Raw genomic sequence first — 230686 nt, forward strand, 5'->3', positions numbered from 1 at the left:
TTATCGTACTCGCCTAAATCGCCGTTGGCGTATTGCACTTCGATCGATTCGTCGGCTCCTTCGATCGCCACTACCTTGAAAGTAAGATTGCTTTCCAAATCTTTATACCAACGGCCGATGACCGGATCTGCAATGGTTGTCATGGTTGCATCCTCGCTGTGTTGATGTGGTGGGCAATGATAGCGAGTTTGGCGGGGCGGTGCGAGTGCGCAGGCGTAAAACCGCGATCAAATTCGATTAGAATGTGCCATTACTTGCAGCTTTAGGCCGTTATGAACGAAGAACGCATTATCGAATTGGAGATTAAGCAAGCGTATCAGGAAGACCTGATTCAGGCTTTGAACCAAGTGGTGGCCGACCAGCAAAAACAGATCGGCAAATTGGAGGAGACCTGCAAGTTGCTGCACGACAAGATCAAGAGTTTGGCGCTGAGCATGGCCGAGCGGCCGTTGCTGCCGCTCGACGAAAAGCCGCCGCATTACTGAGCGGCGGCCGGTTAAGACTTGGAGCGGTTGCGGTGACCGATTTTGCCGTGGTTGCCGGTCGCAGCCACGGTTTGTTTCGGTTGCGGAAAGGAGCTGCAATCCAGATTTTTGCCGTGCAGGCGGCGGCAGAAATCGCGGCTGTCGTCCTGTTGCAGGCCGGTCCATTGGCTGAGCCAGACGGTGCCTCTTTTGTTTTTGCTCTTGACGATACGCGGTTGACCGCTTTTTGCCAACGGGCCTAATGCGTTGCGGACCCGTTGCAGGTTGACGTCGGCATCGATTTTGCGCGGAAAGCTGCCCAGGCTGACGTTCCACGATGCGGCGCTATAGCGGGGCTGCGGCTTGTTTGCCGCCAGCAGCCTGTGCTCGCGGCTTTCCGGCGTTTCGTTGATCCTAATCGGTTCGTAACGGCTGATGGCACCGGAGTCTGCGCCCATTTGCGCGGCACTGCCGGCGCAACGGTTAGATGCCAATTGAAACGGTGGCGGCAATTGCGCGGTATCGTGCAATTGCGAAATGTGTTCGCCCAACTGGCTGTTGCCGCTCTTGGCAAAGCCCATATCCAACAGGTTGCCCATTTGCTCGAAACGTTCGCCGCTGCTGTGGGCGCCGAGCAGTACGCCGATGATCCGGTGGCCGTTGCGTTTGGCCGAAGCGATCAGGTTATAGCCGGAGCCGCAGGTAAAACCGGTTTTGAAGCCGTCGGCGTCGGGGTAGGTTTTCAGGATTTTGTTGGTATTCGGCATTACCCGGCCCTTGTAACGGAATTCGGTGGCCGAAAAGTAATGGTAATACTGCGGAAAATCGCGCAGTACCGCCGCCGATAACAATGCCAGGTCGCGGGCGCTGCTGATTTGGCCGTCGTCCGGCAGGCCGCTGGCATTTTCGAACGAACTGCTGCTCATGCCCAGGCGGTGCGCGGTTTGCGTCATCATCGCCGCGAAATTGGATTCGGTTCCGCCCAGCCTTTCCGCCAACACCACTGCCGCATCGTTGGCCGAGCGGGTGGTGACGGCCATGATGGCTTGTTCGACGGTCAGGCTTTGCCCGGCGCGCAAGCCCAGCTTGGAACTGGGCATAGATGCGGCGTGCTTCGACGCGTAAACGGTATCGGTAAGCTTCAGGTTGCCGGATTCCAGCGCGGCAAACGTCATGTACATGGTCATGACTTTGGTCAGCGAGGCCGGATACCAGCGCTGGGTGGATTCATTCTCGTGTATCACCCGGCCGCTGTCGGCGTCGATGACAATGGCCGCATAGCGGGCGGCCGCAAACGGGCTCTGCAGCATCAGGCAAGCCAGGGATATCAGGGCGAAACGGGGCTTAGGCAGGCGGCTCAAGTTATTACTTTGCTCCAGGAAGGTTGTGTAAGCGTTTGACGATATTATTTAATCAGAAATTTCAATTTCGACAAAGGCGGATTTCGTGGCGGGTTGGATGGATTCGACTGGCCGAGTGGTGGATTTTTACCGGGATCGGCCCGGAAAACCACGCTCTACCGTATCGTAGTGCCAATCTTGGCGCCGAAATCGCTCTCCGCCGGCACCGATCGGTAAAATAGCAAAAACCGGCGGCGTTCGGGTCAGACGCTGCTGCGCAGTTTGAATTTGTGACGGGCTTGGCGTTTTTGCAGCCAGCGAATCACGCCGGTGACGAACAGCAGCGGGCAGGCCAATCCCGAAATCAACACCAGCAATTGCCCGGTCAAGCCGAAGGCTTCGCCGGTATGCAAGGGATGCAGCCAGTTGATCAGCGTGTCGGAACCGCCCAGCTCGGCGGGATTGCTGACCGCCAATACTCGGCCGCTGTATTGATCCACCCAGACATTGGTTTTCGGGAAGCGTTGGCTGGGCTCGCCGTCTTGGCGCAGATTGATGCGGAAACTGCCGCCAGCGTCGTGCGGGGTTTCGATCCAGCACAAGCGGGCGTCGGGAAAAACCGACTGGCCGGCGGCGACGGCTTGATCGAGGCTTATCCGCTGCTGTCCGGCGCGGGCCGGGAAAGATTGCGGTTTGGGCGTGGGCTGCAGCGGCGAAAAATAGCCGAACAGCGGATTGACGTATTGCGGGATTTCCAGGGCAACGCCGCTCAGCGCCAAAACCAGCATCACGGTGAAAGTGTAAAAACCCGCCAATTTATGCAGATCGTAATTCAGCCTTTCCTTGCTGGCCTTGGCCTTAACTGTCAGCGCGGTTTTTAGTTTGCTTAACGGCGGCCACCACAGGTAGATGCCTGAGATCAGCGAAATCAAAAAAAAGCCGCCGACAATCGCCATCAAAATTTTACCAGGCTCGTCCAGTAACAGTTTGTAATGCAGGTCGTACAGCCAGGTCATCGCAAACTCGCCCCAAAAGCGGCTCGCCAGCACTTTGCCAGTGTATGGGTCCAGCGAAACCATCAGCGGCGCAAAGCCGTGGTGGGCGGTTTCTTCCGGTTTGTAATAGCGGGCGGTGACGGCGCGGTGCGGGTCTGCAGGAATTTCCAGTCGCCAGCCGCGTTGCCGGCCAGGTTCCGCCTGGCGTAAAGCCTGGTACAGGGCTTCGTAGCTTTGCCGCTGTGCGCCTGGCTGGGCGATTACCAATTGCGGATTCAGCCATTCGTCGAGATCGAGATAGAACACCAACAGGCTGCCGGTCAGACCGGCCAACGCTACGATCAGGCCTAACCACAAACCCAGATACAGGTGCAGCGCCAGCCAGAGCCGGCGGGCTCCGGCCTTTTTTCTGGCTTTGTCGGGTGTTGCGCCCATTTTAGTAGTCGAATTTCACGCTGACCGCACCGTAGAAAGCGCGACCTTCCGCTGGGGAATAAAATGGATAACGATTGGCAGGGTTTGGATCACCGTAGCTCTCGTCATACCACAAATATTCGCGTTGGCTATCGGTTAGGTTTTTGGCCTGAAATTGCAATTCGACTTCTTTGGTCACTTGATAGCCCAAGTCCAGATTCAATAGGGCGTATTCTCCATGTTTACCGGCGTCGTTGGCTTGATCGACGAAGTAGTTACCTTGGCCGCTGGTCCATAGCGATGAACGCAGTTGTTCGGTGACTTGATAATCGATACCGGCTGAAAACAGATAATTCGGCGTATTCACGACCTGGTTGCCGACCGTGTATTCCATGGTATTGGTGACAACCGCCGGTGGGTTGGTTATCTTGGCTTCCTGCAAGGAATAGGCCGCCCAGATGCCAAAGCGATCGGTCGGATAGACCTTGATTTCGATGTCGACGCCCTGGCGTTTGGTGGGACCAATCAAGGTCGAATCAGCACTGGCCAGATTACGGCTGATCTCGTTGCTGGCATCTTGCATCCAGTAGGCTACCCGGCCTTCCGCCCAGTCGACCGGTTGCAGTTTAAAGCCGACTTCCCAGCCGTCGTTCAGAGAAGGACCGGTATTTGATTGGTTGCGCCCGATAAAGGTGGCTTGCCCAAGTCCGACTTGGAAGGTTCGGCCCCAGTTGCCATACAGACTGTAACCCTCGATTGGCGTGATTACCGCGCCTATTTTGGGTTGTGAGATGGTGCCATAATCGTTGATCGGATAGGCGCCAAAGGTAGCGCCGGGACGGTAGCTGAAAAAGTTGCCGTCAATGACGTCGGCGCGATAGCCGGGCGTCAGTTTCAGCCATCGGGTGGGCTTGATTACCGCCTGAATGTAACCACCGTAATTCAGAAACGTCCAATGCTCGTCGTTGCGGATGTTGGTCGCACTGCTCGGGTTGGGTATGCCGTTGGTGGTTCGGTACTGTTTGTAGCGGTTTTCCTGTTGTTGGAAATCAAAGCCGGTTTCAATCGAGAAATCGTCCAGCCAACTGATTTGTGGGTGATAGGTCAACGACGTGATTGCACCGTACTGCACCTCGTCACGGTCGCGTTTGACTTGGGAGAACACCGGGTGAAATCGCACCAGGCGCTGGTCATCGAAAATATTGCCGTACGCCTTGTTCGACCAGAACAAAGTTTCGCTTAAGTTGACGTCGAGATGGGCGCTAACCTGGCCTATCGTGCGCTTGCTGTAATCCAGCGGGTTGTGCGGTGTGGACTGAGTGGTACTGGCTAATTGCTGTTGATAAGTCAGATAGCCCGGCTCTTGCGCGCCGGCCTCGCTCCAACGGGCGATTAAACCGGCTTTATATTTATCGGTTGGTGCGTAAAACCACTTGCCGGAAAAGCTGTTCTTGTCCGAATCGCTACGATCGCGATAGCTGTCGCTGGCGCGATACGAAATCTGGTAGTTCTGAGAAAAGCCGTCCTTTTCGTAACCTAAACCGGATTGGATTTCGTGGGTGTCGAAACTGCCGTAACTCATCCGGCCTTTGACATAATTGCCGCCGGTGGTGGTGGTCATGTTGACGTTACCGGCAACGTTATGCAGGCCGTAACGCGGATCGTTGGTGCCCCGCACCACTTCAATCGATTCGATATCCAGCGGAAACAAGGCATCCAAATAAGGCATGTTGCCGTCGTTCGAGTTGCTGGGAATGCCGTCGATCAGCAATTTCACCGCGTTGATCCTGCCTTCGCCGTTGAAGCCGCGGAACGAAAATTTGCCGGTGGTGGTGCCTTGGCCGAATTGGGTGATTTGGATGCCCGGCATCCGATGCATTAAGTCGAATGCGGTCAATACGTTCTGGTCGGCGATCTTGTCGGCATAGAGGATGTCGACTGATGTCGCGATGTCCTTGCTAGTCAATTTGCCGTTGTCCGGCTGTTCGTTGACCGTAACTTCGCCGAGCGAGATGATCGAATCGTCGCGGATGGCTTGCGGTTTCGGCGCCGGTGGGGCCTTCTTGATGGTAATCACGCCGCCGACAATCTCCGACTGCAGCCCGTGTTTATGTAGCAACCGGTCCAGCGCTTGCTGTACGGTGAATTCACCGCGCAGCGCATCGGCTTGAATGCCGTTGACGATCGAGTCGGCGTAGATCAATTTGGCGCCGCTGGTCTTTGCCAAACTGTCCAGGCTGGCGGCGAGGCTTTGGGCCGGCAGATCGAGTTTGCTCGATACGGCTGCGCCGGCCCAGGTATTGCTGGCGATTGCCAGAGACAGGGCTAGCATCGGCAAAACGATGCGGCGTCCGCTGCGCTGCCGGTCAGTTGGACTGCTTGATAGAGTCATTTTCATCTCCTGATTTATGAAGGTTGGCCAGACCTGTGCCTGGGCATACCGTTCATAACGAAGCAGAACAAGGAAACTGGACAGTTTTGCCGAAAAAAATTGGTTCGGGGGAATTCGGCGTAGCGGCTGCGCTTAGCGTTTGTGCAGTACGATAGTGTCTTTACTGCGTTGTACCCGTAGCGGCAATATGCTTTGCACGGCCTGTAGAAACGGCTGGAGATCGGTGGCGTCGAAACGTCCGCTTAGGGTTTGGCGGCCGAGCGACGCGTCGGCGAGCACGAAGTGAAGGCTATGGTAGCGCTCAAGTTCTTTGATCACGTCGGCTAGCGGCGTGTGGTCGAATAATAACTGGCCGCGGGTCCAGGCCAAAACCGGTTCGGCGTCGACTTTTTCCTGGCTCTGCCAGCGCCCGTCCGCATCCAGGCGGCGGCTGAATCCGGCGTGCAATGGTTCTCCCAGCCAACGGCTGCCGACCCGCATTTCCACTTCCCCTTCCAACACCGCAACGGAGGTGCCGTCGGCATCCTGATGGCGGACATTGAACAGTGTGCCGATATCGCTAATGTGCAGTTTGCCGGCATGGACCCGAAACGGACGCCAGCGCTCGTGGGCGACCTCGAATACCGCTTCGCCTTGCTCCAGTTCGATATCTCGACGTAACCAGGATATGCGGGTTCGCAGGCGAGTAGCGGTGTTCATTTCCAAGCGCGAGCCGTCCGCCAGCGCCAATGTGCGGCGTTCGCCGATTCCGGTTTGGTAAGTAGTGGTTGGTGTGGAGAATTCCTGCCATGCTCCGCCGAGTACCGTCGCCAGTAATATCCCGGACAACAGTTGCCGGCCATGGCGCCATCGTTGCGGGCGAACCGATCTGGCCTGGTTCAATTCCGCCAAGTCTTGCGACTTCAGCGTGTCCAGATTGCCCCAAACTTGTTCGACTTCGCAAAAGGCGCGGCGATGCTCTGCACTTGCCGCCAGCCATTGCTCGAATTGCTGGCGTTCTGCGGCGGCGACATGCTCTGATTGCAGCGCTACGAACCAAGTCGTGGCCTGCCTCAGAGTGCGTTGCGAAGGCGAGGTTGATGACATCGGGCGGTACCAGGTTAGTCAACGGAGTTAACTCTTAGTCAGTTTAGCCGGTTTTGCTAAACAAGAGTTGAGACGTATCGGTCGTGGGATGCTAAGGCAACATGTCCAGGCAATATTGGTGGCAATGCAGCATTGCTTTGACCAACTGGCGCTGTACGGTTTTTTCGGATACGCCCAGCCGATCGGCAATTTCGCGGTAACAGAGTTCGTCGACTTTGCGCAGCAACAATATGTGGCGGCATTGCGCCGGCAAAGCGGCGATCGCTTCCAGTACCCGGCGGTAACGCTGAGTGACGATTGCGGCGTCCTCCGGTTGCGGCAGCGGGCAAAGGGCGTCTTCCGCTAACGGCTCTTGGCGGGCGCTGTGGCGCTGGTTGTGGCGGACGAAATCGATTGCCAGCCGCTCGGCGGTGCGGAACAGGTAACCGCTCAGGTTGTCGGTATGGACCAGCCCGTCTTTCCGCAACAGGCGTAAATAGGTTTCCTGGCTCAAGTCCTGTGCCGTGTCGGGGCATTTGACGCGCTGTAACAGAAAATGCACGATCGCTTCCTTATGGTCGCGGAATAGTGCGGCAACCTGATCGGCGGGAATGGCGGCAGCGGGCAAGACGGGCTCCGGTGAGAACAGATGGAGTTAGATTGAAGCAATAAATTTGCCAGTCGAGCGATGCGGATATAAGTACCGGATTTCAAGGCCGCGGGCGGATCAGTCGGCAGAAGAGCGTGGGCGGAATAATTAATCTAAGTTAAATAGCTCAATCGTGTCGGCATATCACGCAGTTTTATGCGCGTCAAAATATTCGACTGCGAACCAAATCGGCCAAGGTTAGGCCGCCGATACGGAATTTTGCCGGGAGATGTATGACGGCCGCCGATAGCTTGCTGACCTCGGCTTGGGGTTTGCTATATCATGCCGCTACCATCAATCAAAAAATTCCAAGGGGGAGGCTATGGATAAACTCAGAGCGCTGGGTCTGGGACCCGCCGGTCAAGACGAGCAGGCGGTCAAACGCCAATTGCATCTGTACATCAATTTAAAACTGGCGTCCTGCGGCCAGCCGATATGTATTGATCACGCGTCGGCCCAATTCATGGATACCGCTCAGGATTTATTGAACAGCTACCTGGAAAAAAGCCGGCAATTGGCCAGTTCTTCGTTGTACCCGGCCGACCGTCGGATTCAGGATTTTCTCGAGCGTTATTTAGGCGATGTGGGTCTGGACAAGATATCTTCGTTGCCGACCATGACCTTCGAGCTGGACCGCCACGGCGTAGCGCGCGAATTGTCGCTGCCGATGGGCGAAGATGAATTTCGTTCCGAAATCGTGTCCAGTTTCCGCGTCAAACAGGGGGTGTTGCATAATCCGGCCAGCGACCGCCGTACCACCCAAGGCTCGTTTCATATCGCCGAAGGCGGTTTGCCGGTGCCCGGCGACAAAAAGCAGGTACCGAAGCTGACCTTCGCCTTGATGCTGGCCGAAGCTCTGAATCCGCCGCCAGACTTGTTGACCCTGCCGTTTACCGCCAATCAACCCCAGCCGGCGCGCATGTTCGCCTCCTTGCTGCTGCGGCCGGTGGTTTGCCCGGAAATCCCTGGCGTTGCAGCCGAAAAATCGATGGAAATCCGTTTTTTCGCTCCTGGAAATCTGGTAAGCAACCTCGATTTCGTCGAGAGTATTTTTGGCAACGGCGGCAATCCGGCCTTGCCGGAATGCGACGCGGCGCTGGACGTCGAGCATTGGTCCGGCCACAGCGGCTGCGTGATTCTGGCGCCGCATCTGGTCAAGCTCACCAAAAAACAGTTGGGCTTGCCGCACTGGGACGATGCCAGCGAACGCCAACGCGCCGAAGGCATGTGCTGGCAGGACCCGGCCGAGCTCTATAACGACGGCCAAGCCTTTAAATTGACCGCCCGCGACCGCACCGGCGTCATCGTCACGTTAGTCGCCGACAATTACTACGGCTACTGCAAAAAAGAAGTGAAAACCCAGATCAGCTATGCCGCCAATTTGTTCGGCCTGGCCGAGGAGGAGCATGCCGGCGGCGCGCTGGCCTTCCGCCGCTTCAACCACGGCGACGAATTCGGCATCGGTAGCCTGACTCGCGAGCCGGGCTATGATTTCGACGACATGGTTTATCGTTACGGCGCGATCATGGACATGCAGCCGGAAGGCTACGCCATCGACAAGCAATATCCGGACATCATTTACGTGCCGCAAGACCTGCGGATGAGCCTGAACAACCAGAAAATCGCCTGGATCAGAAACGGCCAGAGCCATAGCATCCGGCTGCAACCGGGCAAGATTTACGTCCAGCCCAACGGCTACAAGATCGAGATGTGCAAGCACCCCGGCGCGCCGTCCTGGCGTTTGATCGGTACCGTCGCCGAAGGTACCTTCTGCCACAAGCCGTGTACCGTGTCCGGCGGCGGCAAGTCGGAAATTTCCAAATCCATCGAGGATGCGGTGATTTACGGGCCGCTGTTCGTCGACGACTTGCAGCACGATCTGGACCGGGTGCAGGCGATTTTCGACAAGGATTACACCGGCCGCTTCTTGTCCGGCTACGAGCACGAAGATCGCGATCCGGCCCGCAAGATTCTGAGTCCGGAACGCAGCCTGGGCTCGGTGATCAAGTTATTGACGCCGTCCAGCTACCACACCCCCGAATTCAATAACTGGTTGAAGTCGATTCCGCCCAGCATTCTGGCGTTGGTGTTCCTGATCAAACGTTTTTACCGCGAGGAGTGGGGCGAACACTGGCGCGACCATTTGTCGGTGGATGTCATCGACGGCGCGCCGGGCCACGAGCTGAAACTGAACCAACGCAAGATCGTCGCCACCTATTTGCGGGTCGGTTTCGACGCCGAAGGCGGTTGGCGTACGTTTAAAGTGCGTCAGGATTACATCGCCTGCGAGAAAGTGCAGATGGAAGACGACATCAGCGCCTCGGTGGTGGTGCCGACCGCGTCAGTGCAGCCGTGGTTACCGGATACCGGTTACCAGATGAGCTTGAAACTGGTCACCAACTGCGAATACCGGCTGTTTCAGCGGCCGGACGATGCGATCATCCCCGGCTACGACAAGCAGACCGAAGCCAACATGTCCGGCCCCGGCAATTTCATGGCTAATTTCGAGCCGTTGGATCCGGCAAAATTGGCCGCGGTGGTCGAAGACGTGATGACTTTCTCCAAATTTACCCCGCCGATGCAAAACCTGTTGAGCGATGCCTATCAGGACGGCAAGGGCTTCGTGGTGTCTTCCGCGCATCCGCGTTTGGTGGATGGCAAACCCTCGAAAAATCCGCGCTACCTGGAAACCCGGGTCGATGTGGTCAAGCCGCTGCGTAAATATGTCGCCGAAGTCGGTGCCCGCCTGCACCGAAAGATTCCGCTGAACCAGCCCTTGTGCCATCCGGTCGATGCGGTGCTGACCGGCCGGCGCAACAATCCGCCCGAGCCCGGAATCCGGCCGCTGGCGGTGTACAACCCTATTCATTACCAGGAGTTGCCGGAGCTGTTCATGGACTTCATCAGCTCGCTGACCGGCAAGTCGCCGTCGACCACCGGCGCCGGCAGCGAGGGCGCGCTGACCAAAGGCCCGTTCAACGCCTTGCGCGGCATCACCGACCTGAACAACACCTTGGTGTCTTATATCCTGACCGGCTATCCGGGGTTTTCCAGCTCGGCCGGTCATATCGGGCCCGACACCCGGGTCGACCACGACATCAGCTTGTTAATTCCGGAAATCTGGGCCCGCTTGTCGCGGCAGGAACGCGAAGCCGATTACCTGTTGCAACACGGTTACCTGGAGCCGTTGACCGATTTTGAGTACAAAGGTCAACTGGTCATGGCTAGCCGGCTCGGCTACCGCATCACCAGCCATTTCGTGCATAGCCTGATGGGCAAGATCTTCGACAATCCTTACGCGGTGTTCACCGACGAGATCCTGCAACCGGAGCGGCAAGACCTGGAGGTGTTCGTCGATGGCGTCAACAACATCGTCGAGACCCAGCAGCGCGTGGCCCAGCAATATCTGGACGACGGCAGCATCGAAGACGCCTGCCCGCCGTTGTATGCGCTGCTGCACATCATGGCGCTCGGCCATTACGAAGGTAAGGACGCTCACCATCCGGAGATCAGAGCCATGTTTAGCCGCGAGTATCTGCTGGCGGCGGATTGGTACCATGAGCGGCTGGAACTCAAACAGCAGCGGGAAATGGCTTTGTGGCGGCGCCACGTCGGCTATCTGGAGGGATTTTTACGCGACAACAGTCATCAGGCCGTGGTCGGCGAATTGAAGCTGGCGGAACGGTTGCAGCAAGCGCAACGCAAACTGCAGCAAGTGTCGGGTCCGGAGTATTTGAAATCGCTGGTCGGTACTTTGGGTGCCGATCCGCTGGGGCCTTACCGCTGCCTTAACGCATAAAGCCCGATAGCCGTCTGGCCGTCCGGATCCTTAAAACCGGGCGAACAGCCGGCGAAATTCGTCTATCGGCAGCGGCTTGTGGAAGAAATAGCCCTGGCCGCGGTCGCAGTTGTTCTGCTTCAATAAGGTCAATTGTTGCTCGGTTTCGACGCCTTCGGCTTGGACTTTCAGGTTCAAGCCGTGCCCCAAGCCGATGATCGAGCGCACGATGCAGGCGTCGTTCTGGTTGTCGTAAATGTCGGCGACGAAGGATTTGTCGATTTTCAGCGTGTCCACCGGAAACCGTTTCAAATAACTCAGTGACGAAAAGCCCGTGCCGAAATCGTCGATCGCCAGCCGAATACCGAGGTTTTTCAAGTCTTGCATGTGCTTGATAGCGGTCTCGATGTCGTCCACCAGCATGCTCTCGGTAATTTCCAGTTCCAGGCGTTCGGCCGGAAAACCCGTTTCGCGCAGAATGTCGCCCACACTGTCTACCAGTGTGGTTTTCTTGAACTGCCGCACCGACAGGTTGATAGCCAATAGCAGGTTGCGCTCCCGCAACGGTGAACACATATAGTCGCGGCAGGCCGTGCGCATGACCCATTCGCCGATTTCGACGATTAAGCCGCTGTTCTCGGCGATCGGGATGAATTCGTCCGGACCGACGGCGCCGAGCTCCGGCGTCCAGCGCAGCAATACCTCCGAGCCGATGATGCTGCCGCTGGCCAGATCGACTTGAGGTTGGTAGACCAGCGAGAATTCGTTGCGGGCCAGGCCGTGGCGTAAATGGTTTTCCAGGTTCAGTCGGCGCAGGGATAAGGCGTTGGACGCGGCGTTGTAGAATTCGAAAGTGTTACGGCCGTGCTGTTTTGCCAGATACAGGGCGTCGTCGGCGTGTTTCAGCAATTGTTCGCTGCTGGTGGCGTCCTGCGGATACACGCTGATACCGAGGCTGGTGCCGACGAACAATTGATGGTCGTCGATGAAATACGGCTCGTTGATGGTGTTGATCACGCGTTGAGCGATATCGCCGGCGTCGGCGGGACTGGTGAGATTCAAACTGATCAGCGCGAATTCGTCGCCGCCGAGGCGGGCGACGGTTTCTTGCTGGCGCAAGCAGGCCGCAATTCGTTTCCCGACTTCGATCAGCAATTTGTCGCCGACCAAATGCCCCAGGGTATCGTTAATGTTTTTGAAACGGTCCAGGTCCAGATAGAACAGCGCAAAGATCTGCGGATTGCGCTTGGCCAGGTGGATGGCTTGTTCGAGCCGTTCGTTGAACAGCGAGCGGTTGGCCAGATCGGTCAACGGGTCGTAGTACGCCATATGGCGAATGATTTCCTCGGTATCCTTGCGGTCGCTGATGTCGTGAATGATGGAAACGAAATGGCTGATCGAGTTGTCGTCGGCCAGGATCGGGGCGATCGATTCCAGGCACCAAAACAGTTCGCCGTTTTTCTTACGGTTCAAAAATTCGCCGTGCCAGGCGGTGCCGCTCAACAGGGTGGTCCAAAGATTCTTGTAGGTGTCTTCGGCGGTCAGGTCTGACTTCAGCAGATTGGCTCGGCGCCCGATCACTTCGTCCGCCGTGTAGCCGGTAATCTGGTAGAAGGCGGGATTGCAATATTCGATTTGGGTTTGCGCATCGGTGACCATCACCATGCTGGAGCTGTATTGCATCGCCAGGGTGAGTTTGCGCAGCTCGCGTTCGGTGTTTTTGTGATTCTCGATCTCCCTGGCCAGTGCCGAATTTGCCGCGACCAATTGCGCTTGGCTGGGGATAGCCAGGATTTTCGGAACCAACGGCCAAACTAACGCGGCTGTGCTGATCGAAACCATTGCCGTTGCCAGTTTGACGAAACCGGACAGCCAATAGTCCGGTATCCAGACATTCCAGATGCTGAGCAAGTGGGTCGTGCCGCATAGAAAGATGAACAGGCCGAACAGCCAGTAAATCCAGCTGAACGGAATGTCCAGGCGCTTTTTCAGGATGTAGAGCAGTGCGAACGGGATCGAGTAATAAGACAAAACGATTAGCGCGTCGGACACCACGTGCAGCATCAGCAGATCGCTTTGCCACATATAACATTGGCCGTGCGGCATGTACGGGTGAATGTCGAACAGGTGATCTGGCATGTTTCGCTCGCTTTGGAGTTTCTCGAGCGCCGGAAAGCTGTCGGGCGAGGCACCGACGATCCGGCCCTGCGGGTTGGGATACTCGCGTTCCGTGCGGCTGGCTGGCAAGCTTAACGTAAATTTTCGCTAAAACAAACAAGTTAAGCGGCGGAGGCTATCGGCACCGGAAACGCTGTCCAAGTGCCCTAGATCGGGATGCACCGGCCGCCGCAGCCTAGCCGGAAGCGTGCGGGCTTTAATCCCGTGGAGATAGATATGTCGGCGCGACCCGGCAGACTAAAGCGTTATTCAGGGCTGCAGGCTGGGTTTGACGAGCGTCAAGGAGGCGACACCCGCCGGATCAGCCTTTGCGCTTGCCTTTCTTGCCCTTGTTTTTAACCGATTCCTGAGCGATCAAAGAGCGGGCCAGTTTGCGCAAACCGTTGGAAGAGACTTCCAGGCCCAACGGTGAGCCGATCGATTCCAATTCGTACATCAAGTCGGTCGCGGCAATCAGCGTGACGTAACGCAATTTTTCGCCGCCCGGCAATTGGCTGGAGGCGTCGCGCAACAACGGGGCGAAGGTATCCCACGAGCTGTTGAAAAACTTGCGCACCGGGTCGTTCTCGGCGACCGATTCGCTGCTCAGGCCTTGCTCGAAGGCCGTGCCGGCTTTTTGCAACACTTCGTGCAGTTTGGCCCGGGTGTCCTCGGCATTGCCGCCCAACTGGGCAGTGGCGATCGATTTGTCCAGGGAAGCCTGCCAGTTCTGCCAAAGCGCGCGCCATTGTTTCAACTCGGTTTCGGTTAGAACTGCGGCCGGTTTGACGTTGTTCGGGTTCGGGTTGTCGGCCGTGTAGCCCAAATTGATTTGTAAGCCGTTGGCGTCGGCCTTGGCTTGGTTGAAGCGCAAGCTATTGATCGTATCGTGCAAGTCTTCGCTGTGATCGGCGGCGATGTAAGGCACCAGAGCTTTAGCGATGTCCGGCCGGACCTGGTTCAAGTCGATTTTCAAACCGGACAGTTTGGGTTCGGCGGCTTTCTTGATCAAGGATTGCAACTGGCTGATATTCAGCGGCTGGCCGTTGCGGTCGAACGCGTTGAGCTGGGTGACCGGAAAGCTCAGCACATTTCCCGAAGCGTCTACGGTGGGCTGCTGAAAGGTCTGCAGGATACCGGACCATTCCACCAGCGCCATGCATTTGCCGCCCAAAGCGGTGCCGATCCGGGCCTGGACGTTGTTCTGGATTTTGACTTGGCCGTTTTCGCCGCTGATTTGCGGATGGTCCAGGTCGAGATAGCTGCATTGTTTGCCGTCTTTCCAGGCCCGCACCGATTCGTCCGGGCCGGTGTAGAGTTGGTTAACCAAAACGCTCTTGATAAAGCGGTATTCCATCGGCACTGGAATATTAATTTCGCGGGCTAGACCGTTCTCAGCCGTCAGCAGCAGTGCGGTAGAGATTAAAACGGTACGCAATATTGACATGAATTTACTCCTTAACGTTGTCGGGCGCTGTTGGATTAAGCGCGGCGGTGCCGCGGTAAGCCGATGAAATGGGGTAACGCCGGTCGCGGCCGAAGGCCCTGGGCGTAATGCGAATGCCCGGCGGCGATTGCCGGCGTTTGTACTCGTTGCGGTCGACCAGCGAGATGGCGCGTTCGACCGCGTCGCGCGGATACCCCAGGGCGACGATGTCTGCGGCTGATTGGTCCTGCTCGATGTACAGGGCCAGAATCGGATCCAGGATCGAGTAGGGCGGCAGCGAGTCTTCGTCTTTTTGGTCCGGCGCCAGTTCGGCCGACGGCGGCCGGGTGATGACCCGCTCCGGAATCACCGGCGACAGGCTGTTGCGGTATTCGGCCAGTTTATAAACCATCAATTTGGACACATCCTTCAACGGCGCAAAACCGCCGGCCATGTCGCCGTAAAGCGTGGCGTAGCCAACGCTCATTTCGCTCTTGTTGCCGGTGGTGAGCAGCAGTTTACCCTGCTTGTTGGATAAGGCCATCAGCAATACGCCGCGGCAGCGGGCCTGGATATTTTCCTCGGTGGTGTCTTTCCGGCTGCCGGCGAACAGGGGCGCCAGCATCTGGTTGAAGGCGTTGACTGCCGGTTCGATCGGTAGGGTATGGAATTTCACGCCGAGGGCTTCGGCTTCCAGTCTGGCGTCTTCGTTGCTGATGTCGGCGGTATAGCGCGACGGCATTGCCAACGCCTCCACCCGGTCGGCGCCGAGCGCATCGGCGGCCAGTGCCAGTACCAGCGCCGAATCGATGCCGCCGGACAGGCCCAGAATCGCGCCGTGAAAGCCGTTCTTGCGCACGTAGTCGCGAATCCCGAGCAACAAGGCCTTGTATTCGCTGACAATGGGCTGGTACAGCGCAACGATGCCGGTTCGGGCCGGCAAAGTGCCGTCGAATTCGACTACATCGAGTTGCTCTTCGAATTCCGCCGCGCGATAAACCACTTCGCCGCTTTTATCGGCGACGAACGAGGCGCCGTCGAATATCAGTTCGTCCTGGCCGCCGATCTGGTTGACGTACACCAGCGGGATGCCGGCGGTGCGGACATGATTGCAGATGATGTCCTCGCGCTGCTGCATCTTGCCGGCGTGGAACGGCGACGCATTCAAGGCCAGCACGATGTCGGCGCCGGCATCGCGGTTAGCGGCCATGGTGGCGGGCAGCCAGACGTCCTCGCAGATCGCCAGGGCCAACTTGCGGCCATTGGCTTCGAATATGCAACAGCCGGTTCCGGGCTCGAAATAGCGTTGCTCGTCGAACACGCCGTAGTTGGGCAGCGCGGTTTTATGGTATTCGGCGACGATGGCGCCGTCGCGGATGGCAGCCGCGGCGTTGTACAACTTGCCATCCTGGTGGCGCGGGAAGCCGATCACGGCGACGATGCCTTGAATTTGCGCGACCAGTTGCCGAACGGCCTGTTCCGATTGAGCCAAGAAATCGGCTCGCAGTAACAGGTCTTCCGGCGGATAGCCGGTCACGCACAATTCGGGGAACACGACGATGTCGGCTCGCCGCTCGCGGGCTTGTTCGGCTGCGGCCAGGATTTTGCCCACGTTGCCGGCAATGTCGGCGACGGTGAAATTGAGTTGGGCTAACGCGATTTTCAACGGCATTGGCTACTTCGAAAAACAATCCCGCATGGCCGCACCGATATCCGACGGCGAACTGACCATGCTGACGCCGGCCGCTTTCATCGCTGCGACCTTGCCTTCTGCCGTGCCGCTGCCGCCGGTGACGATGGCACCGGCGTGGCCCATGCGTTTACCGGGCGGTGCAGTCTGGCCGGCGATGTAACCGACCACCGGTTTCGTGACCTGGGCTTTGATGAATTCCGCGGCCTGTTCTTCGTCGCTACCGCCGATTTCGCCGACCATGACGATGCCCTCGGTTTGCGGATCGTCCTGGAACCGACGCAACACGTCGATGAAGTTCATGCCGTGGATCGGGTCGCCGCCGATGCCGACGCAGGTGCTCTGGCCCAGGCCTTCGCGGGTGGTTTGGTGTACCGCTTCGTAGGTCAGGGTGCCGGAGCGGGAGACGATGCCGATTTTGCCGGGCTGGTGAATATGGCCGGGCATGATGCCGATCTTGCATTGGCCGGGCGTGATCACGCCGGGGCAGTTGGGGCCGACCAGCAAGGATTGGGTGCCTTGCATCGCGGCTTTGACTTTCAGCATCTGCAGTACCGGAATACCCTCGGTGATGCAGACGATCAATTCGATGCCGGCCGCGACCGCTTCCAAAATCGCATCGGCGGCGAAAAACGGCGGCACGTAAATCATCGTCGCATTGGCGCCGGTGGCTTTGACCGCTTGCTCCACCGTATCGAACACCGGTAGCTCCAGGTGAGTTGAACCGCCGCGGCCCGGCGTGACGCCGCCGACCAGTTGGGTGCCGTAGGCCAGGGCCTGTTCGGAGTGGAAGGTGCCTTGTTTGCCGGTAAAACCCTGGCAAATGACTTTAGTGTTTTTGTCGATCAAAATGCTCATCAGGCCACCTCCTGCGCCAGTTTCACCGCCAATTCGGCGGCTTGGTTCAAATTGTCCGCCGGCACCAGCCCGAGCCCGGACTGGCTTAACATGGTTTTGCCCTGCTCTACGTTGGTGCCTTCTAAGCGCACCACGACCGGAATGGTCAAATGCATCTCCTCGACCGCAGCCAGAATGCCGGCGGCGATCACATCGCATTTGACGATGCCGCCGAAAATATTGACCAGCACGGCCTTGACGGTGCCGTCCGACAAAATCAGTTTGAAGGCCTCTTTGACCTTGTCTTTGTTGGTGCCGCCGCCGACGTCCAGGAAATTGGCCGGCGCGCCGCCTTTCAATTTGACCATGTCCATCGTCGCCATCGCCAGACCGGCGCCGTTGACCATGCAGCCGATGTTGCCGCCCAGCGTGACGTAGTTCAGATCGAATTGCTTGGCCTCGGCTTCCTTGGCGTCTTCCTGCGATGCGTCGCGCAGCGCGGCGATGTCGGGATGCAAAGCGATTGCGTTATCGTCGAAATTGATTTTGGCGTCCAAGGCGACCAGTCTGCCGTCTGCGGTTTCGATCAGCGGATTGATCTCGATCTGGCTGCAATCCTTGGCCAGAAACAACTGGTACATGCCGTTCAAGATGGTTTGCAGTTGGCCCTGTTGTTCCTTGCCCAAACCGAGTGCGGCGCCGATTTGCCGGCCTTGGTAAGCTTGCAGTCCGGCCGCCGGATGCACCGGCACTTTGACGATTTTTTCCGGGGTTTGGGCGGCGACTGCTTCGATATCCATGCCGCCGGCCGCCGAGGCGATGAAAATCAGGCGTTCGCTTTCCCTATCCAGCAGCAGGCTCAAATAAAACTCAGATTTGATCGCAGACGCCTCTTCGATCCAGACGCTGTTCACCGGCAAGCCGGCGGCATCGGTCTGGTGGGTAACCAAACGCTTGCCCAGCATCTCTGTGCTGAATTGGCCGGCTTCTGCTGGGCTGTCGGCCAGTTTTACGCCGCCGGCTTTGCCGCGGGCGCCGGCGTGGACTTGGGCTTTGACCACGCACTTTACCCCACCCAATTGCCGAGCCGCTTCCTCAGCTTCCGCGGCACTGGCTGCAACCAATCCGCGCGGAACCGGGATGGCAAAGTCGTTAAATAGTTGTTTCGCCTGGTATTCGTGAATATTCATCTAGGTGCTCCATATTGAGGCGGGCATCGCGGCGTTTCGAGTTGGTGCTATGATTGCCGGACGCTAATTTTAACCAACTCCTGAAAAAACGACGGGCAATGCGAATGCCAGCGGCCGATACTTTATATCCCTGTCCCTTTTCCAAAGGTTACGGTATTCCCAGTCGGCAGGCCTGGTTGATGCTGAAAATCTTTGCCTTGTACCGTTTCGTAACCGCCAGCCTATTCGCAATGCTGTTTTATTTGCGTTTCGGTCCGTCCCTACTCGGCTCTTACGACACCGCATTGTACCAGTTCGCCAGTTTGGCTTATTTGGCGATTTCGCTGATTGCCGCGCCAATCGCATTTAGGCAGCGGCTGGGTTACGCCCGATTGGCTCAGATTTTTATCTTTACCGATATCATCTTGATTACGCTGATGATGCATGCCAGCGGCGGGGTCGGCAGCGGCATTGGCATCTTGCTGGCGATTTCGATTGCGGCCGGCGGGCTGTTGGTTGGCGGGCGGTGTGCGATCTTGTTTGCCGCGTTGGCGAGTGTGGCGATTCTGACCGAAGAGGTTTACGCGATCCAGACCCGGGCGTTTGAAACTACCACACTGACCTACGCCGGCATGCTTGGCGTCGCATTCTTTTCGATCGCCTATCTGTCGGTGATACTGGCGCAGCGGGCCGAGCAGGCCGTGATTCTGGCGCAACGTCACGCGCAGACCATTGCCCGGCTGGAAAGCTTGAACCGCTACATCATTCAGCATTTACAATCTGGCATCATGATTGTCGACGACGGCGAGGCGACCCAGCTATCCAACCACTCGGCATTGCGTTTATTGGGGCTGGAACTGCAGCCAGCCACCCTAGCCGACATTTCGCCGCAACTGCAACAGGCTTTCGAATTGTGGCGCGAACACCGGGAGCAGGATTTCGCCATCGTGTCTTTGCCCGATCGAAGTGAAATTCAAGTCCGGTTCTCGGCACTGATGATGGACGGCGAAAACTTGAATATGTTGATTTTCGAAGACATCGCCCTCTACAACCAGCGTCTGCAACAAAGCAAACTGGCTTCTTTGGGCCGATTGACGGCGAGTATTGCCCACGAAATTCGCAACCCGCTATCGGCGATCAGTCATGCCGGCCAATTGCTGGCCGAGTCCCGCGCCTTGGGCGCCCAGGATTTACGCTTAACCGAGATCGTCCGGGTTCATTGCCAGCGGGTGAATGGTATTATCGAGGACATTCTCAAGCTGTCGCGGCGCACGCCGTCGCATAAGCAGACAATCGCGCTGGACCAGTGGCTACCCGCCTACCTGAGCGAGCAACGGCTGAATCTGGGTCTGAAAAAAGACACGTTTAACTTGTCGTTTAAGGCCCAAGGCCTGGATGCTTACATCGACGGCGGCCATTTGAAACAGATTCTGGATAATTTGTGCGCCAACGCGCTGAAGTATGGTCGCCCGGAAGCTGGACCGCTGATGATCGAAGCGGGCCTGGCTCAAGGCTCGCCTTACATCAGCGTGATAGACAACGGCCCGGGCATCGGCGCCGACAATCTGCAGCATCTGTTCGAACCGTTTTTCACCACGTCTCACCAGGGTACCGGGCTGGGGCTTTATATCTCCAGGGAATTGGCCGAATTGAATCGGGCGGAGTTGTATTACGCGCCCGGCGAAAAATCCTGTTTTACCTTGTTATTGGCGAACGCCGATCGTGCGGCGATTGAAATATGAATATGCCTGTTACTTTGTTGGTTGACGACGAACCCGATATTCGGGAGTTATTGGAGATCACGCTAAACCGGATGCAAATCCAAACCTGCTGCGCGGCGACGCTAGCCGAAGCCAAGCATTGGTTAGCCAGCCGATCTTTCGATTTATGTCTGACCGACATGCGCTTGCCGGATGGCGACGGCCTGGAACTGGTCGATTACATTCAGAGCCAAGGCTTGCAATTGCCGGTGGCGGTGATTACGGCCCACGGCAGCATGGATGTTGCGATCAAAGCCATGAAAAAAGGCGCTTTCGATTTTCTGTCCAAACCGGTCGATCTGGCGGTATTGCGGCAGTTGGTCAGTCATGCCTTGCAAATCTCGCTGAACCGGGTGGCGGAAAAAGAACGCCGCACCCGCGATTTGTTGCTGGGCGAGTCGATGCCAATGCGCAATATCCGCTCGAAGATCGATAAGGTCGCGCGCAATCAGGCGCCGGTATATATCAGCGGCGAATCCGGCTCCGGCAAGGAGTTGGTGGCACGGTTGATCCATCAACAAAGCCCCCGTAGCGATAAGGCATTTGTCGCCATCAACTGCGGAGCGATCCCGCATGAATTGATGGAAAGCGAGTTCTTCGGCCATAAAAAAGGCAGTTTCACCGGGGCGGTCAGCGACAAGCAAGGCTTGTTCCAAGCTGCGGACGGCGGCACCCTGTTTCTGGACGAAGTGGCCGACTTGCCGTTGGCATTGCAAGTCAAATTACTGAGAGCGATACAAGAAAAGAAAATCCGGCCGATTGGCGAACAACACGAGATTCCGGTGGATGTGCGTCTGTTGAGTGCCACCCACCGGGATTTAGCCAAAATGGTTCAGGAAGGCAGTTTTCGGCAGGACTTGTATTACCGGATCAATGTCATCGAACTGAATTTGCCGCCGTTACGGGCACGGGCGGCCGATATTCCGCAATTGACCGCACATTTGTTGCAAGGGTTGGCCCGTAACAACGGCATTGCCAAGCCGGAATTATCCGATGCGGCGCTCAGCGCGTTGAAGCAATATTATTTTCCCGGCAACGTTCGCGAATTGGAAAATATTCTGGAGCGAGCTTTGGCGTTACATGAGGGCGGCGTGATTCAGGTTGACGATCTGAATTTGCCGATGGGCTTGGATTTGGCTGTGGCCGAAGATTTTAATGCCGAAAAAATGTCGCTGGAAAGCTATTTGGAAGATATCGAGAAAAAGGCATTGAGCTCGGCCCTGGAAGAAAACCGCTGGAACAAAACGGCGACAGCCAAATATCTGGGGATGAGTTTCCGCTCATTGCGTTACCGCTTGAAGAAACTCGGCCTGGAATAAGCGGCCGGCAGCCTGTCGCCCGCAAGGCTGCCGCAGGCGCTGCGTGGTTACTGGTATTTGTCCAATGTTCTCAACTGTTGCAGCGCGGCCTGAATTTTGGCATTGACGGCCTCGTCCAGCTCATTGTTCTTGTAAACCTTGTCCAGCAGGCCTTCTTCTACCAGTGCATCTTTAATCCAGCGTTTGGCAAAGGCGTAGCTGGCCGGAAACTTGGCGACTTCGCCGGTTTTCGGATTTTTCAGGCTGTCGGCGTTAGCGGCCGGTTTGGTTGTGGCCGGTTTGGCCGGAGCGGCCTTGGTTGCGGTTTTTGCGGAAGGTTTGGCGGGGGCTGGTTTTGCGGGTTTTTCTGCGGTTTTGACGGCGGCGGGCGGGGCGGCTGGTTCCGGCTGCGGCGCCGGTTTGACGGCTTCAGGTTTTGCTGCCTCGGCTTGCGGGCTTTCCGACGTGTCTTTCTTCCCCCCCAGCACTACAAATATCACATAAGCCACAAAAATAGTGGTCGCTATGAAAAGCAATTCAGCCATAGTCCTTCCCCCTTGTTTTAATTTTATTTATTAAAGTTTAAGCACGATGTAAAGGCAAATATTGTTGCCGAATCCGAATATACCAGAGCAAAGCATGCCGGTAAACTAATTGGCCGGCCGATATCAACGGGAATTTTCCCCGAATAACTCTAATTGATCGTGGTCGTCGACTTCGGGGCAGCGAACAATATTGCATTGGAAACCTGGCTGTCGATTAAATTGCGGTCGGGTTTCCCGAATGCGTAACCCTGGCCGAAATTAACGCCAATTTCTTTTAACTTGAGTGCGGTACCGGTGGATTCGACAAATTCGGCAATGGTTTTCTTGCCCAGTTTGGAAGCGATTTCTACCATCGATTTCACCAGAATCTGGTCGGTTTCGTTTTCCAGCAGGTTTCTAATAAATTGGCCGTCGATTTTTACGTAATCGACCGGAAAGGTTTTCAGGTAATTGAAGGAACAAAATCCGGCACCGAAATCGTCGAGCGCGAATTTACAGCCCAAGGAGCGGATTTTGTTGATCATGTGCCGGGTCTTGTCGAAGTTGTCGACGGCGGCGGTTTCGGTAATTTCGAAGGTCAGGCGGCCGGCATCGATCCAGGTCATTTCCAGCTTGTCGCTGATCGTAGACAACAAATCCGGGTATTGAAAAGCGGTACTCGACAGGTTAATGGCCAGCGACACGTATGACATATACGACGGCAACGCCGCCAGAAAATCGATCGCGTTTTCCACCACCCATAAGTCGATTGCATGGATTAAACCGGTGCGCTCAGCGACCGGAATGAATTGGTCCGGGGTGATGATCTCGTCGCCCTCGCCGCGCATTCTGAGCAAAACTTCGTAATGGGAAATATTGCCGTCGGTCAACTGCACCACGGGCTGGAAGACCAGAAACAAATTGTTGTCGCGCAATGCCCTACGGATTAACGGCACCCAATAGATATCGCGTCGCCTTTCCTTGACGGTAACGTCTTCGCTGTTATACACGCAGACCTTGTCGCGGCCAGTATTTTTCGCGAAATTGCAGGCCTGGCGTGCATGCAGGATCATTTCCCCCGGATGAAAGGCCGATACCGAGTTGTCCAGCGTGGCAATACCGATCGAAACCGAGGCGCTGTAGCAAACCTCGCCGGTGAAAAAACGGAAATTGTCGACCGTATTTTTGATGGTTTCGGCCAGTATCTGCGCCTGCTTTTTGGTCTTGTTCTCGACGAACAGGCAAAACTCGTCGGCACCGATGCGGGCGAACAGGCTGGCCGGGGGGGTTAGTTTGCGGACCAGAATGGCCAGCTCCACCAGCAGACGGTCGCCGACTTCGAAACCTTCCAACTCGTTGATCAGGCTGAAGCGGTCAACGTCGATGAACAACAACGCGCCGTCTTTTTGGGTTTTGTTGCTGCGATTCAAAATCAGCCGCAACTGGCGTTCGAAGCTGCTGCGATTGAACAAGCCGGTTAGTTCGTCGTGCGCGACCAGAAACTTGAGTTTGGCGTCGATGACGTTTTTTGCCGCCAACTCGTTAATCAATTGCTCTTCCTGGCGCTGACGAAGTTGGCGTTCTTGTTTCAGACTCAGCAGAAATTTCACCGCCAGCAACAACTCCTGAGTATTGACCGGGGTGTGGATTCTATAAGTGAGGCAATCGGTTTCCGGTTCGATCGAACAGTGATCGGAGGGGCAGTCGAAGTTTTCGTTGTCCAACAAGACCACGGGAATCACCGAAGCCGCCGCGGTGCTGGAAAGGTTGCGGCACATTTCGTGGACTTGGCACAGTGGCAAAGCCGTATTCAAGACGATCAGGCCGATGGCTTCCGGGGTGCTGCTGTGCGGGCGCAGTAGTTGGTAAATTTGCTCGCCGCTGCCGGCTTGGCTGATATTGGTAAAGCCTTTGGCTTTAAGCGTGGAAACGATTTTCAACGCCGAGATTTCGTCGTGTTCCGCTACGACGATGAGTTTTTCTTTGAGCGCGTCACTGGCAAACATTTAATACCATCCAGGTATTTGTTGAAAATGGGGGGGCTTCAAACATGGGTAGGGAGGGCGGCCGGCATTTGCAAAGCTTGTAATTCCATTGAAATGGACTAGGGTTAACCGCAAACTTTAAAGTCGTTTCTATGCTATCGCTTGCTAGTATAGGTGCAAATTCATAATTTTAGAATTGTTGATGATAGTATCCTCACCATCCACGTTAACCATTACCGATCTGTTGCGGGGCGATCTTCAACTCGCTTCGCCGCCGAATGTTTATTTTCAGCTCAAGAAGGTGGTGGAGGATCCGACCAAGACCGCGAAGGACGCGGCGTTTGTGATCGAAAACGACGCGGCACTGGCCGCCAAGTTGTTGAAGATCGTGAATAGCGCGTTTTACGGTTTTCCGGCTCAGATCGGTTCGATCGCCAAGGCGATCACGCTGATCGGTACCCGCGAGCTGCAGAACCTGGTGCTGGGGGCGGTCGTCGTCGAGCGCTTTTCCGACTTGCCCGGCCAAGTTTTCACCATCCACGATTTTTGGGCGCGTAATCTGCGTTGCGCGCTGATTGCCAGGGAGCTGGATCTGCAATTCGGCAAGCACTATACGGATGTTGCCTTCATCTGCGGTTTGCTCCATAACCTGGGGCAGTTGGTGTTCTACCGCCGGATTCCGGTTTTGGCTCGCGAAGTGGATTTATTACTACAATCCCAGTCGCATCTGGAGGTCGACGACGACGTACACATCGAACAAAACGTGATCGGCTTCGACCACTTTCAGGTCGGTGCACAACTATGCCAGCTGTGGAATTTGCCGGAAGCCATCGTCGAAAGCATCCGCTTGCATTGTTTTCCCGATACGATCGGTCCGTTTTCGGATTTGGCGGCGATGGTCCGCTTGGCCAATTGTCTGAGCCGGATCGAAAATCCCTATGACGCTTTCGCGGTCAGCGCGCTCAATCTGTCCCCGGAACAAATCAGTTTCGTGCTGGATAAGATCAGCGACGAATTCGAAGTCATTTTTAAACTGTTTTACCCCTCCCGCTAATTTCCCCGATTGTCCGCGCCGGCTCGTTCAAGTTTCCGGCCGGATGTGTGACGCAAATATTACGGCCGTTTTCCCGCCGCTTCTTACGCTAATCCGCAAATTACAGTTCCGTGGCATTGTTGCGGCTGACAAGCTGCGCGGTCGAATCTGTGTGTGGCGTCGAATATTATCGATCCGGTTTGGTAAAGGCGTTGCATTCAAGCAACATTTGCGTTGCTAAAACCGAATTGTCACAAAGCTGTCATATTACCCCCCTAAAATGCCTCCAAACTCGCCGGTCAAGCCGGTTGGTCTGTCTTAATTTATTGATTTGTTTAAATTTTGGAGCATTTTTTGATGAAACTTTCCAAGCTCAGTTTGGCCATTGTGGCAGTGATGGGTGCCGGCAGCTTCGCCGAAGCCATCGCATTGGACCTATACGTCGACGAAAAAACCAAGCAGATTTTTGCCGAACCCGGCCCTGGACGGACCAAATTGGGGTCGTTCGAGAAAGTCGAAGACAGCGCCAAACAAAAAGCCGATTTGACCGCGATTCAGACCGACCTCGAATTGAAAACCAACGAGTTGAAAGCCATCGAAGAACATATCGTGGCGCAGCGCGAGGATAAGGCCAAGAACGACGAAAAGTGGTTCAACAAGATCAATATGCGCGGTTATACCCAAATGCGTTATAACCAACCGCTGAGTGGGGACCGTGTCGCCGGCGAGCCGGAACTGAAATCGGTCGGTGACGGTTCAATCGGTAACAACAGCAACTTCTCATTGCGCCGGGTGCGTTTGGTCTTCTCCGGCGATATCAACGAATACATCTCGTTATATCTGCAACCGGACTTCGCTACCACCAACGGCGATTTGCACTTTGCCCAGTTACGCGATGCCTATGCCGACTTGGCGTTCGACAAAGCTCATGAATACCGGATTCGTGCCGGCCAATCCAAAGTGCCGTTCGGTTGGGAAAACTTGCAGTCATCGCAAAACCGGATTGCGCTCGATCGCGACGATGCTCTGAACAGTGCGGTGCCCAGCGAACGAGATTTGGGCTTGTTCGCCTACTGGAGCCCATCCGACGTGCAGAAACTGTGGAAAGACCTAACCAAGAAAGGCTTGAAAACCTCGGGTGATTACGGTGTTTTGGGTGTTGGTGTTTATAACGGTCAAGGTATAAACAAAGTAGAGAGAAATGATGGTATGTACGTTGTGGCGCATTCTACCTATCCGTTCGATCTGGGATTCTTGGGCAGTGCCATGCGCGGACAAGTATTGGAGGTTGGCGCTGATGCAATGTCAGGAAGGTTTAATACAACTGGCGCTACTTGTTCTGCGACAACGCCTTGCAAAATCAACGGAGTCAACAAAACTTCGGCACCGACTATTGGAGATAACAGCGAGGATAGAGTTGGTTTGCATGCTGTCTTATTTCCACAGCCTTTCGGTCTGCAGGCGGAATGGAACTGGGGTGCGGGACCAACTTTAGACCCGATCTCATACACCGTTCAAAGGCAAAACTTGAACGGTGGCTATGTGCAGGCGATGTACAAAATCGACGAAGTATTCGGTACCAAAGGCACAATGTTCCCATACGTGAAGTGGCAAACCTACGACGGCGCTTGGAAAGGTTCGGTAAATGCCCCTAAAGTAAGTGTGGATGAGGTCGAAGCTGGTGTCGAATATCAAGTCAATAAAGCTTTGGAGATCACCATGGCCTACTCGACGATGAGTCGGACATATATCTCCGACGCGACCAAATCGGATTATTTGCGTCAAGCCAGCGGCGACATGATCCGTACCCAGTTGCAGTTCAACTATTAGTTCAAGCTGCGGGAGCTGCCCGCAGTTGAATGGATCATCAGAACGCCTCGTTTCTCCGGAAACGCGGCGTTTTTTTTGTGCGTAACAAACCCGCTATTCGGTTAACGCCTTCGCACGAGGTCGGTTAAACTCCCCGGTTATCTTGCGATTACCCGGTATCCGCCTATGTACCCTACCATGCGCGGCCTGTTATTCAGGCCGGTCATCTTTGTCAGCTTTGTCTTGGGCCTGTTGGTGATTGCCGAATTGCTGGCAATCGGCCGGCTAACCTGGGTCAACGATCAGCGTATCCACATCATCGAACGCGACATCGGCCGCGGCCATCATTTGGAAGATACGCTGTTCGAACTGCTGCAACTGCAATTGACGCTGTCGACTAATCAGAGCGCTTCCGAGGCCGAGAAAAGTCAGTTAGCCGATATTCAGGAGCAATTGATCGGCGGTTTAAGCGATTACGACAGTGCGATACCGGCCAATCTGCAGCAACTGCAGGAAGTGTTCGGCAAGGCGGTGCAGGGCGACCAGGCTAATTTGGTCACCGCGTTGCAGTTGATTAAACAGGTTCTGGACCGGCAGGCTCAGGAAGAAGAGCGCTTGTTGATCAATATTGAAGACGACGGCGAATTGGAAATGCAGTTGGCGATCTTGTTGCCGCTGTTGTTGTTGTGGATCGTCGGCTACTTCTTTCGCACCAATGTGTTGGAACCGCTGGACTGCTTGAAAGAACTGTTGTCCGGCCTGGCCGAGGGCGAGATGAAACCGATCAAGCGCAGCACCTCGGACCCGTTGCTGCACGCCTTGTTCGATCGCTATAACCATTTGGTTTCGCGTCTGGTCGAGTTGGAACGCGAACATCTGGAGCACACCGAATTGCTCGAATACCGGGTCCGGCAAACCAGTCACGCCTTGTTGGAGCGCAGCCAGCAGTTGGCCAAGGCTGAGCGTTTGGCCGCACTGGCTGAATTGGCGGCCAGCACCGCCCATGAACTGCGCAATCCGCTGGCCAGTATCCAATTGGCGATGGAGAACATGCTGGAAGAGTGCCGCGACAGTGATCTGGCGGAACGGTTGCAGATGGTGTACCGCGAAGTGCAACGCCTGACCCGCAATTTGAACGATCTATTGGCCTCTGCCCGCAGTAACGGCGAGACATCGCAACGTGTCGCCGTGCAGCCGTTGTTGGAAGAATTGTTGACCTTGCTGAAATATCAGGCGCGGGAAAACGTAAGCTTCAACTGTCGGGTGGCCGAAGAACTGTATGTGTTTTTGCCGGAGAGCGAGTTCCGTCAGGCGGTGTTGAACTTGCTGTTGAACGCGGTCCAGGCTATCGGGGCTAGCAATGGCGAAGTCAATGTCAACGCCGACATCCTTGACGGTAAATTGGAGCTTACCGTGGTCGATTCCGGGCCGGGTTTCAGCGCCGACTTTTTACGCCACGGCATTCGGCCTTTCGTCAGCCTGAAAGACGGCGGCAGCGGCTTGGGGCTGGCGATGGTAAGACGTTTCGTCAAAGACCACCAGGGGGGGATGCGTTTACAAAACGACGAACAGGGCCACGCTTGCGTGACCTTGACTTTCCCGCTCGCTGCCTGAATCGGTCCGGTGCGACGCAGTCTGCTAAAATTCGATTCTTTATGCATGTCCTCCGCTAATGGCTAACGCACCGAAATCTCTCGCCGCCTACGGTTGGCTCTCCATCGCCGCAGCCGTGTCTACCATCGGCCTGAAAAGTTACGCCTATTGGCTGACCGGTTCGGTGGGCTTACTGTCCGACGCGCTGGAATCTGTAATCAATTTGGTGGCGGCGGTGATTATGGTCGCGGTGTTGAGTATTTCCGCGCGGCCGCCGGACGATACCCACGCCTACGGCCATGAGAAAATCGAGTACTTTTCCAGTGGTGCCGAGGGTGTGATGATTCTGTTGGCGGCGTTCAGTATCGGTTTTTCGGCGTGGGAGCGTTTATGGCACCCGCAGGCTTTGCAACAACTGGACTTGGGTATCGCGGTCTCGGTGTTCGCGTCGTTGATCAATCTGGCGGTAGCGCGGGTACTGATCGGTGTCGGGCGGAAGCGGCAGTCGATCACCCTGGAAGCCGACGGCAAGCATTTGATGACCGACGTCTGGACCACGGTCGGCATCCTGGTCGGCATCGCCTTGATCTCGGTGGGTAACCGCTTCGAAGCCAGTTTGAATCTGGCGCAAAGTTTGGGTATGACCGGCTGGGAAATTTTGGATCCGTTGCTGGCGATCGGCGTGGCCTTCCATATCGTCTGGGCCGGATTGCAGTTGATCCGGCGTACCGTTTCCGGATTGCTCGATGCGGCGTTGCCCGCAGACGAAGTGAAAGCCATCATCGCGGTGTTGGAGCAATATGTTGCCAGCCATGCCATCGCTTATCACGCCTTGCGTACCCGTTACGCCGGCGCTCGTCGCTTCATGTCGGTACATGTACTGGTGCCCGGCCAATGGAGCGTGCAGCAGGGTCACGATTTGCTGGAGGATATCGAGCGGCAAATCATGGACAATTTGGACAATATCGATATCGATACCCACCTGGAACCCATCGAAGACCTTGCCTCCTGGGAGCATAAATAAAGCCTATGCCGGATACGCTGTTAATCATTGAAGACGAGGCTCTGCTCGGTTCCGAGCTGGCGCGTTTCTTTCGGAAAAAAAATTGGGAAGTTACCGTTAGCGAGAATCTGCAGCAAGCCGAGCGGCATTTGCTGAGCCAGACTACCGACCCGTTGGTGGTGTTGTCCGATATGAACTTGCCGGACGGCAATGCCCTGGATTTGTTGGAAAGAATCAAGGACAAGATTGGCAGCAGCGAATGGGTGTTTTTGACCGGTTACGGCGGAGTGGCCGATTCGGTGCGGGCGGTGCGGCTGGGGGCTTACGATTTCGTCGAAAAGCCTTGCGAACTGGAGCGCTTGAACCTGTTGGTCGAAGGAGCGGCGCGCAGTGCTCGAGCCCAGCGCCAGGTGCAGCAGCAAGCCATGGCCCGCAACAGCAAGCATACGGTGGATGCCCTGGTCGGCAGTAGTCAGGCCGCCACTTTGCTGCGGACTATGATTTCGCAAGTGGCGAAAACGCCGTTTTCCAGTTTGATCATTTCCGGCGAAACCGGCACCGGCAAGGGTTTGATTGCACGCATACTGCATGCGTCCGGCAACCGGGCCAATGCGCCGCTGGTCGAAGTCAACTGTGCCGCGCTACCGCGCGAGTTGCTGGAATCGGAATTATTCGGTTATGAAGCCGGTGCTTTTACCGGCGCCAAAAAGCGCCATCGCGGCTTGTTCGAGCAAGCCCACACCGGCACGCTGTTCCTCGACGAAATCGGCGAGATGGATCTGGATTTGCAGACCAAGTTGCTGAAGGCGGTGGAAGACCTCCGGATTCGGCGGTTGGGCGGAGAAACCGAAATTGCGATAGACGTGCAAATCGTCGCCGCCACCAATTTGAATTTGCTGCAAAAAGTCGAGCTGGGCTTGTTCCGCAGCGATTTGTATCACCGCTTGAACGTGATGAGCTTGCGGGTGCCGGCGTTACGCGAGCGCAAGCAGGATTTGGACGAGCTGGTGCCGTTTTTTGTCGCCGAGAGCAACCGCAAGTCGGCGAAAAATGTCAGCAAAATTTCCAAACAGGCCTGGGCTTTGTTGAAGGCTTACGATTGGCCCGGTAACGTGCGCGAACTGCGGAATGTGATCGAGCGTTGCGTATTGCTCGCGAGCGACGAAAATTTTCCGGAGCATTGGCTGCAACTGCCGAATGCGCCGAGCAGCCCGACCGTGCAGCAAAACGAAAACGGTATTTTCCTGCCGTTGGACGGCAGCCTGAGCCTGCACGATATGGAGAAATACTTGATCCAGGAAGTATTGAACCGCACCGACGAAAACGTCACCGCCGCGGCTCGGATGCTGGGTACCACCCGCGAGACTTTGCGTTACCGGGTACAGAAATATAACTTGAAGTGCAAGGGCTCCTAGGCTTCGATCAGATTCAACACGGCTTCGGTGACGCTATTGCCGTCGATTTTGAAACCGCGCATTTCCAATACGCCTTTGGTGTTCAAGGAAATAATCAGATTCAGCGCATTCGGATAAGCCGCTTCGGCAATGTCGGTGGCCGAGGGCGTGGCCGGCGTGTCCGGATGCGAGTGGTAAATCGCAAACAGGCTTTCGCCGTTTTCCCGCATTTGTTTCATCGCCGCGATTTGTTCGGCGGCATCCAGTAAAAACCGGCGTTTCGGGTCGGCGGCGCCGTTATTGACCGGATAGCAAGCGACCGGTTTGCCGCTGGCGTCGGCGCCGATCAAGCCGCAGACTTCCGCTTCCGGGGACAGTTGCGCCAGATGCAACAGTTGGTTGGTTAATTTGCGCGGCAGGCTGATTTCTAAAGTATTGGTCATGGATTCCATACCCCTCTGGTAACGCGAGGATTATTTGCTAAATCGTGGTGCGTGGCGACGTGCCGGTAACCGAGCGCCGCTAAGATTGCCCGGACATCGGCCGCTTGATTGTAACCGTGTTCGAGCAATAGTTGACCATGCGGTTTCAAACGACTGCGAGCCTGCTCGGCGATCAGGCGGATATCTTTAAGGCCGTTTTCGGCGCTGATCAAAGCGTTGGCCGGTTCGAAGCGAACATCGCCTTGCCGCAGATGCGGGTCGTCCGCCGCGATGTAGGGTGGGTTGCTCACTACCAAGTCAAAATCGGATTCGGCTATGTCCGCAAACCAATTCGAAACGGCGAAATTAACGTTAGCCACCTGCAGCCGTCCGGCATTGCGTTGGGCCGTCTCCAGTGCCGCATAGCTGACATCCACACCGACTACATGCGCCAGCGGGCGCTCGACGGCGAGGGTGATGGCCAATATCCCGGAGCCGGTGCCCAGATCGATGACTCGGCAAGGGCGATCGGTCGGCAGCAAGTCGAGGCTAAGTTCGACCAGCAGCTCGGTATCCGGGCGCGGAATCAGCACCTCCGGACCGACCAGAAACTCGCGCGACCAGAATTCTCGGTGGCCGGTCAAATAGGCCACCGGAACACCTTGCCGGCGCTGCTCGAGCAAACGGTGGAATTCCGAGGTCTGCTCGGCATCCGGACAGCGTTCCGGCCAGGCGCGCAGAAACGCCCGCGGTTTATCCAGACAATGGCAGAGCAGGACTTCGGCGTCGAGTTGGGCGGTTTCGGAGCTGTCGGCCAATGCCGCTGCGGCGGAAGCCAGCAACTCGGCGATGGTTTCCGGCCGGACGCGATCGCCGTCAAGCATTGCCTAGCTGGGTCAGCAATTCTGCTTGGTGTTCGTGGATCAGCGGTTGGATGACTTGGTCCAGCGCCCCTTCCATGATGTCTTCCAGTTTGTACAAGGTCAGGTTGATGCGGTGGTCGGTCAGCCGGCCTTGCGGGTAATTGTAAGTGCGGATGCGCTCGGAGCGGTCGCCGCTGCCGACCTGCAATTTCCGGCTTTCCGACTGTTCGGCGTGGATTTTTTCCTGTTCGGCGGCCAATAAGCGCGCCTGCAATACCGACATCGCTCTGGCCCGGTTTTTGTGCTGCGAACGTTCGTCCTGGCATTCCACCACGACGCCGGTTGGGATGTGGGTGATGCGGATGGCCGAGTCGGTACGGTTGACGTGCTGGCCGCCGGCGCCGGAAGCGCGGTAGGTGTCGATGCGCAAATCGGCCGGGTTGATCTCGATTTCGTCGACGCTGTCGACTTCGGGCATGATCGCCACGGTGCAGGCCGAGGTATGCACTCGGCCTTGCGATTCGGTTTCCGGTACCCGCTGCACGCGATGGGTGCCGGATTCGAACTTCAATTGCGAATATACGTTCTGGCCGGCCACGCGCATGATGATCTCTTTATAACCGCCGTGTTCGCCGCGGTTTTCGTTGATGATTTCGACATTCCAGCCCTGACGCTCGGCGTAGCGTTGGTACATTCGCGCCAGATCGCCGGAGAAAATCGCCGCTTCGTCGCCGCCGGTGCCGGCCCGGACCTCCAAAAAGACGTTGTGATTATCGTTGGGGTCTTTCGGTAGCAACAGGATTTGTAGTTCTTGTTCCAAGGCCTCGCGCCGGCTGTCTGCCGCAGCGATTTCTTCCTTCGCCATCTCGCGTAGCTCCGGATCGCTGTCCTTGGCCATTTCCCTGGCCGATTCCAAATCGGTTGCGTTATCTTGATATTGTCTATAGCAGGCGACGATCGGTTCCAGCTGAGCGTATTCCTGGCTCAGGCTGCGAAATTGGTTTTGGTTGCTTTGCACTTCCGGTTGGGTGAGCAGCGCGGTAATTTCTTCGAAGCGCTCGCCGAGGTTTTCCAGCTTGGTTTGTATCGAGGGTTTCATCAACGGTTATCTTAATTTGAAAATTTCGCGCGAGGCGGCGATCAGGTCGTGGCGTTCGTTGGCGCCGGCGTCGCGCAGTTGCGCGCAGGGCGTGTGGATCAATTTGTTGGTTAAGGTATGGGCTAAACGTTGTAACACGTCTTCGGCATTTGCGCCGGTATTTAGTTGGGCCAGGGCTCTTTGCAGTGCCTCGTCGCGGGTCTTTTCCGCTTGCGCTCGGAAATCGCGGATGGTTTCCTGAGCGCCCTGCGAGCGCAACCAGGCCAGAAAATGTTCGACTTGGGTGTCGATGATTTCTTCGGCTTGTTCCGCCGCGCGGCGGCGCGAGTCCATGTTCTGGTTGACGGTATGTTGCAGGTCGTCGACGGTGTACAGGTAAACGTCGCGCAATTGGCCGACTTCGGCTTCGATATCGCGCGGCACGGCCAGATCGACCATGAACATCGGCTTGTGTTTGCGGATTTTGATTGCGCTCTCGACCCGGCCCTTGCCCAGGATCGGTAACTGGCTGGCGGTGGAGGAGACGACGATGTCGGCTTCGGCCAGATGGTTGGGCAGTTCCGCCAACGAGATAGCGTAGCCGTTGAACTGGGTGGCAAGTACGTGCGCTTTGTCGTAGGTGCGGTTGGCGATGATGATCCGACCTATGCCGTGTTGGAACAAATGGCGGGCCGTGAGCTCTATGGTTTCGCCGGCTCCGATCAGTAGCGCGGTTTGGTCGCTTAGCTTGTCGAAAATTTGCTGAGCCAGTTGTACTGCGGCGAAAGCGACCGAGACCGGGCTGGAGCCGATTGCGGTGTCGGTACGCACCTTTTTAGCAGCGGAAAAGGTATGCTGGAACAACTTACTCAGATTGCGACCCAGCGTGCCGGCTTGAGATGCCGCGTGATAGGCGGTTTTCATTTGGCCTAAAATCTGCGGTTCGCCGAGTATCATCGAGTCCAGGCCGCACGCGACGCGGAACATGTGGCGAATCGATTGGCTGTCTTTGTAGCTATAAAGGTAAGGTGTAAATTCGGCGGGCGTGATCCGCTTGGTGTCGGCAATCCACTCCACCAGCGAGCTTTGGGCGTCGTGTTCGGCCTGACAATATAATTCGGTGCGGTTGCAGGTTGAGAGTATCGCGGCCTCGCTGATTTCACGGATGCTCCACAGATTTTTCAGCGTGGCCTCCAGGGCTTCCGACGGGAACGCCAGCCGTTCGCGAACGGCGACCGGCGCGGTGTTGTAATTTATCCCTACGGCGAGAAGAGTCATCGAATACGCATAAACACTTAAGAAAATTCCTGTATTTTAAGGAATGCGCAGTTTTTGTCCAAATCCAATCAAACAGCGGTCCGACTCGCCGGGGTTTTTCTGGTAATCTATAAAAAACAATTTTCTGAACACAGGTCGATTGATTGCATGAATAAATGGATAGCCATAGCAATAGTTTTGTCTGCAGCGGGATGTGCTGTTGCGCCTGACAAGGATGCTGCGGTCGAGAATCAGCCGGCGAAGGTTGATGGCCTGCAAAGCCGGGTTAACCGCAACACCGTCATTGACGAAGAGGTTTTATACCTGTTGATGGCGGCTGAGTTGGCGGGCCAGCGCAACCAGTACGATTTGGCGATGGATGCCTATTTGCAGGCCGCAAAGCGGGTCGACGATCCGCGAATTGCCGAAAGAGCAGTGAAAATCGGTTTGTTCCTAAAGGATGAGGCGCGGACGCGGGAAGCGTTGACGGTTTGGTTGTCTAAGGACGGCAAAAATTTGGCAGCCAGAAAGTTTGCGGTGTTGTTGGCTATTAAGAATTCCGATCATAAGGCAGCGCTGGATAATCTCGACGCGATGTTGGCCGACGATCCTGCCGGTTTTGAAGCCGGATTGCTGGAGATGAGCAAGCTGCTTGAAAAAGAGGGGCGGACTCAGTTTACTTACGATGTGTTGGATGAGTTGGCGCAAATGCGTCCGGCGCATGCCGGCATCTTTTTCGTCCAGGCGGTATTGGCTTCGGTATTGCAGCAGAGCGAACTGGCCCAACAAAAAATCAGTCAGGCCTTGTTGTTGGAGCCCGATTGGAACAAGGCGGTTATTTTTCAGGCGCAGTTGGCGGGTCGGGCGGGCGACTTGGCTAAGGCCAGAGAATATCTGGAAAAAGCCGTGAAACAGGCGCCGAACGACAAACAGCTCCGAAAAATGTTGTTGGAGGTTTTGGTTAATAGTCGCGATTATGACGACGCGATCAAGCTTTGCCAGTCAGTGCTTGAAGATAAGCCGGACGATCCGGAGACCTTGTTTGCTCTGGCTTTGATTCATATGCAGCTAAACCAGGTAGATAAGGCCGAAAACACTTTGGAGAGGTTGTTGCCCAATCCGGACTGGGAAGGCCAGGCTAGCTTTTACCTGGGCAAAATAGCGCTGGAGCAACAGCGTCCGGAAAAAGCTTTGGCTTGGTTCGACCGGGTCGAAGAGGGGAGTTACGCTTTCGACGCCGACATGGCCGCAGTCTCACTTTTAATGAATCAGAAGCGATTGGATGATGTCGAAGCGCGAGTCAATCGGATGGATGTCAAATATCCGGAGCAGCGTTTGCGGATACTGATGGTAAAGGCCGAATTGTATAACCAGTCCGGGCGCTATCAGGATGCGTTCGATGCTCTGACGTCAGCGTTGAAAGAGGCGCCGGATAACCGTGACGTGCTTTACGCTCGGGCTCTGGTGGCTGAGCGTTTGGATAAGCTCGACGTGCTTGAGGCAGATTTGCTGAAGATTCTGGAGAAAAAGCCGGAAGACGTCGCGGCTCTGAATGCTTTGGGTTATACCTTGGTCGACCGAACCCAACGTTATGATGAGGCCGCCAAATATCTTGGAAAGGCCATCGAGTTGCAGCCGGAAGAACCGGTGATCGTCGATAGCTACGGTTGGTTGCTCTATAAACAAGGCAAGTTGGAATTGGCCTTGGAATATTTGCGTAAAGCCTACGACAAGCAGCCTGAAAATGAGATTGCCGCCCATATTGCCGAGGTGTTGTGGGAGATGGGTGATAAAAAGCAGGCCAAGGAATTGTTTGACGCCGCTTTTAAAAAATCTCCAGAGGACGAATATTTGCTCGAATTCAAAAAGCGCTTTCTGCATAGCGGCCAATAATGATGATTCTGCGTGGGCTGGCGGTGTGTTGTATTTTGGCGTTGTCAGCTTGCTCGCTGGTTTCAGAGTCGGAAGTAAACGTTTATCGTCCCTTTGAAACCCATGCCTTGCAGGCTCACGGTCGTTGGGCATTCTCGGGAAGATTGGCGGTTGCCGATGAGCGAGAGTCGTTTTCTGCATCGGTCAATTGGCGGCATCTTGGCGGCAGGGATGATATCGAGTTGTTGGGGCCGTTGGCGCAGGGGCGTTTGGCGATTAGTGTGGTCGATGGCGCTGTCACAATCGACGATGGCGAGAATCGGCAAGAATTTTACGGTTCGGCAGAGCAGGTTTTGTCGGAGCGGTTGGGAGTGGTGATGCCTGTCGACTCGTTGAGGTATTGGGTATTCGGGATTCTCGATCCGGGTTTGCAGGGCGTCGAATTGGATGGTGGTTTTATGCAGGCGGGTTGGAGGGTCACTTTTAGGGACGTGTATAAGGTAGCGTCGGATTCTCTGCCTAAGAAAATCAATATTGAAAAAGATCGTACAAAAATAAAATTGATAGTGGATCAATGGGATTTGTCGTGACTGAAAGTCAATTAAATTCGAAGGGATGGGGCGAGAAGTGGCCAGCTCCGGCAAAACTAAACCTGATGTTGAGAATTATCGGCCGTCGCCCGGATGGCTATCATTTGTTGCAAACGGTGTTCCGAATTATCGACTTGTGTGATTGGATTAGGTTTAGTCCTGCGGAGGATGGCAAAGTCAGGCTCCGTAACCCGATTCCTGGGGTGTCTGAGAGCGATGATTTGACTGTTCGTGCTGCTAATTTACTCAAAGAATATACTGGAAGCCGAGAGGGTGTGTGGATTGAAATTGAAAAGAATCTTCCAATGGGCGGTGGATTGGGGGGTGGAAGTTCGGATGCTGCCACGACGCTACTGGTACTAAATAAGCTTTGGGGATTGAACCTTTCTCTTGAGACTTTAATGGAGCTGGGGTTGCGATTGGGCGCCGATGTGCCTGTTTTTGTGTTTGGTCGAACCTCTTGGGCTGAGGGAGTTGGAGAAAAGTTGACTGAGGTGAGCGTTCCAGGCAGGTGGGTTGTTGTGATTAAGCCGGATTGCCACGTAAACACCAAACAAATTTTTTTGGCTAATGGGTTGACAAGAAATAGTAAACCAATCAAAATGACTGACTTTCTTGCAGGGGATGCAAGGAACGATTGTCTTTCGGTTGTGAGTGAGTTGTATCCTCCGATTGTAAAGGCTATTCATGCTTTGTCGGAATTCGGAGAGGCTAAGTTAACCGGTACCGGTGCCTGTGTTTTTGCGGAATTTGATTCCGAAGATGCGGCAAAGTGTGCGTATTCTGGGCTGATTGAAGAGTGGATGGTTTATCTCGCCAAGGAGGTGGATAAGTCGCCGCTTCACGTTAAGTTGGAACAGGGAGTGTTTTAAGTCAAATATTGGGCTGTCGCCAAGCGGTAAGGCACGGGGTTTTGATCCCCGCATACCTAGGTTCGAATCCTAGCAGCCCAGCCATAATTTCCAAATTTAAATCCCTTGGGAGTGCTTTAATGCGCGAGGCTTCGGTAATGGTATTCTCTGGCAATGCCAATAAGGCTTTGTCTGAAGGTATCGTGAAAAAGCTGAACATGCGCCTTGGCATGGCTAGTGTCGGTCGCTTTAGCGATGGCGAGATTTTTGTAGAGATCCAGGAAAACGTTAGGGGAAGGGATGTCTTTGTAATTCAGCCAACCTGTTCTCCCACCAACGAAAATTTGATGGAGTTGTTGGTGATGATCGATGCTCTTCGGCGCGCCTCTGCGGCCCGGATTACTGCAGTGATGCCTTACTACGGCTATGCGCGGCAGGATAGAAGGTCTCGGTCTGCGCGAGTGCCGATTACGGCGCGTTTAGTGGCCGACATGATAGGCAATGCTGGTGCTGATCGAGCCTTAACTGTAGATTTGCACTCCGACCAGATTATGGGTTTTTTCGGAATTCCGGTCGACAATGTATATGCTTCTCCAATTCTGCTTGGCGATATATGGCGGCAAGAATATCCGGACTTGATTGTGGTGTCGCCGGATGTTGGTGGTGTGGTGAGGGCTCGAGCAATTGCAAAGCGCTTGGGTGATGCGGACTTGGCGATTATCGATAAGCGCCGCCCTCGGCCTAACGTGTCTGAAATCATGCACATTATCGGTGATGTCGACGGTAGGACTTGTGTGATGGTCGATGATCTGGTGGATACTGCTGGTACGCTGTGTCACGCCGCTGCGGCATTAAAAAAGCACGGGGCAAAAAAAGTTGTGGCTTATTGCACTCATCCGGTGCTTTCTGGAGCTGCGGCTGAAAATGTCAAGCAGTCGGTGCTTGATGAGCTGGTCGTCACAGATACGATTCCCTTAACCGATGAGTTGTTGGGTGTCAGTAAAATCAGGCAGTTGAGTGTCGCTGAAATGTTGGCTGAAACCATAAGGCGAATAGCGGTTGGAGAATCCGTAAGTTCGTTATATGTTGATTAAATTGAGAATTAAAGTAGTGCTTGTGTGGCAAGCGTGAGGAGAAATAATGGCAAACGTGTTTGAATTTATTGCAGAGGCTCGTGTTGGTGTTGGTAGTGCTTCGGCGAAAGCGGTGCGTCGGCAAGGTAAGGTTCCTGCGGTTATTTACGGCGGTTCTGCTTCTCCTTTGATGCTGGTTCTTGATCATAACGAGGTCGTTAAGCATCTGGCTCACGAAGCGGTTTACTCTCATGTTCTGGATGTGATGGTTGATGGTGCGGCCGAAAAAGCGGTGCTGAAGCACATCCAGCGTCACCCGGCTAAGCCTCAGATTTTGCATATGGATTTCATGCGTGTCGATGAGTCTCACAAGCTGAAGGTTCATGTTCCGTTGCATTTTGTTAACGAGGCTGTGTGCGTTGGCGTTAAAAAAGGTGGGGTTGTGACGCATGCGATGACTGATGTTGAGGTTATATGCATGCCTTCTGTGTTGCCCGAGTTTATTGAGGTGGATTTGGCAGCTATCGATATCGGTGAGACTATTCATTTGTCTGACTTGGTGTTGCCTGCTGGCGTAGAGTTGCCTGCTTTGGCTCATGGTTCTGAGCACAATCATCCTGTGGCTCAGGTTGTTAAAACCAGGGGTGCTGAAGAATCTGTGTAATTGCCAAAGTCATTGAATGATTAGGTTGATTGTTGGTTTAGGTAATCCTGGTCAGCAGTACGAAAGAACCCGGCATAATGCCGGGTTTTTGTTTGTGGATCGTTTGGCTGAAGTGCATGGAGCGCGCTGGTCTCGCTCGGCTCAGTTTCAAGGGGATGTTGCAGATTGCAGCATTGGTCTTGGTAGGGTGTTGTTGCTGAAGCCAGTGACCTTCATGAACAGAAGTGGTGCATCGGTTGGTGCTCTGATGCGGTTCTATAAGATGGATTGCAGCGAGCTTTTGGTTGTTCATGATGAGCTTGAGTTGGCGGAAGGCGTGGTGAGGCTCAAGCGCAATGGTGGTCATGCTGGGCATAACGGTCTGAGAGACATAATATCCAACACTGGAACCAAAGATTTTTTCCGGTTGCGGATTGGTATAGGTCGGCCGACTGAGGGAGGGGTGGCTGATTACGTTTTGTCTGGTTTTTCTAATGGCGCGATGCTCAGGTTTATGGCTTTGTGCGATATGCTGCTCAAGGATGTTGAGGCGCTGGTAGCTGGTGATTTGGCGCGAATTAATTCGCTTGCGTAAGAAGCAGTACAAAAAAGCTTGACCTCTTTTGTAAAAAAGAGGAAAATTGACCGAATAAGTACGGAGGGGTTCCCGAGCGGCCAAAGGGATCAGACTGTAAATCTGCCGGTTCTACCTTCGGAGGTTCGAATCCTCCCCCCTCCACCATCTAATTTTGAGGAATCCTGCGGGTGTAGTTCAATGGTAGAACTCCAGCCTTCCAAGCTGATTGCGTGGGTTCGATTCCCATCACCCGCTCCATTCTGAGTAGGTTGTTTTTGCTCATATAGCTCAGCAGGTAGAGCACTTCCTTGGTAAGGAAGAGGTCACCGGTTCAAATCCGGTTATGAGCTCCAGTTTATTTTGATCGTATTGTTGTAGGTGTTTCGAAATGGCTAAAGAAAAATTTGAAAGAAAGAAACCGCACGTAAACGTAGGAACGATTGGCCACGTTGACCACGGCAAAACAACCTTGACTGCTGCGCTGACCAAGGTTATGGCCGAGCTGCAAGGTGGCGAAGCAAAAGCGTTTGATCAAATCGACAATGCTCCCGAAGAGCGGGCGCGCGGTATCACCATTTCGACCTCACACGTAGAGTACGAGTCAGCCAATCGTCACTATGCGCACGTTGACTGCCCGGGTCACGCTGACTACGTCAAAAATATGATTACCGGTGCGGCGCAAATGGACGGTGCTATTCTGGTTTGCTCCGCGGCTGACGGTCCGATGCCGCAAACGCGCGAGCACATCCTGCTGTCTCGCCAGGTAGGCGTTCCATACATCGTTGTGTTCTTGAACAAAGCGGACATGGTCGATGATGCCGAGCTGATTGAGCTGGTTGAAATGGAAATTCGCGAACTGTTAAACCAGTACGAATTCCCGGGCGACGATACCCCAATCATCGTTGGTTCTGCGCTGAAAGCGTTGGAAGGTGAGCAAAGCGAAATTGGTGTTCAGTCGGTTGTTAAGCTGGTTGAAGCTCTGGATAGCTATATTCCTGAGCCGCAACGCGCAATCGATGGCAAATTCCTGATGCCAATCGAAGACGTATTTTCGATTTCCGGTCGTGGTACGGTAGTAACCGGCCGTGTCGAGCGCGGTATTATCAAAGTCGGCGAAGAGGTTGAAATCGTTGGTATCAAAGATACCGTGAAAACCACCTGTACCGGTGTTGAAATGTTCCGCAAATTGCTGGATCAAGGTCAGGCTGGCGACAACGTGGGTATCCTGCTGCGTGGCACCAAGCGCGACGACGTAGAGCGTGGTCAAGTATTGGCTCACGTAAACAGCATCAAGCCACACTCGCACTTCAAAGCCGAAATCTACGTATTGTCGAAAGAAGAGGGTGGTCGTCACACGCCATTCTTTAACGGTTACCGTCCACAGTTCTACTTCAGAACCACCGACGTGACTGGTGCGGTTGAGCTGCCTGAAGGTGTTGAAATGGTAATGCCAGGTGACAACATCTCGGTCACAGTAAAATTGATCTCACCGATCGCGATGGAAGACGGCTTGCGCTTCGCAATTCGTGAAGGTGGCCGTACCGTCGGTGCGGGTGTTGTGGCTTCTATTGTCGAGTAATTCTCGGTTTTTGGCTGAAAGTACATTTTCTGAAATAGGTCAGTAGTTCAATTGGTAGAGCAGCGGTCTCCAAAACCGCAAGTTGGGGGTTCGAGTCCCTCCTGGCCTGCCACTCAGGAAATTATTTCAATTTATTTCAAATCTGATAAATGAACGCACACGCAGAAGAAGTCACCTCTGTAGGTGATATTGTAAAACTGTCATTGTCTTTGCTGGTTGTCGTAGCGAGCGTTGTCGCGTTCTACTATTTTTCCGACATTCCGCTGCTTTATAGAGTCCTGGCTTTGTTGGCTTTGCTGGTTGCGGCAGCTGGTCTTTGCTTTGCTACGGCCAAAGGGCGTGGATTGTGGGGTTTTATTTTAGAGTCAAAACAAGAATTCAAGCGAATTGTTTGGCCAACAAAAGACGAAGCCGTTCGCACGACGCTAATGGTGTTCTTGATGGTCTTTGTGGTCGGCTTGATACTCTGGTTGCTTGATATGTTTCTGTTTTGGGGTGTCCAGCTACTGATGGGCCAGGGAGTTAAGTAATGTCGCTTCGCTGGTATGTCGTTCACGCATATTCCAATTTTGAGAATAAAGTAAAGCAAGCTCTGGAAGAGCGAATCAAGCGAGAAGGCTTGCAAGAATATTTCGGTAAAATCCTTGTGCCGACCGAAGAGGTTGTTGAAATGAGGATGGGGCAGCAGCGTAAAAGCGAGCGGAAATTCTTTCCGGGTTACGTGCTTGTCCAAATGGAATTGAATGACGAGACGTGGCATCTTGTTCGGAATGTGCCTAGAGTTTTAGGCTTTATCGGTGGTGCTTCGGATAGGCCCTCGCCTATCTCAGAGAAGGAAGCGATGGCGATATTGAGCAGGGTTGAAGAAGGTGTCAATAAGCCGCGGCCTAAAGTGTTATTTGAAGTGGGCGAAGTAGTAAGAATCATAGATGGTCCATTCAAAGACTTTAACGGCAATATCGAAGAAGTAAATTACGAAAAAAGCCGTTTACGGGTTTCTGTTTTGATTTTTGGTCGTTCTACTCCTGTTGAGCTTGAGTTCGGCCAAGTCGAAAAAATTTAATTCAGTGATGTTTCATTAAAAATCCCTGCCATTCGCGTGGCCGGGATTTTTGTTTCTTGGGGAGCTTGTAAAGCGCTATAACCCGTTCGGAGTATAAGATGGCAAAAAAAATTGATTCCTATATCAAATTACAGGTAAAGGCTGGTGAGGCTAATCCGAGTCCGCCAGTCGGGCCAGCGTTGGGTCAACGGGGCGTCAATATTATGGAGTTCTGTAAGGCGTTCAATGCCAGGACCCAGGATGTGGAAAAGGGCTTGCCTTTACCTGTTGTAATCACTGTCTACAGTGATAAAAGTTTTACTTTCGTTACTAAAACCCCACCAGCTTCCATATTGCTGAAAAAAGCAGTTGGCATTAAAAGTGGAAGCAGCAAGCCAAATTCCAATAAAGTTGGCACTGTCACCAGAGCGCAATTGGAAGAAATAGCGAAAACCAAGATGGAAGACTTGAATGCAGCTGATATGGAAGCTGCGATCAGAATTATCGCGGGAAGCGCTCGTAGCATGGGCTTGAACGTGGAGGGCGTGTAATGGCTAAAATTTCGAAAAAAGCTAAAGCAATTAAAGAAAAGGTTGTGCGTAGCAAACAATATTCTGTTGGCGAAGCGGTGGCTCTGCTGAAAGAATTTGCTAATAGCAAATTTGATGAATCCATTGATGTCAGTGTTAACTTGGGCGTCGATCCGCGCAAATCTGACCAAAACGTGCGCGGTGCTTCTGTTTTGCCTCATGGTACAGGGAAAACAGTAAGAGTTGCTGTTTTCACTCAAGGGCCGAATGCTGATGCTGCACGCGAAGCAGGCGCTGACGTAGTTGGAATGGACGATCTTGCCGAACAAGTAAAACGTGGTGAAATGAATTTCGACGTTGTTATTGCTTCTCCAGACGCTATGCGCGTCGTTGGTCAGTTAGGTCAGATATTGGGTCCAAGAGGCCTGATGCCAAACCCGAAAGTGGGCACTGTTACCCCGGACGTCGTGACGGCGGTAAAAAACGCAAAGTCTGGTCAAGTCCGATATCGTACCGATAAGGCTGGCATTATCCATTGTTCAATCGGTAAGGTTTCGTTTGACGAAAATGCGCTCAAACAAAACCTCGAGTTTTTGATTGCCGATTTGAAAAAAGCCAAGCCGACTGCGGCAAAAGGTATTTATCTGAAAAAAATCTCACTGTCTTCGACCATGGGGCCGGGGCTGTGGATCGATCAAGCTAGCATCGAGATTTAATTTTCAAAAACTTTGGGTTGCCGGACTAAACCGGCAACCGTCAAAGACCGTAGGGGCTTAGGCTTAATTATCCTACGCAGACGGGAGCTGGAACCAAAAGGTGAAAGATACCCGTAAGGGGCATCGCAAAGATGCGTTTTATTGATTCTGATGAAAATCAGAAACACACCGGAGATAGATGTGGCACTCAATTTAGATGGCAAAAAAGTTGTCGTAGAGGAAGTTGCTGAATTCGCCGCTAAAGCCCTTTCTGCGGTAGCCGCAGAATATCGTGGTTTGACTGTTACTGAGCTAACCAAGCTTAGAAAAACCGCGAGAGAGACGGGTGTTTATTTGCGAGTCGTAAAGAATACGCTGGCAAAACGCGCAGTCGCCGGAACCGAATTCGAATGTATGCAAGATGGGTTGGTTGGGCCACTGATCTTGGCTTTTTCGATGGAAGATCCAGGCTCTGCCGCTCGGCTGGTGAACGATTTCGCGAAAGAAAACAACAAGCTCGTCGCCAAAGTGGTAGCGATCGGCGGCCAAGCGTTTGGCGGATCGGAGCTGGAGCGGTTGGCGAGATTGCCGACACGCGATCAAGGTATCAGTATGCTGATGTCTGTAATGAAAGCCCCTGTCGAGAAATTGGCTCGTACATTGGCGGCTGTCAGAGACGAAAAAGAAGCGGCATAAATTCGCAACCTACGATATACAACTTTTAAATATTAGAGGACTAATAAAATGGCAATTTCAAAAGAAGACATCTTAGAAGCAGTTGCGAATATGACTGTGATGGAAATCGTCGACCTGATTTCCGCGATGGAAGAAAAATTTGGCGTTTCTGCAGCCGCTGCGGTCGCAGTTGCGGCACCCGCTGCAGCTGCGGCTGTAGTTGAAGAACAAACCGAGTTCGATGTAATTCTTACAGGTTTCGGCGATAACAAAGTCGCTGTAATTAAAGCAGTTCGCGGTCTGACCGGTCTGGGTCTGAAAGAAGCTAAAGACGCCGTAGAAGGCGCTCCAACCACATTGAAAGAAGGCGTCAGCAAAGCTGAAGCTGAAGCAGCTAAGAAGGAACTTGAAGAAGCTGGCGCAACCGCCGAAATTAAATAAGCATCTTGATTGCTGCATATCTGGCGTAAGCCTACCAAACCGGGCTGACGGCATCTTGCCGTCGGCCTTTTACTGCTTGTAAAAAGCAGTACAAATAATCTCTGACGACGAAGGTATAGAAGCAATATGGCCTATTCTTTTACCGAAAAAAAGCGTATCCGTAATAATTTTGGGAAAGGTACAGAGGTACTTGACGTCCCATATCTCTTAGCGACACAAATAGATTCCTATGCGAATTTCCTGCAGTCCGGTGTGGAGCCCGATAAACGGCGAAGCCAAGGATTGCATGCTGCGTTCTCCAGCGTATTTCCGGTGGTCAGCCACTCCGGTTACGCCGTATTGGAATATGTTAAGTATCGCTTGGGAGAGCCTGCTTTTGACGTAAGAGAATGTCAGCAACGCGGTGCGACGTTTTCGGCGCCGCTCAGAGTGTTGGTGCGTCTGGTCATTTACGATAAGGATGCGCCCGCCAATACGAAAGTTGTCAAGGATATTCGCGAACAGGAAGTCTATATGGGTGAACTGCCCTTGATGACTGACAATGGCACTTTCGTAATTAACGGCACCGAGCGAGTTATCGTTTCCCAATTGCATCGGTCGCCCGGTGTATTCTTCGACCACGACAAAGGCAAAACTCATTCATCTGGAAAGCTGCTATTTAACGCGCGGGTAATTCCGTATCGCGGCTCTTGGTTGGATTTCGAGTTCGATCACAAGGACGCCGTATACGTGCGTATCGATCGGAGACGTAAAATCCCAGCCACTATTTTATTGAGAGCGTTGGGATACGAAAACGAAGAGATGATCAAGATTTTCTTCGATACCAATAAGTTCTCTTTAAGCGCCGATAAATTGATGTTCCATCTGATTCCTGATCGCTTGCGCGGCGAAATGGCTGTGTTCGATATCAAGTACGACGGCAAGGTGTTGATCGAAGAGGGCCGGAGAATTACCGCGAAGCATGTTCGGCAGTTGGAAAAAGCTGGCGTCACCGAAATCGAAGTGCCTCGCGACTATTTGTACGGCAAAATTCTGGGACACAACGTTATCGACAAGTCAACCGGCGAATTGCTGGCCAGCGTCAACGATGAAATTACCGATAACCTGCTGCAAAAACTGATCGACGCCGACGTGCCCGAGATTAACACTCTGTACGTAAACGATCTGGATCGTGGGCCTTACATTTCCAATTCAATGCGTTTGGACACCACAACCAATCGGTTGGAAGCGTTGGTTGAGATATATCGGATGATGCGCCCGGGCGAACCGCCTACCGTGGAGTCGGCCGAAAATTTATTTGAAAACCTGTTTTTTACCGACGAGCGTTACGATCTGTCTGCAGTCGGACGAATGAAATTTAATCGCCGTTTAGGTCGGGAAGAGACCGACGGTCCCGGTACCCTTAGCAAAGAAGATATTATTGATGTCCTGAAGGAACTGATTAAAATCCGGAACGGCAATGGCACCGTGGACGATATCGACCATTTGGGAAATCGTCGCGTCCGCTCTGTCGGTGAAATGATCGAAAACCAATTCCGCATCGGTTTGGTGCGGGTCGAGCGCGCAGTCAGAGAGCGCTTGACCCTGGCCGATTCTGAAGGCTACATGCCACAGGAAATTATCAACGCCAAACCGGTGTCGGCGGCAGTGAAGGAATTTTTCGGCTCCAGCCAGTTGTCGCAGTTCATGGACCAAAACAATCCCCTGTCACAGGTGACGCACAAACGCCGGGTGTCTGCCTTGGGTCCCGGCGGTTTGGCCAGAGAGCGCGCGGGCTTCGAGGTTCGCGACGTTCATACCACGCACTACGGACGGGTTTGTCCAATCGAGACGCCCGAGGGCCCGAATATTGGTTTGATTAACTCGTTGTCTGTTTATGCCAGAACCAACGAGTACGGTTTCCTGGAGACGCCTTACCGGAAGGTGGTGGACGGCAAAGTGACCGATCAAGTCGATTACATTTCCGCTATTGAAGAAGGCGAATATGTCATCGCTCAGTCCAGCGTGGCTGTCGACGAGAACGGTAAATTGGTAGAAGGCCTAGTGTCGTGCCGTTATAAGGACGAATTTACCTTGGCCTCTTCAGAAACCGTGCAGTATATGGATGTGTCCTCCAAGCAGATCGTTTCTGTAGCGGCATCGATCATTCCGTTCTTGGAGCATGACGACGCTAACCGCGCCTTGATGGGCTCTAACATGCAACGCCAAGCGGTTCCGACTTTGCGTGCGGAGAAGCCTTTGGTCGGTACCGGTATGGAGCGGGTTGTAGCAAAAGACTCCGGGGTGACGGTGGTTGCTACCCGTGGCGGTAGGGTCGAAGCTGTCGATGCCGGCCGGATCGTGGTTCGTGCCAACGACGACGAGACGGTCGCCGGCGTACCGGGTGTGGATATCTATAATTTGATCAAATATACCCGCTCCAACCAAAACACCTGTATCAATCAAAAACCATTGGTCAAACTGGGCGACATCGTTAACAAGGGCGACATCCTGGCCGACGGCCCATCCACCGATTTGGGTGAGCTGGCATTGGGCCAAAACATGTTGATCGCTTTCATGCCATGGAACGGTTACAACTTCGAGGACTCGATCCTGGTATCGGAGCGGGTCGTGAAGGAAGACCGTTTCACGACGATTCACATCGAAGAAAAAACCTGCGTGGCCCGGGAAACCAAACATAGTCCGGAAGAAATCACAGCCGATATTCCAAACGTCAGCGAGGAAGCGCTTTCCAAGTTGGACGAGTCGGGGATTGTTTATGTCGGGGCCGAAGTGAAAGGCGGCGACATTCTGGTCGGTAAGGTAACTCCGAAAGGCGAAACTCAGCTGACGCCCGAAGAAAAGCTGTTACGGGCGATTTTCGGCGAGAAGGCTGCCGATGTGAAAGATACTTCTTTGCGGGTGCCAGGCAACGTTCGCGGTACGGTGATCGACGTACAAGTCTTCACTCGCGATGGCGTTAAGAAAGACAAACGAGCGCTGGAAATCGAAGAAGCGGAAATCAAGCGTTACCGTAAAGATTTGGATGACCAGTTGAAAATCGTAGAACACGATATTTTCGCCCGGGTTAAGACGCTGCTGACCGGTAAAAAAGCCGAAAAGGGACCGAACGGTTTGAAAAAAGGCGAGGAAATCAGTGCCGATTATTTGGATCAATTGACTCATTCCGAGCTGCTGAAAATCAGAACGCTGGATGAAGACGCGAACCTGCAATTGGAAACCGTTGCCGAGCAGGTCGAACAGCAGCGTAAGGAATTCGACGAGCGCTTCGAACAGAAGAAGAAAAAAATCACAATGGGTGACGATCTCGCTCCAGGCGTGCTGAAAATGGTCAAGGTTTATTTGGCCGTGAAAAAACGCATCCAGCCTGGTGATAAAATGGCCGGCCGTCACGGTAACAAAGGGGTTATCTCGCAAATCGTGCCGATCGAAGACATGCCCTACACGGCCGATGGCAACCCGGTCGACATTTTGCTCAATCCGCTCGGCGTACCCTCGCGGATGAATGTAGGGCAGGTGTTGGAAACCCACTTGGGCTGGGCGGCGAAAGGTTTGGGTATCAAGATCGGCAAAATGTTGGAGGCGCAAGCCAAGGTCGCTGAAATTCGCGGTTTCCTGGAAAAGATTTATAACTGCAGCGGCAAAAAAGAAGATTTGAGCCTGTTCAGCGATAAAGACATTTTGGAATTGGCGCTGAATTTGGTCAGCGGTGTACCGATGGCAACACCGGTATTCGACGGTGCTTCCGAAGAAGACATTCGTACCATGTTGCGGCTTGCCGATTTACCGGAGCATGGCCAAACGGTGCTGTACGACGGCCTTACTGGGGAACCGTTCGAGCGCGAAGTGACGGTAGGCTATATGTATATGCTTAAACTGAACCACTTGGTGGACGACAAAATGCATGCCCGTTCGACCGGTCCATACAGTCTGGTGACCCAGCAACCGTTGGGCGGTAAAGCCCAGTTCGGTGGCCAGCGCTTCGGCGAGATGGAGGTTTGGGCATTGGAAGCCTACGGCGCAGCCTACACATTGCAGGAAATGTTGACGGTCAAGTCGGACGACGTGACAGGCCGAACCCGAATGTACAAAAACATTGTCGACGGCAACCATTCCATGGAAGCCGGCATGCCGGAATCGTTTAACGTATTGGTCAAAGAGATACGTTCCTTGGCGGTAAATATCGAGATGGAACAAGAGTAGTCGGTCTCACGCGACTAGATTTCGGACGATATCGGTAACATTTTGAAGAGGGTAAGCTCTTGAAAGATTTAATGAATTTCTTAAAGCGTCAAGGCCGTACAGACGATTTTGACACTATACGCATCGGTTTGGCTTCTCCGGACATGATTCGCTCATGGTCTTACGGTGAAGTCAAAAAGCCTGAGACGATCAATTACCGCACCTTCAAGCCGGAACGCGACGGTTTGTTCTGCGCAAAAATTTTCGGGCCGATTAGCGATTACGAGTGCTTGTGCGGTAAATATAAACGCTTGAAACACCGTGGCGTGATCTGCGAAAAATGCGGCGTCGAAGTGACTTTGTCCAAAGTTCGGCGCGAACGTATGGGCCATATCGATTTGGCTAGCCCGGTAGCGCATATTTGGTTCTTGAAGTCTTTGCCGTCGCGTATCGCGCTGCTGCTGGATATGACTCTGCGTTCGATCGAGCGCGTGCTTTATTTCGAAACGTTTGTGGTGATAGATCCCGGCATGTCTCCGCTGGAGAAAGGCCAGTTATTGACCGACGAAGAATATTTGAACGCGGTTGAAGAGCATGGTGACGATTTCGTCGCGAAAATGGGTGCCGAGGCTATCTACGATTTGTTGAAGTCGATCGATTTGAAAGACGAAATCAACAAGTTGCGCGAAGAGATCAATTCGACCAATTCCGACACCAAAATCAAGAAATTTTCGAAGCGATTGAAGGTGATCGACTCCTTGCTGGCATCGAATAATCGCCCGGAATGGATGATTATGACGGTGTTGCCGGTGTTGCCGCCGGAATTAAGGCCTTTGGTGCCGCTGGATGGCGGCCGCTTTGCCACGTCGGACTTGAACGATCTATATCGCCGAGTTATCAACCGCAATAACCGTTTGACGAGGTTGTTGGATTTGAACGCGCCCGACATCATCGTGCGTAACGAAAAGCGGATGTTGCAGGAAGCGGTGGATGCATTGTTGGACAACGGCCGCCGCGGCCGGGCCATTACCGGTAGCAATCGTCGGCCGTTAAAGTCCTTGGCCGATATGATCAAGGGCAAGCAAGGTCGTTTCCGGCAGAACCTGCTGGGGAAACGGGTGGACTACTCCGGCCGTTCCGTAATCGTGGTAGGACCGACGCTGCGTCTGCACCAGTGCGGATTGCCGAAAAAAATGGCGCTGGAACTGTTCAAGCCGTTTATTTTCAGTAAGTTGCAACTGCGCGGCTTGGCGACAACCATCAAGGCGGCCAAAAAGATGGTCGAGCGCGAAGGCGCTGAAGTTTGGGACATTCTCGAAGAAGTGATCCGCGAACATCCGGTGCTGTTAAACCGTGCGCCGACGTTGCACCGTTTGGGCATTCAGGCATTCGAACCGACCTTGATCGAAGGTAAGGCCATCCAGTTGCATCCTTTGGTTTGTAGCGCATTCAATGCCGACTTCGACGGCGACCAGATGGCGGTTCATATTCCGTTGTCTGTGGAAGCACAGTTGGAAGCCCGTACTCTGATGATGGCGACCAATAATATTCTGTCTCCCGCAAACGGCGAGCCGGTTATCAATCCGTCGCAGGACGTGGTTTTGGGGCTCTATTACATTAGCCGCGAGAAAATTAACGCGGTTGGCGAAGGTAGCGTTTTCTCCGATGTGTCCGAAGTCATGCTGGCTTTGGATAGCAAAGCAGTCGAATTGCAGACCAAGATTCAGGTGCGAATTACCGAAAAGCTAAAAAACGCCGAAGGTGAATTCGAAACGATTGTCAGCCGTAAGCAAACTACAGTCGGGCGTTCCATCATCTGGGGTATCGTGCCAGACGGCATGCCTTATGAGTTGGTTAATGTCGATATGACTAAAAAGAATATATCGCGGCTGATCAACTATAGCTACCGTTACCTGGGGATCAAAGAGACCGTTATTCTGGCCGATAAGATCATGTATCTTGGCTTTAAGTACGCGACTCGCGCCGGTGTGTCATTTGGTATCGAAGACATGGAAATTCCGCTGAAAAAGGCCGACATTATTCGGGCTGCGGACGCCGAAGTGAGCGAAATTCAGAATCAGTACGCATCCGGTTTGGTTACCGATGGTGAACGCTATAACAAAGTTGTCGATATTTGGTCCAGAGCCAATGACCAAGTGGCGAAAGTCATGATGGAAGGCTTGGGGGAGGATGAGGTCGTCAATAAAGCGGGTGAAACTGTCAAGCAAAAATCGTTCAACTCCATCTTTATGATGGCCGAGTCGGGAGCGCGGGGTTCCGCGGCTCAAATCCGGCAGTTAGCCGGGATGCGCGGTTTGATGGCGAAGCCGGACGGTTCGATTATTGAAACGCCTATTACGGCTAACTTCCGCGAAGGTCTGGATGTATTGCAATACTTTATTTCGACCCACGGTGCTCGCAAAGGTCTGGCTGACACGGCGCTTAAAACGGCGAACTCTGGGTATTTGACCCGACGCTTGGTCGACGTCGCCCAGGATCTGGTCATTGCCGAGTTCGATTGCGGTACTCAAAATGGTTTGACCATGATGCCGATTATCGAAGGCGGCGATGTAGTAGAGCCTTTGGTTGATCGAGTTTTGGGGCGTGTGGCTGCAATTGATGTTACCGAGCCTGCCGGGAATAAAGTTTTAATACCGGCAGGTACAATGATCGATGAAAATTTGGTCACTGTGCTGGAAGAGAACGGTATCGATAAAATGCTGGTTCGCTCGGTAATCACTTGTGAGTCGCGGCATGGTGTCTGTGCTAAATGCTACGGCCGGGATTTAGGTCGAGGTCATTTGGTCAATATTGGCGAAGCTATCGGTGTTGTAGCTGCGCAGTCGATTGGTGAGCCGGGCACGCAATTGACTATGCGTACCTTCCATATTGGCGGTGCGGCATCGCGTTCGGCGGCGGTCAGCAACGTGCAGGTTAAATCCAGTGGTACGGCGAAGCTCAATAATTTGAAAACTGTTAAAAACCGCGAGAATAACTTGGTTGCTGTATCCAGATCCGGCGAGGTCGGCGTGATGGATGACTACGGCCGTGAGCGCGAGCGTTACAAGATCCCTTACGGTGCCGTTTTGTCGGTGGCCGACGGTACGCCGGTTAGTGCTGGTGACATCATCGTAAATTGGGATCCACATACTCATCCGGTTATTACTGAGGTGGATGGTTTCATCCAATTGATCGACTTTATGGATGGAATCACAGTACAGGAGCAGTCTGACGAGGTTACTGGTCTGACGTCTAGGGTGGTTACGGATCCAAAGCAACGGACCTCGGCCGGTAAAGAGCTACGACCAATGGTTCGGTTGATAGACGAGCAAGGCGGGCAGATTAATTTGCCTGGGACTGATATCCCGGCTCAGTATTTCTTGCCAGCCGGCGCTATCGTAGGCGTTAAAGATGGCGGTGAAGTTAAGGTCGGTGACGTATTGGCGAGAATTCCGCAAGAATCTAGTAAAACTCGCGATATTACCGGTGGTTTGCCACGTGTTGCCGATTTATTCGAGGCGCGCAAAACCAAGGATCCTGCAATTCTTGCAGAAGCAACCGGTATGGTGTCGTTCGGTAAAGAAACCAAGGGTAAGCAACGCGTCATTATTACTGATTCCGAAGGTGAGCAGTACGAGACATTGATTCCAAAATGGCGGCATATCACGGTGTTCGAGGGTGAATTTGTCGACAAAGGTGAGACGATTGCCGAAGGCGAGCTGACTCCTCACGACATCCTGCGTCTGCGTGGAATTGAAGAGCTAGCCGATTACTTGGTTAAAGAGATTCAAGACGTTTATCGCCTGCAGGGTGTAAAGATCAATGACAAGCACATTGAGGCAATCATCCGGCAAATGCTGAGAAAGGTTGAAATTACCGCCTCGGGAGATACTGATTTTGTTAAGGGCGAGCAGGTAGAGCGGACCTTGATTAATGCGGTTAACGATCAAATTGAAAGGGAAGGAAAAATCCCTGCAAGTTACGACTCGTTATTGCTGGGTATCACTAAAGCTTCTCTTGCTACAGAGTCGTTTATTTCTGCGGCTTCGTTCCAAGAAACTACTCGAGTGCTTACCGATGCGGCGGTGCGCGGCATCAGTGACAGTCTGAACGGACTGAAAGAGAACGTTATCGTTGGGCGCTTGATTCCTGCTGGAACCGGGCTGGCCTACCACGAGCAGCGACGGAAAAGAAGGTCTGCTGAGTTCGCATCCTCGGCGGAAGCCTCTAATCAGGCCATGGAAGCAGTTGATGTGGAAGAGGCCTTGAAACAGGCGTTGAATATTGAATAGCCTTAAAAAGACTTGACCTGATTACCGTGTAAAGGTATCATGCTCTGCTCGAATCGACCAAGTGATTTGGGCGGAGTAATGTCATTTGTGGAAAGATATTACTTATTAACATTGCATATTCGGAGTAGTTAAGAATGGCCACGATCAATCAGTTGGTCCGTAAGCCTCGCGCTAAAAAAATAGAAAAAACCAATGTTCCGGCATTGGAGGCGTGCCCGCAAAGAAGGGGTGTTTGTACGCGCGTGTACACCACGACGCCAAAAAAACCTAACTCGGCGTTGCGCAAAGTTGCGCGGGTGCGGTTAACCAATGGCGCTGAGGTAAGTAGCTATATCGGCGGCGAAGGGCACAATTTGCAGGAGCACTCTGTGGTCTTGATTAGAGGTGGTCGGGTGAAAGATTTGCCGGGTGTGCGCTATCACGTGGTTCGCGGTAGTCTTGATACGTCGGGCGTAAAGGATAGAAAGTGCGGTCGTTCAAAGTACGGCGCAAAAAGGCCTAAGAAATAAGGGTTGGTAACAGATGTCAAGAAGAAGAGTTGCTGCAAAAAGAGTAATAAATCCTGATCCGCGCTTTGGTAGCGATATGCTTTCAAAGTTTATGAACATGATTATGGTAGATGGCAAAAAATCAGTTGCCGAAAAAATCGTGTACGGTGCGCTCGATGTTATCGAGAGCAAAGGGCACAAAGAGTCTCTGGAGTTGGTTTCCAAGGCGCTAGAAAATGTTCAGCCTCGGGTCGAGGTTAAGTCAAGAAGGGTGGGTGGTGCGACTTATCAGGTCCCAGTAGAGGTTCGTCCTGCACGAAGATTGGCTCTTTCTATGCGTTGGTTGATTGATGCATCCCGCAAAAGGAATGAAAGGACAATGGCTGCCAAGTTGGCCGGTGAGTTACTGGATGCCTCTGAAGGTCGCGGTGCTGCAGCTAAGAAGCGGGAAGACACCCACAGAATGGCTGAAGCAAATAAGGCGTTTGCGCATTATCGTTGGTAATCAGGTCTAGGTTTCGTTGTGTCTCGAAAGACGCCTATAGAGCGTTATCGTAATATAGGCATAATGGCGCATATAGACGCTGGAAAAACAACGACTACTGAACGGATACTCTACTACACTGGGGTCTCGCACAAAATTGGTGAGGTTCATGATGGTGCTGCTACCATGGATTGGATGGAGCAAGAGCAAGAGCGTGGCATAACAATCACATCCGCGGCCACGACCTGTTTTTGGGCTGGGATGGGCGGTGAGCGAGACCGGTATCGGATCAATATTATCGATACTCCAGGTCATGTCGACTTTACCATTGAGGTTGAGCGTTCGCTTAGAGTGCTAGATGGCGCCTGCGCGGTTTTCTGCGCAGTCGGAGGTGTAGAGCCGCAATCCGAGACAGTTTGGCGGCAGGCTAACAAATACAAAGTGCCCCGTGTTGTATTCGTCAACAAGATGGATCGAGTCGGGGCAGATTTTCTTCGGGTGGTCGAGCAAATAAAAAGTCGCTTGGGGGCTTCGGTTGTTCCAATGCAGTTGCCGATAGGGTCTGAAGACGCGTTTAAAGGTGTGATTGATCTTCTGAAGATGAAGGCCATTTACTGGTCTGAAGCCGATATGGGTTTGGCATTTACCGAATCGGAAATTCCGGAAGAACTGGTTGCCAATAGCCTTAAATGGCGCGAATACATGTTTGAGTCGGCGGCCGAAGGAAGCGACTCATTAATGAATAAGTATCTGGAGCAAGGAGAGCTTACGGATGCAGAGGTAATATCAGGAATACGGGCCCAGGTTCTAGCAAATAAGCTGGTACCTGCCTATTGCGGTTCAGCCTTCAAAAATAAAGGTGTGCAGTGCCTACTGGATGCGGTCATAGACTTTTTGCCGTCACCCGCCGATATCGGTTCGGTTTGTGGATTGAACGATGCGGGCGAAAGTGTTTATAGGTCGGCAGCAGATAACGATTCGTTTTCCGCCTTGGCTTTTAAAATCGCATCCGATCCATTCGTAGGAACGTTAACCTTTATTCGGGTTTATTCGGGGGTGCTTAAATCAGGCGATACGGTGCTCAATTCGACGAAGAATAAAAGAGAGCGCGTCGGCCGTATCGTGCAGATGCACGCCAATAGCAGGGTAGAGATAAACCAAGTTAGGGCGGGTGATATTGCGGCCTTGGTTGGTTTGAAGGAGGTTACGACAGGTGACACCTTTTGTGATATGGCGGCGCCTGTGTTGTTGGAAAAAATGGAGTTTCCGGAGCCGGTTATTTCCGTTGCAGTAGAGCCAAAAACCAAAGCAGATCAAGACAAATTGGCGGTTGCGCTGGCAAAGCTGGCCCAAGAGGATCCTTCCTTTCGCGTAAGTACCGATCCTGAGTCCGGGCAAACAATTATTGCTGGCATGGGCGAGCTACATCTTGAGATTATCGTTGATCGGATGAAAAGGGAATTTAGTGTTGCCGCCAACGTAGGGGCTCCCCAGGTCGCTTATCGTGAAACAGTGACGAAAGTCGTTGAAGCAGAAGGTAAATTTGTTAGGCAAACCGGGGGCAAAGGGCAGTACGGCCACGTTTGGTTGCGCATCGAGCCTGGTGAGCTAGGCTCAGGTTACCAGTTCGTCAATGAGATCGTGGGTGGCATAGTTCCTAAAGAGTATGTCCCGGCCATTGACAAAGGTATTCAGGAGCAAATGGAAAACGGAGTGTTGGCTGGTTTTCCAGTGGTTGATGTAAAGGTTAGTTTATTCGATGGTTCATATCATGATGTCGATTCGAATGAAATGGCTTTCAAAATAGCAGGATCTATCGGCTTTAGGGATGGAGCAAAAGCTGCAAACCCAGTGTTGCTGGAGCCTATCATGAAAGTAGAGGTAGTGACTCCCGAGGAAAATATGGGAGATGTCGTCGGCGACATTAACAGGCGCAGAGGGCTGATTCACGGCGTGGATGATGTTCCAGCTGGTAAAGTGGTCCAGTGCGAAGTGCCTCTAGCGGAAATGTTCGGTTACGCTACCGATCTTAGGTCGGCCACGCAAGGACGTGCCACTTATAGTATGCAGTTTGAAAAATATAACGAAGCACCTGCAAATATTGCGGAAGCGATTATTAGAAAAGTATCTTAAGTTTTTAAATATCAGGTATTGAATCATGGCTAAAGAAAAATTTGAAAGAAAGAAACCGCACGTAAACGTAGGAACGATTGGCCACGTTGACCACGGCAAAACAACCTTGACTGCTGCGCTGACCAAGGTTATGGCCGAGCTGCAAGGTGGCGAAGCAAAAGCGTTTGATCAAATCGACAATGCTCCCGAAGAGCGGGCGCGCGGTATCACCATTTCGACCTCACACGTAGAGTACGAGTCAGCCAATCGTCACTATGCGCACGTTGACTGCCCGGGTCACGCTGACTACGTCAAAAATATGATTACCGGTGCGGCGCAAATGGACGGTGCTATTCTGGTTTGCTCCGCGGCTGACGGTCCGATGCCGCAAACGCGCGAGCACATCCTGCTGTCTCGCCAGGTAGGCGTTCCATACATCGTTGTGTTCTTGAACAAAGCGGACATGGTCGATGATGCCGAGCTGATTGAGCTGGTTGAAATGGAAATTCGCGAACTGTTAAACCAGTACGAATTCCCGGGCGACGATACCCCAATCATCGTTGGTTCTGCGCTGAAAGCGTTGGAAGGTGAGCAAAGCGAAATTGGTGTTCAGTCGGTTGTTAAGCTGGTTGAAGCTCTGGATAGCTATATTCCTGAGCCGCAACGCGCAATCGATGGCAAATTCCTGATGCCAATCGAAGACGTATTTTCGATTTCCGGTCGTGGTACGGTAGTAACCGGCCGTGTCGAGCGCGGTATTATCAAAGTCGGCGAAGAGGTTGAAATCGTTGGTATCAAAGATACCGTGAAAACCACCTGTACCGGTGTTGAAATGTTCCGCAAATTGCTGGATCAAGGTCAGGCTGGCGACAACGTGGGTATCCTGCTGCGTGGCACCAAGCGCGACGACGTAGAGCGGGGTCAAGTATTGGCTCACGTAAACAGCATTAAGCCACACTCGCATTTCAAGGCCGAAATCTACGTACTGTCGAAAGAAGAGGGTGGCCGTCACACGCCATTCTTTAACGGTTACCGTCCACAGTTCTACTTCAGAACCACCGACGTGACTGGTGCGGTTGAGCTGCCGGAAGGTGTTGAAATGGTAATGCCAGGTGACAACATCTCGGTCACAGTAAAATTGATCTCGCCGATCGCGATGGAAGACGGATTGCGCTTCGCAATTCGTGAAGGTGGCCGTACCGTCGGTGCGGGTGTTGTGGCTTCCATTGTTGAGTAATTGAAGATGGCAAATCAAACTATCAGAATCCAATTGAAAGCCTTTGATCATAAATTGATCGATCAGTCGGCGGGAGAGATAGTAGAAACAGCAAAGCGGACCGGCGCCCAAGTGAAAGGCCCGATTCCTTTGCCTACTAGAAAAGAGCGCTTTACTGTACTGATTTCGCCACACGTCAATAAAGACGCGCGCGATCAATACGAATTGAGAACATACAAACGGTTGTTGGACATCGTCGAACCTACCGATAAGACTGTTGACGCCTTGATGAAGCTTGATCTGGCGGCTGGGGTTGATGTTCAAATTAAGCTGAAATAACGAAAAGTTATAGATTAGAGGGATTGGCAGATGTCAATAGGTCTTATTGGTCGTAAATGTGGTATGACCAGAATTTTTTGCGAAGATGGTTCTTCTGTACCTGTAACCGTGCTTCATATCGACTCAAACCGAGTCATTCAGGTAAAGAGCGTCGAAAACGACGGTTACCGTGCCGTACAAGTGGCTGCAGGTGATGTAAAGTCTTCTAAGGTCAATAAAGCAATGGCGGGTCACTATGCTTCTGCCAATGTCACAGCTGGTCGGGGGCTTTGGGAGTTTCGTCTCGGCGAGAATGAGGGTGGGGAGTTAGTCCCTGGAGCTGAGCTCAAGGTTGACGTATTTTCCGCAGGGCAAATTGTCGATGTTGCCGGTACGAGTATCGGTAAGGGCTTTGCAGGTACAGTTAAGCGCCACAATTTTAGAACGCAGGATGCCACCCATGGTAACTCTCGTTCGCACAGGGTGCCCGGTTCCAGCGGTATGAACCAAACGCCAGGACGAGTATTTAAAGGCAAAAAAATGTGCGGCCACATGGGGGCAGTTAAGACGACTGTTCAAAATCTGAAGATTCACGCCATAGACGTCGAGCGCAATTTGATTCTGGTTAGGGGCGCCGTTCCCGGGGCGAAAGGCGGCGACGTGGTTATCACCCCTGCGGTGAAAATGATCAATAAAGGTTAATTTATGGCATTACAAATACCTGCAATCAACGGTGGCGGTTCCTCTCAGGCACTCGATGTGTCAGATGAAGTATTTGGTCAGGATTTCAATGAAACCTTGGTCCATCAATTGGTCACTAAATATCTTTCAAGTGCACGCGCTGGCACAAAGGCGCAAAAAAACCGCTCTGCCGTTAGCGGTGGCGGTTTGAAGCCCTTTCGCCAAAAAGGCACTGGCCGTGCGCGTGCCGGTACAACCCGCAGCCCGATCTGGCGCACGGGTGGTGTCACGTTCGCGGCTCAGCCGCGCTCGTTCGACCAGAAGTTGAACAAAAAAATGTACAAGGTCGGTATCCGATCCATATTCTCAGAATTATTGCGTCAGGGACGGATCGCAGTTTGTGATGACATCGTGCCGGCATCCCCAAAAACAAAAGACTTCTTGGCAAAAATTAAAGGTATCGAAGCCAAACGGTTGCTGGTTGTAGCGGATGACCTGAACGAAAATTTGATTTTGGCGGCAAGGAATTTGCCATATGTAGCGGTGGTAACACCTACTAGTATCGACCCGGTGTCGCTAGTTGCCGCTGACAAAGTCATAGCAACGGCTACAGCCTTGAAGCAAATTGAGGAGCGTTTAGCATGAGTGAACAAAAAGTTAAATTAGCGAACGTTTTGTACGCGCCGATCATTTCGGAAAAAAGCTCAAATGCCGCGGACCAAAATAATCAATTTGTGTTTAAAGTGCAAAAGACAGCAACCAAACTGCAGATTAAAAAAGCAGTCGAGTTGATGTTCGGTGTGAAAGTCGAATCGGTTCGCGTATTAAACGTCAAAGGAAAAATCAAGCGCTTCGGACGCGCTTTGGGTAAGCGCTCAGACTGGAAAAAAGCATATGTGAAATTGCAGTCGGGCCACAATATCGAACTTGCAACAGCATAACTTTTTAAAGCAAATAGGAGCGGTAGAAGAGCATGGCTATTCTAAAATCAAAGCCGACATCTCCAGGTTCTCGGTTTGTAGTACGTGTACAAAATAATGATTTGCATAAGGGTAAGCCATTTGCACAACTACTAGACAAAAAGAGCAATACTGGTGGACGTAACAATCAGGGTAGAGTGACAACCCGCCACATCGGTGGGGGACACAAGAAGTTTTATCGTATTATCGATTTCAAGCGCGATAAAGCTGATGTTCCGGCCATTATCGAGCGAATAGAATACGATCCAAACAGAACAGCTAACATCGCACTGGTTTTATTTAAAGACGGTGAGCGGAGATACATAATAGCGCCCAAAGGGATAGAAGTTGGTCAGGAAATACTAAGTTCCGAAACCACCCCCGTCAAAGTTGGAAATTGCATGCCGTTACGTAATATGCCACTGGGTACCACCCTGCATTGTGTCGAATTGAAGCCCGGCAAAGGTGCTCAGTTGGCACGAAGCGCAGGTACTTCTGTCCAATTGGTGGCTAAGGATGGCGCTTATGTGACAGTAAGATTGCGTTCCGGTGAGATGAGAAAAGTGCCTTCCGACTGCAAAGGTGTGGTTGGCGAAGTTTCGAATTCTGAGCACAATTTGATTTCCCTGGGTAAAGCTGGCGCCAAGAGGTGGAGAGGCGTAAGGCCTACAGTCCGAGGCGTTGCCATGAACCCTGTTGACCACCCGCATGGAGGCGGTGAAGGCCGAACTTCAGGCGGGCGCCATCCTGTGTCGCCATGGGGAACTCCAACTAAGGGCTACAAAACCCGTAAAAATAAACGTACTGACAACATGATTGTCAGACGCCGTAAGCAAAAATAAGAGGTATCTGACGTGCCACGTTCAATTAAAAAAGGTCCATTTATTGATCATCACTTGCTTAAAAAAGTTGAAGAGGCGGTGAGAACAAATAATCGGAAACCGATTAAAACCTGGTCTAGACGCTCGATGATCAGCCCTGATATGTTGGGGCTGACCATTGCGGTGCACAATGGTAAGCAACATGTGCCAGTGTTGATTTCTGAAAATATGGTCGGTCATAAATTAGGTGAGTTCTCCCCGACGAGAACTTATAAAGGCCATATCGCTGACAAAAAATCCAGATAAGGAGTGAACGTGGAAGTATCGGCTAAATTGAGTAACGCTCCCTTGTCTGCGCAGAAAGCGCGTTTGGTAGGAGATCAGATTAGAGGGTTGCCTGTTGAAAACGCCTTAAACCTTTTGAATTTCAGCTCCAAAAAAGCGGCTGCAATCTTCAAAAAGGTTCTTGAATCAGCTATAGCGAACGCCGAGCATAACGAAAACGCAGACATAGACGAACTAAAAGTGTCTACCGTTTTCGTGAACGAAGGGCGCACAATGAAGAGAATCTCTGCTCGAGCAAAGGGGCGCGCCAACCACATTCTGAAAAGAACTTGCCATATAACAATCAAAGTAGCTGAGAAATAGAGGTATAAGATGGGACAAAAGGTTCATCCCACTGGGATTCGTCTCGGGATCGTAAAAGATTGGACTTCGAGATGGTATGCAAATAGCCAGAATTACCCTGTGCTTCTGCTGCAAGATTTGAAAGTTCGTGAATATATCAAGCAAAAATTGGCGCACGCTTCAGTTAGTCGTGTCCAGATTAATCGACCTGCGAACAATGCAAACATAACTGTGCACACTGCGCGGCCTGGCATCGTAATTGGAAAAAAGGGCGAGGATATCGATATCTTGCGTCAGAATATTTCCGCGATGATGGGTGTTCCCGTTCAGCTGAATGTCGAGGAAATTAGAAAGCCTGAGCTCGACGCCTACTTGGTCGCAGAGAGTATTGCCCAGCAGTTGGAAAAACGGATTATGTATCGCCGGGCAATGAAGCGGGCGGTGACAAACACTATGCGATTGGGTGCGGAAGGTATCAAAATCACCGTGGCGGGACGTTTGAACGGTGCTGAAATCGCCAGAACTGAATGGTACCGTGAAGGGCGCGTGCCGCTGCACACCTTGCGGGCTGACATCGATTACGGAACCGCAGAGGCGAAAACCACTTACGGAATCATCGGTATTAAGGTCTGGATCTTCAAAGGTGAGGTGTTCGATATGGATGCTCATACCGCTTCGCTCAACGCAGACTCAAAAAAATAAGTTGAACGGGAATAGACAAAATGCTTCAACCAAAAAGAACTAAGTTTCGTAAACAACATACCGGACGTAATAACGGCACAGCGTTGCGTGGGTCCTCAGTCAGCTTCGGTGAGTATGGTTTGAAATCTATAAGTCGTGGTAGAATGACTGCCCGCCAAATTGAGGCGGCTCGGCGAGCTATCAGCAGGCATGTTAAGCGTGGTGGTAAAATTTGGATCCGTATTTTTCCAGATAAGCCAATTACCAAAAAACCATTAGAAGTTCGTATGGGTAAAGGTAAAGGTAGTGTAGAATACTGGGTTGCTCAAATTAAGCCAGGCACCATGCTGTTCGAGATTGAAGGGGTTTCTGAAGAGTTGGCCCGTGAGGCTTTTGAGCTTGCAGCTGCGAAGTTACCTGTAAAAACAACGTTTTCTGCTCGGACAATAATGTAATGAAAGCAAAAGAACTGAGAACCAAAAGTAAAGACGAATTGAAAGGGACTTTGTTGGAGTTGTCCAAGGAGCAGTTTAATTTAAGAATGCAGAAAGGTACCGGGCAGTTAAGTAAATCTAGTCAAGTAAAAACCGTTCGGCGCCAAATTGCTCGCATTAATACAATCTTAAGTGAAATGGCGAGGGCGTGATCATGAGCGAAAACATAGAAAGTACACGTAAAGTAACCGGACGCGTCGTTAGCAATAAAATGGATAAGACGGCGTCGGTTTTAGTCGAGCGGTTGGTGAAGCATCCGGTGTACGGCAAATATATCAAGCGGTCTACGAAGCTGCTGGTGCATGACGAGAACAATATTTGCCAAGAGGGCGATATAGTAACAATCGCTTCGTGTCGACCGATTTCGAAAAATAAATCGTTTAAGTTGCTGGAAGTCGTCGAGGCTTCCAACAAATAATTAAAATCTTTAGTTGGGAATTTAAAAATGATTCAGATGCAAACTAGCCTTGACGTCGCCGATAATAGTGGCGCAAAAAAGGTCATGTGTATCAAGGTTCTTGGAGGATCGCATCGCCGCTATGCCGGTATCGGTGACATCATCAAAGTCAGTGTTAAAGACGCAATGCCTCGCACCCGCGTGAAAAAAGGCGACGTTTACAATGCCTTGGTCGTAAGAACAAAAAGAGGTGTTCGTAGAGCTGATGGTTCAGTGATTAGATTCGACGGTAACGCTGCGGTAATTTTAAATAACCAACTGCAACCAATCGGTACACGTATCTTTGGGCCTGTCACACGCGAGCTGAGAGGGGATAAGTTTATGAAAATTATCTCTCTCGCCCCAGAAGTGCTATAAGACGGAGGCCTAAAGATGCAAAAAATAAAACAAGGTGACGAAGTTATTGTCTGCGTTGGAAGAGAAAAAGGCAAGCTTGGACGGGTTTCTAAAGTGCTTGAAGATAATAGAGTGCTGGTCGAAGGTGTTAATTTGGTTAAGAAGCACCAAAGAGGGAATCCTAATCTCGGTATCTCTGGCGGCATCGTAGACAAAAATATGCCCATTCATATTTCGAATATAGCGATATTCAATCCCAAAACAAAAAAAGCCGATCGAATTGGTTTTAGGTTGAATACTGATGGTAAAAAAGTTAGATTTTTTAAATCTAACAATGAAACTATCGGTGAGTGAGGAGACAAGCTATGTCGAGATTAGAAAAGAAATACAAAGAAGAAATAGTGCCGGCACTGATAAGTCAATTCGGATATAAAACCGTAATGCAAGTGCCTAAATTAACCAAAATCACTCTTAATATGGGTGTTGGTGGCGCGGTAGCGGACAAGAAAGTGCTGCAATCTGCAGTTTCTGATATGGAAAAAATTTCCGGACAGAAGGCCGTGGTTACTTTGGCGCGTAAATCTATAGCAGGGTTTAAAATCCGCGACGACATGCCTATTGGATGTAAGGTGACTTTGCGTAGCGATAGAATGTACGAGTTTTTGGATAGGTTAATTACCATTTCTATACCGCGTATTCGTGATTTTAGAGGGATGAGTTCCAAAAGTTTCGATGGCAGAGGGAACTATTCTGTCGGTATTAAGGAGCAAATAATTTTCCCGGAAATCGACTACGATAAAATCGACACCCTTCGAGGGATGGATATTTGCATCACTACGACAGCCCAAACCGACGAGGAAGGTCTGGCGTTGTTGAAGTTATTCAATTTCCCATTTAAAAGCTGAGGGTGTACTCATGGCAAAAAAATCGATGATAGCTCGCGAATCAAAGCGCGCTAGTTTAATTAAAAAATACGACAGCAAGCGCACTGCGTTAAAGGGCATTATACGTTCGCCAAATGCGACGTTCGACGAGAAGGAAAGCGCGCAAATTCAGCTGCAAAAATTACCCAGGGACTCTAGTAAATCTAGATTACGTAATCGCTGTAAGCTCACCGGTAGACCTCATGGTTACTATAGAAAGTTTGGGTTGAGCAGGAATAAGCTTAGAGAAGCGACCATGCGAGGCGATGTGCCTGGTCTGTCTAAAGCTAGCTGGTAACTATCGTTACGTAAAAGGTTGTTGGGGAATTAATAATGAGTATGACAGATCCTATTGCAGATATGTTGACTAGAATAAGAAATGGTCAGTCTGCTGGTAAAAAGAGCGTGAAAATGCCGTCCTCTAAATTAAAGCTTGCTATAGCAAAGGTTTTAAAAGAAGAGGGTTATATCAACGATTACAAAACCGAAGTAAACGGTAGTCATACAGAGATGACAATCGAGCTCAAATATTACAACGGTGTCCCGGTAATTGAGAGTGTGAAAAGAATTAGTAGGCCGGGTTTGAGGATTTACAAATCTAAAGACGAGCTTCCAAAAGTTCTCGGCGGCCTCGGTATTGCGATCGTATCAACTTCAAACGGCGTAATGACTGATCGGGCTGCTCGTGCCATTGGGCACGGCGGCGAAGTCATTTGTACCGTCTGCTAAGAGTTTTAAAGGATATATCATGTCACGAGTAGCTAATGCGCCGATTGTATTGCCGGCCGGCGTAGAGATAAAACTGGACGGTAAACACACAGTCATAAAAGGCAAACTGGGTGAGCTTTCATTCCGCCTTTCGCCATCAGTTGAACTTGAATTGAGCGGCAATGTTATCAGCGTAAAATGGGATAGTGCGGTGAAAGGTGCGAAGGCGCATGCCGGTACTGCTCGCGCGTCAATCAACAATATGGTTAAGGGTGTTTCGGAGGGCTTCGTTAAGAAGATGCTTTTGGTTGGCGTCGGTTATAGGGCGCAGGTCAAAGATAATCTCCTGACTTTGTCTTTGGGTTATTCCAATCCAGTGGAATATCTGATTCCCGAAGGTGTCACCGTTGAGGCGCCGTCCCAAACCGAGCTTTTGGTAAAAAGTAGCGACAAGCAGAAACTGGGGCAAGTGGCTTCTGAAATTCGCGCTTTCAGGCCGCCGGAGCCTTACAAAGGTAAAGGTGTCAGAATTGCCGATGAATATGTGGCTCGAAAAGAAGCCAAGAAGAAATAGGTAACAAAATGGATAAGAAAAATTCCAGGCTAAAGCGAGCGCTAAAGCTTCGTTGCAAAATCAAGAAACTGAACGTCAACAGATTGACCATACATCGCACTTCACAGCATATCTATGCACAAGTGTTGAGTGTTGATGGAACAATGACCCTCGCTTCTGCTTCTACTGTGCTCGCGGATATTAAAACAAAGGTAAAAAATACCAGTAATATCGAGGCGGCGACAGCAGTAGGTACGCTAATTGCGGAGCGGGCCCTGGCTGCTGGGGTTCAGGAGGTCGCGTTTGATCGATCGGGTTTTAAATATCATGGCCGTGTGAAAGCGTTGGCAGATGCTGCTCGCGAAGCCGGGTTGAAGTTCTAGGGGAAGATTATGGCAACAGCACCATCTCAAGGTAGTACTGACGGTTTGCAGGAGAAATTAGTTTCTGTTCGTCGAGTGGCAAAAGTGGTTAAAGGCGGTAGGGTATTTGGGTTTGCTGCTCTTACAGTCGTAGGTGACGGCGACGGTCGGGTCGGTTACGGCGTATCAAAGGCCAGGGAGGTGCCGGTAGCAATCCAGAAGTCCCTGGAGCAAGCACGAAAAAATATGAGAAAAGTCGCGCTGAAGGAAGGTACTTTGCAATATTCCATTATGTCCAACACTGGTGCGGCTAAAGTCTATATGCAGCCGGCGTCGGAAGGTACTGGTATTATCGCTGGAGGGGCTATGCGTGCGGTTTTTGAGGTTGTAGGTGTGCACAATGTACTGGCCAAATGCATAGGTACTAGTAATCCGATTAATGTTGTCAGAGCTACGATCAACGGTCTCACTGCTATGCAGGATGCGAAGAGGATTGCCGCTAAGCGTGGTTTGACTGTTGAGCAAATTACAGGATAAGAAGACATGTCCGGCAAAAAGTTAAACGTAATGATGACTAAAAGTAAAAATGGTAGATTGAAAAGTCATCAACAATGCCTGAAAGGCTTGGGATTAAGCAAAATTCGCCAAGTTGTTGAGGTGAGCGATACTCCTGAAAATAGAGGCATGATTAACAAAATCGCTTATATGCTTAAAGTAGAGGAAGTCTAAATGTTTTTAAACACGATACAGGCTGCATACGGCGCAAGAAAAAAGGCTAAGCGCGTTGGTCGCGGAATAGGCTCTACTGACGGCAAGACCTGCGGTCGCGGTCACAAAGGGCAAAAAGCACGGGCTGGGGGGTTTCATAAGGTAGGCTTTGAAGGGGGGCAGATGCCCTTGCAAAGGAGGCTGCCTAAAGTTGGTTTTACCTCTCGCACCAAGAAGTTTTCCGCAGAAGTACGGTTGAGCGAAATTAGTTCACTAAACGTTGACGTCGTAGATCTTCAGGTTTTGATTAGCAGTAATCTTGTCCCTGTGTTCACAAAGAAAGTTAAGGTAGTCAATACGGGTGTGTTGTCAAGAGGTTTAACTTTGAAAGGCCTTGGTGTAACTGCAGGTGCGAAGTCAACAATAGAAGCTGCTGGTGGCAAAGTAGAGGCATAGGTGAGTGCTAAAGGTTATGAAGTTTCCGCGGGTGCTTTCCGTTTTGGGGAGCTAAAGTCTAGGTTGCTGTTTGTTTTAGGCGCTTTTGTTGTGTATCGGGTTGGTGCTCACATTCCGGTGCCCGGGATTGATCCAAAGGCACTTGCGACAATGTTTGAGCAGCAGTCCGGTTCGATCTTAAACATGTTCAACATGTTTTCCGGCGGGGCTTTGATGAGGCTAAGCTTGTTTGCGCTTGGCATCATGCCTTATATTTCTGCCTCCATCATTATGCAGTTGATGACTATCGTTATTCCCGCGATGGAGCAGTTAAAGAAAGAAGGCGAGTCTGGTAGGAGAAAAATCTCTCAATATACGCGCTACGGGACGGTTGTTTTGGCGATGTTTCAGTCGGTGGGTATTTCTGTAGCGTTGCAAAATCAAACCGCAGGCGGACTTGCTGTGGTTTTGCAGCCCGGTTTAGGGTTCGTGGTTGTTACTACCATTACGCTAGTAACTGGGACAATCTTTCTGATGTGGCTTGGCGAACAGGTGACAGAGCGGGGAATCGGCAACGGCATATCGCTACTAATCTTTGCCGGTATCGTATCAGGACTTCCCTCTGCAATAGGTGGGACGTTGGAGCTTGCTCGTACTGGAGAGATGAATGGTGCATTTATTGTGTTGCTTTTCGCGTTAGCGATTTTTGTCACAGGCATTGTGGTATTTGTTGAGCGCGGACAAAGACGGATCACGATTAATTACCCCAAGCGTCAGCAGGGCAATAAGGTGTATGCAGGGCAGAGTTCGTTTTTGCCTTTAAAATTAAATATGGCTGGCGTTATACCGCCTATCTTCGCTTCAAGTATTATCTTGTTTCCAGCAACTATTGCAGGCTGGTTCGGTAATGTAGAAGGTTTTTCGTGGTTGCAAGATGTGGCATCTGTTCTCTCTCCCGGTCAGCCTGTCTACGTCTTGTGCTACGCGTTGGCTATAGTATTTTTTTGCTTTTTCTACACCGCGCTGGTGTTTAATTCTAAAGAAACAGCGGAGAACCTAAAGAAATCCGGTGCCTTTTTGCCTGGTATCAGGCCGGGGATGCATACCACTAGTTACATTGATAAAGTAATGACTAGGCTTACCCTGATTGGCGCAGTCTACATCACATTGATTTGCCTGTTGCCCGAATTTCTGATTGTTTATTGGAATGTTCCATTTTCTTTTGGCGGTACTTCGCTGTTAATCATTGTTGTGGTTGTAATGGATTTTATATCGCAAATGCAGACCCATCTGATGTCTCAACAGTATGAAGGGTTGATGAAGAAAGCCAATCTGAAGAAATCTTAATTTAAGGAGTTAGCCGTGAAAGTACGTGCTTCAATTAAAGCCATCTGTAAGAGCTGCAAAGTTATCAAAAGGAATGGCGTAGTAAGGGTCATCTGTAAAGATGGTCGTCACAAGCAAAGACAAGGTTAGTTGTTTTTGCGATTTATTTTTCGGAGTGTTATACTTCTCCGTTTAACCTTATAGTATCGTTTTGGAGTGTTTGAATGGCTCGTATTGCTGGTATAAACGTGGCTGATCATAAGCATGCGGAGATAGCCTTAACAGCTATTTACGGAATTGGTAGGCAGACTGCTAGAGATATATGCAGTGAAGTAGGGGTTAACCCCGCTGTCAAAATCAGGGATCTGACTGAAGATCAAGTTGAGGCAATACGCAAAGTCATTTCTGGTATGACCGTCGAAGGCGATTTGCGTAGGGAAGTCTCTATGAACATAAAGAGGCTTATGGATCTTGGCTGCTATCGCGGGATTCGGCATCGTCGGGGCTTGCCTTTGAGAGGTCAGCGGACTCGGACAAATGCGAGGACTAGAAAAGGGCCTCGTAAATCGGTCACCAAGTAGTAATTAAAATAGATAGGCAATTTGATGGCAACCCAAAATCGAGTTAAGAAACGGATAAAAAAGGAAGTTGCAGACGGCATAGTGCATGTTCATGCGTCCTTTAATAATACGATCGTTACAATTACAGACCGGAAAGGTAACGCTTTGTCCTGGGCTACGTCAGGTGGCTCCGGATTTCGCGGGTCGAGAAAGAGCACTCCATTTGCAGCTCAGGTGGCCGCTGAGAAAGCCGGCGCGGTGGCGCAGGAATATGGCATGAAAAACCTCGACGTCATGATCAAAGGGCCTGGTCCAGGCAGGGAGTCCGCTGTTCGTTCATTAAACAGCATGGGCTTTAAAATTTCGAATATTGTGGATGTGACTCCGATTCCTCACAACGGATGCCGTCCTCCAAAAAAGCGTCGCGTTTAGGTAGTGGAGTAAATAATGGCAAGATATCTTGGTCCTGCGTGTAAGTTAAGTCGCAGAGAGGGCACTGATCTTTTTTTAAAAAGCAGAGGTAAATCTCTGGAGAGTAAGTGCAAATTGGATCAGCGCCCCGGTCAGCATGGGGCTAAGCGCACGAGAAACTCTGACTACGCTATGCAATTGCGAGCAAAGCAGCGTTTGCGCAGGATTTATGGCGTTTTGGAAAAGCAATTTAGAAATTATTACAAAGCGGCCGACTTGCAGAAAGGCGCGACTGGTCAAAATTTGTTGGATTTCCTGGAATCCAGGCTGGATAACGTTGTTTATCGCATGGGCTACGCGGCCACTCGAGCAGAGGCTAGGCAGTTGGTGTCGCACAAAGCAATCTTGGTCAATGATCGTCTGATCAACATCCCCTCGTATCAGCTTTCAGCAGGCGACGTGATTAAAATCAGAGAGAAAGCCAAGAGTCAACAGCGAATTAAGGATGCGTTGGTCGTTGCGGAACAATACGGTTTTCCGGTATGGGTGGAAGTTAACGCTAAAGAAATGAGCGGCGTATTCAAATCCGTGCCTGATCGCGTCGATTTGGGGTCTGACATCAACGAACAGTTGGTTGTCGAGCTCTATTCTAAGTAATAAACAGGGCTAGGATACAATATATGCAGAGTTCTATTGGTGGCCTTCTTAAGCCAAGATTAGTTGAAGTCGTAAACGAATCGGCCAATCATTCGCGGATTGTGATCGAGCCGCTTGAAAGAGGCTTTGGCCACTCGCTCGGCAACGCTTTGAGAAGGGTCATGCTCTCTTCAATTCCTGGTTGCGCAGTTACAGAAATATCTATAGACGGTGTGCTGCACGAATTTACCACGATCGAAGGCGTTCAAGAAGATGTTATCGATATCATCTTGAATTTGAAAAAGCTGGCGGTAATTGTCCATTCTAAAGACGAGGTAACATTAACCTTATCAAAAAAGGGAGCGGGTGTTGTTACTGCTGGTGATATAGAATTGCCTCATAACGTTGAAGTCGCCAATCCTGAATTGGTCATCGCTAACGTTACCCAAGATATCGGCTTAAACATAAAAATTAAAGTTGAAAGAGGGCGCGGCTACGTTCCAGCAAGCGTCAGAAAGGAAGCGTTCGACGACGCTCCCGTTGGCGTTCTGATGTTGGATGCCGCTTTCAGTCCGATTGTTAAAGTGGCTTATCACGTAGAGAGCACCCGGGTTGAGCAGCGGACCAATCTCGATCGCTTAGTTATCGAGTTGGAAACTAATGGCACTGTAGATCCAGAGCATGCGATAAAGACGGCCGCGTCAATCTTGCACGATCAGCTTTCTGTTTTCGTTGATTTCGAAAAGGTCAACGAGCAAGTTCAGGAGGAAGTTGCGGTAGAAGAGGACTCTTTCGACCCCGTACTATTACGTCCGGTAGATGATTTAGAACTGACGGTTCGTTCAGCGAATTGCCTAAAAGCAGAAAATATCTTTTATATCGGCGATTTAATCCAGCGAACAGAAGTCGAGCTGTTACGGACTCCCAACTTAGGCAAGAAGTCTCTCACCGAGATAAAAGACATCCTTGCTATTAAAGGACTGTCTTTAGGCATGCGGCTGGAAAACTGGCCGCCTGAGAACTTGGCAGACCAATCCCAAGCTGGAATTTGAATATAAGGCACTGAAAAATGAGACACCGTAAATCTGGAAGACAGTTAAATAAAAACAGCAGCCACAGAAAAGCGCTGTTTAGCAACATGGCTTGCTCACTTTTTAAGCATGAGTTGATTAAAACCACGCTTCCGAAAGCAAAAGAATTAAGAATGATTGCAGAGCCGTTGATCACTCTGTCGAAAAATGATTCAGTCGCAAAACGTCGTCAAGCTTTCTCCAAGTTGCGTGATCGCGATGTGGTGACTAAGTTGTTTAACGAACTGGGTCCACGCTACTCTGCCAGAACTGGTGGTTACTTGCGTATCATTAAGTGCGGCTTTCGGCCAGGTGACGATGCACCAATGGCTTATGTAGAGTTGGTTGATCGACCGGAGCCTGTGGCTGCGGCAGAATAAACTTATTAACTTTACTAGATGTTTTTATTGAAAGGCCTAGCCTTATTTGGTTAGGCCTTTTTATTTAGAAGTGCATTATTTTATCCGTCGCTTTTCGGATAGCTAATTCAATATAAGCTTCCATGTTTCCAGCTTCCGTTCCAATGATAATGCGGCATTGGCCGGGCTGGTTGATGGTAGTCTTTTATAGTTGCGTATGTCATCACATACCTTCAGCGTGGTAGTTAAATAAAATTTCCTAAACAGGTTTTCTGCTGTAGCACCGTTGAAGAACACGCTACGTATCGATGGGTGTCTTTGGAAAAAGATAACGAAATCGTTGGGAACGATCGTTTGTTTAACAATGGCGGAATCTAGACTGCCAGAACGAGAGCAGTCTTTTATCACGTCCCACACGGCAATGCCGTTGTCATTGAGAGCATTTAATCTGGATTCATAAGGAAGTAACGCATCGATTCCTAGTAATCTACAGACAATCGGCCAGAATTGATTGCGGGGATGGGCGTAATATTCACCGGCGTTAAGCGAAGCTAATCCTGGCATGCTGCCGAGAATCAAGATTCGGGCGCGCTCCGTCGCAATTGGAGGAAATCCGCTTATAGGGTTCATTCAGAGCGTTGTGTGGGGTGGTTCTGCGTTGCTGACTTCAACACACCGAGTACGTCCAAAACTCTACAGCTGTATGCGTGTTCGTTATCGTGCATTATCGATAATCCGATTTGCCTTTGCTGATTAATTGTGAGCTGCGCCATCAACAAAATTGCAGAGAAATCTGTTCGCATGTAGTCGATGCTTGCTTTTTGATGGCCCCACGCCCCGTAGTCACAGCAAATGATTCCGGACAATTGGTTGTTAGCATATCGCTCAAATAGTTCTATGCACTGATCTCGGCTAGCATCCGTTGCCAAGTATGCCGTAAAGTCGATCACCGACACTATTGCAGTTGGGACGCGGTAGGAAACGGCTTCCAACTTGCCCGCCAAATTTGGTAAGACGAGAGCTGTCGACTTGGCAACATTGGTGCCGGTGGGGATGATCGAAGCGGCACAGCCTCGCCCAAGCTGTGAAGATGAGTGGTAGCCGTCCAAGACCCTCTGGTCAGAGAGTTGGGGGTGTATGGTGGCGATACGCGCCGATACTATTCCAAAATGTTTATCCAGAATGTGGCAAATCGGTACCATTGCATTTCCGGTGCAGGTACTCGCGGAGATAACGTGGTGCTTATCCGGTAGGTAATCAGCCTGATTAACCCCGTAAACGATGCTGATGTCGCACCCGGTCACGTTCCATGTGCATAACACCTTGCGGGCGATGTCCCGTTCCAAAATGGTTCTGAAATCATTGATGCTAGCGGTGCCGGTGGCGTCGAATAAAACATCGAGATCAAATTCCTTCAAACTGTCGAGGCCATGTTCGGATGGGCCGCTGCGTCGTCTATCGACCCGTTGATAGCGTATTCTTTTCCCATCCAAAATCAGGTCGTTGCCATCGCACTCAACTTGAAACGGAGGTCTGCCGTACGTACTGTCATTTGCCAGTAAATACGCGACATGGTCAATCGTCATCACGTCGCACACCACGCAAATCTGATGTCGGCCCCCACTTTGCTGGGAAAAGTTCGTACGTAATACGCCGCGGCCGATACGGCCGAGGCCGACGATTGCTACCTTCAAACTCATAAGCGGATACCTCCCGGTACGGGGCGGGCCAATAATCGAGTGTTTTTGTTACCGCGAGAAATGAGGGCAATTGTCATCGCTGATGTGGGTGTTTTTAGACAGGTTTAGCGTTTCAGTGCTAAAAAGCTAGAGCAAGTTCACGGCCTCGTCAAGGTAAGCGGTCCGTACAAAAAACGGTTCTGCGCCAAACAACTTGTTGGTGAGCTTCATTGATTTAGATATCTTCTTCGTGCGCGCCAAATTTGGCGGAGAATCGCAGCAATACGAATACGGCTCCGGAGCCCCCGGCTTTTGGCGGAGCCGAACAGAACGCCAATACGTCTTGATGTTGGCGTAACCACAAATTGATATCATTTTTTAACACCGGCTGACTGTCGGGCGAGTTATATCCCTTGCCGTGAATCACATGAACGCAGCGGATTCCGTTTTCGACGCAGTCATGCAAGAAATTTAATAATTGTTGTTTGGCGTTTCGGCTAGTCAAACCGTGCAGATCGATTTCGGCGTCCAAGCCATACTGCCCCTGGCGTAGCTTCTTCAGCACGTTTTTTTGCAGGCCCGGCGCTAGAAAGGCAATCCGGTCTTCCTGAAACAGCATGTCCAACTTTTCAGAAATATCTTTTTGCAGCGGGTCTATTTGTTCGAGCGGCTTAGTTTTCGGAAATGGGCGAGGCTTACCGGCGGGTTGCAGACTCACCGTATTGCTATCGATAGTTTTAACTTTGCCTACCGTGTTTCTGAACAGCGCGGAGTCATCCGGCGAAGTGGTTTTTTTTGTCACGTAAGCTGCTGGTTTTGCGGTTTTTTTGCTAAGATGCTGCAATTTTAATGCGTTTTAATGCGGTATGCACATTCTGATTAGTAACGACGACGGCTATTTGGCGCAAGGGATCAATACATTGGCGCAAGCATTGAGTCAATATGCCGAAATATCCGTCGTTGCACCGGACAAGAACCGCAGCGCGGCCAGCAACTCGTTGACTTTGGACATGCCGTTACGCGCTACGGCATGTGACAATGGTTTTGTCCGTGTCGATGGTACACCGACCGATTGCGTACACTTGGCGATTACTGGCTTATTGAAAACCGAACCCGACATGGTGTTCGCTGGTATTAACCATGGCGCCAACCTGGGCGACGACGTGCTGTACTCCGGAACTGTCGCGGCAGCGACCGAAGGCCGATTTTTGGGATTGCCTGCGGTCGCTATTTCGCTAGCAGCCAGCGACCCCAAACATTTCGATACCGCGGCCGCGGTTGCAATCGCCTTAATGCAAAAAATTCTGGCTCATCCGCTGCCGGAGGACACCTTATTGAATGTTAATGTACCCGATGTGCCGTTGCACGAATTGAAAGGGTATCAAGCAACCCGCCTGGGCCAACGGCACAAGGCGGAAGCGGTGGTTCGCGCCAGCGACCCGCGCGGGCATACTATTTACTGGGTGGGGCCGCCGGGTAGCGAGCAGGATGCTGGTCCGGGTACGGATTTCGATGCGATCCGCAACGGTTTTGTATCGGTCACACCGCTACAACTGGATTTGACCCGTTATGAGCGTTTGGCAGGCCTGAGCGAATGGTTGGCATTGGAGGCATAGGTATGAGTCGGCGTCTACAAGGCATCGGCATGACTTCGCGCCGTACCCGGGAGCGCATGATCTCCCGGCTGCGGCAGCAGGGCATAACAAACGGTAACGTGTTGGCGGTGATGGCGGATACGCCGCGGCATATTTTTGTCGACGAGGCTCTGGAAAGTCGCGCTTACGAAGATACGGCGCTGCCGATCGGCCATAACCAAACCATCTCCCAGCCCTACATCGTGGCGAAAATGACCGAGTTATTGCTGGAATTCGGGCCGCGGAAAAACGTATTGGAAATCGGCACCGGTTGCGGCTACCAGACCGCGATATTGGCTAACTTGGTCGGTCAGCTTTATTCGGTCGAGCGGATTGCGCCGTTGATGAAAAAAGCTCGAGACACGCTATGGGAACTGGGCATAAAAACGGTGGGGTTCAAGCATAGCGACGGTGGTTGGGGCTGGCCGGAGCACGCTCCGTTCGATGGCATTTTGGCCGCTGCGGCGCCACCGGAAGTTCCGCCGGCATTATTGGAACAACTCGCAGTCGGCGGCGTCTTGGTTATCCCGGTCGGATTGGAAGGCATGCAGGAATTACACAGAATCACGCGTACCGAACACGGCTTCGAAGACGAAGTCATCGAGCGGGTAACCTTCGTGCCGTTCTTGTCGGGCGTCAGCCGTTAGTTTCGGCTTTTTCTTAGCCCGGACAGTCGCAGACCTGCAGCGGTAAAATTAGCGATTAACCCTGGTGCTCCACATTTCCCGCATGGCTTGGGCAAATTGCTCGGCAAATTGCCTGCCGGCAAACAGCGGTGAATATTGCAGCCGGTCCCGTAATTCCGAGCGCAGCTGGCTAAGCAGACCGAGATCGGCGGCAAAACCAGCGGCTTTCTGCAGATAATCCGACTGGTCTGACGCGATCCAGTTGGCCAGCCCGGCATTGGTAGCGATCGATTCCGCGGCGCGCGCCAGTAAACCGCCGCCGCGCAGAGTCAGCACCGGCACTCCCATCCATAACGCTTCCACGCTGGTAGTCACGCCAGGATACGGAAACGTGTCCAATGCAATATCGACAGACTGGTAAGCCGCTAAATGTTGCGTCCGGTCGCTAAAAGGCGGGCTCAAAACCAACCTATCCCTGTCGATACCGTGGTCGGAAAAGCGGTTGATGGTCCGTTCCCGAACCAAAACCTCGTTTAACTGGCTGGCTTTCAGAAACAATTTGGTATCAGGGGCATGCCGCAATACTTGAGCCCAGAGTGCAATCGTGTCGTCGCTGATTTTGGTCAGATTGTTGAAGCTACCGAAGGTGATATAACCATTTTGCAGCGCCGGTAGCGGCCGAACCTCGACGGCCTGTTGCGGCGGCGTAAAACATAAACAAGTCTGCGGCAGACGCCATATCGCTTCGGTAAAGTGCTGTTCGTCTTCGGCCAGAATCGAATAAGGGTCGCTCAACACGTAATCGATGGCCGGCAACCCGGTCGAAGCCAAATAGCCCAGCCAACTAATCTGAACCGGTGCCGGCTTCCAGGCGAATAAGGGCAGCCGATTGTGGGCGCTGTGGCCGGCCAGATCGATCAGGATATGCACCGCGTCGCCGCGTATCAGCTCGGCAGCGGTTGCGTCAGTCAAACCGCCAATATTTTTCCATTCGCGTAGATAGGGTTGCAAACGCATCGAATAGTGGTCGGTTCCGGGCTGAGTTGCGTAGGCAATAAATTCGACTTGCTGTGCGTCGCTGTCGCGCAATAACGCCAACAGAAAATGCCCGACCGGATGATCGCGTAAATCCCCGGACACCAATCCGATCCGTAACCGCTCCGGATTGTCGTCGCATAGCCAATCGGCAAACGGCCGCGCCGCATGCTCGGCCATCTCGGCGAATTTCTGCGCTTCTTCCAGATAATTGCAGTTAGGTGTGTGTGCGCTGTAGTTCAAATGAAACAACAAACCGCTTTGGGTGGCGATTTGATCTGGATTCAGGGCCAAGCTGCGGCGCCAGCAGGCCTCGGCTTCGGCAATGCGGCCCTGGCTTTGCAGATTAATGCCGAGATTGGTAACTGCGTCGACATAAGCCGGATTCAGTTCCAGCGCCCGGCGATAACTGGATTCGGCTTCAATAAGCCGCCGCTGCATTTGTAAGGTGGTGCCGAGATTGTTCAGCGCTTCCGGATAATCGGCTTGCTTGGCCAACGCGTTGCGGAAATGAGTTTCGGCTTGGACCAAATCGCCGGCTTCGTAATATAACGAACCCAGCGTACAAAACGCTTCCGCATACTCCGGATTCAATACCAGCGCTTGCTGGCAGGCCGCCAAGGCCTCAGCCGCCCTGGCCTGGCTTTTCAATAGTACCGCTAATTGGTAGTGGACTTCGGCCTGGAAAGGGGCTTTAGCCAATGCTTTGCGAAACACTTGCTCGGCAGCGGCGAATTGGCTTTGCGCCTGTTGGCTCAGACCCAAGCGCAACCAAGCGTCGATTGCGTCGGGAGTTAACGCCGTCAGCCGGGCAAAACAGGTCTCGGCTTCGGCGTAACGGCCCAGATTGTAGAGCAGGCTGCCCAGATTGGCATACGCAGGCACGTTATTCGGCTCGAGTTGCAAGGAGCGGCGGTAGGCGTCGATGGCTTCCGCAAAGCAGCCCTGACCGTGCAAAGCTGAGGCGTAATTGAGCTGGGCTTCGGCGTCATCGGCCAACAGATCTGCGGCGCGGCCTAAAGCCTGCAGGGCTTCCGGGAAAATCTGCTGTTGCAGCAGGAACAAGCCCAGGATTTTACAGACGATACCCGATTCAGGAAAGAGGGCGAGCAAACGGCGGGCAAGTTGTTCGCCTTCGGCATAACGGCCTTGTTGAAAGTGGGCGTACAACGCCTGCAAATCCGGACCGGCTGGGGCGGCCAGGACCTGTTCCATCGCCGCAATATCCGGCCCGCCTAAACCGTAGCGCTGCTTGGCTTGCTGCAGCAGCTCTCGTGCTTGCGGATAACGCTCGCCCTGAACCAGCGCCTGCAAATAGCTAAGCTGGTACTTGTGTTGCGCCGGGTCGGTTGCCATAGCGCGTTCAAGGTGGTTCAGGGCAATGTCGAATTGGCCGACCTGCAACGCCAGAACACCCATGTTGTGATGGGTTTGGGCGTGTTCGGGTTGCAACTGCAATATCTGAAGATACAAAGCTTGCGCCTCTGCCAGTCGCCCGGCTTGGTGCTGGGCGATGGCGAGTTGCAACAGCTGTTGCAGTTTTTCGGCAGACACTATCGTTTGTTGCTGGTCAGGCGGGCCGGTGCTGATCCGCTAATAGCTGGCGCAGGGTTTGTTCCAGATTGCGGCAGAACAGTTCGGTGTCGAACAAGGGATGGCTTTTTTGATTCTCGAGGAGTTTGGTTTTAATGCCGGCCAGATAAGCGCTGTCGGTGGCCAGTTTCAACGCCAAAGTCTCGTACTCTTCCAGCGACTGAGCGATCAACTCGGGCAAACCGATCGAATGCAACAAACTGGCTGCGACCCGGCCGGAAAAGGTGTTGCCCAGGTAGGTCACCACCGGCAGTCCGACCCGCAAGGCGTCGCTGGCCGTGGTATGTGCGTTGTAAGGCGTGGTATCGAGAAACATATCCGCCAGCCGATAGCGAGCCAGATGGTCTGCCACGGCCGGGACCCGGGTGGCGAACACCAGCCGATTCGGATCGATCCCGCGCTGTTCCGCTTCCCGGCGCAAATTGCGTTGCGCCGGCTCGTTCAGCTTCATCAGCCACAACACGCTGCCCGGAACTTGTTTGAGCAGACGCATCCAGATGTCGAACATCGGCGGATTGATCTTGTAATCATGGTTGAACGAGCAAAAGATAACGCCGGTTTCCGGCAAGCCCATTTCGGCTCGGGTTGGCGTGCGTTCGGCAATCTTCAGATTCGAGTCGGTCGGCAGATACGCATTGGGCAGATAGGCCACTTTCTCGCTGTAATATTTTTGATGCTGTTCCGGGATGACGATGCGGTCCGCCAGGATATAGTCCATATAATCCAGGCCCAACGAGCCGGGGTAACCCAGGAAATTGACGTGAATCGGCGCCGGCCGGTAACTGAAAATGTCGGTGCGGGAGTCGGCGGTATAGCCGGCCAAATCGATCAGGATATCCACTTCCAGATCTCGGATCAGTTCCGCGATTTCCCAGGATTTTTTACCGCGTACGTCGATGAATTTGCTAAACGCATTTTCGAAGCGTTGCCGCAACGCGCCTTTGTCGTCCAGGCCCAACGAAATGGCAATGGTCTCGAATTGAGATTGGTCGTGGTGCTCGATGATGCCGGCCATCAAATGTCCGACTGGATGTTCGCGAAAATCCGGCGACACGTAGGCGAGGCGGATTTTATCGTGCCGGTAGCTTTCGCCGTTCCATAACGCCTTGTTTTTCGGCGGAAACAAATGCTCGGCGAAAATCTTGACGCATTGCTGCAGAGCTTCGGGCGAGTTGGACAAGGACATAAACGGCAGCGTTTTACAGACCTTGCGTTGTTCGCGGACGCCGGTTTCGATAATGTCACGGCTTTCCTCGAACCGGCGCCAGTCGCAGCAATGCTGCTCGGCGTGAAATAGCAAACCTCTGCCGTAATCGAAATCCGGATTCGCCGCCAACAGTTGTTCGAATAGCGGAATGGCATCCTCATAACGGTTCATTTCGGTCAGGATAATGCCCAGACCGGCCAGCGCCTTGTCGGATGTCGGATTGACTTTTAACGCCTCGTTGAAGCTCTCGACCGCTTTGACGTGCTGTTTGATCTCGTAGTACAGGTTGCTGCGGTTGATCATGGCGCTTTCGTAGGCCGGGTCCAAGGCAATCGCCTGCTGGTATGCCGCCAACGATTCGTCGAAACGCCCCAGAGATTGCAGTACCACGGCCTGGACGAAATGCGCCGGTGCATAGCTTCTGCCGGTATCGGTGGCGATGGCTTTGCCGATCCAGGCCAAGGCCTCCTGTTGTTCGTCGGCTTGCGAGGCAAGGACCGCGAGCGAATACAGGGCCGGAAAGTTTTGTGTTTGCAGTTGCAACACTTCCAGAAACAATTGCCTGGCTCCGGGGGCGTCGTTGCTGTTTTGCAACTCCAGCGCTCTCATGGTTTTTTGCTGGACCAGGGTGGCATCGTTGGCGCTGAGCGTAGCGGTCGGCGTGGTCAGCGCGAAGTGGCTAGGCAGATTGTTGGTGTATTGGTCGGCTAAATTAGAGCCTTCGCGGCGGTCCAGCTCTTTCAGTACCAGCAGGCAGAAATCCGGCGACTGCACGACGCTGTCCAATATCGCTGCCAGTTTGCGCAATTGCAGGTTACTGAGTCGGTCCAGCTTTTGAAAGTCTCTGACGAATACGGCGTCGGACCAGATTGCTTGTTTGATGCCTGCATACGGGTTGTCTTTCAAAACCAGTGGTTTGAAACTGCGCGGTACGATGCCGGTGAAGCAATGGAACATAAAACCTTGCGAGCGCAGGAATTGTTCGACTTCGGCAAACAAGGGCTGGCCTTCGTACAACTCGACGAATTCGACTTCGGTCCAAATCACCAAGGTGTCGGCCAAGGCGTTGCTGCCGCCTTTGAATACGTCGAGTTCGCCGCCCTGTACGTCGATTTTGATCATGTCGACGTTGCCCAAATCGTTCAGCTGATCCAGGCTGACGGTCTCGACCGGATGTTCCGCGACCAACTGCACCACGTCGCCGAGTTGAAAAAAAGCGTCCAGCAACGGTTTGTTCGGCTTGTACAACGAGCCGGTCATGAACCAGTTGGTTTCGTAGTATGTCGCCGGACCGCCCTTGCCGACGAAATAGGGCAGGTAGCGGTAGGCGTCGTTGCCGGCGTAGATCTCGCATAACTTGGCGTGCGCCTCCGGATCGGGCTCGAAGCCGACCACGGTCGCCAAATCGGCCTGCATTAGCGGCGCATAGGGCTCGGTCAATTGGCCGTGGGAGCTGGCGCCGATATCGACGATGTTGACCCTTATCTGCTGAGCTTCTGTTTTTAATAAGGCGTCGAGTAGGTTGAAAGCTTGCGGTAGGTTTAACAGCTCGCGCCAAATCGTTGCATTGTTGCGATTGTGTTGGACGATCAGTTGCTTGATATGCTCGGGAACCGGTTTTTGCCGGCGCAAACTGGCCAAGGCATAGCGTCGGGCCATGCCGATCGATAAATTCGGGCTGTTTTGGATCAGATCCAGGACGCTAAGCGGGTCGGCCAGAAAATACGATGAAAAACTGCGTTTGCTTTCGTAGAACTCGATCAACAAGCATTTTAACCATTCGCCAAGCGAACCGACGACCGGACGTTTTAAGTCCCGGCTCAGCGGCGGCAGAAACGGGTGGTGGAAGTCGGTCAACACGTTGATATTCAGCAACAATGTCGCCGCGGTAGATAGTGCGGCCGCACGCATGCCCAGTTTGTAGTAAACAAAGACCAGCATGACCAGCCAGGGCGTTTTTTCGGCCTCTGTCGCGATGTTCAGCGTGTTGTACGGCTCGGCTAAAATTCTGGCCTGCTGCAGCAAGTTCAACTTTTCGCCAGCAGTGAAGTTACCCGATTCGTAGGCCGCACAAAGCGATATTAGCCGGCGAAATTCCGGCGCCAATTCGCTGCTGTCGAGCGGCAAACAATACCGGGAATACTCGTAACCGGCAAAAACTGCACTGGCGTCGAAGGTTTCCGCCGTTACTGACGGTTGTGGGTTTGCATCCAGCAACAATCCGCGTTGGCGCAATTTTTCCGCCCGGTCCGGTTTGCAGGCGAACAGGTTTAAGGTCTCGCTGTGTTGATCGGCATCGAACTCGACCAAAACGTTGGGTTCGGCGATTAAACGGTAAATCCCGAAGCCGAATTGGCGGACGGCGTCGATCAATCCGTGGTTGATTTGGCTGCCGTGCATTAACTCGAACATCAATAGCGGCGACTGTTCGCTGAAAAAGCGTTGGCCACCTTTCAGGACGTTTATTTCTTCGCCTTCCGCGTCCATTTTGACGAAATCGATCGTTACCCCCGGCGCATATTCGGCCAAGCTGTCGTCCAGGGTGCGTAATTGGATGGTTTCCTTATTTTGGCCGCTGCCGCTCAACGAGTTGAGTTCGCTGTTGGCCGATACGCTGATCTCCGCGGCGCGGGTCGTGTCGGATAAGCCGAAACGCAGCAACTTGACCTTGTCGCTAAAGCCGTTTAACTCAATGCTGCGTTCCAGCATCGTCCCCGGCGCCGAAGTCGGTTCAAATGCCCAGACTCTACCGCCATCCAGCCGTTTGGCGATGCTGAGGGCGTACACGCCGTGATTGGCGCCGATATCCAGGCTGTGCATGCCCGGCTCAATGTAGCTCCGGATAAAATCCATTTCGTCTTCGAACCAGTCCTCCTGTTCCAGCAAAACATAAGGGGTCATCAAATTGATGTCGCTGGCCGCACACACGGTGACGTCGTTCTCGATTTTGATCGGCCAAAAAAGGGGGGTCTCCATTTATCTACCTTGTTTTGCGTTGCGATTGAAGGTTTAGGGAAATCGACCGGGCTAAGAAGTCGGTTCCGGTTGTGGGTACGGCGGCGGTGTCTATTGCGAAACATGGCATTTCGACAGCGGCCGGATTGCAGAAATTATAGACGGCTATTGCCAAGCAAGAAGATTCCCGGATTTTAGGCAATAAAAAAGCCGTCCCCGCTCACGCAGAGGACGGCTTCCGAGCTTTAGTGGTTAAGGCTTATCCGATCAGGATGTCGTTAGCGCCGGTGCCGGAGGTTGCCAATGCGTCGGCCGCGGCGATACCGGTCAATTTGATCAACAAATCGCCACCGGTGTTCTCCTGGAACACATAAGTATCGCCGCCGAAAGCGAAGGCACTGGTGGCGCCGTCTGCCGTGGTCATCAACTTGGCTACTTCAACCCATTCTGCCAGCGTATCGATGTCGGCAGCGTCGGCACCTCCCAATGTGATGACACCGTCGGTACTGTCAGCCGTCAGCACTTTCGCCGGGGTAACACCGCTGATTGCCAGTTTCACGTCGACAGCCGTTACGTCGGCAATAATCGTCGGCGTACCTTCAAGGTTTAATGTATCCGGGCCTGTGCCGTCAGCCAGGGTGAAACCGTTTACCGTATCGAAGCTGCCGCTTTGGATATTGCCACTGTCACCTGCCGCGAACACGAAGGTATCAGCACCTGTGCCGCCCGTCATGGTGTCGGCACCGGCACCGCCGGTAATGTTATCGGCCAAACTGGTACCGGTGATCGTGTTCGCATCGGAATCGCCGGTGATATTGACAATGTCGGTACCGGTATCGAAGGCGTTGCCGGAACCGAATGCGGTAAAGGTTAGGCCCGCCAAACTCACCGCGGTACCGCCGACGACATTGACTTGCAAGGTAGCCGCTCCGGCCGCCGTAGCGTTAACCAGCAAGGTTGAGCCGGTCAATTGTGCACCGGTAAACGTTGCGGTTTGGCCGGAGGTGATTATCAATTGCTCGACGTTGGTGATACCGCTGTTGCCCGCACCGGCGAAATCGGTGCTGGTCACGACTTTCAACGCGTCGAAATCAGCCCCGCCGTTAATGGTTTCGCCGAAGCTGACGTCGCCAGTGTTGAACAGGAAGGTATCGTTACCTGCGCCACCGGTTAGGTCATCTGCACCGGCGTCGCCATCGATGGTTTGAGCGCCGTCGCCGCCAACGATCACGTCAGCTACTGTGGTACCCGTTACTGTCGAGGTGGTTTCGATTCCGACCGTGTCGATCGTGCTGTAACCCAGCGTTGCCAACCTAGTCACTTGAGCCCCGGTCAGGAAATCCAGTTGGTTGGCGGTAATCGCGCCGATTTGGGTCGAGGTCAGGGCATCGAGCTGGCTGGTGGTCAGTACCGCAAACTGCGCTGAGGTCAAAGCCTGAATATCGAAAGTCGTCAATGCGTTCAACTGGGTTGCCGTCAGTTTGGGCAATTGGGCAGTAGTCAGCGCTTCCACTTGAGTCGTCGTCAATGCGTCGATTTGCGCGGTTGTCAACTTATCGATCACGCTGGTCGAAATCGCTCTGATCTGATCGGTCGTCATTTTTTGCAAATCGGCGACTTCGATCGAGGCGATTTGATCCGAGGTCAAAGCGCCGACTTGGGTTGTGCTCAACTGGCTGATTTGCGACGTGGTCAGCGATGCAATTTGCCCGCCGGCCCCGGCAGACAAGGCCGCGATTTGAGTAGTGGACAGAGCAGCCAGCTGAGTTGTATTTAGAGCCTGAATTTGCGATGAAGTCAGCGCGGTGAGGCCGCCGGTAGCCAACAGGCCTGCCACGTTGACGAAAGCCATGTCTCCGACTTCAACTTTAGCCACTTGCGCATTCGACAGTGCCGATACCTGGGTCGAGGTCAGCGCCGAAACTTGCAAGGTATCCAGGGCCACGACTTGGTCTGTGGTTAGTGCCCCCATCTGGTCGGTCGTCAATGCATTGATTTGGGTTAGCGACAGCTTTTGCAGATCGGCGGTTTGAATCGCTTCGATTTGCCGCGTAGTCAGTTGCGCTATTTGCGTTGCCGACAGTGCCGCGAATTGGGCAGAAGACAAGGTCGCGATTTGGCCGTCGGTTCCCAGCGTCAATGCCTGCAATTGGTTGGAGGTCAAGGCTCGCAACTGGTCTGTGGTCAGCGCTGCGATCTGGCCGTTGGTTGCCGTGGTCAAGGCTTGCAATGCCGAAATCGACAAGCCCTTGATCGCGTCGGTGGTGACTGCTCGTAAATCGGTCGTCTCCATTTTCGCGATTTGGTCGGCGCTCAGCGCACCTATTTGGGTTGAACTTAGAGCTTGTACTTGACTGCTGGTCAGTTTCTCTACTTGCGAAGTCGTTAACGCCGCCACTTGTGTTGACGTGAACGCCTCTATTTGTGCAGTCTTCAACGCGGCCAGATCTGTCGTTTCCAGAGCTTGGATCTGGTTAGTCGTCAGTTTTTGCAATTGGGTCGCTGTCAATGCCGCGGCTTGCTCGGTAGTCAGCGCAGCGACCTGACCGCCAGCACCCAGGGTCAAAGCCTGAATCTGCGTCGTTGTCAGCGCTGCAACTTGGGCAGTGGTCAGCGCGGCGATCTGGCCGTTTGTTGCTGTGGTTAGCGCTTGCAGACTATCGGTTGTCAGACTTTGCAGAGCCGTGGCCGAGATTGCGCGCAGATCAGTCGTTTCCAGTCCGGCGATTTGGCCGGGCGTCAGTGCTGCAACCTGAGTACCGCTCAAGTTGGCCGCCTGATCGGAGGTTAACGCGGTAACCTGTGCCGAAGTCAATGCGGCGACTTGAGCCGTCGTCAAAGCCTGAATTTGCGGGGTTTTCAGCGCGGCAATGTCTGCGGTTTCCAAGGCTTGGATTTGCTTGGTGGTTAACTTGCTAACTTGTGTGGTCGTTAAATTGGCAATCTGATCGGTCGTCAACGAGGCAATTTGGCCATTGGCTTCCACAGTCAGGGCGGTCAGTTGCGTCGTGGTTAACGCAGCCACTTGGTTTGTGGTCAGCGAGGCGATTTGGCCGTTGGTGCCGGTGCTCAGAGCCTGCAGTGCGTCGGTGGTCAAACTTTGAATCGCAGTGTTGGTAACCGCGCTCAAATCTTCGGTTTCGAAGCCGGCCACTTGGCCCGGCGTCAACGAAGCCACTTGAGCACCGCTCAATTTTGCCGCTTGGTCCGAAGTCAATGCGGCGATTTGAGTAGAGCTCAAGGCAGCCACTTGGCCGGTTGCTCCGGTAGTCAAGGCCTGGATTTGAGCCGCTTTCAACGCCGCAATATCCGCCGTTTCCAGCGCCTGGATTTGGTCCGTCGTCAGCGATGCGATTTGGCTAGCTTGCAAATTCAATACTTGGGTTGAGGTCAGTGCGGCAATTTGGCCACCGGCGCCGGCAGTCAGCGAAGTCAGCTGGCTACTGGTCAGTTCGGTCAGTTGTCTGGTTGTCAGTGCAGCGATTTGGCCGTTGGTTGCCGTTGTCAAGGCTTGAATCGCCGAGCTCGACAAGCCTTTAATCGCGTCCACTGTCACTTGTGCCAAGTCTTCGGTTTCCATTGCCGCGACTTGGTCGGCCCGCAACGACGCCATTTGTGCCGAGGTCAATGCTCCGGCCTGGGTAGTGGTCAGTTTTTGCACTTGGGTGCTGGTCAACGCGGCGATTTGACCGCCGGTCCCGGTTGTCAGAGCCTTGATTTGGTCCACCGTCAGCTTCTGTAGATCAGTGGTTTCAATCGCAGCGATCTGATCCGGCAACAGTTGCGAAATCTGCGTGGTTGTCAGCTTTTGAATCTGCTCGGTGGTCAGAGCGGCGATTTGGCCGGCGGTACCGACCGACAATGCCTGCAACTGGTCAGAGGTCAGCGCTTTGATTTGCGATGTGGTCAAACCGGCGATTTGGTTGCTGGTCAGCGCCGAGATTTGGTCGGTTGACAATCCGCTGATGGCTGTTGACGCGAGATAAGCCAAGTCGCCGGAATCCAACGCAGCAATTTGGGCGTCGGTCAACGAAGCAATTTGGCTGGAGGTCAGGGCTTCGACCTGGCTCGTCGTCAGGCTCTGCACTTGGGCTGTGGTCAATGCCGCGATTTGGCCCGTGGCACCTGTGGTCAGTGCCGCGATTTGAACCTTGCTCATCGCTACCAAGTCGTTGGTTTCCAGCGCCGTGATTTGAGCAATCCTCAATGCCGCGATCTGTGTGGTACTTAGTTGTTGAACCTGGTCTGCACTTAAGCTGGCGATTTGGCCGGCCGTGCCTTCGGTTAATGCCTGCACCTGGGTGGTGGTCAACGCGGCTATCTGGTCCGGTGTCAAGGCGGCGATTTGCACCGTCGACAACTCGGTGATTTTATCGGTCGATAACGCCCGCAACGATGTGGTCGACATATTGGCGATGACGGTGGTCGTCAAGGTCGCAAAGTCCACCGCCTGCATGTTTTCGACTTGGCTGGAGGTAAATTTATTGAACTGGATATAGGTCAACGATGCGGCTTGGCTGGTCGTCAAGGCCTGAATCTGGTTCGCGTTCAGGACTGCTATTGCATCGGTGGTCAGCTTGGCCAGAGCGCCGGTGGCCCCAGTGGTCAGTGCGGCGAACGATGGAGTCGGCAAGTTGGCGACTTGGGTCGCGGTTAATTTCGAAGCCTGGTCTGCAGTCAATGCTGCCGCTTGGCTAGTGGTCAATGCGGCAACTTGCTGCGTGGTCAGGCCTTGCAGTTGGGTGCTGGTCAGTGCGGCAATCGCTTCGGTTTTCAGCGCAGAAATATCGGTAGTTTCGATTTTCGCCAACTGAGTGACGCTGAATTTGGTGACTTGGTCCGAGGTTAGAGAATTAACTTGCGCGGTCGTAAATTTCGCGATTTGCGAGGTTGTGAGCGCCGCAATTTGTGATGACGTCAAGGCGGCAACCTGGCCGGTTGCTCCGGTGGTCAGAATTGCGACTTGGTCGGTTGCCAACGCAGCGAGTACCGCGGTTGCCATGCCTTTGATAGCCGTCGTGGAGATCGCAGTGAAGTCAGCGGTTTCCATGCTGGCAATTTGCACCGAACTCATTCTCGCCAGTTGAGTCGAGGTCAATGCGGCCGATTGCGCCGTAGTGAATTTCGGCAATTGATCCGTTGTTAGTGCAGCAATTTGAGTCGTGGTCAGGCCCGCAACTTGATCTGTGGTCAGGTTAGCGATCTGGGTCGTAGTCAAGGAGGCGATTACGTTAGAACTCAAGCCTTTAATCGCATCGCTGCTCAATTTTTGGAAATCGGCGGATTCCAGGTTGGCGACTTGAGTCGTAGTCAAGCCGGTCAGTTGGCTGGAACTGAACGACGCGGCCTGGTTGGTGGTCAGTGCGACAATTTGGTCGGTGGTCAGCGCGGCAACCTGCAAACTGGTCAAGCCGGCGACTTGGCCGGCGCTGCCGGTGGTCAGCAATTGGATTTGATCGGTGGTCAGATTGGAAATGACTCCGGTCGACAAGCCTCTGATACCGCTGGACGAAAAGTTGACGAAATCCGCGGAATCGGTGGTTTCGCTGATCAACACACTGAATTGGCTGGTGCTAAGTGCCGCTACCTGAGCCGACGTCAGCGAAGCTTCCTGGCCGGAGCTCAAAGCGTCCAATTGTGTCGAAGTCAAGGCCGCAATCTGAGCGGTCGACAAACCGGCCAACAAACCGGTGGCGCCGGTGGACATGCTGGCGATTTGGGCGGTAGTCAAGCCGGCGATCGTCGCAGTGGATAAGCCTTTGACGCCGGCCGGAGACAGTTTTGCGAAATCCGCGGATTCCATCGACGCGAATTGGTCGGAGGTGAATTTCGCGACTTGAGTCGATGTCAGCGATGCGGCTTGGTCGGTGGTCAACGCTGCGATTTGACCGTTGGTGCCGGTAGTTAAAACGGCGATTTGTGCGGTAGTCAGTGCAGCAATCTGGCCGTTGGTGCCGGTAGTCAAGCTAGCGAATTGAGTGGTGGTCAAATTCGACACAATGTCGGTCGAAAGGCCTCTAATCCCCTGCGATGTAATCGCGGCAAAATCGCTGGCTTCCATCGACGCGAATTGGGCGGTGCTCAAGATTGCGACTTGGCTGGACGTCAAAGAACCGGCTTGCGCGGTCGTCAAGGCTTCGATTTGCGTCGGGGTCAACGCCTGGATTTGAGCAGTGGTCAGCGCGGCGATTTGACCGGTTGCGCCGGTAGTTAAGGCCTGAATTTGCGACGTAGTCAACGCGGCCACGGCATCGGTCGTCATGCCTCTGATGCTGGCAACTTTGACTTTCGCCAAATCGGCCGTTTCGAAACTGGTGATTTGCGCAGCGCTGAATGCACCCATTGCTGCGGATGTCAGCGACGCGGCCTGTTCGGTGGTCAGCGCGGCAATCTGGCCGGTCGCGCCGGTGGTCAAGGCTGCGATTTGCGCCGTGGTGAAGCCGGCTACGGCGGCATTGGACAGCTCCGCAAAGTCTGCGGTTTCAATGGCTTGAACTTGGCCGGTGGATAGTCTGGCGATTTGGGTAGCAGTCAACGCCGGTGCTTGCGTGGTAGATAGAGCGGCGATTTGGCTGGTAGTCAAAGACGAGATATTGGTTGTGGAAATGCCGGCGATCGCGCTGGAGCTCAGAGCCGCGAAATCCGCCGTTTCCATGTCGCTCAATTGGTCGGAACTGAATTTGCCGACTTGGGCCGCCGTTAACGAGGCCGCTTGGCCTGTTGTCAGCGCTTTAATGTGGCCACTGGCGCCAGTCGTCAATGCGGCGATGGCGGTGGTGGTTAATTTTGACAGTGCGCCGGTGGAGCCGGTGGTCAATGCCGCGAAATCCGCGGTTTCCATGTTCGCAACTTGAGTGGATGTCAACGCGGCAGCCTGGGTACTGGTTAACGATCCGGCTTGCGACGAGCCGAATGCCACAATTTGGTCGCTGGTCAGGGCCGCAATTTGGGTAGTGGTTAAGCCGGCAACTTGTCCCGCGGTACCTGTGGTCAGTTTTTGGATTTGGGTGGTGCTCAACGAGGTCAGCGCTGAGGTGGTCATGCCTCTGATTGCACTGCTGGAGATCGCAACCAGATCGGTCGATTCCATCGCCGCAAACTGGCCGGAAGACAATGCCGCAACTTGGACCGAGGTGAATGCCGCCGCTTGTTGTGTCGACAAGGCCACGATCTGGCCGTCGGTTGCGGTGGATAGTGCGGCGACTACAGCGGTGGACAAGCCTCTGATGGCATCGGAATCCAATGCGGCGAAAGCGGAGGTCGACAAGGTGCCGATTTGCGCCGATGTGATCGCAGCTGCTTGTGCAGAAGTCAGCGCCGCTGCTTGAGCCGAAGTCAAAGCGTCGAATTGGGTTGATTTCAGGGCGGCGATTTGCGCGGTTGTCAACGCGGCGATTTGTCCGGCGCTACCGGTTGTCAGCGCGGCCAGCTGGGCGTCGGTCAGGCTGGCAACTGCTGAAGCAGTCAGGCCTTTAATCGCGGTGGTTGTAATATTCGCCAGAGCGTCGGTCGAAATTTGTACCGCTTGAGCGGAACTCAATCTGCCGACTTGAGCAGCCGTCAAGCCGTCGGACTGACTCGAAGTCAGGTTTTGAATTTGGCTGGTGGTGATCGAAGAAATGGCCGTGGTCGTTATCTGGCTGAGTGCGGAATCGGTTAACGCGCCGAAATCGGCGTCGTCGAGCGCTGCGATTTGGGCGCCGCTGAGAACCTTGGCCTGGTTAGACGTCAGCGATGCCACTTGACCGAAGGAGAGTGCTTTGACTTGGGCCGTGGTCAATGCAGCGATTTGTCCGGCGCTACCCACGCTCAAACCGGCGATTTGACCATTGGTGCCGGTGGTCAGCAATTGAATCTGTGTCGTCGTCAGTCCGCTCAGGACGGCGGTAGTCATGCCGGAGATCGCGGCTGATGAGATTGCGCTTAAATCGGCATTTTCCATCACGCTGATCTGTGCGGACGAGAATTTGCTGATCTGCGAAGCGGAAAGTTTGTTGATCGCCTCTGTCGTGAAAGAAGGTATCTGGTCGGTCGTCAATGCGGCTATTTGAGCCGCGCTTAAAGACGGAATCTGGGTCGTCAATAAAGCCGCGATCTGTCCGGTAGCGCCAGTGGTCAGAGCCGCAATTTCAGTGGTGGTCAGAGCCGCAATCTGGGCTGGCGTCAAAGTGGTAATGTCTGTATCGGTAGTGATAGCCATAGTTGCGGTCCTGTATGATGGATTCTGAAATTCGGCGGCGTCGTTAAAGAAGCGTCATGGCAACGCCGGAATATGTGTTTAGCTTTTCGGTAGCAGGCAAAAAAACTTTAGCGGTTTTTTACTGGCGAAAAGTTATAGCAGCATCTAGGCTGTTTAATTATCAGCCCTCTTTGACCACTGTCACAGTTTGGCCAATTGTCACGAAGTGTAGACACAAAACTGAGTGGCGCATCTAAATTTGCCGGGCGGCAAATTGCGCCGGATTTGGTGCGGCGTTGACGAGTGTGTAAAAATCGAGCCGTTTTCGCGAACCTTAAACCGCTAACCAAGGTATGAATTCCCCCCAATCCGATCTGATCGAAGCGTTACGGCTGTGTAAGGGCGCGTTTATATCTGCTGCCGGTTTTAGTTTTGTGATCAACGTATTGCAACTGGTGCCGACCATTTACATGTTGCAGGTTTACGACCGGGTGGTGCCGACCGGCAATCTGACGACCCTGTCGCTGTTGACGCTGATTTTGATGGTGTTGTTCGTGACCATGGGGGTGTTGGAGTGGGTGCGGTCGCAGATATTGGTCAGAGTCAGCACCCGCATCGAAGTACTGCTCAGCGAGCGGTTACTGAAAGTGGCTTATAAAATGGCCTTGTATTCCAACGGCCAGCGCGCCAGCATCCAACCGCTCGACGATTTGACCGCACTACGCCAGTTCATGACCGGCAGCGGTTTGTTCGCCTTCTTCGATGCGCCCTGGCTACCGATCTACTTGGCGGTGATGTTCATGTTTCATCCCTGGTACGGTTGGGCCGGTGTGGCGACTGCGATCCTGTTGGTGATCGTCGCCTACATCCAAGAAAAGACCACCAGCCGGATGCTCAGCGAAGCCAACAGCACCGCGCTGAACGCACGCAATCTGGTCAGTAAAAATCTGCGAAATGCGGAAGTGCTGGATGCGATGGGCATGCTGCCCAACATTCAGGGGCGTTGGTTGAACAGCGTGCATAAAGTCCTGCGCCTGCAAGCCATCGCCAGTTCCCGCGCCGGTCTGGTCAACGCCGTTTCCAAGTTGGTACGCTTGTCGTCGCAATCTTTGATATTGGCGCTTGGCGCCTATCTGGTCATCGAAAACGAGATTTCCTCCGGCCTGATGATCGCCGGTTCGATCCTGCTAGGTCGAGCCCTGGCGCCGATCGATATCGTGATCGGTACCTGGAAAGGCTTTATCAACGCCCGCGGCCAATACAACCGGTTGAACGAATTACTGGTGCAGATGCCGGCCGAATCGAAAAAAATGACCTTGCCCGATCCGGTCGGCGCCTTTCAGCTCGATATGGCACAAGTCACGCCGCCGGGGGCGAAAACGCCGGTTATCAAAGGCATCAGCATGGCTATTGCCAAAGGCGACGTAGTCGGCGTGATCGGCCCCAGCGGCGCCGGCAAATCGACCTTTGCCCGCGCCTTGCTCGGTATCTGGCCGACTTCCAGCGGCACGATCCGCCTGGACGGTGCCGAAATCTTCAATTGGAACCGGGACGAACTGGGGCCGCACATCGGTTACTTGCCCCAGGATATCGAATTGTTCGAAGGCAGCATCAGCCAAAACATTGCCCGCTTCGGCGAAGTCGAGCCGGAGAAAGTGATTGCCGCGGCAAAGATGGCCGACGTCCACGAACTGGTGCTGCATTTGCCGGACGGCTACAACACCGTGATCGGTGCCAACGGCGGCAACTTGTCGGGCGGCCAGCGCCAGCGCATCGGTTTGGCGCGAGCTTTGTACGGCAATCCGGTCGTGGTGGTATTGGACGAACCTAACTCCAATCTGGACGAACAGGGCGAAATCGCCTTGGGCCGGACCATCCAGCGGCTGAAAGCCAATAAGGTCACGGTGATCGTAATCACCCACCGCAACAACGTCCTGAATAACGTCGACAAGTTGCTGTTGCTCAGCGACGGCCAATTGTCGGTTTACGGGCCGAAAGACCAGGTTGTAGCCCACTTGCAAAAGGTTGCATTGCAAACCGCGCAGCAAGCAAGGGCCGAACATGTCCAAGCCGGAGCCTAAACGATGAGTCAATCCCCGGAGCTGGAAACCATTTCTTTAGTCATCGACGACCGGCCGATCCGCAATATCGGTAACGCTGTGATATTTGCCACCCTCGGTATCTTCGGCGTCTGGAGTTATTTCGCGCCGTTGGACAGCTCGGCAATGGCGCCGGGTTATGTGGCGGTCAAATCCCATCGCAAAACCGTGCAACATCTGGACGGCGGCATGGTCAGCGAGTTGCTGGTCAAAGAGGGCGATTTCGTCAAGGCAGGCGATGTGATGATCCGGCTCGACGATACCTCGATCCGCGCGGAGCAGGATATTTTGCGCAGCCAGCAGATTACGTTGTCGGCCCAGGTCGCCAGGCTCAGCGCGGAGCGCGACCGCAAGCCGGCCGTCGAATTTCCGGATACCCTGCAGGACGACGCCGACGCCCGCACGCTGGAGGCCAAACAAGCCGAGAGCCGGATTTTTCTGGCGCGAAAACTTTCCCACGAAGGGGAAATCTCGGTGCTTAAGCAACGCAGTACCCAATTGGCCAGCCGGGTCGAGGGCTTGCGCGGGCAACGCGCGGCCAAACAAGCTTTGGCCGAGTCGTATAAAGACGAACTCAAGGACTTGCGCGAATTGCTGGCGGAAGGTTTCACCGGCAAACAACGGGTGCGCGATATCGAGCGTAATTTGACATTAGCGTCCGGCGAGATTGCGGCGCTGACCGCCGAAATCGCCGGCAACGAAATGCAGATCGGCGAAACCCAGTTGCAGATTTTGCAACTGGAGAAACAATTCCAGGAAGGAATCGCCGGCAAGCTCGGCGAGGCTCAAGCCCAACTTTTCGACGTGACGCAACGCTTGACCGCGGCCCGGGAAAGACTGGCCCGAACCGAAATCCGCGCGCCGGCCGCCGGCCGCGTGCTGGGTTTGACCTTACATAACGTCGGCACCGTGGTCGGTCCCGGTCGGCCGATTCTGGATTTGGTGCCGCAGAACGAAGACCTGATCGTCAATGCCCAGGTGTCGACGATGGACATCGACCGGGTGCACGAAGGCCTCAAAGCCGAAGTCCGGTTCAGTTCTTTCAAACAATCGGTAGTGCCCAAACTCGACGGTATCGTGACCAATCTCTCCGCCGACCGACTCAGCGACGAAAAATCGGGGATGGCTTATTACCAAGCCCAAATCGAATTGACTCCGGACAGCTACGCAAAACTGGGCGAGGTGGAATTGTTGCCGGGCATGCCGGCCGAGGTGCTGATCACGACCGGCGAGCGCACCGTGCTGGAATACCTGCTGCAACCGATCACCAACGCGGTGGCCCGCGCCTTCAACGAAGACTGATGAAACCGGCTTGGAGTTTTGCCTTAGCATTGGCGGTGTCGAGTGTCGGTCAGGCGCTTGCCGACGACCTAATCAGCGTTTACCAGCAGGCCTTGTCCGGCGATCCGAAATTGAAAGCCGCCGGTTTGAAACTGAATATCGGTACCGCGCAAAAAGAACAATCCTTCGGCGAGTTCTTGCCGCAAGTCACGGCGACCGGCAACTGGTCGCACAATGACCAGACCGTCAGCGGCAGTGGCCGCGAGGTCAACACGACTTATCCCGGCAAGCGCTACTACATCTCGGTCAACCAGTCGCTGGTCGACCTCGCCAAATTCTGGAACTGGCGCCGGGCCAAGGAAACCGAGAACGTCTACATCGAAGAACAAGTCGAAGCCGAAAACGCGCTGATCGACGATGTGGTCGAGCGTTACTTTGATCTGTTGCAAGCCGAGGACCAACTGAATTTGCTGCGCGGCGAAACCGAAGCCTTGGCCGTGCAGCACGAACAAATCAAACATCAATTTGCCAAGCAACTGGTCAAAATTACCGATCTCTATGAAGTCGAGGCCAGACTCGACCAATTGCAGGCCAGCCAGATCGAAGCGGAAACCGTACTGGTTAAGGCCAGGGAAAATTTGCGGGAGATGACCGGCAATCTGCCGCAAGACTTGGCGCGGTTACGCGAGGATATTGACTACCAGCCGCTGCAGGGTAATCTGGATGACTGGATCGCCGTCGCGAAAAGCGAGAATCCGCTGCTACGCGCCCAACTCAGTGCGATCGAAGCGGCCAGCGACGATGTGGCGATGCAACGCTCCCGGCATCTGCCGGTGGTCGATTTGCAATTTAATTACTTCAACAGCGATACCGGCTTTCAAAGTTCGCGCACGCCGCAAACCGAAGTGCAGACCGCCGGCATCAATGTCAGCGTGCCGATTTTCAGCGGCGGGGTGATTGCGGAAAAAACCAACGAAGCCCAGCACCGGCTGGAGTTGGCAAAAAACGAAAACGAAAGCAAAATCCGCGCCCTGGTCAAGGAAATCAGCGACGCGTTTTTAACCTCCAACGCCAGCGTGCGGCGGATTGCCGCGTCGGCCAAAGCCCTGGAGTCGGCCAAAAAATCGCGCGAAGCCAAGGAAAAAGGCTTTAAATTCGGCCTGGAAACCATCAGCGATGTGCTCGACACCCAGCAAGCCGAATTCCGCGCCAGACGCGATTTGGCTCAGGGTCGTTACAGTTACGTCAAAAATCGGATGCGTTTTTTACATGCGGTGGGTGTGATCTCGCCGCAGAACCTGGAAGAAGTCAACCAATGGCTGCAGCAGCCGCAATCCACCAGCCCGAACTAAGCATTTTGAATAACTCAGCCAGCCAATATTTAGTCGGTATCGATCTGGGTACCACCCATACCGTCGTGGCCTATGCCGCTGTCGGCGATCCGCACAAGACCATCCGCCTGTTCGAAATTCCGCAGATGACCGCGCCGGGCGAAGTCGCGTCCAAACCGTTGCTGCCTTCGGTGCGTTACCATCCGGCGGCGGGCGAATTGAGTGCTGAAGCCGGTTTCCTGTTGGCCGAGGATGGAGCTGTACTGGGCGAAGCTGCGCGAGTCCTGGGTGCCAAATCGCAGGGCCGCCTGGTCACCAGCGCCAAGAGCTGGTTGTCGCATACTGCAGTCGACCATACGGCACCGATTTTGCCGTGGGGGAGTGACGAGTCGGTATTCAAGGTATCGCCGCTGGCGGCCAGTGCGAGTTATTTGCAGCACGTGCGGATGGTTTGGGAGCAGCGCTTTCCCGACGCGCCGTTGGCGCGGCAAACCCTTGTCGTCACCGTGCCGGCCTCGTTCGACGAATCGGCCCGTTCTCTGACCTTGGAGGCGGCGAAATTGGCCGGTCTGGCCGACGTGCGTCTGCTGGAGGAACCGCAGGCCGTATGTTACGACTGGTTGCGCCGCCATGCCGGCAGTATCGAGCCCAGTCTGGCCGGCAGCCGCTTGATGCTGGTCTGCGACGTTGGCGGCGGCACCACCGACTTGACCCTGATCAAAATCGAATACGGCGCCGGCGAGCCCAAATTGACCCGCATCGGCGTCGGCGACCACTTGATGCTGGGTGGCGACAATATCGATCTGGCCCTGGCGCACTTGGCCGAGAGCCGGTTACGCGGTACCGAACGCAAGCTGTCCAGCGCCGACCTGGCGCAATTGCTGGAGCAATGCCGGATCGCCAAAGAACGCTTGTTGGCCGACGATGCGCCGGATCAAATGGCTGTGACTTTGCTCGGCGGTGGGTCCAAATTGATCGGCGGTAGTAAAACCACAGCGTTGAGCCGGGAGGAAGTCAGACAGATTGCGTTGGACGGTTTCCTGCCTTTGTCGGGGCTGCAGGAACTGCCGGACAAGAAGCGCAGCGGGGTGGTCGAATTCGGTCTGCCTTACGCGGCCGAGCCGGCCATCAGCAAGCATATCGCCGGTTTTTTGCAGTCGCATGCCCAGGCCGCGCAACAGGCGCTCGGCGAGCAGGGCATCGTACCCGATGTGCTGTTGTTGAACGGCGGCGTATTCCGCAGCCGGGCACTGGTGCAGCGGGTAACGGGGCTGCTGTCGGCTTGGCGCGGCGGCCGGGCGCCGACCGTGCTGGACAATCCGGACCCGGAATTGGCGGTTGCCTACGGTGCAGTCAGCTACGCCATCGCCCGCCGCGATAAAAAATTGCGGATCGGTGGCGGCGCGGCGCGCAGTTATTTTTTGCTGGTCGACAGTGCCGGGCAAAGCCGGCGCGGCGTCTGCATTTTGCCGAAAGGCAGCGAAGAAGGGCATGAAGTGTTGCTGGCCGGCCGCCAATTTGCGTTACGCGTCGGCCAACCGGTGCGCTTCCATTTGCTGTCGGCGAGTGGTGACGGCGATTACCGCACCGGCGACCTGGTCGAACTCGACGACGACCGCTTCCACAGCTTGCCGCCATTGGCGGTGGCGTTCGAAGGCCAACAGCGGGCCGAAGTTGCTGTGCAGTTGTCGGCAACCTATACCGAAGTCGGCACCTTGCGTTTGCAATGCGTCGCGCTGGATGGCGAGCAGCAGCGGTGGGATGTCGAATTTCAGATCCGCAAGGCCAAATCCGCGTTGGTAAATGCCGATCTGCCCGCGCAACTGCCGCAAGCCCTGGAAAAGATTCAGGCCGTATTCGGCGCCAAATCCAAACAAGTCGACCCGCAGGCGGTAAAAACCTTGCGCGCCGATTTGGAAAAAGTATTGGCCGCCCCGCGCGGCGAGTGGCAAACCCCACTGCTGCGCGAATTATTCAATGCCTTGCTGGACGGCAGCAAATACCGGCGGCGCAGCGAGCAGCACGAGCGGTTGTGGTGCAGCTTGATCGGGTTTTGCCTGCGGCCCGGGTTCGGTTATCCGCTGGACGACTGGCGGGTGGAACAGCTGTGGAAGCTGTATCCGGAAGGCCTGCAGTTCGTCAACGAAAAGCAGAACTGGGCCGAATGGTGGACCTTGTGGCGGCGAGTCGCCGGCGGTTTGCCGGCCGAGGCGCAGCAACGCATTTTTAACGATATCGGCAAGTTCATCAATCCGGCCTCGGCCCGCCAGCCGGGGCTGGCGAAGCAACTCGCAACCCGCGGCTACGAGGACATACTGCGGTTGGCGGCATCGCTGGAGCGTTTGGCGGTGGCCGATAAAGTGCAATTAGGCGAATGGCTGCTGAAACGTTTGGCCAAAGCCGGCGAACCCGAACAAAGCTGGTGGGCCTTGGGCCGGATCGGGGCGCGGATACTGTTTCACGGCAACAATCACGATGTGATACCGCCGGCTCAGGCGTCCGCTTGGTTAAACCAATTGCTGGCTGCCGATTGGAAAAAGCAGGTGCAGATCGGCTTCGCCGCGACCTTGCTGGCGCGGCGTTGCGACGACCGCGTCCGCGATATCGACGACGACTTGCGCCGGCAAGTGCTGGATAAATTGAAACAGGCCAAAGCCCCGGCGTCGTGGCAGGACATGGTGGCCGAATACACAGCGCTTGACGAAGGCCAGGAAAAACAAATCTTCGGCGAAGCCTTGCCGCCGGGTTTGAAACTGATTTAGCGCTGGGAGATCGGGCATGGCGCAAGCATTCGATTTACTGGTCGTGGTTCCGGCACGGAGCGGTTCCAAAGGTTTGCCTGACAAAAACGTCCGGCCGCTGGCCGGCAAGCCGCTGCTGGAATGGACCGCGCAAACCATTAGTCGGGCCGAGTTGCCGCAGTCGTTGGCGCTGTTGTCGACCGATGCGGAAGCGTATGCCGAGATCGGCCGTAACGCCGGGCTGGCGGTGCCGTTTCTACGCCCGGCCTGTCATGCGACGGACGGTGCGTCGTCGCTGCAAGTGGTGGAACATGCCTTGGATTGGTTTCGCGGGAATCAGGGTTATTTGCCGGCTTGGGTCATGTTGTTGCAGCCAACCTCGCCGTTCCGCAGTCCGGCTATACTTCGCCAGGCGATGGCATTGGCCAATGGCGGTAACGTCGATGCGGTGATCGGTTGCAAGGAAATCCAGCGCAACCTGACCACGTTGTTCCAATTGCGCGACGGTTTCATGCAAGCGCTGGACAACCGGCAACCGACTCAAGCCAGCCGGCAACAAACCCAGCCGTTGTTGACTCCGAATGGGGCGATGTATCTAGTTCGGACCGACTACTTGCTGGAACATAAATCGTTCTATCCGCCGCAGACCGTGCCGTTGGTGATGAACGCCATTCAAAGCCTGGACATCGACACCGCAGAAGACTGGGCTATCGCCGAGGCCTTTGTTAAACAAGGATTGGTATGAAAAAAGTATTAGTGACCGGCGCCGACGGTTTCATCGGCTCGCATTTGACCGAAATGCTGGCGACGCGCGGCTGCGAGGTACGGGCTTTGGCGCAATACAATTCGTTTAATTCCTGGGGCTGGCTGGACGATGCCGCCTGCAAACACGACATCGAAGTAGTGTGCGGCGACGTGCGCGATCCGGCGTTCTGCCGCAGCATTTGCCAGGGCGTCGATACCGTATTTCATTTGGCGGCGTTGATTGCGATTCCGTATTCCTATGTCGCGCCGGACAGTTATGTCGATACCAATATCCGCGGCACCTTGAATATCTGCCAGGCGGCGCGCGATGCCGGCGTTAGCCGGGTGATCCATACCTCGACCAGCGAGGTTTACGGCACCGCGCAATACGTACCGATCGACGAAAAACATCCGCTGCAACCGCAATCGCCTTACAGTGCCTCGAAGATTGCCGCCGATGCGATGGCGATGAGTTTTTTCAATGCCTTCAATCTGCCGTTGACGATTGCCCGGCCGTTCAACACTTACGGACCGCGCCAGTCAGCCCGAGCGGTGATTCCGACCATCATCAGCCAGATCGCCGCCGGTAAGAAGCAAATCCAGCTCGGCGACGTCACGCCGACTCGCGATTTCAACTACGTCGAAGATACTTGCCGCGGCTTCATCGCGTTGGCCGAGTCGGACAAAACCATCGGCGAGACGGTCAACATCGGTTCCAATTTCGAAATCTCGGTCGGTGACACCTTGAATCTGATCAAGGCCATCATGGTCAGCGACGTCGAATTTCTGGTCGACGAGCAACGTTTGCGGCCGGAAAAGTCCGAAGTCAACCGGTTGTGGTGCGATAACAGCAAGATCAGAACATTAACCGGGTTTAACCCGGAAGTTAGCTTGGAAGATGGCCTGCGCCGCACCGTGGATTGGTTTTGCCGGTCCGAGAATCTGAAAAAGTACAAAACGGATATTTACAATGTTTGAGCGTTTGGTCGGTTTCGTCAGGGAGATTTACCAAACCGACGCTTTCATTCCGTTGCACGAACCGCGTTTTGCCGGCAACGAAAAACGCTATTTGAACGACGTGATCGACAGCACCTTCGTCTCCAGCGTCGGGCCGTATGTCAGTGAATTCGAGCGCAAGATTGCCGAATACTGCGGCGCCAAGCATGCGGTTGCCACCGTCAACGGCACTGCCGCGATGCATATCGCATTATTGCTGGCCGGCGTCGGCCCCGGCGACGAGGTGGTCACCCAGGCGGTGACCTTTATTGCCACCTGCAATGCGATTCACTACTGCGGCGCCGAGCCGGTCTTCGTCGACGTCGATAGCGCGACTCTAGGCCTGTCGCCGGCGGCGTTGGCGGCGTTTCTGGAGCAACACGGCGAGCGCCGCGACGGCGGGGTTTATAACAAAACCAGCGGCAAGCGTATCGCCGCCTGCCTGCCGATGCATACCTTCGGCCATCCTTGCGATATGGCGGGCTTGCTTAAAGTTTGCGACCACTATGGAATCGCCGTCGTCGAGGATGCGGCCGAAGCGTTGGGTAGCCGGCTCGGCGATCGGCATTGCGGCACCTTCGGCAAACTCGGCGTGCTCAGCTTCAACGGCAACAAGATCATCACCACCGGCGGCGGCGGCATGATTCTGACCGACGATGACGAACTGGCCCGGCAGGCCAAGCACCTGACCACCACGGCCAAACTGGCCCACGCCTGGAAATTCGAACACGACCGAATCGGCTACAACTACCGAATGCCGAATCTGAACGCCGCGCTGGGTCTGGCGCAGCTGGAGCAGTTGCCGGAATTCGTCGCCGCCAAGCGCGAATTGGCGGGCCGTTATCTGGCCTGGGGCGAGGCAAACGGCTCCGAAATTTTTCGGGAACCTGCCGGTGCGCACGCTAACTACTGGCTCAACGCAGTGCTGCTGGACGATCTGGCCGCGCGCGACGCGTGTCTGGAATACACCAATAACCATGGCGTGATGACCCGGCCCTTGTGGGAGCTGATGTCGGATTTACCGATGTATCGCCATTGCCAGACCGATGGTCTCACGCAATCGCGAAGTGTCGTCAGGAGGTTGGTGAATATTCCCAGCAGCGTGCTATTCTGAATTGAATTCGTTGCTTACAAACTTGGGAGAAGAGATGGCAACAAGAAAGCAGCGAGGATTTGGTCTTATCTAATTCGGGATAATTTCGTGCTTTACCAGAATGAACAAACAATCGGTTTTGATTCCAGGCTTTATGCAAGCGAACGGGATTGAATGATTAGATTGATGTTGTGCCTAAGCCCGAAAAATTCAAAATGCTTGGTTCGGGTTGCGGTATTGGTTGTTGGCTTGGGATTCTAGGGTGCCATAGATATCGAAACATGCCGGATTTAACTGAGAAAGTCGTAGTACCTGCTATGAGTACGAGTAGGGTCGGTCCAGTCTTAGTTTATCTCGCCAAAATTGAATGTTTGATTGACGGGCTGTTGGAGAATTATGGAGTTTAGAGGCCTTTACAAGGGATTAGATTTCGCGCAACCACTTTAATAGTGCTCAGGAGAGCTTGATGAAACCATTGATAGAAAAATATCCCGCACCCATCAACTCCAAACTGGATAATTTCGAAAAATATGTCAGGCGCCAAGCCCTTTCACGATTTCTGGTTAGGTACGAATTGTTCCAGATGCAGCTTCATATCAAGGGCAGCATTATTGAATGCGGTGTTCATCATGGTGGCGGATTGATGGCGTGGGCCAAGCTTTCGGCTGCACTCGAGCCGTTTGCCTTGGATAGGCGTATCTTCGGCTTCGATACATTCGAGGGGTTTCCGTCGGTAAACGACAAGGATATCGGCTTGGCCACCAATGAACAAACCAAAGTCGGCGGACTTTCTACTTCATATGACGTCTATGCCGAATTACAGGAGCTGATCGGCGAATTCGATGAAAATCGGGTGCTTAACCAATTCGAGAAGGTGTTCTTGGTCAAGGGGAATGCCATGCAGACCATTCCAACGTTTTTGGAGCAGAATCCCCACGTTCTGATTAGTTTGCTGTTTCTGGATTTCGATCTTTACGAGCCGACTAAAGTGGCTCTGCAGTACTTTCTACCGCGCATGCCAAAAGGTTCTATTCTGGCGTTCGACGAAATCAATAATCCTTGGTGGCCGGGTGAAACCATGGCCATGCTGGAGTTCCTGGATATCGGGCAAAAAGAGATAAGACGTTTCTCGTTCGATCCAAACATTGCCTATATCGTAATGTGATAAACATGATGCGCAAGAAGGTTTTGACTGAGGCGTCGGGTAGTTTGGTAAGCGGCTATTTGCTTAAAGCGATCAAAGACGCCGGTCATATCGCCGTGGCGTCCGATATCGATGAACAGTGCGTAGGGCGTTATCTGGCCGACGAATTCGTAAAAATGCCGTCGAAGCACGCTCCGGATTTATGGGTAATCGTTTCGGCTATTCTTGCTGAAAATCGCATCGATGTCGTCATACCTTCGCTGGATGAAACGCTGTTGGGTTGGGCAGAGAACAAACATCGGTTTGCCGCACAAGGTGTCGAAGTCATCATCTCTGATCCATCGGTGATCGAAACCTTTGTTGATAAATGGTTGGCGTACCGTTTTTTTGTTGAGAACGGCATACCAACGCCGGATTCCAGTTTGAACCAGGACTATCCGTTGGTCAAACCCCGTAACGGCAGAGGTGGACAAGGCGTTTGCGTCACCTCTGAGCCGGTCGATATGAACGGGATGTTGTCGCAGGAGTTACTGGAGGGAGAGGAATATACGGTCGATGTGCTGTGCGATAAGGCGTCGCGGCCGCTGTATATCGTGCCTCGCCGACGCATCGGAGTGAAAGACGGTAAATCGACACAGGGCATCGTCGTTAATCATGCGGAAATCGTAAAGGTAGTTAATGCATTGTGTCAGGCTACTCAATTTGTCGGTCCTATCAATGTCCAGTGTTTTTGCTGTAACGACGGTACGGTAAAAGTCGTTGAGGTCAATCCGCGCATTGCCGGTGGGATGGCGCTAGGATTTGCGGCGACGGAAAACTGGGTCGCGGTGTTGTGCAACAAACTGACTGGCGAAACGTTATATCGAGCCAAGCCGATTAACTACGGGCTCAGGATGCTGAGGTACTATGCTGAAGTCTTTGTATCCGAGCATTGACTGGCAGAATGTCAAGGCCGTCGGCTTTGATCTCGACGGTACACTTTACGACGAATTCGATTTCATATACCAGGTCTACCGGCCGATTGCGGAAAAGCTCTCCGCCGTGGTGGGAGCGGAGCCGGCAGACACTTATAGCGATTTGCTCAGATGTTGGCTTGACAAAGGCAGTTCGTATAACCGGATTTTTTCGGACGTGTTGGCGGCTGCCGGGATCGAACAGGGGAACGCAGAGCGGACTATTGGAGAGTGCCTTGAGCTGTTCAGAGCCTTCCGGCCGGTTTTGCAATTAAATCATCGCGTCGTGAGCCTGCTGGAGTTTATGGCCGAGTACTATCCGTTATTTTTGGTTAGCGACGGTTCTTGCGCACTTCAGCGCGCTAAATTTGACGCTCTGGGTTTGGGGTCTTGGTTTAGGCCGGAAAACATTGCTATTTCGGGGTGCCTGACTTGCCGATCCGAAAAACCGGCTGCCGTTGCCGTGGATCATATCGCGATTTTCAATGGGGCTTGTGATCCCTCCGAGGTTGTTTTTTTCGGCGATCGGACCGTCGATCGCTTGTTTGCCGAGGCGGCGGGGTTCAAATTCGTTGGTGTTAAATGTATGTGGCCTGTTTGAGGATGGATCGGCATGGGTAAGAGGATGGTGCTTGGCGTTACGGGTATTCGTTCCGAGTACGACATTCTGTCTTCGGTGTTTAGCGCAATTGATCGCCACCCGATGCTGGAATTGGAAGTCGCGGTGACCGGTGCGCATTTGGCTGATGCCTACGGTTATACGGTGGCTGAAATTCGCAAAGACGGGTTTAAGGTCGCCGATGAGATCGAGAGTCTGGTCAACGGCGATCGAGCGTCGTCGCGAGTCAAGGGGTTGGCTTTTCAGTTGCAAGGGTTGGTGCAAACGGTTAGCAGAGTAAAACCGGATTTTCTGTTGGTTTTAGGGGATCGGGAAGAGGCGATGTCGACAGCATTGGTAGGTGCCTACATGAATGTGCCGGTGGCGCATATAGCTGGCGGGGACAGAGTGGTAGGCAATGTCGACGATCAAGTGCGGCATGCGGTTACCAAGCTAGCACATCTTCACTTTGTCACCAATCAGGAAAGTTACCAGCGGATTATTCGTCTCGGCGAACAGCCGTTCAGGGTGTATGACACCGGCAATCCGGGGCTGGATCGATTGTTGCAAGTGCCGATTCTTACTGCGGAACAACTTTCGGCGCGTTTGGGGTTTGCCGTCGAGGACGGTGAACCGTTGATTTTGTTAATTCAACACGTTATTTCAACCGAAATCGAACAGGCTTATTGGCAAATGCGGCAAACCTTGGAAGCTGTTAAGGCTCTGGGTATCAAAACGGTTTTGATTTATCCCAACTCCGATGCCGGAGGTCAACAGATTATTAAGGCCATCCGAGAGTATGAAGACTTGCCGTTTCTGCATGCTGTTAAAAATATGCCTCGGTTGGAATTTGTTAACGTCATGCGCCGGGCCAGTTGTATGCTCGGCAATTCCAGCGCCGGTATTTTGGAATCACCCTTGTTGAAGCTGCCTGTGATTAACGTAGGCAATCGGCAAAAAGGCCGTTTGCATGCCGAAAATGTCGAGTTCGTGCCTCACGATGTCGACTCGATCATCGCCGCGGTGAAAAAGGCCGCGTTTGATGCGGATTACCGAAAACAGGTCGGCCGCTGCCGCAACCCTTACGGCGATGGCCGATCCTCACAGCGGATCGCCGATATTCTGGCGAGCATCGCAATCGACGAAAGCTTGTTGATCAAGGACATAACGTACTAATGACAAACGTAATAGCGGTGGCTCCGCATGCCGATGACGAAACCTTAGGTTGCGGTGGCACTTTGCTCAGGCACGCTCGGGCCGGCGATCGAATCCATTGGTTGTTGTTGACCAAAATGACGGCGGAGCAGGGTTTTAGCGAAGCGCGTATTTCAGCCAGAGATCGGGAAATTGCCGAAGTGTCGCGTCATTACGGGTTTGCTTCAGTCGATGTGCTTGATTTTCCGTGTACCCGTTTGGACTCGATTGCCAAGGGTGACTTGATTGCGAAGATCTCGAGCGTATTCCAAACGCTGCGGCCGGAAGTTGTTTATTTGCCGTTCCGCGGTGACGTGCATTCCGATCATGCGGTTGCCGCCGATGCGGTCATGTCGTGCTGCAAGTGGTTTCGTAACGGCACAATCAAACGCATTTTGGCTTACGAAACCTTATCGGAAACCGAGTTCGGTATCAGGCCCGACACTTTAGGTTTTCGACCGAATGTGTTTGTGAATATTGAAGATTATTTAGAGCAGAAGCTCGAAATATTGCAAATTTTTGCCGGCGAACTCGGCGAGTTTCCGTTTCCGAGAAGTATTGAAGCCTTGCGTGCCCTGGCGATGTTGCGTGGCGCGACAGCCGGTTGTCAGGCTGCGGAAGCGTTTGTGCTGTTGAGAGAAATCATCTGATCGGCATAAAAAACGATAAAGCCTCATGAAAATTTTAGCGTTCATACCGGCACGCAAAGGCAGCAAACGTATCACGGATAAAAATATCAGGCTGCTCAGCGGCAAACCGTTGATTGCCTGGACGATAGAAGCGACCTTGGCTGCCGGCTTGGATATGGATGTCGTGGTATCGACCGATTCTACGGAGATTGCTGCCATCGCCGAACAGTACGGTGCCCAAGTACCGTTTCTGAGACCTGAACAACTCGCCGGTGATACTACGCCGACCTTCGACGTACTCGAATACACGTTGAATGCCTTAAAAATGGTCGGCAAAAACTACGATGCAGTTGTGCTGCTGCAACCGACCTCACCATTGCGTAAGGCAATACATATTGCCGAGGCCTTGCAGTTGTTGGAACAGCCCGAGGTACGTTCGGTGGTGTCGGTATCGGAGTTGGACTACCCGGTAGAATGGAGCATGCCGTTACCTGAAGATCGGAGCATGGACAATTTTATTGTTCAAAACGAACAAGCGTTAAGGACGCGTAGTCAGGATTTTTCCAAGCGCTATCGGTTGAACGGTGCGGTTTACTGCGCCAGAACCGCTGATATTTTGCAGCACAAAAGCTTTTATATGCGGCAAGGAACTCGAGCCTACATTATGGATAAGGCGTTTGCGGTTGATATAGACGATTTGTTTGACTTTGAATATGCGGAGTTTTTGATCAAGAGGTAGAGAAGGGGGTATTTATCGACGCTTCAATTACAAATCAAAATGCCCCCAGTCAAACTCAGACTAGTGTTTGCCCATTCTTTGCAATCCTTGGAAGCGGCCATCCTCTGCCCGTAACTTCGTTGAATTTAGCAACAAGCTGGCTGGCTCAAATCCTGTAGAAGCAGGCGATGTCTGAGAGCGAAGGTGTTTGTTCGCGGGCATGACTTCCTCCTACCAACCTTAACTGAACGGACATTACCCACGCCACCGATCGATCATCCGCTGTAACGCTGGGCCATTGCGCTTAATGGCAACGGTTTGATCTTGCCGGCGTGGCCGGCCGAGCCGAAGGCTTGGTAGCGCTCTTGACAGAGCTTTTGCATCGCATCTCTGGCCGCCGCGAAAGTCTTGCGCGCATCCAATTCGGCGACATTGTCTGGCTGGGCCAAAAAGCGGCGCATGGCGCCGGTCGAGGCCATGCGCAGGTCGGTGTCGATGTTGACCTTGCGTACGCCGTACTTGATGCCTTCGACGATTTCGGCAACCGGCACGCCATAGGTTTGCCGAATCTCGCCGCCGTGGGCGTTGATGATTGCCAGCCATTCCTGCGGCACGGAACTGGAGCCGTGCATGACAAAATGCATGTTGGGCAGGCGTTGCTGCAACTCGCGTAATCGGCTGATAACCAGCACTTCGCCGGTGGGCGGCTTGCTGAATTTGTAAGCGCCGTGGCTGGTGCCGATGGCAACGGCCAATGCATCGACTCGCGTCAGTTCGACGAACTGAGCGGCTTCGTCAGGGTCGGTCAACAGTCGGCTGTGGTCGGTGCCGGCTTCCAGCGAACCCAGACAGCCGATCTCGCCTTCCACCGACACACCGCAGGCATGGGCCATGTCGACCACTTTACGGGTGACTTCGACGTTGTAGTCGAAAGACGCCGGGGTTTTCATGTCCTCCAGCAGCGAGCCGTCCATCATTACCGAGCTGAAGCCGTTTTGGATCGCTTGCGCGCAAATCGCTGGACTCGGCGCATGATCGCGGTGCATCACGACCGGAATATGCGGATATTGCTCAACGGCAGCCTGGATCAAGTGGCGCAGGAAAATTTCGCCGGCATAGCGGTTGGCGCCGGCCGAGCCCTGCATGATCACCGGGCTGTCGCAAGCGTCGGCGGCCTGCATGATGGCCTGCACTTGTTCCATGTTGCTGATGTTGAAGGCGGGTACTGCGAAATTGTGCTCGGCTGCGTAGTCGAGCAGTTGTCTGAGTGAAACCAGGGCCATAATGGATTTTTAGTTCGATGGAGCGGAAAGATTGATCGTGTTGCTTCGGCGCGGGTTGGGCCGCCGCAGGTTGATAATACTTGGATTTTACACGTTTTGCCGGGCGGGCTTGGTAGCGAAGGGGGTGGCAGGCGGCTTCTACAATTAAGAATAGCCAGGGAAACCGCTGTCAACTTAGTGGTGATGTTTGAGCAGAGCCGGGGATATACTGTGGTCGCGATTCGGATGGAAGCGGGCGGATACCGATTTGCAGGTTATGCCTAAGCGTTCGAAATCCGGATTGCGCCTAAACTTAGGCTACTGGCATGGAACCATCAATTTAGGAGTGTGACTATGAAACAAGCTAAGCGCGGTATCTTTCCCTGTTTGCTGATAGGGTTGCTGGCAACGGTCGCGGCACCGGCGAGCGCGTCTTCCCAAGTAGTGAATGTTGTAGCCACCGCAGGGCCGTGGATGTGGGAGGCGGGGGGATTGAACGACAGCTACCGTTACGGTCTCGGCGCTGACGGCAGTCCGGCTTCGCCCGACTATACGGCACCATCCCGGCTTAAATTGGCGGATATTGGCATCGGGGCGGGTGACGCCGTGTTCATCGGGTATAGAAGCGGTCTTACCAGCGCCATCGGCGGGGTACCGGCGGTGGATAACAGCGGCTATGTGGGCAGTTCGTATAAAGACGACCAGCCGGGATCGAGCGGGCAGGTGTTACCGAGTTTCTACCTGCCCGGCGAATGGGGCGTGGCGCAAAATCCAGCGAACCCCGCCTCTTACGGTGTGTTCTTGCAAGCCTTGCTCGGTGCGCTCACCGATGACGCCGGCAATATTGTTGAGCTGTTCAGTCTGGGTACGGTGGTTGACGACAACGGCAATCCCACGCCGGTAAGCGGCGTCGCGTTTACCGTCCCGGTCGGCGTTAGCTACATTCAATTCGGTTTTAACGACGATATCTTTCATGACAATACCGGGTCGGTCAGTGTCTGTGTCAATGGCGAGGACGCGCAATGTACCGCGCCGGTGCCATTGCCCGCTGCCGCTTGGTTGTTCGGCGTCGGCATAGCGGGTATGTTGGGGTATCGGCCGCGGCGGCGATTTCGGGGTTGATCCTGCCGATTTTCAGGCTGCCAACTTCGCTTTTAAGGCAGCGGGCCATTGCCGATTGGACTAACCTTAAGGTTTTAGTCAGTCGTGGCCGGAAACGGTCGGGGAGTCAAGCAAGGCATGAGCCGGGTTTTTATCATCGCCGAGGCGGGAGTTAATCATAACGGAGATCTGGAAACCGCGATGCGGCTGGTGGACGCGGCGGCGGCGGCGGGAGCCGATGCAGTAAAATTCCAGACCTTCAAGGCCGAAAAATTGGTAACGCAGACTGCAGCCAAGGCCGATTACCAAAAACATACGACCGATGCTTCGGAAAGCCAACTCGATATGCTGCGCAAGTTGGAGTTGAAGTACGAGTTTCACCTCCTCTTGCGCGATTACTGCCGCAGTCGCGCTATCGAATTTCTGTCTACCGCCTTCGATATTGACAGTTTGCGGTTCTTGGTCGACGAAGTCGGTGTGGCCAGACTCAAAATTCCGTCCGGAGAAATTACCAACGGCCCGTTCTTACTGGCCCATGCCGAAACCGGCAAGGACATTATTGTTTCCACCGGTATGGCGACGATGGGGGAAGTGGAGACTGCGTTGGGGGTTTTGGCCTTCGGCTATCTCGGGTGGAGCCAGCCCGGTCTGGCCCGGTTTCGCGAGGCTTACGCTTCGGCGCAAGGCCAAAGCGTGTTGCGGCAAAAAGTTACCTTGCTGCACTGCACCAGCGAATATCCGACGCCGCCGGAGCACGCGCATTTGCGGGCCATGGATACGCTGGCCCAGGCTTTCGGCTTACCGGCCGGGTACTCGGATCATACCGAGGGATTGGCGGTGCCGATCGCTGCCGCGGCCCGCGGTGCGATGTTAATCGAGAAACATTTCACGTTGGACCGCAGCTTGAAAGGGCCGGATCATCAAGTCTCCTTGGAGCCGGACGAGCTGAAACAAATGGTCGAAGCCGTCAGAGTAGTGGAGCATGCGCTTGGCTCGCCGCTGAAAGTACCGCAACCGGTTGAGTTGAAAACTCGCGATGTCGCTCGAAAAAGTCTGGTCGCGGCCGAGGTTATCGCCGCCGGCGATGCGTTTAGTGTCGAAAATTTGGCGTGCAAGCGTCCCGGTACCGGCTTAAGCCCGATGGAATATTGGCGGCTTTTAGGCGTTGTCAGTCCACAAAGCTATCAGGTCGACGAATTGATTGCCAGCGGGCGGGAGCCGCAATGAAAAAGCCGGTGATATTGCTGGGGAGCGGCGGCCATGCCAAGGTGTTGTTGGGCATTTTGCAACGCTGCGGTTTCGAAATCGTTGGCGTGACCGATCCGGCGCGGCTGCCCGGCAGCGAATGGCTGGGCTGCCGAGTTCTGGGCGGAGACGAGGCGGTACGCGGCTTCGAGCCGGATCAAGTGTTGCTGGTCAATGGCATCGGTTCCTTACCGCACGACAACCGGATGCGCAGCACCTTGTTCGACGACTTTAGCGCCGCCGGCTACCGCTTCCAAAGCGTGTTGGACCCGGCGGCGTTTGTGGCCGGGCAAGTGCGTCTGGCAGCCGGGGTGCAGGTCATGGCCGGTGCTGTGATACAAGTTGGCGCGTTAATTGCTGAGAACTGTATCGTCAACAGCGGAGCAATTGTTGACCACGAGTGCCGGATCGGCCGTCACGTCCACATTGCACCGGGGGCGGTGCTTAGCGGGGGCGTTGAAATCGGCGATGGTACGCATATTGGTACCGGGGCGGTGGTGATTCAGGGTATACGTATCGGCAGCGGCAGTATCGTCGGCGCCGGCAGCGTTGTCACCAAGGACATCGGCGCGCGCCAGATCGTGTATCCGGCTCGTTCTCAGATTCAGGATTTATAGACATGAAGCAGCATTGGCAGCAAGTATTGATCAGGCCGGAAGCGAGCCTGCGGACGACCATAGAAGTGATCGACCGTGGCGCGTTGCAAATTGCGTTGGTGGTGGACGACCTGGAAAAATTGGTCGGGGTCGTCACCGACGGCGATATCCGTCGGGCGCTGATTCGCGGTTTGTCGTTGGAACACCCGGTGGTCGATGTGATGAACAAGCGGCCCAAGGTCGCGAGTTTACACGACAGTAAAACTCAGTTGATTGCGATGATGGAAGGGCATCATCTCTATCAATTGCCGGTGGTCGACGATCAGGGCAGGGTGATGCGGCTGGAGTCGCTACAAGCGCTGTATAAACAACCGTCGTTTCCGAACCCGGTATTTCTGATGGCCGGCGGTTTTGGTAAGCGCTTGCGGCCTTACACCGACGATTGCCCGAAGCCGTTGTTGGAGATCGGCGGCAAGCCGATTCTGCAAACCATCATTGAGAATTTCGTGAAGTCCGGTTTCCGCCAGTTTTTCATCGCGGTGCACTACAAGGCCGACCAAATCAAAAACTATTTCGGTGACGGCGGTCGCTGGGGGATTTCGATCAGTTATATCGACGAAGCCGAGCCGATGGGGACTGCCGGTGCGATCGGCTTATTGCCGGACGAGTTGCCGGATGTGCCGCTGATCGTGATGAACGGCGACATTCTGACTCAAATCGATTTTTCCCGTTTGCTGGCTTACCACAACGAACAGCAGGCGATCGCGACGATGTGCGTCCGGCATTACGAGTACCAAATACCGTACGGCGTGGTCTCGGCCGAACAGCAACGCATCGTCGGCATTGAGGAAAAGCCGCTGCAGAGCTGTTTGGCGAACGCGGGAATTTATGTGTTAGATCACAGTTTGGTAAAGAGCATTGCCGAGCAGAAAAAGCTGGATATGCCGACCCTTTTTAATCAGCAAATCGCTCTAGGCGAGGCGGTGTCTATGTTTGCGGTCAATGACTACTGGTTGGACATCGGCCGCGAAGCCGACTTTTTACGCGCCCAAGGCGAATTTGCCCAGTATTTTTGAAAGTGCGAGGTTAAAGGAATTCAAAACGACGCCGATACATCCTTCGAGTTCGAAATGAATCATTTTTCTTCAGTCACTTAACCAACATCAGTCGTTTCCGCTCACGTAGCCGGACGTACTAGGAGGATAACATCATGTCAATGGTCATCAACACCAACGTAGCTTCATTAACCAGCCAACGGTTATTGAGCAATACCACTAGCTCGCTGAAAACCTCCATGGAGAGATTGTCCTCCGGTTTGCGGGTTAACTCTGCCAAAGACGACGCTGCGGGCTTGGCGATCAGCGACGGTATGACCTCGCAAATCAGAGGTATGACCGTGGCGATCCGTAATGCCAACGACGGTATTTCAATGGCGCAAACTGCAGAGAGCGCAATGGGTTCTATCACCGAGACCATGCAACGGATGCGGGACTTGGCGGTACAGGCTTCCAACTTCGGTGCGGTAAGCTCTAGCGATCGGGAAAAATTGCAGACCGAATTCAAACAGTTGGGCGATGAGATTGGCCGTATCATCAAGAATACCGAGTTCAACGGTAAAAAAGTGTTGAACGGTTCATTGGCTAACGTCAATTTCCAAGTGGGGGCCGGAACCTCGGCCAACAACCAGATTTCGATCAACGTCAGTGATTTGGCTACCGCTTCAGGTATACAATCGTTGTTCAGTACCGGTGCGGTTTCTATCGGTTCCGGTGCCGCTTCCGGCGATACCAGAGATGCGATCGACGCCATTGATAACGCGATCAAAAAGATCGATACTTTCCGCTCGACTTTGGGTGCGATCCAAAACCGCTTTACCACGACTATCGGCAATTTGCAGTCTTCGATCGAAAACCAAAGCGCCGCACGGTCTAGAATTATGGATGCCGATTTCGCAACCGAAACTTCTAACCTGAGCCGGACCCAAATTCTGCAACAAGCCGGTACGGCGATGCTGGCGCAAGCCAATCAGTCATCGCAAACGGTGCTCAGCTTGCTTAGATAAGGTTAGTAGGAAGGCTGCTTAACCGCGGCCTTCCATCATGTTTACTTAACAAGGGTTAATGTCATGAACAGTGAAATTACAAATGTGTTGAAACTGGTTCCTGTGACTACCGTAAAAACCGATAAGCAAGAGACGGGTAAAGTACTACCGCAAAACGCGAAGGCGACAAACGATCAGGGCGGCAGCAATGTCGCCGCTTTATCTCAAGACAAACAAGGCGCGGTAACCGCTTTGGCTGGAAACGAGAAAAAAGACAAAGCCGATCAAAAGCCGCCGCTGGAGGTAGTCCGGCAAGCCGCAAAAGAGGGAAATTCCATACTGCAAGCGACTCAACGCAATTTGCAGTTCAAAATCGACTCCGATACCAAAGAAGTTGTGGTCAAGATCGTCGATAGCGAAAGTGGAGAATTGGTGCGGCAAATTCCATCCGAAGAAATGTTGGCTTTTATCAAGCGGATGCAGGAACTGGAAGGCGATCAGGGTTCGGTGATTCAGGACCGAGCTTAGTCGGTTTGGGAGGGTGTCATGGGCATAGTGTCTTCTACGGGTCTCGGCAGCGGTATCGATATTCAAGGGCTGGTCTCGCAACTGGCTAGGGCGGAGACTCAACCGCAGTTGAATGCGATTCAACGGCAACGAGATACCGCCAGCGCCAGGCTGAGCGGCTTGGGGACATTAAAAAGCGCACTATCCGACTTTCAAACGGCAATCAATGCCTTGAAAGACGGTAGTGCCTTTCGTGCGCATACCAGCTCGTCTTCGGACGAGTCCAAACTCAAAATTACGGCGGACGCGTTTGCCGCTAGCGGAACTTATGCGCTGGAAATCACGCAGCTGGCCAAGGCGCAGAAAGCCGTTGCCAACGTCGAGTTTGCCGGAGTGACGAGTGCATTGAACTCGGGCACGCTATCGTTCTCGGCGACCTCGGGCGACAGCTTCAATATTACGGTCGACAGCAGTAACAATACCTTGGAAAAACTGCGCGATGCGATCAACAAAGCCGACGGCAATACTTTTGTTTCGGCCAGTATCGTCAATGTCGACAACGCGACCCATACTGGTACCGTGTCCAAATTGGTATTAACCGCAAAAAACACGGGTACCGCCAGCGGCTTCACCGTGAGTGGCACCGATGACGGCAATATCGGCGGTAACGTCAGTCTGGCGCAACTATCTTCCGCCAACCTGGATATCAAAACTGTCGCGCAGGACGCCGTGATTTCAATCGATGGTCAAACCGCGACCAGAAGCAGTAATAGTATTACCGATGTATTGCCCGGTGTGACCTTGAATCTGGCCGCGCAAACCGAGGCGAACAAGCCGGTGACTATCAACGTCGGCGTCGATAACGATGCGATAGCGAATAGCATCAATGCTTTCGTCACCGCCTACAACAAATTGAATAGCACGGTAAAAAATCTCGGCAAATACGGCGGTAGTAGCGACGGTAGCGGCAACGGCGCATTGATCGGCGATTCGACCTTGCGTTATGTTGCGACCCAGATTCGGCAGAACACGTCCGGAACCGTATCCTCCGCCAGTGGGGACTACAATTCCTTGGCGATGATCGGGGTTTCCGTCAACAAGGACGGCGTGATGTCCTTGGACAGTTCCAAATTAAAAACCGCATTGGCCGCCAATTTTCAGTCTGTTAGCGATGTGTTTTCGTCTACCGACGGCGTCGCGACTCGATTGGCTTCAAAGCTGTCCGGGTTGTTGCAATCCGGTGGCTCGATAGATAGCCAGCAAACGTCGTTGAACAAAACCATTTCCAAACTGGACGACCGGAAAGACGACGTCAATGTCAGGTTCGAGAGGGTGCAGGCGGCTTTACAGAAACAATTTATCGCAATGGATAGTGCGGTCGGACAATTTAAGAATACGGGTAGTTTTCTGACGAATTGGATTAACTCGTTGTAATAGGGGATTAATATGTACGCAATGGCGAAAACTCGAAACGGTGCAAGGCAGTACGCAGATGTACATACCTCTAGCGGCTTAGGCGAAGAGTCACCGCATCGGCTGATACAAATGTTGATGGAAGGCTTTCTAGCCAGAATCAACTCCGCAAAAGGTGCGATCGCTCACGGCGATTTGGAAGCCAAGAGCGTTTATATCTCCAAAGCCATGGGTATCATCGGCGGCTTGAATGAGGCCGTCGATATCGAACAAGGCGGAGACATCGCCGCCAATCTGAATCAGCTGTATAACTACATTAACCTGCGTTTGTTACAAGCCAGCGGCGAGAACAGCGAACAGATTCTGGATGAAGTGGCGTCGTTGATGAAAGACATCAAAGAGGCGTGGGATGCCATCGGTTGAGTCGGTAAACCCCGAGCTTGGCCTCGAGCTCGATAACTATGAGGCAGTACTGCTGGGTTTCAAACGTCGGATCGAACAATGCCTGGCCGACGCCGAATGGGACGAGCTTCCCGCTATTTTGGCGTCCAGGCAGTCTTATCTGGAACGCATCGCCGGCCAGCAAATACCCGCTGAGCGTCGGGAATGGGTTAAGCAAGTTGCCCTGTCGACATTAGCCGACGATGCCGGATTTTTGAGTAAGGTCGAAGCCGACAAATCGGCGATGGCAAAACAACAGCAATCGCTGGAGCGCGGGATCCGCGCCACCCAGGCTTACAAAAAAACCTGATATCCGCCATTTTTCGCCGCCTACTGCGCGTAACGCTGTTTAAGCACTGAGCGTCAAAACAAACCTTCCGGCGTAGCCGGAGCAACACCGGCACTCCCTTCCGCCCAGCTGCCGGCCTCCGGCAAAGCCGCCGAAATTGCCGCCTCCGCCAATCCGCTATAATGCGGAACCGCTTTCTCGAACCAATTTTTTTCATGCCCAATTCCAGCAGAGATCAGGATATCCGCCGCGCAGCGGAGGCACCGCCATTGCCTTGCCGGCCGTGGCGATTCGTATTGTTTTGCTTGCAGCCTTTCGGCTGGCTGTTGCTGTTGATGCTGGTATTGGAAACCGGCCAGGCCGCCGGCAGCATTCTGGTGCCTTACGCGATCAAGGCGTTGATGGATGCGGTCGCAGCGCAGACGCTGCCGGTCGGCGATTGGCTGGAAACCTTCAAACAACCTCTGCTGATCCTGGTAGGCTTGAATGTCGCGGAGATCGTCTCCAGTCGGGCCAGCGGTGCGGTGCTAATCATGATGGGGCCGCGCTTGCGCCAGAGAACTACTCGCCTGCTGTTTGCTTATCTGCAATACCACGCGCCGCGCTATTTCGGTAACCACTTCGCCGGTGCGCTGGCGCATCGCATCAGCGAAACGGCGATGAGCGTCAACCATACCACCTGGGCCGTGATCTGCGATTTCTGGCCGATTGCCGTGACCTTTTCGGTTTCCGTAGCGCTATTGCTGCAAGAGCATCAAGGTCTGGGCCTGTTCGTTGCCGGTTGGGTCGCCGGCTATGTGCTGGTTTCGTACTGGCTGGCGACGCGCTGTCAGCCCTACGCCCAGGAATTCGCGGCCACCCGCAGCATGGTCAACGGCAAAATCGTCGATGCGGTAACCAATATTCTGAACGCCAAATTGTTCGCCCGCTTGCACCACGAGCGCGAATACCTGGACGAATTCCTGGCGACCGAACTGAAAAGTGCGCGCCGCACCTTCTGGTACATGGAGCGGGTGCGCTGGTTTCAATTCAGCGCAGCGGCCGTGCTAAAAATCGGCACGATCGGCTATGCCTTGCAACTATGGCAAGCCGGCGAAATCAGCGTCGGCGCGTTTGCGATGAGTACCGGGCTGGCGCTGTTGGTCATCGGCGATGCTCGTAACCTGAGCCGGCGCTTTCTGGAGTTCTTCGAGTACGTCGGCAACGTCGCCAATGGGGTTGAGACCATCGTCAAGCGCCACGAGATCGTCGACAGTGCCGACGCCAAGCCCTTAAAGATCGGCCGCGGCCGGATCGAATTCAGGAACGTCGATTTTTGCTACGAACCCGGCCGGCCGGTGTTTCAAGGTTTGAGTCTGACCATAGAACCGGGCCAGCGGGTCGGCTTGGTCGGATTTTCCGGCTCCGGCAAATCCACCTTCGTCAACCTGATCCTGCGCCACTTCGAGCCGCAAAGCGGGCAAATATTGATCGACGGCCAGGATATTCTGCAAGCCACGCAAGATTCGTTGCACGAACAGGTCAGCTTGATACCGCAAGACCCCAGCCTGTTCCACCGCAGCTTGCGCGAGAACATCGGCTACGGTCGCCTGGACGCGGAGATGGCCGAGATCGCCGAAGCCGCGCGCCTGGCCCATGCCGACGCTTTTATCGATGCGATGCCGGAAGGTTACGAATCCCTGGTCGGCGAGCGCGGCGTCAAATTGTCCGGCGGCCAGCGCCAGCGCATCGCCATCGCCCGGGTCATGTTGAAAGACGCGCCGATTCTGATTCTGGACGAAGCCACTTCCAGTCTGGACTCGGTCACTGAAAAAACCATCCAGGAAAATCTGGACCGGGTCATGGGCCGCAAAACCGTCATCGCCATTGCTCATCGCTTGTCCACCATCGCCCATCTGGACCGGATTCTGGTATTCGACCAGGGCCGCATCGTCGAAGACGGCAGCCACCAGGAATTGCTCGACAAACAAGGCTGTTATTACCGGCTGTGGACCATGCAGGCCGGCGGCTTCTTGCCGGAGGAAGTGTATTAGCCGATTTTGCTTCGTCCGGCCGAGCCCCTGGCTCGTTTATGCCGGGTAATACGGCGAATTCATGCCGATGTTGGCTTCACGGGTGACTTCGCCGTCGAACAATTTGACCGACAGATTGCCGCCGACGGTCCGGTTGTTGATCCCGCTCAGCCAGGTTTTCGACTTCAGGCCGGGCGATGTCCGCGAATTGGAAAACACCCTGGAACGTAGCGTTTTGTTCTGCAAGAGCAGCGAACTGACGCGTCTCGAGTTGGATCAGCCTGCCTCGGCCGCAGTCGGCAGCGACTGGAACGATCGCAAGCACAATTTATTGAAAGACGCCGAACAGGCCTTTCTGCAACAAGCCCTGCAAAGCCATCACGGCAACGTCAAGCAAGTTGCGGAAGCGATGGGTATTACGCCTAGAGCGGTTTACGCCAAATTAAAAAAACTGGACATCAAGCCCGGGCAATTTCGCTAGGCGGTTGCAGCCGGGTAAGGGGGCGGCCAGCTTATTCCCAGCTAAAGGCCGGCACAAAGGCGCTGGGAATTGGGTTGGTTGCCAGTAACTGGACAATCCGCGCCTTTGCCAATAAGCTGGGCTTTTTGCAATCATCCGGAGTTCGGTATGGACATTTCCTGCTACCGCAGTACGCCGAAAATCGTCGGCGCACTCATCGACGTACTTTATCAAAACCCAACCCTGGTGTTCGCCGTGGTGGTTGGGCTGAGCGGGTTGGTCGGAATTTGGCGCTATAAAGCCAATAACAAACCGGAATAGTCGCTGACGGTCCGGATGCAGGTAGTCGGGTTGGATTAATGCGCAAGCTCGACTGTGTCATCAAAGCCGGTTGATGTTGCCGCTACCGGTACCAGCAACCGCCATTGCCAGCCCTTTTTTGCACCAATTTGAAAGAGTCGTGCTGCTGCTGTTGCACTACGGTTGTGCAGGATTTGTCTGCAGACTGCTTGAGTTCCGTGTTAAGTGACTGATTTATAACGGTGCGGATAATTGGCACTCTTTCTGCTGTAGATCATAACGAAACACGTGAGGTGCGATCAGAAAAGCACCTTGTCAAAATGGCGACTAGGGTTCCGGCTCGTTTTCGAGTGTCAGCGACCGAGAGTTGCCGGCTTCTTTCGGGGAGCTACACGGCGGGATAAAAGCCCGGGAGGTCAGACGGTTTAATCAACCGGTCCGCCTCTACGTGTGGCTTTTTCAACCCGACCGGAGCTGCTCATGACCTCAAATTCCCACCGCAATTTCTCCCGATTCCCGGCATTGGTGCTTGCCGCGGCGTTGTTTTGTCTGTCGATCCCGGCGCGCGCCGAAATCAAGGTCGGCGTCAGCGATTGGCCCGGCTGGGTGGCGTGGTACGTCGCCGAGAAGAACGGCTATTTCAAAAAATACGGGGCCAAGGTCAAATTGGTGTGGTTTGCCAATTACACCGACTCGATCTCGGCCTTGTCGGCCGGCCAGTTGGACGCCAATTGCCAGACCTGGTCCGACACTATGGCGCCACTGAGCAAGAACATCCCGGTCAAAGCCATTCTGGTCAACGATAATTCCGACGGCAACGATGCGTTGATGGTCAATCCCACTATCAAAAGCTTTGCCGACCTGAAAGGCAAAACCATCGCCCTCGAGCAGTATTCGATTTCCCATTTCGTGCTCGCCACCGCGCTGAGCAAAAACGGCTTGAGTTTCGACGACATCAAAACCGTGAATCTGTCGGCCGGCGATGCCGCGGCGGCATTTCTGAGCGGCCGGGTCGATGCGACGGTGGTATGGAATCCCTGGGTCAATAATATCCAGGCCAGCGGCAAGGGCGCGGCGTTGTTCACATCCAAAGACATGCCCGGCCTGATCCCCGATTTGCTGGTCGCTCGAGTCAAAGCCATCGAAACTCACCGCGCCGAATTGGTCGGCATGATTAAAGCCTGGCAAGACACACAGCGCTTTATCCGCGAACAACCCGACCAAGCCGTTGCGATCATGGCCAAGGTGGTCGGCATGAAACCGGAGGCCTACAAAGTGTTTCTGCCGGGCACCCGTTTCTTTACCCTCGAAGACAATCTCAAAGCCATGGCCGCGGCCAGCGAACCAGCCTCGCTGGCCGCGGTCGGCCCGACCATCGCCAGCTTTCTGAAAGACAATCGCCTGATCGAATCCGTGCCCGATTTAGCCGCCGGCTTTGACGCCTCGTTGGTGACCGAAGCGCTCGCTGCTCATTAGCTCAAGGTGGCGACTATGACTGACAATTTGAATCCGCGCCGACCGCTGTGGGCGATACGCGGCAGCTTGGATCGGCGTATCCATTGGCTGATCGCCTGCAGCGGCTTGCTGCTGGCGCTGCTGGCTTGGTGGCTGGCTTCGACCGGCGGCGCGATAGACCCGGTGTTTTTGCCGACCCCGCCACTGGTGCTGAACAGCGCCTGGGAATGGCTGCATGACGGCGATCTGTTCGGTGACGTGGCAATCAGCGTTTACCGGGTGATGGCCGGATTTTTATTGTCGGCGGTACTGGCCTTGCCCTTGGGCGTCCTGGTCGGCACTTATGCGCCGGTCAAGGCCTTGTTCGAACCCCTGACCGATTTCATCCGCTACATGCCGGCGGCGGCCTTCATTCCGCTGGTGATGCTGTGGGTGGGCATCGACGAAGGCGCTAAGATCGCGATTATTTTCATCGGTACTTTTTTCCAGATGCTGCTGATGATCGCCGAGGACGTGCGCAGGGTGCCGATGGAGCAAATCGAAGCGGCGCAAACCATGGGCGCCGACCGCGACGAAATCGTGATGCGGGTGATCATGCCGTCGGCCAAACCGGCCATTCTCGATACCTTGCGGGTGACGATGGGTTGGGCCTGGACCTATCTGGTGGTGGCCGAGCTAGTAGCAGCCAATTCCGGCTTGGGGTTTGCGGTACTGAAGGCTCAACGCTTTTTACAGACCGACAAAATCTTCGCCGGCATCATTCTGATCGGCCTGTTCGGGTTGGCGACCGACCAATGCTTCCGCTGGGCGCATCGCCGCAGCTTCCCCTGGCTGTACCGGAGATAGCGCCGATGACCACGCCCATCATCCAAATCCGCCAATTGCAAAAACGCTTTGCCGCCAACGGCGCGGACATCGTCGCGCTGCAAAATGCCGATCTCGACATCGCGCCCGGCGAGTTCGTCACTCTGGTCGGCGCCTCCGGCTGCGGTAAGTCCACTCTGCTGCGAATCGTCGGTGGCCTGGAACCGGCCAGCGGCGGCAGCGTCAGCGTCGACGGCGCGGCAATTGCCGGCCCCGGTATCGACCGGGCCATGGTGTTCCAGCATTACAGCCTGTATCCGTGGCTCACCGTCACCGAGAACATAACGTTTTGCCGGCAACTGAAGGTGCACCGCGACGTATCGACGCTGAGCGACGTCGAGTCCGCCGAGGGCCGGGCCGACGCCTTGATCCGCTTGATGGGCCTGAGCCACGTGGCCGGCGCCTATCCCAACCAACTGTCCGGCGGCATGCAGCAACGGGTGGCCATCGCCAGGGCCTTGATGGCACGGCCGCGCATCCTGTTGATGGACGAACCGTTCGGCGCACTGGACGCCCAGACCCGCGAGGTAATGCACGATCTGATCCTGCACGTTTCCATCCTGGAAAAAACCACGGTGCTGTTCGTCACCCACGACGTCGAAGAAGCGATTTATCTGGCCCACCGGGTGGTGTTGATGGCGCCCCGGCCGGGACGCATCGCCGCGGTGCATACGGTACCGCTGCCGGATCACCGCCACCAGGACATGAAGCAGAATCCGGACTTCATTGCCTTAAAAAAACAAATTCTGGCCGGCATCCGCGAGACCTCCGGCATGCACACCGATTACGAACTACTCGAGCGCCTGGGCCAAAGCCCGGCGCCCTAACCGATTCAGGAGACTACGATGAGCTTAGCCTCGATCAATACCACCGACCTGCTATGGAGCGAAAACCTGCCGGCCGGCGCCCATACCTCGTTCCGGATGCGGCGCGGCAACCGCCTGCGGCTGACCGACAGCGAAGGCGGTGCCAATCTGGCGGCTCTGTTTATCAACTACGACGAACGCAGCGAACGCTACAACATGGCCGACACATTGAAGGCCCAGCATACCTTTCATCTGACTGAAGGCTTTGTCTGTTATTCGGACATGGGGCGGGTGTTGTGCTCGATTACCGGCGACACGCTGGGCTGGCACGACACCGTATGCGGGGTGTCCGATGCCGCGCACGTGCAGGCCAAATACGGTACCGCCAGCTATCAAAGCCATCGCAACGCGATGTACCGCAACGGCCGCGACAGCCTGCTGATCGAATTGGAAAAGTGGGGCTTGGGCAAACGCGATCTGGTCGCCAACCTCAACTTCTTCAGCAAGGTTGCGGTCGGCGCCGACGGCAATCTGCAGTTTCAGGTGGGCCATTCCGCCCCAGGCAGCCAAGTAGAGCTGCGCTTTGAAATGGACACGCTGGTGTTGCTTAGTACCTGTCCGCACCCGTTGGACCCCAATCCGCACTACCAGCCCAAACCGGTGTTGCTGGAGGCCTATCGCGGCACTTTGCCGTCTCAAGACGACAAGTGTCGCAATTTCCGTCCGGAAAACGGCCGCGGCTTTATCAATACCGAACGTTATTACCTGTAACACCGATTTTACGAGGAATACCCTATGCCCATCGTCGAAAGCACCCTCGATCCGAGCAGCGCCATATACGATTACACCCTGCCGGCCGGCGAACCATGGCTGCATACCATCAAACAAGGCCAGACCTTTCGCATCCTGGATCTGGAAGGCAACCAAGCCGTCGACACCTTGTTTTACAGCGCGGCCGACCATGAAGAACGCTACAGCGCCAGCGACACCATCCGCCGGCAAGGCAATCTGTACCTGAGCGCCGGCACCCAGCTGATCTCCGGCGAGGGCAACGTTTTATTGACCATCGTCGCCGACACCTGCGGCCGCCACGATACCCTGGGCGGCGCCTGTGCCGCCGAGAGCAACACGGTGCGCTATGCCCTGGATAAGAAGCACATGCACAGCTGCCGCGACAGCTTTCTATTGGCTATCGGCCAGGCCGACTGCGGCCTGGCCAAGCGCGACATCGCCAGCAATATCAATTTTTTCATGAACGTGCCGGTCACGCCCGACGGCCAATTGACCTTTGCCGACGGCATTTCCGCGCCGGGCAAGTATGTGGAAATGCGGGCGGAGATGGACGTGATCGCGCTGATTTCCAATTGTCCGCAGTTGAACAACCCGTGTAACGCCTACAACCCGACGCCGGTGCGATTGCTGATTTGGGACTGATTTTTCATCCGTGCCGGGACGACCCGGTGCCGGTATGTCAAGGCGGGACGGCCCGCCAAACGAGGATTCATGTTTAACAAGGTTTTGATCGCCAATCGCGGCGAAATCGCCTGCCGCATCATGCGGACCTTAAAAGAATTGGGCGTCGCCAGCGTTGCGGTGTATTCCGAAGCCGACGCCCACGCCCGCCACGTCCGGGAAGCCGACGAAGCGGTGTGCGTCGGCGGCGCAGCGGCGGCCGACAGCTATTTGCGCGGCGAGCGGATTTTGGCAGCGGCATTGGCTACCGGCGCCGAGGCCATTCATCCCGGCTACGGCTTCCTGAGCGAAAACGCCGAGTTCGCCGAGCAATGCGCGGCCGCCGGCATCGTCTTCGTCGGCCCGACGCCGGAACAATTGCGGCACTTTGGTTTGAAGCACACCGCCCGCGAGATCGCCAAAACCTGCGGCGTACCCTTACTGCCGGGCACCGGTTTGCTGGCGGACATCGATCAGGCCGTGGCAGCGGCGAGCGCGATCGGTTACCCGTTGATGTTGAAAAGTACCGCCGGCGGCGGCGGTATCGGCATGCGTTTGTGCCGCAGCGAGGCCGAGCTATGCGAGGCGTTTGCGGTGGTGCAGCGCTTGAGCGCGGCCAACTTCAAGGACAGCGGCTTGTATCTGGAAAAATTCATCGAGCGCGCCCGTCACATCGAGGTACAGATTTTCGGCGACGGCGCCGGGCGGATGATCCATTTGGGCGAGCGCGATTGTTCGGTACAGCGTCGTAACCAGAAAGTGATAGAGGAAACCCCGGCACCGGGTCTCAGCGACGCGACCCGCGCGGCCTTATACCGCCATGCCTTGGCGCTGGCCGAGGCAGTGAATTACCGCTCCGCCGGCACGGTCGAATTCGTTTACGACCAGGACAGCGGCGAATTTTATTTTCTGGAAGTCAACACCCGCTTGCAGGTCGAACACGGCGTCACCGAGCAAGTCACCGGCACCGATCTGGTGGCCTGGATGTTGCGGTTGGCGGCCGGCGACCGGGCATTTCTGGATCAATACCGGCATGCGCCACAAGGCTGGGCTATGCAAGTCAGGGTGTACGCCGAAGACCCGAACAAAAATTTCCAGCCTTCATCCGGCCTGCTGACCGATTGCCGGTTTCCAGCCGCGGTCAGGGTCGACCATTGGCTGGAGAACGGCCTGGATGTCACGCCGCATTACGATCCCTTGCTGGCTAAAGTCATCGTCCACGCCGCCGACCGCGAACAGGCCCTGGCGCAAATGGATAGCGCTTTGGCCGACACCCGCCTGTACGGCATCGAAACCAATCTGGCCTATTTGCGGCAGATCGTCGCCGACGACGTGTTTCGCAGCGGCCGCCAGATCACCGCCTACCTGGCCGGCCTGAGTTACCAGCCGCGCACCCTGGACGTACTGGAAGCCGGCACCCAAAGCATGATCCAGGATTATCCGGGGCGCTTGGGTTATTGGGACGTCGGCGTGCCGCCGTCCGGGCCGATGGATATGCTGGCCTTTCGCTTGGCAAACCGGCTTTTGGGTAATCCGGAGGATGCGGCCGGGCTGGAAATGGCCATCAACGGCCCTAGCCTGCGCTTCAATTTTGCCACCCGCATCGTGTTAACCGGCGCGGCGATGCAAGCCGAGTTGAACGGTCAAGCCGTACCCTACTGGCAGGCGATTGCGGTAGCGGCCGGCGACGTACTGAAACTGGGCGCTATCGTCGGCCAGGGTTGCCGCGCCTATCTGGCGATACAAGGCGGCTTCGACGTGCCGGAATACCTGGGCAGCCGAGCCACCTTCACGCTGGGCCAGTTCGGCGGTCACGGCGGCCGGGTGCTGCGGGTCGGCGACGTGCTGCCGGTCTCGGCGGAAACCGCTATGGCAGAGGAAGTTGCGCCGAATCCTGGCGCGCTGCCCCGTTACGCCGAACACTGGCAAATCGGCGTGCTATACGGGCCGCACGGCGCGCCGGATTTTTTTACCGACGAGGACATCGCCGAATTTTTCGCGACCGATTGGGAGGTGCATTACAACTCCAATCGCACCGGCATCCGCCTGATCGGCCCGAAACCGCGCTGGGCCCGTAGCGACGGCGGCGAAGCCGGGTTGCATCCGTCCAACATCCACGACAACGCCTACGCCATCGGCGCGGTGGATTTCACCGGCGACATGCCGGTCATTCTCGGCCCGGACGGCCCCAGTCTCGGCGGTTTTGTCTGCCCGGCCACCGTGGTCGCAGCCGAATTATGGAAGCTGGGCCAATTGAAGCCCGGTAATAGCGTGCGTTTTATCCGCCTGAACCGCTCACAAGCTTCGAAGCTGGATGCTCAGGTCGAGCAGGCCTTGGCCGATCCGGCTCATGCCACGCTACCGGAACTGCCGGCACCACCCGATTTCGCGGAAAGCTGCATCCTCGCCCAGCGTCCAGCCGACCAAAACCGGGTGGCGGTAACCTATCGCCAGGCCGGCGACCGCAATCTGCTGATCGAGTACGGTCCCTTGGTATTGGATCTTAATCTGCGGTTTCGGGTGCATGCCTTGATGACCTGGTTACAACAGCGCGCCATCGCCGGCATCGTCGATCTGACGCCGGGCATCCGCTCCTTGCAAGTGCATTACGACCGCCGCCTGCCGCTGGACGAGTTGATGCTAATTTTGGCGCAAGCCGAAACCGAATTGCCGGCCATCGAGGATATGGAAGTGCCGACCCGCATTGTCTATCTGCCGCTGTCTTGGGACGACCCGTCCACGCAACTGGCGATCGAAAAATACATGCAGTCGGTGCGCAAGGACGCGCCATGGTGCCCGAGCAATATCGAATTCATCCGCCGCATTAACGGTCTGGACAGTATCGACCAGGTTAAGGACATCCTGTTCAACGCCAGTTATCTGGTGATGGGCTTGGGCGACGTCTACCTCGGCGCGCCGGTGGCGACGCCTGTCGATCCGCGTCACCGGCTGGTGACCACCAAATATAACCCGGCCCGGACCTGGACCCCGGAGAATGCGGTCGGTATCGGCGGTGCTTATCTGTGCGTCTACGGCATGGAAGGCCCGGGGGGCTACCAGTTTGTCGGTCGCACCGTGCCGATGTGGAACCGCTACCGGCAAACCGCCGATTTTCGCGACGGCAAGCCTTGGCTGCTGCGCTTTTTCGACCAAATCCGCTTCTATCCGGTATCCGCCGAGGAATTGCTGCGTTACCGGCAGGACCTCATCAGCGGCAAGCTCAAACTGGATATCCGCGAGGAGACCTTTAGTTTGCGCCAGTACAACGACTTTCTGCGCACACACGCCGACGAAATTACCGCATGTAAAAGCCGGCAACAGGCGGCCTTCGACGCCGAACGTGAACGCTGGGCGCAAGCTGGACAGGTTTATGCCGATGATCAGGCCGTCGCGGCGGCGGCTATCGACACCGAGCTGGACTTGCCAGCCGGTGCCCGGTCCGTTGCCAGCCATATTGCCGGCAACGTCTGGCAAGTACTGGTCAAGGCCGGCGATAGGGTTAAGCAAGGCGACGCCTTGGTGGTGGTCGAATCGATGAAAATGGAATTTCCGGTCGCGGCACCAGAGGACGGCACGGTCTGGCAAGTGTTTTGCGCCGAAGGCGGACAAATCAGCGCCGGCCAGGATTTACTGGTGTTGCAGGCCGGGGAGGAGGCATGAAAACCTGGAGCGAATTACCGGAAGTCCTGAGCATCGCTGGTCTGAGCCACGCCTACCGCGACGGTATGCTCACGCCGATGGCGCTGGTAAGCATGCTGTGGCAGCGATTGGAATCGGCACCGCAGCGCGGGGTCTGGATCAGCCGCTTGCCGCTCGAACGGCTGCAGGCTTACGCCGCGGCATTGGCGGACCAATCGCCGGACGAGTTGCCCTTGTATGGGATTCCGTTTGCGATCAAGGACAATATCGATCTGGTCGATTTACTCACGACGGCGGCTTGCCCGGCCTATGCCTACCAGCCCGAGCAATCGGCGTTCGTGGTCCGGCAATTGATCGCCGCCGGCGCGATTCCAGTCGGCAAGACCAATCTGGACCAATTTGCGACCGGCTTGGTCGGTACCCGCTCGCCCTACGGCGTGTGCTGTAACAGTTTTGATTCAGAATACATCGGCGGCGGCTCCAGTTCCGGCTCGGCAGTCGCGGTGGCCAGCGGTCTGGCCAGTTTTGCCTTGGGCACCGACACAGCCGGGTCCGGTCGGGTGCCGGCGGCCTTCAATAACTTGGTCGGTGTTAAACCAACGCGGGGCTTGTTAAGCACGTCTGGCGTGGTGCCGGCTTGTCGTAGTTTGGATTGCGTCTCGGTGTTTGCGTTGACGGCCGCCGACGCCGAGCGGGTGCTACAAGTCGCCAATGTGTACGACGTTGCGGACGCTTACAACCGCCCAGATCAGCCCTTGCCGGTGCCGCCCGGCTTTGCCGGCGGCTTTCGCTGCGGAGTGCCGAAGCCGGAGCAATTGCAATTTTTCGGCGACGAAGCAGCGGAAGTCTTGTTTGCCGAGGCTGTCGCGCAAATACAGGCCCAAGGCGGCAGCATGGTCGAAGTGGACATTCAGCCCTTGCTGGATGCCGCCGGCTTGCTCTATGCCGGGCCGTGGCTGGCCGAGCGTTATCTGGTGGCCGGTGACCTCCTGCAATCCAAGCCCGAGGCTTTATTTCCGGTTACCAGGGACATTTTGGCCAAAGCGTCGGACTTGTCGGCCGCCAACGCCTGGCGTGCGTTTTACCGCTTACAGGACTTGAAGCAGCAAAGCGATGCGATCTGGCAACAGGTCGATGTGTTAGTCACGCCGACCACCGGCACGATTTACCCGATTGCCGCTGTCGACGCCAATCCGGTCGAATTGAACAGCCGGCTGGGCTATTACACCAATTTCATGAATCTGCTCGACCTCAGCGCCATCGCACTGCCGGCCGGGTTTCGCAGCAATGGCCTGCCGTTCGGCATCACGTTGTGCGCGCCGGCTTTTGCCGACCGGGCTTTGCTGGCGTTGGCGAAACGCCGAGAACAGTTGGCGCCGCATAAATTGGGTGTCTCCGAAACCTTAAGCACCGAATTTCCCGGAGAGGATAGCGACGATGCGGCCGGCTTTGTCCGGGTCGCGGTGTGCGGCGCGCATCTGTCCGGTCTGCCGCTGAATCATCTGTTGACCGGCCGCGGCGGCATCTTGTTGCAACGCACGCACACCGCGCCGACTTACCGGCTGTACGCATTGCCGGACGGCAAGCGGCCCGGCATGGTGCGCGACGACACCGGCGCGGCCATCGCCGTCGAGGTCTGGGCTTTGCCAATTCACCGATACGGCGAATTCGTCGCCGAAATCCCGGCGCCACTGGGCATAGGCCGCGTGCAATTGCAGGATGGTACTAGCGTGCAGGGCTTTGTCTGCGAGGCGGCCGCCGTGCGCGAGGCACTGGACATCACCGGCTTTGGCGGTTGGCGCGCTTATCTCACTCGCCCGGACTAAGCCGCCGGTTTTAGCCATTAAATATTCTTCAACCCTAACCATTCAAGCCGGATTTTCCGGCTTGCGGGGGCGTTTGCGCCCGAAAAAAGTTTGCTGACTCATTGACCGACAGGAGAATACTCATGCCAACCCCTGCTTCCCGAACTCGCGAATGGCTATATGCCGCACCGCTATTGATGGCGATGTCGCCGCTTCCCGCTGAAGAGCGCGCCGGCTTATTGAACGGCTTGTCGCTAATCAACGACTTGCCTTGGATGAAAGCCGCCGGCTTGCGCGTCCACAGTTGGGCCGACGCCGGTATCGTCTACAACGCCAACGATCCTGGCGACGGCTACAACGGTACCGTGGTGTTTGCCGACCGGGCCAACGAATTCAATTTGCATCAACTCGGCGGCGAGTTGATTCGAGATGTCGATACCGCCGGCGACCATTGGGACATCGGCGGCAAGCTGACCCTGATGTACGGCAGCGATGCCCGCTTTAACACCATCAACCCCTACGGCGGCGGTCATTGGGACAATCGCTTGATCGGTTCCGACGAGCGCTTCTACAAACTGGCGATCCCGAATGCCTATCTGGACATCTTCACGCCGATCGGCAAGGGTTTGACGACGCGCATCGGCCGGTTTTACACGATCATGGGTTACGAGACCGGACTGTCGCCGGATAATTTCTTCTACACCCATCCGTATACCTTCCAATACGGCGAGCCGTTTACCCATTTCGGTATGACCACTACCTATCCGGTGCACCAAAATCTGAGCGTGACCTTGGGCGCGGTGACCGGCGGCCACACCAAACTCAACGGCGTGCTGGACGGCAACGGCGCCTGGGACGGCTTTGACAAAAATATGGAGAACTGGAATTTCCTGGGCGGCGCCACCTGGACCAGCGACGACGCGGCGACTTCGTTCACGGCCACGCTGATTACCGGTGACGTCAACAGCGACAACAATCTGCGCGAATTCCAGCGCCAGACGGGCATCAAGAAGCGCGACAATCGCACCTTTTACAGCCTGGTCTTCCAGCACAACTTCGCCGAACGCTGGCACTACGTGCTGCAGCACGACCACGGTATAGAGCAACAGCATCCGTTGAACAATTTTGCGGACGCCGAATGGTACGGTATCCATTCGCAATTGAAATACGACGTCACCGATACGGTGGGTGTAGGCGTTCGCGGCGAGTGGTTTCGCGACGACGACGGCGTTCGGGTCGGCCAAATGTGCCCCAGTTGCGCGGTGTTGGCCACCGGGCCGGCCAATTATTATGCCGCGACGCTGGGCGTGAACTGGAAGCCGGCCAAATGGCTGATGCTGCGGCCGGAAGCGCGCTACGACTGGTCGGAAGGCGTCGATGCTTACGACGAGCGTAACAAGGACAGCCAGTTTATTTTCGGTGCCGACGTGGTGGTGACCTTCTAGAGCGGCGTTACCAAACCTTGAGCCGGTAACCCAGCCCGGATTCCGTGAGCAGCAGTTTGGGCTGGGCGGGGTCGGCTTCCAGTTTTTGCCGGAGCTGGCTCATGTAAATCCGCGGATAGTGGGCGTGTTCCTGGTAATTGGGGCCCCAGACTTCTCGGAGAATTTGCTGGTGGGTCAGTACTTTGCCGGCATTTTTGACCAGTACCGACAGCAGCCGGTATTGGATCGGCGTCAGGTGGATTTCGCGGTCGTCGACTTTAACCACCCGGTTGCTCAGGTCGACCTGCAAATTGCCGGTGGTAAACACGGACTCCGGCGCCGAGTCCGGCGGGCGTAAGGCGTGGCGCAGAGCTACTCGAATCCGCGCCTGCAATTCGCCGAAACCGAAGGGTTTGGTCAGGTAGTCGTCCGCTCCGGCGTCGAGCGCGTCGATTTTTTGTTGTTCGCCGCTACGGGCCGAGAGGATGATGATCGGTAGCGCCGACCAGGCTCGCACCGCCTTGATCACGTCGACGCCGTCCATATCCGGCAGCCCCAGGTCCAGGATCAGCAAGTCCGGCTTGCGCACGCCCAATTCGACCAAGCCTTGTTTGCCGGTCTCGGCATCGAACACTTTATAGCCGTTGCTATGCAGGCTGGTGCGCAGAAAGCGGCGGATGGCCGGGTCGTCTTCGATGACGATGATAACGGGGTCGGTTTTGGACATGGCGCGGGTTTCCGTTGTGCTTTATTCCTCGGGTTCGACTTCGGGCGGCGCTTGGTCCAGCGGCAGCTTGAAAGCGAATAGCGCGCCGCCTTCCGGCCGGTTGCGCGCACTGATGGTGCCGCCGTGGATTTCGACGATCGCGCGGCAGATTGCCAGGCCCAGGCCGACGCCGCTTTGCGCCGTCTCCTGGCGGCCTTGGTAGAATTTTTCGAACAGGCGTTCTTCCAGGCCGCGCGGAATGCCGGGGCCGCGGTCGGCGACGGCGATTTCCACCGAACTGTCGCCGAAGTCGGCCGAAATTTCCAGCGCGCTGCCCGCCGGGGTATAGCGTACGGCGTTTTCCAGCAGATTGATCAAGACCTGTTCGATCATCACCGAATCGACCAGCACCAACGGGATGCCGGGCGGCAGCTTGACCGTGACCGGCCGGCCGGCCAGTTGAGCTTGCAACCGGTTCAGTGCGGTACCGACGATTTCCTCCAGCGGATACCATTGCTTGTTCAACTCCAGCACGCCGGCTTCGAGCTTGGCCATGTCCAGGATGTTGTTGACCAGATTCGCCATCCGTTCGGCTTCGTCGACAATGCCCTGGCCGAGTTCGACGATGTCCTGCGGCGCCAGTTTTTGCGGGTTGTGGGCGATGGTGCTGGCCGAACCGATGATGGTCGCCAGCGGCGTGCGCAAATCGTGGGAAATCGCGCTGAGCAGCGAGTTGCGCAGGCGCTCCGCTTCCATTTGCATTTGGGTGGAGCGGGCCCGTTCCGAAAAGCGGATGCGGCCGATGGCTTGGCCGATCTGGCGTAAAAAGGTCTCCAGCAGTTTTTGCTGTTCCGGTAAAAACACCCGGCGCAGATTGACCGGCAACAAGGCCAGCACGCCCAATACCTGGTCGTCGCCGTGGATCGGGAAGTAGACGGCAGAGGCGCCGGGCAGGGTGTCGGTGCCTTGTCCGGCGATTTCGTTGTGGTCGAATACCCATTGGGCCACGCTCAAATCGGCGCCGAGCAGCGATTCGGCGATGGCTTTTCCAGCCGGAAACGCCATGCGGCCGTTGGCGTTCGGAAACAGAATCACGTTGCGGCTGCTGAATTCGGCATACAAATGTTTTACCGCGACCCGCACTACGTCGGTTTCGGTCTGGCTGCTACCCAACTCCCGGCTCATCGAATACAAAGCCGCGGCTCGGCGTTCGCGGTGCGCGGCCACCTTGGCTTGCGAACGCACGTTCGCGGTCAGGTTACTGACCACGATGCCGACCGCCAGCATCGCCGACAGCGTAATCAGGTACTGGCTGTCGGCCACCGAAAAACTGTAGTACGGCTGTACGAACAGCAGGTCGAAGCAGCCGACGCCGAGCACCGAGGCCAGCACCGACGGGCCGCGGCCGAAACGGCTGGCGACGAAAATCACGCCCAGCAAATACACCATCACCAGATTGGCCGGTTCCAGGCGGCCCAGCAGCAGATAGCCGGTCGCGGTGACCAGTCCAGTGACGGCAAAGGCCGACAGGTAGCCCAAGTAACGGCGCTTGGTTTTGGCCGGGATGCGTTGGCGCAGGCCGGGCAGGGGGCTTTTGCCGAACAGCGCCAGTTCCGGCGCGGCTGCGCCACGTTCCCGCGTTTGCGGGCTGCCGAGCAGATACAGGTTGATATTATGGGCCCGGCTGACCAGGGTATCGACCACCGATCCGAACAACCAGCGCCGCCAGCCGCGCCGGCTGGGTTTGCCGATCACGATTTTGCCGATATTGCGTTGCCGGGAAAAACGGATCAAGGCTTCGCTCATATCCGGCGAACTCAGGGTCACGGTTTCCGCGCCGAGTTGTTCCGCCAGACGCAGAATGCGCAGCACGCCGTCGCGCTTTTCCGCCGGCAAGCGCTGCAACTGCGGGGTTTCGACGTAGGCCACGATCCATTCCGCGCGCAGGCTGGTCGCCAGACGCTTGCCGGCGCGGACCAGGCGCTCGGCCAATGGGGTCGGGCCGATGCAGACCAGAATCCGTTCGCTGACCTGCCAGACTTCGCGGATGGCGTGGTCTTGCCGGTAATCCAGCATTTCGGCGTCGACCCTGCTCGCCGTCTGGCGCAAGGCCAATTCCCGCAGCGCGATCAGATTGCCTTTGCGAAAGAAGTGGTTGATCGCTTCCTGGGCCTGTTGCGGCAGGTAAACCTTGCCTTCCTTGAGCCGGTTCAGTAGTTCGTCCGGCGGCAGATCGACCAACTCGACTTCGTCGGCGTCCTCGAACACGGTATCCGGCACCGTTTCCCAGACCCGGATGCCGGAGATCTGGCCGATATCGTCGTTCAGACTCTCCAGATGTTGCACGTTCAGCGCGGTATAGACGTCGATACCGGCTTCGAGCAGTTCGTGGATGTCCTGCCAGCGTTTCGGATGGCGGGAGCCGGGCGCGTTGGAGTGGGCCAATTCGTCGACCAGCATGATCGCTGGCCGCCGCTTCAACGCGGCATCCAGATCGAATTCATGCAGCACGGTGCCTTTGTAGTCGATCCGGCGCAGCGGCAAGGTTTCCAATCCGGCCAGCAGCGCCTGGGTTTCTTTACGGCCATGGGTTTCGACGATGCCGACCACGACGTCAAGATTGTCGGCACGGCGTTCCCGGGCCGCCAGCAACATCGCAAAGGTCTTGCCGACGCCGGCCGCGGCGCCGAAGAAAATCTTCAGCCGGCCGCGCTTGGCCTTGGCCTGGTCGCGTGCAAACCGGGCTAGCAGGACATCTGGGTCGGGGCGGGGTTGTTCCATAGCGGTTCCGAAAAGCGGTGCGGATGGTTCGGGCAGGCTCAGTTTACGGACGGATCGATAAAAATGCCGTAAAGATTTGACCTGTCATATTTGTCGTTACCCTTCAGTACCATATTAATGCTAAGGCGCAAAATTTAAGATTTGTGCACCTCTTCAATAATTTATAGGAAATAAACCATGACGAAAGTTAAAAAAGTTCTGAAAGCGGGTTTAGCGGTCGGTTTGTTGGTCGCGTCCAGTGCAAGCTCGGCCAGCGTATGGGCGCCGACGGATAACGATGCGCAGTTCGCCAATCCCTTTGCCCTGCTATTCAACATCCCAAGCGGAGAAAAGTTCGGTATTTTCGAAGATACCGCGTCGTTGAGCAGCACATTAGGGAATGCGGCGATTACCCCGGTATTGAGTTTCACCGACGCCGCGACAGTGCTGTTTACCCAAAACGGCAGTAATGTCGACATCAAAACCGATAGCTCGAACGGCACCTTGCTCGGTTCCAGCAATTTTCAATTAGGCTGGTGGTCGCCGGCTGGTTGGGTCACCGAGCACTCCAGCAGCATGCTGAATTTGCTAGGTAAAACCTCTTGGAGTCTGGCTTTCGTCGATCCGACTCACCAAGGTGCCGGTAACGAACACCGCTTGTTTGCGTTTGACATTCAAGCTTCCCAAGCCACCTCAGACGGCGGCGCCCCGGTGCCGCTACCCGCATCGGTTTGGTTCATGACCAGTGCACTACTCGGCTTTTTGGCTAAAGGCCGTCGCAAATCCAGCGTTTTTGCCTAATGTCGTTAGGCCTTTGCACCCCGCCGTCGGGTGCAAAGGCCGTTTCCTGCCAAATCATTGTCGGCAGTGCGATCGTCACCGGCTACAGTCCGGTAAACCCTTGCTAGAATCCAACGTGTCAGTAAGGCTCGGCCCGGGCAACTCTATAGCGAGAAACTGATACTAAATCCCACCCTGACGTCCTGATCCAGAATCGGCAACGCACTCCGCTTATTCGCAAAGGTAGCGATCACCGTCCCCATTACCGACCAGTGGTCGTCGATAGCATAGCTTAGCATTGCGCTGCTCAGCGCTTGACCGGCATTCAGCGTGCCTTGGTTGAAGGAAGTGAAGGTCAGGGTATCGTTCAAAAAACGGCAGTTGTAGCGTATCAGCCAGGTGCCGAAGATATCGCCGTTGGCGGTGCGTTCGCCGGGAGCCAAGCCGCTGTCGTGAGCCAGAAATGAGCGCGCCAGCACCGAAGCGTTGATGCTTTGGTCGTTGGTCAGTGCGTAATCGAAGCCCAAGGATGCGCCGATTTGGTCTTTTCGCACCGTCGAGGTATGCGGGATCGGCGCCAAAATGGTGGTGTCCTCGAGCAAGCCGACGCTGTAGGCTAGATCCAGCTTCAACAATAATTTGCCGATGGCCCGGTTGGCGCTGGCGCCGAGCAGCCAGTAACCGTTGTCCTTGGCCTGAATATGGCCGGAAAGTCTGACTGGCGTCAGGTAATGCAGTTGGTTTTCATACAGATACGCCGCCATCAGCGAAACATCGCTATGTTCGACCGACCACTGCATCCGCGCCCCGGCCTCGACCCGGTGGCGGTCCGAGTCGGGGGCGTCGATCGGAAACAAGGGTGCCACGTAAGCCGGACTGCCTTTGCGCGGCAGCGGGTTGAATTGTGGATTCAGATTGACGAACATCGCCCAACGCCTGGCGTCGGCGAAATGCTCCCACACCGCGAACCATTGGTTGATACGGGCGTCTTCGACCTCTATCGTGCTGAGGTCGCGGTATTCCAGCACGTTCAAGGTGTCCAGCACCGAATTGCCTTCGGCTTCCCCCCAGACCAAGGTCTGCCGGCCCAGTTTGAAGGTGTGGCTGCCGAAGGTCTTGCTCAGGTATAGCTCGTTCAGCCGCATTTCGAGGTTGTCCAGGCGTTGCTCCATTTCGATCGACTGGCTGCTCAAGCCTTCGAAGTCGTAATCCGACGGCCAATACAATTTGGCTTGGCCGCTGCCTTGCAGATTCCAACCTGGCGCGAACGGATTCTGGTATTTGATTAACAGGCCGAGCCGGTTGTCTTCCACAGTCGCTTGTTTCAACGCGCCGGAATCGGTTTTGTGGTCGTGGACCTGCGCGTAAACCAGTTGGGTGAATTTGAAGGTGAATTTGTCCCAAAATTCGGAACCGGCATCTGCTGCCGCTAAGACCGCGTTATCGTCGAACGCCAGCGAGCCGGTGCCCGGCAAGTCAAGCGTCGGCTCGGCCCGAGCGGCGGTCGTCAACGCCAAGGCGAGGGCCAGCCAGCGCAATGGCCGGGTCCGGCCTATCGTCTTGGCGGACGGCAACGGATCACCGTTAATTCACTTGAGCCCGTAGTTGTGCCAACGTGGTTTCCCGGAAGGCCACATCGGTCAAGGTTCGCTGGGTCAGAAAGTCTTCCGGAATGTTGACGCCGCTGTTGATCTCGCTCCGCGCCATATTCGACAGCCGGTTGGTGACCAGATTCATCATGGTTTGCGAACGCGCGGTCCAGACCCCTTTGATTTCCTCGACCTTGGACGTCAGCAAGCGTTTGATTTCCTTGTTTTGCTTGTCGTACAGCTCGACCCGCAACGACACGTAGCGCTCCTTATCGACGTACATCACCCGGCGGCCGTAGCGGGTCTTGCGGGCGCGCTCGGCATTGGGGATGGTTTCGATTTTCCAAACCGGCCGGCCGGCTTCCACGGCTTTGCCCAGGACGTTGATCGTGTAATCGTCCAGTTTGCCGGTTTCGGTGTCCTCGGTGGTGAATTCCGAACCGAACAGCGAGGCCGGCTCGGAATCCTCGTCGGAATTGCCGCTGGCGATGCGTTTGACCTTGCCCAGCGCCGACAAATACAGCCAGGTTTCGTTGTCCTTGCCGGTTTCGTCGTAGCTGTAATTCAACATGCCCACGCCTTTTTCTGAGGCCGGTTCCAGCACGATGGTTACCGCCTTGGTGTCTTTTTTATTCTTGCCGTCGTTAATGCCGACCGCTTCCAGCAGTTTTTCTCGGGGCGTTTCGGCGCAGGTGATTTTGTTGTCCTTGATGCCGTATTGGCAACTGGACAAGCGCGATTTGACGAAGGCCGAGTCGGTGATGCTGCGCTGATAGTCGGACAGCTTTTCCAATATGGCCCGCCCGTCCGGCGCGCCGCCTTCCTCGGCCGCCGCCGGCTGAGCCAGTAAGGCGCAGACCGTCGCCAGAATCAGCCGATTTGCAAGGGTATTACGCATGCTTGAACCTCATAAATTGACGGTCGTATCGACCTGTTTGAGACCGAATTTCGGTTTGAAGGCCACCAGCAGGGCCGGCAGCAAAAACAGTTCGCACAAGATGCCGACGAAAATCGCCAAGCCGCCGAAGATGCCCATCTTCGCGGTGCCGAGGTAGTCGGAAAAACCTTGAATCGAAAAACCCAGGCCCAACACCATGCCGGTGAACAGTATCGACGGGCCGACTTCCTCTATCGTTTCCCGCAAGGCTTCGGCCATCTGCCGGGTCTTGATCAGCGCCTGTCGGTAATGAGTCATGAAATGGATGGTGTCGTCCACCGCCAAGCCGATGATGACCGGCGCCAACAGCAAGGTATCGGTGTCGAGCGGAATGTCCAGCAAGCCCATCAGGCCGTAGGTGAACAAGGCCGGAATCACGTTGGGAATCAAGGACAGCAAACCGGCCTGCACCGAACCCAGCGTCAGGAAGATAATCACGCTGATCACGCCCAGCGCCAACAAAAAGCCGTCGTATTGAGAATGGGCGATGATGGCCTGGGTCCGCATCGCCAGCGGTACCGTGCCGGTCAAAGTCACTTCCAGATTGGGAAACTCGGCTTTCACGTCGCCGAACACTTGTTCGATTTCGCGGTTCACTTCGTCGAAGAAGGCTTGGTACTGCGAAGAGCCGGCGCTATAGACATTGACGCTGATATGCGACTGGCTGTAGTCGTCCGAGACGATGCCGCGCCGGTCGGCCGGATTGACGCTGTTGAACAGGTATAACAATTGCGCCACCATCGTCTGTGAGTCCGGGATGCGGTAAAACTCCGGCCGGTCTTCGTTCAGCACCCGGTAAGTGTCCTTGACCAGATTCGCCAGCGAATAGGTGCGGCTGACCTGGTCCGGATATTTTTCGGCGATTTTTTGTTGCAGCTTATCGATCCGGGTCAGAATTTTTGGGTCGAGAATGCCGTCCGCCGTTTTGGTGTCCAGCATGATTTCCATGTTTTGCGTGCCGGCCATTTTGCTGTCGGCGGTCTGATAGGCCACGCGGATGCTGCTGCCTTCCCGGGTCAGTTCGGTGACGTTGGAATCGATGCGCAATTGGCTTTCGCCGTACCAGCAGGCCGCGACCAATATGCCGAACAACAGCAAGGACAGCCGAAATTGCCGCGAGGCCAAGCGCGGCACGGCTGTCAACAAGCGTTTCTGGCCGCGTACCACGCCGTAGGTCAACACCGAAATCAACGCGATGTAGCCGCCCACGCTCAGGCCCAAGGCCAACATGACCAAGCCGACGTAGCCGATGCCCCAAGCCGTGCGAACCGGCGCGGATAAGGTCAGCCAACGATTCGCGATACGCCGCGTCCAGCCCGGTTTGACCGAGGCATCGGTCACGCCGGGATGCCAGAAATCCAACAGGATAGGCAGCAGCAGCACCGAAAATAAATAGGCCAGTCCGACGCCCAAGGTGGACATCGCCGCGAATACCCGGATCGGATAAAGCTCGGACGAAATCAGCGAAAAAGTACCGGTCATATTGGTGATGCTGGTTATCAACATCGGCAAGCCGGCGGTGGCGTACGCATCCGAGAGCGCCTGCCGGTGGTGGTCGCCATCCTGACGGCGCGCTTGGTAAATGCTGATGACGTGGATGCAATCGGCCATGCAGCAAACGAACACCAACATCACGGTCAGACTGATCATCGTCGATAGACTCTTGCCGGCCCAGGCCACCGCGCCGGTGACCCAGACGATGCTGAACAGCACGATCAATACCGGCCAAAGCACCGCGCTGAACGAGCGGAACAACACCCACAGCAGTACCACGTTGATCAGAATCATGCCCAGGTTCAAGCCGGCCGATTGCTGCAGCACTTGCTGCACGAATTCCATCAGCGGCGGATAGCCGACCGAATAAAATTCGAAGTCGTTGTCGTAGCGTTGGTATACCGCTTTCAAGGCCTTGACGAAGCGGGCGTAAACAAAGTTATCGACCTTCTCGTACTGGATGGTTTGCACCTCGGCGCTATCGTCGAACTTCAGCGTGTCGGCACCGCCCGCCACATCGCCGAAGCTGTCGTCCAAGGCCACGCCGTCGCCGTTGACCTTGGGCACGTAGTCCTTGACCGGGATGGCGCCGAAATCGGTTTGGATCAACACCGCCGCGTATTGGCCGTCCGGCGAGTAAAACGCCAGCCGATAGTCTTTTTGCGCCAGCGCCTTGGCTTTGATTGCGGCGAATTCGGCCGGACTGTCGGGTAATTGCCGCGGCACCAAGCGGTTGGAGTGCAAGGTATCGCCGTCGGCGCTTTGCACCCGGATGTTGCTTAAAGACTGTACCCGGCGAATATGGCGCAGTTCGTCCAAGTTTGCGGTCTGGCCGCCGGCATCCTTGACCTGGTCGCCAAGCTCGCGCCAGTTTTCCAAGTCGTCGGTCAAGGTTTGCAACGCGGACAGCGAACGCCGCGAGAATACGTCGCCGTCCTTGGCCCGGTAGACCAAAAATACCGAGTCGTCGCTACCGAACTGGCGGCGAAATTTATCCAACGCGACGATGGCCGGGTCGCTCCGGTCCAGAAAGCTGTTGGCGGCGGTGTTGATGCTGGTGCGAGTCAGCGCGCCGAATAGCAAAAACAGGGTTAGCGCGAGAGTGGTCAGTAAAATCGCCCACTTAAACCGGATTGCCCTTAGCGGGACACCGGCAAAATATTCGTTCAGGCTGTCGAACCATTTCTCCATCATGACTCCATCGCGGCGGCGTTTCGACCGCGCAGCCGGTTCTTTGAATTAGCAGTTAGCGAGGCGCCGGATAAGGCGCGTTGGCCGCCGGCAATAGCGTGTTAGACCGGCAAGGCTGGAAGCCGCACACGAAACGACTCCGCAGCGCACACCAGAAAAGCAAATACCGAGCCAAAGGGCCGGCGGCAAGGATATTGGCGGTCGCGGGTTCAGTACCCAGCCCGTGAGTTACTAAACTAGGTTATTTAACAGTGGCGTTGTGTGTAATGGCCTATCTGCGGGACTGAGGCGGCCGGACGGCGGAGCGATATGCCCCGCCGAATTGAATGCAGCCGATCCTAACGATTGCCAACTTGGTAGCGACGCAGTGCCGGATCGGCCTCAATCTCGGCATTGCGGAACAAACAGGGGCGCCAGCCTTTGCTGGAAAACAAGGCCGTCTGATCGGCGTAATGCGGCGACTCCGGGTCCGCAGACTGGGAAAACGCCATCACGGCTTGCGCGGACGGACCTTGGGCCGTCAATTCCACCGCCAGCAAAAACGAGGTGCCGTAATTGACCACGTAGCCTTGATCGGTCAAACCGGTGGCCGGATTCAGCACTTTTCCTCTGGGTGTGGTCGGCAGCAAGCTGTCGTTCGAGCCGCTGTAGGCCGCCATATTCAAAATGCCTTCCTGGCCTTGGCCGCCGTGGATCGGAATTTTGACGGCGTTTTTCGGGCTGAATTGCACATCGCCCAATCTGGCATCCAAATCGATGCCGGCTTGTTTCAACCTTTGCGCGGCCCTGGCCAGGGCCAGCAAAGCGGGGTCCGGAGCGCTTTTCGGCGCTGGGGCCAATCCGCTGGGCGTGGTGAGCGGTTCGGCCGGGTCGAAGGCCTGGGCAAAGATTTGGCGGTTCGCCGCCATCAGCGTATCTTCGTGGCCGCCGGCTTCCGGACGGAAGCCGCTCAAAAACTCGCGAAACAGCACCGCGCCGCGGCTGTCCGGATCGAAGCGTTCGTCCCAGTTAGCCAGTACCCGACAAGCCTCGGCCAAATCGACGGTTTTGCCGTCGACTTTAACGGCTTTGGTTTTCCGGCAGCGCTCGACCAAGGCCGATCGGAACAATTGGCCGGCCAAGGCCTGATTGGACAAAGCCGCATCCTTGACCGCTTGCAACGTAAATTTGCCGGTTTGGCCGCTGAGCGTGCGTGCGTTCATCCGGGTGCGCAACGAAGGCGGTTGACGCTCGTCGCCGTAAAGTGGGTAAAAGCCTTCCAGCGGCTGCTTGGGGTTGGTTAGCCAATGGCTGTCATTGGCGTTGAACACGAAGTCGCGCCGGGCCAGTTGCGGGGCGCGCTCGAACGGCACCAACCCCGGTTTGCGGGCGGCAGGATCGTTGACCCATTCGTCGCGCGACGTGCTGCCGTCCAACAGATAGATGCCGTGAAACGCGAAGAGCGCGGCAACGCCCGGATCGCTTAGCCTGGCTTGTCGCCAGGCCTGTAAAGTCGCCGGCGACAAATGCGGTACCGGCGAGCTGTCGGCGTACCAAGCCTTACCTTCGGCCGACGCGGCGACGGTGTTGGAGAAGGGCACGCTGCCGGCCCAGCGCCGGTGGGCGTCGATCAGGCCGTCCATGTTCGCCGCCTTGGTCATGTCGAAAAATTGGGCGAGCATCGAGTCGTTGTCGATATTGGCGTCGCGGTAGGTCAATACATGTTGTGCGTTCCAGGCGTAATCGGCCATGCCGCCGGTCAGGGCCGCCGGAATCGACAGGATGGGGCCGTAATGACTGCGCCATAACTTGCGGGTTTTTGATTCCAACGCCCCCGCTTTACTCAATACCTCAATCTTATACTCGGCCGGCTGCAATGCCCGGATCTGGCCGTCGTAGTAATAACGGGTGGCATCGCCCGGCAGCAGATTCAATTGATATAGCGTGGCCTTGGGCGAGGTGGTTACGGTCAAGGTCCAGGCCACCGCGGCATTGAAGCCCACCAGCGTGTTCGGTACGCCGGGGACGGTGATGCCGTACACATCAAGTTGACCCGGCACCGTGACATGCGACTCCCAAGCCTGCAAGGCACCTTCCCAGGGAAAATGCGGCTGAGCCAGCAACATGCCGTGGCCCGATTCGGTCATGTCGGCGCCGATCGCCCAACCGTTGCTGCCCGGTTTTTCCGCGTCGGCGGCTGGCGCGGCCGGTGCCGTTACCGGCGTGCCGGCGGCTTGCGGCGGTTGGGCGTTACTGATAAATGGCGTCAGAAACCGGCTGCTCAGAAAGATGCTGAAGTCGGTGGCGATCGCCAACAGGTCGGCCGCATTGACTGTCACGTGCTGGCGCGGATCGCGGCAGGCTGCGGGTAGTTTGGCGGTATCGGTAACGGCCAGATACCGATTGATGCCGGCAGCGTGCGCGGTCAACATGCTTTGAATTTCGTTGGGCAGGCCGGGCAAGCGTTTTTCCGCGTCCGCCAGCAGTCGCAAATGCCGGTAGGCAAAATCGCTTTCGACGTTGGCTTCGTACTCGCCGGGGCCGAAGTAGCGCGCGCGTTCGCCGCGCACCTTGATCACCTGATCCAGCAACACGCATAGCCGGTCTTCCGCCATCGCATAGCCTTGGCCGAACCAGGCTCCAGCTAAATCTTGAGCCGTAATGTGCGGAACTCCGTAGCGGGTGCGCCGAATAGTTGCCGAATAGCTGATCTCGTCGGCAGCAGCAGAGAGTTTCTCCCGGGTATCCATAGTCGTTAAAACCTCCGATTGGCACGGTCCGCTGATGAATATTGCGGAAAAAAAACAAGTGAACAAGCAATGATGTATTAAGGGTTTTTTAGTATCCATAAAACTATAATAAAAATTCGGTTTTAATGTCAGATATCGGTTTTATCGATGGGGTTTTTTCAGAAATATTCGATTATTTCGTGTGGTTAATTTTGAAACAAAGTTTATGAGTTTATGGCAAAACCTATGCTATTAATTTCAATGTATCGGCATGCTGTTTTTTCCGGATGTAAAGCGATTTATATTTCGTAATTATTAAAAAATAAAATAGAGCGTAAACTTAGCCGCCGATAGGAAGATTAGCACTGAAAGTTGGTGTTTCCTGCACCCGAGACGCCCGGCTTACACTGGCGAATGTAGCATTTTCAAGGCCAATTATGCTTGGTTTTGCCAAAAATCGGCTGGACGAGGCGAGCCTGTTGCCGCACGAGGCGGCTGGTTCTGGAGTCTTGCAGACGAGCTTGGCGGCTTAATTTGACGGCTAGTATTAAATCGATTTTTTCTTGGCCTGGTGTCCGGTTTTAGGGCATATGACTCAAGTTTTAATAGATTGCGGCATATGCCCTAAAAAATATGCTTTTTTGAGTGATATGAAATAGTTATTTGCCGCGATTTTTTGAGTTATTCGGCGAGAATTTTGGTGCGACAATTTGCCTCATTGAAACTCTGTAAATCTCGGTGGAAACTTCGCGCCGACTCCGATGGAGTCAGCGGGAGTGTTAGAATTCTTTAATCGCTTGGCGGCCAAATTAATAATCGCCAATTTATGTTTGATTTGGAAATTAAAGTTTTCAGTCAAAACAAAGGAGAAAAAATGAACACCAAGAAAATCAAAGCAAGCCTTTTCGCGCTTGGCGCATTATCTACAGCGTTAATGACAGTGGATGCCAATGCGGCGTGCGTAACCGGTAAAACTGCGACCATTACGCTGAATAAAGCCATACTGGCAACGATAGCAGGCGGCGGCAGGCCGGGCGGTGTAACGTTGCCGGTCTCGAATGCCAGTACCGGGCAAGCCCTTTGGGGAGGGGTAGATTATGGCAAACGCTATATCTACCTGAATACGTTTCTGGCGGATAGCGCGTTCAGTTACAGCACCTTGAGTAACACAGTGCCTGTCACGTCCACTGGCGGAACTGGCGTGCTTGCCGGTACAGACACCTATCCAACTCAAACCCTGCCTGTGGTCTGCGCCACATCCGCTACACCTAATTACACAACTACTTTCCAAACCGGCAATATCGTCTCGACCTATAACGCTGGTACAGGTGCGGGAAAGATTGGCTTGGCGGGTGTGTTCAAAGTACGTAGCGCCTTCCAAAATCCCACTTTATCTCTTAGATGGGGAAAACTATCTCTAGAAAAAGTCTCTGGCAAATGGGTGGTTAAAGATAATTTGGTCGCAGCCATGACAGGCACGCCACAAACGCTGTTTAAATTGACCGAGGCGACGGAAACCCTATCGGGTACCACGGTGACGCTGAAAGGTAATCTGCGTTTCGCCGATGCCGCCGGACCGACAGACTGGGGTAGTTGTATTAAGGGTACGTTTAGCTCTACTTGTAATAATGGCGACCCTGGCGACACCATCGGTACCGGCGCCAATTGGTGGCAAACAAGCACCGCCACCTACAACAACCAAACCATGCTGACCGGAAGCGGTACCTATACGACAGCGACTGCGACCAAAACCGGCACCCCGGCGCTTTACGGCAGCCCTCGTCCAACCGGCAGCGAGTCTCAAGCCCTGGTCGGCACCATCGAAGTGACCTATACGTACTAATTGCCGATAGCTTCACTGGCGATAGATGTACGTTCATCCATCGCCTTCGTTTGAAGTCTACCACCAGGGAAAGCTCCGCCTACCCTGGTGGTTTTTCCCGACATAACTCCAAAAAATTTCGGCTGGTTTACCCCGAAACAATAATGTTAAGAAAAACTCATGAAAATTTATCCCACAAACCTTAAACATCTGGCCGCCGCGCTAGCACTGGCGACAGCCTCGTCGGCACAAGCCGACTTACCGAGCGGCACCATCGGCGGTATGGCCTACTTCACTTACGACCAAGCCACCTGGGCCACGATGCGTAGTTCGGCCATGCGTAGCGACTCACACGGCATCGATCTGAAGAACACGCCCGATCCCACCTCGGATACCGACGGCAACCGCTTTTTTTATCCGCAGTTGTTTCGTGACTACCGTCAGTCCGCGCCAACAACGGTTTCCACCATGGCTTCTGATGACCACATCGTGAAAGGCACGGCCGATCCGAAAGCGGTTGAAGAATGGCGGATTTTCGATCTGGCGCAACGCAAGCCGTTGGACCAACCGGAAGGTGGCTTCGCGATGCCGGTCGATCCAATAGAATCGGGTTTGCCGATCGATTGGGGTAGCGGTTATAGCCAAACTCGTTACGATCCGAATCCCACTAACGATAGTGATCGTGTGCGAACGGTTATAGGTTTGGGCGGTTCGTTCCGGATGGTCAGCGATTTTTTCGGGCAAAGCGGTTCGTTGTGGTTTAGCGGTTTGGAGCTACGCGAACAAATTAACACGTACGACGACAGCAACAACTATTACTGGTATATCGCCAGTACACATCCCCAAGCTCCGGCGACGATATTCGAGTTGATTAACCCGGTGTTTGACGTCAACGCCCAGGGCCAGATGACTTTGGAAGCCGACTACAGATGGGGTACAAGCGCTTGGGGCGCGTTTTTTCAGTTTAGAAATGTGGATGGGACGGTTTCCGAAGACGGTAACAAAGTACTCGGCCACCTATCCATCAATCCCAACCGGTCCGGCAGCGGGGTTTCCAGCGTACCGCTACCCGCCACGGCCTGGCTGTTCGGCAGCGCGCTGTTGGGCTTGATCGGCATCAAGCGCCGCGCCATTTCTATCTGACACCCACCGCGCGATAATTCAAGGAGCACGAATATGCACACCGTTAAAACCCTCGGCGCCGCGGCGCTGCTGATCCTATCCGCCAACGCCCAGGCCGCCTTGCTAAGTCGGGCCGGCGGCAGCATGGTCTACGACACCGAACTCAACGTGACCTGGCTGGCCGACGCCAATCTGATCAAAACCCAAATGGCGGCCAATCCCAATCTGGTCAGCCAGATCATCGCCAATGTCGGCGGCATCCACGATACCCCCAACGCTTACGATTCCCCGGCCGGCAGCGGTTACCACGCGCTGACCGCCCGCGACTTCGACGCCGAAGACGGCCGCATGACCTGGTACGGTGCCAAGGCCTGGGCCGAGAACCTGACATACGGCGGCTTCAGCGACTGGCGGCTACCGAATTACGGTACGCCGGGGCCTGGATACCGTGTCAGCGGCAGCGAGCTGAACCATTTATTTGAAGAGTTGGGCGGCTTCGACCCCGATTTTGCCACCAGTCCGGATTACAACCTGTTCAGCAACTTTCCGTCGGTGCAGGGCGGCGGTTACCACACCCCAAAATACTGGCTGGATGCCGAGTTTGGGCCGTTTCCGGAATTCGCCGGTTACTTTACATCGGCCTTTCCATCGGGTGCCGCGATTCCGGAAGGCTACCAAAGCTACGGCGTCAAGGGCGACGAATATCTTAACGCCTGGGCGGTGCGCGACGGCGACGTGGGCGCGGGGTCGCCGGTGCCGCTGCCTTCCGCCGTTTGGCTGTTTGCCGGCGGCTTGGGCTGGCTGGGTGGCAAGCGCCGCCGTGCCGCTTGACCGGTAACCCGCCATTTAAAATTTTAACGAACCAGGAAAAATGCACATGCAACTGTTAAAACCGCTAACCGCAACCTTATTGCTCACCCTGTCCGCCACCGGCCAAGCCGCGCTGCTCAGCCGGGCCGGCGGCACCATGATCTACGACAGCGACCGCAACATCACCTGGGTGGCCGATGCCAACCTGTTCCAAACCCAGGCCGCCGCCAACCCAAACTTGGTGAACGAGATCATCGCCAATGTCGGCACCATTAACGACACCCCCAACACTGGCAACACGCCAGCCAATAGCGGCCATTACAATCTGGCCGCCGGCGACTTCAATGCCGACACCGGCCAATTGAGCTGGTATGGGGCGATGGCCTGGGCCCAAAATCTGGACTACGGCGGCTACAGCGATTGGCGCCTGCCAACCGCCAGCGCCAAGAAAGTCCAAAGCGAGATGGGGCATTTATTTTTTGGCGAATTGGGCGGTGAATTGGGGCAGCCGCTCGATGCCGTCCACAACGCCAACTACGACCTGTTCAGCAATGTTCAAGTCGGCGGGTCAGGTTACTGGTCGTCAGGCGAAATGCCCAAAAACCCCGCGTGGGCGGAAACCTTCAGTCTTTACGAGGGAATCGACAGTTATCAACCCAAGGGTGACGAGTATTTTTACTCTCAAACCATTTTTAATGCCTGGGCCGTCCGCGACGGCGACGTGGCCGATGCGTCGCCGGTGCCGCTGCCGGGCGCGGTCTGGCTGTTCGGCGGCGCACTGCTTGGCGTCGGCGGATTGCGGCGATTCGAGAGGGGTTAATGTTGCTTTGCAACCGCGCATCATGGTGTTAAGCCCGGTTCCTAGGTTCTGGGCAGCATTCTCGGCTCAACGGTTTGTTGAATCTACAACTCGCGAAAATCGAATGACAAGGAGACATCGTATATGCAGCTAACCCGCGCGATTGTGATCCCCGCGTTTCTGCTGGCTTGTTTGATGATCTATTTTTTCGGCGGCGGCGAGACGGCCCAGTCGCTTAGAGTCGGCGGTAGGGCTTCCGCCGGGCCGGCATCTCCCGTCAGCCGGTCCGTCGATTCCGTGGTGCTGCCGGGTTGGGCGGCTGACCAGCCGGAGCCAGGGTTCGCAGAAGCTGCCGAGGATGAGGATGCTTCGGCGGAAAATCCTCTATCCCAGGCCGTCGGGGAAATATTGTTGGTCCTCGACGATCTGGCCGGACAGGGCCTTAGTCACGACGAGCTATTAAACAGCGAAAGTTACCAATTGTTGATGGCAAAACTGCAATCCGACCCCGCAGCGCGGCAAGCCGTATTGGCGCGGATCATGAAAACCAGCGGCACGCCGCTCGGTAAAACCTTGGTGTTGGCTGTGGCGACATCCGGCGCGGGCGTTGGCATGGGGACGTTGAAAAGTTCGGCCGAATGGCTGTTGAAACACGGTAACAGCGAACAGCGGGCTGACGCCTTGCAACTGCTGGGTTCGACCCCCAGTTACACGCCGCAAACCCGCGCGGCGTTGCTGGAGGCGCTGAAACGTGATGGCGGCGATCCGGAGGTGGCGGTGGCGGCGATGGACAACTTGGTGCGGCAAGGTGGAGCCTCGGAGGTCGAGCGGCAGGCGATCATCAAGGAGGTGACGCCGTTCGTCGGGCATGACGATTCGCGAGTGCGCTTGAACGGTTTCCAGGTAATCGCCAAGTGGGGAGCCCAAGACCCGGATGCCATGCAAACTTTGGCCCAAGGCGCTAACGATCCCGATCCTCAGGTGCGAACCTGGGTGCTTTCTGCGTTTGGCAACGGCGAATTTAGTTACGACAGCGTGCGCCAACCTTTGCTCGACACCTTGCATAACCCGGATGAAGAGCCGGCAATAAAAGCGGTTGCGCAACGGGCGTTGGCGCGTTTTGCGTTGGATGAGCAAGCGCAAGCCGCCATTCAGCAGTATATGGCAAGCGAGTCCTATCAGCCCCCTCAAGCCAATTTTGGTTTCAACTAAACGATATTCCGCACCAATTCCGCTTCCTGATCGTGGCTGATTCAAGCCGCTCCGCCGCGGTGGGCACCGAGCTTCATTTCATCCGCCTGATCCTCCTCGCCATCGGAAAAAGCAGTTTTTCGGTGATATGCGGAGTTTCTATATTTACACAGCAGCAAGATAAATAGCGGGTTGAATAATGCCGGCGGCGCTGGCGCGAACGGATAAAACTAAATATTTAAGCTGTCTGGTCGGTTGCTAAGTGATTATCTGCCTGCTGTGGCTATTTTTTGTAGGTTCGTAAATATTGTCTGAGATATAGATTTTTACCAAGGTAAATCGCCGTTTACTTTAGGTGTTAAAAATAAATAATTAAATAATATTAGCTTTTAAGATTAGCTGTTCGGATGATGCGTTTTGATGATATTCCGAAAATTATGGCGTCTTATGGCTGATAAGATGGTCTCGATGCGTCTTCTATGGAATTTGCTTGAGTGTTAGTTCGTTTCGGCACCTGTTGGCGGTAAAAAATATTTTCAAATAGAAATTTTTCCTATTTATAGTAATTGCGGCATATGCCGTAAAATCGGCCAAAAGTGCGGTATTTAAAATAGTTATTTAACACAGTATGGATAGTGTTGCCGAGTTGGTTTGTGGTGCGACAATTTGCCTCATTGAAACTCTGTAAATCTCGGTGGAAACTTCGCGCCGACTCCGATGGAGTCAGTGGGAGTGTTAGAGTTATTTAATCGCTTGGCGGCCAAATTAATAATCGCCAATTTATGCTTGATTTGGAAATTAAATTTTTCAGTCAAAACAAAGGAGAAAAAATGAATATCCGCAACAAAAAGCATTTAAGCCTGTTTGCGCTGAGCGCGATTTCCGTCACGTTAATTTCAGTGGGTGCCAATGTGACCGACGAGCAGGCATCGCCCCCTGAAAACTCAAAGTATCCATCAGAATTATGAACAAAATTACGCAAAAGATTTGCATTTGTTAAAACAGGATCAGCGGTTCAGGGATAGAAAATGCAGGTATAAAACTAATCTGGAGCTTGATACTGATCAAGAGTTTTGTACCCAAAGTAGGCGCAGTAATGGTATGCGCGATATTAATCGCCAATCCTGCAATGGGTTTGTCGTCCTCGGTAGTTTATGAGCAAACCTAAATAGTTAATCCATTTATCAGGAAAAATTAATGAAAAACGTCAATCTAAAAATGATCAAAGCCGGACTTTTTACCTTAACCGGATTGTCTAGCGCTCTGTTGGCTTTCGATGCAAGTGCGGTTTGCGGTGGGTCGGCATCCGTTACCTTGAACAAGGGTGTTTTAGCTTCAATGCAAGGGGACTCTACAAAACGCATACCTGCTGGTTCAGTCATTTCTCCAGTCCCTTCAAACAGCGATACCGGCACCGGCGCATGGTCAACTTATGGCAACCGCTACATCTATCTGAATGCCTTTATCGAAGAAAGAACCGGCGCAACACCTTCACCCTCCACATGGAATTATTCAAGCACGGTCCCGTCCAATACCGTCCCTACCACTAACGCGCCTGGTGCAAACGGCGATGCGGCAGGAACCGACTATTACGGCCCTTATAGCCTGCCCGTGGTATGCGCAACCTCGGCGACGCCTAACTACACTTCGACGTTTAAAGTTGGTAATACCGTTTCAAACTACAGCGGCGTTACGGGAACAGGTAATATTGGATTGGCTGGGGTGTTCAAATTTCGCAGCTCATTTCAAAATCCAACCCTATCTTTAAGAATGGGTAAACTCAGGCTTACCAAAGTAGGTACAGACTGGGAGCTATGGGATGATCATAATGGGCTGAGTTTCCTCAAGCTTACTGAAGTTAACTATGTTCATACCGCGGCAACTAAAACCGTCACCCTGAAAGCCAACCTTCGTTTTGCCGATGCCGTTGATAACTGGGCCAACCCTTCGTCTGCCAACACCACCGATTGGGGACGATGCTACCGGGGGACGCCAAACAGTGCTCCATGCGCTGCACCCGATGGCGGCACAGGCACTTGGTGGATCACTTCCGGCCTAAATTCAACGGATAATGCGCTAATGATGGGTCCCGGCACCGGCCTTACCACGCCAACAGGTACAGGTGTATTAACAGGGCTTGTTCCCAATGCCTATAAAACTTCAGCAGGCGCAACCCCTACTGGTTCAGAGGCACTTGCTTTAGTCGGTAGAATCTCTGTGACATATACCTACAACTAAAAGTCTATTGATTAAGTTTTACATAGACTGCGGTTGATCGATAAATTGAAACCACTTGAGTGAATTAGCAAAACACCTCGGGTGGTTTCAGTTTTAAAGCGCGGTAGTTTGAGGTTACCGCGAGTGAAGCCCAATAATTCGAAGCTGCAAATGTTGGGGGTTCGCAAACTCACCCACCACCTGCAAAAATCCACCATACCTGCAGCTAGCCAAGCCTGATTTATTTTCAATAATTTTTAATTAGCTTTAAATTCATTGCACCCTTTTTGTCCATCTTAGTTTAAAAGGAAAATTGACTATGCCATCAACAAAATCCGTTAAAAAACACGCATTATTAGTTTTGATAAATTCGCTGCTACTATCCACGCAAGTTTTCTCCTCAACAGTATTCGAACCCACTTATTTCCCTCCAGGGTTTATAGGCGGGGAAGCGCGTTTGACCTATGACCGCCAAGCCTGGGCCACCATGATGCCGAGGTGGTCTCGAACCAATATCCATGGTATCCCCATAGAGGGGTCTGAAGGACCGACGTCGGATACCAAGGGCAATCGTTTTTTATATCCGCAGCTATTTTTGGATCATAACTCGCCTACCGCCATTAAGCGTTCGGAGCTTGCCTCGGAGGCGCGTATAGCCAATGGCACAGCCGATCCGGAAGCCGTGGCGCAATGGCGTATCTACAATCAAGATGATTGGGTGCCTCTGGATCAACCGCCAGGCGGCTTTACCATGCAAGTCGATGATTTGCGAGCAGGGGTCTGGTGGCCTGAAAGATCCGGTTGGGTACCCAGCAGTTATAATCCCTATCCGGGCGAGGAAACGCCTTTAACAATCGGCCTGGGCGGCTCACTGCGCCTGCACAGCGATTTTATCGCACCGGGCGCTTCGCTGTGGTTTGCCAGCCTGGATATCCGCCTGCAACAAGATCGGATGACTCAGGAATACAAATGGTACATCGGTAGCAGTGGCGGCGTGGCGCCTGGAAGCATATTTGAACTAATCAACCCGGTGTTCGGCGTCGATCCGACAACGGGCTATACGACCTTAAGCGCGGATTACAAATGGGGCGCGTCTCAATGGAGTAATTTTTTTAGATTCGGTGCCGAACCTGGAGATATCACCGAAAAAGTGCTAGGGCATATTTCGATGAATCTCGGCGCGGAAACGGCACCGGTGCCGGTGCCGGCAGCCGTGTGGTTATTCGGAAGCGCCTTGGCGGGCTGGCTGGGTTTTAAACGCCGTATCGCACTACCGGCTTGATGGACGTTTTTAGTGGCTTGGAGCAGGCGGCAATGGACGCAGCACGCCTGCTTCGGCGAGATACCGTTCGTTTGCGAAGCTTCGCGGGAGTCTTTGAAAATTATGCCTAATTCCAAAATTTTATCTCTGTCTCTCCTGATGGCGGCATTCGGTGCCGGGTATTGCGTTCGCGGAATTGATTTTGCAGACGAAGCAAGTCTCACGAATCAAAGCGCCTCGGAGCCCACGACACCGTCCCCGCTCGCCGCGAACCGCAAAAGCGAGCAATCGGGCAAAACTTCACGGCTGGCAGCATCGGCCTCCGGCATTCGCCTTTCAGAACAGGCCGTAAACCGTGGTGCCGCTGTTTCTCGGACTCAGGCTTTACCCATGGCTGAGACTGAAGCAGCCCCTCGGGACACGCATGAATTATTGGGGGCTTTGGACGCCAAACTGGCGCAAAATCCGGATATGGACGCTTTGCGCAATAGCCCGGAATTCCAGCAACTCATCGCGCATTTACAAAGCGATCCGGCTGCGCGCAGTCAAGTCATTTCCCAATTCCTGCATGCCAGCGGCACAGATTTAGGCAACACCTTGAGCGAAATATTGGCCATGTCCGGCGGCGTAGAAGTGATGCCGGAGCTTAAAGACGCGGCTTCGCAACTCCTGCGCGACGGCAACGACGAGCAACGCTTGAATGCCTTGCAGTTGATAGGCGGCGCGGCCGGCAACGATCCTAAACTTCGCTCGCAAGTCATAGACATGCTGCACAAGGTTGCCGATAGCGATCCCCGGCTGGTCAGTGCGGCGATTTCCAGTTTAAATCGGCAAGGCGTCTCCACCCGCACCGAGCATCAGGACGTGATTCGAGCGGTTTCGCCGCTGGCCGCCAGTGCCGATCCCGAAGTGCGCCGCAATAGCTTACAAGTTCTGACTCAATGGACCGGCAAAGACCAGTCCACGCTGGAAATTTTTACCAAAGCCGCGCGGGATTCCGATACCGGCGTGCGCAGCTTGGCGGTATCGGCGCTGGGTAACGGCAGCTTTAGTTACGAAAATGTCCGCGATTCCTTGTTAGCTGTGCTCCAAAACCCGAGCGAAGACCTAAAAGTCCAAGCCGCCGCTCAACAGGCCCTTTCGAGTTTTCCATTGGACGAACAAGCGCTCAAAATTTATCAGGAGTACATGGCAAGCGTTAAAACGGAAGGAGGCAGCGCAAGCGGCGCTTTTAATTGAAGTCACGGCTGACTGGGCAGTTACCCTGCTTGAAGTAGTGGCGGGTTGGAATCACGGGAGCAAGGGCAGACCGATGCCGACGATCCGAATTATTAAGGGTATCTGGCTGCCGGCGCTCCGGCTCAAGCCAATTTGGGTTTCAACTAAACCATATTCCGAACCAATTCCGCTTCCTGATCGTGGCTGATTCAAGCCGCTCCGGCGCGGCGGGCACCAATCTTCATTTCATCCGCCTGATCCTCCTCCCGATCGCCAAGCTGCAGTGTTGGCCATAGATGCCGGGCAGCCGGCTTGGCGAAAAATTCCCTGAGATCGGATTCCGATATTTCGGCAGCAGCCAGGAAAGGTTGCTCTCCAATTGCGATGCGGAAAGGTCTTATCGTCCGCTTCGATGCTCGGGCTGGCTGAAAACGATCGCGGTTTTTGAGCTATGTGATTTGACTCAAAAAAATTACGCCAAAACACCCATTTTTCTCGCTAGATATGTTAGCGGCCGGTTACGCCGCTGAGCGGGGCCGATTTGCCGGTTCAAGCCCGGTTAGCTTAGTCGGTTTTTAATTAAATAAATTTAATTAAATCAATATATTGAGTTTTATGTGCCGATTTATGCTGCTACAGAAATTCCGGGTGGCATTCTAGTTGCTTTATGTAAAAGCATCATACTTATCTCTAGCAAGCACAATGACGTTATCAGCCCCGGAAACTCTGGCCGGAATCTCGGCTTGGCAAGCGCAACAGCGTGGCGATGCGACCGCTTTCGTGTTCGAAGACTGTCGTTCGACGTTTGGTCAGTTCGACCGGCATGCCAATCAAGTTGCTGCCGGATTAGTCGCCGAGGGGATTATGCCGCAAGCTCGGGTTGCGGTTTTGGCCAAGGACAGTATCGACAGCTATCAAATTTTATTTGGCTGCGCCAAGGCGCGGGCGGTGCTGATCGGGATTAACTGGCGCCTGTCCGCGGCGGAAAGCGTTTATATCCTGCAAAACGGCGAAGTCGAAATAGTGTTTGTGGCTAAAGATTTTCTCGAACGTGTTGCCGCGGCAAAACACGCACTGCCGCGGCTGCGCACAATTGTCGTGTTAGACGCGGAACTGGGCGGATACCCAAGTTTTCAGGGCTGGCGGGACCGGTTTCCGCCAACGCCGCCGGCTTTGCAGCCTCGTCCGGAAGATGTGGTGGTGCAAATGTATACCAGCGGTACCACCGGCCATCCGAAAGGGGTGCAGTTGCAAAATGATGCGTTCTTCAGGCTGATGCGGGGCATGCGCGAACGAGGCGACCTTTGGATGGATCTGAATCCGGAAGACCGGCTGTTGATATCGTTGCCGCAATTCCATATGGGCGGGATCTGGTGGGCGATACAGGGATTCATTGCCGGCGCGCAAGGCATTGTCATCGACACCTTTGTGGCCTGGAAAGTGTTGGAATTGATCGAGCGCCACCGGATCAGCAAAGTGCCGATGGTGCCGGCCATGATTCAGACCACGCTGGCGGAACCGACCTGCGATAGCACGGATTTGTCGTCGGTAAAGGGCTTTCTCTACGGCGGCTCGCCGATCGCGCCGGCCTTGCTGAAAAAGGCGATGGCGCGTTTCGGTTGCGGCTTTTTCCAAATCTACGGCATGACCGAAACCGGCAATATGGCGGTTTGTTTACGCCCCGAGGACCATGAGCCGGCAAACCTCAAGCGTTTGGAATCTGCCGGCCGGGCTTTGCCGGGGGTGGAGCTGCGGGTGATCGACGCCGAAGGCCGTTGCCTGCCGCCGCTGGCGATAGGCGAGATCTGCATCAAGTCGCCGGCCAATATGGCCGGATATTGGAACAATCCGGCGGCAACGCGGGAATGTCTGTCCGCCGACGGTTGGGTCCGCACCGGCGATGCCGGTTATCTAGACGACCAGGGCTATTTGTTTATCTGCGACCGGCTCAAGGACATGATCATTTACGGCGGCGAGAACATCTATCCGGCCGAAATCGAAGCTGCGCTATGCGAGCACGACGGCGTCGCCGAGGCGGCGGTTATCGGCGTCCCGGACGAACGTTGGGGCGAAGTCGTTAAGGCGTTTGTGGTGTTGCGACCGGGTTGGACGATCAAGCCGCGAGAATTGATCAATTTTACCCGCCAGCGCATTGCCGACTTCAAAGCGCCGAAATCGATCGACTTTCTGGAAAAGCTGCCTCGGAATCCAAGCGGAAAAATATTGAAGCGGGAATTGAGGACGCCTTACTGGACCGCACAATCCCGGCAAGTCAATTAGGCCACGCCCGCTATTGGCGGCCGACTTGGATTGCAGGGCCAAATCGGTAGCGTCGTGCGCCAGTCGACACCTGCCGGGAGTACCACAACCCACCACCATCACTGGAGCTTATAGGAGTGCCTGAATGAGCGTTGAAACCATCGAAATCGAAGTGATCGAGTCTAAACCCGGCAAAATCGGTGCCGAAATCCGCGGCCTGGACATAAACGCCTTGTCCGCCGAAGCGCCTGAACTCGGGATGATTCGGAGTCTGATCTACCGCAATAAACTGGTCGTGTTGCGTAACCAGGAACTGGACGAAGCCAAGTATGTGGCATTCGCCCGTAAACTGGGCCGGCCGCAGGTTTATTTCCAACCGCAGTACCACCATCCGAATTACCCCGAAATTTTTGTTTCGTCCAACGTGCCGGATCAAAACGGCAACAAAATCGGCGTGTCCGGTACCGGAAAATATTGGCATACCGATTGTGCTTTCGAAAAACATCCTTTGTCGTTTACCTCGGTTTATCCCTTGGTATTTCCGAAAATGTCGCGGGAAACTTCGTACATCGATATGGTGCAGGTGTTGAAAAATCTGCCGTCGCAATTAAAACAATATGTCGACGCCAAAACCTATATTCACGCCGGCCAACTCAGGTATAAGGTTCAGGCCAGCGATATCGATAAATCGCTGGCGGAGTTACTCGAGCGCATCAATGCCGAAGTACCTCCGGTCGAACATCCGGCCGTCATTCAACATCCGGTAACCGGGGAATTCTCGTTGTATATCAGTAGCGGTTTTACGATAAAAATCGCCGGACTGGACCATGAAGAAAATCAAATGGCGCTGAAGGCATTATTCGATTTTATCGAGCGGCCCGAGCACGTGCATACCCATTATTGGGAAGAGGGCGATTTAATCATTTGGGATAACCGTTCGGTGATTCATAAGGCCTCGGGGGTTAAGCCGGGCGAGACCAGCAAAATGTATCGGGTTGGTATTTACGACGATTTGCCTTTTTACGTTGGTATCGGCAATTGACGTTCGAGAATATCTTGCCGGTAATACTGTTTACTTTTGGCGAAATTATTGAAATTGGAATAAGCGAATGACTACTGAAACTTCAGGCCTGGAAATTAAAGAAGCAAGGCCCGGTAATATCGGCGCCGAAATTATTGGATTGGATGTTAACGAATTGTCTGACCATGCGCCGGAGTTAGCGCTGATAAGGCAGTTGATTTATAAAAACAAACTGGTGGTGTTGCGCGGTCAAGAATTGACGGCGGAACGTTATGTGGCGTTCACCCGCAAACTGGGTCGGCCGCAAGTGTATTTTCAGCCGCAGTACCATCATCCCGACCATGCCGAGATCTTCGTCTCGTCCAACGTGATTGAGGCGGACGGCAAAAAGCTTGGCGTGGCGGGCACCGGGCGCTACTGGCACACCGATTGCGCGTTCGAACCCCACCCGCTGTCTTTCACGTCGGTCTATCCCTTGGTATTCCCGAAATCCGCCCGGGAAACGTCTTATATCGACATGGCCGCGGTATACGCAAAATTGCCGGCCGAATTAAAAGCCTATGTCGAAACGGCAAGCGCCGTTCACGAAGGCAAACTGCGTTACAAAGTTCAAGCGTCGGATATCGACAAGTCGTTGGCCGAGTTACTCGACCGGATCCATAACGAAGTACCGCCGGTTATTCATCCGGCGGTGATACAGCATCCGGTCACAGGCGAAAAGATTCTCTATATCAGTAGCGGTTTTACCACCAAATTGGCCGGTTTAACTTACGAAGAAAATCAAAAGGTAATGCAGGCCTTATTCGACTTCGCCGAGCAGCCGGAACATATTCATACGCATTATTGGGAGGAGGGCGATTTGATTATCTGGGATAACCGGCCGTTGGTGCATAAAGCCTCTTCGGTAAAACCGGGCGAGAAAAGCAAGAGCTATCGCATCGGTATTTACGACGACTTACCTTTTTATGTAGGAATAAACTCATGAGTGCAATTACTGAATTAGCGGAATGCGACGCGCTGACGTTAACCGATATCGAAGGTTCCTTCGTCAATCAGGTATTGTCGCCGTATCGGCAGCACTGCCAATATCTGAAGAAGGCTTATTTTCAGCAGCAAGAAGGGCTGGGATTACAAGGTATGTTGATGAACGGCGAGTTTTCGATTCCGGAATCCTGCTATATCGACGATACCGGACATTTTAACGCCGTCGAATACAATATTTGTTACAACCAAATCGCTTATGTTCATTTGGGATATTGCATCAAGCACGGATTAATTCCGGAGTTAAACGAATACGAGCCGGATTCTTTTTTCGAGAAGCAGTTGTCCAACTTTCTAATTGCGAATTTAAATTCCAGCTATCAAAGCTTTATTAACGCCAAACGGTTTTACGGAACCTTCGGCATTAGTTTGGTGAAGAAAACCTCTCGCTGCACGTTTTTGAAGACGTTCTGCCATTTTCACGACGACAAGCTTGGCAAATCCAAAGGCGAGGTAACCTTGGCGGTGTTACGCCCGGATGCTTGACGGAGCGCCGATTCCGCACATCGATTTTGCGCCAACTATCCATAGTTTTTGACTCTATTCAGACCACGATGGGGACGGATATACAGTTTGCGGACGCCTACTGCGAAACGCATGAAGCATTCAGCGTGTTAGACCGGCTTGCCCAAGCGCAGCCGGATTTGCGCCGACGCATCTTGATCGATTTTATCCGCGGTTTGCTGGTCGAGTTTTTGGAATTGGACGATCCCGACGATGTCGCCGACGACCGGAACTTTGGCGAACTCGGCGCAGACTCCATGCAGGCGGTCGACTTTAAAGTGGAACTGGAACAGCGCTTGCACTGCGCGTTGCGGTCGACCGTGCTATTCGATTATCCGCGTTTGGACTTGCTTGCGGATTATTTGCTTGCGGAGGTGTTGGACTTGGCGGCGGTGGCTACGGACTGCCGGCCTGTGACTGTGTCGGCGGCATTGGTGGCGCAACCGCAGCCGGCGCGAGCCGCCATGACGATTGCCGTGGTCGGCATGGCCGGGATTTTCCCGGAAGCCGAAAATGCCGCTGCGTTGTGGCAAAAGGTGGTGTCCGGGGTGCCGTTGCAGGTCTCGGGCCGGTCGGAGGTGCCGGAACTTGCCTATGGCCGAATCGACCTTGGCAAGCGGCAAGCGCCGGAGGCATTGCCGATCTCGGAAGCCGAGTATGCAGCCTTGCCGCGGCAGGAGCAATTGCTGTATCGATGTATCGCGGACGCTTTGCTGGAGTATCGGCTCGACCTTGCAGCATTGGCGAAAACTCCGACCGCGGTTTTCATCGGCTGCCGGGAAACGTTGCCGACGGCGGACGTGGCGTATCGGATTCCGCTAGCCAACAAAATTTCGTTTCGGCTGAACCTGAAAGGGCCGAGCGAGACGGTCAATTCCTTTTGCACCAGCGTCTACCTGGCCTTGCACCGGGCGGTGCAAAGTTTGCGGGCCGGGGAATGCCGGCAGGCGATTGTCGGCGGCGTCAACCTGATCGCTGCGGACGAATTCGCTCAGGCGGCGCGACAGGGACTTTACCGCGATATTCTCAGCCGCGACAACCAGACCAAAAGTTTCGGCGCTACCGCCAACGGTTATCTGCGTAGCGAAGGCGGCGGCGTGTTGATCCTGAAACCCTTGGCCGATGCCGAGCAGGATGGCAACCGCATTTTGGGCGTAGTCAAAGGGTCGGCGGTTTACCACGGCGGCCGCGGCTATTCGTTCGAGGCGCCGAATCCGCAAGGGCTTAAGGAAGTGATTCGATTGAGCCTCGCCAATGCCGGCTGCAGCGCCGACTCGATCGATTACGTCGAGGCGCACGGTATCGGCAATCCGATGGCCGATGCGTTGGAATTGGGCGCCGTCGACCAAAGCTACCGGCAAGCCAGCGCCGATTCCGGCAAACGCTGGCACGTCAGCAGCGTAAAACCCAGCATCGGCCACCCGGAAGCTGCTTCCGGGATGGCATCGATTATCAAAGTGTTAAAAGCTTTCGAGCACGGTCTGTTGCCCGGTATCGCCGGTCTCGATGCGGTCAATAGCGATTTGGCCGCCGGGCATGCGTTGATTCTGCAACGCCAGGGCCGGCCTTGGCCGAGTTCCGATCAGCCGAAACGCGCGGCCCTGAACAGCTATGCCATCGGCGGGGTAAACGCCCATGTCGTTCTGGAGGAATACCGGGCCGACGCCGCGGTTGCCGCCAGCGGCATCGCGCAGCGCGCAGCGCGGGCCTCCGATCGGCCCTTGGCGGAGTGGGGACTCGATCCGTCCAGCGCCGCGGTGCTAGCCGAGTTGGTTCAAGACATTTTTAAGCTGGAGCTGGGCTCGCTCGACTTGGCGCTTTCACTGATCGATTACGGTTTCGATTCCATCGACGTGGTGCAGTTCGTCGGCCGTTTGAACGAGGCGCTGGGGTTGGACATCAAATTCAGCCAGGTGCTGGGTGTCGACGACTTTGCCGGGTTTTTCGCGCTGTTGGCGCTGAAACTGCAGCAAAAAACGCCGGCCGGCAGCGCCGGCTCAAGCGGGGAGACGCCGGGTTTGGCCGATGCCGCTATCTGCGGTCCGTTGTCGGAGGTGCAAAAGGGTCTGTGGTACGTCAATCAACTGGCGCCGGAGTCGATCGCGTTTAACGTGCCGTTGACGTTTAAAGTCTCAGGCAACGTCGATGCCGCCTTATTGCAGCAAGCGCTTGCGGCGATGCTGGCCGAGTACCCCATGCTTACCGTGGCGCTCGAGGCCGACAGCGAGACCGGCGCTTGCGTGCAGCGGATTCGGCCGGTCGCAGCATGTATCAACTGTCACGAAATGCGACTGGAATCGGCGGCGGTGCTGGACGCCTGCTTGTGGGAATTGTTGCGGCAGCCTTTCGATTTGTCCAAGGACGCGCCGGTCAGGCTGTATGCGATCGATGCGGCCGAGGCCGGGACTTACGTCTATTTCGTCATTCACCACATTGTGTTCGACGGCACCTCCGGGGCCTTGTTTATCGCCGCGTTCTGGCAGAAATATCACGCCTTACGGGCCGGTGCGACCTTGGTTTGCCGCGCTCCCGATCTGGCGTTTCTGGATTTTGTCGATTGGGAACGGCGCTATCTGGCCGGCGCTGACGGGGCGGCAGACGCACGCTGGTGGCGTGAATTATTGGCCGATCGAGCGGCGACCTTGAATCTGCCTTACGATTATTTGCCGCAAGCCAGTTTGTCGGCCGCCGGTATCGGTTGTCAAAAGTTCAGGCTGGACGGTGCCGAGCTGGCAGCCCTGAAGCGCTTGGCGACGCGTGGTAAAACCAGCTTGGCGGTGTTGTTCCTGGCGCTGTTTCAAGTTTTTCTATACAAGCTGACCCGGCACGCGGCGCCGGCGGTGACGACGCCGGTACGCGGGCGGCCCAAATCGGCCTACGAACACAGTATCGGTTGTTACATCAACGTCATGGTCGTACCGTGCCAAGTGCAGCCGACAGCTTCCTTCAATCAGTTAATGCAGCAAGCCCGGCGCCGGTTTTTCGAGTGCCTGGACCATGCGCACTATCCGTTTCCCAGGCTGTTGTCGGACTTGGGCTTGCATTTGGCCAATCCCCAGGAAAACCCGTTTCCGGTGTCCTACACCTACCAGAATTTTTTCGACGAGCTGTTACATAACGCCGACGCGCTGCAGGGCGTCGAGACTTTGTACGAGGTGTTTCAGCAAACCGAGGACAATTACACGCTCGAAATTTACGATTTCAGGCACAGCCTGCAAATCAACATCAAGTACAAGCGCAGCTTGTTCGACGATGCCAGCGTTGTCCGGCACTTGGCCTGTTTCAAACAGTTAATGGCCGGTGTGGTTGCCAATCCGGATCAAGCCGTCAGCGCCATCGAAATCCTGCCGGCGGCCGAAAAGCAACGTCTGTTGACCGGGTTCAATGCGACGCAGACGGTCGCGGTTCCCGCCGCTTGCCTGCACCAGCTATTCGTCCGCCAGGCGTTGAAAACCCCGGAACAGGTGGCCGTGATCGGCGAGGAGAGTTCGCTCAGCTACCGGGAGCTGCACGAGCAAAGCGACCGGCTGGCCGTTTATCTGCAACAGCTTGGCGTCCAGGCCGATACCCTCGTGGCGGTGTGTCTGCGCCGTTCGCCGCTGATGCTGGTCGGCCTGCTGGGCATCCTCAAGGCCGGCGGCGCCTATCTGCCGCTGGACGCCAACACCCCAAGCGAACGCGGCAAACGGCTGCTGGCGGACAGCGGCGCCAAACTGATATTGACCGAAGCGGCGCTGGAGCCGGCTGCCGGCGAGATGACCCAGGGCCTGGACCTGCCACGGGTTGCCGTGGACCGGGACTGGCCGCGGATCGCCCAAATCGACGAGCCGCCGCGGCAATTGGCGCGTCCCGAGCATCTGGCCTATGTCATCTACACCTCCGGTTCCAGCGGCCGGCCCAAAGGCGTCATGGTCGAGCACCGCAACGTCGTCAATCACAACCTGGCCGTCATCGCCGCCTACCAACTCAGCGGCAGCGACCGGGTGCTGCAATTTTCGACCATAGGCTTCGATATTTTCGTGGAAGAAGTGTTTCCGACCCTGCTCAGCGGCGGTGCGGTGGTGATGATGGACGGCGAACGCTTTACCGACGCCGGCTACCTGAAAAGCGTGGTGCAGCGGCAGCGGGTCAGCCTGATCAACCTGCCCACCGCCTACTGGCATACGCTGGTGGAGCAAGACTTCAGCGACACCGCGTTAAGCCGGGTGGTGATCGGTGGCGAAAAAGCCGAAGCGCAAAAGTATCGGGTCTGGCGGCAACGCAACCCGAATATCCGGGTCATCAACAGCTACGGCCCGACCGAAACCACCGTCATCGCCACGCTGTACCCCATCGAAGCGGCCGTCGCCGCCGACCAGCCGATCCCGCTGGGTCGGCCGCTGGCCAACACCCAAGTCTACGTCCTGGACAGCGACCTGCAACCGGTCCCGATCGGCGTACCCGGCGAATTGCACATTGCCGGCGCCGGTGTTGCCCGCGGCTATCTCAACCAGCCCGAATTGACCGCCGAGAAATTCATCGCCAACCCCTTCGGTCCGGGCCGGCTGTACAAGACCGGCGACTTGGTACGCTGGCGCGACGACGGCCAGTTGCTGTTCATCGGCCGGCAAGACCAGCAAGTGAAGATTCGCGGCTTTCGAGTCGAGCTCGGCGAAATCGAGCAGGCCTTGCTGTTGCATCCGAACATTCGCCACGCCGTGGTCGTTGCCCGGGAATTTGCCGGGGGCAAGCAGTTGGTTGCCTATTTCCAGGCCGGGATAGCGCTCGAGACGGCGGAATTGATCGCTTATTTGCGCCAGCGCTTGCCCGATTACATGGTGCCCGCCGCCTGGGTGGCGTTGGCGCAAATGCCGTTGACCGATAACGGCAAGGTCGATCGCAAAGCGTTGCTGGCGCTGCCGGTCGAGCGCTCGGCAGAGGCGGGTTACGTCGCGCCGAGCAACGCCATCGAGGCCACTTTGGCCGACATTTGGCAGGACGTATTGGGTATCGGCCGGATCGGGATTCAGGACAATTTTTTCGCGTTGGGCGGCCATTCCTTGTTGGCGATCCAAATCGTGTTGCGGGCCAAGGCGGCGTTGGGTGTCGAACTGGCGCTAAGTACTTTGTTCGAGGCGGCGGACATTCAACAACTGGCCGTGGCGATTGCGAACTGCGGCCGCGCCCCGGCCGAAGATTCGTTGGCTAACTATCTGAAACATCTGGAGGCATTCGTTGTTTAACGGCATACGGCATCGGTGGTGCGATTCGGTTTCTGATCGCAGCCTGGGATTCATCCAATTCGCGGCAGCAAGTCCATGTTGAGCGAGTTGATCGCTAACGGCGCGCGCTTGACCGGGTCGCCGGCCGGAGATTTGTGCGTCGAAGCCGGCGCCGGCGTGCTGACCGATGCGGTGAAGTCCGCGCTAAAGGCGGAGAAGGCCGGGGTTCTCAGCTATCTGGCCGGCGACAAGATCGCCTGTCAATCGTTTTCGCAGGAGCGCTTGTGGTTTCTGGACCGGCTGGGTTTCGGCGGCCAATACCATGTGCCGGGTTTGGGCAAGATCGAAGGGCCGCTGGATATCGGCGCGTTGGCCAAGGCGCTGGATTTTATTTACGCCCGGCACGAAGCCTTGCGCACCAATTTTTCGGTGCTGGACAACACGCCGTTGCAACGAATCCGGCCGGCGGCGGCAGTCGCCATCGAGCAACACGATCTCAGCCGGTTTAGCGGCGAACTGCAACGTCGCGAACAAAAACAGCGGCTGCAAAGCTTTATCGAGCAGCCATTCAATCTGGAGACTTCCGCACTATTCAGGGCGATGCTGCTGCGCCTGGCCGCGGAAACCCACATCCTGGCCTTGTGCTTACATCACATCGTGACCGACGGCTGGTCGATGCGGGTGTTATTGAACGATCTGGCGGCAGCCTACGCCGCGTTTGTCGAAGGTAAACCGCCCGCGTTGCCGACCTTGCCGGTCGATTACGCCCAGTATGCCGGTTGGGAGCGGGAAACCCACACGGATGCCAAACTGACGCGCGAACTGGCTTACTGGCAACGCCAGTTATCCGGTTACCAGAATCTTGTGATGCCGTTGGATTTTGCGCGTCCGGCCAGCGCCAGCGGGCGCGGCGCTTACCTCCAGTTCGAGTTGAGTTCGGAGCAGGGCAAATTGGTTAAACAAGCGGCCAGAACGCGCAAAACCACTCCGTTCACCTTGTTTATGGCCGCGGTCTATCTGCTGTTAAAAAAATACAGCGGCCAACACGACATTTGCTTGGGCATGCCGGTGGCCAACCGCAATCAGCGCGAAATCGAAGCTGTGGTCGGTTTTTTCGTCAATACCGTGGTGATGCGGATTAACCCGCTGGAACAAACCGGTTTGACGGTGAACGCCTTGCTCGAGCAGGTTCACACCGTGATTGTCGAAGGCCAGGAAAACCAGCAGGTGCCGATCGAGAAGATTTTCGATTTGCTGCAACCGGAGCGCGATTTAAGCCGCAGCCCCTTGTTTCAAGTCCTGATCAATTACACCCCGCTTCGGCTCAGCGGCTTACCGTTCGGCAATTGCCGCCTGGAGCCCTTGTTCGATTTCGAGATCAATGAAGCGAAGTTCGAGTTGACCTTCACCTATAACGAATTCGAAGACGAGCATGCGCTGATCGGGATCGAATACGCCGCCGATCTGTATCGGCCGCAGACGGTGCAGCGGATGGCGGAGCATCTGACCAGCATCATGCGCTACCTGGTCGAGTCGCCGCACGGAATGCTTGCGGAACTGGAGCTGCTGGACGCGGACGAGCAGCGCAAGATACTGGACGACTGGAGCCGGACGGCCGGTAAGCCGGTCCCGGATGCCTGCCTCCACGACCTATTCATCCGCCAAGCCTTGAAAACCCCCGAGCAAGTGGCGGTGATCGGCGAGGATAGGTCGCTCAGCTACCGGGAACTGCATGAGCAAAGCGACCGGCTGGCCGTCTATCTGCAACAGCTAGGCGTCCAGGCCGATACCCTCGTGGCGGTGTGTCTGCGCCGCTCGCCGTTGATGCTGGTCGGCTTACTGGGCATCCTCAAGGCCGGCGGCGCCTATCTGCCGCTGGACGCCAATACCCACGCCGAACGTAGCAAAGCCTTGCTGTCGGACAGCGGCGTCCGACTGCTGTTGACCGAAGCCGGCCTGGTCGAAGGCTTGCGTGAGATCCGCACCGGTCCGGCGATTCAGACCGTGGCGCTGGATAGCGACTGGCCGTTGATCGCCCAAAGCACCGGGCAACCGCGTCCCAGCGCGGCTCCCGAGCATCTGGCCTATGTGATCTATACCTCCGGTTCCACCGGTCAGCCCAAAGGGGTGATGGTCGAACACCGCAACGTGGTCAACCACAATCTGGCCGCGATAGCCGCCTACCGTCTCGGTGAGCGCGACCGGGTGTTGCAGTTTTCCACGATCAGCTTCGACATCTTCGTCGAGGAAGTGTTTCCGACGCTGCTCAGCGGCGGCGCGGTGGTGATGATGGACGGCGAGCGTTTCACCGATGTGGCTTACTTAAAAAGCCTGCTGCAACGCCACCGAGTCAGTCTGATCAACCTGCCCACCGCCTACTGGCATACCCTGGTGGAGCAAGACTTCAGCGACACCGCGCTGAGCCGGGTGGTGATCGGCGGCGAAAAAGCCGAAGCGCAAAAGTATCGGGCCTGGCGGCAACGCAACCCGAACATCGCGGTGATCAACACCTACGGCCCGACCGAAACCACCGTCATTTCGCTGCTGCACCCGATAGACCCGGCCCACGATCCCGACCAAGCGATACCGCTCGGCAAGCCGCTGGCCAACACCCAAGTCTACGTGCTGGACAGCGCACTCAAACCGGTGCCGATCGGCGTGCCGGGCGAACTGCACATCGCCGGTGCCGGCGTCGCTCGCGGCTATCTGAATCAGCCCGAATTGACCGCCGAGAAATTCATCGCCAACCCGTTCGGGGCCGGCAAACTGTATAAAACCGGCGATCTGGTGCGCTGGCTGGACGACGGCAACCTGGCCTTTATCGGCCGCCGCGACCATCAGGTCAAGATTCGCGGCTTTCGGGTGGAATTGGGCGAGGTCGAAAGCGCGTTGGCCGAGCATCCGGCGGTTCGCTTGGCCGTCGTCATCGTCAGCGAACGCCAAGGCAACAAACAATTGTTGGCGTTTTATACCCACGCCGGCCAACCGCCCGAGCAAGAAGTCTTGAAGGCTTTTCTGCGCCAAACCTTGCCCGACTACATGGTGCCGCTGGCGGTGCTGGCACTTGATACCCTGCCGATGACGCCGGGCGGCAAAATCGACCGTAAGGCACTGGCACAGCAAGCCGAGAGTTGGCTGGCGGGGCGCGGGGATTTCAGCCCGCCGCGCGGCCAACTGGAGCAACAACTGGCCGAAATTTGGCGGGCGCTGTTGAACGTCGAGCGGGTCGGCGTGAACGACAATTTTTTTGAATTGGGCGGCCACTCCTTGCTGACCGTGCAACTGATCAGCCGGATTAATGCCATTCTCCCCGACAGCTCGCTGAATCTTGCCGATATTTTCAAATATCCGACGATAAAAGCCTTGACCGATTACCTAGAGCGCCCGCTGGAAAAACTGACCAATTCAGCGTATTTGCTCAATCTGCGCTCGGGGATTCCGACGTTTATCGTGCCGGGCATGCCCGGCTTGAGCGACGGCTATTTCGAACTGGCGGAGTGCCTGAAGCGGGAAGGGCCGGTTTACGGCTTGCAAATGAAAGGCTATAGCGACGAGCCGCCGGCGACAACGGTCGAGGACATGGCCGCGCACAATATCGCCCAGATCGAACGCGTCTGGCCGCAAGGCCGGATCAATTTGTACGCGCACAGTTACGGCGGCACCGTGGTCTACGAAATGCTGCGCCAGTTGCAAGACTCGGCCTACGAAATCGGCGAAGTGGTGTTGATCGATAGCGGTTTGTTGCTGCGGCAAAGCAGCGTGGACAAGGCCTCGGTCAAGGCATTCTGCAACTTCATGCTGACGAACGCCGGAATTTCGCCCGAGCCCTATCGCGGCGCGATCGCCGAAATTTTAAAAACCAAGCCCTACGCGGAGTGGAAAGACTGCTTTGCGTCATTATTGGCGGACATCATTCCGAATCTGGACGCCGGGCATTTTCGGAAAATCTGGCAAGTGACCGAGGCGTCGATTACCGCCCGTTACCGTTACACCGCCAAGTTGCCGTATCGGGTGACGCTGGTGATCGCGGAAGGCAGTAAAGGCTGGTTGGCGGCCAACGAGTGGAACGATTATTTTCAAGCCGTCAATGTGATCAAGGCCAAGGGCGAACACTTCTCGGTGGTCAAGCAGCCGTATTGCGCGGCGTGGTTGCGAGAGCTGAATCCCGAAGCGGCGGCTCAGTCGTCAATGCTCGCCGCGCCGCCGCCGGCCGAGCCGGACCAGACTAGCAGTCTGCTGAGCGTCAGAGGCTTGGAGAAACACTATGGCGAAGTGGCGGCGGTCGCCGGCGTCAGTTTCGAGCTGCAAGCCGGGACGTGCTTCGGCTTGCTGGGACCGAACGGCGCCGGCAAAACCTCTACGCTGGAAATGCTGGAGGGCATACTCAAACCGAGCAAAGGCGACATCCTGTTTCGCGGCAAACCGATCGATAGACGCTACAGCCAGCACATCGGGATTCAGTTTCAACATACCGCACTGCCGGAAACCTTGACGGTGAAGGAATGCTTGCAACTGTTTCAGAAGCTTTACCCGCGTAGTCTGCCGCTGGAAGACATCGTCGAAGCCTGTGCTCTGCAAGATTATCTCAACCGCGATTCCCGCAAGCTGTCCGGCGGCCAGCGGCAACGCTTGTTGCTGGGCATCGCCTTGATCAACGATCCGGACATTTTGTTTCTGGACGAACCCACCACCGGTCTGGACCCGCAATCGCGCCACAACTTCTGGAGCTTGATTCGGTACATCAAACAGCGCGGCAAGACCATCGTCCTGACCACGCATTACATGGAGGAAGCCGAGCAGCTTTGCGACGAAATCGCGATCATGGATCAAGGTCGGATCATCGTCCAGGACACGCCGGAGAACCTATTGCAGGAATATTTCGACGGCGTGCTGATCCGCCTGCCGCGGGCCAGCGGGTTGGCGGAGCTTCCAGGCTTGCCGTTCGCGGTGAGTGGCGGCGACGAAACGGTGGAGTTTGTTACCGCCAACGTGGAAGCGGCGATCGCCCAACTGACTCGGCTGAATGTGCCGTTGGCAGGCTTGACGGTCGCCACGCCGAATCTGGAAAACCTGTTTCTTAAATTAACCGGCCACTCATTGAGAAGTTGAGATGAAGCATTTTTTGGCATTGCTAACAGCCCGCAATACCGAATTGATCCGCGACAAAGCCACCTGGGTCTGGAATTTCGTGTTTCCGGTGGTGTTGATCGTCGGCATCGCGGCGATATTCGACGACAAGGATACCGCGCTGTTCAAAGTGGGCGTGGTCGGCGAAGCCAGCTCGCCGATCGCCGCATTCAAGACCACCCAATATTTGCAATTTATAGACTACCCCGAGCTGGATAAGGCGCTAGCCAAACTGCAGCACCACCAGTTGGACATGGTGGTCCGGGGTGGCTCGGAAGACGGTTACTGGATCAACGACAGTGCCGCGCAAGGCTACCTGTTGGAAAAAATCCTATTGGCCGGCGATCAAACTACGACCTGGAAAAAGCAAGTGGTTTCCGGGCGGCAGGTGCGCTACCTCGACTGGGTTTTGCCTGGCATTCTAGCCATCAACATCATGCACAGCAGTCTGTTCGGCGTCGGTTTCACCATCGTCAGATACCGTAAAAACGGCGTGCTTAAACGCTTGAAAGCCTCGCCGGTCAACGCCTTCGAATTCCTGTCGGCGCAAGTCGCCAGCCGGTTGGCGATGTTGATGCTGGCGATTGTGCTGCAATTTGTGGCGATGCACGCCTTGTTCGATTTTTTAGTCCAGGGCGCTTTTGCGCTGTTGGTGCTGATTGCGGTACTCGGTTCGGTAACCCTAATCAGCCTCGGCTTGTTGATGGCGAGCAGGACCAGTAGCGAAGAGTTGGCCTTGGGCATCCTGAACCTGCTGACCTTGCCGATGATTTTGCTGTCCGGGGTCTGGTTTTCGCTGGAAGGCGCGCCGGCGCTGTTGCAGAACCTGACGCTGATTTTCCCGCTGACCCACATGCTGCAAGCCGCGCGGGCCGTGATGATAGACGGCGCCGGTTTGCGCGAAATTGCACCGGCGTTATTGACGCTGGCGGCAATGACGCTGCTGTTTCTGACCAGCGCTGCGCTGCGCTTCAGATGGGTGGAAGAGTAGCACCCGGAATCGCGTCAATTCCGGCGGCGACGCGGGATTTCACGCGGCGATTGCGTGAGATAACTTAGTTTTCGAGGGCCGGCGCCGGATTCGCCGTGCCAAGCCTTGTTATTCAAGGCGAATCAGATTTGGCCTAGTGTTTGCTCGTCGCTAATTGATTCGAAAACCCGACTTTAATCTGCCTTCGCGGCCTTTCCGTTGCAGCGTCGCTACGCCGCAACTCCGCCTGCGTTTTGTGAGGAGATCGTCGGGAGCTCGAGTTATTGGGAGGAATTGCTGGAAGCTCAGGAAGTAATCGTTCGCGGAAGCAGCGATGCCGCAAGGATTGCGGCGCAACGCCACACCCGCCGCGAGGCGGAGCCGGAAAGCCACGGGTCTTGGAACAAGACGGCCGGGTTACCGGCGGGCAAGGTTTGCCGATAGACACGGCGTCGGCCGCGTCGATTTACAAACTTGGAACCCGCCGCATAACTTAACCATCGATAAATCTACAAGGAAAAACCATGTATCTATTTAAAAAACATAGCCACAAATTGGCCTCGGCCGGCGTTCTGGCAATCGGTCTATTCGGCGGACTGTTGACAACAACCGATGCCAACGCGGCTCTTGTTAGCGGCGTGGCGAATTTAACAATCGACAATTCCGCCTTTACTTCGGCTGTACCAGGTGCCGAAGGTTGGTATATCGCTAACTTTTGGGATAAAAACCATAACGCCACGCCGATCACTCTGGATACAACCGGAGGTGTCGCGCTGAGCCAGACCGGAACCTTCAGCGTGTCGTTGGCGGTTAATAGCAATACTTCGACCATCAACTACGGGGCCGCTCGCAAGCAACAAGCCACGACGATGGACGCCGGCAACACCGCGGCCGGGCAAATCGGCTTGAGCGGTGCTTTCCGGATGGAGCCGGCGGCTGGCGGCACCTATCTCAATCCCGCCGATTTCTTTTTGAAAAAAACCGCCGGTCAATGGGACATCTATACCTACAGCAGCGGCTTTGGCCAACCGGCGCTGTTCCGTTTGGTCAATGCCTCGGAATCGGTTAACGCCAACGGCGAGTTATCGCTGAGCGGCGACGTGTATTTCACGGCTCAATCCTTTTCCTGGAACTTGCTGTTGAATGGTAGCCAGTCGGTCAAGCTGGGCACTTTCAGTCTGGCGCCATCGGCAGTGCCGGTACCGGCGGCCGTTTGGCTATTCGGCAGCGGATTGTTGGGGCTATTGGGTTCAGCGCGCGGAAAAATCAGATTGTCCGCCTAAGCCGCCAGCCGGCACCGTCGTCGATCTGCCCGGCAATATCGGCGGTGCCGATCCAATTTATCCCAGCCGCCAGTTACACCGGTTCAAACCCGGCGTCGGATGTAGCGCCGAGCGTTGAACGCTTCCGCCAGCAATGGCGCGATGCGCCTGGGATTTTCAGTTAGGGCCGGTATTGAAATCACCTCTAAAACAAGGAAACAAAATGAAATCTTTAAACGTTGTCGTGATCGCCGCATCGCTGCTCGCGACATCCGCGCACGCCGCCACCGTGTCCGGCGGTTCGTTGATCCTCAACCTGGACCGGAACGCGTTCGCTGCCGGAATCGACTTGGATAACACGCCGGCGCCGTCGATTTATGTAGAAGAGTATTTCGACGCTTCGGCGGCTTCGAAAACATTTGCCCAGTTGCGCGACTCCAACACGCCGGTCGATCTCACGAACTATGCGGCGAACGAAATCTCCGCAATCGGTCTTGAGTTCACCGTCAACGGCGCAAGCGTCGCACCCAATCCGACCAATCGGCACAACAGCCCGACGACTTTTAGCTTCGATCCCAATAACATCGCCGCCACCGCGACCGGAAACATCGGCTTGGCCGGCGGGATGCGTTATCGAGTCGATGTCGATCCACCGACCAACAGAGTCTTAATGGCCGATATGATCCTGGCATATAACCCGGCGGAGCAGCAAAAAACGCCGGAAAGTTCGGCGTGGGTGATCTATAACCAAGTCGGTTTTTCCGCCGTCGCTTTCGAATTGTTCGACGTGACAACGCAGTTAACCGGCAATGTTCTGACCTTGAACGGCAGTTTGGGGTATGGCTGGGGCTTCGATCATCTGGGCGCCGAAGTCGCTAGAGCCGCCAACGCCCGCATCGGCACCTTCAGTTTTCAAACCACGGTAGTCCCGCTGCCTGCCGCGGTCTGGATGTTCCTGAGCGGCGCACTCGGATTGGGCGCGGCCGGCTATCGGAAAAAAGCCGCTTGATGCGGATGTCGATAAACGAACGGCTGGGTTATTCCGAGTCGTTCATCGGCGTTGTTACGGCCTGAGCGTAGCCATCGCCGCGCATGATCTCGATCTTGTCAGCGCCGCCCGCCGCCGTGCACTTGAAGGCGCAGTCGTCCTTGCGCGGTTTGCCGTTGGCTTGGCACCAACGGGCGTAGAGGTTGTTCATCTGCATGGCTACGCGGTCGGCGTGCAGGTCGCGGGTGCAGAAGATGATGACCTTTTGCTCAGGCCCGCCGTTGTCGCACAGTAGTTGGAACAGGTCTTCACACATTTTGGGCGTGCGCAGATTGATGAAGAGTTCGTCGTCGAAGTCCTTGCCGATGTATTCGGCTTTGGTTAAGTCTGCTTCGGTGAGCGGTTTACCGGTTTTGATGTTGCGCGCCGGAGCTGATGATTTCCTCGCGGGTAAACACGCGGGCATCGATGTCGGCCTTGCGCTTGATGATTTCGCAGGCGGCAAGATAGCCGTCCTCCTGCGCCTGTGCCAGCGTGTATTCGTACGCCGGTTCGCCAAAGTATTCGATGTTGTGCGCGGTGATGGCATCGTCTGTGGCGATGGCGGTTTCCAGGTCCTTGGATTTCTTGTCGTGTTTGGGGGGCAGCTTGCGCGGCGCGGCGGTGAGGCTTAACTTAACGGCATTGGTATTTGGGTGGGGACTACCTAATAAATCATTTTATAGATTGATTTTAAAATAAAAAATATCTTTATAAAAAATAACATGTCCCCCCCAAATATGCCCCCAATTTAATTATTCACCTGGGTAAAAAACACCTAAATTCTTGTCGCAGTTATACAGTGTTTTTCTCATAACGCATTCCAGCCCCTGACACTCTGCTGCCAAACATGCTGAAAAATCTCTTCGGCGACGTGTTCTTTATCGTCGGCGGTATAGGGCGGTTCGGGCAGGTGTTGATAGACGTGGTCTACGATGAAGGATTTGACCTCGGCCTGCGTCTGCTGCTTTTCGGTCCAATGTTCCAGTGGTTTGATCAGGCGCAGGATTTCATCCAATAAGTCCTTGCTGGCCTGTTTGACCGTTTCCCGATCTTTCGGCGTCAAATCGCCGCGCCGGATCAAATCGAAAACCGCCAGCTGTTCTTCGGTCAAGCCTTCTGCCACCGTTCGCTGCTGTTCGGCATCCAGACCGTTGATCAAGTCCATCACCTGGGCAAAGGTTTCCTCGATCGTGATGCGGTCTTTGTCGCGGTTATAGTCGGCGATGATTTGCTGATATTTCTTGTAATAGTCCATGCGCATCGGGTTGTTCGCCAGCATTTGGGCCAGCTTCTTTTCCAGGATGTCGAAGATATCCTGGAGCGCCGTGGCTTTGCGTTTGACCTTCTGGGCGAACTCGTCGCGCAGTTTTTCCAGGTCGATATTGCTCAAGTCATACTGTTTGGCTTCGACGTGATCATCGCCGCCGGCATCGGCCTGAATGGCTGCATTGACAATCCGATACAACTCTTTCAATAACTTGCTGACGTCAGCGGTATCGCGCTTTTCTGACAATTTCTTGTAAATTGCTTCAAGGTTGTCATGCCGTTCGGCATAGGCAAATACCGAAGGCTCCATCAACAACGCTTTGAATCGGCTGAACACCACCCGCGCCAGAATTTCGAAGCGGCGGCGGCATTCGTCGGGTGACATAACCGATTCCGGCGCTTTTGAGCCGGCATAAATACAATCCACGGCATCGCGCAGCGCTTGAATGCGGTCAAAGCCCTTGGCGCCAATCAAGGCATTCGGTTCGAAGCCCAAATTGCGCAAAAACAGTTCGGTTACCTCAATCGCTTCCAGCAAAGCTGCAACCTGCTGCTCGATTGGCGCGACGACGTCTTCTTCGCCATTTCCGGCATCGCCCAAGGCATATTGCGCCAAGGCTTCGCGCAGGGCTTTCAGCATGCCGTTGTAATCCACGATCAAGCCAAAATCCTTGCCGGGATAACAACGATTGGCGCGGGCAATGGCCTGCATCAACGAATGCGCCTTCATCGGCTTATCGATATACAACGACGACAAACATTCCACGTCAAAACCGGTCAGCCACATATTGCAGACAATGGCGACGCGAAACGGATGTTTCGGGTCTTTGAAGGCGCTCTCCACATCCACCCGCTTGCCGTCGGGCGTTTCAAAGCCTTGCTTCATGCGCGCCCGGTGCGGTTTGATGTCGAAGCCCCATTTCTCGAAGTCGGTCACTTCATTTTGCGCTTCACTGATGATGATCTCGATAATGGTCGATTCGATCCAGTCGGCTTTGGCCAGCAGTCTATCCCGTTGCGCATACAACTGCTGCCGGGTTTCGGTATCCTGGGTTTGTTCGATCAACACTTGCTTGGCGTCCGCCTCGCTGCGAACTGCCTCGGCCTTGGCCTGCCACAAGGGCTCGATAAACTGGAACATCCGCGCACAGGTGATTTTATCGATGCACACCAGTAGGGTTTTGCCAGATTCCCAGCGAGCCGTGCAATGTTCGACAAAATCGGTCGCCACTTTAAGCAAACGATCATCGGCGGTAATCACCTCGTAATCCTTGCCCAACAGTTTTTCCAATAGCGCTTCCTGATCCGGGTTGAGTTCGGCCTTTTCGATGGCCTCGGCAATCTTGTCGTTCAAATCCAGTTTGGTCAGTTTCAGCTTTTCGCCGCGATTTTCGTAAACCAGCTTGACCGTCGCTCCGTCCTCTTCGCTGCGCTTGAAGTCGTAGCGCGACACATAGCCGCCAAAAATGCGTTTGGTCAATTCGTCATAGTTGAATAACGGCGTACCGGTAAAGCCGATAAACGCCGCATTCGGCAACGCCAACCGCATATTGCGCGCCAGTTTGCCTGCTTGGGTGCGATGCGCCTCGTCGGAAATCACGATGATGTCGTCACGTTCGCTATACGGCTTGTTCGGGTCGACATCCTGATTGAATTTGTGGATTAGACTAAACACATAGCGATGGTTCTGTTTCAGCAAGGTTTGTAAATCCTTGCCGGATGTCGCTCGCGGCGTGTTGTCATCGACAATGCCACAGCCAACGAAGGTGCGGTAAATCTGGCTATCCAGATCGTTGCGGTCGGTCATCAGTACAAAGGTAAAATTGCCCGGAATCGTGCGCCGCACCTTTTCGGCAAAAAACGCCATCGAATACGACTTGCCGCTGCCCTGGGTATGCCATACCACGCCCAGCTTGCCCAAATCCGGATGCGCGCGCTCGATGATATTCAGCGACTGGGTTTTATGATTCTGATAGGCCAAGGCCATGCCTTCAGCCGCCTTCAATTCCGGCTTATGCTCCAACGCCGCTGGCTTGGTTTTGCCGCGAACCGGCAATTCGACCACGCGATGCTGCAAACGCTTCTCGGGCGGAAATTCCAGCTTCAACGCCTCTTGCCGGGCGGCGGATGCCACCGCCAAGTTCACGCCCAACACCTGATGATTACGCGCCACCACCTTACGCACCGCGCCGGGTTTGCTGGCGTCGAACAGCACAAAGTTTTCGACCAAATCCAGCAAACGGTCTTTGGCCAGCATGCCCTGCAACAAGCGCTCGCCATCCACTTTGCCCACGTCGCCTTCCTCCAGTCGTTTCCATTCGGCGAAATGTTCCCACTCGCTGGTAATCGAGCCGTAGCGCGCCTTGTCGCCGTTGCTGACCACCAAAAACGCATTATGGTGAAAGGCGTGGGCAATCACGCTCTCGTTCAGGTAATCGCGTAAATTGCCGTCAAAACCGGCGCGGATGTTTTTGTACACCGCCTTCAACTCAAAAAACACCAGCGGCAGGCCATTGACAAAGCACACCAAATCCGCGCGGCGGTTGTAATGCGGCGACCGCAAGCCGGTAATTTTCAGCTCACGCACCACTAAAAAGCGATTGTTGGGACCGTGCGGCTGTTTGAAATCGATGACTTGCGCATGCCGATGTTGCAACTGGCCGCGCTGGTCGCGAAAGCTGACCGGTACGCCGTCGCGAATCAACTTGTAAAAGTGGCGATTGTGCTGAATCAGCGGGCGGGAAAAATCGGTTTGGGTCAGTTGGCCGATGGCGTCTTCGATGGCCAGGGGCGGCAACTCCGGGTTCAGTCGTTCTAACGCGGCGCGTAAATCGCGCGCCAGCACCACCTCTTTTTCGTTACTGCGTCCCAATGTACCATTTGGTCCAAACGTTTCCTGATTCCAGGCATAAACGCTATCCCAACCCAACGCAGTTTCCAGATAATCCGCAAAGGTTTGTTGCACCAGGCGGTCTTCGCTATTAATGTCGGTATAGGCCATCGTCCTTTAGCTCACGGTTTAGTTTACATTTGGCTCATTATCACGGACATGCTTCAGCAAAATTTTGCTTAAAAACAGCAGCTTATTTAATTGTTTGATATGGATTTGGCTCACTGTATGGCTCATTTTCGTTTGATTCGATTCATTTTGAGCCAAATGAACAGACTCATAGACACTCAGCGCAGTTGCTTTGTATCGCCTGCGTTCCCAAACTGCCGAAACGTTCTCTAGCAGCACTATGGAATGCCCGCAATTTACCGTTGGTCGGACATAATTCCATATCGGCGAATCGTTCCAATGCATCGCGTGAATCAAGTAGGTTGTCGATTTCTCGCTCCAATTCCTCTAGCCAATGACGTCGGCGATTGACCAAAAGCGGGGCGTTCAGATTGAGGATTGCGATGCTGTAACGCGCTTTTCTGGCTTCGCTGCTTGATAAGCCTAACGAAGGCGACACGGTCCCATCCGAAGCGTAATGAAAAAACCGACGGGAATCAGGTCTCAACGGATGAACAAAGCCCGTGTTGGAGTAACGATTAAGACGGAAATGACCACCAAATACATCCTGCCGGCCAAGATTGCGCACTTTGGCATCGTCAATGGCTGACAGCACCAAATTGCCATGATCGAATGTACGGCCTGGATTTTTCGATTTAGGTTCGACATGATCTAAGTGCATTCCAAGGTCGTTTTGATCCAAGACGGTTTCACTGTATGCACACAAACCAAATTGTTCGAACAGACAAATATCGCGAGTCTTATCCTTACGTCGAAAACTTTCCCAAGCCTTTGTTGCGGCCTTAGATGTCAGTGGTGGATTAGAATGTCGACGACGTAACCAACGATCGACGGTCTGTTTGCTAATCCCCCTCATTGTTCCAAGACCTGCCTGCGTCGTATGATCATTTCCGCCCGCACCAGCGATGGGTAATCTCGGCCCAGTGCTTCTTCCAAATCTCGACGCAACATGGCGGCATCATCTGATCGCCAATCGCCTTGTTCAACGATGGCGAGATAATGTCGGAGTTTCTCGCTTTCCGGTAACTCCGGTTCAGGTGAAACCGCCATGACGGCTTGCAATACATCGGAATTACTGCGTCCATAAGTATCGGCCAACGGAATAGCCGCGACATCCTCGCCTTCAAGATTTTCCTCCAGCAACCTGACATGCTCCCGCCGGACGGTCGAAATGACTTGCGGACTATGCGTTGTGACAACAAACTGGACTTCTGGAAAAGCTGTAGTCAAGTACTGCAATACCGCCTGTTGCCATTCCGGGTGGAGATGCATATCCACTTCATCGATCAAAACCAGACCGGGCGTCTTAAGGGCGGCTTCACGACCGAAATCCGCATTAAGGCGTACCATCCGATAGGCAATGTCCGCTACCAGACCGATCATATTGCGCACCCCGTCCGAAAGCTGATCGACCTCTAAAACGCCGTATTTGGGATGCTCCATGACCACGGCGTCGTGACTAAAACTGTAGCGTAAGTTCTGCCAGCCACTAACACGAAGACAGGTGTCCACCGCCTGACGAATCGCGAAAATTAACGGTGAGTAAACCGTGTCTATGTGTTCATAATGACTGCCGAGACGTTCTCGCTGCTGATTACGTATATCGGAATCGGCACGGGCTGCGTAGCGAAACCAATCGACAAAAAACTTATAACTCGATGCGGGGTCCAGGCAATCCTGATAACCCGAAGTACGTGAGTAAAATTCGCTTTCAAAAACCTTTTTCTCGGTTTTCTTCTTCTGGTTCCACAGACGCCCCGTCCCATAATAGGCAATGAGTGGTAATACAACCGATTGCTTATTGGTGACGGCTTGTTGCATCCGATTGGCAATTGCGGTGAGCAGTTTGGCCTCTTTTCGAGTGGTATCTGATTTCGGCGTATTGCGATGGCGCGCCCACGCTATAAACTCGCCATCGACATAGCCCTCCGCCAGGATTGCAGAGGGGTATTGAGGTTCCATTTCCCTTATTTCATAACGCGTTAAACGCAAACGCACGTCAGCCTGATCAATGCCTTTGCCTTTACCGGTATAAAAACCGCCTACATAGGTGCCGAAAGCAGTGGCGATGGCATCCAGTACCGTGGTTTTACCTGCACCGTTTCGGGCAATCAAAACCGTCAATCGTTCATCCAAATCAATTTGCAGATGCGAGAAGCAGCGGTAATTGCTTAATGTTATTTGCTGGAGCCAAAAGCGGTGCGGCGTAGCTGTCAAACTGGCGTCTGTCATTGAAAACTCTCTCTTGTTCACGGCAGTGATCATACCTCTAATTCCCCGCTCATCAGGCGGGGTAATAACAGGTCGCGGGCGGTGCGGAGTTTTTGGTTGGCAAAGCTCAATGCCTTCAATTGATCCAGAATTGGAACTATGACTTCATTAAAACTGCTAAGAATGCCTTCTGATGGGACAGCGACGGGAAATTGTTGCATTTGCTTCCAGTCTGCTCTTGGCATCTTTGAGCCTTCCTTCATTTCCTGGGCTGTGGTTGCCACGAATTCATCGCTTGATACAGTCATCAAAAGCAATGGTCTGGCATTTTCTTGGTTTGCTCGAATCACGATAGCGTCAGAAGAAACGATGCCATCTATCAGCGCAAAACCGACTTTATGGAAATACGGGCGAATTTTACCGAACAAAATTTCCCCCTCGCGGAATCGATGTTTACTGCTGGAAACATCAGTTGCGAACCCCCAGTCGTTGAGAGTAATGGATCGGCGCGGCATGTGTTCCAAGCCGATATAGGGGGTATCTGGTTCCACAGAATCGGGCATGACCTGTTCCCGAATTTCTACGCAGAGGTCGCCCAAAACATGTGCATGCCACCCAACCGGCAGGCCATCAACAATGCGGGTATGCTCGTGGCCGGGAAAGCGCAGGCGGACGAACCATTCGCGGTACAACAGCCGCGCCGACTCTTCCAGCAGCGCCATGCGGCGGCGGTTGTTTTCGATTAGGTCGTCGTAAGCTGACAAAACATTAACAATTTTTTGTTGGATGCCAATCGCTGGTAAGGGTATAGAAAAATTATCTAAAATAGGCTTTGTTAAATATTGAGTTGCTGCACCAATAGAAATTGATTGAAAATGGGCTAGGGCCTCTATAAGAGAAAAATATAGAAATCGAGTAGAAAGTACATTTTTATCAAGAGACTCAATAACATAGGTTCTCTGATAAGCATTGAATAACCCCTTATAATATTTAAGAGGAAAAATTCCAGCCGCATTATTTCCACCAAGTAACACCGCTTCAGTATCAAATGCTGCTTTGTCGATCCGATAGGTTTCTTGTGCGCACGTAAAAAATGGAAACTCCCCGTGCGCCACTGCAGCATTTGAATCTAGCTTCCCTGTCTTGAAACTGCATATTTCCACAAGTTTTCGATTAGGCCAGCTCATGCAACTAAATCATCAAAGTTAAATTGAATTTTAGTTGCTAGATCAAAAGCTTCCTTATTTAAATCCGCCAATTCCAAATGAATATCTCGCATCGCCTGTTCGAAGTCGAAATCCTCATCGACTTCCTGCGGCGCGACGCCGACATAACGGCCTGGCGTCAAACTCCAGTCGGCGGCGGCGATGTCGGCGCGGCTGATGGCTTTGCATAAGCCCGGCACGGCGACGAATTCAGCTTGCGGGAAACGCTCGATCAGCCAGGTGGCATGGCGCTGGAAATAGCGCACTTGCTTGAGGCGTTCGACGGCTTCGTGGCGGGCGGCATCCAGTTGTTTGCGGGCTTTGGCGATGTCGCGGCTGTTCCAGTTTTCGTGCTCTTTTGCCGCCAGTTCCTTTTCGCATAAGTCCAGCGTGCGGCCGGCGATTTTGCAGGCGTGTTCGATGGCGTGGATCAGACGGCGGCTTTGTTCGGCCAACGCTTTCAGGCTGCGGTCGTGAAAGTCGGTGGCCCCCGGCATATCGGCCGCGATGCAATCGGCGTGGTGTTGCGCGTCGGCGATGGCGCGTTCGAAGCCGGCTATCCGTTCCGCCGGATCGTTGGTCGGGTCGCGATAATCGGCCAGGGCTTCGCGGTGAGCAACGTCCACGTTATCCGGCAGGGTGTCGAGAAACGGCTGCATGCGTTGGCGCAAATCCCGGTAGGCGGCGGAAAATGCCGCCAGCGGTTCGCTGGCGGTTTCGCCGTCGTTAGCCCGAAAGCAGGTATAGGCCGCGATCAGGGCGGCATTGAGGTGGTTGAACACCAAGTCGATGAAACGTTGATTTTCGCCGCGATACAGCCAGACGATGGCGGTCAGGTTGGCAAGTTGTTCCGGACTGAAGTCGTAAATCTTGCGGGTGACTTTGCGGTAGACGTTGCGGGCATCCAGCATCAACACGGTGTCTTGGCGTTCGACAGGCTTTCCTTTATCGAAAAACCACAGTTCGCAGGGTACGGTGCGGGTGTAAAAGAAGTTGGAGCGGATGGCGACCATCACGTCGACGTCGCCGGTTTCGACCAGTTTGCGGCGGATTTCCGCTTCGGCATGGCCGGCGCTGCTGGCTTGCGACGACATGACGAAACCGGCGCGCCCCTTGGCGTTGAGGTAGCTGTGAAAGTAGGAAATCCACAAGTAATTGCCGTTGGAGACGGTTTCCTTGTTTTTGGTTTTCTCGCCGTCGGCTTTGGTTGGACCGGTTTTGCCCTTGGTGGTGCCGGGCAAGCCAAACGGCAGACGGCAATCGCCCTTGATGCGCTCGGCATCGACCTTATCGACGTTGAACGGCGGATTGGCCATCACGAAATCGCAATTACCCCACAGCGGCCGGCCGTCGGCCAGACTATGCACGTCGTCATAAAACGAGTTGGCTTCGACAATATGGCCTTCCAGGCCATGCACGGCCAGATTCATTTTGGCCAGGCGGATGGTGGTGGCGGTTTTTTCCTGACCGTAAAACGTCACCCGTTTCATGGTCTCGTAGCCTTCGTGTTCGATGAAATGGCTGGATTGCACGAACATGCCGCCGGAGCCGCACGCCAAATCCAGCACCACGCCGTGGTCGGGTTCGATGACGTTGACGATCAGTTGCACTTGCGATGGCGGGGTGAAAAACTCGCCATTGTCCTGCGCTCCCTGGATGGCGAATTTCATCAGAAAATATTCGTAAATCCGCCCGAACACGTCGCCGGAGGCGGTGCGCAAGGCTTCGCTGTCGAAGATGCGCAGCAGGTCTTCCAGCAGCGTGTCGTCGAAGATGTGGTAATCCTTGGGCAATTGACCGGCTAGCGGTTCAAAGTCGGCTTCGATGGCCTGCATGGCTTCGGTCAAGGCTTGGCTGAGCTTGGCGCCGGACGGCAGTTGCAAGAGGTAATCGTATTGCGCGGTTGCCGGCAGCATCAAGGCCCGGCGTTTCACGAAATCTTCCTGCCGCAACGGCCGATTCGGCATTTTGCCGGTCGCCTGGTCATCCTGAATTTGCTGTAGCGCGGCTCGGTAGCGGTTGCTGGCGTGGCGCAAGAAAATCACGCCCAGCACCGGCATGCAGTATTCGCTGGAGGTTAATTTGGAGTTGGCGCGCAACTGGTCGGCGGCTTCCCACAGGCTGGCTTCGATTTTGCTGATGTTTTGTAAGGCGTTGGCAGTCATTGCTCGGTTATGGTTGGTATTCCAACCGGCGATTTTAAACGCGAATGCAGTTGGCGGCCTGCAATTGTTGCCTGAAGGTAAATATACTCGCCCTCAGTATCCCTTTTGCAATTCTTTATCCACACACGGTTTAAGCTATCGGCCCAACAATTCTTCGATGGCATCGAAGCGTGTTCTTATCGATTTGAACCCCAAGATAAGGCTTTGGTTAACGTGATCACAATAGCGAATATGCTTGAGTACGAGTCGGTTGTAGGTGCGCCAATGCATGCCTTTGGGCTTTCCTCTGCTCGGATTGGCTATCCCAGGCATCCAGCCAAGTTTCTGCCGAATTTTTCCGGCGCCAAGATAACCTCGGTCGCCTTTCGATTCTTTTTGACTGGCGTATTTCAATTAATAACAATGCCGGCAAGCGAAGTATTTTCCGCCTAAGAAAAGTATCGCTACCCGGCGGCCACAGCCCACAGCCGGGCAAGTGAACCAATAACGCACACCGCCATAATGGCAGGGCGTGGTTTGCAGTCGAACCGGATAATCCAGCGGCTCCCAACTTTCAGAACCAGGCGCGCGATACTTGTAGATCAGACGCAAGTACCCATTCACGCGCCACGACTTCAAAGGTTTCGGCGTCGGCAATTTGAGCCGCTTTCATGGACTTGCGGGTTTCGCCAGGATCAACCCCATCAGACAGCAATTTACGGGCATCATCCCGCTTGGTGCGAGCTTTCCCTAAGCCGATTTCAGGATAAACACCAAAGGCCAGTCGTTTTTCTTTGCGCCCGAAGCGGTATTTCATAGCGCCAGTATTTAGCGCCGTTAGGCATCACTTCCAGACACAGCCTTTTTCATCGGCCAATTTGTAAGCCTTCTCTTTGGGCTTGGCATTTTTGCATTTGGGATCGGTGAGCATAATCGTCTGCCCCCGGATATGCACCCAAAAACACTTGGATGTGGGGGCATTTTTTCGGGCGTCGTTGGATTAAATATAAACGAAAAAGCCCGCATTTAGCGGGCTTCGTGGATGTTACTGAACTACATTGGATGGTAAATTGGTGGAGGTGGGGGGAATTGAACCCCCGTCCGCAAGCACTCCGCCACAAGCTCTACATGCTTATCCCGCGCTTTTAATTTAACTGTTGACTACCCGTCGGGCCAAGAGGATCAACAGCGATTTCGATTGGATTTAGCGCTTCAGGCTCCGAACTAAGCCCTGGCGCGATCTTATGTAATATGATCCCTGAGCGTCCCCGAAAGGACTCCAGACGCATAAGTACATCTGGTCAGAGAAGTGGTGCAGGTTTTAAGCTGCTAAGGCCACTGAGTAGTTTTCGTCGTTTGCGAATACTTGTTTTCAGTAGGTTTTACGAGCTGTACTGTGCTCGGCATGCACCTGAGGTTTTGCTACCCACGTCGAAGCCATGTCACCCCCGGAACCTTCATTCTATCAAATCGATAAAAGAATTGCTGCGTAAGATGGGTGCTGATCCGATTGGTTCAAGCCGTTTGCGCTTCAAGCCAGGCTCTTGATTTTTACTCGAATGGCCGACATTTCATTTCTCGATGATCGGGCCCGGAGGAGGGTGGTCCGCATTTGCCGATTGTCCACCCGTTCGCTATCGGTTATAAGAACCCTGCCTAGCTGAGTTTGGCGGCTTCAGTCACTGGAGGCGTGGCGTGCAATACAAAGATTATTACCAGATTTTGGGCGTCGGCCGCGATGCGGCTTTGGCCGATATCAAAAAGGCCTATCGTAAATTGGCCCGTAAATACCATCCGGACATTTCCAAAGAGCCGGATGCCGAAGCGCGGATGAAGGAAGTCAACGAGGCATATGCCGTCTTGTCCGACACCGAGAAACGCGCGGCCTACGATCAACTCGGCCGCGGTTACCGGTCCGGCCAGGAGTTTCATCCGCCGCCGAACTGGGACGCCGGCTTCGAGTTTTCCAGCGGCGATACGGCCGATTTCGGCGATTTTTTCAGCCAGTTGTTCGGCCGCATGGGCGCGCGCGGCCGCGGCGGTCCGTTCGAAGCTCACGCCGGTAGTTTTCAGGCCCAGGGCGAGGATCATCATGCCAAAGTGTTGCTCGACATTGAGGATGCTTTCCGGGGCGCCACTCGTCAGATCAGTTTGCGGGTGCCGGCGATGGATGCCGGCGGCCACGTTACACTGAACACCCGCACCTTGAATGTCAAAATCCCCAGGGGCGTCTACGAAGGCCAGATCATTCGCCTGGCCGGTCAGGGCTCGCCGGGCGTGGGCCACGGCAAGTCCGGCGACCTGTTGCTGGAAGTCCATTTCAATCCGAATCCGCAACTGCGCGTCGATGGTAACAATCTGCATATGACTTTGGCGGTGACGCCATGGGAAGCGGCACTCGGCGCGGTGTTGCCGGTCAATTTGTTCGAGACCGGGTTGAAAGTGCGGATTCCGGAGGGTACTCAGAGCGGCCAGCAATTGAGGGTGCGCGGCAAGGGTATCCCCAGCGCGACGCCCGGCGATTTGCTGCTGGATATACACGTGGTTCTGCCGCCGGCCAACACCGCCAAAGCCAGAGAACTTTACCAAACCATGGCGCGCGAATTGGCTTTCGATCCGCGCGCCGCACACGGGAGCTGAGCCATGTCTGGATCGTTGACCGCTATCGCCATAGACGCCATTCTTGAAGAGCACGGCCTGACGTTACGGCAACTTGCCGCGTTGGCCGCGGTGGATCACGAATGGATCAGCCACCACGTTGCGGAGGGCTTGCTGACGCCAAGCCGACACGGCGAAGAGTGGCGTTTCTCCAGTGCCACGCTGCTGCGGGTAAAGCGTATCGCTAACATCGAGCGCCAGTTCGAGGCGATACCGGAACTGGCCGCGCTGGTCGCCGACATGCAGGAAGAAATCGACGACCTGCGGCGCCGTCTCCGCCGCGCCGGCTTGGAGTAGCCATGAATCATGCTATTCGCCGCAGCCATCGCTGGCTGAATCGGCTGCAAACCGTTTTATTGGTTGCCGCGTTGTTGGGTATTTGCGCGCTGGCCGGCAGTTTGTTATTCGGCGACGACGGTATCTGGATGGCCCTGGCGGCGGCCGGCTTCGGTTTGTTGATTACACCCAGCACCGCTTGGCGTCTGACCTTGAGTTTCTATCGGGCCCGGCCGATTTATCCGCAAGAAGCCCCGGTACTTTGGCAAATGCTGGAAACGCTGGCCGAACGTGCCGAACTGCCCAGCGTGCCGACGCCTTACTTCTTTCCCAGCCCGGTGATCAATGCGTTTGCGGTGGGTAGCCGGGAGCAATCGGCGATTGCGCTGAGCGACAGCCTGTTGCAGCGCCTATCGACCCGAGAACTGGCGGGTGTGTTGGCCCACGAAATCTCGCATATTGCCAACAACGATTTGCGGGTGATGAGTCTGGCTGATGCGGTTAGCCGCATCACTGCGGTGTTTGCGAGTTTAGGGCAATTGTTTCTACTGCTAAGTATTCCGGCCATGCTGTTTGCCGATGTCGTATTCGAGTTTAACTGGCCGGCGATACTGCTATTGTTGTTTTCGCCGCACTTGGCTCTGCTGGCGCAACTGGGCTTGTCCCGTACTCGCGAATACGACGCCGATTTGAATGCGGCCATGCTGACCGGCGACCCGCTGGGTTTGGCGCAAGCGCTGGCCCATATCGAACAAGCCAGCAAGGGCTGGCTGGCCGTGTTGTTTCCCGGTTGGGGCAATCCGGAACCGTCCTGGCTGCGCACCCATCCGCCGACCGAAGAACGGATTCGTCGGCTACAGGCTTTGGTGCCGGCGGCGCCGAGTCACTGGCTGGACTATGCACCGTTACTGGGTTACCGCGTAATTCCGGCACGGCGGGCGCCGCGCTGGCGAATCGGCGGTTTGTGGCGATAATTTCGATCGGCCTCTTGTTTTTAGCAGCACCGCCCTAAGTTTAAGCGGCAATCCCTTCGCCGCCGCGAAGGCTACCCGTCCCTATTCCGAGGCCAATATGAGCGAATCGATTCACCTAGCCTGCCCGCATTGCGCGGCCATCAACCGCCTGCCTGCCGCGCGGCTGGCTCAGCAGCCAAAATGCGGCCAATGCCATCAAGCGCTGTTTACCGGCCATCCGCTGGAATTGACCGCCGCCAATTTCGATAAACATCTGCGTTCGAGCGAGATACCGCTGCTGGTGGATTTTTGGGCGGCTTGGTGCGGACCCTGCCGGATGATGGCGCCGGCCTTTGCCCAGGCGGCCGGCTTATTGGAACCGACGATGCGCCTGGGAAAAATCGACACCGAAGCCCAGGCCGAGTTGAGCGCGCATTACCAGATCCGCAGCATCCCGACGCTGATGTTGTTCAAGGGCGGCCGCGAAATTGCCCGCCAGGCCGGGGCGATGTCAGCCCAAGACATCGTGCGCTGGGCAAAAAGTCACGCTTGAACTGATTTGTTACGGCAATTGTTTCAGCGGAATTTGAAAACGTTGCCGGGCAATGTCGCCAATCCGGCCGCTGTAACGGCTCAAATACAAATCCCGGCCGCAGACGTGCGGTAAAGCCGAACAGCGGCCTGTCACCGCAAATCGCTCGCCGGCCAAACGAAAGGTCAGCGGTACGCAATCGTCCCGCAAAATCGGCCCTGCCACCTGCAAGTCGAGGCGTTGTTCGAAGTGTTCGTAAAGCAGCGTATCGGCTTCCAAGCTCAGCTCGGCCAGCACGACGCGGTCGTCGTCACCAATGCTGCCGAATATCGTGCAACGGCATTCGCGCAGGTCATCCAGTAAGCATTCCGCCAACTTTGCCAGTGTCGGCCGGCCGGAGATTGCTGCCCGTAGAGTTTCCAAGCCATGGTACTGTCTCATAAGCTTTGCCGATGGCGTCGATAGGGGTTTGCCATTAAAATAGCGCACTAACCTTTGCATGCAAACAGGCCGCGCGCCCCGGATAATTGATGACCGATTATAAACTGACCCACCTGAAACAGCTCGAAGCCGAAAGTATCCACATCATCCGCGAAGTGGCAGCGGAATTCGAAAAGCCCGTCATGCTGTATTCCATCGGCAAGGACTCGGCGGTCATGCTGCATCTGACCCGCAAAGCCTTCTTTCCCGGCAAACCGCCGTTTCCGTTGTTGCACGTCGATACCACCTGGAAATTCCGGGAAATGATTGAGTTTCGGAACAACATGGCCAAAGATCTGGGCTGGGATTTGATCGTCCACATCAACCAGGAAGGCGTCGCGCAAGGCATCGGCCCGTTCACCCATGGCAGTAAGAAGCATACCGACGTGATGAAAACCGACTCGCTGAAACAGGCCTTGAACAAATACCAGTTCGACGCCGCTTTCGGCGGTGCCCGCCGCGACGAGGAAAAATCCCGCGCCAAGGAGCGGGTTTACTCGTTTCGCGACAAGAACCACCGCTGGGACCCAAAAAACCAGCGCCCGGAGCTTTGGAACATCTACAACGGCAAGATCGACAAGGGCGAATCGATTCGGGTATTCCCGCTATCCAACTGGACTGAATTGGATATCTGGCAATACATCCATCTGGAAAACATCCCAATCGTCCCGCTGTACTTCGCCAAGGAGCGCCCGGTGGTCAATAAGGATGGCATGCTGATCATGGTCGACGACGACCGCATGCCGATCGGCCCCGAAGACAAAGTTGAAATGAAAATGGTGCGCTTCCGCACCCTGGGCTGTTACCCACTGACCGGCGCCGTCGAATCGACCGCAACGACGTTGCCGGAGATCATTCAGGAAATGTTGCTGACCACCACGTCCGAGCGTCAGGGTCGCTTGATCGACCACGATCAGGCCGGGTCTATGGAACAGAAGAAGCGGGAAGGGTATTTTTAAAAGGAAACCTTGCCAACCAGCAAAACTCGGTGGAGGCTTTCATGCAACTGCACGAAGAAATCCAACAGCACCTCGTGAATCTCGAACCCGGCCTGCAAGCCGAGGTACTGGATTTCGTGCTGTTTCTGGAAGAAAAACAAAAGAAGCAACAGGCTGGCCAGCGCGTGACTGAAGCACAAGCCCTGCAAATTCATCAGCAGTTAATGAGCCAGTACGCCGATGCGTTTGCTAAGCTGGCCCAATAGATGGCCGAGTTGTTTTTCATCTCGAAAGCACTGGCGTTACAGATACATCGTCAACAGATAGAACGCTTTGGCGGTGCTTTGGGTATTCGAGACGAAGCGCTGTTGGAATCGGCGCTTGGTGCGGCACGACAGACTTGGCACTACAGCGGCGATATATTTCAGACCGCCGCTCAATATTGCTATTCGCTAGCCAACAACCATCCGTTTCTGGACGGCAACAAGCGGGTAGCGGCCGCCAGCATGCTGGTGTTTCTGGTCGCCAACCAAAAACAACCAACGATGGACAACACTCAGTTTTACGACTGGGTTATTAGTACGGCAACCCGGCAAGTCAGTCGCGAAGAACTGGCTGACTTTTTAAAACAGCATTGCGCGTAATACAACTTTCGAACAAATTTAGGCATTCAGGAAACCCATGTCCCATCAATCCGACCTCATCGCCACCGACATCAACGCCTACTTGGCGCAACACGAACGCAAGGAGTTGCTGCGGTTTTTGACCTGCGGTAACGTCGACGACGGCAAGAGCACACTGATCGGCCGCTTGTTGCACGACTCGAAGATGATCTACGAAGACCAGTTGGCCGCCGTACAGGCCGACAGCGTCAAGTCCGGCACCACCGGCGCCGGCAAGATCGACTTGGCTTTGTTGGTCGACGGCCTGCAAGCGGAGCGCGAGCAAGGCATTACCATTGATGTCGCTTACCGTTATTTCTCGACCTCGACCCGCAAATTCATCATCGCCGACACCCCCGGCCACGAGCAATACACGCGCAACATGGCCACCGGCGCCTCGACCTGCGATTTGGCGGTGATCCTGATCGACGCCCGTTACGGCGTGCAAACCCAGACCAAACGCCACAGTTTCATCGCCTCGCTGCTGGGCATCAAGCATATCATCGTCGCGGTCAACAAGATGGACTTGGTCGGCTACAGCCAGGAAACCTTTGAAAAGATTCGCGACGACTACATGGCTTTCGTCAAACATTTGGATCTGCACGACATCCATTTCATTCCGATGTCGGCTTTGGACGGCGACAACGTCGTCAACCCCAGCGCCAATATGCCTTGGTTCAGCGGCCTGCCGATGATGGAATTGCTGAACAGTATCGAAATCGCCAGCGACCATAATTTCGACGACGCCCGCTTTCCGGTGCAGTACGTCAACCGGCCGAATCTGGATTTCCGGGGCTTCTGCGGCACCGTTGCGTCGGGTATTTTTCATCAAGGCGATACGATTACCGCGCTGCCGTCCGGCAAAACCAGCACGATTAAATCGATCGTGACTTTCGACGGCGATTTGGAACAAGCTTTCGCTGGCATGGCCGTAACCTTGACGCTGAACGACGAGATCGACATCAGCCGCGGCGACGTCATCCTGGGCCAGCAACAAACCACACCCAGCGTCGCCGATAAATTCAAGGCCAACATTGTCTGGATGACCGAACAAGCCATGTTGCCCGGTCGCCAGTACGTGATCAAGCTGGCCACCCGCAGCGTGTCCGGTTCGGTGGCGACGATTCACCACCGCATCGACGTCAACACCTTGGAACACCACGACGCCGATGAATTGAAACTGAACGAAATCGGCCTGTGCACCGTGGCGGTCAACGCGCCGGTGGTGTTCGAACCCTATAAGCGCAATAAAGCCACCGGCTCGTTCATCATCATCGACCGTTTGACCAACGTCACCGTTGGCGCCGGCATGATCGTCGGCGATGCCAGCAAGGACGAATGGGCGCCGGTCACTGCTGAGGAACGCGCCAGCCGCTTCGGCCAAACCGCCACCATCGTCGCGCTGACTGGCGCGGACGCCAAAACCATGGCCTACCACTTGGAGCGTCGCCTGTTCGACACCGGCCACGCCGCAACGGTATTGGAGCAAGCCGATTCGGCACTGGCCGCCGCGATTAAAAACGCTGGTTTGATCTGCTTGGCGGTAGGTTTGGCAGCCGATGCCGCCGATTTGGCCTTCGACGCCGATCAAATGAGCGTCGACGACATTTACGGCGCATTGAAACAGCGCGAAGTGGTGCGTTAAATCCGTTTGCCGCCAGGTCTTGCGGCCTGGCGGTTTCCGGCGGCGAGTTTGCCACTCAACCACCTGTAACCAGCACACGGGTATCGACTGACGATGAAAGCCCAGCCCAAACAACCGCAACCGGCGGAATTACAGGCCATCCATCAACTGTACCAGGCCGGCCAAATCCCGTTGGCGGAAATCAAGGCGCAAGGCTTGCTGAGCGCATTCCCCAAATCTCTGCCTTTACTGAATCTGCTGGGCATGTGCCAACAGGTGCAGGGCAAGTTGCGCGAGGCGGCGGCCAGCTTCCGCAAGATGATCGCCATCGATCCCAATATTGCCGAAATCCATTTCAACCTCGGCGCGATTTATACCCAACTCAACGACGCCAAAGGCGCCATCGCCGCTTACCGTAAGGCTCTGCAAATCAAGCCCGATCTGACCGTTGCGCATTTCAATTTGGGCGCGCTGTTGCAGCAGCAAAACCAATGGCAGGATGCGGCCAAGCATTATCGAACGGCCGTCGAGCAACAACCCGGTTATTACCAGGCTTGGGCCAATTGGGGCGCGGTGCTGCAAACGCTTGGCGACCTGAAAGCGGCCGAGCAGTGTTACCGCAAAGCCCTGGAGATTAATGCCGATGGATTGGGCTATTTCAATCTCGGCACCAATCTTTACGACCAGGGCGCGCACGGCCAAGCCATCGACGCTTTCAAAGCAGCGTTGCGGCTGGATTCGCAATTCGCCGATGCCTGGAACGACCTGGGTGAAATTTACCGCGACCAAGGCAACATGGAGGAAGCGGTACGTTGTTACCGCGCCGCGCTGCAAGCCAATCCCGAGCACGGCCGTGCCAATTACAATCTGGGCGAGAGTTATTGTTTGGGAGGCCAGTTCGAACAGGCGATCCCTTGCTTCTCGGCGTCGGATTTCGCCGACGCTCAAGAGCGGGTGTTGCTGTGTTTGTATAAAACCAGTCAATTCGACGCATTCAAACAGCGCCTGGATGAATTGATCGGCCAAGACCGCCACAACTCGGTATTGCTGGGCAGTTTGGCGACCCACTACGCCACCAATTTCCGGCAATCCGAGGTGTACGGCTACTGTCGCGATCCGATGGCGTTCGTTCAGCACACCCGGATAGCCGAACTGACGGAACCCGGCAGCGCCTTGCTGAACCAATTGCTGGATGACGTCAAACACCTGGCCATCGCCGAGCGCAAGCAGGGCCGTTTGTATTACGGCATGCAGTCGGCAGGAAATTTGTTACAGCGGCCGGAAGCCTCGTTTCAGCAGTTGGCGACACTGATCCGCGCCAAGGTCAAAGCCTACCAACAACACTTTGCCGGGAGTAATGACGCGTTGATTCGTTTGTTTCCCAAATCGCTGGAATTCGCCAGCTCCTGGTATTTGCGCATGGACCAGGGCGGCTATCTGACCTCACACATCCACGAAGAAGGCTGGATTAGCGGTTGCGTTTATTTGCAACTACCGGACAAATGCAACAACCATGAAGGCAGTTTCGAATACGGTACCGACGGCGATGACTACCCGCGGCTGCACGACGACTTTCCGACCCAAATCGTCGATCAACAAGTCGGCGATCTGGTGTTATTTCCATCTTCGTTGTTTCATCGCACAATTCCATTCAATTCCGACCAGGAACGAATTTGTATTGCATTTGACATTAAGCCGGATAGATAGGATTTAGAGTCTTGAAGCTACTGCAGGCGAAAACAAATCGTTTGCGGATACGGCTTGTTTTAGGTGGGGCAGGTGGGGGGCTTTTTGAGCAGTTCAGTCAGGGCGCGGGCAAAATATTGGCCGGTGACTGGATTGGAACAAAGGCTTGACTTTCAAGAGTATGGTGGGGTGAACGATGGGGCTCGAACCCACGACAACCGGAATCACAATCCGGGGCTCTACCAACTGAGCTACGCTCACCATTATGATGATTTTTGCGATGGCACGCTTGGCAGGACTCGAACCTGCGACCCTCGGCTTAGAAGGCCGATGCTCTATCCGGCTGAGCTACAAGCGCAAATCTTGGTCGGGGTAGAGAGATTCGAACTCCCGACATTCTGCTCCCAAAGCAGACGCGCTACCAGACTGCGCTATACCCCGAATTGACCTTCTTTTTATCCCCGAAGAGCCTTGGCGCTTCAGAAAGATCGCCATCATAGGCTGTTATTCGAAGCGCGTCAACCACTTTTTAAATTAAGCCGGCTTTGCCTGTTTCCGATTCTCGGCGATATTGCAAAAAACTCATGCCGAAAAAAGTAGTAACTTTTTGAAATAAATGGTTTTATCGGCTATTCGGCTACAAATTCCAGAGCATCGACTTTTTGGAATCCTCTCGGCAGAGATGCGCCGCGATTTGCGCGATTGCCGGCATACTGTTCGATATCGATTTTCTTCAATGTAACAAAACGTTTGCCGGAGACCACCTTCAGCTCGCCGTCCGCCGAAATCGCCGTGACAGCGACTACGGCATCCTTACCGCTCGCCAAATCGGCGGTTGGGATTTGAATCAGCTTATTGCCTTTGCCTTTGGCCAGTTCCGGTAAATCCTGGACCGGGAAGATCAGCAGCCGCCCCTGTAACGTCGCTACTGCCAGCAAATCTCGTTCGGCCGGAATCGGAGTCGGGGTCAACACTTTGGATTTGTCCGGAACCGACAATACCGCCTTGCCGGCCTTGTTTTTACTGTACAGCTCTTTCAACTGCACCCGAAAGCCGTAACCGGCGCTGCTGCCCATCAAGACCCAGTCGTCCGCTTGCCCGGTGAATACAGCGGTAAACAGACTGCCCGGCGGCGGATTCAGGCGGCCGGTCAAGGGTTCGCCCTGGCTGCGTGCCGACGGTAAATCGTGCGTCGTGACGGTATAGACCCGGCCGGTCGAATCCATTACGTAGGCCGGTTGCGTGGTGCGGCCCTTGGCGGACGACAGGTAGCCGTCGCCGGCGCGGTAACTCAAACCTTCGGCTTCGATATCGTAGCCCTTGGCTGCTCTGATCCAGCCCTTTTGCGACAGGATCACGGTGACCGGTTCGTTGGCGATCAGTTCGGTGGTGTCCAGCGCTTGTGCCGCTTCGCGCTCCATGATCGGCGAGCGGCGGGCATCGCCGTATTTTTCGGCATCGCGTTCGATTTCCTTTCTAATCAACCGATTCAACAAATGCGCGGAGCCCAGGGTTTTCTCCAACGCCTGGCGTTCCTGTTCCAGTTCGTCCTGCTCGCCGCGAATCTTCATTTCCTCCAGTTTGGCCAGATGGCGTAGCTTCAACTCCAAAATGGCTTCGGCTTGGACATCGGTCAACCCGAACCTCGCCATCAACACCGGTTTGGGATGGTCTTCGTGGCGGATGATGGCGATGACTTCGTCGATGTTCAGGTAGGCGATCAACAAGCCTTCCAGAATATGCAAGCGCGCCAACACCTTGTCCAAACGGTATTGCAAACGTCGGCGCACGGTTTCGGTCCGGAAGGTAATCCACTCGGTCAGGATTTGCCGCAGATTTTTCACTTGCGGCTTACCGTTCAGGCCGATCATGTTCAGATTGACCCGGTAGTTTTTCTCCAGGTCGGTGGTGGCGAATAGATGCGACATCACCGCGTCGACGTCGGTACGCTTGGTTTTGGGAATGATCAGCAGTCGGGTCGGGTTCTCGTGGTCGGACTCGTCGCGCAAGTCCTCGATCATCGGCAGTTTTTTTGCCAGCATTTGCGCGGCTATCTGCTCCAGCAACTTGGCGCCGGAGACTTGGTGAGGCAGCGCGGTGATGACAATGTTGCCGTCTTCGACTTCGTATTTGGCCCGCATCTTCACCGAGCCGTTGCCGGTGGTGTAAAGCCTTTGAATGTCGGCGGCCGGGGTGACGATTTCGGCGTCGGTCGGGAAATCCGGGCCTTTGATGTGTGCCAACAAACCTTCCAGCGGCGTTTCCGGTTCGTCCAGCAGTTGCAGCACGGCGGCAGCGACTTCGCGCAAATTATGCGGCGGAATGTCGGTGGCCATGCCGACGGCGATGCCGGTGGTGCCGTTCAGCAGCACGTTGGGCAGGCGCGCCGGCAGCAAGGCCGGTTCCTGCAATGTGCCGTCGAAATTGTCGACCCAATCCACCGTACCCTGGCCCAACTCGCTGAGCAAGGTTTGGGCGTACGCGGTCAGCCTCGATTCGGTGTAACGCATTGCCGCGAACGATTTCGGATCGTCCGGCGAACCCCAGTTGCCCTGGCCGTCGATCAGCGGGTAGCGATAGGAAAAATCCTGTGCCATCAACACCATCGCTTCGTAACAGGCCGAATCGCCGTGCGGGTGGTATTTACCCAGCACGTCACCGACGGTACGGGCCGACTTTTTGTATTTGGCCAGTGCGGTCAGGCCCAGCTCGGACATTGCGTAAACGATCCGGCGTTGCACCGGTTTCAGGCCGTCGCCGATATGCGGCAGGGCCCGGTCCAAAATCACATACATCGAGTAATCGAGGTAGGCTTTTTCGGTGAAATCTTTTAAAGGGAGTTGTTCGAAGTTTTCTTGTGCACCCATGAATTGCTGACTTTCCTTGGAATGAGGCTCGGGACGGCGAATTTGCGGCCGCTACCATACCACACCGGCGCTACTTTGAACCGGCAATCGAATCCCACAGCATGATGCGTGGGGTGGGGTTAACCGCCGAGTTCGGCGATCCTGCGCTGCAGAAAACGCCGCTCCGGCTCTTGTTTTGCCAAGGCCAGCGCTTTTTGGTAGGCACTTAGCGCCGAATCGGCACGGCCCAGACGGCGTAATAAATCGGCGCGGGCGGCATGGGCCAGATGGTAGTCGACCAAATCGCCAGCGGCGAGGATGGCGTCGATCAAAGCCAGGCCGGCAGCGGGGCTGTCGCGCATTGCAACGGCAACCGCGCGGTTCAATGCGACGACAGGCGACGGCGCCAGCTTCAGCAACACCTCGTATAACCCGGCGATTTGCCGCCAGTCGGTAGCGGCTGCTTCGCTTGCGCCGGCATGCACCGCCGCAATAGCGGCTTGTAGGCTGTAGACGCCGAAACCCGGCTGGCGCAAGGCCTGTTCCACACGTCGCAGGCCCTCGGTGATCAATTCGCGATTCCATAACCGCCGGTCCTGGTCTTCCAGCAAAACCAGTTCGCCATCGGCGCCGCTACGAGCCGCCCGGCGCGACTCGTGCAACAGCATCAATGCCAACAAGCCTTGTACTTCGGCTTCCGGCAATAATTCGAGCAATAGCCGGCCCAGCCGAATCGCTTCCGCCGACAAGTCGGGACGGTTAAGTTCCGGGCCGGACGACGCCGAATAGCCTTCGTTGAATACCAGATAAACCACCTGCAGCACCGGCGGCAAGCGCTCGGCCAGCTCGTCGGGTTCCGGCGCCCGGTACGGAATATTGGCATCGCGGATTTTGGTCTTGGCGCGGACGATGCGTTGTGCCAAGGTCGGCGTCGGCAACAAAAAAGCGCGGGCGATTTCCTCGGTGGCCAAACCGCAGACTTCGCGCAGCGTCAGCGCGACCTGGGCTTCGGCCGCCAGCGCCGGGTGACAGCAGGTAAAAATCAGCCGCAGCCGGTCGTCCTCCAGGCCGTCGCCATCCGGATCGGGCGGGGCCGATTCGGTTTCGGCAATATCGGCCATGTCTGCGTGTAAGTCGTAGCGGCTTTGCCGGCGCAGTTTGTCGACGCCTTTGAAGCGGCCGGTGGATACCAGCCAGGCGCGCGGATTTTGCGGAATGCCGTCGCTCGGCCATTGCTCCAATGCGCTACGAAACGCATCGTGCAGCGCTTCCTCGGCGACGTCGAAATCGCCGAGCAGCCGAATCAATGTCGCAAACACTCGCCGCGATTCGGAGCGGTAAAGCGCATCGATATGGGTGCGGACGGCTGCGGCGGTTTCGGCGGTCGGCTTCATGGCTGTTGACGATTCGGATTTCGCATATCGGCTGTAAAGGGCGTAGGCAGTATGGCGATTGGTGCTACATGCTACCAAACCAAGTCAGTGGATTTGGCAAAATCTGGCCGCGGCCGGTTTTGTCCGGACCGGGTCAGGTTGGCGCGGGGGAATTGGGAGTGGCTGAAAAATAGCGCCTCCGGCCATCGCGGCCGGAGGCGCTTACGATATTAACGGTGTTGGCGATTGTGCCGGCCACGGTGGCCGCAAGATTCGATATTGCTGCCGGTATTGGTCGACGCATCCCGCGCGGCGACGCCGGTGTCCGGAAAGTCGGTAAACAAGCCGTCCACGCCCAAGTCGTAGTAATAGGTCATTTCCGCTTGCGGATCGGCAAAGCCGTAACCGCTGGCGTCGTTGCGGAAAGTCCAGGTATGGACTTTCAAGCCTTTGTCGTGGGCCATTTCCAATACGCCGGTGCTGCCGTCGACCCGGCGGTCGTTGAGGTTGACCACGCCGTCGTTGTTGCGGTCGACGTTATCCGCCACGGTTTTCACCAGATAGGGTTTCCACGGCCCGATTGCGTCGGCGTAGGATTTAACAAAATCCAGTCCGTCCTCGCTCAACAGGTCGGCAAAGGTGCGCGAGTCGCCGGCTTTGACAAAGTCGTAGGGTTGTTTGTACGGCGGTACCAACGAGATCGAGCCGTCGGCATTGACGTCGTCGGCATCGATCAATTGCACCAGATTGATTTCGGTTTTCTTGCTCAGGTATTGCAGATTGCCGACTTCGAACGACTGGATGAAGACCGGTGCGCATTCGCTGTTGCCGTATTCGGCGTGCAATTTGGCAAGCAGCCGATTTTCGAAGTAATGGCGGCCGAATTGGCGACGGCCGCCGGTGTTGCGCAAATCGGCGTGGTAGGTGGAGTGTTTGATTTCCGGATAAATGCCGATGGTGCGGCCGCTCAGGCGCGATTGGCGTTTGGCCAGGGTGATGACTTCGTCCAGCGTTGGAATTTCATATAGGCCGTTGAATTCCTGCGGGCGGCTGGCGCGGGGCTGCACGGCGCGCAGGGTTTTGATCTCGGCCAGGGTAAAGTCGCTGGCGAACCAGTCTTCCACTTCGACGCCGTCCAGCATGCGCTTGGTTTTGCGGGCGGCGAATTCGGGGTGGCTGGCCACGTCAGTGGTGGCGCCTATCATCGGTTCGTGGCGAGCGATCATTTTGCCGTCCTTGGTCAAGACCAAATCCGGTTCGATGAAGTCGGCGCCCAACTCGATGGCTTTGGCGTAACCTTCCAGCGTGTGCTCCGGCAAATAACCGGACGCGCCGCGATGGCCGATCACCAGCGGCGCCTGGTTACGCGGCTGGTGGTGGGGATGTTTGAAATCGGCATCGGCAAATGCTGGCAAGGCAAAACTGGCGGCTAGGGCCAACGGTAGTAGTAAGGCGTAAGATTTTGGCATGGTTGGTTCCTTAAAGTAATCCGGTAACAAAGTTAAAACCGAAGTGGCCGGACGACGAAGCGTCCGGCTCCGGTGTTAGTCGCGATCCCAGGCGTATTTGCGGTCGCGGTCGGTTTGCGTCGGCAAGGTTTTGCTGAACACGACCGCGCCGTTCAGGTCTTTCAATTGCACGGTCATGGCCCGGCTGCGTTGATCGATATCGACCTGGCCGAAGAATTGCAGCCCGGCGTAGGGCGACAGGTTGGCCTGACCTGCCGGTGGCGCCTTGCTGAAGACCACTTGCGGGCCGAAAGTGCCGTCAGTGCTGTTGGGGCCGAACGAGCCAGCGTTCAACGGGCCGGAGACGAATTCCCAGAACGGCAGGAAGTCCTTGCTGGCGGCTTTGGCGGGATCGTAAAAATGGGCGGCGGCGTAGTGCACGTCGGCGGTCAGCCAGACGATGTTTTTGATCCGCTCATCCTTGATGAATTTCAGCAAACGGGCGATTTCCAGTTCGCGGCCGGCGGCCGGGCCGTGGTTGCCGTTGGCGATCGCTTCCCAGCGCGGCGTGCCGTCCGGCAATTGGCCGTCGCCGATGTTCAAGCCGATCGGCATGTCGGCGGAAATGACTTTCCAGGTCGCATCCGAGTTTGCCAGTTCCTCTTGCAGCCAGGCCAATTGCTCTTCGCCCAGAAATGCGGTGTCCAGGCTTTCGTTGGTTTGCAGATTGGCGGTGTTGGGGCCGCGGTAGCTGCGCATATCGATCACAAATACGTCCAGCAATTTACCGTAGGACAGTTTGCGGTAAACCCGCTCGGACTCTTCGGCGCCGTGCGGACGCAGTGGAGCGTACTCGTGGAAAGCCTGGGTGGCTCTGGCGATCAGGGTTGGGATGTTTTTCTCGGTATAACGGGCGTCGCTGCTCAAGTCTTTGGCGTCGGACCAATTGTTGACCACCTCGTGGTCGTCCCATTGCCAGATTTGCGGCACTTCGGCATTAAAGCGGCGCACATTCGCGTCCAGCAGGTTGTACTTGTAACGGCCGCGGAATTCGTTCAAGGTCTCGGCCACTTTGCTGACTTCCGGCGTGACCAGATTGGTCCAAACCTGGCCGTTCTCTGCTACCCGGCTTTCCGGGATTGGCCCGTCCGAATAGACGCTGTCGCCGCTTTCGATGAAAAATTGCGGCCGCACCTGGCGCATCGCTTCGTAAATTTTCATGCCGCCGAAGCTTTCGTTGATGCCCCAGCCTTGGCCGGCGATATCACCGCCCCAGACGAAACGGATGTTGTCGCGTTTGCCCAGGGTATGGAATTTGCCGTTCACCGCTTCGCTTTTATTGCGGGCATTGGACAGGTCTTGGAACCAGACCTTGACGTAAACGTCCTTACCGGGCTCCAGTCCTGTCAAATCCTGGCGCGCGGTGAAATCGGACTCGGCCGTCGCATGCGGGCCGCGGATCAGCACCGAGTCGATAAATTGCGGATTGTAGGCGTACTCGACGAACATTCGCGCCGGGCGGTCGGCACGGCTCCAAATGATGGCACGGCCCGGCGCCAAATCGCCGATCTGTATGCCTTGGGCCATTTGCGGCACGTCGGCGGTTTCGGCGTGGGCCGGTAGTAATCCGGCAAGACTCAAGGCCAAAGCCAGCGGGGTAAAGCGGAATTTACGGAAATGTCGCATTCGAAAGGCTCCCAAGCGGTTTGATAAGCCGCGGATTATAGGAAGCTCGGGATGACAGGACGGTTAAGGTCCGGTTACAGGAAGATTGCAATGTGGTGACCGTGGAGCAAGCGTCTGCGCGTTAGGCCCGCGCTTGCTGGAAGGCGGCGGTTTTTGTGAACTAAATCTCCTTACGGCATGGTTGTTGCTTATGGTAATTTTTCACTTTCACTTTTTATTTCAATTAGTTACGATTGATCTATCATATTTCGGTCTTAAATCGGCGAGCGATGGTTGGCGGCGGTGACGCCGCCGAAGCGGCCATTGTCGGCAGTGGCGGAGATATGCTGCCAAGCAGGGAATGCACACAATAACTATAAACAACGAGGTAGGAAGCATGATCAGACCCGGAAACACGCGGCGCGGAGCCCGTTCCAAAAAATTGAATCGCCTGCTGACGATTCCGACATCCCATATTTGCGAGTTGGTACGCTGGGTCTTGGAATCCGGCGGCGTACCTTACCGCGAACAAGGCAGCGCGCCGGTATTGCATTTGCTGCCGTTTCGACTGGCCGGTGGCGGCGGCCAGGCCATGCCGGTGTTCGTCAGCAGCGAGGCGACGTTGGATAACTGGCGCGACATCGTCGGATACGTCGACGCCCGCTTGCCTGCCGATCAGCGTCTGTTCCCGGCCGGTAACGCGGAGCGGCAAGCCACCGCTGAAGTACTGAGCAAACTGGATGCCCTGGGTCTGGCGACTCGCGATTACGCCTATTCGATGTTGCTGCCGCACCCGGAGATTTTGCTGCCAGCCTGGCGGCGGGGCATTGCGAGTTGGCAGCAAGCCATTCTGGAAAAAGCCTATCCGTATATCCGCGCGGCGATGCAGAAAAATCTGCCGGTCGGCAGCGAACACGTTCAACCCAACCGGACCAAAATCGAAACGCTATTCGGCGAATTCGATGCCTTGTTGAACGACGGCCGGGCTTATCTTGCCGGCGCAAAACCGGGAATTGCCGATTACGCTTTGGCAGCGCTGGCGGCGCCGGTGATTTTTCCGGACCAATACGGCGGCGAGTTTCCGGCCTTCGCCAGTTTGCCTGAAGAATATCAGGCGTTTTGCCGACAGTTGCGCGCTACCCGCAGCGGCGAACTGGCTTTGAAGATGTACCGCGAACACCGGCCGCCACGCCAGGCCGAGCTGGATCACCACCCGACCTCGACCACGCCGCAGAATCTGTTTTCGTACTATTTGGCGCGCGGTATCGCTCAATTGACCGGGGCCAAGGTACAGCGGCCATTGTTCGCCTGGTTGCGCGAGCACAAGCCGGTATTGGTGCTCGGCAAATACGGCATCGTCACCCGCGACGCCGACGTGCGCGAGACGCTGGCGCGCGATACCGAATTCACCATCGCCGAAATCAACGCACCGAACATGCAACGCCTGAACGGGCCGTTTTTCCTGGGCATGGACCGGTCCGAACAATACAGCCGCGAGCAGGGCGCATTGCGGCGGGTGATCCAGCCCAACGAAGCGGAGTTGATCCGCCGTATCGTCCGCAAACACTGCGACGAGCTGGTGCAAGCCGCGCTGCCGGTGGGCCGGATCGATATGGTGTCGCAACTGGCGCGGCCGGCGGCACGGCGCTTCATCAGCGATTACCTGGGCGTGCCGGGGCCGGACGAAGTGACGATGATGCGCTGGATGCGCTCGCTGTTTCACGATCTGTTCCTGAACTTGAGCAACAACCGCGCGATTCAGCAAACCGCCGAGCAATCCTTCCGGGAAATGGGGCCCTATCTGCTGAATCTGATTGCCGAGCGCCGGCAGCGTTTGCAAAACGGCGAGGTCTTCGAAGACTTTTTGTCCCGTCTGATCAAAATGGGCCTGGACGGCCAACACGACCTGGACGACGACGGTATGCGCCGCAATATTTCCGGCCTGATCGTCGGCGCGTTGGACACCACGTCGATGGCCAGTAGCTTGATCGTCGAACAATTGCTGGCCCAGCCGGAGGTCTTGGCCCGGGCCAAGCAAGCGGTCGATGACGAGGACAAATTACTGCATCTGTGCTTCGACGTGTTCCGCTTCAATACCATGGCTGCGGCGATGCGCCGCCACTGTAAACACGGTGCGGTAATCGGCGGCGTCAAGATTTCGCAAGGAACCGAAGTGTTTGCCTTCACCGCCTCGGCGATGTTCGACGAAAGCGCCTGGCCGGAACCGTTTAGCGTCCGCGACGACCGCGCGCTGGATCGCTATATGCACTTTGGCGACGGCATGCACCGCTGTTTCGGCGAGTACATCAACCGCATCCAGATTCCGTTGATAGTGGGCAGTTTGCTGAGACTGAACAATCTCAGGAAATGCGGGTGCCTGTTGTACGACGGTCCGTTCCCCGATCAGTTCGTGCTGGCGTTCGATCGGTAATTTCGACCAGACCATAATAATTCCAAGAGGACTTTGCTATGCAACAGAATCCGATGACCGTTATCACGGAAATTTTGCCGGACAAGCTGGAGGAGCTGAAAAGCTATCTGGAGCCGATCGGGCTGGATATCAAAAACAAGAAAAGCCGGGAGATATCCTTCGCCGCCTACGAGCATTTGCATTACTGCACTTTTTTCGTCATACCCGGCGATCATCCGTCGCCGGGCAGTTCGCCGGCACCGGCCTTGCTGGCGTTCGAGGCCAATATCGACGGCGAGGTCAAAGCTTTCGTCAACGAACTGATCGCGAAGAATCCGCAGTTCGTCAACAAGGTGTATAGCTGTTGCGCCGGTTATCCCGGCAGCGACGCCGGCCAGTTGGCGGCTTACTTGCTGGCCAACGACCAGGGCGCCAATGCGTTTTACGTCGCCCATCCCGGCCAGAACCGCAATACGATTTACCGGCAGCGCGAAATCCGCGGCCATATCCAAAAATTCATCGACGAAAACCGCAGCCAGTTGGTCGGCCAAAGCGAAGCGCAAATCCATGCCGCGGTGGTGCAGCACTTGAATACGGTGTATCCGGGCGGCATTCCCAAGATCGAGGCCCAGCCGTTCTTTACGCTCTATGGCGATAAAGTCTTCAATGCGCTGTTGGCGGTGGTCGGCATCGTCCTGGTCGGCGGCTTTTTCGGCTGGTTCGGGCCGTTTACCGAATTTTTGACGACCGCGGCCGTGTTGGGCGCAATCGCGTTCGGCGTCGTGCTGCGCTGGCATGAAATGCGCGACAAACAGGACGACAAACCTTGGGTGGTATCCGAGCAAATGCAGGCGATTCAGCGGGTCGAAGACCGCCAGTTGCAAAACCATTTGACCAGCGTGATCGAAATCAAGCCCGGTAATTTCCGGTTTTACACGTTGAAAGTGGTGTTGGCCGGCATCAATCTGGTCGCCAAATTGGTGGCGACCAAAGGCAATTTGAGCGGCATCGTCACCATCCATTTTGCGCGTTGGGTGATTCTGCCCGGCAATGCCGGCGGCCGCCGACGCCTGCTGTTCATGAGCAATTACGACGGCAGTTGGGAAAACTACCTGGGCGAATTCATCGACCACGCCAGCGTCGGTTTGACCGCGGTCTGGAGCAACACCCAGCAAGCCAAGGATAGAGGTTTTCCGGATACGCAATGGTTGGCCTTGCGCGGCGGTTCCCGCGACGAACAGCGTTTCAAAAACTTCGCCCGTAACAGCCAGTTGCCGGAATTGGTCTGGTACAGCGCCTATACCGATTTGTCGGTGAAAAACATTGATAACAACCGCCGCATCCATGGCGGTTTGTTCTCCACCGCCGATCTGGCCGCCTGGCTGAAATGCTTATAAGGAACTGAACCATGACAACGATAAAACTAGACGAAGTACAAGGCATCGTATTCAGCGGCTACAACAAATACATGGCCAATGCCAGCTATTATCTGCTCCGGATCGAGGATGCCGCCAAAACCAAAGCCTGGTTGAAAAATCTGGTCGCTAGCGGCCAGATCAGTCACGGCGCCGAAAAACCGGACGACACCACCGAAAACCGTCTGAACTTGGCGATCAGCTATCCCGGCTACTGCAAACTGGAGGCGGACGAGGCCAAACGCTACAGTTTCGAACTGTCGTTCCGGGAAGGGATGAATTCCGAACACCGTTCGGCCTTGCTCGGCGACCGCGGCCCCAACGACCCGGCGCAATGGAGTTGGGGCAACGGCAATAAGGAAGTCGATATTCTGCTGATTCTGTTTTCCAAGGATGATGCGATTCACGCCGCCAGTTGCAGCAGTTTCGAAAAAGGCTTAAAAGCGGCCGGCTTGAGTAAAATCGACCGTCTGGATGCCGGCGCCAAGGTGCAAAACCAGCACGGTTTCGTGCGGGAGCATTTCGGTTTTGCCGACGGTATTTCCGATCCGCTGGTCGACGGCTTTCCAACCGTGCCCGGCGCCGGCGAAATCGCGACCGGGGAGTTTCTATTGGGCTACCCGAACCAGTACGACGGCAAGAAGACCCAGATGCCGGTCAGCGAACAATTCGGCGCCAATGGTACCTACCTGGTGTTCCGCCAATTGAAACAGAACGTCGGCGAATTCTGGCAGTTCATTAACGACGAGGCGGCACGGCAGGGCATCGATCCGGAATATCTGGCCGCCAAGTTCGTCGGCCGCTGGAAAAGCGGTGCGGTGGTCGAGCCGGGGGAAAAGACCGATTCCAATAAAATCGACAACAGCTTTACCTTCGCTAACGACAAGGACGGCACCGGTTGCCCGTTCGGCTCGCACATTCGCCGCGCCAATCCGCGCGGGGTGGGTTTGGGCGAAAACGAGGCCGAATCGCTGAAAGTGGCCAACCGCCACCGCATCTTGCGCCGCGGCCGCAGCTACGGCAGCTTTCTGGAAGATCCGAGCCAGGACACCGGCAAGGACGAGCGCGGTCTGCTGTTCATCTGCCTGAACGCCAATATCGAACGCCAGTTCGAGTTCGTGCAACATACCTGGATCAACAATGTCAAATTTGCCGGCTTGTACGACGAAGACGACCCGCTGATCGGCAGCGCAGTGGAAACCGACCGCAAATTCACCATTCAGGACCAACCGTTACGGCGCCGGGTCTGCGGCTTCCAGCAGTTCGTCACGACCCGCGGCGGGGCTTATTTCTTCCTGCCCAGTCTGACGGCGTTGGCGATGCTGGCCAATACCTGATGACTTTTGGTTCGTGCCAACCGCGTTGTTCGCAGTAGCGTTTCCAGCCACGGCTCCCGTCAGCGCGGGAGCCAATTGCATCGGTCCGGCAAACCACCCCGAAAAATCAAGCTGCTAGTACCTGGCAACCGGTAATCCGCAGCTTTGCAGGGACCGATGCGACCTGCCTAGCCGCACTTCCTGGTGCTAGTGGTCACGCCAAGATCGACGGCTCTCGATAAATCATGCAAACTGGCTGAGACTGTTTTAAGCAGCGCCATTTCGGCAAGGAGTCAGAGCCATGAATACCGATCCCTGTACCTACGTGATTTTCGGCGCCACCGGCAATCTCGCCCGGCTGAAATTGATGCCCGGGTTTTATCATTTGCAACTGGAAAAAAAACTGCCGGACGACACCCGCATCCTGGCCGTCGGCCGGCGGCCGTGGGATCGGGCGACCTGGCTGGCCGAAGTAAAAACCTTGTTGCAGGAGCAGTCGAAAACGCCGCTGGACGAAGCCGAATTCGCCCGTTTCGCCGAACGCCTGGATTACCACCGTGGTGACCTGGACCAGGCCGAATGCTACCAAGCGCTGGCGGAAACCCTGGGCGGTCGCCCGCAATTTTCCCGCAATATCGCGTTTTATTTGGCGATCGGCCCCAGCGATTTCGGCAACGTGATCGAATCGCTGAGTAACGTCGGCCTGCTCAACGAAGAGTACGGCTGGCGCCGGGTCGTGATCGAAAAGCCGTTCGGTTACGATCTGGAGAGCGCGCAAGCGCTGCAAAAACGTCTGAACCGCTATCTGAGCGAGGACCAGATTTACCGGATCGACCACTATCTGGGCAAGGGCATGGTGCAGAACGTGCTGGTGTTCCGTTTCGCCAACGTGATGCTGGAGCCGTTGTGGAACCGCAATTACATCGATCACGTGCAGATTACCCATGCCGAAGAACTGGGCATCGGCAGTCGCGGCGACTATTACGACAGCGCCGGCGCGTTGCGCGATATGGTGCAAAGCCATTTGCTGCAATTATTGACCTTGGTGGCGATGGAGCCGCCGGTATCGATGGACGCCGAATCGCTACGCGACGAGAAAGTCAAAGTCCTGAAATCGATCCGGCCGATTCCGAAGTCGGCCGTGCATGCCCACGCCTTCCGCGGCCAATATGCCAAGGGCAACATCGGCGGTCAAAAAGTCCCGGCCTACCTGGAGGAACCCAATATCCCGACCGAAAGCACGACCGAGACTTACGCCGCTGTGAAATTGCTGATCGACAACTGGCGTTGGCGCGGCGTACCGTTTTATCTGCGGACCGGTAAGCGCATGGCCAAGGGCCAGTCGTCGATTTCGATTTGTTTCCGCCATCCGCCCTTGCAGTTTTTCCGCGACACCCAGGTGCAATGCATGACGCCGAACTGGGTATTGATGGGGATTCAGCCCGACGAATGCATCCGGATGGAAATGACCGTCAAAGAAGCCGGGCTGGAGATGCGCACCCGCACTACCAGCCTGGACGCCAGTTTCCGCCAACCCGACGAGCGTCGGGTCGACGCTTACGAGGACCTGTTGCTGGACGTCATGAAAGGCGATCGCTCGCTGTTCCTGCGCTTCGACGAAGTGGAGTATGCCTGGCGTATCGTCGATCCGATCCTGCAAAACTGGGCGATCGAACGCGACTATATCCCTACTTATCCGGCCGGTTCCTGGGGACCGGAAGAAAGCCGGCGTTTGTTCGAGAAAGAAGGCCAATACTGGCGCAGTTCGCTGTTGCCGGAGTGCCATCCATAGAGGGCTGTGCCCCATCTATTGTCAAATCCGTGATTGGCCTCATTTTGATCAGCAGGGCAGCATGATTGCGCTCCTGCTGATCAGACCGCAGTCCAGCTTAATTCAAGTGGCTTTCGATTCCTCATCCTGCGATTTCATATTCTATAATTTTCTCGACCGTATTCGGCGCCGAGTTAGCTTCAGGTCAGGGACATTGCGTTAAGTCAATGGTTTAGGACGTTTTTCGTCGGTTGTGATAACCGCCTTCAGCTTAATCACACAAAGCGGTTTGCCTCAAACCAAAGCGCAAGACGGACGCCGGAATTGCCTGCCGTTTTTTTACGAATTGACACGTGGTTGTCGGGGAACCAGTTCCATGGAGTCTGTATTTTCCGATCGACTTGACTTCCTCTGGCGCCACGTCCAACTTGCGTAGGTTTTGAATAGAGTTGTAGCTATTGGGGGTGCGATTGCTGGACCGGGTCAGGGCTCTAAGCCCAAACAGATTCGACGACATTAGGATGGGCCGGACGGGGCGCCGGGTGTTCCGAGTTACCTGAGTTGAAGAGGCAATATCGATGCCGTTGGCCTTAGAATTGGAACAGCGTTTTTCGCGGATGGCGGCCCATCTGCCGGGCTTTGTGTTTACCTTCCGCTTGTCGCGCGATGGCCGTTTCCGCTTTCCCTATGCGAGTAGCGGAATATGCGATTTATACGGTTTGCAAGCGGAGCAGGTGGCCGAGGACATGGCTCCGTTGCATGCTATGGCCCATCCGGATGACAGGGAAATGATCGAGGCCGCGTTGGCCAACTCGGCGAAACAGCGGGGGCTGTTTCACATCGAGTTTCGTATCATTCACCCCGACAAGGGAATCCGCTGGCTCGAAGCCAAGTCCGCGCCTGCCCCAGATCTGGGCCCCGAGGGTGAGATCGAGTGGCATGGCATCATGCTGGATATCACCGAGCGCAAGCAGATCGAACAGGCCTTGCAGTCCAGTCGGGTGGCGCTGGAAGAAGCCCAACGCATCGGTCATATTGGCAGTTGGGATGTCGATATCGTCAATGATGTGTTGACCTGGTCGGACGAGACCTTTCGTATCTGGGAAATCGACAAGACCCGGTTCGCAGCAACGTTCGAAGCCTTCGTCGACACGGTTCATCCCGACGACAGAGCGCGAGTGGTGCAGGTGTATAACGCATCGATTGTGCAACGGACGCACTATGAAGTCGAACATCGTTTGTTGTTCCCGGATGGTCGCGTCAAATACATCCTCGAACGCGGTCAGCCTTATTACGATGCCGACGGCAAGCCGGTGCGCTTTATCGGCACATCGCTCGATATCACTGAACGCAAGCACATCGAGAACACCCTGCAATTCATTGTGCAACGGCGTTGGCAGGCCGACGGCGAATCGTTTTTGTCCGCACTTGCACGTTACTTGGGCGAGACGCTGGCAATGGATTATGTAGTCGTCAACCGGTTGCTGAAAGGCTCGGGGATTGCCGAAACCGTAGCACTATACGCTAAGGGGGCTATGTTGCCCAATACCCAATACGACTTAAAAGGGACGCCTTGCGCCAACGTGATCGAGGGCGGTGCGTTGTGTTGTTACACGGAGCAGATACGGCGCCTGTTCCCGGAAGATGGATTGCTGGTTGAAATGGATGTCGAGAGCTATGTCGGTCTACCGCTGCTGGATTCCTCGGGCCAGGTGGTCGGTTTGATTGCCGCGATGGACGGCAAGCCGATGCACGACCTTGCCGGTGTGACCGCCTTGTTGCAACTGGTGGCGACCCGTGCGGCAGCCGAGCTGGAACGCGAGCAGTCGGAACGCCTGCTCAATGAGTCCCACCAATTTCTCGACAGGGTGATCGAAACGATCGCCGACCCGGTGTTCGTCAAAGACCGTGAGCATCGCTGGGTCAGGCTCAACCAGGCTTTTTGCGAGTTCATCGGCCAGCCGATGGACACCTTATTGGGGCAGCGCGATTGCGATTTTTTTTCCGCGCAAGAGGCCGCCGTATTCGGGATTAATGACGATGCGGTGTTCGCCAGCGGCGAGGAGAATGTCAGCGAGGTGACGTTTACCGACCGCGCAGGCAACGCCCATACCATCATCATCAAGAAAACCCGCTGCAACGACGAGCGTGGCCAACAGTTCCTGGTGGGTACCATCCTGGACATCACCGAGCGCAAACGACGCGAGCAAGAGCTGGCTCGCCTGCACTATGCCATCGATCGGGTCGAGGAATCGGTTTGTCTGATCGACGCCCATGCCCGCATCCGATACGTCAATGCGCACGCCTGCCAAGCACTGGGTTATAGCAAAGACGAAATGTTGGGCTTGAGCGTCCCGGATATCGACCCCAACTACCAGCATGCGATCTGGCCCGAACATTGGCGCGAGCTGCGGGAGAACGGCTCCTTGACGTTTGAGTCCTGCCACCAGACCAAGGACGGGCGGATGTTTCCGGTCGAGGTGGTCGCCAACTATTTCGAAGCCGACGGCCAAGGCTACAACATGGCGATGGTCCGTAACATCAGCGAACGCAAGCAGATGGAGTCTGCACTGGCCGAACGCCAACAAGAATTTCGCACACTGATCGAAAACTTGCCGACCTACGTGCTGCGTCTGGACTGGAGCTTGCACCACACCTACGTCAATCCGGCTTTCGTGGAAGCTGTCGATCTACCGGAAGCAGACATCCTGGGTTCGCATGTAACCGCATTCTGGCGGGCGACCAATGTGACGGTCGATGATTACATCGCCTTGTTGCGGCGGGTGTTGTCGTCCGGCAAACGTGAAGATGTGACGTTGGAATGGCGCAATAAGCAGGAGGTCTTGTACAGCCATCTGGTGCGTATCTCGCCGGAGTGTAATGCAAACGGGGAAATTCGCGGTTTGCTGGTGTTGGGTTTCGACATGACCAAACATCGACGGGAGCAACTGTTGGATATTGAACGTCGACGGGTGTTCGAGCGCATGGCTCAAAGCGGTGACCTGTGCGAGATACTCACCCAAATCGCACTCTATGTCGAGTCTGCTTGCCCCGGTTGTCGTTGTCGGATTCAATTGCTGGATCAAACTGGCAAGCGTTTGATTCAGGGGGTGGCGCCGTCGTTTTCCATTCCCTGCCCCGTGCATGGGCAAGGCGTGGCAGTGGGCGAGCCGGGTTGCGGCTGTGCCATGGTATTCGATCGGGCCGAGCCTTTGATCATAGAGGATATGCGCTTGGCCACGGCTTCCGAAAAGTGTCGCGCGTTTGCCGCGGCAACCGGAATGGTCTCCAGTTGGTCGGATCCGATTATCGGCTCTTCCGGCCAGCAATTGGGCGTCATCACCCTGTATCGCGGCCAACCCGGCGAGCCGAATGAATTGAACCTGGGACGACTGCGCTATGCCAGTCATTTGAGCGCTATCGCTATCGAGCGCAAGCGCATCGAAGAACAGATGCAACATCAGGCTAGCTACGACACTTTGACCGGATTGCCCAACCGGCGCATGTTTCGCGACCGCTTGCACGAAGAAATCGGCAAAGCCGCCCGTGGCGGCGAGAGTCTGGCTCTGCTATTTATCGATTTGGATCGTTTCAAGGAAGTCAACGACACGCTGGGTCACGAAATCGGCGATCTGTTATTAGTCGAAGCCGCCCAGCGGATTCGTGCCTCTGTTCGCGAAACCGACACTGTCGCTCGGTTGGGCGGGGACGAATTCATTGTCATCTTACCGCGGGTGGATGACATGTCGCACCTCGGTCGAATCGCGCAAAACATCGTCGGCGACATTAGCAAGCCATTCAGCTTGGATATACACACCGTGTACATTTCCGCCAGCATCGGGATTGCCGCTTATCCTTTCGATACAGTCAATGCCGACAGCTTGGTCGGTTGCGCCGACCAGGCCATGTATGCCGTCAAACAACAGGGGCGCAACGGTTTTAGCTTTTTCACGCCCGCCATGCAGCAACAAGCACAAAATCGCTTGCAACTTGCCAGTGATTTGCGCGAGGCCTGGGTCAAAAGCCAACTGCAAGTTCACTATCAACCGATTGTCGACATTGCCAGCGGCCTGATCGTCAAGGCCGAAGCGCTTCTGCGTTGGCGGCATCCGCAACGTGGAATGGTGCCGCCCGACCAATTCATCTCGATTGCCGAAGAAAACGGGCTGATCCACGACATCGGCGATTGGGTCTTTCGTCAGGCCGTGGAAACCGCCCGGTGTTGGAACGCCGACAGTCGGCTCATCCGGCAAATTAGCGTCAATTTGTCGCCGCGCCAGTTTATCAAGGGTGACTTTTATGTGTCTTGGCTGGCTGATTTGGCGCAAACCGGGCTCACGCCGGCACACATCGTCATCGAAATCACCGAGGGCTTATTGTTGGACGATCGTCCCGACATCCTGCAAATCATCAAACATCTGGGTCAGGTCGGCATGCAGGTGGCGTTAGACGACTTCGGCACCGGCTATTCGGCGATGGCTTACTTAAAAAGATTCCCCATCGACTACCTGAAGATCGATCGTTCGTTTGTGCGCGACCTGGAAAGCGATTCCAACGATCGTGCGATCGCCGAAGCGATTGTCGTGATGGCCCACAAGTTGGGTTTAAAAACCATTGCCGAAGGGGTGGAGACAGCGGGGCAGCGCGATCTTCTGGCGGCGGCCGGTTGCGACTTCGTGCAAGGCTATCTGTATGCCAAGCCCATGCCGGCCGAGGAATTATTGGCGTTTCCGCTGACGGCTTCCCACTTTTCATAAAAGTTTCATGGCAACCAGCCGCGGCCGGTAAGGATCGGAAGAATGCCGGCGCCTGGTGCAGCATGAAGGTCGGTATTAGCCTCGTTTTTCGTTACCGGAATGTCTTTTAAACCAACCGACACATGCTTAAATTCGCTAAACTGGACATCTAAGCAGCGGAGACCGTACTGATGACCGCAGAGCCGTTAAAGGAAGCTAACATCGCGCAAAATCGTGCCATTGCCCGCGCCTTGATCAGGCGCTACGCCGTGGCGTTGCTGTTGGTTGCTGCGTCGTCTACCGCCGCCTGGTTCAGTTTGCGCTTGGTGATTGCAGAGCAGCAAAGCACGGCCGCGATCGTTAATGTCAGCGGCCGCCAGCGTATGCTCAGTCAGCGTACTGCATTGTTTGCCAATTTGTTGGTAATGACGCCGCCGGCCGGCCGGCCGGGCCAGTTTGCAGGACGCTGTGGATTTGATGGAGCGTTCGCACCGGGCGCTGACGCTTGGCGATCCCGCCATGGGGTTGCCCGCCAACCATTCACCGACGGTAGAGGCCATGTATTTTGCCGGTGCCGACGGCGTCGACGCTCAGGTGAACCGTTACGTCGCCGCGGTTCGGCAGTTGTTGGAACTAAGCGACGACGCGTTGACGACAGACCACCCGTTGCTGTTGCAGATCACGCGTTCCGCGCCAACCACGCTGGTGTCGGCGCTGGACGGAATGGTCAAGCAGTATCAGGCCGAGGGCGAGGCCAATGTCAGGCGCATCGAAGCCACCGAAACGGCGGTTTGGCTGCTGACTTTAGTCTTGCTCGTGCTCGAAGCCGGGTTGATTTTTCAACCGTTTGCCAGCCATATCAAACGCGTGGTCGGCAAACTGCAATTGCTTGCCGACGAATTGCAACACCACCGGGACCATCTCGAAGAATTAGTGCGGCAACGTACCACGGAGTTGCAGAACAAAAGCGCGGAACTGGCGGAAAGCATGGAAAAGTTCCGCTTGATTAGCTCCGCGGCGCAGGATGCGATTGTCATCATCGGCAAGAATGCCGAGGTGGTGCACTGGAATCTGGCGGCGGAAAGAATTTTCGGTTACACCGAAACCGAAGCGCTGGGCCGAAATCTGCATGAGTTGATCGTGCCGTTACCGATGCGCGAGCTCGCGCATGCCGGTTACCGGACCTTCGAAAGCACCGGCCAGGGCATCATGATCGGTAAAACCCTGCAAACCATGTCGCTCAGAAAAAACGGGGACGAGTTTCCGATAGAGCTGTCGGTGTCGGCGATCAAATTGCAGAATAACTGGCATGCACTCAGCATTATTCGTGACGTTACTCAGCGGAAGGGCGACGAGGACAGTTTGCGCAGCAGCGAGGAGCAACTCAGATTTGTGTTGGAAGGCGCCGAATTGGGCTATTGGGATTGGAATATCAGCACCGGCGAAGTAATCCGTAATCCCCGCTGGGCGGAAATGTTGGGATACACTCACGAGGAAATCCGGCATACCACGCAACAATGGAGCGATTTCGTGCATCCGGACGACCGGGCGGCGGCGTGGCAGTCGATTCGCGATGTGATCGAAGGCCGGTCGCCGTCGCACAAGCTGGAATACCGTATGCTGCACAAGGACGGCAGTATTCGTTGGGTTTTGGACCAAGCCAAAGTCATGCAGCGCGATGTGGCCGGCAAACCGGTTCGGATGAGCGGCACTCATTCCGATATCACCGAACGCAAACGGCTGGAGGCGGAGCTGACCCGGCAGGCGCGTACCGACTATTTGACCGGTATCAGTAGCCGCGGGTATTTCTTGGAACAGGCCGAGCAGGAACTTGCCAGCGCGTTGCGTTACGGCAATCCGTTGACGATGTTGATGATGGACGTGGATTTCTTCAAACAAGTCAACGACATTCACGGCCACCGCGCCGGAGACGCAGTATTGAAAAAATTGGCGGACGTTTGCCGGGAGACCTTGCGCGAAGCGGACATCATCGGCCGGCTGGGCGGCGAGGAGTTCGCGATCCTGTTGCCGCAAACCGATAAGGGAAGCGCGGTCGAGGCGGCTGAGCGGCTGAAAGAGGCGCTCGGCACTGCGCAAGTCCCGCACGATGGCGGCAAGCCGCTGAGTTTTACCGTTTCGATCGGTGCGGCCGCCTTAACCGGCGGAGACGACAGCGTCGATGCGCTGCTGAATCGGGCCGATCAGGCGCTTTACCGAGCCAAGGAAAGCGGGCGCAATCGGGTCTGCGCAGCCGTTGACTAGCGCTCGATTCGACGCGGGCTTGGTTGGCAAGGCCCACCGTTCGAAGGTTTCGATCTGAGAGGCCGCGCGCGATAAGGGGCGGGGTATTCGGCCGATCGGGAAAATACTGCTTGACTCGCGCCGGTTAGGCATCCATACTCCCGCCAGCTCCAAAATTAAGATTTACCCTGCTGATTACCATTTCGATGCCGCTTCCACCGAAGCCGCAACTCGCTCTGATTTCATAAAGTAAGTTCCAATTTTACCGGCTACACCTGCCATCTAGGCAGTATTTCACATTTATCAAGGACTTACTCATGTCTACAATCACGACTGGCACCGTAAAATGGTTCAATTCCGATAAAGGCTTCGGCTTTATCGAGCAACAATCCGGCCCCGACGTTTTCGTTCATTTCAAAAACATCATCAACTCCGGCGGTTACAAAACTCTGGAAGAAAACCAAAAGGTCGAATTCAGCATCGGCCGTGGCCCTAAAGGCCTGCAAGCTGAAAACGTAAAAGTCATTTAATCGATGGCTCTGCAGGTTGCCGGTAGCTTACGCGGCAACCTGTATTCAATACCGAACCAATCCGCACGGACAACGAATCAACCAAGTTAAAGCGATATCGCCGGCTTTGTTGCCTCAACGTTTTGATTTTCCAGTGCCGCGCCAATGGTCTGGAAAGTTCGCCAATCCCGCCTCCGTTACGCGCTCTGCCCAAAGCAGCAGCCGCATACTGATCCCCCAACTCAGGACTCATTTTGAAAAGAATATTTGTCGGCAATCTGCCTAGCGACGCGACCGAATCCACTGTCACGGCCCTGTTCTCCGAATTCGGCAAGGTGCATTCCATCGAACTCGTCATCGATATGTTCAGCGGTAAATGCCGCGGCTTCGGTTACATAGGAATGGAAGGCCATGAAGCCAGAGCGGCGATTGCCAAACTCAGCGGCGTCCAATTCGGCGGCAATATGCTCAGAGTCGGCTTCGAAAGTGGCGGTGGCAAACAGGGTAGACGCCGTTAACCGCGACCCTATCCTGACACACGACTTCAAGCAGACACCGATGCCTCGGTGTCTTACCCTTTTGCCTAACCGGATGCTCCGGTTAGGGATTCCTTTTTTTCACGGGATTTCACTCCCGCACATCGAGAATTATTCATGCCATTTTCCAATCTCGGCTTGGCCGAGCCTTTAATCCGCGCCGTCCGCGAAGCCGGTTACAGCGCGGCGACGCCGATTCAACAACAAGCAATTCCGCTGGTGCTTTCGGGCCGCGACTTGCTCGCCGCCGCCCAAACCGGCACCGGCAAAACCGCCAGCTTTACCTTGCCGATTCTGCAGCGTTTGGCGACCAATCCCGGCGCCAGCCGCAATCGGCCGGTCAGGGCGCTGATACTGACGCCAACCCGCGAATTAGCAGCGCAAGTGGCCGAATCGGTCGCCAAGTACGGCGTTCATCAACAGCCGCGCTTGAAATCCGACGTCGTGTTCGGTGGCGTCAAAATCAATCCGCAGATGCTGCGCTTACGCGGTGGTGTCGATATCCTGACCGCGACCCCGGGGCGCTTGCTCGATTTGGTCGGCCAGAATGCCGTCAAACTGAATCAAGTTGAAATGCTGGTGCTGGACGAAGCCGACCGCATGCTGGACATGGGCTTCATCCGCGACATCAACAAAATTTTGGCCTTGCTGCCGAAAACCCGGCAGAACCTGCTGTTCTCCGCCACCTTTTCCGCCGACATTCGCCGATTGGCGCAAACGCTGCTGCGCAATCCGGCCCAAGTCGAAATCGCCGCCGAAAACGCCGCGGCCGACAGCGTCGAACAAATTGCCTATGCCGTGGAAAAACCGGCTAAGGCCGGGGTGCTGGCACATTTGATTAAAAGCAACGACTGGCGGCAAGTGTTGGTTTTTACCAGCACCAAACACAATGCCAACCGGCTGACCGAGAAATTGAACGCGGCCCAAATCAGTGCCAAGGCGATCCACGGCAATAAAAGCCAGGGCGCCCGTACCAGCGCCTTGGCCGACTTCAAAACCGGCGACATCCGGGTGTTGGTCGCGACCGATGTCGCCGCACGCGGCATCGACATCGCCAAACTGCCGCACGTGGTCAATTTCGAACTGCCGCGTTCCTCCGCCGACTATGTGCACCGCATCGGCCGCACCGGCCGGGCCGGGCGGAGCGGGCTTGCCGTGTCCCTGGTTGCAGCCGACGAACGCAGCGCGTTACGGCAAGTGGAAAAGCTGATCGGTAATAAAATCGCCTTCGGCTCGATTGCCGCTGCTGCCCCCGCTGCTCCTGCGGAAGCGAAGCCCGTTCGGCCGAGTTCCGCCGGAAAATAAGCGCCCTTCGCTTTTGGGATTGAATTTGCCTGAGCCGAAATATTAATTGGCTCAGGCAAAACCCGGTTGGAATCCAAGTCAACAGATCATCTGTTACAGGCCATTGTATGGCTGAAGCCCTTGGTCGCCGAGGCTTTCCCGGTGTTGGCGGCGCTACAAATGGTGGCGACCACCACTTTATCCAGCGGATTCGCGGTGTTGTAGAGCAAGTATAACGAGACCGGTTTTCAACAATGGTGGTCACCGCGTCCTGTCTGTAAAATAGCGCTCCAAGCTGAAACTACTAGCTTGACACTAACCAATGTCAGACAAGCCTAGAATGCCATCAGCGACTAAAGGAGACGTTCACCATGCAGCTAAACACCGCTAAACAAGAAGCCCTCGCCATCATTCAGCGTTTACCTGATACCGCCGACATGGAGGAAATTATGTACCGGCTCTATGTGCTGGAAAGCATTCGGCGCGGCCAAATGGACGCCGAACAGGGCAGAGCCCTACCCGCCGAACAGGTACTGAGAGATATTCAGGCCTGGTAAAGTGGACTAATAACGCATCGGCCCAGCTTCGTCATATTCACGACTATATTGCGCAGGATTCGCCGCTTTATGCCAAGCGGGTGGCTGCGCTGGTTAGTAAAACGATTGGCTTGGATAAACTGCCCCGTCTTGGACGTACGGTGCCAGAACTAAGCAACGAAGCTGTGCGTGAACTTTCGCTCTATTCTTACCGCATTCTTTACGAGATCAAAACTACCCATATCGAAGTGCTCGCGGTGATTCATAAGCGCCGCGATTTACAACCTGACGAGATTCTGCGCGAGCAGTAATATAAAACGGGGCGACTTCCGCCAAAATGGTAGGCATACGGTCGCCGGGTGCGATTTGTTAAAACATATTGGGCAATATGGCTACGCCTATTGTCAACCTAGCAATTGCGACTTACGGCCTTCGCACTCGAACAACTGGGCAATCGCTTTGAATGCGTGGCCAATCCCAGTGGCAGCGCCGCCGGCGCGCACCAACTGCTGGCGACAAGTCTTACAGTTGGCTGCTACCCGTTATACAAGGGATTGGCGGCATTCGCTCATTCGGCGCAGGCCGGGAGCAGGAATGATCCTTGCCGATGGTGCTTTTGGGTATCGGTGCCACGCGTTACCGCGGGATAGAGCTTCGTTTATCGCACCAGCCCATTGGGCATTTCGTTTGGCTTGGATGTCTCGGTGTTAGATTCGGCCCCGAATCGTGTACTCGTTTTTCCGCCCCCACAGCACGAACAGCGACAGACTTAATAAAACCAGGTTGATCGGCAACACGGCAAACTCACCACGCGACAAGTGAAATAACATCGCGCAAATCTGTAAAGTGGAACAGCCGGTAGCGGCCCAGACGGTTAAGCCGGGCTTTATACGGGTCAGCGCCGGGACAAGGATGCCGATCCCGCCCGCCAAGTCTATCAGCCCAATCACACGCACAAAGCTTTCCGGGGTAACGCCTGTCCACGGAATGGACACTGCGAGTTCGGCAATCGGTTGGGTAACTTTCATTGATCCGGCAGCGATATACACCAGTGCCAGCAGAACTTGCGCACCCCATAGCGTTACGTTCATCAGTTTGCCGGCGGGTTGGGGAATGACGGTTGTATTCATAGCAATGTTCTCTGCAAAAATTGGGAGGTCGTAGTCTAAGGCTTTCCTTTCATTGGATCATTCCCCATATAATTGATCTTGTCTTTCTCCTGAGGAAACAATTAATGGACAGACTTACCAGCATTCAAGTGTTTCTAAACGTCGTCGAATGCCGGAGCTTCGTCGCAGCGGCGGATCGAATGCAGATTTCCCCGGCAATGGCGAGCAAGCACGTAATGGCTTTGGAGCGTCATTTAGGTACCCGATTGTTAAATCGGACGAGTCGTAGCTTAAGTCTTACCGATGATGGCAGGCTTTATTTTGAGCAATGTCGTCACCTGCTGGATGGGCTAGAAGAGGTGGAGGCCAGTATCACTCAATCGAAATTTGTTCCGAAAGGCTTACTTCACCTCAGCGCACCGGTGTGGTTTGCCAACGCCACTTTCGTCGGCATTCTGGCCGATTTTCGTAAGCAATATCCGGAGGTGCGCTTCGATCTGGATATATCGGGGCGGTTCGTTAATCTGGTGGAAGAAGGTGTCGACCTTGCATTGCGGGTTTCGCAATCACTAGGCGACACCCTGATCGCCAGACCGGTCGGCTCGGTAACCTTCAACATGCTGGCGAGTCCAGATTATCTGCGACGTGCGGGAACCCCGACAACAGCGGCGGAATTGGTCGCTCATGACATGTTATGGTATTCCCTTCTCCCAACCGATTTGGGTAATTTGGGGTTTCCCTCCGTTAAAATAACTCCGGTTTTATCCAGTACCGATGAGTCCTTGTTGCGCTACGCGACTCTCCAGGGAATGGGCATCTCGGTGTTGCCCACCTGGCTCGCCGAAGAGGATATTCGCGCTGGCCGCTTAACGACGGTACTTTCCTCCAGTATGGATCGCCAAGTTAGCATCTATGGTGTCTACCCCTCACGAAAAAATCTGTCTTTCAAAGTGCGCGCATTCCTGGAGTTTCTCGCCCACGATCCGCGGATGAAAACTTAGATGGCACGTACTGCGGGTTTGTTCTGGGCTCAGGTCAAGCCTGTGCCAGCGCCGGCTTCAGCATCGAAGTCTTGCCGACCATGATGTCCACCGCCTTTAACAGGCGTTTGAATACCGAATCCTGGCAATAAGGGATGCCGTGGCGGGCGCACAGGGCTTTGACCTGCGGTTGCAACTTTTGGTATTGACTCAAAGGCAAATCCGGCCACAGGTGGTGCTCTATCTGGTAGTTCAGCCAGCCGTATAAAAAGTCGTTGGCGTTGGAGCCGGTCGGGTAGTTGACCGAACCCAGGATTTGCCGCAGATAGAACTCGCCTTTGCTGTGCGCTTTTTCGTCGAAGCCCATCACGTCGTCGCCGGCGTGGTTGGGGATCATCACCAGAAAGGTATGCATGTTGGTGAAAATTTCCGCCAGGATGGAATTCAACAATACGCTGGTGGCGGCCACCGTGCCGAGCGGCAGGAACAGCGCCGGCAGCAACAGGAAACGATATGCCGCGTAAGGCAAAATGCTTTGTAGCCACAGGCCGCGGCCTTGCGGGGTGAACAGGCTCCAGGCGCCGAGCCGGGTCATTTGCGGTGCCGGTTGGTGCTGATGGCGGGCCTGTTCCAGGCGCAATTCCTTGTGGGTACGCGGTGTGTAATAGCTCAGCTTCCAGACGCCGGAGAACAGCGCCACAATCACGTAACGCAACCACATCGGCAAGCCGGATTGGCGCAGCCATTGCATATTGTGCTGGGCGTTATTGGGGTCGGCAGTCTCGCCCAAACGGTAATGGTGCAGCACGTCGTGTTCGTGGTGCCAGCCGGCCGGCGTCATCCAGTCCGGCCAATCCAGAAACCGGCGCCAACCTTTGGCAAAGCCTTTGCTTTGGTAGCGCGGCTTAGCCTGCTTGATTTTGTCGTAGCCGCGATGCTGGATCGGATGCGCCACCTGGGTCCAGCGGGCAAAACTGCCCTGGCTGATCAACAGTGCCGACAGCGGGTTCGGTGCGATCCAGGCCGTAGCGTAGCCGAGCAGCGAACAGGCTTGGCCCCAGCGCTCCATCCGCTGCATGTGGCGGTAATCTTCAGGCCCCAGATCGGCCTGGGCTTGTCGGTAAAGTTGTTTGATATCGTGCGCAAGCTGGTCGCGGTCGACGTTGCGGTAACTGGATAAACTCAAAAGAACCTCGTGGGTACACTAGCGGCGGAAAATCCCAGTGATCAGATTCGCCGTCGACACTGTCCCTGCGTCGGTGCCAAAACGTAATCGGGGTTGAATGCCCTGAACGCGCTGGTAGCGTTGATGCGGAGTGGTGGATAACTTACGAAACACAACTGAGCCAATTGCCTGGCCGGGTCTGGAAGCGAATAACGACTTTGGTTCGCTATGTCGTTTTAATCGGACGCGCTTAACTCGATTCTCCGAGTTTTTAGCCCAGCAAGGCAGCCGGCAATTTTACTGCAAACGTCGGGAAAATATCTGAATTTGCTATATTCGGAGGTCAAAGCCGGTTCAAATCCGGCTCTGGCAAGGCTAGAGGGGAATACCGTCGCTCCGCGAATGCGGCGCGTGTCGGCTGGTGCTGCAGCCTCGATTGTTTGCGGTCAATCAGTCCGACCTATCGCCGCCGGCAATTGGCCGGCCAAATGCCTGTCCCACATGGCTTGATACAACGCTTCCAGATCTAGTGTGTAAGCCGCATTGTCGAATAAGGCGACCGATAAACGGTTTTGCTGCAGTTGCTGTCTGATTTCGGCCAGGCGTTGCGGATCGCTGCTGAGTGCCAGTGCCAACGCATAATAGGCATCCGCATCTTCGGCGATCAATTCTTCCAGATCCACCGCCCGCAATAAGCTGCCCGCCACCCGAGACGCGAAAGTGTCGCCGGTAAACGTCACCAGCGGTACGCCGACCCACAAGGCGTCGCTGGCCGTGGTATGGGCGTTGTAAGGTGCCGTATCCAACACCAGATCGGCCAGACTCAAGCGCGCCAAATGCTCGGGCTGCGGCGCCTCGTCGGCAAAAATCAGCCGCTCCGGCGATATGCCGCGCTGATAGGCTTCGTTGCGGAGCCGGCCTTTAGCCTGCGAGTTTTTCAGCAGCCACAGCACGCTGCCGGGAGTGTTGTATAGCAGCCGGCACCAAATATCGAAGGTCTCGGGCATGATTTTGTAAGCCTGGTTAAAGCAACAAAACACGAAGCCGTCGGCGGGCAGACCCTGTTCGGCTCGGCTGCTCGGTCGGCCGATCGCCACATCGCAGCCGTGCGGTTGATAGCTGCCGGGCATGCAAGCGAACGCTTCGCTGTAATCGCCGGCGCTGGTAGGTGGCGTTACATAATTATCGGTAATGATGTAATCGCAGAAATCGCCGCCCATCGTGCCCGGATAACCCAAATAATTCACCTGAATCGGCGCTGGACGGTAGGTCAGAATTTCGGTGCGGGTGCCGCGGGTATAGCCTTTTAAGTCGATCAGAATGTCGATCCGGTCCGCGTAAATCGCTTTGGCGCAGGCGGCGATGGACAATTCCCCGAGATCGATGAAACGGTCGAAACAGCGTTCCAGGCGCTGGCGCATGGTGCCGTCGTCGGCGGCGCCGTAGGAATAGGCGTAAAGTTCGAAACGGTCGCGATCGTGGGCTTCCAGCGTTTCGGCCAGCAGGTAGGCGGTGGCGTGTTCCTGAAAGTCGGCGGATAGGTAACCCAGGCGAATTTTGGCGCGCGGCAAGCGGTCGAAAATGAACTCTAAATTTGCCCGTTCCGCCGAGCTGGCGGCCAAGCGATCGGACATCCAGACATCGGCACATTGGCGCTGTTCGGCGGCAGTGAATCCGGTCAGGGATAACAAATGAAACGGCGAAATCCGGCTGGTTTCGCCGCCGGCGAGGCTGCTGCGGATTTTGTCCCGCCATTCGTCCAGCCGTTCCCATTCGCAGATGCTCCGGCTGCGATCGTAGTACTTCATCATCGGGATCCACTCCGGTATCGGCGGTCAGCCTGGAAAGGCCCGACGTGCAGTCCGGGGCTGTCTGGCATCCTACTCCGATTCACCGAAAATGCCGAGCAATTCCGCAGCAGTGCTCGAGTCCAGTTTGCGGCCGGCTGAATAGCCGGCGCGGTTGGCGCAAATGCGTATTTGCGGAAGTGCGTTACTGCGCCGGCTGAGAGTCGCCAGGCACCAATAAGCCTCGTAATGGTAGGCCGCCGGACGGCAGGTAGAACGCTATGCCAGCGGCTCGAATCCGCCGGCCGTCGCTGTGGCGCCAACGCTCGAAACCGGCTGCCACACAATCCGTTGTCCTTTGTTCGCCGGCTTCGGGCGGATTGCCAAGCATCTCGGTATAGTCCGGCAAGCCTTCTTGCAGCAGAATCAAGTGTATGCGCACGCGCGGAATCGGTGCGACGGGGTCCAAGCCGGCCTCGCGAAAATTTGCGCTGAAGATCTGGGGGCTGGATTTATCCGCGCTCGCCATGTCGGGCGTGAATTCGGCTGTGGCTGTCCTAGCGTCGGATTGCAGCCACGATAGCCGCAAATACGGCGGCGGCTCTTGCGCCGACCACATCAGATGAACGTCGTTGCCCTGTGTGCAGTAATCGGGGTGCTCGATATCGTATGCGGGCCAGTATCCGCCGAGACGTTGCTCGACGCGTTGCAAGCGGATGCCGGGTTCTGCCCGTAGCGATTGGGTGTATATCAGGCCGGCACCGGGCATCGTATAAGGCGTGACCGGCTCTACGTGATACGGCAGCGGTGGGTTGTCCGGCGGCAATTCCCGGCGCAAACCGATCTGACGGGCGGCGGCGTGCAATGGGTTTTGCGCCGCGAAATAGGCCGTCAACGGCACGGCTAGAATCGCCAAGCCGCTGAAACCCAGCGCAATGCTTTCGTTTCGGGAAAAACCGGGACTCACCAGGCTGCCGCAAACGATATGGCAACCGAACCAGAGCAACGGCGCCGCCGTGAACAGCGAGAGATAGAATACGGCAAGGCCTTCCATGCCGCTGACCGCTTGGGCCGGCAATACCAGAACGGCAAAGGTGAACGGTGCGGCAATCAGCGACGCGATCCGCACTGCCAGCCAACTGCCGGCTCGGCCGCGGCGGCCAAAAACCCGGCTTTCCAGCCAGAGCAGGATGACCACCGTTGCCGCCACTCCGGCCGTCGCCAGTACCCATTGGCGCCGTTCGGCCGGTGTGATTGCGTTCAGAATATCGAGAATTTGTGTCCAGTCCATATTGCAACCTCTAGTTGCCGGTGTTGACCAGGGACAGCAACGGCGAATTGGTTTGGTTCCGGCGAGTAGTGCCGGACGCGCGCTTTAACTTGGCGGCATTTAGGCGCTGGACAGGGGATTACGGTTTCGGATGCACTTCCACCCATTCGATGCGCGGGCCTTGCATTTCCTTGACCACGATTTCGAAATCGTTGAAAGCGATGCGTTCGCCGACATCGGGTATGTCGCGCAACTGCGCCAGAATCATGCCGCCGACGGAATCGACATCGTCCAGGTCCAATTCTTCGTTTTCGATGTCGACGCCGAGAATGCGCTCCAAGGAGAAGATCGGCAGGCTGCCCTTACCTAATAGGCTGCCGTCATCCTGCCGGGTCCAGTCGCTTTCCGATTGGCAGAATTCGTCGCGGATTTCACCGACTATCGCCGACAGCAGATTGTCCAGGGTGATGAAGCCCAACGGTTTTTGGCCTTTCTGGCCGATGACCGCAAAGTGGGGGGAGCCTTGGGTAAAGCGGCGGAATAGTTCCAATGCCGGCATGTGCGCGGAAATATGTAGAATCGGGCGCAGGTAGGCTTCCAGGTCGTGCAGCGGATCGCCTTTTTGCTGGGCCAGAAACAAATCCTTCAGGTGGATGATGCCTAACGCATCCATTCCGTTGCTGTCGAAGTACGGAAAGCGGCTGTAGCAACTGCTGGAAACGATTTCCAGCATTTCCTGCGGCGACTGGCCGCGTTGCAGTGCGGTGATTTCGTGGATCGGCCGCATCAAGTCAGAGACTTCCAGTTTGCCGAAATCCAGGGTTTTGGCTAACACCTTATATTCTTCGCCGGTAAAATTCTCGGCCGAGCGGGTGGAGCGCAGGATCAGTTTCAGTTCATCGGTGGAGTAATGGCTGTCGTGGTGGTGGCCCTCGCACAGCCCGCTCAAGCGCAAGACCAGGGTGGCGCTACCGTTCAGCAGCCAGATGGCCGGATACATCAACCAGTACAGCGCATATAGGGGCCCCGCGCTCCATAGGCCAATGCCTTCCGGATTGCGAATTGCCAGCGATTTGGGGGCTTGTTCGCCGACCACGATATGCAGGAACGAGATGGTGCAGAAGGCAAAGGCGAAAGAAATATTGTGGATTAATTCGGGCGAGGTGATTTGCAACTGATCGAACAAGGGTATCAGTAAATCGGCGAAGGCCGGTTCGCCGATCCAGCCCAGGCCCAGAGAGGCCAGCGTGATGCCGAGCTGGCAGGCCGATAAATAGGCGTCGAGTTGTTTGTGAACTTTGGCCAGAATCCGGCCTCGCCAGCCTTCGTTTTGTTCGATGGCTTTGATTCGGGTCTGCCGCAACTTTACCAGACTGAATTCCACGGCCACGAAAAAGCCGTTCAACAACACCAGCAGCAAGGCGCAGGCGACCAGAAAAACATTACTCATATACAGCTAAAGGATTACAACGGAAGATTCATTATACCGGTAATTGTGGGGTTTGCTTGACAGGCGTGGCGGCGGCCAAATGCCGGCCTAGTTTTAGCGGATGACGCGGCGCAGCAGACGTGCTGTAATCCGGGCTCTCGCCGGCCAAGCGATTCGCCGGCCGTTCTCAGGATAAACTTCTCGTCGTTTGGAGGAAGCCGTCATGCCCGGACAACGCCCTGGCCCCGTCTGTAACAGCAGAGGAAACGAAACCATAGACCAAGGTACCAGTTGTCGGGCGGTATCGCCGCGGCCGGGGCCGGTAGGTGCCTTCTCGGGGGCGGTCGGCATGGCGCCGAAGCCCATCAGTTTTGGCCGGTTGTGGGCCGGCTATCCGGACGAAGCGCCTTACCGCGACGGCAACGGCAACGTGCCTGTGGGGTATGAAAACCAATGCGCGATTTGCGCGATTAAAGTCAGCGCGGCATTGTACGCGGCGGGTGGCAAACTCGACGGTTTTACCGGGGCTACGGTCAGCGTTGGCGGCAACCGGTTAGCGATTCGGGCGCAGGAAATGGCGGACTGGCTGCAGACGGCTTCGGTTAAGGTGCTGCAAAGCCGGGGTGCCGATGTCACCGGTCAGGATTGGCAAAGCAAAATCAAGGGTAAGACCGGTATCGTCTATTTTCAGAATTATTGGTTGCGCCCCGGCGAAAAAACGCCTTCCGGCGACCATATCGATCTGTGGAACGGTAGCCGGCTGACGGCGTCCGGGTTTCAAGGGACGGTGGTGACCGTGTTGCGCTTCGGTTTGGGGGTGGCGTCCGGACCGGGTTTTTCCGATTTGAGTAAGTCGCAAAAGATTCTGTTTTGGGAGGTGCCGTGAGTTTGCGCTTTCTATCTCGCTTGGCCGGTGCCGGTTTGGCGGTCGGCTTGGGCGTGGGTTTGTGGCGCTATTGGACCGGAATCTGTAACGAGGCCTGTGCCGCGGAACGGGCGCTGATGATGATTTTGTTGAGTTTCCTGTTGCCGGCCGCGGCGTATTGGACCCTGCTGGTTTGGACCGCCGCCAGTCCGCGGCCGCGCGCACGGGTTTTTGCCGCGTTGTTGACCGGCATGTGTCTGGTGGCGTCTATCTGGTTGAGCGTTACCGGCTGATGCCGGCGGTTGGCGGCTTACTCGCGGTCGCCGATTTTCGGCAGCCGGTCGGCCAAGCCCATCGCGTGGCGGGCCAGCATTTGCTTGGCGAAGGGCAGGTGGTCCAATAAGGTCAGGCCGGCGTTGCGGACTGCGGCCAGCGGCAGGTTGCCGTTGGAGAAGATCTTGACCAAGTTGTCGGTGAAGCCGATGGTTCTGCCGTGGTCTTGCTGGCGCTGCCGGCTGTAGTTTTTCAGCATGCGGGCATCGCCGATATCGCCGTTATGCTGGTGTTGCTCGGTCAGCATTTCCGCTAGCAAGGCCACATCGCGGATGCCCAGGTTAAACCCTTGTCCGGCCACCGGGTGCAGTTGGTGAACGGCGTTGCCGATGATCACGGTACGGCCGGAGACCATGCTCTCGGCGCGAATCAGGCTGAGCGGAAACGCCCGGCGCGGCGCGGCCAATTTCAGTTCGCCCAGCCGATAGCCGAAGCAATCCTGCAGTTCGGCAAGAAATTCGCGGTCGTTGGCATTGAGCAGAGTTTCGGCTTGCTCGTGGCTGCGGGTCCAGACGACGGCCGATTGCTTGCCGGCTACCGGCAACAAGGCCAGCGGGCCGAACTCGGTGAAACGTTCGAAGGCGGTGTTGCGGTGTGGCAGCGCCGAATGCACGGTGGTGACCAGCGCGGTCTGGCCGTATTCGGTGACTTGCTGCGGAATTTCCAATAGTTTGCGTACCGTGGAATTGCCACCGTCGGCGCCGACCAGCAATTGCGCGCTGACGTTCAGCGAACTGCCGTCGTGCTGCTTCAAGCTGACGTTGACCGCATCGCGGCCCGACATCAATCCGGCGACCCGGGTCTGGTGCAGGCAAACGGTATCGGTTTTCTCGGCCAAGTCGGCCATGTGCTGTTCGATGTCGCGGGCGACGATCACATAACCCAGGGCATCGACGCCCTCGGTTTCGGCCGATAGCCGGGTTTTACCGAAATGGCCGCGGTCGGAAACGTGAATGTGTTTGATCGGAGTGGCTTTGTCGGCTACGCCGCGCCAGGCACCCAAGGCGTTCAATAACTCCACGGTGCCGGCTGCGAGGGCCAGTGCGCGGTCGCCGGCCGGCGAATTTCGCAACTGTTCGCGGCTGGCGGCTTCGACCAAAGCGATCTTCAATCCGCTGCGCTTCAGGGCCAGAGCCAGGCAGTTGCCGGCCAAACCGGCGCCGACGATGATCAGATCGAAGTCGTGTTGCATTGTCTAGCCCGTCATTAGCGCTTCGATGGCGTCTATCGACTTCGGTACTCCGCCGGTCAGTATCTCATGGCCGTCCTTGGTGACCAGCACGTCGTCCTCAATGCGGATGCCGATGCCGCGCCATTGTTTATCCACCGTTTCGCAGTCGGCGGCGACGTAGAGTCCCGGCTCCACGGTCAACACCATGCCGGGTTCCAGCAGGCGCCATTCGTCTTTGATTTTATAATCGCCGACGTCATGCACGTCCATCCCCAGCCAGTGGCCGATGCGGTGCATGTAGAACTGTTTGTACTTTTCGTCTTTGATCAGTTTTTTCACCCGACCCTTCAACAGTCCAAGCTCTACCAAACCCTTGGTCAAGGTTTCCACCGAAGCGTCGTGGGCCTTGTTCCACGGATTGCCGGGTTTGATCTCGGCCAAAGCCGCGGCTTGGGCATCCAACACCAACTGGTACAACAATCTTTGCGGTTCGCTAAATTTACCGGACACCGGGAAGGTGCGGGTGATGTCGGCGGCGTAATGGTCGCATTCGACGCCGGCGTCGATCAGCAGCAGGTCGCCTTTGTTGAGTTTGTCGTTATTTTCGGTGTAATGCAGCACGCAGGCGTTTCTGCCGCCGGCGACGATGGACGGGTAGGCCACTGCGCGCAAGCCATCTTGCACAAATTCGTGCATCAGTTCTGCTTCGACCTGGTATTCGTATAAACCCGGCTTGCAGGCCCGCATGGCCCGAACATGGGCCTTGGCCGAGACTTCGGCGGCGCGGCGCATCAATTTCAATTCCTCGGCGCTTTTGAACAAACGCATCTCGTGCAGGATGTGTTCCAGCGACACCAATTCGCCCGGTGCCGTGATACCGGAACGGGATTGCTTGCGAATGTTGTTGATCCATTCCATCAGCTTGTGGTCGAGATCGCTGTCCTTGCCCATCGGGTAGAACACCTTGCTCTTGTTTTCCAGCATGCCGGGCAGGATGTCGTCCAGATCGTCGATCGGAAACGAATCGTCGGCTTCGTAATGTTTGGTGGCACCTTCCAGGCCGGCATGGGCGCCTTCCCACAAGGCCTTTTTCTCGTCGAATTCGCGGCAGAACAGGATGTATTCGCCTTGTTCGCGGCCGGGAATAAACACGGCCATCGATTCGGCTTCGTTAAAGCCGGTCAGGTAGTAAAAGTCGCTATCTTGGCGGAATGGGTAATGCACGTCGCGGTTGCGGGTGCGGTGCGGGGCGCTGGCAATGATGGCGATATTGCCTTTGCCGATTTGTTTCATCAGGCTGGCGCGGCGCTTTTTGAATTCGCTCTGTTTCATCGGGGCGGCGGCTCAGTGAGTTTGTAGCGGGTTTTGTTCGGCGAACTGGTCGCGTACGGTAAATACGGCAGCGCGCACGTATTCGCGGATTTCGATTAGCGCGTTTTCGTCGTCTTCTTCGCCAAGGTCGCTGTCGATTTTAGTCAGTTCGATCATGTCCCGCATCACCTCGGCCGTGTCGCCCGGCCAGTCGGCGTCGGTTTGGGCGTAGCCTACGCCGAACAGAAATCCCTGGCACCAACAGCGCAGGGCTTCGACCTGTTCCGCCAATGCCTCGTCCTCGTCCGGCAGCAGCAAGTCGAACGCGAATTCGTCGTTTTGATTTTCCAGTAAAGTGCGGGTTTGTTCGAAGACGCCGCACAGCAGGTTCTTGTCTCCCTCTATCAATTGTTCAATCTCGGCAAACAATTCCCGGAGCCAGTTTTCCACGTCGGCTTTAATTTCGACGCAGAGCATGCCGGTAGCGACGCCGTGTGCCTCCGCGGCGCCGACGTCCGCGTCGTGTTGTTGCAGAATTTCGCTGATCGCGCTGTATGTCATTGGATACGTGTTTCCTGTCAAGGAGCTGTTCAAATACCTGGCTTATGCTAACATTCCTAGCCGAACGTGAGGATTATAACGTCATATCAGCCCATACTTCTGACTATGTCTCAACTCGAAAAAGATCCGTCTACCGAACTCGAAGCGCTGGAAAATAAACTGGATGTGCTGATCGCTCAGTTCAATCAAGTCAAAAATGAGAACAAGTCGTTGAAAGTCAAACAGGATGCCTTGGTTAAGGAGAAAGCCAAATTGCTGGAAAAAACCACGCTGGCCAAAGCCCGAGTCGAAGCGATGATCGCTCGCCTGAAAGCGATGGAACACGACTCATGAGTAAAGCCGTTCACCCCGTCTCGTTGAATATTCTGGACAAGGAATACAAGATCGCCTGTGCGCCGGACGAGAGAGATTCGTTGATTAGTTCCGCTCGCGAGCTCGACAAGCAAATGCGCAAGATCCGCGACACCGGTAAAGTCAGCGGGGCCGACCGAATTGCCGTGCTGGCGGCGTTGAATCTGGCTCACGATTGGGCTGCGGAAGCCCATAAGCCCACCGGCGACAGCGATATGGCGAATCGCTTGGCAGATTTGCGCATCAAAATAGAAAACGTTTTGGAAAACCCGTAAATCCGGTAAACTACAAGTCCAATCTCCTGCAGCGTTCGAGCAGTACTGGGTGTTTCCTGAACCTGCATTTGCCCCGGAAGCTTTTTACCCGTCATGGTGTGCATGCCTGTTCGTTCAGGAAGCCTGATTGGCGGGAATCGGTTTCCACTTGAACCTCCGGTTCAAGGACGAAAGTATCAGACGGCGCAGGCGGGAGATCTCTTTACCTTTCAAATCCCGCTCTTCTTCCCCCAAATAAAGTTTCGGATGGCGTTGGTGTTGCTGCGCCTATTGCGCCTGGGCGCCAGCCTCAAGACTGACCGATCCGCTCTCAGCTGCAATATCCAAGTGCCGCCGCGCGATGTGGCTTTCGTGATGAGCGCCACATATTTAAATTCAATTTGAAGTCGGTTTTTTATTATTCGGCCTATGTCTCGGAAATCCGGTTTTTTGTGCGGAAGCCTATGGTTTTTTGGTTGAAATATGCGAAATGTATTAAATAACGGAAGATCGGTACTGGCAGTAACTGAAGTTTTGGATTTTACTTAACTCACGTTGCCGCTTGAGGTGGCGAGAATGGATTTAACAGCGTTTTGGGTCGGACGTGTTTGCATATTAATTTATCGTAGGGTGGTCGCAATGAATGAATTTAAAAAAGACGTGTTTGTTGGCTTGGTTTCTTTCTCCGGCATACTGAGTTTTATTTTCGGGCAATTTATAATTTCAACCATGCTGTTCGGTATCGCGGCGCTTTCCAGCAACATGGTACTGGAAAGTCGCGCCAAGCTTGAAAGGTTTTAAAAGTTTCTCCATTTGGCGGAGATTCGCAGGTAGATATTCTAAATATTTGCTTGCTTTTGCTCCCGTATCGGCCCTCCGGTACGGGAGTTTTTTTATGCCAAATACCCTGGTACAGACAATTGCGAAGATAGTATTGCAATCACCGGTTCGGGCTGCCGGTTTTTTATTGCTTCCGTAAAAACTCCAGTTTATCTTTTATCTTTACTTCCAGGCCGCGTTCTACCGGAAAATAATAACGTTTGCCTTTTAAAGGTTCCGGTAAATAGTTTTCGCCGGCGGCATAGGCGTTTTTCTCGTCGTGAGCGTAACGGTACTCGGCGCCGTGTCCCAGTTCTTTCATGAGTTTGGTTGGCGCATTGCGCAAATGGATCGGCACCTCCAGCGAGCCGCTGGTTCGAGCATCGGCCATTGCCGCCTTATAAGCGACGTACACTGCATTGCTTTTCGGCGCACAGGCCAGATAGACGATGGCTTGCGCCAGCGACAACTCGCCTTCCGGACTGCCCAGGCGCTCGTAGGCGTGAGCGGCATTCAGCGCCAGTTCCAGGCCGCGCGGGTCGGCGTTGCCGATGTCTTCCGACGCCATCCGCACCACCCGGCGGGCGATGTACAACGGGTCGCAACCGCCGTCTATCATCCGGCAGAACCAGTACAATGCCGCGTCCGGGTCGGTGCCGCGCACCGATTTGTGCAGCGCGGAAATCTGGTCGTAGAAAATATCCCCGCCCTTGTCGAAACGAGCCGCATGGCCTTGCAAAACTTCGCCGATCACCTCGCGGTCGACGACTTCCCGGCCGTCCACGGTTTCCGCCAGGTCGGCGGCAATTTGCAGAATGTTAAGGCAGCGACGGGCGTCGCCGTCGGCCGCCTTCGCGATCATTGTCAGCACGTCGTCGCTGATTGCCAGTTTGCGCTTACCCAAACCGCGGGTTGGATCGGTCAACGCTTGGTGCAGAAGGTCCACCAAATCCTCGGCTTCGATGCTGCGCATCACGTAAACCCGCAGCCGCGACAGTAGCGCGTTGTTCAGTTCGAACGACGGATTTTCGGTGGTGGCGCCGAACAGGATGATCGTCCCGCTCTCGATCGGCGCCAGCAAGGAATCTTGCTGGCTTTTCGAGAAGCGGTGGATCTCGTCGATAAACACCACGGTGTTCAGATTCCGGCTGAGCTTGACCTCCTCGGCCTCGGCTACCGCGGCGCGGATTTCCTTGACCCCGGCCATTACCGCCGACAGTTCGATGAAATGGCAATGCGCGCTGGCGGCGATAATTTTCGCCAGCGTGGTCTTGCCAACGCCCGGCGGCCCCCAAAACACCAGCGAATGCGGCACGCCCTGGTCAATCGCGGCGCGGAGCGACTTGCCTTTCGCCAGCAAATGCTGCTGGCCGATGTATTGGTCCAGATTGGTCGGACGCATGCGGGCGGCCAACGGCGCGTGCGGATTGATGTCGAAGGCGGTCTGGTTCATGATCCGGTAAAACTGATAGGCAATGGCAGCATTTTTCTTTAAAATCGCCGGCCATTTTATTGATTCTCTGGCCGGATTGACATGGATTTAAAATTCTTAGATTTCGAACAGCCCATCGCCGAATTGCAAGCCAAAATCGAAGAGCTGCGCAAGGTGGAGCTGGACAATAATTTCGACATTTCCGAGACGCTGAAACAGCTCGAGCAAAAATGCGAAATGCTGACCGAGAGCATTTTCAGCAACCTGTCCGACTGGCAGATTTCGCAATTGTCCCGCCATCCTGGCCGTCCCTACACATTAGATTACGTCAATCTGATGTTCACCGACTTCCACGAACTGCACGGTGACCGGGCGTTTGCCGACGATCAGGCCATCGTCTGCGGCTTGGCGCGGCTGGAAGGTCAGCCGGTGGTGGTGATCGGCCATCAAAAAGGTCGCGACACCAAGGAAAAAATCCATCGCAACTTCGGCATGCCGCGTCCGGAGGGTTATCGCAAAGCCTTGCGGGTCATGAAGATGGCCGAGCGTTTCAAGTTGCCGATTATCTGTCTGATCGACACGCCGGGCGCCTATCCCGGCATTGGCGCTGAGGAGCGCGGCCAAAGCGAGGCGATTGCCCGCAATCTGTTCGAAATGTCCAAATTGCGCACGCCGATCATCTGCACGGTCATCGGCGAAGGCGGCTCCGGCGGCGCGCTGGCGATTGGCGTTGGCGACCGCTTGTTGATGCTGGAATACAGCACCTACGCGGTCATTTCGCCGGAAGGTTGTGCCTCGATTTTATGGAAAAGCGCCGACAAAGCCCAGTTGGCGGCGGAAGCCATGGGCATTACCTCCGACCGGGTGCGCGAGCAAGGCTTTTTGGACGAGGTGGTGCGTGAGCCGGTCGGCGGCGGTCACCGTAATTTTCAGAAGATTGCCGAAAATTTGCAGGAGGCGTTATTGAGGCACTTGGCGGAATTGAACCAGGAGGCGGCTGCCAACATGGATCAAATGCTGGAAAAACGCTACCAGCGGATCATGCGCTTTGGCTCCTACATTGAAGAGCCGGTTAAATAGTACGGCCACGTTCGTCCGTTTAGACAAAAGGCCGGCTGCGTTCGGCCTTTTTTTATGAATCCGAAAATCTCTAGTCTCGACCCGCGTCTGATCACTGCGCTATTGCCGCCGGATTGTCGAACGGTTTACGTGGCCTATAGCGGCGGTGTGGATTCGCATGTGTTGCTCCATTTGGCCGCAGTCGGAGCCGGACTACAAGAGCGCATTGTCGCCGTATACGTCAACCACGGTTTGCAAGCCAGCGCCGATGCGTGGGGCGAGCATTGCCGCCGCCAGTGTCTGGATTTGCGGGTGGCGTTTCAAATTGTCAAGGTCGATGCCGTTGCCCGAAACGGTGAAGGCCCCGAGGCGGCGGCGCGCGAAGCAAGGTACCGGGCTTTGCGTCCATTGTTGGAGGAGGGCGACGTGTTGTTGCTGGCGCAACATCGCGAGGACCAAGCGGAGACGTTGTTGCTGCAATTGTTCAGGGGGGCGGGGGTGGCCGGCTTGGCTGGTATGCCTGTCGATGCAGCATTTGGCCGCGGGCGTATGCTGCGGCCTTTTTTGGATGCGTCCAAAAAAGATATCTGCGACTATGCGCGCGCCAATCATCTGCAATGGGTGGATGATCCGAGTAACCAAAGCAGCGATTTCGATCGCAACTTTCTGCGCAATCAAATCCTGCCGATGTTGAAGCAGCGCTGGCCGGCGCTGGATAAAACAGTGGCGCGTTCGGCCGCGCATTGCGGCAAAGCCTCGCGGATGTTAGAGGATTGGGTAGGCCCGGTTTTGGCGGAAATGCTCGACCCTGAAAGCAAAAGTATCTGTCTTGCCGGTTTAAGCCGGCTCAGTGACTCGCAGCGCCGTTTTGTGTTGCGGAAGTGGCTGACCTCATTCGGGTTGAAGCCGCCGAGTGCCGCAGTGATCGATGCGCTGACGGCACAAGTCGCCAATCGCCAGGGTAAAACATCGGCGCCGCAGCTCCAAATTCAGGGGTATCATGTCCTCGGTTATCGGCAAAAATTGTTTTGCATCCCGGCGGCCGCGTTGGATAAATTCGCAGGTAGTTTGTTGTGGCCGAAACCGGATGCCCGGTTAGATTTGGGAAACGGCTATGGCTTGGTCAGGGCGGAAGCCTGTTCCGGAATCGCCAAGGCTCATTGGGACGGAGCCGAAGTGTCGGTAAATGCTCGAGTTGGCGGCGAAAAGCTCAAATTACCCGGACGTGCTGGGCATCATTGTCTGAAGAAGTTGTACCAGGAGGCGGCTATTCCGCCCTGGGAACGTGATCAGCGGCCGTTGCTCTATATAGACGGGCGTCTGGCGG

Annotated in this window: 191 protein-coding genes, 8 tRNA genes, 2 other RNA genes, 1 pseudogene and 2 riboswitches (2 of these 204 cut by a window edge); of the genes and pseudogenes, 147 read left to right on the plus strand and 55 right to left on the minus strand. The window is 55.1% G+C overall.

Translation table 11 applies throughout. The features are described from left to right. Positions 1 to 143, minus strand: partial view of a DUF6763 family protein gene (locus AC0IM9_RS05785; RefSeq protein WP_140910814.1) — the 5' portion only. It extends 160 nt beyond the left edge of the window; only the first 143 of its 303 coding nucleotides appear in the window; the start codon lies at positions 141 to 143; the stop codon falls past the left edge of the window. A 129-nt stretch (positions 144 to 272) separates the two neighbouring features. Between AC0IM9_RS05785 and AC0IM9_RS05790 the strand changes: the two genes are divergently transcribed. Continuing rightward, a complete protein-coding gene (locus tag AC0IM9_RS05790; RefSeq protein ID WP_140910813.1) occupies positions 273 to 485 on the plus strand; it encodes a SlyX family protein in 213 nt (70 codons plus the stop codon). A gap of 11 nt (positions 486 to 496) precedes the next feature. Here the strand turns inward: AC0IM9_RS05790 and AC0IM9_RS05795 are convergent, their stop codons facing one another. The 5 genes from AC0IM9_RS05795 to AC0IM9_RS05815 form a co-directional block, all read right to left on the minus strand. Then, the gene (locus AC0IM9_RS05795) at positions 497 to 1825 is read right to left on the minus strand and encodes a D-alanyl-D-alanine carboxypeptidase family protein (RefSeq protein WP_482803386.1); all 1329 of its coding nucleotides are present in this window, start codon (positions 1823 to 1825) and stop codon (positions 497 to 499) included. Positions 1826 to 2067: 242 nt separating this feature from the next. Beyond that, positions 2068 to 3234: a PepSY-associated TM helix domain-containing protein gene (locus AC0IM9_RS05800; RefSeq protein WP_482803387.1), complete on the minus strand. Its 1167-nt coding sequence runs from the start codon at positions 3232 to 3234 to the stop codon at positions 2068 to 2070. A gap of 1 nt (position 3235) precedes the next feature. Then, positions 3236 to 5605, minus strand: a complete 2370-nt coding sequence (locus tag AC0IM9_RS05805) for a TonB-dependent receptor (RefSeq protein WP_482803388.1) — start codon at positions 5603 to 5605, stop codon at positions 3236 to 3238. Positions 5606 to 5737: 132 nt separating this feature from the next. Further along, on the minus strand, positions 5738 to 6691 hold the full coding sequence (locus tag AC0IM9_RS05810; RefSeq protein WP_482803389.1) for a FecR family protein: 954 nt from the start codon (positions 6689 to 6691) through the stop codon (positions 5738 to 5740). 91 nt (positions 6692 to 6782) lie between these two features. Next, entirely contained in the window at positions 6783 to 7298 is a 516-nt protein-coding gene (locus AC0IM9_RS05815) for an RNA polymerase sigma factor (protein ID WP_482803390.1), read from the minus strand. A 343-nt stretch (positions 7299 to 7641) separates the two neighbouring features. Between AC0IM9_RS05815 and AC0IM9_RS05820 the strand changes: the two genes are divergently transcribed. Next, on the plus strand, positions 7642 to 11118 hold the full coding sequence (locus AC0IM9_RS05820) for a PPi-type phosphoenolpyruvate carboxykinase family protein (RefSeq protein WP_482803391.1): 3477 nt from the start codon (positions 7642 to 7644) through the stop codon (positions 11116 to 11118). Between the two features lie 30 nt (positions 11119 to 11148). Here AC0IM9_RS05820 and AC0IM9_RS05825 read toward each other — a convergent pair whose 3' ends face one another. The 5 genes from AC0IM9_RS05825 to sucC form a co-directional block, all read right to left on the minus strand. Beyond that, the gene (locus AC0IM9_RS05825; protein ID WP_482803392.1) at positions 11149 to 13236 is read right to left on the minus strand and encodes a putative bifunctional diguanylate cyclase/phosphodiesterase; all 2088 of its coding nucleotides are present in this window, start codon (positions 13234 to 13236) and stop codon (positions 11149 to 11151) included. 340 nt (positions 13237 to 13576) lie between these two features. Continuing rightward, a complete protein-coding gene (locus tag AC0IM9_RS05830) occupies positions 13577 to 14701 on the minus strand; it encodes a hypothetical protein (protein ID WP_140910806.1) in 1125 nt (374 codons plus the stop codon). Between the two features lie 4 nt (positions 14702 to 14705). Next, positions 14706 to 16352 (minus strand): NAD+ synthase, encoded by a 1647-nt coding sequence (locus tag AC0IM9_RS05835; RefSeq protein ID WP_482803393.1) that lies wholly within the window; start codon positions 16350 to 16352, stop codon positions 14706 to 14708. 3 nt (positions 16353 to 16355) lie between these two features. After that, on the minus strand, positions 16356 to 17228 hold the full coding sequence (gene sucD, locus AC0IM9_RS05840) for a succinate--CoA ligase subunit alpha (RefSeq protein ID WP_140910804.1): 873 nt from the start codon (positions 17226 to 17228) through the stop codon (positions 16356 to 16358). Beyond that, positions 17228 to 18397, minus strand: a complete 1170-nt coding sequence (gene sucC / locus AC0IM9_RS05845; RefSeq protein WP_278209480.1) for an ADP-forming succinate--CoA ligase subunit beta — start codon at positions 18395 to 18397, stop codon at positions 17228 to 17230. The genes sucD and sucC overlap by 1 nt, the downstream gene beginning before the upstream one ends. Positions 18398 to 18501: 104 nt before the next feature. On the opposite strand from sucC, the gene AC0IM9_RS05850 reads away from it, so the two are divergent. Both AC0IM9_RS05850 and AC0IM9_RS05855 read left to right on the plus strand, forming a co-directional pair. Further along, complete coding sequence (locus AC0IM9_RS05850) at positions 18502 to 20118, plus strand: sensor histidine kinase (RefSeq protein WP_482803394.1); 1617 nt, start codon at positions 18502 to 18504, stop codon at positions 20116 to 20118. Next, on the plus strand, positions 20115 to 21455 hold the full coding sequence (locus tag AC0IM9_RS05855) for a sigma-54-dependent transcriptional regulator (RefSeq protein WP_445372537.1): 1341 nt from the start codon (positions 20115 to 20117) through the stop codon (positions 21453 to 21455). The genes AC0IM9_RS05850 and AC0IM9_RS05855 overlap by 4 nt, the downstream gene beginning before the upstream one ends. Before the next feature lie 47 nt (positions 21456 to 21502). Here AC0IM9_RS05855 and AC0IM9_RS05860 read toward each other — a convergent pair whose 3' ends face one another. Together AC0IM9_RS05860 and AC0IM9_RS05865 are read right to left on the minus strand one after the other, a co-directional pair. Then, positions 21503 to 21979: a hypothetical protein gene (locus AC0IM9_RS05860; protein WP_482803395.1), complete on the minus strand. Its 477-nt coding sequence runs from the start codon at positions 21977 to 21979 to the stop codon at positions 21503 to 21505. A 149-nt stretch (positions 21980 to 22128) separates the two neighbouring features. Further along, positions 22129 to 23964 (minus strand): EAL domain-containing protein, encoded by a 1836-nt coding sequence (locus AC0IM9_RS05865; protein ID WP_278209476.1) that lies wholly within the window; start codon positions 23962 to 23964, stop codon positions 22129 to 22131. Positions 23965 to 24145: 181 nt separating this feature from the next. On the opposite strand from AC0IM9_RS05865, the gene AC0IM9_RS05870 reads away from it, so the two are divergent. The 5 genes from AC0IM9_RS05870 (at position 24146) to AC0IM9_RS05890 (ending at position 30796) form a co-directional block, all read left to right on the plus strand. After that, positions 24146 to 24997 carry an HDOD domain-containing protein gene (locus AC0IM9_RS05870; protein ID WP_482803396.1) on the plus strand — a complete coding sequence of 284 codons (852 nt, stop codon included), beginning with the start codon at positions 24146 to 24148 and terminating at the stop codon, positions 24995 to 24997. A 336-nt stretch (positions 24998 to 25333) separates the two neighbouring features. After that, positions 25334 to 26806 carry a porin gene (locus tag AC0IM9_RS05875; RefSeq protein WP_482803397.1) on the plus strand — a complete coding sequence of 491 codons (1473 nt, stop codon included), beginning with the start codon at positions 25334 to 25336 and terminating at the stop codon, positions 26804 to 26806. 165 nt (positions 26807 to 26971) lie between these two features. Then, on the plus strand, positions 26972 to 28399 hold the full coding sequence (locus AC0IM9_RS05880; protein WP_482803398.1) for a sensor histidine kinase: 1428 nt from the start codon (positions 26972 to 26974) through the stop codon (positions 28397 to 28399). A gap of 58 nt (positions 28400 to 28457) precedes the next feature. Further along, a complete protein-coding gene (locus AC0IM9_RS05885; RefSeq protein ID WP_482803399.1) occupies positions 28458 to 29402 on the plus strand; it encodes a cation diffusion facilitator family transporter in 945 nt (314 codons plus the stop codon). A gap of 5 nt (positions 29403 to 29407) precedes the next feature. Then, positions 29408 to 30796: a sigma-54-dependent transcriptional regulator gene (locus AC0IM9_RS05890; protein WP_482803400.1), complete on the plus strand. Its 1389-nt coding sequence runs from the start codon at positions 29408 to 29410 to the stop codon at positions 30794 to 30796. Here AC0IM9_RS05890 and AC0IM9_RS05895 read toward each other — a convergent pair. The 4 genes from AC0IM9_RS05895 to hemA are packed head-to-tail and all read right to left on the minus strand — an operon-like array spanning position 30793 to position 34416. After that, positions 30793 to 31218: a M67 family metallopeptidase gene (locus AC0IM9_RS05895; protein ID WP_445372545.1), complete on the minus strand. Its 426-nt coding sequence runs from the start codon at positions 31216 to 31218 to the stop codon at positions 30793 to 30795. The genes AC0IM9_RS05890 and AC0IM9_RS05895 overlap by 4 nt on opposite strands. After that, positions 31215 to 32081 (minus strand): peptide chain release factor N(5)-glutamine methyltransferase, encoded by an 867-nt coding sequence (gene prmC / locus AC0IM9_RS05900; protein ID WP_482803401.1) that lies wholly within the window; start codon positions 32079 to 32081, stop codon positions 31215 to 31217. Before prmC ends, AC0IM9_RS05895 begins: the two co-directional genes overlap by 4 nt. Beyond that, a complete protein-coding gene (gene prfA, locus AC0IM9_RS05905; protein WP_140910793.1) occupies positions 32074 to 33159 on the minus strand; it encodes a peptide chain release factor 1 in 1086 nt (361 codons plus the stop codon). The genes prmC and prfA overlap by 8 nt, the downstream gene beginning before the upstream one ends. A 6-nt stretch (positions 33160 to 33165) precedes the next feature. Further along, on the minus strand, positions 33166 to 34416 hold the full coding sequence (gene hemA, locus AC0IM9_RS05910) for a glutamyl-tRNA reductase (protein ID WP_482803402.1): 1251 nt from the start codon (positions 34414 to 34416) through the stop codon (positions 33166 to 33168). A 147-nt stretch (positions 34417 to 34563) separates the two neighbouring features. On the opposite strand from hemA, the gene AC0IM9_RS05915 reads away from it, so the two are divergent. The 52 genes from AC0IM9_RS05915 to rplQ all read left to right on the plus strand — a co-directional run bounded on the left by AC0IM9_RS05915 (position 34564) and on the right by rplQ (position 71183). Then, on the plus strand, positions 34564 to 36288 hold the full coding sequence (locus tag AC0IM9_RS05915) for a tetratricopeptide repeat protein (RefSeq protein WP_482803403.1): 1725 nt from the start codon (positions 34564 to 34566) through the stop codon (positions 36286 to 36288). After that, positions 36288 to 36857, plus strand: coding sequence for a lipoprotein insertase outer membrane protein LolB (lolB, locus tag AC0IM9_RS05920; protein ID WP_482803404.1), 570 nt, complete (start codon positions 36288 to 36290; stop codon positions 36855 to 36857). The genes AC0IM9_RS05915 and lolB overlap by 1 nt, the downstream gene beginning before the upstream one ends. Then, positions 36854 to 37729: a 4-(cytidine 5'-diphospho)-2-C-methyl-D-erythritol kinase gene (gene ispE, locus AC0IM9_RS05925; protein WP_445372548.1), complete on the plus strand. Its 876-nt coding sequence runs from the start codon at positions 36854 to 36856 to the stop codon at positions 37727 to 37729. Before lolB ends, ispE begins: the two co-directional genes overlap by 4 nt. A gap of 9 nt (positions 37730 to 37738) precedes the next feature. After that, positions 37739 to 37813: transfer RNA gene (locus AC0IM9_RS05930), tRNA-Gln, on the plus strand. Positions 37814 to 37848: 35 nt separating this feature from the next. Beyond that, on the plus strand, positions 37849 to 38802 hold the full coding sequence (locus AC0IM9_RS05935; RefSeq protein WP_140910788.1) for a ribose-phosphate diphosphokinase: 954 nt from the start codon (positions 37849 to 37851) through the stop codon (positions 38800 to 38802). A 46-nt stretch (positions 38803 to 38848) separates the two neighbouring features. Next, positions 38849 to 39445: a 50S ribosomal protein L25/general stress protein Ctc gene (locus AC0IM9_RS05940; protein WP_140910787.1), complete on the plus strand. Its 597-nt coding sequence runs from the start codon at positions 38849 to 38851 to the stop codon at positions 39443 to 39445. Positions 39446 to 39461: 16 nt separating this feature from the next. Beyond that, positions 39462 to 40019, plus strand: a complete 558-nt coding sequence (pth, locus tag AC0IM9_RS05945) for an aminoacyl-tRNA hydrolase (protein WP_482803405.1) — start codon at positions 39462 to 39464, stop codon at positions 40017 to 40019. A 62-nt stretch (positions 40020 to 40081) separates the two neighbouring features. After that, a tRNA-Tyr gene (locus AC0IM9_RS05950) sits at positions 40082 to 40166 on the plus strand. Positions 40167 to 40185: 19 nt separating this feature from the next. Next, positions 40186 to 40259 (plus strand) — tRNA-Gly (locus AC0IM9_RS05955). A gap of 19 nt (positions 40260 to 40278) precedes the next feature. Continuing rightward, positions 40279 to 40354, plus strand: a tRNA-Thr gene (locus AC0IM9_RS05960). 35 nt (positions 40355 to 40389) lie between these two features. Further along, positions 40390 to 41580, plus strand: a complete 1191-nt coding sequence (gene tuf / locus AC0IM9_RS05965) for an elongation factor Tu (RefSeq protein ID WP_140913950.1) — start codon at positions 40390 to 40392, stop codon at positions 41578 to 41580. A gap of 36 nt (positions 41581 to 41616) precedes the next feature. Continuing rightward, positions 41617 to 41692: transfer RNA gene (locus AC0IM9_RS05970), tRNA-Trp, on the plus strand. A 37-nt stretch (positions 41693 to 41729) separates the two neighbouring features. Continuing rightward, complete coding sequence (gene secE / locus AC0IM9_RS05975) at positions 41730 to 42110, plus strand: preprotein translocase subunit SecE (protein ID WP_278209464.1); 381 nt, start codon at positions 41730 to 41732, stop codon at positions 42108 to 42110. Then, complete coding sequence (gene nusG / locus AC0IM9_RS05980; protein WP_140914202.1) at positions 42110 to 42643, plus strand: transcription termination/antitermination protein NusG; 534 nt, start codon at positions 42110 to 42112, stop codon at positions 42641 to 42643. Before secE ends, nusG begins: the two co-directional genes overlap by 1 nt. 98 nt (positions 42644 to 42741) lie before the next feature. Continuing rightward, complete coding sequence (gene rplK, locus AC0IM9_RS05985) at positions 42742 to 43173, plus strand: 50S ribosomal protein L11 (protein ID WP_140914201.1); 432 nt, start codon at positions 42742 to 42744, stop codon at positions 43171 to 43173. Next, positions 43173 to 43868: a 50S ribosomal protein L1 gene (rplA, locus tag AC0IM9_RS05990; RefSeq protein WP_140914200.1), complete on the plus strand. Its 696-nt coding sequence runs from the start codon at positions 43173 to 43175 to the stop codon at positions 43866 to 43868. Before rplK ends, rplA begins: the two co-directional genes overlap by 1 nt. Before the next feature lie 180 nt (positions 43869 to 44048). Further along, on the plus strand, positions 44049 to 44543 hold the full coding sequence (gene rplJ / locus AC0IM9_RS05995) for a 50S ribosomal protein L10 (protein ID WP_140914205.1): 495 nt from the start codon (positions 44049 to 44051) through the stop codon (positions 44541 to 44543). Between the two features lie 48 nt (positions 44544 to 44591). Then, a complete protein-coding gene (rplL, locus tag AC0IM9_RS06000; protein WP_064022735.1) occupies positions 44592 to 44963 on the plus strand; it encodes a 50S ribosomal protein L7/L12 in 372 nt (123 codons plus the stop codon). A 126-nt stretch (positions 44964 to 45089) separates the two neighbouring features. Next, positions 45090 to 49166: a DNA-directed RNA polymerase subunit beta gene (gene rpoB / locus AC0IM9_RS06005; RefSeq protein WP_482803406.1), complete on the plus strand. Its 4077-nt coding sequence runs from the start codon at positions 45090 to 45092 to the stop codon at positions 49164 to 49166. 59 nt (positions 49167 to 49225) lie between these two features. Beyond that, positions 49226 to 53437, plus strand: coding sequence for a DNA-directed RNA polymerase subunit beta' (gene rpoC, locus AC0IM9_RS06010; protein ID WP_482803407.1), 4212 nt, complete (start codon positions 49226 to 49228; stop codon positions 53435 to 53437). A 134-nt stretch (positions 53438 to 53571) separates the two neighbouring features. Beyond that, positions 53572 to 53946 (plus strand): 30S ribosomal protein S12, encoded by a 375-nt coding sequence (rpsL, locus tag AC0IM9_RS06015; RefSeq protein WP_013820393.1) that lies wholly within the window; start codon positions 53572 to 53574, stop codon positions 53944 to 53946. Positions 53947 to 53959: 13 nt separating this feature from the next. Next, positions 53960 to 54430 carry a 30S ribosomal protein S7 gene (gene rpsG / locus AC0IM9_RS06020; protein WP_140914198.1) on the plus strand — a complete coding sequence of 157 codons (471 nt, stop codon included), beginning with the start codon at positions 53960 to 53962 and terminating at the stop codon, positions 54428 to 54430. An 18-nt stretch (positions 54431 to 54448) separates the two neighbouring features. Then, positions 54449 to 56542, plus strand: a complete 2094-nt coding sequence (gene fusA, locus AC0IM9_RS06025; protein WP_482803408.1) for an elongation factor G — start codon at positions 54449 to 54451, stop codon at positions 56540 to 56542. A gap of 25 nt (positions 56543 to 56567) precedes the next feature. Beyond that, the gene (gene tuf, locus AC0IM9_RS06030; RefSeq protein WP_140913950.1) at positions 56568 to 57758 is read left to right on the plus strand and encodes an elongation factor Tu; all 1191 of its coding nucleotides are present in this window, start codon (positions 56568 to 56570) and stop codon (positions 57756 to 57758) included. Positions 57759 to 57764: 6 nt separating this feature from the next. Continuing rightward, on the plus strand, positions 57765 to 58076 hold the full coding sequence (rpsJ, locus tag AC0IM9_RS06035; RefSeq protein ID WP_020484801.1) for a 30S ribosomal protein S10: 312 nt from the start codon (positions 57765 to 57767) through the stop codon (positions 58074 to 58076). Between the two features lie 30 nt (positions 58077 to 58106). Then, the gene (gene rplC / locus AC0IM9_RS06040; protein ID WP_140913505.1) at positions 58107 to 58757 is read left to right on the plus strand and encodes a 50S ribosomal protein L3; all 651 of its coding nucleotides are present in this window, start codon (positions 58107 to 58109) and stop codon (positions 58755 to 58757) included. A gap of 3 nt (positions 58758 to 58760) precedes the next feature. Beyond that, complete coding sequence (rplD, locus tag AC0IM9_RS06045) at positions 58761 to 59381, plus strand: 50S ribosomal protein L4 (RefSeq protein ID WP_445372551.1); 621 nt, start codon at positions 58761 to 58763, stop codon at positions 59379 to 59381. Then, a complete protein-coding gene (gene rplW / locus AC0IM9_RS06050) occupies positions 59378 to 59677 on the plus strand; it encodes a 50S ribosomal protein L23 (protein ID WP_278209460.1) in 300 nt (99 codons plus the stop codon). The genes rplD and rplW overlap by 4 nt, the downstream gene beginning before the upstream one ends. Before the next feature lie 32 nt (positions 59678 to 59709). Then, positions 59710 to 60537, plus strand: a complete 828-nt coding sequence (gene rplB, locus AC0IM9_RS06055; RefSeq protein WP_140913508.1) for a 50S ribosomal protein L2 — start codon at positions 59710 to 59712, stop codon at positions 60535 to 60537. Between the two features lie 12 nt (positions 60538 to 60549). Then, positions 60550 to 60822: a 30S ribosomal protein S19 gene (gene rpsS, locus AC0IM9_RS06060; protein WP_064042135.1), complete on the plus strand. Its 273-nt coding sequence runs from the start codon at positions 60550 to 60552 to the stop codon at positions 60820 to 60822. 9 nt (positions 60823 to 60831) lie between these two features. Then, positions 60832 to 61164, plus strand: a complete 333-nt coding sequence (gene rplV / locus AC0IM9_RS06065) for a 50S ribosomal protein L22 (RefSeq protein WP_140913509.1) — start codon at positions 60832 to 60834, stop codon at positions 61162 to 61164. Between the two features lie 9 nt (positions 61165 to 61173). Beyond that, positions 61174 to 61845 carry a 30S ribosomal protein S3 gene (rpsC, locus tag AC0IM9_RS06070; protein WP_140913510.1) on the plus strand — a complete coding sequence of 224 codons (672 nt, stop codon included), beginning with the start codon at positions 61174 to 61176 and terminating at the stop codon, positions 61843 to 61845. 20 nt (positions 61846 to 61865) lie between these two features. Then, positions 61866 to 62279: a 50S ribosomal protein L16 gene (gene rplP / locus AC0IM9_RS06075; protein WP_026602118.1), complete on the plus strand. Its 414-nt coding sequence runs from the start codon at positions 61866 to 61868 to the stop codon at positions 62277 to 62279. Continuing rightward, the gene (rpmC, locus tag AC0IM9_RS06080; protein WP_140913511.1) at positions 62279 to 62470 is read left to right on the plus strand and encodes a 50S ribosomal protein L29; all 192 of its coding nucleotides are present in this window, start codon (positions 62279 to 62281) and stop codon (positions 62468 to 62470) included. Before rplP ends, rpmC begins: the two co-directional genes overlap by 1 nt. Before the next feature lie 2 nt (positions 62471 to 62472). Further along, positions 62473 to 62736: a 30S ribosomal protein S17 gene (gene rpsQ / locus AC0IM9_RS06085; RefSeq protein ID WP_278209458.1), complete on the plus strand. Its 264-nt coding sequence runs from the start codon at positions 62473 to 62475 to the stop codon at positions 62734 to 62736. Between the two features lie 27 nt (positions 62737 to 62763). Continuing rightward, positions 62764 to 63132: a 50S ribosomal protein L14 gene (gene rplN / locus AC0IM9_RS06090; RefSeq protein ID WP_054759259.1), complete on the plus strand. Its 369-nt coding sequence runs from the start codon at positions 62764 to 62766 to the stop codon at positions 63130 to 63132. A gap of 15 nt (positions 63133 to 63147) precedes the next feature. After that, positions 63148 to 63465, plus strand: a complete 318-nt coding sequence (rplX, locus tag AC0IM9_RS06095) for a 50S ribosomal protein L24 (protein ID WP_482803409.1) — start codon at positions 63148 to 63150, stop codon at positions 63463 to 63465. A gap of 11 nt (positions 63466 to 63476) precedes the next feature. Further along, the gene (gene rplE / locus AC0IM9_RS06100; protein WP_140913514.1) at positions 63477 to 64016 is read left to right on the plus strand and encodes a 50S ribosomal protein L5; all 540 of its coding nucleotides are present in this window, start codon (positions 63477 to 63479) and stop codon (positions 64014 to 64016) included. A 10-nt stretch (positions 64017 to 64026) separates the two neighbouring features. Continuing rightward, a complete protein-coding gene (gene rpsN / locus AC0IM9_RS06105; protein WP_482803410.1) occupies positions 64027 to 64332 on the plus strand; it encodes a 30S ribosomal protein S14 in 306 nt (101 codons plus the stop codon). Positions 64333 to 64367: 35 nt separating this feature from the next. Then, a complete protein-coding gene (rpsH, locus tag AC0IM9_RS06110; RefSeq protein ID WP_140913516.1) occupies positions 64368 to 64763 on the plus strand; it encodes a 30S ribosomal protein S8 in 396 nt (131 codons plus the stop codon). A 19-nt stretch (positions 64764 to 64782) separates the two neighbouring features. Continuing rightward, a complete protein-coding gene (rplF, locus tag AC0IM9_RS06115; RefSeq protein WP_140913517.1) occupies positions 64783 to 65316 on the plus strand; it encodes a 50S ribosomal protein L6 in 534 nt (177 codons plus the stop codon). 8 nt (positions 65317 to 65324) lie between these two features. Then, positions 65325 to 65678: a 50S ribosomal protein L18 gene (gene rplR, locus AC0IM9_RS06120; protein ID WP_482803411.1), complete on the plus strand. Its 354-nt coding sequence runs from the start codon at positions 65325 to 65327 to the stop codon at positions 65676 to 65678. 9 nt (positions 65679 to 65687) lie between these two features. Further along, the gene (gene rpsE / locus AC0IM9_RS06125; RefSeq protein ID WP_140913519.1) at positions 65688 to 66194 is read left to right on the plus strand and encodes a 30S ribosomal protein S5; all 507 of its coding nucleotides are present in this window, start codon (positions 65688 to 65690) and stop codon (positions 66192 to 66194) included. Positions 66195 to 66200: 6 nt separating this feature from the next. Further along, positions 66201 to 66386 (plus strand): 50S ribosomal protein L30, encoded by a 186-nt coding sequence (gene rpmD, locus AC0IM9_RS06130; protein WP_140913520.1) that lies wholly within the window; start codon positions 66201 to 66203, stop codon positions 66384 to 66386. After that, on the plus strand, positions 66387 to 66821 hold the full coding sequence (rplO, locus tag AC0IM9_RS06135; RefSeq protein ID WP_140913521.1) for a 50S ribosomal protein L15: 435 nt from the start codon (positions 66387 to 66389) through the stop codon (positions 66819 to 66821). It abuts the gene before it with no gap. Next, positions 66822 to 68147, plus strand: coding sequence for a preprotein translocase subunit SecY (gene secY, locus AC0IM9_RS06140; protein ID WP_140913522.1), 1326 nt, complete (start codon positions 66822 to 66824; stop codon positions 68145 to 68147). It begins immediately after the preceding gene. A 15-nt stretch (positions 68148 to 68162) separates the two neighbouring features. Then, positions 68163 to 68276 carry a 50S ribosomal protein L36 gene (gene rpmJ / locus AC0IM9_RS06145; RefSeq protein ID WP_081607976.1) on the plus strand — a complete coding sequence of 38 codons (114 nt, stop codon included), beginning with the start codon at positions 68163 to 68165 and terminating at the stop codon, positions 68274 to 68276. Positions 68277 to 68350: 74 nt separating this feature from the next. Beyond that, positions 68351 to 68707 carry a 30S ribosomal protein S13 gene (gene rpsM, locus AC0IM9_RS06150; protein WP_140913523.1) on the plus strand — a complete coding sequence of 119 codons (357 nt, stop codon included), beginning with the start codon at positions 68351 to 68353 and terminating at the stop codon, positions 68705 to 68707. A 24-nt stretch (positions 68708 to 68731) separates the two neighbouring features. Beyond that, entirely contained in the window at positions 68732 to 69118 is a 387-nt protein-coding gene (gene rpsK, locus AC0IM9_RS06155; protein ID WP_020484822.1) for a 30S ribosomal protein S11, read from the plus strand. Positions 69119 to 69133: 15 nt separating this feature from the next. After that, the gene (gene rpsD / locus AC0IM9_RS06160) at positions 69134 to 69754 is read left to right on the plus strand and encodes a 30S ribosomal protein S4 (protein ID WP_482803412.1); all 621 of its coding nucleotides are present in this window, start codon (positions 69134 to 69136) and stop codon (positions 69752 to 69754) included. A gap of 23 nt (positions 69755 to 69777) precedes the next feature. After that, entirely contained in the window at positions 69778 to 70785 is a 1008-nt protein-coding gene (locus tag AC0IM9_RS06165) for a DNA-directed RNA polymerase subunit alpha (RefSeq protein WP_482803413.1), read from the plus strand. Between the two features lie 17 nt (positions 70786 to 70802). Continuing rightward, on the plus strand, positions 70803 to 71183 hold the full coding sequence (gene rplQ / locus AC0IM9_RS06170) for a 50S ribosomal protein L17 (protein ID WP_482803414.1): 381 nt from the start codon (positions 70803 to 70805) through the stop codon (positions 71181 to 71183). A gap of 102 nt (positions 71184 to 71285) precedes the next feature. Here the strand turns inward: rplQ and AC0IM9_RS06175 are convergent, their stop codons facing one another. The 3 genes from AC0IM9_RS06175 to AC0IM9_RS06185 all read right to left on the minus strand — a co-directional run bounded on the left by AC0IM9_RS06175 (position 71286) and on the right by AC0IM9_RS06185 (position 73643). After that, positions 71286 to 71792, minus strand: coding sequence for a DNA-deoxyinosine glycosylase (locus AC0IM9_RS06175; protein ID WP_482803415.1), 507 nt, complete (start codon positions 71790 to 71792; stop codon positions 71286 to 71288). Beyond that, complete coding sequence (locus tag AC0IM9_RS06180; protein ID WP_140913528.1) at positions 71789 to 72862, minus strand: glyceraldehyde 3-phosphate dehydrogenase NAD-binding domain-containing protein; 1074 nt, start codon at positions 72860 to 72862, stop codon at positions 71789 to 71791. The genes AC0IM9_RS06175 and AC0IM9_RS06180 overlap by 4 nt, the downstream gene beginning before the upstream one ends. Positions 72863 to 73076: 214 nt before the next feature. Next, complete coding sequence (locus AC0IM9_RS06185) at positions 73077 to 73643, minus strand: Smr/MutS family protein (protein ID WP_482803416.1); 567 nt, start codon at positions 73641 to 73643, stop codon at positions 73077 to 73079. Positions 73644 to 73707: 64 nt separating this feature from the next. Between AC0IM9_RS06185 and surE the strand changes: the two genes are divergently transcribed. Both surE and AC0IM9_RS06195 read left to right on the plus strand, forming a co-directional pair. Next, a complete protein-coding gene (surE, locus tag AC0IM9_RS06190) occupies positions 73708 to 74457 on the plus strand; it encodes a 5'/3'-nucleotidase SurE (RefSeq protein WP_140913530.1) in 750 nt (249 codons plus the stop codon). A 2-nt stretch (positions 74458 to 74459) separates the two neighbouring features. Then, on the plus strand, positions 74460 to 75122 hold the full coding sequence (locus AC0IM9_RS06195) for a protein-L-isoaspartate(D-aspartate) O-methyltransferase (RefSeq protein ID WP_278209447.1): 663 nt from the start codon (positions 74460 to 74462) through the stop codon (positions 75120 to 75122). A gap of 48 nt (positions 75123 to 75170) precedes the next feature. Here AC0IM9_RS06195 and AC0IM9_RS06200 read toward each other — a convergent pair whose 3' ends face one another. From AC0IM9_RS06200 to AC0IM9_RS06210, 3 genes are all read right to left on the minus strand, one after another. Continuing rightward, entirely contained in the window at positions 75171 to 77690 is a 2520-nt protein-coding gene (locus AC0IM9_RS06200; protein WP_482803417.1) for a tetratricopeptide repeat protein, read from the minus strand. Positions 77691 to 77706: 16 nt separating this feature from the next. Continuing rightward, positions 77707 to 81912 (minus strand): FkbM family methyltransferase, encoded by a 4206-nt coding sequence (locus AC0IM9_RS06205; protein WP_482803418.1) that lies wholly within the window; start codon positions 81910 to 81912, stop codon positions 77707 to 77709. 238 nt (positions 81913 to 82150) lie between these two features. Then, positions 82151 to 90091 carry a beta strand repeat-containing protein gene (locus AC0IM9_RS06210; RefSeq protein ID WP_482803419.1) on the minus strand — a complete coding sequence of 2647 codons (7941 nt, stop codon included), beginning with the start codon at positions 90089 to 90091 and terminating at the stop codon, positions 82151 to 82153. Between the two features lie 332 nt (positions 90092 to 90423). Between AC0IM9_RS06210 and AC0IM9_RS06215 the strand changes: the two genes are divergently transcribed. From AC0IM9_RS06215 to AC0IM9_RS06275, 13 genes are all read left to right on the plus strand, one after another. Further along, positions 90424 to 92151: a type I secretion system permease/ATPase gene (locus AC0IM9_RS06215; protein WP_482803420.1), complete on the plus strand. Its 1728-nt coding sequence runs from the start codon at positions 90424 to 90426 to the stop codon at positions 92149 to 92151. A 3-nt stretch (positions 92152 to 92154) separates the two neighbouring features. After that, positions 92155 to 93471, plus strand: a complete 1317-nt coding sequence (locus tag AC0IM9_RS06220) for an HlyD family type I secretion periplasmic adaptor subunit (protein WP_278209442.1) — start codon at positions 92155 to 92157, stop codon at positions 93469 to 93471. Then, positions 93471 to 94802: a TolC family outer membrane protein gene (locus AC0IM9_RS06225; protein WP_140913537.1), complete on the plus strand. Its 1332-nt coding sequence runs from the start codon at positions 93471 to 93473 to the stop codon at positions 94800 to 94802. Before AC0IM9_RS06220 ends, AC0IM9_RS06225 begins: the two co-directional genes overlap by 1 nt. Continuing rightward, entirely contained in the window at positions 94766 to 97543 is a 2778-nt protein-coding gene (locus AC0IM9_RS06230) for an Hsp70 family protein (protein ID WP_482803421.1), read from the plus strand. The genes AC0IM9_RS06225 and AC0IM9_RS06230 overlap by 37 nt, the downstream gene beginning before the upstream one ends. Before the next feature lie 16 nt (positions 97544 to 97559). Continuing rightward, complete coding sequence (locus AC0IM9_RS06235) at positions 97560 to 98267, plus strand: acylneuraminate cytidylyltransferase family protein (RefSeq protein WP_482803422.1); 708 nt, start codon at positions 97560 to 97562, stop codon at positions 98265 to 98267. Continuing rightward, positions 98264 to 99244, plus strand: a complete 981-nt coding sequence (locus AC0IM9_RS06240; RefSeq protein WP_482803423.1) for an NAD-dependent 4,6-dehydratase LegB — start codon at positions 98264 to 98266, stop codon at positions 99242 to 99244. Before AC0IM9_RS06235 ends, AC0IM9_RS06240 begins: the two co-directional genes overlap by 4 nt. After that, positions 99237 to 100376 (plus strand): LegC family aminotransferase, encoded by a 1140-nt coding sequence (locus tag AC0IM9_RS06245; RefSeq protein WP_482803424.1) that lies wholly within the window; start codon positions 99237 to 99239, stop codon positions 100374 to 100376. The genes AC0IM9_RS06240 and AC0IM9_RS06245 overlap by 8 nt, the downstream gene beginning before the upstream one ends. 445 nt (positions 100377 to 100821) lie before the next feature. Continuing rightward, positions 100822 to 101520: a TylF/MycF/NovP-related O-methyltransferase gene (locus tag AC0IM9_RS06250; RefSeq protein WP_445372569.1), complete on the plus strand. Its 699-nt coding sequence runs from the start codon at positions 100822 to 100824 to the stop codon at positions 101518 to 101520. A gap of 5 nt (positions 101521 to 101525) precedes the next feature. Further along, entirely contained in the window at positions 101526 to 102434 is a 909-nt protein-coding gene (locus AC0IM9_RS06255; RefSeq protein ID WP_222101923.1) for an ATP-grasp domain-containing protein, read from the plus strand. Next, on the plus strand, positions 102406 to 103053 hold the full coding sequence (locus AC0IM9_RS06260) for an HAD family hydrolase (protein ID WP_445372570.1): 648 nt from the start codon (positions 102406 to 102408) through the stop codon (positions 103051 to 103053). The genes AC0IM9_RS06255 and AC0IM9_RS06260 overlap by 29 nt, the downstream gene beginning before the upstream one ends. Positions 103054 to 103065: 12 nt before the next feature. Then, complete coding sequence (gene neuC / locus AC0IM9_RS06265; protein WP_140913543.1) at positions 103066 to 104226, plus strand: UDP-N-acetylglucosamine 2-epimerase; 1161 nt, start codon at positions 103066 to 103068, stop codon at positions 104224 to 104226. Then, the gene (locus AC0IM9_RS06270) at positions 104226 to 104894 is read left to right on the plus strand and encodes a PIG-L deacetylase family protein (RefSeq protein WP_140913544.1); all 669 of its coding nucleotides are present in this window, start codon (positions 104226 to 104228) and stop codon (positions 104892 to 104894) included. Before neuC ends, AC0IM9_RS06270 begins: the two co-directional genes overlap by 1 nt. 25 nt (positions 104895 to 104919) lie before the next feature. After that, positions 104920 to 105612: an acylneuraminate cytidylyltransferase family protein gene (locus AC0IM9_RS06275; RefSeq protein ID WP_140913545.1), complete on the plus strand. Its 693-nt coding sequence runs from the start codon at positions 104920 to 104922 to the stop codon at positions 105610 to 105612. Between the two features lie 254 nt (positions 105613 to 105866). Here AC0IM9_RS06275 and fba read toward each other — a convergent pair whose 3' ends face one another. After that, positions 105867 to 106874, minus strand: a complete 1008-nt coding sequence (gene fba, locus AC0IM9_RS06280) for a class II fructose-bisphosphate aldolase (RefSeq protein ID WP_482803425.1) — start codon at positions 106872 to 106874, stop codon at positions 105867 to 105869. 333 nt (positions 106875 to 107207) lie between these two features. Between fba and AC0IM9_RS06285 the strand changes: the two genes are divergently transcribed. The 20 genes from AC0IM9_RS06285 to AC0IM9_RS06380 all read left to right on the plus strand — a co-directional run bounded on the left by AC0IM9_RS06285 (position 107208) and on the right by AC0IM9_RS06380 (position 128724). Next, complete coding sequence (locus tag AC0IM9_RS06285) at positions 107208 to 107975, plus strand: VPLPA-CTERM sorting domain-containing protein (RefSeq protein WP_482803426.1); 768 nt, start codon at positions 107208 to 107210, stop codon at positions 107973 to 107975. Positions 107976 to 108092: 117 nt separating this feature from the next. Continuing rightward, positions 108093 to 109181 (plus strand): N-acetylneuraminate synthase, encoded by a 1089-nt coding sequence (gene neuB / locus AC0IM9_RS06290; protein WP_482803427.1) that lies wholly within the window; start codon positions 108093 to 108095, stop codon positions 109179 to 109181. Beyond that, positions 109178 to 109816, plus strand: a complete 639-nt coding sequence (locus tag AC0IM9_RS06295; RefSeq protein ID WP_482803428.1) for an acetyltransferase — start codon at positions 109178 to 109180, stop codon at positions 109814 to 109816. The genes neuB and AC0IM9_RS06295 overlap by 4 nt, the downstream gene beginning before the upstream one ends. A gap of 2 nt (positions 109817 to 109818) precedes the next feature. Beyond that, on the plus strand, positions 109819 to 110871 hold the full coding sequence (locus AC0IM9_RS06300; protein WP_445372574.1) for a nucleotidyltransferase family protein: 1053 nt from the start codon (positions 109819 to 109821) through the stop codon (positions 110869 to 110871). 134 nt (positions 110872 to 111005) lie between these two features. Further along, positions 111006 to 111857 (plus strand): flagellin N-terminal helical domain-containing protein, encoded by an 852-nt coding sequence (locus tag AC0IM9_RS06305; RefSeq protein WP_140914043.1) that lies wholly within the window; start codon positions 111006 to 111008, stop codon positions 111855 to 111857. A gap of 63 nt (positions 111858 to 111920) precedes the next feature. Further along, positions 111921 to 112364, plus strand: coding sequence for a flagellar protein FlaG (locus AC0IM9_RS06310; protein WP_140914042.1), 444 nt, complete (start codon positions 111921 to 111923; stop codon positions 112362 to 112364). Positions 112365 to 112382: 18 nt separating this feature from the next. Beyond that, the gene (gene fliD / locus AC0IM9_RS06315; protein WP_140914041.1) at positions 112383 to 113777 is read left to right on the plus strand and encodes a flagellar filament capping protein FliD; all 1395 of its coding nucleotides are present in this window, start codon (positions 112383 to 112385) and stop codon (positions 113775 to 113777) included. Between the two features lie 21 nt (positions 113778 to 113798). Continuing rightward, on the plus strand, positions 113799 to 114179 hold the full coding sequence (gene fliS / locus AC0IM9_RS06320) for a flagellar export chaperone FliS (RefSeq protein ID WP_231879421.1): 381 nt from the start codon (positions 113799 to 113801) through the stop codon (positions 114177 to 114179). Then, positions 114166 to 114507, plus strand: coding sequence for a flagellar protein FliT (gene fliT / locus AC0IM9_RS06325; RefSeq protein ID WP_140914040.1), 342 nt, complete (start codon positions 114166 to 114168; stop codon positions 114505 to 114507). Before fliS ends, fliT begins: the two co-directional genes overlap by 14 nt. A 194-nt stretch (positions 114508 to 114701) precedes the next feature. Then, entirely contained in the window at positions 114702 to 116519 is a 1818-nt protein-coding gene (locus AC0IM9_RS06330; RefSeq protein WP_140914039.1) for an ABC transporter ATP-binding protein, read from the plus strand. Positions 116520 to 116580: 61 nt separating this feature from the next. Next, the gene (locus AC0IM9_RS06335; RefSeq protein ID WP_140914038.1) at positions 116581 to 116979 is read left to right on the plus strand and encodes a helix-turn-helix domain-containing protein; all 399 of its coding nucleotides are present in this window, start codon (positions 116581 to 116583) and stop codon (positions 116977 to 116979) included. Between the two features lie 147 nt (positions 116980 to 117126). After that, the gene (locus tag AC0IM9_RS06340; protein ID WP_186289673.1) at positions 117127 to 117279 is read left to right on the plus strand and encodes a hypothetical protein; all 153 of its coding nucleotides are present in this window, start codon (positions 117127 to 117129) and stop codon (positions 117277 to 117279) included. A 295-nt stretch (positions 117280 to 117574) separates the two neighbouring features. Continuing rightward, positions 117575 to 117675, plus strand: a riboswitch (guanidine-I (ykkC/yxkD leader). 63 nt (positions 117676 to 117738) lie between these two features. Then, positions 117739 to 118734: an ABC transporter substrate-binding protein gene (locus AC0IM9_RS06345; RefSeq protein ID WP_482803429.1), complete on the plus strand. Its 996-nt coding sequence runs from the start codon at positions 117739 to 117741 to the stop codon at positions 118732 to 118734. 15 nt (positions 118735 to 118749) lie between these two features. Continuing rightward, on the plus strand, positions 118750 to 119559 hold the full coding sequence (locus AC0IM9_RS06350; protein WP_482803430.1) for an ABC transporter permease: 810 nt from the start codon (positions 118750 to 118752) through the stop codon (positions 119557 to 119559). 5 nt (positions 119560 to 119564) lie between these two features. Continuing rightward, entirely contained in the window at positions 119565 to 120404 is an 840-nt protein-coding gene (locus AC0IM9_RS06355) for an ABC transporter ATP-binding protein (RefSeq protein ID WP_482803431.1), read from the plus strand. Positions 120405 to 120422: 18 nt separating this feature from the next. Further along, positions 120423 to 121154 carry an urea amidolyase associated protein UAAP1 gene (locus tag AC0IM9_RS06360; RefSeq protein WP_482803432.1) on the plus strand — a complete coding sequence of 244 codons (732 nt, stop codon included), beginning with the start codon at positions 120423 to 120425 and terminating at the stop codon, positions 121152 to 121154. A 24-nt stretch (positions 121155 to 121178) separates the two neighbouring features. After that, on the plus strand, positions 121179 to 121817 hold the full coding sequence (locus tag AC0IM9_RS06365; RefSeq protein WP_482803433.1) for an urea amidolyase associated protein UAAP2: 639 nt from the start codon (positions 121179 to 121181) through the stop codon (positions 121815 to 121817). A 69-nt stretch (positions 121818 to 121886) separates the two neighbouring features. Then, positions 121887 to 125495 carry an urea carboxylase gene (gene uca / locus AC0IM9_RS06370; RefSeq protein WP_482803434.1) on the plus strand — a complete coding sequence of 1203 codons (3609 nt, stop codon included), beginning with the start codon at positions 121887 to 121889 and terminating at the stop codon, positions 125493 to 125495. After that, positions 125492 to 127300, plus strand: a complete 1809-nt coding sequence (gene atzF / locus AC0IM9_RS06375) for an allophanate hydrolase (RefSeq protein ID WP_482803435.1) — start codon at positions 125492 to 125494, stop codon at positions 127298 to 127300. The genes uca and atzF overlap by 4 nt, the downstream gene beginning before the upstream one ends. Positions 127301 to 127422: 122 nt before the next feature. Then, complete coding sequence (locus tag AC0IM9_RS06380; protein ID WP_482803436.1) at positions 127423 to 128724, plus strand: porin; 1302 nt, start codon at positions 127423 to 127425, stop codon at positions 128722 to 128724. Positions 128725 to 128731: 7 nt separating this feature from the next. On the opposite strand, the gene AC0IM9_RS06385 is transcribed toward AC0IM9_RS06380, so the two are convergent. Both AC0IM9_RS06385 and AC0IM9_RS06390 read right to left on the minus strand, forming a co-directional pair. After that, positions 128732 to 129430, minus strand: a complete 699-nt coding sequence (locus AC0IM9_RS06385) for a response regulator (RefSeq protein ID WP_445372588.1) — start codon at positions 129428 to 129430, stop codon at positions 128732 to 128734. Positions 129431 to 129451: 21 nt separating this feature from the next. Next, positions 129452 to 132190: a DUF4118 domain-containing protein gene (locus AC0IM9_RS06390; RefSeq protein ID WP_482803437.1), complete on the minus strand. Its 2739-nt coding sequence runs from the start codon at positions 132188 to 132190 to the stop codon at positions 129452 to 129454. A 177-nt stretch (positions 132191 to 132367) separates the two neighbouring features. Here AC0IM9_RS06390 and AC0IM9_RS06395 point away from each other — a divergent pair, with 177 nt between their 5' ends. Then, positions 132368 to 132970 carry a hypothetical protein gene (locus AC0IM9_RS06395; RefSeq protein WP_445372590.1) on the plus strand — a complete coding sequence of 201 codons (603 nt, stop codon included), beginning with the start codon at positions 132368 to 132370 and terminating at the stop codon, positions 132968 to 132970. Positions 132971 to 133113: 143 nt separating this feature from the next. Here the strand turns inward: AC0IM9_RS06395 and AC0IM9_RS06400 are convergent, their stop codons facing one another. The 4 genes from AC0IM9_RS06400 to AC0IM9_RS06415 all read right to left on the minus strand — a co-directional run bounded on the left by AC0IM9_RS06400 (position 133114) and on the right by AC0IM9_RS06415 (position 140889). Further along, entirely contained in the window at positions 133114 to 134523 is a 1410-nt protein-coding gene (locus AC0IM9_RS06400) for a DUF1302 family protein (RefSeq protein ID WP_482803438.1), read from the minus strand. A gap of 10 nt (positions 134524 to 134533) precedes the next feature. Continuing rightward, complete coding sequence (locus AC0IM9_RS06405; protein WP_482803439.1) at positions 134534 to 135436, minus strand: outer membrane lipoprotein-sorting protein; 903 nt, start codon at positions 135434 to 135436, stop codon at positions 134534 to 134536. Positions 135437 to 135445: 9 nt separating this feature from the next. After that, entirely contained in the window at positions 135446 to 138163 is a 2718-nt protein-coding gene (locus tag AC0IM9_RS06410; protein WP_482803440.1) for an efflux RND transporter permease subunit, read from the minus strand. Between the two features lie 335 nt (positions 138164 to 138498). Beyond that, a complete protein-coding gene (locus AC0IM9_RS06415) occupies positions 138499 to 140889 on the minus strand; it encodes a penicillin acylase family protein (protein WP_482803441.1) in 2391 nt (796 codons plus the stop codon). Between the two features lie 805 nt (positions 140890 to 141694). On the opposite strand from AC0IM9_RS06415, the gene AC0IM9_RS06420 reads away from it, so the two are divergent. The 18 genes from AC0IM9_RS06420 to AC0IM9_RS06505 all read left to right on the plus strand — a co-directional run bounded on the left by AC0IM9_RS06420 (position 141695) and on the right by AC0IM9_RS06505 (position 169702). Then, positions 141695 to 142711, plus strand: a complete 1017-nt coding sequence (locus AC0IM9_RS06420) for a hypothetical protein (protein ID WP_482803442.1) — start codon at positions 141695 to 141697, stop codon at positions 142709 to 142711. Between the two features lie 159 nt (positions 142712 to 142870). Next, a complete protein-coding gene (locus AC0IM9_RS06425) occupies positions 142871 to 143833 on the plus strand; it encodes a VPLPA-CTERM sorting domain-containing protein (RefSeq protein WP_278209414.1) in 963 nt (320 codons plus the stop codon). 33 nt (positions 143834 to 143866) lie between these two features. After that, a complete protein-coding gene (locus AC0IM9_RS06430) occupies positions 143867 to 144643 on the plus strand; it encodes a VPLPA-CTERM sorting domain-containing protein (RefSeq protein ID WP_482803443.1) in 777 nt (258 codons plus the stop codon). A 46-nt stretch (positions 144644 to 144689) separates the two neighbouring features. Beyond that, positions 144690 to 145442, plus strand: a complete 753-nt coding sequence (locus AC0IM9_RS06435; protein ID WP_482803444.1) for an Lcl C-terminal domain-containing protein — start codon at positions 144690 to 144692, stop codon at positions 145440 to 145442. A 123-nt stretch (positions 145443 to 145565) separates the two neighbouring features. Further along, positions 145566 to 146633, plus strand: a complete 1068-nt coding sequence (locus AC0IM9_RS06440; RefSeq protein WP_482803445.1) for a HEAT repeat domain-containing protein — start codon at positions 145566 to 145568, stop codon at positions 146631 to 146633. A gap of 809 nt (positions 146634 to 147442) precedes the next feature. Beyond that, positions 147443 to 147580 carry a hypothetical protein gene (locus tag AC0IM9_RS06445; protein ID WP_445372595.1) on the plus strand — a complete coding sequence of 46 codons (138 nt, stop codon included), beginning with the start codon at positions 147443 to 147445 and terminating at the stop codon, positions 147578 to 147580. Between the two features lie 229 nt (positions 147581 to 147809). After that, positions 147810 to 148850, plus strand: coding sequence for a hypothetical protein (locus AC0IM9_RS06450; RefSeq protein ID WP_482803446.1), 1041 nt, complete (start codon positions 147810 to 147812; stop codon positions 148848 to 148850). Positions 148851 to 149148: 298 nt separating this feature from the next. Continuing rightward, on the plus strand, positions 149149 to 150111 hold the full coding sequence (locus AC0IM9_RS06455) for a hypothetical protein (protein WP_482803447.1): 963 nt from the start codon (positions 149149 to 149151) through the stop codon (positions 150109 to 150111). Between the two features lie 369 nt (positions 150112 to 150480). Next, positions 150481 to 151329: a HEAT repeat domain-containing protein gene (locus AC0IM9_RS06460; RefSeq protein ID WP_482803448.1), complete on the plus strand. Its 849-nt coding sequence runs from the start codon at positions 150481 to 150483 to the stop codon at positions 151327 to 151329. A gap of 681 nt (positions 151330 to 152010) precedes the next feature. Beyond that, positions 152011 to 153588, plus strand: coding sequence for a long-chain-fatty-acid--CoA ligase (locus AC0IM9_RS06465; protein ID WP_482803449.1), 1578 nt, complete (start codon positions 152011 to 152013; stop codon positions 153586 to 153588). Positions 153589 to 153712: 124 nt separating this feature from the next. Continuing rightward, a complete protein-coding gene (locus AC0IM9_RS06470; protein WP_482803450.1) occupies positions 153713 to 154609 on the plus strand; it encodes a TauD/TfdA dioxygenase family protein in 897 nt (298 codons plus the stop codon). Positions 154610 to 154676: 67 nt separating this feature from the next. Beyond that, positions 154677 to 155573: a TauD/TfdA dioxygenase family protein gene (locus AC0IM9_RS06475; RefSeq protein ID WP_278209403.1), complete on the plus strand. Its 897-nt coding sequence runs from the start codon at positions 154677 to 154679 to the stop codon at positions 155571 to 155573. Continuing rightward, complete coding sequence (locus AC0IM9_RS06480; protein ID WP_140913760.1) at positions 155570 to 156115, plus strand: FcoT family thioesterase; 546 nt, start codon at positions 155570 to 155572, stop codon at positions 156113 to 156115. Before AC0IM9_RS06475 ends, AC0IM9_RS06480 begins: the two co-directional genes overlap by 4 nt. 68 nt (positions 156116 to 156183) lie before the next feature. Then, on the plus strand, positions 156184 to 161355 hold the full coding sequence (locus AC0IM9_RS06485) for a non-ribosomal peptide synthetase (RefSeq protein ID WP_482803451.1): 5172 nt from the start codon (positions 156184 to 156186) through the stop codon (positions 161353 to 161355). Between the two features lie 75 nt (positions 161356 to 161430). Then, positions 161431 to 166443 carry a non-ribosomal peptide synthetase gene (locus AC0IM9_RS06490; RefSeq protein ID WP_482803452.1) on the plus strand — a complete coding sequence of 1671 codons (5013 nt, stop codon included), beginning with the start codon at positions 161431 to 161433 and terminating at the stop codon, positions 166441 to 166443. Position 166444: 1 nt separating this feature from the next. After that, positions 166445 to 167452 carry an ABC transporter permease gene (locus tag AC0IM9_RS06495; protein ID WP_482803453.1) on the plus strand — a complete coding sequence of 336 codons (1008 nt, stop codon included), beginning with the start codon at positions 166445 to 166447 and terminating at the stop codon, positions 167450 to 167452. 327 nt (positions 167453 to 167779) lie between these two features. Continuing rightward, positions 167780 to 167856: riboswitch (cyclic di-GMP riboswitch) on the plus strand. Between the two features lie 99 nt (positions 167857 to 167955). Beyond that, the gene (locus tag AC0IM9_RS06500) at positions 167956 to 168714 is read left to right on the plus strand and encodes a hypothetical protein (protein ID WP_482803454.1); all 759 of its coding nucleotides are present in this window, start codon (positions 167956 to 167958) and stop codon (positions 168712 to 168714) included. A 202-nt stretch (positions 168715 to 168916) separates the two neighbouring features. Next, entirely contained in the window at positions 168917 to 169702 is a 786-nt protein-coding gene (locus AC0IM9_RS06505) for a VPLPA-CTERM sorting domain-containing protein (protein ID WP_482803455.1), read from the plus strand. 28 nt (positions 169703 to 169730) lie between these two features. On the opposite strand, the gene AC0IM9_RS06510 is transcribed toward AC0IM9_RS06505, so the two are convergent. Next, a complete protein-coding gene (locus AC0IM9_RS06510) occupies positions 169731 to 169997 on the minus strand; it encodes a hypothetical protein (protein ID WP_482803456.1) in 267 nt (88 codons plus the stop codon). A 19-nt stretch (positions 169998 to 170016) separates the two neighbouring features. Here AC0IM9_RS06510 and AC0IM9_RS06515 point away from each other — a divergent pair, with 19 nt between their 5' ends. Beyond that, complete coding sequence (locus AC0IM9_RS06515) at positions 170017 to 170355, plus strand: hypothetical protein (RefSeq protein WP_482803457.1); 339 nt, start codon at positions 170017 to 170019, stop codon at positions 170353 to 170355. Between the two features lie 176 nt (positions 170356 to 170531). Here AC0IM9_RS06515 and AC0IM9_RS06520 read toward each other — a convergent pair whose 3' ends face one another. The 7 genes from AC0IM9_RS06520 to ssrA all read right to left on the minus strand — a co-directional run bounded on the left by AC0IM9_RS06520 (position 170532) and on the right by ssrA (position 181018). Further along, positions 170532 to 173990: a type I restriction endonuclease subunit R gene (locus AC0IM9_RS06520; RefSeq protein ID WP_482803458.1), complete on the minus strand. Its 3459-nt coding sequence runs from the start codon at positions 173988 to 173990 to the stop codon at positions 170532 to 170534. 166 nt (positions 173991 to 174156) lie between these two features. Next, positions 174157 to 174864 carry a retron system putative HNH endonuclease gene (locus AC0IM9_RS06525; RefSeq protein ID WP_482803459.1) on the minus strand — a complete coding sequence of 236 codons (708 nt, stop codon included), beginning with the start codon at positions 174862 to 174864 and terminating at the stop codon, positions 174157 to 174159. Continuing rightward, positions 174861 to 176273 carry an AAA family ATPase gene (locus AC0IM9_RS06530; protein ID WP_482803460.1) on the minus strand — a complete coding sequence of 471 codons (1413 nt, stop codon included), beginning with the start codon at positions 176271 to 176273 and terminating at the stop codon, positions 174861 to 174863. The genes AC0IM9_RS06525 and AC0IM9_RS06530 overlap by 4 nt, the downstream gene beginning before the upstream one ends. Beyond that, positions 176270 to 177406, minus strand: a complete 1137-nt coding sequence (locus tag AC0IM9_RS06535) for a restriction endonuclease subunit S (protein ID WP_482803461.1) — start codon at positions 177404 to 177406, stop codon at positions 176270 to 176272. Before AC0IM9_RS06535 ends, AC0IM9_RS06530 begins: the two co-directional genes overlap by 4 nt. Next, positions 177403 to 179589, minus strand: coding sequence for a type I restriction-modification system subunit M (locus tag AC0IM9_RS06540; RefSeq protein ID WP_482803462.1), 2187 nt, complete (start codon positions 179587 to 179589; stop codon positions 177403 to 177405). Before AC0IM9_RS06540 ends, AC0IM9_RS06535 begins: the two co-directional genes overlap by 4 nt. A 553-nt stretch (positions 179590 to 180142) precedes the next feature. After that, positions 180143 to 180385: an integrase arm-type DNA-binding domain-containing protein gene (locus AC0IM9_RS06545; RefSeq protein ID WP_482803463.1), complete on the minus strand. Its 243-nt coding sequence runs from the start codon at positions 180383 to 180385 to the stop codon at positions 180143 to 180145. A gap of 254 nt (positions 180386 to 180639) precedes the next feature. After that, positions 180640 to 181018: a transfer-messenger RNA gene (gene ssrA / locus AC0IM9_RS06550) on the minus strand. Between the two features lie 245 nt (positions 181019 to 181263). Between ssrA and AC0IM9_RS06555 the strand changes: the two genes are divergently transcribed. The 4 genes from AC0IM9_RS06555 (at position 181264) to trxC (ending at position 184008) form a co-directional block, all read left to right on the plus strand. Then, the gene (locus tag AC0IM9_RS06555; RefSeq protein WP_482803464.1) at positions 181264 to 182208 is read left to right on the plus strand and encodes a DnaJ C-terminal domain-containing protein; all 945 of its coding nucleotides are present in this window, start codon (positions 181264 to 181266) and stop codon (positions 182206 to 182208) included. 3 nt (positions 182209 to 182211) lie between these two features. Continuing rightward, entirely contained in the window at positions 182212 to 182523 is a 312-nt protein-coding gene (locus tag AC0IM9_RS06560) for a chaperone modulator CbpM (RefSeq protein WP_445372616.1), read from the plus strand. Between the two features lie 2 nt (positions 182524 to 182525). Continuing rightward, positions 182526 to 183476: a zinc metalloprotease HtpX gene (locus AC0IM9_RS06565; RefSeq protein WP_482803465.1), complete on the plus strand. Its 951-nt coding sequence runs from the start codon at positions 182526 to 182528 to the stop codon at positions 183474 to 183476. A gap of 97 nt (positions 183477 to 183573) precedes the next feature. Beyond that, positions 183574 to 184008, plus strand: a complete 435-nt coding sequence (gene trxC, locus AC0IM9_RS06570; protein ID WP_482803466.1) for a thioredoxin TrxC — start codon at positions 183574 to 183576, stop codon at positions 184006 to 184008. Between the two features lie 9 nt (positions 184009 to 184017). Here trxC and AC0IM9_RS06575 read toward each other — a convergent pair whose 3' ends face one another. Continuing rightward, positions 184018 to 184428 carry a hypothetical protein gene (locus AC0IM9_RS06575; protein ID WP_482803467.1) on the minus strand — a complete coding sequence of 137 codons (411 nt, stop codon included), beginning with the start codon at positions 184426 to 184428 and terminating at the stop codon, positions 184018 to 184020. Between the two features lie 89 nt (positions 184429 to 184517). On the opposite strand from AC0IM9_RS06575, the gene cysD reads away from it, so the two are divergent. From cysD to AC0IM9_RS06600, 5 genes are all read left to right on the plus strand, one after another. Further along, on the plus strand, positions 184518 to 185426 hold the full coding sequence (gene cysD / locus AC0IM9_RS06580; RefSeq protein ID WP_140913742.1) for a sulfate adenylyltransferase subunit CysD: 909 nt from the start codon (positions 184518 to 184520) through the stop codon (positions 185424 to 185426). 41 nt (positions 185427 to 185467) lie between these two features. Then, positions 185468 to 185671, plus strand: coding sequence for a hypothetical protein (locus AC0IM9_RS06585; RefSeq protein ID WP_482803468.1), 204 nt, complete (start codon positions 185468 to 185470; stop codon positions 185669 to 185671). After that, positions 185672 to 186049 carry a type II toxin-antitoxin system death-on-curing family toxin gene (locus tag AC0IM9_RS06590; RefSeq protein WP_482803469.1) on the plus strand — a complete coding sequence of 126 codons (378 nt, stop codon included), beginning with the start codon at positions 185672 to 185674 and terminating at the stop codon, positions 186047 to 186049. 37 nt (positions 186050 to 186086) lie between these two features. Beyond that, positions 186087 to 187712 carry a sulfate adenylyltransferase subunit CysN gene (cysN, locus tag AC0IM9_RS06595; protein WP_482803470.1) on the plus strand — a complete coding sequence of 542 codons (1626 nt, stop codon included), beginning with the start codon at positions 186087 to 186089 and terminating at the stop codon, positions 187710 to 187712. Positions 187713 to 187805: 93 nt separating this feature from the next. Next, entirely contained in the window at positions 187806 to 189398 is a 1593-nt protein-coding gene (locus AC0IM9_RS06600; protein ID WP_482803471.1) for a tetratricopeptide repeat protein, read from the plus strand. 164 nt (positions 189399 to 189562) lie between these two features. Here AC0IM9_RS06600 and AC0IM9_RS06605 read toward each other — a convergent pair. The 7 genes from AC0IM9_RS06605 to AC0IM9_RS06635 form a co-directional block, all read right to left on the minus strand. After that, positions 189563 to 189638 (minus strand) — tRNA-His (locus AC0IM9_RS06605). A 20-nt stretch (positions 189639 to 189658) separates the two neighbouring features. After that, positions 189659 to 189735 (minus strand) — tRNA-Arg (locus AC0IM9_RS06610). A 6-nt stretch (positions 189736 to 189741) separates the two neighbouring features. Further along, a tRNA-Pro gene (locus tag AC0IM9_RS06615) sits at positions 189742 to 189818 on the minus strand. Positions 189819 to 190006: 188 nt separating this feature from the next. Beyond that, a complete protein-coding gene (gene parC, locus AC0IM9_RS06620) occupies positions 190007 to 192244 on the minus strand; it encodes a DNA topoisomerase IV subunit A (RefSeq protein WP_482803472.1) in 2238 nt (745 codons plus the stop codon). 119 nt (positions 192245 to 192363) lie between these two features. Then, a complete protein-coding gene (locus tag AC0IM9_RS06625; protein ID WP_482803473.1) occupies positions 192364 to 193617 on the minus strand; it encodes an RNA polymerase sigma factor in 1254 nt (417 codons plus the stop codon). A gap of 209 nt (positions 193618 to 193826) precedes the next feature. Then, on the minus strand, positions 193827 to 195065 hold the full coding sequence (locus AC0IM9_RS06630) for a glycerophosphodiester phosphodiesterase (RefSeq protein ID WP_482803474.1): 1239 nt from the start codon (positions 195063 to 195065) through the stop codon (positions 193827 to 193829). A 75-nt stretch (positions 195066 to 195140) separates the two neighbouring features. Continuing rightward, on the minus strand, positions 195141 to 196730 hold the full coding sequence (locus AC0IM9_RS06635; RefSeq protein ID WP_482803475.1) for an alkaline phosphatase D family protein: 1590 nt from the start codon (positions 196728 to 196730) through the stop codon (positions 195141 to 195143). 376 nt (positions 196731 to 197106) lie between these two features. Between AC0IM9_RS06635 and AC0IM9_RS06640 the strand changes: the two genes are divergently transcribed. From AC0IM9_RS06640 to AC0IM9_RS06700, 13 genes and pseudogenes are all read left to right on the plus strand, one after another. Further along, positions 197107 to 199140: a cytochrome P450 gene (locus AC0IM9_RS06640; RefSeq protein ID WP_482803476.1), complete on the plus strand. Its 2034-nt coding sequence runs from the start codon at positions 197107 to 197109 to the stop codon at positions 199138 to 199140. A 38-nt stretch (positions 199141 to 199178) separates the two neighbouring features. After that, positions 199179 to 200516, plus strand: coding sequence for a hypothetical protein (locus AC0IM9_RS06645; RefSeq protein ID WP_482803477.1), 1338 nt, complete (start codon positions 199179 to 199181; stop codon positions 200514 to 200516). An 11-nt stretch (positions 200517 to 200527) separates the two neighbouring features. Then, positions 200528 to 201871, plus strand: a complete 1344-nt coding sequence (locus AC0IM9_RS06650) for a Dyp-type peroxidase (protein WP_482803478.1) — start codon at positions 200528 to 200530, stop codon at positions 201869 to 201871. 280 nt (positions 201872 to 202151) lie between these two features. Beyond that, positions 202152 to 203642, plus strand: a complete 1491-nt coding sequence (gene zwf, locus AC0IM9_RS06655; protein WP_482803479.1) for a glucose-6-phosphate dehydrogenase — start codon at positions 202152 to 202154, stop codon at positions 203640 to 203642. A 557-nt stretch (positions 203643 to 204199) separates the two neighbouring features. Continuing rightward, positions 204200 to 208378, plus strand: a complete 4179-nt coding sequence (locus AC0IM9_RS06660; protein ID WP_482803480.1) for an EAL domain-containing protein — start codon at positions 204200 to 204202, stop codon at positions 208376 to 208378. A 170-nt stretch (positions 208379 to 208548) separates the two neighbouring features. Beyond that, positions 208549 to 208779 (plus strand): annotated as a pseudogene (locus tag AC0IM9_RS06665) (type IV pili methyl-accepting chemotaxis transducer N-terminal domain-containing protein); the annotation flags it as partial. A 55-nt stretch (positions 208780 to 208834) separates the two neighbouring features. Beyond that, complete coding sequence (locus AC0IM9_RS06670) at positions 208835 to 210619, plus strand: sensor domain-containing diguanylate cyclase (protein WP_482803481.1); 1785 nt, start codon at positions 208835 to 208837, stop codon at positions 210617 to 210619. Between the two features lie 296 nt (positions 210620 to 210915). Continuing rightward, on the plus strand, positions 210916 to 211128 hold the full coding sequence (locus AC0IM9_RS06675) for a cold-shock protein (RefSeq protein ID WP_064022702.1): 213 nt from the start codon (positions 210916 to 210918) through the stop codon (positions 211126 to 211128). A 233-nt stretch (positions 211129 to 211361) separates the two neighbouring features. Next, on the plus strand, positions 211362 to 211625 hold the full coding sequence (locus tag AC0IM9_RS06680) for an RNA recognition motif domain-containing protein (RefSeq protein WP_140913005.1): 264 nt from the start codon (positions 211362 to 211364) through the stop codon (positions 211623 to 211625). Positions 211626 to 211760: 135 nt separating this feature from the next. Next, positions 211761 to 212948, plus strand: coding sequence for a DEAD/DEAH box helicase (locus AC0IM9_RS06685; RefSeq protein WP_482803482.1), 1188 nt, complete (start codon positions 211761 to 211763; stop codon positions 212946 to 212948). Between the two features lie 66 nt (positions 212949 to 213014). Further along, positions 213015 to 213152 (plus strand): hypothetical protein, encoded by a 138-nt coding sequence (locus AC0IM9_RS06690; RefSeq protein WP_482803483.1) that lies wholly within the window; start codon positions 213015 to 213017, stop codon positions 213150 to 213152. 146 nt (positions 213153 to 213298) lie between these two features. Continuing rightward, the gene (locus tag AC0IM9_RS06695) at positions 213299 to 213484 is read left to right on the plus strand and encodes a hypothetical protein (RefSeq protein WP_140913007.1); all 186 of its coding nucleotides are present in this window, start codon (positions 213299 to 213301) and stop codon (positions 213482 to 213484) included. A gap of 47 nt (positions 213485 to 213531) precedes the next feature. Beyond that, positions 213532 to 213774 carry a type II toxin-antitoxin system RelE/ParE family toxin gene (locus AC0IM9_RS06700; protein WP_260839364.1) on the plus strand — a complete coding sequence of 81 codons (243 nt, stop codon included), beginning with the start codon at positions 213532 to 213534 and terminating at the stop codon, positions 213772 to 213774. Positions 213775 to 214170: 396 nt separating this feature from the next. On the opposite strand, the gene AC0IM9_RS06705 is transcribed toward AC0IM9_RS06700, so the two are convergent. Further along, positions 214171 to 214554 carry a DoxX family protein gene (locus AC0IM9_RS06705; protein ID WP_482803484.1) on the minus strand — a complete coding sequence of 128 codons (384 nt, stop codon included), beginning with the start codon at positions 214552 to 214554 and terminating at the stop codon, positions 214171 to 214173. A gap of 143 nt (positions 214555 to 214697) precedes the next feature. Here AC0IM9_RS06705 and AC0IM9_RS06710 point away from each other — a divergent pair, with 143 nt between their 5' ends. After that, the gene (locus AC0IM9_RS06710) at positions 214698 to 215573 is read left to right on the plus strand and encodes a LysR family transcriptional regulator (RefSeq protein WP_445372639.1); all 876 of its coding nucleotides are present in this window, start codon (positions 214698 to 214700) and stop codon (positions 215571 to 215573) included. Between the two features lie 34 nt (positions 215574 to 215607). Here the strand turns inward: AC0IM9_RS06710 and AC0IM9_RS06715 are convergent, their stop codons facing one another. The 4 genes from AC0IM9_RS06715 to AC0IM9_RS06730 all read right to left on the minus strand — a co-directional run bounded on the left by AC0IM9_RS06715 (position 215608) and on the right by AC0IM9_RS06730 (position 221224). Next, positions 215608 to 216738, minus strand: a complete 1131-nt coding sequence (locus AC0IM9_RS06715; protein WP_278209315.1) for a fatty acid desaturase family protein — start codon at positions 216736 to 216738, stop codon at positions 215608 to 215610. A gap of 425 nt (positions 216739 to 217163) precedes the next feature. Then, entirely contained in the window at positions 217164 to 218528 is a 1365-nt protein-coding gene (locus AC0IM9_RS06720; protein WP_482803485.1) for an O-linked N-acetylglucosamine transferase, SPINDLY family protein, read from the minus strand. Between the two features lie 181 nt (positions 218529 to 218709). Continuing rightward, complete coding sequence (locus AC0IM9_RS06725) at positions 218710 to 219795, minus strand: hypothetical protein (RefSeq protein WP_482803486.1); 1086 nt, start codon at positions 219793 to 219795, stop codon at positions 218710 to 218712. Between the two features lie 118 nt (positions 219796 to 219913). Next, entirely contained in the window at positions 219914 to 221224 is a 1311-nt protein-coding gene (locus tag AC0IM9_RS06730) for a hemolysin family protein (protein WP_140913013.1), read from the minus strand. Between the two features lie 202 nt (positions 221225 to 221426). Between AC0IM9_RS06730 and AC0IM9_RS06735 the strand changes: the two genes are divergently transcribed. Together AC0IM9_RS06735 and AC0IM9_RS06740 are read left to right on the plus strand one after the other, a co-directional pair. Next, the gene (locus AC0IM9_RS06735) at positions 221427 to 222089 is read left to right on the plus strand and encodes a T6SS effector amidase Tae4 family protein (protein ID WP_482803487.1); all 663 of its coding nucleotides are present in this window, start codon (positions 221427 to 221429) and stop codon (positions 222087 to 222089) included. Beyond that, positions 222086 to 222361, plus strand: a complete 276-nt coding sequence (locus AC0IM9_RS06740; RefSeq protein ID WP_482803488.1) for a hypothetical protein — start codon at positions 222086 to 222088, stop codon at positions 222359 to 222361. Before AC0IM9_RS06735 ends, AC0IM9_RS06740 begins: the two co-directional genes overlap by 4 nt. Positions 222362 to 222378: 17 nt before the next feature. Here AC0IM9_RS06740 and ubiH read toward each other — a convergent pair whose 3' ends face one another. Genes ubiH through AC0IM9_RS06755 form a run of 3 tightly spaced genes read right to left on the minus strand, consistent with a single transcriptional unit; the run spans position 222379 to position 225444 of the window. Further along, positions 222379 to 223593, minus strand: a complete 1215-nt coding sequence (gene ubiH / locus AC0IM9_RS06745) for a 2-octaprenyl-6-methoxyphenyl hydroxylase (protein ID WP_278209310.1) — start codon at positions 223591 to 223593, stop codon at positions 222379 to 222381. Between the two features lie 3 nt (positions 223594 to 223596). After that, positions 223597 to 224904: a Xaa-Pro aminopeptidase gene (gene pepP, locus AC0IM9_RS06750; protein WP_482803489.1), complete on the minus strand. Its 1308-nt coding sequence runs from the start codon at positions 224902 to 224904 to the stop codon at positions 223597 to 223599. Positions 224905 to 224916: 12 nt separating this feature from the next. Beyond that, complete coding sequence (locus AC0IM9_RS06755; RefSeq protein ID WP_482803490.1) at positions 224917 to 225444, minus strand: UPF0149 family protein; 528 nt, start codon at positions 225442 to 225444, stop codon at positions 224917 to 224919. 105 nt (positions 225445 to 225549) lie between these two features. Between AC0IM9_RS06755 and AC0IM9_RS06760 the strand changes: the two genes are divergently transcribed. From AC0IM9_RS06760 to AC0IM9_RS06775, 4 genes are all read left to right on the plus strand, one after another. Then, positions 225550 to 225777 carry a TIGR02449 family protein gene (locus tag AC0IM9_RS06760; RefSeq protein ID WP_140913019.1) on the plus strand — a complete coding sequence of 76 codons (228 nt, stop codon included), beginning with the start codon at positions 225550 to 225552 and terminating at the stop codon, positions 225775 to 225777. After that, positions 225774 to 226070, plus strand: coding sequence for a cell division protein ZapA (locus tag AC0IM9_RS06765; protein ID WP_140913020.1), 297 nt, complete (start codon positions 225774 to 225776; stop codon positions 226068 to 226070). Before AC0IM9_RS06760 ends, AC0IM9_RS06765 begins: the two co-directional genes overlap by 4 nt. Before the next feature lie 20 nt (positions 226071 to 226090). Further along, a non-coding RNA gene (gene ssrS, locus AC0IM9_RS06770) (6S RNA) lies at positions 226091 to 226270 on the plus strand. Between the two features lie 418 nt (positions 226271 to 226688). Further along, positions 226689 to 226850 carry a hypothetical protein gene (locus AC0IM9_RS06775; RefSeq protein ID WP_186289607.1) on the plus strand — a complete coding sequence of 54 codons (162 nt, stop codon included), beginning with the start codon at positions 226689 to 226691 and terminating at the stop codon, positions 226848 to 226850. A 163-nt stretch (positions 226851 to 227013) separates the two neighbouring features. Here the strand turns inward: AC0IM9_RS06775 and AC0IM9_RS06780 are convergent, their stop codons facing one another. Beyond that, entirely contained in the window at positions 227014 to 228321 is a 1308-nt protein-coding gene (locus AC0IM9_RS06780) for a replication-associated recombination protein A (protein ID WP_482803491.1), read from the minus strand. Between the two features lie 81 nt (positions 228322 to 228402). Here AC0IM9_RS06780 and accA point away from each other — a divergent pair, with 81 nt between their 5' ends. Together accA and tilS are read left to right on the plus strand one after the other, a co-directional pair. Next, entirely contained in the window at positions 228403 to 229380 is a 978-nt protein-coding gene (accA, locus tag AC0IM9_RS06785; protein WP_140913022.1) for an acetyl-CoA carboxylase carboxyl transferase subunit alpha, read from the plus strand. Positions 229381 to 229434: 54 nt separating this feature from the next. Next, positions 229435 to 230686, plus strand: partial view of a tRNA lysidine(34) synthetase TilS gene (gene tilS / locus AC0IM9_RS06790; RefSeq protein WP_482803492.1) — the 5' portion only. Its footprint extends 107 nt past the window's final position; only the first 1252 of its 1359 coding nucleotides appear in the window; it begins with the start codon at positions 229435 to 229437; its stop codon lies off the right edge, out of view.

The sequence above is a fragment of the Methylomonas sp. Uni0011 genome (genome assembly GCF_056850255.1).

Coding starts and splice junctions, on each gene's coding strand:
- AC0IM9_RS05790 (WP_140910813.1), top strand. CDS start 273: ATGAACGAAGAACGCATTATCGAATTGGAGATTAAGCAAGCGTATCAG.
- AC0IM9_RS05800 (WP_482803387.1), bottom strand. CDS start 3,234: ATGGGCGCAACACCCGACAAAGCCAGAAAAAAGGCCGGAGCCCGCCGG.
- AC0IM9_RS05805 (WP_482803388.1), bottom strand. CDS start 5,605: ATGACTCTATCAAGCAGTCCAACTGACCGGCAGCGCAGCGGACGCCGC.
- AC0IM9_RS05810 (WP_482803389.1), bottom strand. CDS start 6,691: ATGTCATCAACCTCGCCTTCGCAACGCACTCTGAGGCAGGCCACGACT.
- AC0IM9_RS05820 (WP_482803391.1), top strand. CDS start 7,642: ATGGATAAACTCAGAGCGCTGGGTCTGGGACCCGCCGGTCAAGACGAG.
- AC0IM9_RS05825 (WP_482803392.1), bottom strand. CDS start 13,236: ATGCCAGATCACCTGTTCGACATTCACCCGTACATGCCGCACGGCCAA.
- AC0IM9_RS05830 (WP_140910806.1), bottom strand. CDS start 14,701: ATGTCAATATTGCGTACCGTTTTAATCTCTACCGCACTGCTGCTGACG.
- AC0IM9_RS05835 (WP_482803393.1), bottom strand. CDS start 16,352: ATGCCGTTGAAAATCGCGTTAGCCCAACTCAATTTCACCGTCGCCGAC.
- sucD (WP_140910804.1), bottom strand. CDS start 17,228: ATGAGCATTTTGATCGACAAAAACACTAAAGTCATTTGCCAGGGTTTT.
- sucC (WP_278209480.1), bottom strand. CDS start 18,397: ATGAATATTCACGAATACCAGGCGAAACAACTATTTAACGACTTTGCC.
- AC0IM9_RS05850 (WP_482803394.1), top strand. CDS start 18,502: ATGCCAGCGGCCGATACTTTATATCCCTGTCCCTTTTCCAAAGGTTAC.
- AC0IM9_RS05855 (WP_445372537.1), top strand. CDS start 20,115: ATGAATATGCCTGTTACTTTGTTGGTTGACGACGAACCCGATATTCGG.
- AC0IM9_RS05860 (WP_482803395.1), bottom strand. CDS start 21,979: ATGGCTGAATTGCTTTTCATAGCGACCACTATTTTTGTGGCTTATGTG.
- AC0IM9_RS05865 (WP_278209476.1), bottom strand. CDS start 23,964: ATGTTTGCCAGTGACGCGCTCAAAGAAAAACTCATCGTCGTAGCGGAA.
- AC0IM9_RS05870 (WP_482803396.1), top strand. CDS start 24,146: ATGATAGTATCCTCACCATCCACGTTAACCATTACCGATCTGTTGCGG.
- AC0IM9_RS05875 (WP_482803397.1), top strand. CDS start 25,334: ATGAAACTTTCCAAGCTCAGTTTGGCCATTGTGGCAGTGATGGGTGCC.
- AC0IM9_RS05880 (WP_482803398.1), top strand. CDS start 26,972: ATGTACCCTACCATGCGCGGCCTGTTATTCAGGCCGGTCATCTTTGTC.
- AC0IM9_RS05885 (WP_482803399.1), top strand. CDS start 28,458: ATGGCTAACGCACCGAAATCTCTCGCCGCCTACGGTTGGCTCTCCATC.
- AC0IM9_RS05890 (WP_482803400.1), top strand. CDS start 29,408: ATGCCGGATACGCTGTTAATCATTGAAGACGAGGCTCTGCTCGGTTCC.
- AC0IM9_RS05895 (WP_445372545.1), bottom strand. CDS start 31,218: ATGACCAATACTTTAGAAATCAGCCTGCCGCGCAAATTAACCAACCAA.
- prmC (WP_482803401.1), bottom strand. CDS start 32,081: ATGCTTGACGGCGATCGCGTCCGGCCGGAAACCATCGCCGAGTTGCTG.
- prfA (WP_140910793.1), bottom strand. CDS start 33,159: ATGAAACCCTCGATACAAACCAAGCTGGAAAACCTCGGCGAGCGCTTC.
- hemA (WP_482803402.1), bottom strand. CDS start 34,416: ATGACTCTTCTCGCCGTAGGGATAAATTACAACACCGCGCCGGTCGCC.
- AC0IM9_RS05915 (WP_482803403.1), top strand. CDS start 34,564: ATGAATAAATGGATAGCCATAGCAATAGTTTTGTCTGCAGCGGGATGT.
- lolB (WP_482803404.1), top strand. CDS start 36,288: ATGATGATTCTGCGTGGGCTGGCGGTGTGTTGTATTTTGGCGTTGTCA.
- AC0IM9_RS05935 (WP_140910788.1), top strand. CDS start 37,849: ATGCGCGAGGCTTCGGTAATGGTATTCTCTGGCAATGCCAATAAGGCT.
- AC0IM9_RS05940 (WP_140910787.1), top strand. CDS start 38,849: ATGGCAAACGTGTTTGAATTTATTGCAGAGGCTCGTGTTGGTGTTGGT.
- pth (WP_482803405.1), top strand. CDS start 39,462: ATGATTAGGTTGATTGTTGGTTTAGGTAATCCTGGTCAGCAGTACGAA.
- tuf (WP_140913950.1), top strand. CDS start 40,390: ATGGCTAAAGAAAAATTTGAAAGAAAGAAACCGCACGTAAACGTAGGA.
- secE (WP_278209464.1), top strand. CDS start 41,730: ATGAACGCACACGCAGAAGAAGTCACCTCTGTAGGTGATATTGTAAAA.
- nusG (WP_140914202.1), top strand. CDS start 42,110: ATGTCGCTTCGCTGGTATGTCGTTCACGCATATTCCAATTTTGAGAAT.
- rplK (WP_140914201.1), top strand. CDS start 42,742: ATGGCAAAAAAAATTGATTCCTATATCAAATTACAGGTAAAGGCTGGT.
- rplA (WP_140914200.1), top strand. CDS start 43,173: ATGGCTAAAATTTCGAAAAAAGCTAAAGCAATTAAAGAAAAGGTTGTG.
- rplL (WP_064022735.1), top strand. CDS start 44,592: ATGGCAATTTCAAAAGAAGACATCTTAGAAGCAGTTGCGAATATGACT.
- rpoB (WP_482803406.1), top strand. CDS start 45,090: ATGGCCTATTCTTTTACCGAAAAAAAGCGTATCCGTAATAATTTTGGG.
- rpsL (WP_013820393.1), top strand. CDS start 53,572: ATGGCCACGATCAATCAGTTGGTCCGTAAGCCTCGCGCTAAAAAAATA.
- rpsG (WP_140914198.1), top strand. CDS start 53,960: ATGTCAAGAAGAAGAGTTGCTGCAAAAAGAGTAATAAATCCTGATCCG.
- tuf (WP_140913950.1), top strand. CDS start 56,568: ATGGCTAAAGAAAAATTTGAAAGAAAGAAACCGCACGTAAACGTAGGA.
- rpsJ (WP_020484801.1), top strand. CDS start 57,765: ATGGCAAATCAAACTATCAGAATCCAATTGAAAGCCTTTGATCATAAA.
- rplC (WP_140913505.1), top strand. CDS start 58,107: ATGTCAATAGGTCTTATTGGTCGTAAATGTGGTATGACCAGAATTTTT.
- rplD (WP_445372551.1), top strand. CDS start 58,761: ATGGCATTACAAATACCTGCAATCAACGGTGGCGGTTCCTCTCAGGCA.
- rplW (WP_278209460.1), top strand. CDS start 59,378: ATGAGTGAACAAAAAGTTAAATTAGCGAACGTTTTGTACGCGCCGATC.
- rplB (WP_140913508.1), top strand. CDS start 59,710: ATGGCTATTCTAAAATCAAAGCCGACATCTCCAGGTTCTCGGTTTGTA.
- rpsC (WP_140913510.1), top strand. CDS start 61,174: ATGGGACAAAAGGTTCATCCCACTGGGATTCGTCTCGGGATCGTAAAA.
- rplP (WP_026602118.1), top strand. CDS start 61,866: ATGCTTCAACCAAAAAGAACTAAGTTTCGTAAACAACATACCGGACGT.
- rpmC (WP_140913511.1), top strand. CDS start 62,279: ATGAAAGCAAAAGAACTGAGAACCAAAAGTAAAGACGAATTGAAAGGG.
- rpsQ (WP_278209458.1), top strand. CDS start 62,473: ATGAGCGAAAACATAGAAAGTACACGTAAAGTAACCGGACGCGTCGTT.
- rplN (WP_054759259.1), top strand. CDS start 62,764: ATGATTCAGATGCAAACTAGCCTTGACGTCGCCGATAATAGTGGCGCA.
- rplX (WP_482803409.1), top strand. CDS start 63,148: ATGCAAAAAATAAAACAAGGTGACGAAGTTATTGTCTGCGTTGGAAGA.
- rplE (WP_140913514.1), top strand. CDS start 63,477: ATGTCGAGATTAGAAAAGAAATACAAAGAAGAAATAGTGCCGGCACTG.
- rpsN (WP_482803410.1), top strand. CDS start 64,027: ATGGCAAAAAAATCGATGATAGCTCGCGAATCAAAGCGCGCTAGTTTA.
- rpsH (WP_140913516.1), top strand. CDS start 64,368: ATGAGTATGACAGATCCTATTGCAGATATGTTGACTAGAATAAGAAAT.
- rplF (WP_140913517.1), top strand. CDS start 64,783: ATGTCACGAGTAGCTAATGCGCCGATTGTATTGCCGGCCGGCGTAGAG.
- rplR (WP_482803411.1), top strand. CDS start 65,325: ATGGATAAGAAAAATTCCAGGCTAAAGCGAGCGCTAAAGCTTCGTTGC.
- rpsE (WP_140913519.1), top strand. CDS start 65,688: ATGGCAACAGCACCATCTCAAGGTAGTACTGACGGTTTGCAGGAGAAA.
- rpmD (WP_140913520.1), top strand. CDS start 66,201: ATGTCCGGCAAAAAGTTAAACGTAATGATGACTAAAAGTAAAAATGGT.
- rplO (WP_140913521.1), top strand. CDS start 66,387: ATGTTTTTAAACACGATACAGGCTGCATACGGCGCAAGAAAAAAGGCT.
- rpsM (WP_140913523.1), top strand. CDS start 68,351: ATGGCTCGTATTGCTGGTATAAACGTGGCTGATCATAAGCATGCGGAG.
- rpsK (WP_020484822.1), top strand. CDS start 68,732: ATGGCAACCCAAAATCGAGTTAAGAAACGGATAAAAAAGGAAGTTGCA.
- rpsD (WP_482803412.1), top strand. CDS start 69,134: ATGGCAAGATATCTTGGTCCTGCGTGTAAGTTAAGTCGCAGAGAGGGC.
- AC0IM9_RS06165 (WP_482803413.1), top strand. CDS start 69,778: ATGCAGAGTTCTATTGGTGGCCTTCTTAAGCCAAGATTAGTTGAAGTC.
- rplQ (WP_482803414.1), top strand. CDS start 70,803: ATGAGACACCGTAAATCTGGAAGACAGTTAAATAAAAACAGCAGCCAC.
- AC0IM9_RS06175 (WP_482803415.1), bottom strand. CDS start 71,792: ATGAACCCTATAAGCGGATTTCCTCCAATTGCGACGGAGCGCGCCCGA.
- AC0IM9_RS06180 (WP_140913528.1), bottom strand. CDS start 72,862: ATGAGTTTGAAGGTAGCAATCGTCGGCCTCGGCCGTATCGGCCGCGGC.
- surE (WP_140913530.1), top strand. CDS start 73,708: ATGCACATTCTGATTAGTAACGACGACGGCTATTTGGCGCAAGGGATC.
- AC0IM9_RS06195 (WP_278209447.1), top strand. CDS start 74,460: ATGAGTCGGCGTCTACAAGGCATCGGCATGACTTCGCGCCGTACCCGG.
- AC0IM9_RS06205 (WP_482803418.1), bottom strand. CDS start 81,912: ATGGAGACCCCCCTTTTTTGGCCGATCAAAATCGAGAACGACGTCACC.
- AC0IM9_RS06210 (WP_482803419.1), bottom strand. CDS start 90,091: ATGGCTATCACTACCGATACAGACATTACCACTTTGACGCCAGCCCAG.
- AC0IM9_RS06215 (WP_482803420.1), top strand. CDS start 90,424: ATGAATTCCCCCCAATCCGATCTGATCGAAGCGTTACGGCTGTGTAAG.
- AC0IM9_RS06220 (WP_278209442.1), top strand. CDS start 92,155: ATGAGTCAATCCCCGGAGCTGGAAACCATTTCTTTAGTCATCGACGAC.
- AC0IM9_RS06225 (WP_140913537.1), top strand. CDS start 93,471: ATGAAACCGGCTTGGAGTTTTGCCTTAGCATTGGCGGTGTCGAGTGTC.
- AC0IM9_RS06230 (WP_482803421.1), top strand. CDS start 94,766: ATGGCTGCAGCAGCCGCAATCCACCAGCCCGAACTAAGCATTTTGAAT.
- AC0IM9_RS06235 (WP_482803422.1), top strand. CDS start 97,560: ATGGCGCAAGCATTCGATTTACTGGTCGTGGTTCCGGCACGGAGCGGT.
- AC0IM9_RS06240 (WP_482803423.1), top strand. CDS start 98,264: ATGAAAAAAGTATTAGTGACCGGCGCCGACGGTTTCATCGGCTCGCAT.
- AC0IM9_RS06245 (WP_482803424.1), top strand. CDS start 99,237: ATGTTTGAGCGTTTGGTCGGTTTCGTCAGGGAGATTTACCAAACCGAC.
- AC0IM9_RS06250 (WP_445372569.1), top strand. CDS start 100,822: ATGAAACCATTGATAGAAAAATATCCCGCACCCATCAACTCCAAACTG.
- AC0IM9_RS06255 (WP_222101923.1), top strand. CDS start 101,526: ATGATGCGCAAGAAGGTTTTGACTGAGGCGTCGGGTAGTTTGGTAAGC.
- AC0IM9_RS06260 (WP_445372570.1), top strand. CDS start 102,406: ATGCTGAAGTCTTTGTATCCGAGCATTGACTGGCAGAATGTCAAGGCC.
- neuC (WP_140913543.1), top strand. CDS start 103,066: ATGGGTAAGAGGATGGTGCTTGGCGTTACGGGTATTCGTTCCGAGTAC.
- AC0IM9_RS06270 (WP_140913544.1), top strand. CDS start 104,226: ATGACAAACGTAATAGCGGTGGCTCCGCATGCCGATGACGAAACCTTA.
- AC0IM9_RS06275 (WP_140913545.1), top strand. CDS start 104,920: ATGAAAATTTTAGCGTTCATACCGGCACGCAAAGGCAGCAAACGTATC.
- fba (WP_482803425.1), bottom strand. CDS start 106,874: ATGGCCCTGGTTTCACTCAGACAACTGCTCGACTACGCAGCCGAGCAC.
- AC0IM9_RS06285 (WP_482803426.1), top strand. CDS start 107,208: ATGAAACAAGCTAAGCGCGGTATCTTTCCCTGTTTGCTGATAGGGTTG.
- neuB (WP_482803427.1), top strand. CDS start 108,093: ATGAGCCGGGTTTTTATCATCGCCGAGGCGGGAGTTAATCATAACGGA.
- AC0IM9_RS06295 (WP_482803428.1), top strand. CDS start 109,178: ATGAAAAAGCCGGTGATATTGCTGGGGAGCGGCGGCCATGCCAAGGTG.
- AC0IM9_RS06300 (WP_445372574.1), top strand. CDS start 109,819: ATGAAGCAGCATTGGCAGCAAGTATTGATCAGGCCGGAAGCGAGCCTG.
- AC0IM9_RS06305 (WP_140914043.1), top strand. CDS start 111,006: ATGTCAATGGTCATCAACACCAACGTAGCTTCATTAACCAGCCAACGG.
- AC0IM9_RS06310 (WP_140914042.1), top strand. CDS start 111,921: ATGAACAGTGAAATTACAAATGTGTTGAAACTGGTTCCTGTGACTACC.
- fliD (WP_140914041.1), top strand. CDS start 112,383: ATGGGCATAGTGTCTTCTACGGGTCTCGGCAGCGGTATCGATATTCAA.
- fliS (WP_231879421.1), top strand. CDS start 113,799: ATGGCGAAAACTCGAAACGGTGCAAGGCAGTACGCAGATGTACATACC.
- fliT (WP_140914040.1), top strand. CDS start 114,166: ATGCCATCGGTTGAGTCGGTAAACCCCGAGCTTGGCCTCGAGCTCGAT.
- AC0IM9_RS06330 (WP_140914039.1), top strand. CDS start 114,702: ATGCCCAATTCCAGCAGAGATCAGGATATCCGCCGCGCAGCGGAGGCA.
- AC0IM9_RS06335 (WP_140914038.1), top strand. CDS start 116,581: ATGCCGATGTTGGCTTCACGGGTGACTTCGCCGTCGAACAATTTGACC.
- AC0IM9_RS06340 (WP_186289673.1), top strand. CDS start 117,127: ATGGACATTTCCTGCTACCGCAGTACGCCGAAAATCGTCGGCGCACTC.
- AC0IM9_RS06345 (WP_482803429.1), top strand. CDS start 117,739: ATGACCTCAAATTCCCACCGCAATTTCTCCCGATTCCCGGCATTGGTG.
- AC0IM9_RS06350 (WP_482803430.1), top strand. CDS start 118,750: ATGACTGACAATTTGAATCCGCGCCGACCGCTGTGGGCGATACGCGGC.
- AC0IM9_RS06355 (WP_482803431.1), top strand. CDS start 119,565: ATGACCACGCCCATCATCCAAATCCGCCAATTGCAAAAACGCTTTGCC.
- AC0IM9_RS06360 (WP_482803432.1), top strand. CDS start 120,423: ATGAGCTTAGCCTCGATCAATACCACCGACCTGCTATGGAGCGAAAAC.
- AC0IM9_RS06365 (WP_482803433.1), top strand. CDS start 121,179: ATGCCCATCGTCGAAAGCACCCTCGATCCGAGCAGCGCCATATACGAT.
- uca (WP_482803434.1), top strand. CDS start 121,887: ATGTTTAACAAGGTTTTGATCGCCAATCGCGGCGAAATCGCCTGCCGC.
- atzF (WP_482803435.1), top strand. CDS start 125,492: ATGAAAACCTGGAGCGAATTACCGGAAGTCCTGAGCATCGCTGGTCTG.
- AC0IM9_RS06380 (WP_482803436.1), top strand. CDS start 127,423: ATGCCAACCCCTGCTTCCCGAACTCGCGAATGGCTATATGCCGCACCG.
- AC0IM9_RS06385 (WP_445372588.1), bottom strand. CDS start 129,430: ATGTCCAAAACCGACCCCGTTATCATCGTCATCGAAGACGACCCGGCC.
- AC0IM9_RS06390 (WP_482803437.1), bottom strand. CDS start 132,190: ATGGAACAACCCCGCCCCGACCCAGATGTCCTGCTAGCCCGGTTTGCA.
- AC0IM9_RS06395 (WP_445372590.1), top strand. CDS start 132,368: ATGACGAAAGTTAAAAAAGTTCTGAAAGCGGGTTTAGCGGTCGGTTTG.
- AC0IM9_RS06405 (WP_482803439.1), bottom strand. CDS start 135,436: ATGCGTAATACCCTTGCAAATCGGCTGATTCTGGCGACGGTCTGCGCC.
- AC0IM9_RS06410 (WP_482803440.1), bottom strand. CDS start 138,163: ATGATGGAGAAATGGTTCGACAGCCTGAACGAATATTTTGCCGGTGTC.
- AC0IM9_RS06415 (WP_482803441.1), bottom strand. CDS start 140,889: ATGGATACCCGGGAGAAACTCTCTGCTGCTGCCGACGAGATCAGCTAT.
- AC0IM9_RS06420 (WP_482803442.1), top strand. CDS start 141,695: ATGTTTGATTTGGAAATTAAAGTTTTCAGTCAAAACAAAGGAGAAAAA.
- AC0IM9_RS06425 (WP_278209414.1), top strand. CDS start 142,871: ATGAAAATTTATCCCACAAACCTTAAACATCTGGCCGCCGCGCTAGCA.
- AC0IM9_RS06430 (WP_482803443.1), top strand. CDS start 143,867: ATGCACACCGTTAAAACCCTCGGCGCCGCGGCGCTGCTGATCCTATCC.
- AC0IM9_RS06435 (WP_482803444.1), top strand. CDS start 144,690: ATGCAACTGTTAAAACCGCTAACCGCAACCTTATTGCTCACCCTGTCC.
- AC0IM9_RS06440 (WP_482803445.1), top strand. CDS start 145,566: ATGCAGCTAACCCGCGCGATTGTGATCCCCGCGTTTCTGCTGGCTTGT.
- AC0IM9_RS06445 (WP_445372595.1), top strand. CDS start 147,443: ATGAATATCCGCAACAAAAAGCATTTAAGCCTGTTTGCGCTGAGCGCG.
- AC0IM9_RS06450 (WP_482803446.1), top strand. CDS start 147,810: ATGAAAAACGTCAATCTAAAAATGATCAAAGCCGGACTTTTTACCTTA.
- AC0IM9_RS06455 (WP_482803447.1), top strand. CDS start 149,149: ATGCCATCAACAAAATCCGTTAAAAAACACGCATTATTAGTTTTGATA.
- AC0IM9_RS06460 (WP_482803448.1), top strand. CDS start 150,481: ATGGCTGAGACTGAAGCAGCCCCTCGGGACACGCATGAATTATTGGGG.
- AC0IM9_RS06465 (WP_482803449.1), top strand. CDS start 152,011: ATGACGTTATCAGCCCCGGAAACTCTGGCCGGAATCTCGGCTTGGCAA.
- AC0IM9_RS06470 (WP_482803450.1), top strand. CDS start 153,713: ATGAGCGTTGAAACCATCGAAATCGAAGTGATCGAGTCTAAACCCGGC.
- AC0IM9_RS06475 (WP_278209403.1), top strand. CDS start 154,677: ATGACTACTGAAACTTCAGGCCTGGAAATTAAAGAAGCAAGGCCCGGT.
- AC0IM9_RS06480 (WP_140913760.1), top strand. CDS start 155,570: ATGAGTGCAATTACTGAATTAGCGGAATGCGACGCGCTGACGTTAACC.
- AC0IM9_RS06485 (WP_482803451.1), top strand. CDS start 156,184: ATGGGGACGGATATACAGTTTGCGGACGCCTACTGCGAAACGCATGAA.
- AC0IM9_RS06490 (WP_482803452.1), top strand. CDS start 161,431: ATGTTGAGCGAGTTGATCGCTAACGGCGCGCGCTTGACCGGGTCGCCG.
- AC0IM9_RS06495 (WP_482803453.1), top strand. CDS start 166,445: ATGAAGCATTTTTTGGCATTGCTAACAGCCCGCAATACCGAATTGATC.
- AC0IM9_RS06500 (WP_482803454.1), top strand. CDS start 167,956: ATGTATCTATTTAAAAAACATAGCCACAAATTGGCCTCGGCCGGCGTT.
- AC0IM9_RS06505 (WP_482803455.1), top strand. CDS start 168,917: ATGAAATCTTTAAACGTTGTCGTGATCGCCGCATCGCTGCTCGCGACA.
- AC0IM9_RS06510 (WP_482803456.1), bottom strand. CDS start 169,997: ATGTGTGAAGACCTGTTCCAACTACTGTGCGACAACGGCGGGCCTGAG.
- AC0IM9_RS06515 (WP_482803457.1), top strand. CDS start 170,017: ATGAAGAGTTCGTCGTCGAAGTCCTTGCCGATGTATTCGGCTTTGGTT.
- AC0IM9_RS06520 (WP_482803458.1), bottom strand. CDS start 173,990: ATGGCCTATACCGACATTAATAGCGAAGACCGCCTGGTGCAACAAACC.
- AC0IM9_RS06525 (WP_482803459.1), bottom strand. CDS start 174,864: ATGAGGGGGATTAGCAAACAGACCGTCGATCGTTGGTTACGTCGTCGA.
- AC0IM9_RS06530 (WP_482803460.1), bottom strand. CDS start 176,273: ATGATCACTGCCGTGAACAAGAGAGAGTTTTCAATGACAGACGCCAGT.
- AC0IM9_RS06535 (WP_482803461.1), bottom strand. CDS start 177,406: ATGAGCTGGCCTAATCGAAAACTTGTGGAAATATGCAGTTTCAAGACA.
- AC0IM9_RS06540 (WP_482803462.1), bottom strand. CDS start 179,589: ATGACTGCCAACGCCTTACAAAACATCAGCAAAATCGAAGCCAGCCTG.
- AC0IM9_RS06545 (WP_482803463.1), bottom strand. CDS start 180,385: ATGAAATACCGCTTCGGGCGCAAAGAAAAACGACTGGCCTTTGGTGTT.
- AC0IM9_RS06560 (WP_445372616.1), top strand. CDS start 182,212: ATGTCTGGATCGTTGACCGCTATCGCCATAGACGCCATTCTTGAAGAG.
- AC0IM9_RS06565 (WP_482803465.1), top strand. CDS start 182,526: ATGAATCATGCTATTCGCCGCAGCCATCGCTGGCTGAATCGGCTGCAA.
- trxC (WP_482803466.1), top strand. CDS start 183,574: ATGAGCGAATCGATTCACCTAGCCTGCCCGCATTGCGCGGCCATCAAC.
- AC0IM9_RS06575 (WP_482803467.1), bottom strand. CDS start 184,428: ATGAGACAGTACCATGGCTTGGAAACTCTACGGGCAGCAATCTCCGGC.
- cysD (WP_140913742.1), top strand. CDS start 184,518: ATGACCGATTATAAACTGACCCACCTGAAACAGCTCGAAGCCGAAAGT.
- AC0IM9_RS06585 (WP_482803468.1), top strand. CDS start 185,468: ATGCAACTGCACGAAGAAATCCAACAGCACCTCGTGAATCTCGAACCC.
- AC0IM9_RS06590 (WP_482803469.1), top strand. CDS start 185,672: ATGGCCGAGTTGTTTTTCATCTCGAAAGCACTGGCGTTACAGATACAT.
- cysN (WP_482803470.1), top strand. CDS start 186,087: ATGTCCCATCAATCCGACCTCATCGCCACCGACATCAACGCCTACTTG.
- AC0IM9_RS06600 (WP_482803471.1), top strand. CDS start 187,806: ATGAAAGCCCAGCCCAAACAACCGCAACCGGCGGAATTACAGGCCATC.
- parC (WP_482803472.1), bottom strand. CDS start 192,244: ATGGGTGCACAAGAAAACTTCGAACAACTCCCTTTAAAAGATTTCACC.
- AC0IM9_RS06625 (WP_482803473.1), bottom strand. CDS start 193,617: ATGAAGCCGACCGCCGAAACCGCCGCAGCCGTCCGCACCCATATCGAT.
- AC0IM9_RS06630 (WP_482803474.1), bottom strand. CDS start 195,065: ATGCCAAAATCTTACGCCTTACTACTACCGTTGGCCCTAGCCGCCAGT.
- AC0IM9_RS06635 (WP_482803475.1), bottom strand. CDS start 196,730: ATGCGACATTTCCGTAAATTCCGCTTTACCCCGCTGGCTTTGGCCTTG.
- AC0IM9_RS06640 (WP_482803476.1), top strand. CDS start 197,107: ATGATCAGACCCGGAAACACGCGGCGCGGAGCCCGTTCCAAAAAATTG.
- AC0IM9_RS06645 (WP_482803477.1), top strand. CDS start 199,179: ATGCAACAGAATCCGATGACCGTTATCACGGAAATTTTGCCGGACAAG.
- AC0IM9_RS06650 (WP_482803478.1), top strand. CDS start 200,528: ATGACAACGATAAAACTAGACGAAGTACAAGGCATCGTATTCAGCGGC.
- zwf (WP_482803479.1), top strand. CDS start 202,152: ATGAATACCGATCCCTGTACCTACGTGATTTTCGGCGCCACCGGCAAT.
- AC0IM9_RS06660 (WP_482803480.1), top strand. CDS start 204,200: ATGCCGTTGGCCTTAGAATTGGAACAGCGTTTTTCGCGGATGGCGGCC.
- AC0IM9_RS06670 (WP_482803481.1), top strand. CDS start 208,835: ATGGAGCGTTCGCACCGGGCGCTGACGCTTGGCGATCCCGCCATGGGG.
- AC0IM9_RS06675 (WP_064022702.1), top strand. CDS start 210,916: ATGTCTACAATCACGACTGGCACCGTAAAATGGTTCAATTCCGATAAA.
- AC0IM9_RS06685 (WP_482803482.1), top strand. CDS start 211,761: ATGCCATTTTCCAATCTCGGCTTGGCCGAGCCTTTAATCCGCGCCGTC.
- AC0IM9_RS06695 (WP_140913007.1), top strand. CDS start 213,299: ATGCAGCTAAACACCGCTAAACAAGAAGCCCTCGCCATCATTCAGCGT.
- AC0IM9_RS06705 (WP_482803484.1), bottom strand. CDS start 214,554: ATGAACGTAACGCTATGGGGTGCGCAAGTTCTGCTGGCACTGGTGTAT.
- AC0IM9_RS06710 (WP_445372639.1), top strand. CDS start 214,698: ATGGACAGACTTACCAGCATTCAAGTGTTTCTAAACGTCGTCGAATGC.
- AC0IM9_RS06720 (WP_482803485.1), bottom strand. CDS start 218,528: ATGATGAAGTACTACGATCGCAGCCGGAGCATCTGCGAATGGGAACGG.
- AC0IM9_RS06725 (WP_482803486.1), bottom strand. CDS start 219,795: ATGGACTGGACACAAATTCTCGATATTCTGAACGCAATCACACCGGCC.
- AC0IM9_RS06730 (WP_140913013.1), bottom strand. CDS start 221,224: ATGAGTAATGTTTTTCTGGTCGCCTGCGCCTTGCTGCTGGTGTTGTTG.
- AC0IM9_RS06735 (WP_482803487.1), top strand. CDS start 221,427: ATGCCCGGACAACGCCCTGGCCCCGTCTGTAACAGCAGAGGAAACGAA.
- ubiH (WP_278209310.1), bottom strand. CDS start 223,593: ATGCAACACGACTTCGATCTGATCATCGTCGGCGCCGGTTTGGCCGGC.
- pepP (WP_482803489.1), bottom strand. CDS start 224,904: ATGAAACAGAGCGAATTCAAAAAGCGCCGCGCCAGCCTGATGAAACAA.
- AC0IM9_RS06755 (WP_482803490.1), bottom strand. CDS start 225,444: ATGACATACAGCGCGATCAGCGAAATTCTGCAACAACACGACGCGGAC.
- AC0IM9_RS06760 (WP_140913019.1), top strand. CDS start 225,550: ATGTCTCAACTCGAAAAAGATCCGTCTACCGAACTCGAAGCGCTGGAA.
- AC0IM9_RS06765 (WP_140913020.1), top strand. CDS start 225,774: ATGAGTAAAGCCGTTCACCCCGTCTCGTTGAATATTCTGGACAAGGAA.
- AC0IM9_RS06775 (WP_186289607.1), top strand. CDS start 226,689: ATGAATGAATTTAAAAAAGACGTGTTTGTTGGCTTGGTTTCTTTCTCC.
- AC0IM9_RS06780 (WP_482803491.1), bottom strand. CDS start 228,321: ATGAACCAGACCGCCTTCGACATCAATCCGCACGCGCCGTTGGCCGCC.
- accA (WP_140913022.1), top strand. CDS start 228,403: ATGGATTTAAAATTCTTAGATTTCGAACAGCCCATCGCCGAATTGCAA.